The following is a 226,799-nucleotide window of genomic DNA, read 5'->3' as shown; positions in this document are numbered from 1 at the left end:
ACCGGACCCGGTCAGGACGTCCCCGCCGCCTCCGCCCGGAAGCCGGCGAAGGTCCGCGTCCACCACCTCCAGCAGGCCAAGGACGAGGGCAGGAAGTTCGCGATGCTGACCGCCTACGAGCAGTACACGGCCGAGATCTTCGACACAGCCGGCATCGAGGTGCTCCTCGTGGGAGACTCGGCCTCCAACAATGTCTTCGGCAACGAGACCAGCCTTCCGGTTACCGTGGACGAACTCCTTCCGCTCTGCAGGGCCGTGGCACGCTCGGCAAAACGCGCCCTGGTGGTGGCCGACCTGCCGTTCGGCAGCTACGAAGTCTCGCCCGAGCAGGCGGTTGCCGCCGGTGTGAGGTTCCTGAAGGAAGGCCTGGCGCACGCCGTCAAGATCGAGGGCGGGAAGTACTACGCCCCCACCGTCCGCGCCATGGTGCAGGCCGGGATCCCGGTGATGGCCCACATTGGCTTCACGCCGCAGAGTGAGCACGCCTTGGGCGGGTACCGCGTGCAGGGCCGCGGCGATGATGCACAGCGTTTGATTGACGACGCCGTCGCGCTGGCTGACGCGGGTGCGTTCAGTGTGCTGATGGAAATGGTTCCAGCGGAGACGGCAGCTGCCGTCGACGCAGCGGTGAAGGTTCCCACGGTGGGCATCGGCGCCGGAAAGGAGACCACCGGCCAGGTGCTCGTGTGGCAGGATATGGCGGGCCTGCGCGGCGGCAGGATGGCGAAATTCGTCAAGCAGTACGCCAACCTCCGCAGCACCCTGCTTGACGCCGCCGCAGCCTACGGCGAGGACGTCCGGTCGGGCCAGTTCCCCGGCCCGGAACACACCTTCTAACCAGGCACCCGGCTCTCACCAGGCACCTGCCGGACACGGACCGCGGAGGCCGGCACCCGGCCGGCCCGCCCGGCACAGCCATCAGTCGTCGTCGTTCTTTTCCCAGGCCTCATTGCGCGCGCGGACCTTCTCCAGCGCGTGCTCGGCCTCTTCCCTGGTCTTGTAGGGGCCAATCAGCTGGCTCCAGTCCGACAGCCGGTCCTCCTCCACCTCGTGGGTGTTGATGTTGTACCAGTACTCAGTCATCGCTGTTTCCCCGTTCCGCCGGCAGGAAGCTGCGGAGTGACGCGCGTAACTTACATTCTTACGCGGCCAGGACGCGGCTCCCGGTTGTTAGGCCTTCTGTGGTGCCTTATATGATCAATCTATGCCTTCCCTTGCCTCGACTGCACCCATCGGCACCCTCACCCCGGGCACCGTGAGCCCGCAGCGTCCAGTACCGGCGTCCATCCCCCGCCCGGAGTATGTGGGCAAACCCGCACCTGCCAAGTTCACCGGCTCCGAGGTCAAGTCCGCCGAAACCATCGAGAAGATCCGCGTAGCCGCCAAAATCGCAGCGCAGGCCATCGTCGAGGTGGGTAAACACATCGAGCCAGGCGTCACCACCGACCAGCTGGACAAGGTGGGCCACGAATTCCTTCTTGACCACCACGCCTACCCATCCACCCTCGGGTACCGGGGGTTCCCCAAGTCCCTGTGCTCATCGGTGAACGAAGTCATCTGCCACGGGATCCCGGACACCACCGTGGTCGAGGACGGCGACATCATCAACATCGACATCACGGCGTACATCGGCGGCGTCCACGGCGACACCAACTACACCTTCCTGGTGGGGGACGTTGACGAGGAATCGCGCCTGCTGGTGGAACGGACCCGGGAATCCCTGAACCGTGCCATCAAGGCCGTAGCTCCCGGCCGCGAAATCAACGTGATCGGCCGCGCCATCCAGTCCTACGCCAAGCGCTTCGGCTATGGCGTGGTCCGGGATTTCACCGGCCACGGCGTTGGCGAAGCCTTCCATACCGGGCTGATCATCCCGCATTACGACGCTGCCCCCGCCTACAACACGGTCATCGAAGCCGGCATGGTCTTCACCATCGAACCCATGCTCACGCTCGGAACCGTGGAGTGGGACATGTGGGCCGATGACTGGACTGTGGTCACCCGGGACCGCAAGCGCACGGCCCAGTTCGAGCACACCCTGCTGGTCACGGAAACCGGCGCAGAAATCCTCACCCTGCCCTGACCTGCCGCCCAGGCAACCGGTGCCCACGCCGACTGAACAAAACCCACCGCTGCCGAAGAAGCAGCCACCATTGACTTAGCAACACCCGGGCCGGCTGCCCGCCGCCCCTTCCCTGCCCGCCCCTGCCACGAACGGAAACCCATTGGCCAAGAAGGACGAGAAGTCTCAGAAAAACGCCCCGCTGATCGGCATCGACATCGGAGGTACGGGAATCAAGGGCGGCATTGTCGACCTGAAAAAGGGCAAGCTCCTGGGGGAACGGTTCCGCGTGCCTACCCCGCAGCCCGCCACACCTGAGGCCGTTGCCGAGGCGGTGGCCCTGGTGGTCTCCGAGCTCTCGGCCCGTCCGGAGGCGCCTGCCGCCGGCTCCCCCGTGGGCGTGACCTTTCCCGGCATCATCCAGCACGGTGTGGTCCACTCTGCCGCCAACGTGGACAAGAGCTGGCTCAACACGGACATCGATGCCCTCCTGACCGAGCGCCTCGGCCGTCCCGTGGAGGTCATCAATGACGCCGACGCCGCCGGTCTCGCCGAGGCGCGCTATGGAGCCGGCGAGGGCGTCGCCGGCACGGTCCTGGTCATTACGCTGGGCACCGGCATCGGCTCTGCCTTCATCTTCGACGGCAAACTGGTGCCGAACGCCGAACTGGGCCACCTGGAGATTGACGGCCACGACGCCGAAACCAAGGCCTCCGCCGTAGCCCGGGAACGCGACGGCCTCTCCTGGGAGGAATACAGCATCCTCCTGCAGCGCTACTTCTCCCACGTCGAGTTCCTGTTCTCCCCCGAACTGTTCATTGTGGGCGGCGGCATCTCCAAGCGCGCGGACGAATACCTGCCCAACCTCAAGCTCCGCACCCCCATCGTCCCGGCGGTCCTGCGCAACGAAGCAGGCATCGTGGGGGCCGCGATCGAAATAGCACTGCAGCACAAGCTCGCCAAGTAGAGGCAGACGTATGCCCCCGCCTTTCGGGGCGGGGGCATACGTCCCACAGCACATGCCTGGGCATTGAAGAGGTTGGTGCCGGTGGTGGCTGCGGCTTCCCCTCCACTGCCACCACCGGAGATTACAGTGGGCGCGTTGTTACAACGGGCTCTTCTCGGAGGATTTGACGTCCTTCACGGCGCCGTTGGCGTCCTCTTCGGCTTCCTGGCGGAGCAGGGCGATGGCCGTCTCGAAATCCTCGAGTGATTCGAAGGCCTGGTACACGCTGGCGAACCGGAGGTAGGCCACCTTGTCCAGCTTTTGCAGCGGCCCGAGAATGACGAGCCCCACTTCATGGGCGTCGATTTCGGCGGCACCGGAGGACCGGATCTGCTCTTCGACTTCCTGTGCCAGCAGGGCGAGGTCGTCCTCGCTGACCGGCCGTCCCTGGCAGGCCTTGCGGACGCCGTTGATCACCTTGCTGCGGCTGAAGGGCTCCCCCACGCCTGACCGCTTAATCACGGACAGGCTGGTGGTTTCCACCGTAGTGAACCGGCGCCCGCACTCAGGGCACTGGCGGCGGCGGCGGATGGCCGAGCCATCGTCCGCCATGCGGCTGTCCACCACCCGGGAGTCGGGGTTGCGGCAGAACGGACAGTACATGGCGTCCCTTCTTTCGCTCAGCGGCAGTTTCGGTGCCGGCTGTGTTGAGTGTCAGTAGCAGCCAGGGGGCACACGCGTGCCCTGCGGCGTCTTCAATTCTAAGTCCCGGCTCAGGGTAATCACAAGCTTGTAACTACTACATGTTGTGGTGGCGGGTACTAGATGCCGGGAGAACCGTCGGTACGCCAGCCGGAAAACCGCGCCGTCACAGCCTCCCCGTGCGCTGGCAGATCTTCGGCTCCGGAGAGGCTGACGATGTGTCCGCTGACCTCAGCCAGCGCCTCACGGCTGTAGTTCACCACCTGGATGGCACGCAGGAAAGTGGTGACGTTCAGCCCGGACGAAAAGGCAGCAGTACCGCTGGTGGGCAGCACGTGGTTGGACCCCGCACAGTAGTCCCCCAGGCTCACCGGGCTGTAGTCGCCAACAAAGATGGCACCGGCGTTCCTGATCCTCGCGGCCACCATGGCGGCGTCGCGGGTCATGATCTCCAGGTGCTCGGCGGCGTACGCGTCGCACGCCGCGATGCCCTGCTCCAGGTTATCCACCAGGACAACGCCTGACTGCGGGCCGGAGAGGGCTTCGCGGACGCGGGCGGAGTGCTTGGTGGCGGCGGCCTGCAGGTCCAGCTCTGCACGGACCGCGGCAGCGAGATCCTCCGAATCGGTAATCAGCACCGATGCTGCCTTGGGGTCGTGCTCCGCCTGGCTGATGAGGTCGGCGGCCACCAGCGGGGGCTGGGCAGAGGAGTCAGCCAGGATGGCAATCTCCGTGGTCCCTGCCTCGGAGTCGATGCCCACCACGCCCTTAACCAGGCGCTTGGCGGTGGCCACAAAGATGTTGCCCGGACCCGTCACCACGTCCACCGGCTCCAAGGCGGGTCCGGCTTCCGTGGCGGGCACCCCGTAAGCGAAGGCGGCGATCGCCTGGGCGCCGCCGATGGCGTATACCTCGGTGATGCCCAGCAGTGCCGCGGCGGCAAGGATGGTGGGGTGCGGGAGGCCGCCGAACTCCTTCTGGGGCGGCGAGGCCAAAGCGATCGACTCCACACCGGCGGCCAGGGCCGGGACCACGTTCATGATCACCGAGGACGGGTAGACGGCCAGCCCGCCGGGTACGTAGAGTCCCACGCGGGCAACCGGCACCCAGTTCTGGCTGACCAGGGCGCCGTCGCCAAGCTGGACGTCAATGTTGCGGGGCCGCTGTCCGTCGGCAAAGCGGCGGGCCCGGCTGATGGATTCCTCCAGCGCCCGCCGGACATCCGGGTCCAGCTGCTCCAGGGAAGCCGCGAGAGCCTCCCGTGGAACCAGGGGGTGGTCCTGCTCCACTCCATCGAAGCGGAGAGCCAGCTCGGCCAGGGCACCGAAGCCCCGCTGCCGGACTGCGGACATGATATCGAGGACCTTTTCTTCGGCGTCGGCCACAGTCTGGCCCTGGGCCCTCGGCACGGCAGCCCGAAGCCCCGCAAGGGTCAGGTTCCGGCCCCGGAGGTCAACGGTGCGGAAGCTCACGGCGGCGGCAGGGGTGGCGGGAAACTCCGAAGAAATGGTCACCGCACTATTTTACGGTCCCCACCGCAGCGTGCCGCGCCCCGTCCGCGCCGGCGTCTTCCTTGCTGCCCAGGAGGTGCATCAGCTCAAGCACAAACACTGATGCCGCGGTGGCAGCCGGCCACAGCAGCAGCACGGGCAGGGCGCGCAGGGAGAACGCGATGCTGGCGTTGGCGGTGGCATCAACAGCGGGGCCAAAAAGCCCGGCCGACAACACCCCCACCTGCCAGGCCACCACCGAGCCGCACAGGCCGCCGATAAGGCCCAGCACCAGGCCTGCCTGCGGTTCCGCGCGCTTTTTGTCCGCCAGGAACACTGCCAGGAGGCACCCCGCGAAGACCATGAGCCCGGCCAGGGTGAGGTCCCTCGGCAGCCAGACCTGCGGGTGGGCGCCGTCGCCAAAGGCGGGGTCCCGGGTGATCAGGTTGAGTCCCCCCGGTGCCAGCAGCCACCAGAGAATCCCGGCCGGCACGCCGGCCACCGCCGGCAGCACGAGCAGTGGCCAGGGCAGGCGCGGACGTGAGCGTCCGGTCCGTTGTGTCATGCAACAAACCTTAACAGTTGTTCCGGCGGGCTTAACTCCCGGACGTGGGGCTTCAAGAGATTCCCCGCCTGCCCGGCGGCCCCATAGAGTTGACGAAAGAGCATCCGCCACCCCACCACCAGGAGTTCCAGTGACCGAACATGAGGCACCCTTCGAACGGACGTTCAAGGAGATGTTCCGGCGCCACGCCGCCGGCGTTGCCATCATCACGGTCAATTACCAGGACCGGCCGTTCGGGTTCACCGCCACATCTGTGGCGTCGTTGTCGGCCAAGCCGCCGCGCTTCACCTTTAACATGGCCCGCAGCTCGCGCTCCTGGCCTGCTGTGGCCAACACCACGTATATCGGAGTCCATATGCTCGGGCTGGAGAACCAGGCACTGGCCGATCGTTTTGCTAGCGGCACCGACCGCTTTGAGGGCGACCACTGGGAAGTGGGGCCACACGGCGTTCCGGTGCTGAAGGACGTGGCCGGCTGGCTGATCGGCGAGGTGCAGATGCGCCTCTCGTTCGAGAACAACGCCGTGGTGGTGGTCCAGGTGGTGGACGGCCAGGTGGGCGGCGAGGGTTCCCCGCTGCTGTACCACGGCGGTGCCTACGGCCAGCCCGTGCCGCTGGACTACGAAATCTAGGCTTCCCCCACAGCGGAGGACGACGCCGGCACTTGCCCGCCGTCGTCGTCCCCGCGCGGGTCAGGCGTCCAGGCAGGCCGGGCCCAGCAGGACCTTCAGGTCACCAAACAGCGAGGGGCTCGGGTTAACCCGAAGGTGGACGGGCAGGCCCATGATTTCGGTTCGCGTGTCGCCCTGCAGGTGCAGGCGGACTTCCGAGTTGCCGCGGTGCGTGCGCAGCACGTCCCCGAGTTCGGTGACAACAGCCTCGGTGGCTTTGTGGGTGGGCATGGTGATCACCAGCGGCCCGTTCAGCCCTTCGCTCAGGTCAGGAACGGAAAGTTCCATGCAGTTGAGCGTGATGGCGCCATCGTCGCGCTTCTGCAGCCGGCCCTTGATCACCACGATCAGGTCTTCGGCGAGCACCGAGGCGATGGGGCCGTAGACCTGCCCGAAGAACATCACCTCCATGGAACCGCCCAGGTCCTCCACCTCTGCCCGGGCGTAGGCGTTGCCGCTGGCCTTGGCGATCCGCCTGCTCAGGGAGGTGATCATGCCGGCAATAGTGATGATGGCGCCGTCCTGCGGGCCGTCTTCACCCAGGACGGTGGTAATGCTCAGCTCCGCGTGCTGGGCCAGCAGCCCCTCGAGGCCCTGCAGCGGGTGGTCGGAGACGTACAGTCCCAACATGTCCCGTTCGAAGGACAGCTTGTCCTTCTTCTCCCACTCGGGCAGGTCCGGGATATCGATGCTCAGCGACGACTCGGATTCGGCTTCCTCGAACCCGGCAAAGAGGTCGAACTGCCCGATCGCTTCATTCCGTTTGAGCGTGATGACCGAGTCGATGGCCTCTTCGTGGATCATCGCCAGGGCCCTGCGGTGATGTCCCAGCGAGTCGAAGGCGCCGGACTTGATCAGCGATTCGATGGTGCGCTTGTTGCACACCACGGCCGGGACCTTCATCAGGTAGTCCTTGAACGATGTGAAGGCGCCCTCGCTCTCGCGCGCGGCCACCATGGCCTCCACCACGTTAACGCCGACGTTGCGGATGGCGCCCATGCCGAAGCGGATGTCGTTGCCCACGGGGGTGAAGTTCAGGGCGGACTCATTAACGTCCGGCGGGAGCACCGTGATGCCCATGCGCCGGCACTCATTCAGGTAGATGGCGGACTTGTCCTTGTCGTCACCCACGGAGGTGAGCAGCGCCGCCATATATTCCGGGGCGTAATGCGCCTTGAGGTACGCGGTCCAGTAGGAGATCACGCCGTAGGCGGCAGAGTGGGCCTTGTTGAAGGCGTAGTCCGAGAAGGGCAGCAGGATGTCCCAGAGGGTCTTGACGGCCTCCATGGAGTACCCGTTGTCCTGCATGCCCTGGGAAAAGCCGGCGAACTGCTTGTCCAGCTCAGATTTCTTCTTTTTGCCCATGGCGCGGCGGAGGATGTCTGCCTGGCCCAGCGAGTAGCCGGCCAGCTTCTGCGCCACGGCCATCACCTGCTCCTGGTACACGATCAGGCCATAGGTACCGCCGAGGATTTCGGCCAGCGGTTCCTTCAGTTCGGGGTGGATGGGGATGACTTCCTGGATCCCGTTTTTCCGCAGCGCGTAGTCGGTGTGCGCGTTGGCGCCCATGGGGCCCGGCCGGTACAGGGCCAGGACGGCGGAGATGTCTTCGAAGTTGTCAGGCTTCATCAGCTTGAGCAGGGAACGCATGGGGCCGCCGTCGAGCTGGAAGACCCCCAAAGTGTCGCCGCGGGCCAGCAGTTCGTAGGACGGTGCGTCGTCGAGTTCCAGGCTCTCCAGGTCCAGGTCGATCCCGCGGTTCATCTTGATGTTTTCCAGGGCGTCGGAAATGATCGTCAGGTTCCGCAGTCCCAGGAAGTCCATCTTGATCAGGCCAAGGCCTTCACAGGTGGGGTAATCGAACTGCGTGATCACCTGGCCGTCCTGGATCCGGCGCATGATGGGAATCACGTCGATAATCGGGTCCGAGGACATAATCACGCCGGCCGCGTGGACGCCCCACTGCCGCTTCAGCCCCTCGATGCCCAGCGCAGTCTCGAAGACCTTGGCAGCTTCCGGATCCGTGCTGATCAGCTGGCGGAAGTCACCGGCTTCGCCGTACCGCTTGGCCTCCGGGTTCTGGATGTCCGCCAGCGGGATGTCCTTGGCCATCACGGCCGGGGGCAAGGCCTTGGTAAGGGTCTCGCCCATGCTGAACGGGTAGCCGAGCACGCGCGAGGAGTCCTTGAGCGCCTGCTTGGTCTTGATGGTGCCGTACGTGACGATCATTGCCACGCGTTCGTCACCGTACTTGCGCGTCACGTAGTCGATGACTTCGGAGCGGCGCCGGTCATCGAAGTCGACGTCGAAGTCGGGCATGGACACGCGGTCCGGGTTCAGGAACCGTTCGAAGATGAGCCCGTGCCGCAGGGGGTCGAGGTCGGTAATGCGCATGGCGTAGGCCACCATCGAGCCGGCGCCGGAGCCACGGCCGGGACCCACGCGGATGCCGTTGTTCTTGGCCCAGTTGATGAAGTCCGCCACCACCAGGAAGTAGCCGGGGAACCCCATGGAGGTGATAACGCCGAGTTCATAGTCGGCCTGCGCGCGCACTTCGTCCGGAACGCCGCCGGGGTACCGGTACTCGAGCCCCGCGGCCACTTCCTTCACCAGCCACGAAGTCTCGTCCTCCCCCGGCGGGCAGGGGAACCGCGGCATGTAGTTGGCGCCGGTGTTGAAGGAGACCTCACAGCGCTCAGCGATCAGGAGCGTGTTGTCGCAGGCGTCCGGGTGGTCCCGGAACAGCTCGCGCATTTCCTGCGGGGACTTCAGGTAGTAGCCGCTGCCGGAGAAGGCGAAGCGGGAGCCGCCGTTGTCGTAGGTGGGTTCCAGGAGGGTGGAGCCGGACTGGATGGCCAGCAGCGCCTCGTGGGCTTTGGCGTCGTGCTCGTGCGTGTAGTGGAGGTCGTTGGTGGCGACGAGGGGCAGGTTCAGGTCCTTGGCGAGCCGCAGCAGGTCCCCGGTGACGCGCCGCTCGATGTCCAGCCCGTGGTCCATGAGTTCGCAGAAGTAGTTCTCTGCGCCGAAGATGTCGCGGAACTCCGAGGCTGCCTCCAGGGCCTCCCGGTACTGGCCCAGCCGCAGGCGGGTCTGGACCTCCCCGGACGGGCAGCCCGTGGTGGCGATGAGGCCCTCGGAGTAGGTGTTCAGGAGTTCCCGGTCCAGCCGGGGCCATTTGCCGAATACGGCATCCAGTGAGGCGATGGAGGATGCCCGGAACAGGTTCCGCATGCCCGCGTTGTTGTAGCTGAGCAGCGTCATGTGGGTGTAGGAACCACCGCCGGAGATGTCGTCCTTGCGCTGGTGTTCCTCGCCCCAGCGCACGCGGCTCTTGTCGCCGCGCGCCGTACCGGGGGTCACATAGGCTTCGACGCCGATGATCGGCTTGATGCCCTTGTCCGTGGCCCGCTTCCAGAAGTCGAAGGCGCCGAAGAGGTAGCCGTGGTCGGTGGTGGCCAGGGCGGGCATCCCCAGCCGCTCGGTTTCGTCGAACAGCTCGCCAAGCCTGGCAGCACCGTCCAGCATTGAATACTCGGTGTGGTTGTGGAGATGGACAAACGAGTCATTGCTGGAAGTCACCGGACTATTCTAAGCGCTGGCCCGCTGGTGGCCGGTCAGGCCCGCCCTGACTCCAGCACTTCCAGGGCAAACGCCAGGTCCTGGGGGTAGTCGCTCACAACCCGGACCGGCTCCCCCGTGACAGGGTGTTCAAAGCCGAGTTCCCGGGCGTGCAGCCACTGCCGGGTCAGGCCGAGCGTGGCGGCGAGCCGCGGATCGGCACCGTAGGTGAGGTCGCCGGCGCAGGGGTGGCGCAGAGCCGAGAAGTGCACCCTGATCTGGTGGGTGCGGCCGGTCTCCAGGTGCACTTCCACCAGGCTTGCCTTGCCGAAGGCCTCCACCACCTCATAGTGCGTCACGGACGGACGGCCGTCCTCGATGACAGCGAACCGCCAGTCGTGGCCGGGGTGCCGGCCGATGGGGGCGTCGATGGTGCCCACCAGAGGATCGGGCAGGCCCTGCACCACGGCGTGGTAGACCTTGTCCACGGTACGTTCCTTGAAGGCCCGCTTCAGGGCGGTGTAGGCACGCTCGGACTTGGCCACCACCATCGCTCCGGATGTGCCGACGTCGAGCCTGTGGACAATGCCGGCCCGTTCCGGCGAGCCGGACGTGGAAATCCGGTATCCGGCCCCGGCGAGGCCACCCACCACCGTGGGCCCTACCCAACCCGGAGACGGATGGGCAGCAACGCCCACGGGTTTGTCCACGACGACGAAGTCGTCATCGTCCAGCAGGATCTTCAGGCCTTCCACAACTTCCTCCACGACTTCCAGGGGGTCACGCCGTTCCGGCAGGCTCACCTGGAGGACATCTCCGGCCACCAGCCTGGCCGATTTGCCCAACGTTTTACCTTTGCTGAGGATATGGCCCTCGGCAATCAGGGTCGCCGCCAGGGAGCGTGAGATCCCCAGGATCGCGGCCACACCGGCGTCAGCGCGGGCCCCGGCGAACTGTTCTGCGACGACGAGGCGCTCAAGCATCGCCGGACTTTTCCTTGTGGGCGGCCAGCCGGGTTCCGTCCATGGAGATGCCCCGCAGTGTCAGGATGCAGATAATCGCGACGGCGGACACCACCGCCGAGTCGGCGATGTTGAAGATCGCGAAGTTGGGCAGCTGGATGAAGTCCACCACGTGCCCCATCCCGAATGACGGTTCACGGAAGAGCCGGTCCGTCAGGTTGCCCAGGGCACCGCCCAGCAGCAGGCCCAGGGCCAGGGACCACCAGCGGGAGCCCAGTTTGCGCACCTGGAACAGGATGGCGATGGCCACAGCGGCCATGATGATGGAAAACACCCAGGTGACGTTTTCCCCGATGGAGAACGCGGCACCCGAGTTCCGGATGAAGTACCAGTGCAGGACGGGCGGCAGGACGGGAATCCGCTCCCCTTCCACCATGGTGGAAGTAACCCAGAGCTTCGTCAGTTGGTCCAAGACATAGGCAAAGACTGCGAACCCGGCAAAAAGGGACAGCAGCACGCCGCGGCGTGGGCGTGGCGTAGGCGGGACAGGGCGTGCGGCGTCGGCGGCAAGTTCGTCAGTCATGGTGCTTTCATTCGTAAAACCGGTGTCAATGCCAAAAGCCGGTGGCCGAGGAATCCTCAGCCACCGGCTTTCAGAATACGTGCTTGACAGACTAGTTGGCTTCGCTGACTTCCGGCGTAGCCACTGAACCGCGGGCGTCGAGGTCCCGCAGCTGACCTTCGATGTAGGCCTTCAGGCGTGAGCGGTAGTCGCGCTCGAAGCCGCGCAGCTGCTCCACCTTGCGCTCGAGCACCGAACGCTGCTGCTCCAGCGCGCCCAGGATCTTGCGGGACTTCTCTTGAGCGTCGTTGACCAGGCTGCTGGCTTCGATCTGCGCCTCGGCGATGATCTTGTCCTTCTGCGCCTGTCCGTCCGCGACGTGGCGGTCGTGCATCTGCTGTGCCATGGCCAGCAGGCCTGCAGCCGACTCGGCTGACGGAGTGGCAGCGGCCGGGGCGGCGGCAGCCGGAACGGCAGCGGCCGGGGCCGCCTGCTGGACTTCCTTCTTCTTCCGCTCTTCGGCAGCCTTGGCTTCTGCTTCGGCCTTTTCGCGGGCTTCGTCCTTGTCGGACTTGACGGGCGCGGGGACCTTTTCCACCACAGGTGCGGCAACAGTGCTGGCCGGAACGCTTGAACCGGCTTCGGCGAGCTTCTTGCGGAGTTCGTCGTTTTCCTGGTTCAGGCGGCGGAGTTCAACGACGATCTCGTCCAGGAAGTCATCAACTTCGTCCTGGTCGTAGCCTTCGCGGAACTTGGTCGGCTGAAAGCGCTTGTTGACAACGTCTTCTGGCGTCAAAGCCATCTGGTCACCTCACTGGTCTGGTTAGTCAGTAGGCCTTCCGGCCGTCAAAACTACGGTACCTACATTTGGTCTTGTTCCTCTAATTCAACACTGCAGTGTCAAACCAGAGTTTTTCTTTGCATCGCATGCGTGGATCCCGGCGGGGTCCATCCCTGCGTTGCTGGTCTATTCGTCAATCAGGCGAGGCTCCTGGTGATCCCCATGGCAATGCTGACTCCGATGAACAGAACCAGGAAGCCCAGGTCCAGGGAGATGCCGCCCAGGCGCAGCGGCGGAATCAGCCGCCGCAGTCCGTTCAGCGGCGGATCGGTGATCGAGTACACGGCGTGTGCCACCACCAGGGCTGCACCCCGCGGGCGCCATTCCTGGGCAAACATCTGGACCCAGTCGAAAACCAGGCGAATGATCAGTGCGACAAAAAACAGCAAAAGCGCGAGATAGACAAGCCCGAAAACAATTCCCATGACTTACTTCATATCTCCATGTCCTTGGTGGATACCGCGGTGTCCTGCTGATGTGTCTTGTCTATTTCAGCACAGATGCCAGGCAGGTGTGTCCCTGCCTGGCATCTGCTGCAGCGTGGTGCTCAGCTTTGGTTAAAGAAGCTGGCCTGCGTATCACTGGCCTTCTTGTCGTCGCCGATGACCTCAACGTACGACGGCGAGAGCAGGAAGACCTTGTTGGTCACCCGCTCAATGCTTCCGCGGAGACCGAAAACCAGGCCGGCAGAGAAGTCCACGAGGCGCTTGGCATCGGCCTCACCCATGTCCGTCACGTTCATGATGACCGGGATGCCGTCACGGAAGCTTTCGCCGATGAGCTTGGCATCATTGTAGGAACGGGGGTGGATAGTGGTGATCTGGCGGAGGCCGGTGGCTTCCTCGCGGCTCGAGGCCGCGCGCTTAATCGGGGTCACTGGGGCGCGGTATTCCTCTTCGGGGGTGTAGGACGATTCGCGGCTGACCTCGCGGACGGGTGCAGGTGCACGGCGTTCCTCGCGTTCAGCTTCCATCGTTTCGTCCTCATCCTTACGTGTGGTGTGTTGCTCGGACTCGTAATGCTCATCGCCGTCGGCGAGCCCAAGATAGATCATTGTCTTGCGCAGAGCGCCGGCCATGGTCGACTCCTAATCGTGTCCGTAAGCGGGCCGCCCAATGACTTGACAGCACTGGAGTCCCCCGCCCATCACTTCCAATAGCACCGACGCTACCCCACGGCGGGACGCGATCCGAGAATATCGGAGCCGATTCGCAGGTGTGTCGCCCCGTGTGCGATGGCCGCCTCCAGGTCCTGGCTCATGCCTGCCGAGATGGCTGTTCCTCCGGGATGCTCGGCCACGAGCCGGGCCGAGACCCGGGCGAGTCTTTCGAAAGCAGCTTCCGGCCGGGTACCCAGCGGTGCCACTGCCATCACTCCAGCCAGCTCCAGGCCGGCGGCGGTGGCAATCCTTTCGGCCAGCGGAAGGACGTCGTCCGGGACGGCCCCGCCCCGGTGTGCTCCGGCGTCGCCTGCCCGGTCATCAAGGTTGACCTGGATGAAGCAGTCCAGAGGCGCCCGCCCTGTCATGTCGCGCTCGGCCTGCGCGGCCTTGGCCAGCGCATCCACGAGCTGCGGGCGGTCAACGGAATGCACCGCGGCAGCGTACCGCAGCACCGATTTGGCCTTTTTGCTTTGCAGCTGGCCCACGAAGTGCCAGGTCAGGCCACAGTCCGCCAGCTCGCGTGCCTTTGCGGAGGCCTCCTGGTCGCGGTTCTCGCCGACATCGGTCACACCCAGCACAGCGAGCCGCCTGATGTCTTCCGCCGGGTGGAACTTTGTGACCACAATCAGAACGGGCAGGCTTCCTTCACGTCCGGCCGCACCCGCCGCCGTGGCAATCCGCTGCTGGACGGCGGCCAGGCGGTGTGCGAGTTCCAGGGAGCGGGCGTCGGGGGCCTCAGTCATGGCACCAGACCAAGCCGGCGAAGCGCCCTGTGTCCTTGTTCCGCCGATAGGAGAAGAGCGAGGGCGTTTCCAGGGTGCAGGGCCCGCTGTACTCCACGCTGACGCCAGCCTGTTCCAGCTGGCTACGGGCGCCTGCCGGCAGGTCCAGTCCGGGAGTGCCCCAGGAGGTTGTGGTCCGGGTGGCCGGAACGACGGCAGCCACCTCGTCCTGCAGCCCGGCGGGCACCTCATAGCATTTGCCACAGATGGAGGGACCCACCCAGGCACGGATTCCTGCGGCGCCGAGGTCCGCCATGCTGCCCAAAGCTGCGGGAATAACCCCGGCCGCCAGCCCGGGGCGGCCTGCGTGGACAGCCGCGAGGACGGGCCCGTCCGGCGACTCCCCCGCGAGAACTACAGGGATGCAGTCCGCCACCATCACGGCAAGCGGGACACCACGCGAAACCATGGCGTCCGCTTCCGGGACGGGGCTGCCCACGTCCATCACCGCCACGGCGGTGCCGTGGACCTGGTTCATGAACCTCAGCCCCTGCGGGGTGGCGCCGATGGTACGTTCCAGCTCACCGCGGCGCCGCCCTACCTCGCCGGGATCGTCGCCCACGTGCAGTGCCAGGTTTCCTGCGTTGGCGTCAGTGAAGGCGACCGATACGCCAGGCCGGATTTGGGCACGCCAGTGGAACAAGCCGGGGCCTACTTCAGGAAGTCGGGGACATCCAGGTCATCCGAGTGGCTGCCGGTGAGGTCCGGCTCCACCACGGAGGGAAGGTCCACGTCGAAGCCTGAGTCGGCGGGGACAGCGGAGGGCCGCTGCTGGCCCCAGTTGCTGAGCCCTGCGGCACCGACTCCGGCGTGGATGGGCTGGACGTTGGCCTGGTGGGCGCCGGCGGACGGAGCCTGGGCGGGCGCGGGGACGGCTGCCGGTGCGGCCGGGCGCTGCGGGGCGGACTGCGGCTGGGACTGGTCCATGGACGGCGAAGTGGCCTTCACGTCGTCGAACCCTGCGGCGATCACCGTCACTCGCGCTTCGTCGCCCAGGGCGTCGTCGATGACGGCACCGAAAATGATATTCGCTTCCGGGTGGGCCACCTCCTGCACCAGGCGCGCGGCTTCGTTGATCTCGAACAGGCCAAGGTCCGAACCGCCCTGGATGGAGAGCAGCACGCCGTGCGCACCGTCAATGGAGGCTTCCAGCAGCGGCGAGGCGATGGCGAGTTCGGCGGCCTTAACGGCGCGGTCTTCGCCGCGGGCGGAGCCGATGCCCATCAGCGCCGAGCCTGCACCCTGCATCACGGACTTGACGTCCGCGAAGTCGAGGTTGATCAGGCCGGGGGTGGTGATGAGGTCGGTGATGCCCTGGACGCCGGAGAGCAGCACTTGGTCCGCGGAGCGGAAGGCATCCAGGACGGAGACGTTGCGGTCGCTGATGGACAGCAGGCGGTCGTTGGGGATCACGATCAGGGTGTCCACCTCGTCGCGCAGGGCGTCGATGCCGGCTTCCGCGGATCCGGCACGGCGGCGGCCTTCGAAGGTGAACGGACGGGTGACCACGCCGATGGTCAGGGCACCAAGGGAACGTGCGATGCGGGCGACGACGGGGGCGCCGCCGGTGCCTGTGCCGCCGCCTTCACCGGCGGTGACGAATACCATGTCGGCGCCGCGCAGGACTTCCTCGATCTCGTCTGCGTGGTCCTCGGCAGCCTGCTTGCCCACCTCGGGGTTGGCACCTGCCCCCAGGCCGCGGGTCAGCTCGCGTCCCACGTCAAGCTTGACGTCGGCGTCGCTCATCAGCAGGGCCTGGGCGTCGGTGTTGATGGCGATGAATTCAACACCTCGGAGGCCGACCTCGATCATGCGGTTGACTGCGTTCACGCCACCGCCGCCGATGCCGACGACTTTGATGACGGCCAAGTAATTCTGCGGAGCTGCCACGTTACGTGTCCCTTGTTCGTGTCTTTTTGCTAAATCTGATGAAGAGCTTAATGCCTGAAACCTTAACCTTCGAGTTGAAGGTTATAGTTATGTCAAGTAACTCATGTCTGTGACGGTATTTCCTCTGGATCACACATTCAATAACCGGCTCCGCGTGTCGGATTAATACCGGTAATAAAGCGTGTCAGCGGGTTACCGGGTGACGGGGCACGCTCACGTCGTACACCCTGACCGGATTCTTCGGGTCAGCCGGAACCTTCAGCAGCGCAGCCAGCACCTTGGCTTTGAGTTCCTTCTCACCGGCGTTGCCCCAAATGATGCTCTGGCCGTCCACCAGTTTGAGTTCCACGGCGTCCACGGACTGCGCCGAGGCATTGGAAAGCTTAGCCAGCACATCCGCCGGCAAGGCGCCCAGCACCTCGGCGGTGGCCCGGAAAAGATCCTTACCGATGGTACCTGCCCCGCCGTCGATGACGGGCAGCGATACCGACGCCGGATCATCCGTGGCTGCCAGCTGGACGCCCTCCACGTCAACCAGCTGGTACTGCTCCCCCTGCTTGACCAGCGCCACCGGCACGCGTTCGCGGACGGCAACGGCCAGGCCCGACGGCGGGCGCGCCTCCGCGGACACCGACTTCACCTGCACGAGCGGGCCGAGAAGGCGCCCCACTTCCTCGTCGGTCACCTGCGGCAGCGGCCTGCCGCGCAGGGGTTCCAGCGCGGCCTCCACCTGGGCAGGCGTCAGCAGGTGCGTTCCAGACACAGTGATGGTCCGCACGGCAAGGGCCGGCGAAAAGACGGCAGCCGCCAGCAGCCCGGCCACGATGGCAACCACCGTGAAAGCCACCACCAGGACGTTCCGCTTCCGGCGCTTCCCCTTGGGTTCGGGAAACGCCAGGACATTCCCGGCACTGTCGGAACCGGAGGAAGGCCCGGCGGGCTTTTCTTTCGCACGTCCGCCGAAAGTGGCCTTCCTGGCCTTACCGGTCGGCTGCGGGGCAGGCTCCGGAACAGCCCGGGAGGCCGAAATCACATCATGGCTGCTGCCGGCATCCTGGCCGTCGTGCCCCGGCCGGGTGCCGGCGCCCCCCGGCCGCCGGCCGGTGGACGTGTAGGTGGGGCGGCGCGGACTAGGCACGCAGAGCCTCTACGATCCGGGGCCCGTAGGCCGTGACGTCGCCGGCGCCTGCGGTGAGGATGATGTCACCCTCGGCAGCGGCGGCGGCGAGTGCCGCCACGGCGTCCGCAGCCGGAACCAGCCGCCCGCCGTCGTCCAGGTGGTCAGCGATGAGCCGGCTGGTCACGCCGGGAATCGGGTCCTCGCGCGCCGGATAGATGTCCAGCACCCAGGCCGTGTCGGCAAGGTTGAGCGCTTCGGCGAATTCTTTGGCGAATTCCCGGGTCCGCGAGAACAGGTGCGGCTGGAACAGCACGTGCACCTTGTGGTTCCCGGCAACGGAGCGGGCAGCCGCGAGGGCAGCACGGACTTCGGTGGGATGGTGGGCGTAATCATCGAATACGCGCACTCCGCGCTCCTGGCCCTTCAGCTCAAAGCGGCGGGCAGCGCCGGAAAACCGCGCCAGGGCACCTGCAGCTGTGGCCGGTTCCACGCCCAGCTCCAGGGCCACGGCAAAAGCGGCAGCGGCGTTCAGGGCGTTGTGCCGGCCCGGCACCTGCAGCTCCAGCCGGTACCGGCCGGACGGCGTGGACACGGCAACGTCACCCGTGCCGCCGTCGTGCAGTTTCAGGTCCGCTTCGTCGCCGGTGCCGTAGAGGAGCACGCGGGTGTTGCCGCGTTCCCTCGTACGGCGTGCCAGCGCCAGGGCACCGGGATCGTCCGCGCAGGCCACCAGAACGCCGTCGGAAGGGAGCAAGGCGGTGAAGCGGTCGAAGGATTCGTAGACAGCCTCGGCGGTGCCGTAGTAGTCCAGGTGGTCCGGCTCCACATTGGTGACCACTGCGATGTTCGGCCGGTAGTTCAGGAATGAACCGTCGGATTCGTCCGCCTCCGCCACGAAGATGCCGGACGCTCCGTGCGCGGCGTTGACGCCCAGGGCCGGGACGTTGGCGCCGATGGCGAAGGAAGGATCGAGGCCGGCACCCTGCAGCAGAACCGCCACCATGGACGTGGTGGTGGATTTTCCGTGCGTTCCGGCCACGGTGACCACCAGGTCCTCCCCCATGGTGGCAGCGAGGGCCTCGGAGCGGTGCAACACCGGCAGTCCGGCCTCCCTGGCGGCCACCACCTCCGGGTTGTCGGCGCGGATCGCGGAGCCGGCCACCACTGTCCGGGCATCAGCGAGATTGGCCGCGTTGTATCCAACGGCGATGCGGGCACCTGCGGCAGCGAGGTCCGCCATGACGGGCAGGTCCTTGGCATCAGAGCCGCTGACGGGTACGCCGCGGGCCACCATGATCCGGGCGACGGCCGACATGCCCACCCCGCCGATCCCAACAAAGTGCACCTTGCCCAGCGATGCCAGGGTGGGGATGCCACGACTCATTTGGACACCGCTTCCAGGACAAGACCAGCCATGCGCTGGTCGGCGTTTCGAATTCCAAGCCGGTAGGAGTTGGCGGCCATGGTGGCAAGCCTGGACTCGTCGGTGACCAGCGGGATGAGTTCCCGCCCTGCCCACTCCGGCGTGAAATCGCTGTCCGCCACCAGCACTGCGCCGCCGGCGGCCACGAGCCCGGCGGCATTCAGGGCCTGTTCGCCGTTGCCGATGGGCAGCGGCACCAGGACGGCCGGAACGCCGACCGCGGCAATCTCGCAAACAGTCGCGGCACCGGAACGGGCCAGCAGGAGGTCCGCTGCCGCGTAGGCGAGCTCCATGCCGTCGATGTATTCCACCTGTCGGTAACCGTCGGCAGCCAGTGGCCTGCCGGCGTCATCCAGGACGGACTTGCCGCGGCCTGTAATGTGCAGGGTCTGGATCCCGGCGTCGGCCAGTTGCCGGAGGGAGGCGGCGACGGTCCCGTTGATGCTTTGCGCCCCGGAGGATCCGCCGGTGACGATCAATGTTGGCTTGTCGGGGTCAAGCCCCAGAGCTTCCCGGGCGGATGCACGGGAAGCTGCACGGTCAAGCTGCGAGATTTCGGTGCGCATCGGCATGCCGACGTGCACGGCTCCGGGCAGCGGAGTGCTGTCGAAAGCCACCGCCAGGCGCTTGGTGAACATCGCGCCCACCCTGTTCGCCAGCCCGGGACGGATGTTGGCCTCATGGATCACGATGGGAATGCGCCGTTGCCGTGCCGCAAGATACATGGGGGTGCACACATATCCGCCCACACCCACCAGGACGTCGGCAGCCGCGTTGTCCAGGATGGCACCGGCCTGCCGCACCGCGCCGGCGAGGCGCGCGGGAAGGCGGAGCAGGTCCCCGGAAGGTTTCCGCGGGAACGGAACGCGGTCGATCGTGGCCAGCTCGACCCCGGCGGCGGGGACCAGCCGGGTCTCCATGCCTGCCGGGGTTCCGACGGCGAGGATGGCGGCGCCGGGGGCTTCCGCGCGGAGGGCTGAAGCGATGGCGAGGAGTGGGCTGATATGGCCGGCGGTTCCGCCGCCTGCCAGGACAATGGATGGATTTTTTGGGGTCATCTGGAGTCAGGCACGCTTTCTTGCAGTCTTTTTGGTGGCGGCGGTGGCACGTGCCGGTTTGGCCTTGAATTTCAGCATCCGCTTGGGCCGGATGGCGGGGGCCATCTGCTCGCGGGCCAGGGAAAGCACCACTCCAATGGCGCAGAGCGACATCAGCAGCGCTGAACCACCGTACGAGATGAACGGCAGCGGCACGCCAATCACAGGCATCAGTCCGGTCACCACCGACATGTTCACCGTTGCCTGGCCGAGCAGCCACACCATGATGGTGCCGGCCAGCACGCGGTGGAACATGTCTTCCTGTGCCACCACCACGCGGTAAATGGCAGCGCCGAGGATGGCGAAAAGGACAAGGACGACGACGGTGCCCACCAGGCCGAGTTCCTCGCCGATGATGGCGAAGATGAAGTCGTTGTGGGCTTCGGGGATCCAGCTGTACTTTTGCCGGCTTTGCCCCAGCCCGACGCCAAACCAGCCTCCGGACGCCAGCCCGTAGAGGCCGTTGGTGGCCTGGTAGTTGGCGTCGATGCCGTCGGCGCAGGACTCGCCCGTCCACCAGGAGGTGATCCGGCACATGCGGTTCGAGCTGGTGACGGCCATGATGGCCGTTCCGGCTGCTGCCACCAGGCCTGCTATCCCGAAGAGGTAGAGCGGAGCGCCGGCAAAGAACAGTGCGGCCGCCGTAATCATCATGATGATCATGGCCGTGCCGAGGTCGTTTCCCACCAGGACCAGGCCAACGATGATGATGGCCATCGGGACGGCCGGGATGGCGACGTGCTGCCAGCGGCTGAGGAGGCGGCCCTTCCTGGCCAGGACGGTGGCCATCCAGAGCGCCAGCGCCAGCTTGGACGCTTCCGACGGCTGGAAGGTGATGCCACCGAGGTCGATCCAGTTCTTGTTGCCGTTGACCTCCGCGCCCACGATCTGCACCAGGCCCAGGAGGACCACGGCGGCGATGATCGCCAGCCATGCCAGCCGCTTGAGCCACACCACGTTGACGCGGGACAACACAAACATGGTGAAGATGCCGATCGCGGCGAAGATACCCTGCTTCAACGCGTCACCGTAAGGTGACTTTCCGGCTGCGATGGACTCCACGCTGGAGGCGGAGAGCACCATCATGATCCCGATCGCGGTCAGCGCCAGGGTGGAGCCCAGGATGAGGTAGTACGTGGAGCCGTTCCGCGATGTCCCGTTGCCTTCCAGGGCCGACCAGAACTTCCGGTAGGCGGCTTTGATGCGGAGGGGGACGGAAACCGGGGGTTGCGCCGGTGACGCCTGGGAGCCGGAACGCGGCTTGCCGGCCTGTGGATGTGGCTGAGGCCGGGTGGGCGTGCTGACCATTGTTACTCCTCGCCGGTCTGGGCCTGCCCTTCCACCAGCTCGCGGACAGCTTCGATGAAAGTGTCACCACGGTGAGCATAGGAAGAGAACTGATCCATGGAAGCAGCTGCCGGAGCCATCAGCACGGTATCGCCGGATGCAGCGAGTCGTGCTGCTGACGCCACGGCACCGGCCATCACCGTTTCACCGGAGGAATTCGCCGGGACGGCACGAGACGCTGCGGCAGTCTGCACATCTTCAGTTTCACCCGTGCCCGGGACGATCACCGGGACATCCGGCGCGTGTCGCTGGAGGGCCTCGTTCAACGCGGAGGTATCCCTTCCGATGAGCACCACGGCCTTGAGCCGCTGGCCATGCTCACGGATCAGGTCGTCGTAGGTGACTCCCTTGGAGAGGCCGCCGGCAATCCAGATGACATTGCTGAAGGTGGCCAGTGAAGCCGAAGCCGCATGCGGGTTGGTGGCCTTGGAGTCGTTGACCCACAGAACGCCGTTGTGGCGTGCTACCGGCTGGATGCGGTGGTCTCCGGGGATGTAGTCCAGGATTCCCTTCCGCACCGCCGTGGTTTCCACACCATAGGCGCGCACCAGACCGGCGGCTGCCAGGGCGTTGGCCACCATATGGCGGGGCGCGAACCTGCCGAGGTCGTTGATGGAGGCCAGTTCCGCGGCACTGTCCTTGCGTTCGGCGATAAAGGCCCGGTCAACGAGCAGTCCCTCCACCACGCCGAGCATGCTGATGGCGGGAGTGACGGTAGTGAAACCCACCGCGCGGCAACCTTCCACAACGTCGGCGTTTTCCACCATACGTTCGGTTTCGATCTGCTCGGCGTTGTAGATGCAGGCTTTCTGCGTATGCTCGTAGACCTTCGCCTTGTCCGCCAGGTAGGACTCGTAGGAGCCGTGCCAGTCAACGTGGTCTTCGGCAACGTTGAGGCAGACACTGGCCACGGGTGAGAGCGAGTGCGCCCAGTGCAGCTGGAAGCTGGAGAGCTCGACGGCGAAGACGTCGTAGTCCACCGGGTCGCGAAGGGCGTCGAGGATGGGTGTTCCCACATTGCCCACGGCGATGGCCTTCAGGCCGGCGGCCCGGAGCATGGACTCGGTGAGGCCAACCGTAGTGGTCTTGCCGTTGGTGCCGGTGATGGCTAGCCAGTCGGCGGTTTTGCGGCCTTCCCGGACCCGTACCCGCCAGGCGAGTTCCACATCTCCCCACACCGGGATGTGGGCGCGGGCAGCGGCGGCGAGCAGGGCCTGGTCCGGACGCCAGCCCGGTGAGGTGACTATCAGTTCGGGCAGTTCGCCGTCGATCCTGGGGATGCGGGTGACGGCGTCCTCGCCCAGCAGGACATCGGCTGCGCCGACGATCTTCAGGGTGTCGGCGTGGGCCTTAGCGGTCTCGGAGGTGGCGGCGTCAACCACCACCACCCGGGCGCCCAGTTCGATCAGGGTGTCGGCTGCGGCAAATCCGGAGACGCCGATGCCGGTCACCACCACGCGCAGGCCGGACCAGTCGGAGTCCCATGTGACGAGGTTTTCGAGGCGGGGGGAAACGGTCACAGCAGCACAACCCATTCTGCGTAGAAGATGCCAAGGCCCATGGCAACGAAGAGCCCGCCGAGGATCCAGAACCGGACCACCACCGTTACTTCGGCCCAGCCCTTCAGTTCGAAGTGGTGCTGGAGCGGCGCCATCTTGAAAACGCGTTTACCGCCGGTGGCCTTGAAGTAGCCCACCTGGATGATGACGGAGAGGGTGATCAGCACGAACAACCCGCCGATGATTCCCAGCAGCAGTTCGGTCCGGGACAGGATGGCGAAGCCGGCGATCGCGCCGCCAATGGCCAGCGATCCGGTGTCACCCATAAAGATCTTTGCCGGCGAGGTGTTCCACCAAAGGAAGCCCACCAGGGCCGCGCTCAGGATGGCTGCCAGCAGTGCCAGGTCCAGTGGATCACGGACGGAATAGCATCCGCTGCCGGTCTCGCGCGGTGAGCCGCAAGCCTGGGTGTTCTGCCAGATTCCCATCAGCGTGTAGGCGCCAAAGACCATGACTGAGGCGCCGGCGGCGAGCCCGTCAAGGCCGTCCGTGAGGTTCACGCCGTTGGTGGCGGCGGTGACGATCAGGTTGGACCACACCACAAAGAGGATGGCCCCCAGGACGGTTCCTCCGAATGCCAGGTCCAGCCAGGGGAGGTCCCGGACCAGGGAAATCTTGGTGGATGCCGGCGTAACACCGGCGCTGTTGGGGAAGTTCAACGCAAGCACGGCGAAGATGATGCCCACGGCTCCCTGCAGGATCAGCTTTGCCTTGGCATCCAGGCCAAGGCTTCGCTGCCTGGAGATTTTGATGAAGTCGTCCAGGAAGCCCACCAGCCCCATCCCCACCATTAGGAAGAGCAGGATCAGGGCGGAGGCGGACGGTCCGGAAGATGCCGGGTTCACCATCATCATGATGAGGTGGGTGAGTCCGTAGCTCAGCAGCACGGATGCCACCACCACGGTGCCGCCCATGGTGGGTGTGCCGCGCTTGGTGTGGTGCGAGGTGGGACCGTCATCCCGGATGAACTGTCCGTAGCCGCGGCGGACCAGCAGCCGGATGAAGAGCGGTGTCCCCACCAATGCGCATAAAAGGGCCAGGCCGGCGCCGATCAAAAGTGCAATCACAGCAGAGTGCTCCTTTCATCGGCCGGTTGAGGGGTTTGTGGGGGTAATGCTATCCGATCACCCAAATGGCGCAGCCCCACGCTGTTCGAGGACTTGAACAGCACCAGGTCGCCCGGTTCAAGCTCGGCGTTTAGGACGTCATAGGCCTCATCCACGTTTTCGGCGAAGAGGCATTCATCGCCCCAGGAGCCCTCCTGGACGGCAGAGACGTAGAGGGCACGTGCTTCGCGGCCCACCACCACCAGGCGTGAGATGTTGAGCCGGACCACCTGGGTGCCCACGGCTGTGTGCTCCCGGATGGAATCCTCGCCGAGCTCCAGCATGGCGCCCAGCACCGCCCACGTGCGGCGGCCGCGGCCGAGGTCCGCGAGGGTCCGCAGGGCGGCGCGCATGGATTCGGGGTTGGCGTTGTAGGCGTCGTTGATGATGGTGACGCCGTCCGGCCGTTCGGTGCGCTCCATCCGCCACCGGCTCGCGGCGGCCTGGCTGCTGAGTGAGGAGGCGATGTCCTGACCGGAAACCCCTGCGGCCCAGGCTGCGGCGGCGGCGGCCAGCAGGTTGCCCACATGGTGTGCGCCGATAAGGCGGCTGCTGACGTGGAGCCCGGCCCCGCCGTCCGGAAGCTGGAGGTCGAACTCGGGGTTGCCTCCCGCGTTGGTGTCGGCGTTCAGTGCCTTCACGGCCGCATCGGCGCGGCCTTCCGCGGAGAACCCCAGTACTTTTGCCGAGGTGCGGACACGCATGGCGGCCACCCGGTCGTCGTCGAGATTGATGATGGCGGTGCCGCCGGGAGCAAGCGCTTCGACCAGCTCACCCTTGGCCAGGGCAATGTTCTCCACTCCGCCGAACTCGCCGGCGTGGGCCGTCCCCACGGCCAGCACCACCCCGATGTCGGGTTTGACCATGTCCGCGAGGTAGCGGATGTGCCCGACGCCCGTGGCACCCATCTCGATGACGAGGAAGCGGGTGTCGGTTCCGGCGCGGAAAACGGTGAGGGGCACGCCGATTTCACCGTTATAGGAACCCTGCGGCGCCACGGTGTTGCCCTGCGTGGACAGAATCCCGGCGAGGAGGTCCTTGGTGGTGGTTTTCCCGGCTGAACCTGTAATTCCCACAACGGTCAAGTCGCTCCCCTGTTCGGCGCGGGCAGCGCGGATCCGGCGCACGGCCTCGGCAGCCAGCGCGCCCATCGCCAGGACCGCGTCAGGAACCAGCACAGCGGGGTAGCTGGTTCCGTCCGCCGCCGTGACGGGACGCTCAACCAAGGCAAGGCTGGCGCCGGCGGCGAACGCGGCGGGCACGAAGTCGTGACCGTCCGCGTTTTCGCCCGGCTTTGCGACGTAGAGCGCACCGGGTGTGGCTTCGCGGGAGTCCGTAACCACCGAAAGAGGCGTGATTCCGGGATCGGCGTCCAGGCGCCCGTTAGTGATTTCGGCGATCTCCGCCGCAGTAAAAGCAATCATCTCGGTCTAGGACTCTATCCGGTCGTCTTGGAGAACGTTGAATCCCCTGGCTGTCAAGGCGGTGCGCAGCTCTACCCTGTCGTCCAGGGCAAGGTTGACGCCTTTCACTTCCTGCCAGACTTCGTGGCCCCGGCCGGCCACGAGGATGATGTCCTGCGGGCGGGCCAGTTCAACGGCGCGGCGGATGGCGTCAGCACGGGGAAAGACCTCCAGGATTTCGCAGGACAGGGACTCCTTTTCCTGCGCTTCCCGGGCTCCGGCCAGGACATCAGCACGGATGGCGGCCGGGTCTTCGTCGTGGGGGTCGTCATCGGTGATGATGACGACCTCGGCAAGCCGGGCGGCGATGGCGCCCATGGCAGGACGTTTACCCTGGTCGCGCTGGCCGGTGGCGCCGAACACCACAATGAGGTTCGAGTCCGTTTCCGGCGACCGCACCGCCTCCAGGGCCCTGGCCAGGGCGTCGGTGTTGTGGGCGAAGTCGACTATTGCCGCGGGTGCCGTTGATACCAGCTGCATACGCCCGGGGACCGCCACGGTGAAGGGATCCGACCCGTCCAGGGCCGCTTGCAAGGTTGCTGTGTCAACTCCTGCCGCCAGAACCATAATTGCCGCAAGCGCCGCGTTGGCCACATTGAAGCTGCCGGGCAGACCGGTGTGGACGCGGAGCTGCGCGCCGCCGGGTCCACTCAGCGTGGAATCCGTGCCGAGCCCCCGTGGGGCCGTTTCCGTGACGGTCCAGTCCGCCGGCGCTCCTGCGGTGGTGCTGAGGGTGGTGACCGGCACACTCGTGCTGCCGGCAAGCTGAAGGCCCCATTCGTCGTCGACCGTCACTACCGCGGCGCGGGCGCGGCCCGGGGTAAAAAGCTCCGCTTTGGTGGCGAAGTAGTCCTCCATGGTGAGGTGCAGGTCCAGGTGGTCCTGGGTGAGGTTGGTGAACCCGGCAACATCGAACAGGACCCCGTCCACGCGCTGGAAGGAGATGGCGTGGGAGGAGACCTCCATGGCGGCGGCCGCCAGGCCCCGCTCGCGCATCAGTGCGAGCAGTGCGTGCACGTCGGTGGATTCCGGCGTGGTGAGGAGGCTGGGAATCGGGTCCCCGCCGGCATGGATCTCGATGGTGCCGATCAACCCGGTGGTGCGGCCCAGGGCGCGCAGCAGCGAGTTGATGAAGTAGGTGGTGGTGGTCTTGCCGTTGGTGCCCGTGACGCCAAACAACTGGGGCTGCCCCGTGCCCGGCTGGCTGCGGTAGATCAGGGCGGAGAGCGGGCCCACGACATTCCGCGGCGACTCCACGATCACCACGGGCACCGGGGTGTCCGCGGACAGTGCCAGCAGCTTTGCACCGGCGTCGTCGGTAAGAACCGCTGCGGCTCCGGCGTCGATGGCCTGCGGCACGAAGTCTGCGCCATGCCTGGTGGCGCCGGGCAGCGCGACGTAGAGGTCCCCCGGTTCCACGGACCGCGAGTTCAAGGAAATACCAGTGACTTCCACCTCTGCTGCCGCGCCGGGAACTGCAACACCTACCGCTTCGGCGATGCTTGCCAGCCGGACCGGCTCCACAGTTGACGGGCGGAATCGGCCCTGGCCGGCCGGTCCCTCCGGGACGGCGCGGTGGTGGGGCGGGTTGATCTCTGACACGGAATCTCCGATGGTGCTAGTCGTGCCCGGCATGGGTGGACCGGTGGTGGTCCTCTGCGCGGGAATGCTACTTGGCGAACTGGGGCAGCCGGGCCGGTTCGCCCGTGGACGGCTGGACGTTGTAGGTGCGCAGCGCCTGGCTCATGACCGACCGGAAGACCGGCCCGTTGGTAATCCCGTAAATGCTGCCCTTGGGCCTCTGGAGTACCACCTCCACAATAAACCGCGGATCATCCATCGGTGCCATTCCCACCATGGAGGCGGTGTAGCCGCAGAAGCCGGACTTGCCGTCGTCGCACGGCGACTCCGAGGTGCCCGTCTTTGCCCCAACCCGGTAACCGTCGATCCCGGCGTCCTTGATCTGCCCCTCGGTAACGGCGCTTTCCAGGATGTCCTGGACCTGCTGGGCCGTATTCTCCGAGACCACCTGCCTGGGCTCCGCAGCCGGCACCTTCTCCTCGGTGCCGTCCGGAGAGATATAGGAGTCGATCAGGCGGGGCTGGAGCATCACGCCGTTGTTGGCAACGGACTGGAACGCCCGCACAGTCTGAAGTGTGGACTGCGACACGCCCTGCCCGAACAATACTGTGTATTCCTGGCGGCCATCCCACTGCTGCCACGGTGTGAGGATGCCCGAAGCTTCGGCGGGAAGTCCGATGTCCGGGGCCTCGCCGATGCCGAACTTCTTGAGCCAGTCGTAACGCTGCTCTTTGCTCAACTGCTGGCCGGCCATGACTGTGCCCGTGTTCATCGAATAGCCGAGGATACCGGCGAGGGTGCGCTTTTCGGTGCCGTGGGAGAAGGAGTCGCTGAAGGTCTGGCCGTCCACCGTGTACGACGGCGGCAAGGTGTACTCGCTGAGCGGGTTGGCCTTGCCTTCCTCGATCAGAGCCGCTGCCGTCAGCATCTTCTCGACTGACCCTGGCTCATAGGCGGCGGTGACGGCACGGACACCGCGGTCCTTGGCGGCAACCCGGCCGGGGTCATTGGGATCGGGAGCGTTGGTGTCGGCCATCGCCACCAGATTTCCGGTCTTGACGTCCATGACGATGATGACGCCCCACTCGGCACTGAGCTTGTCGGTCTGGCTTTGGATGGCCTGCTGGGCGAAGTACTGCAGGTCGGAGTTGATGGTGAGCTTGACGTCCTTGCCGTCCTGTGGCGGGGTCAGTTCGTCCATGCCCACAGGGATACGCAGCCCGTCGGCACCGATTTCGAACAGTCGCTTGCCGTCAGTACCTTTCAGCAGCCCGTCCTGGGTCTGTTCGATGCCGGCCTGGCCGGTGTTCCCGTCCTGCAGGAAACCGATGATGCCGCCCGCCACCGAACCGTTGGGGTACACACGCTTGCTGACGCCTTCGGTGACGATGCCGGGAATCTGAAGCTTGGAGATGCGGTCCTCAACGTCGGGCTTCACGTCCTTGGCCACGATGTAATAGGGCTGCTGGCCGGTAACGGCTTCACGGATGGCGTCCTTCTCCATGCCCAGGGCGGAGGCCAGTTCGCTGAGCCCCTGGTCCCGGCTGACGTCTACCAGCTTGTCCTTGCCGTCCACCGGTTCCAGGCGCTTGAACGTCTCGGTTTTAGTGTTGACCCGTTGGTCCACCACCACGTTGTAGCGGATGACACTGTTGGCCAGCACCGTGCCGGTGGAATCCAGGATGCTGCCGCGCTCGGCGGGAAGCACGGTCTGTTTCATCCGGCTGTTGAGGGCAGCTTCGGCCATTCCTCCGACGTCCAGCCCTTGGACCAGGAAGAGTTTTCCACCCACCACCAGCAGCAGCGTGAGCATGATTCCCAAGCCAAGCCGCAGGCGTTTGGTGGCGTTGGGCACCTTGCTGCTGCTTGCCTTGCCGGTCCTCTGCGCCACCGCGATATTCCTTGCTGCTCGACCTTGCTGCCTGTCAGACCTGCCCTATTACTGTCCGGGGACCTTCTGCTCCGGTGCGGGCACCGAACCTCCGTGCAGTTCCACCGGCGGCACTGCCGCGGCTGCCGGCGTCTGCGCGGGGGTTGGACCGGCCGTGGCGCCGGCCGTGGCGCCCGCCCCGGCAACCGGGGCTGCCGCGGCAGGAGCCGGGGTGTCCTCTACGGGCTTCCGGGCTTCGAGGGGCTCGTTCTTGCTGGGCGGGGGTACCACGGTAAGCTGTCCGGGCACTGCCGGCGCCGGGATGACTGCACCGGCGGGGCCGTCCTTGACGGCAGGTGTGGCCTTGCCGGTCACCGAAAGGGTCGACAGGTCGATTTGGCCCTTGACCGTAGATGGCACCATGCCCAGCTTCGTCGCCTGTGCTGCGAGATTCTGGGGGGCCTCGAAGTTCTGCACCTGCTGGGTGAGGTCCTGGTTCTGCTTGGTCAGGGCGCTCTGCGCGGCGCGCAGCTCCACCAGCTGGTACTGCGCCGTGGAAACGGAGATGTTCAGCACCAGGACAGCAATCAGGGCGACGGCCAGCATGCCGAAGCACAACACCACAAAGGGCGCGCGGCGCTTGCGGGGTACCGTCCGGACCAGAGAGAGCGGTGTCCGGCTCCTGCGTGGCGCCTCGGGCGAGCCGGCAGGGAGCTGCTTAGCGGCCGAACCGTTAACAACGGGAAAGTTCTTCACGGCAGCGGTGCTCATTCAGCTCTCCTGGCTCGGATTCGTTCCACCGCGCGGAGCCTTGCTGAGGCAGCGCGGGGGTTTTCGGCGATTTCGACGGCGGTTGGCACCTCAGTGCCTTTGGTCAGGGTTTTAAGTTCGGGTTTATGTTCTTCCAGCTCGACGGGGAAGCCCAGCGGAGCGGAGGATTTCGATCGGGCCTGGAAGACACCCTTGACGATCTTGTCCTCCAGCGAGTGGTAGGACATAACCACGATCCGGCCTCCCAGTGCTGTGGCCTCCACAGCGGCGGGCACGGCACGCTCCAGGACTTCCAGTTCCTCGTTGACCTCGATCCGCAAAGCCTGGAAGGTTCTCTTGGCGGGGTGTCCGCCGGATTTGGCAGCGCCGGCCGGAACAACCGAGCGGATCTGTTCCACCAGTTCGCCGGTGGTAGTGAAGGGTTTGACAGCCCGGGCCGCCACGATCCTGTTGGCGATCCTGCCGGCGAACTTTTCCTCACCCCACTTGCGGATGATCCGGACGAGTTCCTCTTCGCTGTAGGTGTTCACCACATCCGCTGCCGTCTGGCCGCGGCTGGTATCCATCCGCATGTCCAGCGGAGCGTCGAAGGAATAGGCGAAGCCGCGCTCACGCTCATCGAGCTGGAGCGAGGAAACTCCCAGGTCCATCAGGATCCCGTGAACCTCCGGGACGCCGAGGTCAGCCAGGACGTCTTCGATTTCGTCATAGACGGCGTGGACGAGGTCTGTCCGTGATTCGAAGGGCGCCAGCCGCGCACCGGCCAGGGCCAGGGCTTCTTCATCCCGGTCGATGCCGATCAGGTGCAGGTCCGGGAAGCGCTGCAGCATGGCCTCGGAGTGGCCACCCATGCCGAGGGTGGCATCAATGGCGATGGGGGTTTCGCCGCGGCTCCTGGCCGCCTCGAATCCGGGGGCCAACAAATTGATGCACCGGTCCCGAAGGACCGGCACATGGCGTTCGGACGTGGGCTTGGGTTGATCGTTCATGCCTCGTCCTTTCTCGCCGTCGCTGATGCCTGGATGCTTCTTGACCCGGATCCCCATCCGCGCCTACCGTCCTGCCCGCCTGGCTCCGGGGAAGTTGAGCCAGGTTGGCCGGCTGATGGGCCGGCTGGAGATCCCAACCAAGAAGCTGTCCGTTGCTCCTTTCCGGTCACAGAATGCCCGGAATGGGATCATCGGTTTCAGAGAAGGCTGTTTCCTTCTCCGCGAGGTATTCATTCCAAGCCTGGGCATCCCAGATCTCGGCGCGGGTTCCGGCACCAATCACGGCCAGTTCCCTCCCGAGCCCTGCGTACTCCCGGAGCGCCGGTGGAATAGTCACACGCCCCTGCTTGTCAGGTACCTCGTCCGAGGCTCCAGAGAGAAAGACGCGGATGTAGTCCCGCGCCTGTTTTGAGGAGATTGGCGCCTCCCGCATTTGCTCGTGGACCCGGGCAAATTCCTTCTCGCTGAAGACGTAGATGCAACGTTCCTGGCCCCTGGTGAGGACCAGTCCGCTGGCAAGTTCCTCCCGGAACTTCGCGGGGAGAATGATCCGGCCCTTTTCATCCAGACGCGGCGAATGCGTGCCCAGAAACACTGGCCCACCGCCTGTCCGATGTCAGGAACTGCACATCCCCTATGTTGCAACCACCCTCTTATGTCCTCCACATTACTCCACTTTCCCCCACAGTCAACGCAGAATGTCTCCCCCTGGGCCCAATTTTTGGGAAAGGAAGCCTGAAATGGCGCGGAATTGTGGCGGTGGTGGGAAGTGGAGGACTTTCCCTGCACTGGCCTTGGAGTAGCCCGGCATGGGGAAAGACAGTCGGGACCCCTGGTGTCTTATGCGCGGGCCGGCAGCTGGTCCGTCCTCAATGAAGTTTGTGGGTGAAAGAGCCTGCAAGCACGGCAACGCCCCATCAGCGCTCCCGGCCAGCACGGGGCTCTCCACCCACGTTTTGTCCCCACCGTTATTTAGTTCCGCAGGAGTGGGTTTAAACAGCAAAAGACCCGCCGTAGCGGGTCTTTATGCTGCGCGCCCCCATTCGGGGAGCAAAGTGGTGGGACGGGGGCGTCCGCTGCAGCCTGGCGGCCGGCCTAGGATTCTCCCCTGCGCCTTTCGTCCCAGCGTTCCTCGAGACTGCTCATGAACGAACTGCGCTGTTTGCCGGACTTGCCTGCTCCGGACTTGGAGCCCTTTGCGCCGGGGGAACTGCTGCGCATGGTGGCGAAGTACACGCCGCCGCCCATCACAACAAAACCGAGGACACCAACGAAGATGTTCTGGAGGGTGACACCAACGAGTAACAGGAAAACCCCGGCCAGCGCACAAAGAACGCCAATCACGACGTGTCTTGTCGACCACGAACGCCCGGGGTCCGATCCCATGGAATTCGCGAACTTTGGATCATCCTCGTGAAGCTGCTTCTCCAGCTGCTCAAGCAGCTTCTGTTCGTGCTCCGACAGCGGCATCACGACCTCCTTTGTAGGCCAACGTCCGGGCTGGTCCCAGCCACTACTCCTGCTCCGATAACGTCTGGTATGCCCTGGTGGTTCCCGTACCCGCCGGCTTCGGCGGTAAACAAAAACCAAGGCATGCAGACCCGGAGCGGGAGCATGTCCAAGAGAGCCCGGCAGTAAGTCCAGTCACTCAAAAACTTTGTACCTATAAGGATAGTTTGTTGAGGAGCGTTCTGAAAGACGGCAATGACTTTGGAAGACACTTCTGAGGGGCTCATACGGGGCACATATCCGGCCCTTAATCGGTGCCGCTGTCCGGCTCCAGGAGCCGGGCAGGAAGGACGGATCTATTGCCGAATTTGCGGGCCACCTGGTCAAGGGCCTGTTCAGCGGCCCGCCAGTTGTCATCCCGGCGGTCAATACTGAGCTGAAGCGATGTTGTGGCTGCGTCTTCGAGCTGCTCGGCCCGCACACCCACGAGCCTCACCGGCATGGGCCGGTCCACGCCTTCCAGGAGCTGCAGCGCAACCCCATAGATGAGCTGGGCACTGTCAACGGGCGCCTGTACAGTCCGGCTCCGGGTGATCGTGGAAAAATCAGCGAAGCGCAGCTTCAGGGCGATGGTCCGCGCTACCATTCCCGCACTCCGCAGCCGGCCGGCCGTCCGGTGTGCGAGGCGGAGCAGCTCGCGGTGGAGGAGAGCGTCGTCGGCCGTGTCTACGGCAAACGTTTCTTCGGCGCCGATGCTCTTTTCCAGCCGGACGGGCGTGACAGGACGCGGGTCCTGTCCCCAGGCCAGCTGGTGCACGTGCTCGCCGGTGGCGCCCAGCATCTTCCGGAGCGACGTGACCGGTGTGGCCGCGACGTCCGCCACCGTCCGGATGCCCATCCTGGCCAGGACTTCAGCTGTTTTGGCGCCGATGCCCCACAGCGCGCCGACCGGCAGGCTGTGGAGGTAAGGCACCGTCTGGTCGGGCCCGATCAGCAGCAGTCCGTCCGGCTTGCAGCGGGTGGACGCGATCTTGGCCACAAACTTGGTTTCCGCAATCCCCACCGAGGCCGTGATGCCCAGCTCCGCCGCGACCGTGCTGCGGATCAATTCGCCGATGACCCGGGGCGGCCCCAGCCGGCGGATGGCGCCGGTCACGTCGAGGAACGCCTCGTCCACGCTGAGCGGTTCCACGAGCTCGGTAACGGATTCGAAGATCGCCATGAGCTGCGCCGAGACGTCGTAGTACACCTTGTGGCGCGGCTCGATGATCACCGCCTGCGGGCACATGCGCATGGCCACCGCCATGGGCATGGCTGACTTCACACCAAAAGCCCTGGCCTCATAGGAGGCCGACAGGACCACTGAGCGCTCCGCCGGGAAGCCGACGATGACGGGCTTGCCGCGCAGTTCGGGCCGCGTGCGAAGTTCCACGGAGACGAAAAAGGCGTCCATATCCACGTGCATGATGCACTTGCGCCTGCTGGCCCGAAGTCCGGCTCCAGCCGGCTCATTCGTCCCAACAGGTCCCACGGCTGCAATCCTATCGCTTTGTACTGACTAAACTGGAGGCGGAATCCGGCATCAACACCAGGAGGAAAGTCCCTGTGACGGACATTGGAAAACTCAAGCCAGCAGCCCTGGCCGCTTTCGCAGCCGCGGCAGCACTGGCCCTCGCTGCGTGCAGCCCAACACCGTCAGGAACCCCTGGTCCCACCGCTTCCGCTTCCTCGCCGCAAACCGCGGAGTCAACCATCACTGCCTCCGCCAGCCCCTCCGCGTCGCCGAACACCTCCGCTACTGTCGGGGCCGTCGTCGAGGGTTTCCCCCAGCAGCTCCTGCCCCTCATGCCCGGCGCAACCGTGGTGTCCAGCAGCTTCGACAAGGCGTCGACGCCTGCGACGGCCGCCCTGGTTGCCACTATCAGCTCTCCCGTCGCTGCTGTCCTGGACTTCTACACCAAGGAGCTGGAGGCCCGCGGATTCAAGGCGGTTCCGGGCGAGTCAGTGGGAGCTGTCACTTCCAAGGACTTTGTCCGCGGCGACAACGAGACGGTCAACCTGTCCGCGGTGGACGCGGCGGGCGTGGTGACGTTCACCATCGGCGCCAACGTGGCAGCTGAGTCAGCCAAGTGACGGCGGCGGAGCAGCTAAGGAATGAACAGGCCGCCTTTGTGGCGGCGGTAGCCGGCGAACTGACTGATTTCCTCACGTCCAGGCAATCCATCATGTCCGCTATTTCGCCGGACATCGAACCCATCATGGGTTCCATCTCCAACCTGGTTACCGGGGGAAAGCGCCTCCGGGCACTGATGTGCTACTGGGGCTGGCGCGGCGCGGGGGGCGGGTCCGGCGCGCACCAGGTAGTGACGGCAGGAGCGGCCCTGGAACTTTTCCAGGCCGCAGCGCTCATCCACGACGACATCATCGACCGCTCGGACACCCGGCGGGGCGGCCCCAGTGTCCACCGCAGGTTCAGCCAACTGCACGGCACCCACGGCTGGGCACTGGACAGTGAGCGCTTCGGCCAGGCGGCAGCAATCCTTACCGGTGACCTCTGCCTTTCCTTCAGCGAGGAAGCCTTCACGGACATCGGAGAGCCCGCCGCGGCGGGAACCCGGGCGCGCCTGATCTTCAACCTCATGCGGGCCGAAGTCATGGCAGGCCAGTACCTGGACATCCTGGAAGAGGTTGCCGGCCCGGTCCGCGACCGTGCCGGGGCCGTGAGCAGGGCTCAGTCCATCATCAGGTTCAAGTCCGCCAAATACTCAACGGAACATCCGCTGGCCCTGGGCGGCGCCCTTGCCGGAGCCTCGAACGAACTGCTCCGCGGCTATTCCGCATTTGCCCTGCCCCTCGGTGAGGCGTTCCAGCTGCGCGACGACGTGCTGGGTGTTTTTGGTGATCCGCTGACGACCGGCAAGCCGGCGGGCGACGACCTGAGGGAGGGCAAGCGCACGGTACTGGTAGCGCTGGCTCTGGACCAGGCCTCCGCTGCTGAGTCGGCATTCATCGATGCCCGGCTGGGCAGCCCGGATCTCACGGATGAGGACATCCGTGAGATCCGGCGGATCATAGAAGAGTCGGGCGCCCTGCAGGCCACCGAGGTCCTGATCAGTGAATTCGGCAACGCCGCCTTCGATGCCCTGGACACACTTCCCCTGGACGACCTGCCGAAAACCGCACTCCGGAAGCTGGCCGAAGCAACGGTCAGCCGGGCCTCCTGATTCGGCAGGTTCAGGCCCGGTAATTACCAGGCCAAAGTTTGTGCCCTGCGCCTGATTTCGGTTTTACGGCCTTCCCGCAACGCGTCGATGGGCCGTCCCCGCAATGACTCATCCGGCGTGAAAAGCCAAATGATAAGGTCCTCGTCGGAGTAGCCTGCGTCCGCGAGCACAACAATGGTGCCCTTGAGGCTGTCCACGACCTGGCCGTCCTGGATGAATTCGGCCGGGACCGAACGGATATTCCGCTCCCCCACGCGCACGGCGGCCAGCGCCCGATCATCAATCAGGCTGTGGACTTTGGTGATGGAAACGTCCAATAGTTGGGCGACATCAGGCAGGGGCAACCATTCGCCCACGAGGTTTTCTACATTGCTCACGGATCAAGGTTGCCACGCAGTCCGCCGTGGCGCCTAGTCGGGAAATTCCACAGGGAGTTGTTGACTTGCGGACACTCCGCAGATTCTCCTTGCGGGGAATGCGTGAATTCTTGTGCTAATTACGAATCCGTGAGACATTCACATACATCACTTTGGTAACAGTATTAACAGCAGCAACAGTAGTATCGAAATAACCGCGGCATCCCCGCCCGCGCACCCGCAGTTGAGAAGAGGATTCTTTCCCATGACGATGTCCCGCTCGCCGAAGCAGCCCCAGAAACCGAGTCTGCCGATGATTGCTGCCACGACGGCAGCGCTGCCAGCGGTCGTGTTATCGTCCTTAGCCCTCGCCCAGCCCGCAGCTGCTCAACAGCCCGCGCGACCCGTCCCGGCAACCCTCGCAGCGGCCATGAAGGCCCAGGCAGCCCAAGTAGCCCAGGCAACCGCAGCCGTTATTCCGGCGTCGTCCGTTTCTACAGCCATTCCGGCAGCCTTTAAGCCGGCACAGCCTGCCGCACCCGCCGAATACACCATCGCCCGGGGCGACACCATCAGCGCCATCGCGGGCAGGTTCGGGCTGAACACGGGAGAAATCCTGAAGCTGAACAACCTCCAGGCCAACACGATCATTTACCCGGGCCAGAAGATCAAGCTCTCCGGCTCTGCAGACGCACCGGCCGCTCCCGCGGCAAAGCCGGCTGCCGCCGCCGCCCCCGCCAGCGCAGGCGCGACGTACACCGTGAAGCCGGGTGACACACTCGGGGCCATCGCGGCGAGGCACAACGTCAGCCTGTCGGACGTCTTCGCCTGGAACAACCTCAACATGCGCTCCATCATCTACCCCGGGCAGAAGGTCAAAGTGGGTGCAGGCGATACGGCCCCCGCTGCCCCCGCTCCCGCTCCCGCAGCACCTGCTGCAGCCCTGGCCAACGCATCCGCCACGCCTGCCGCCCCGGCCTCGGGCTCCTACACCGTCAAGGCTGGCGACACCTTGTGGGCCATCGCATCCCGCCACGGCGTTAAGCTCTCGGAGCTCCTCTCCGCCAACCAGCTGAACATGTCCTCGGTGATCCACCCGGGCAACAAGCTGGCCCTCCCGGGCGCTGCAGTCCAGCCGGCGCCGGCGCCGGCGCCGGCGCCGGCGCCGGCCGCCGCGGTGACTCCCCTGGTGCCCAGCACCTTCCTCGGCTTCACCTACCCGGCAGCCGTGGTGAGCTCAGCCAACGAAAACAAAGCGCTCCTGAATGCTTCCCCGGTTCCCTCCCGTGAGGAAATGAAGAGCATTGTGGCAGACAAGGCCCGGGCGATGGGAGTTGAGCCTTCACTGGCCCTCGCCTTCGCGTACCAGGAGTCGGGTTTCAACCAGCGCGCGGTGTCCCCGGCCAACGCGATCGGAACCATGCAGGTCATTCCCAGCTCCGGTCAGTGGGCCTCGGACCTGGTGGGCCGTAAGCTGAACCTGCTCGATCCCCATGACAACGCAACTGCCGGAGTGGCGATCATCCGCCAACTGCTGGCCACCAGCAAGGACCGGGACACGGCCATCGCCGGTTACTACCAGGGCCAGTACTCGGTGAGCAAGTACGGCATGTACGACGACACTAAGACCTACGTCGAAGCCATCAAGGCGCACCAGAAGAACTTCGGCTGAGGCCGCTTGCCGTCCCGTGGAACCGGGCGGTGAGGCGATGTCGACACGGGTCCGGACCGGCATGGGTTCGGACCCGTTTCATTGCTGGATTACGATCGTAGGGTGCAGGAACACGTGTCAGACCCGCTGGTAGGAACCCTGGTGGACAACCGGTACGCCGTCCGCTCCAGGCTGGCGCGTGGCGGAATGTCCACGGTTTACGTGGCCACGGACCAGCGGCTTGAGCGGGACGTGGCCCTGAAGGTGTTGCACCCGCACCTGTCCGCAGACGAAAACTTCCTGGGCCGCCTGGGCCGCGAGGCCAAGGCCGCAGCAAGACTGTCCCACCCCCACGTCGTGGGCGTGCTGGACCAGGGCGTGGACCACCACACCGCGTACTTGGTGATGGAGTACATCAAAGGCCACACGCTCCGCGATGTCATCAACACCAAAGGGGCTCTTCCGCCCAGGCTTGCCCTGGCACTGATTGATCCAGTGGTTGAAGGCCTCGGTGCCGCCCACGCTGCCGGATTCATCCACCGCGACGTTAAGCCTGAGAACGTCCTGATTGCGGACGACGGCAGGATCAAAATCGGCGACTTCGGACTCGCGCGGGCCGTGACCACATCCACGAGCACCGGCGCCTTGCTCGGGACTGTAGCGTACCTCTCCCCTGAACTTGTCCTGGGCAAGCCCGCTGACGCACGCAGTGACGTGTACTCAGTGGGCATCATGCTTTATGAGATGCTCACCGGCCAGCAGCCGTTCACCGGCGAGGTCCCCATCCAGGTGGCGTATCAGCATGTCAACGGGACGGTGGGCCCTCCGTCGGCCCTGGTCCCCGGCCTGGCCGCAGAAGTGGACGAACTGGTGCAATGGTGCACGGCCAACGATCCCGAGAACCGGCCCATCGACGGAACTGCGCTGCTTCAGGAACTGCGCCACATCAGGACCAACCTCAGCGACCGGGAACTGGACCTTCAGCCACCGGCGGCAGCAGGCATGGAATCCCAGACCCACACCGAAGTCATTGCCCGCCGCAACAATCCGACGAGCGTTATGCCCTTTGGACGGCCCCCGGTGCCCCCTCACCGGCCGCTGCAGCCCGCGGGCACCGGCCAGGGACCAAACCAAGGGCCAAGCCCGGTGGCTCCCGGTCACCGGCACAACCTCACTCCTCCGGACTCGGATGAGGACCAAGGCTGGCAGCCCGCTGCCCCGGCTGCGGCCGCGCTGAGCAAGCGGGCGCAGCGGAAGGCCGACAAGGAAGCGGACAAAGCACGCGCCCGGGCCGCCGCCGTCCCGGTCCGAAGCCTCCGTGAGGGCAGTCCGCGCCGCCGCGGAGTGCTGTGGGTGGTGGTCCTGGTCATTGCCGCACTCCTGGCCACCGGCGCCGGCTGGTTCTTCGGCATGGGACCCGGGGCCGCCGCGGCCATCCCGGCGGTGGCCAATAAAACGGTGGCCGAGGCACAGGATGTCCTCAGCAAGGCCGGGTTCCAGTCCACCTCCAGGGATGTCTTCGACGATGACGTGCCCAGCGGCCTGGTAGTGGGGACCGAGCCCCCTGCCGGTTCGGAGATCCGGAAGTTCCAGCCGGTTTCCCTGTTCGTCTCCAAGGGACCCCAGCTCTTCCCCTTGCCGGAACTGACGGGCCGCACCCTTGACGAAGCGAAAAACGGCCTCAACGCCGCAGAGATGACGTTGGGAACCGTCACCGGGCAGTTCAGCGAAACGGCTGAAGCAGGCGTTGTCCTCTCCCAGGACCCCGCCGCCGGAACACCGGCGCGGCATGGAACGGCTGTCAACCTGGTTGTGTCCAAAGGCCCCGAGCCTATTCCGGTGCCCAATGTGGTGGGCCGGGGAGAAGACGAGGCCGTGGAGGCCATCGAGGCAGCCGGGCTGAAGGCTGACGTGGCGGGCGAAGAAGTCTTCGACAAAAACGTTCCCGAGGGCGCCGTGGTGAGCCAGTCCCCCGCGAACGGGACGCTCACCCGTGGCGGCACCGTGACCCTGACCATCTCGAAGGGCCCGCGGATGGTGGAGGTACCGAGCTTTATCGGCAAGCAGGCCGCGGATGCCAGGAAGGCGCTCGAAGCCCTTGGCTTCCAGGTCAAGGTGAACAACATCCTTGGCGGCTTCTTCGGCACTGTCCGGGACCAGGACCCGGTGGACACCGAAGTGCCTGAAGGTTCAGTGGTTACCCTGACGGTGGTGTAGGCGGACTTCCGCCCACACCACCTTTCAGGAAATCAGTGCTTGGCCAGGGCTCCGGCCACCAGGAAGGCCATCTCCAGCGACTGCATGTGGTTCAAGCGGGGATCGCAGACTGACTCGTAGCGGTCCAGGAAAGCCTCCTGGTCGATCGGGTCCGCCCCGCCGAGGCATTCGGCAACGTCGTCGCCCGTCATTTCGACGTGCAGGCCGCCAGGAACTGTCCCCAGCGCGTGGTGCACTTCGAAGAAGCCACGCACTTCGTCGATGACGTCGTCGAAGTTGCGTGTCTTGTAACCGTTCGGGGAAGTGACGGTGTTGCCGTGCATGGGGTCGGTGACCCAGAGCACCTGCGCACCCGAAGCAGTAACCTTCTCGACGACGGCGGGCAGCTTTTCGCGGATGTTGCCGGCACCCATGCGCGTGATGAAGGTCAGCCGGCCGGGCTCCCGCTCCGGGTCCAGTTTGTCGATCAGGCGGAGGGCGTCGTCACCGGTGGTGGACGGGCCCAGCTTCACACCGATGGGGTTGCGCACCCGGGACAGGAAATCGACGTGCGCGTGGTCCAGTTCGCGGGTCCGCTCCCCGATCCAGAGGAAGTGCGCCGAAGTGTCGTACGGGAAGCCGGTGCGGGAGTCAATGCGGGTGAGGGCCCGCTCGTAGTCGAGCAGCAGGGCCTCATGGCTGGCGAAGAATTCAACCCGCTTAAGTGCTTCAAAGTCTGCTCCGCAGGAGGCCATGAACTTGATGGCCCGGTCGATATCCCGGGCCAGCGACTCGTAGCGGGCGTGGGCTGGATTCTCGGTGAAGCCCTTGTTCCACTGGTGCACCGAACGCAGGTCCGCGAACCCGCCCTGGGTGAAGGCGCGGATAAGGTTCAGGGTGGACGCTGACGTGTGGTACGCCCGGAGCATCCGGGCGGCGTCATGGCCCCGGGACTCGGGGGTGAATTCGTAGCCGTTGACGATGTCGCCACGGTAAGCGGGAAGCGTCACGCCGTCGCGGGTTTCGTCGTTGGACGAGCGCGGCTTGGCGAACTGGCCGGCCATCCGGCCCATCTTGATGACGGGCATGGCCGCGCCGTAGGTCAGGACGACGGCCATCTGGAGGATGGTCTTGACCCGGGCGCTGATTTTGTCAGCGGTGGCCGCTTCGAAGGTTTCGGCGCAGTCGCCGCCCTGGAGCAGGAAGGCCTTGCCTTGGGCGGCGGCGGCCAGCCGTTCGCGCAGGACGTCCACTTCGCCGGCGAACACCAGCGGCGGAAGGACGGAGAGTTCCTTCACCGAAGCATCAAACACATCCCGGTCCTGCCAGCTGGGCTGCTGGGAGATGGGAAGGTCCCGCCAGTTATCGAGTCCGGGATAGTTGGCCGCTCCGCTCTGGGCGGTGCTGGACAGCGAGAAGGCAGGTTTTGCAGATAGCTCAGTCACCTTCTAAGGGTAACCGCAGCGCAGGTCCCCCCGGGACACCGGTACGTCACGCGTCCGGGGCACGCCGTCACAGATCCGGCGGCTGCAGTCCATGGACTCCGGCGTCGCCGGCAGGCTGTCAGGTGCCCTGATGCCCGCCCGCAGCGGCAGCACCGCCGTCGTCCTGGTGCTCTCCTGTATCCTGCTGCTTCGCCGCCTCCGGCACCGGATCTCCGGCAGCGCCGATGCCCGGTGTGGCTGGACCGTCCTGGACGGGCACCGGGGATGCGGGCAGTTCGGCAGCCGCTTCGGGATCGGCCGGCTTGCCTGCAAGCCGGAGCTTCACCACGGCGGCATATTCGTCCACGTACTCCTGCCCCGAGAGGCGCATCAGCTCGAACATGATTTCGTCCGTGACCTGCCTCTGGACCACCCGGTCTTCGGCCTGTTCCCGGTACCGGCTGAAGTCCAGCGGTTCGCCGAATATCATGCCGATCCGGCGTATGTTCGGGAGCCGCTTTCCGATGGGCTGTACCTTGTCCGTGCCGATCATGGCCACGGGAATCACGGGGACGCCGGCCTTGAGCGCGAGCCGGGCAACGCCCACCTTTCCACGGTAAAGGCGGGCATCGGGACTCCGGGTTCCCTCCGGGTAGATGCCCAGCAGCCCACCATGGGAGAGGACCTCCATCCCGGCGTTCAGTGATGCCTCCGAAGCGGCACCCCCCGACCGGTCCATGGGCAGCTGGTTGGTGAGCCGGAAGAACAGCGCGGTCAGCCTGCCCTTGATCCCCGTGCCGGTGAAGTACTCGGATTTGGCGAGGAACACCACGGGGCGGCGGACCATCAAAGGCATAAAAATCGAATCCGAAAACGAAAGGTGGTTGGAGGCGATGATCGCTGCACCTTCGGCGGGAATGTTGTCCAGGCCTTTGACCCAGGGGCGGAAAAGCAGCTTCAACACCGGACCGAGGAAGATCCGTTTCATGACCCAATAGAACACGTGTGAAACCTCTCCGGAAGGCAGCCTTCAAGCCCGGCATCGGGCCTGGTCAGCAGTTCAATGCAACCCTACTCTAGTGAGATTTGCCGGGAACAGTGACACGATGGAGTCATGAGCGAAAGCAGCATTCCGTCACGTCCTGCCGCTTTCAGCTACCCCGGCCATGGTCCCAACGCCCGGATCGGCGTGGCCATCTGCCATGGCTTCACCGGCAGCCCACTGAGCGTTTTGCCGTGGGCGGAGCACCTCGCGTCACAGGGATACGCGGTAACTGTTCCCCTGCTCCCAGGCCACGGCACGGACTGGCGACAGCTTGCCCGGACCCGGTGGAATGAGTGGTACAGGAGTTTTGAAGCCGCCTACGTGGACCTGGCGGGGCGCACGGACACCTGTTTCGTGGCGGGTTTGTCCATGGGCGGGGCCATCGCGCTGCTCACTGCCTCGCGGCACCAGGTGGCAGGGGTCTCGGTGGTCAACCCGGGCCTTAGCTTCTACGACCGGCGCGTGCGGGTTATTGGCGTGCTGAAGTATATCCAAAAAACAACTATCCCCATCCAGGAGGACCAGCCCACGGCGGCCGCCACCGAGGACGGGGACTACTCGCGCACTCCCCTCTCGGCGGTGCACGAACTCAAGAAGCTGTTCGGCGCAGCCATCCGGGGCCTGACCGGCATCACCGCTCCGGTGCAGGTATTCAAGTCCGATACGGACGCCGTGGTCCCGCCCACATCACTGGCTGTGCTGCGAAACCGCCTGGGCGAACAACTCACGGACGTGGTCAGCCTTGCCAGCAGCGGCCATGTGGCTACGCTGGACGTGGACGCGCCGGAGATCTTCACAAAATCCAGCGCCTTTTTCCGCGCCCACGCCCGCCAGAGAACCTCAATGGAGACCCCATGACCTCCAGCCCGGACCACAGCCCCTACAGCAGTCCTTTCAGCGGCGACGGCCCCAGGGTGGGCGTGGTCCTCTCGCATGGCTTCACCGGAAGCCCGCACGGGCTGCGCTCTTGGGCGCAGGCCTTCGCCGCGGCCGGCTTTGCTGTCCGGATGCCACTGCTGCCCGGGCACGGCACCAGCTGGCAGGAACTCGCGCGGACCCGGTGGCAGCAATGGCACGGCGCCCTTGATGACGCGTACCTGGAACTGGAGGCGGACTGTGACTACGTTTTCGCGGCGGGACTGAGCATGGGCGGAGCTCTGGCGTTGCGGATCGCTGCCACCCGTCCGGTGGCCGGGGTGGTCCTCGTGAATCCGGGCCTGGTCATCGACGACCCCCGCGCACCGCTCGCCGGCATCCTGAAGCTGGTGATGAAAAGCACACCTGCCATCGCCAACGACATCCTCAAGGAAGGCATGGACGAGGGAGCCTATCCCCGCACCCCCGTGGCCGCCGCCCACGAACTCAACAAGATGTTCAAGGACACCATCAGGCTCCTGCCCAGGGTCACCGCGCCCGTCCAGGTCTACCGCTCCACCGTGGACCACGTGGTGTCCGACTCCAGCGTCGTTGCCCTTCGACGCGGCCTGACCCATGCGCCCCTGGAGCTGGTCCGGCTGGACAACAGCTACCACGTGGCCACCCTCGACAACGATGCGGAACAGATCTTCCGCGGTTCGGTGGACTTTGTCCGCGGCCTGGCCTCCGCTGCCGCCCCTGCTTCGGTCTCCCCTGCACCAGCGGGCCAGGAGGCGTCCCATGAACAGGCCTGACCCCGGCTCCCCGGACCAGGGCGCCAACCAGGACGACGCGATCTGGCTTGACCTCGTAGCCCGGCTCGAAGGAAAATCCCCCGCCGAACCCGGCGCCCCGGAAGATGGTCCGGCTGAGGATGACGGAACGCCACCGGCCGCGGGCCGGGCAGCAACGTTCCGGGATTTCGACCCGTTGGGCCTTGCGGGGGCGGCGCCCACCGAGCTGTCCGCCGCCGAGCGCCATGAGGCCTCCACCGCCGGCCGTTCCCCGGATGCCCCTGCCGCTGACGGCAATGCTGCCGGGCCCCGCGACTATGAGGAGCCGGAGGACGCAGGCGAGTTCATTCCCGAGGAACCGCCGAGCCTCGCCGGAACCGATCCGCTGACAATGCTGGCGTGGCTCGCCGCGGTGGGCGGGCCCGTTGCGCTTCTGTTGTCTGCCATGTTCTGGCGATCGGCACCGCTGCTGGCCGTTGTGGGGATCGTGGCGGTCTTCGTCCTGGGGACGGTCTACCTGATCATGAAGCTGCCGCAGGAAAAAGACGATAACGACGACGGCGCCCGGGTTTAGCGCCGCACCGCTACTGCATCAGCCGCGCAGCCTGCTGCTGACCCTGGAGAGGTCGGCTGCGCCGATCAGGCCGGCGTTGGGTCCCAGCGCCGCCAGATCGATGGCGGCTGCCGGCCGGAAGCCCCGGCCCGTCAGGTTCCGGGAAAAGGCCTTCCGGGCGGGCTCCACCAGGAGGTCACCCGCGGAGCACAGGCCGCCGCCGATGACGAACAGGCCCGGATCCAGTGCTGCCGCAAGATTGGCCAGCCCCAGCCCGAGCCATTCACCCACCTCGTCCAGCAGCTCGCGTGAGGCAGCGTCGCCGGCGAGGGCAAGTTCGGTGACGATGGCACCGGTAATCGTCTCGGAATGTCCGCCCACGGCTGCCAGGAGTTCCTGTGCCACCGGCGAGTTGGCCCGTGCCAGGATCCGCGCTTCGCGTCCCAACGCGTTGCCGGAGGCGTACTGCTCCCAGCACCCGCGGTTTCCGCACTCGCACCGGTGCCCGCCGGGCATGATGATCTGGTGGCCGAATTCTCCTGCCACGCCGAACCTGCCGCGCTCCACCCGGCCGTCCATCACCATGGCGCCGCCGATTCCGGTGCCCAGGGTGATGCATACCAGCCGGTCTTCACCCTGACCGGCGCCAAAGCGCCATTCCGCCCAGGCCGCGGCGTCGGCGTCGTTCGCCAACAGCACGGGGCGGCGAAGCAATTTTTGCAGGTTGTCCCGGAGGGGCTCGTTGCGCCAGGCGAGGTGCGGACTGAAAAGCACCGTGCCGCCGTCGAGGTCCATCCACCCGGCCGCGCCAATTCCCACGGACCAGATCCGGTGCCCGCGGCCCAGTTCTTCGACCAGTTCAACGATGACCTGCTCCACGGCCCGGGGATCCGTTCCGGGCGTTGACCGGCGCGCCTCGCTGAGGATCCTGCCCTCGGCATCCACGACGCCCGCAGCCACCTTGGTGCCGCCAATATCGATGCCGATCGCGAGGCCCCGCCGCCCAAGGCGAAGGTGTTCGCGGAAGCTGTCGCCGTGCCGCATCCGCGCCCGGCCCGGGGTTGGCCGCCGCTTCCATGGAACTGGTCGTCGCAGGGGGCCGGCCTGTTCGCCGGGGGGCGGTGCATACATAATCAACCATTCTAGGCGGGCACCTCCCGCCCGGGCGGGTACCGGGCCTGTATGTCCGCATCGTGGCATTGACGGCTATGTTACCAACCAGTAACTTTAGATTCTGCACGGCCCGGTACAGGCGTACTAGTCTTTAGGCATACCCTGCCCGGGTCTTCGGATATCAAAGGAGCTATAGTGCGCGAATTCAGTGTTCCGCCTCTTGTTGTTGTCCCACCGGAAACCAACATCACGGACCTGGTATTGCGGCAGGCCGCCAAGCCCAGCAATCCATCACTGTTTTCGCGACTGGACCCGGCCGGATCCTGGCAGGATATTTCCGCCACGGACTTCCTCGCCGACGTCACAGCCCTCGCCAAGGGGCTCATGGCCAGCGGCGTGGCCGCCGGTGACCGTGTGGGAATCATGTCGCGGACCCGTTACGAATGGGCCCTGGTGGACTTTGCCATCTGGTTCGCCGGGGCAGTCTCGGTTCCCATCTACGAGACGTCCTCCCCCTCACAGGTGGCCTGGAACCTCGGCGATTCAGGTGCGGTGGCAGCCTTCGGCGAAGCTGCCCACCATGAGAACGTGATCCGCCAGGCAGTGAACGCCGAGGGCCTTACTGCGCTGCAGCACGTATGGCAGCTCGAAGGCGACGGGCTCGATCAGCTGCGCGAGGCCGGCCGCGGCGTCAGCGATGCCGACCTTGAGGCACGCCGCGCCACTGCCCGCCTGGATGACGTTGCCACCATCATCTACACCTCCGGCACCACGGGACGCCCAAAGGGCTGCGAACTCACGCACGGAAACTTCGTTGAACTCTCGGAGAACGCCCTCGCCATCATCGGCGAGATCGTGCACGAGGACGCCAAAACCATCATGTTCCTGCCGCTGGCCCACGTTTTCGCCCGGTTCATCTCTGTCCTGGCCATGGCCGCCGGAACCACCGTGGCGCACACCCCGGACATCAAGAACCTGCTCTCCGACCTGCAGAGCTACGAGCCCACCTTCATCCTCGCCGTGCCCCGCGTGTTCGAAAAGGTGTACAACTCGGCGCTGACCAAGGCCGAAGACGGGGGCAAGGGAGCCATCTTCCACCGCGCCGCCGATACCGCCATTGCCTTTTCCAAGGCCCGCCAGAACGGGCGGGTCGGCTTGGGCCTCAAGCTTCGCCACGCCCTCTTCGACAAGCTGGTGTACGGCAAACTGCGGGCTGCCATGGGCGGCCACGTTGCCCACGCGGTCTCCGGCGGCGGACCGCTGGGTGAACGCCTGGGCCACTTCTTCCAGGGCATCGGCCTGCAGGTGCTGGAAGGCTACGGCCTCACGGAAACCACCGCCCCCATCTCGGTCAACACGCCGTCACTGATCAAGATCGGGTCGGTGGGCAAGCCATTGCCGGGGAACGCTGTCAGGATCGCCGAGGACGGCGAAATTCTCGCCCAGGGTGTGTGCGTGATGCGCGGCTACTACAAGCGCGAGGACCTCACCGGCGAGACGTTCGACGACGGCTGGTTCCGTACCGGCGACATCGGCCGCCTCGACGAGGATGGCTTCGTGTGGATTACCGGCCGCAAGAAGGAAATCATCGTCACCGCCGGCGGCAAGAACGTGATCCCCGCGCTGCTCGAGGACCAGATCCGCGCCGACGCGCTGGTCTCCCAGGTGCTGGTGGTGGGAGACAACAGGCCGTTCATCGGGGCGCTGGTCACCCTGGACCAGGAAGCGCTGCCGGGTTGGCTGCAGCGCCACGGACTGCCCGGGGACACGACGCTGGAGCAGGCTGCGGACAACCCGGTGGTGAGGGCAGCAGTCCAGGACCTGATCACCGCAGCCAACTCGTCCGTCTCGCAGGCTGAGGCCATCAAGTCCTTCCGCATCGTGCCCGCGGATTTCACCGAAGCCTCCGGCCACCTGACCCCCTCAATGAAGGTCAAGCGGGCCCAGGTCATGAAGGACTTCGAGACCGTCATCGAGGAGATGTACGCGGCACCACGCTCCTGACTCCCCCGGCCCGGCGGGCCCCGGTCCTCTGCGTGCTATTCCCCGCGCCCGGCTCAAGCCGCTTCGCGGCGAGCAGGGGCGCGGGGCCCCTTTTACGCACGCTGCCGGACCGCGGCCCGCCTGTACCAAGTTCCAAACCAAGCCTGCCGTCACTCGAGCTTGCTCCCGTGGAACGGGAGAAGGGCCGCTCCCAACCAGGAGCGGCCCTTCATTTCGTCGGTGGTTGTGCTGTTGCTGCTTACTGCTCGATGACCAGCAGCAGATCTCCACCCTGGACCTGCTCCACCGCGGAGATGGCCAGGCGGGATACCTTGCCGGCTACCGGCGTCGTGATGGATGCCTCCATCTTCATCGCCTCGATGGTGGCCACAGTGTCGCCCGCGTTGACTTCGTCGCCGGCCTTGACCGTGACCGTCACGGCACCGGCGAACGGTGCTGCGACGTGCCCCGGCTGGGCGGGATCCGCCTTCTCGGCTGCCTTGACGTTGCTGACCACGGAACGGTCGCGGACCACCACTGGGCGGGACTGGCCGTTCAGGGTGCACATCACGGTGCGCATGCCCTTTTCGTCGGGGTCGGACACGGCTTCGAGGGACGCGATCAAGCGCACGCCCTTCTCCAGCTGGATCTCGTGCTCCTGGCCGCGCTGGAGGCCGTAAAGGTAGTCGCGGGTATCCAGCACGGAGAGGTTGCCGTAGGTTTCGACGCTCTTGAGGTAGTCCTTGGTGGGTCCGTCGAAGAGCAGCCTGTTCAGGGTGTGCTGGCGGGTCTTCGACTCGGACTTCAGAGCAGCACTGTCTTCGGCGCTGAGCTCCACGTCCCGGACCTTCACGCTCCGGCCCTGCAGGGCTTTGGTGCGGAACGGCTCAGGCCAGCCTCCCGGAGGATCGCCGAGTTCGCCGGACAGGAATCCGATGACGGAGTCCGGGATGTCATAGTTCTGCGGGTTCTCGTTGAAGTCTGCGGGGTCGGCGTTGAGGCCCACCAGGTGCAGGGCGAGGTCGCCCACCACCTTCGAGGACGGCGTGACCTTGACCAGGTGGCCCAGGATGCGGTCCGCGGCGGTGTACATGTCCTCGATCGCTTCAAAGCGCTCCCCCAGGCCGAGGGCCATGGCCTGCTGGCGGAGGTTCGAGAGCTGGCCGCCGGGGATCTCGTGCTTGTACACACGTCCGGTGGGGCCGGGCAGTCCCGATTCGAACGGCGCGTACACGCGGCGGACGGCTTCCCAGTACGGCTCCAGCGAGCTGACGGCGTCCAGGCTGAGGCCTGTGTCGCGAGGCGTGTGCGCCAGGGCTGCCACCAGGGCCGACGCCGATACCTGGCTGGTAGTTCCGGCCAGGGACGCGGAGGCCACATCCACGGCGTCCACGCCTGCGTCCACGGCTGCCAGCAAGGTAGCCAGCTGGCCGCCTGCGGTGTCGTGGGTGTGCAGGTGGACGGGCAAGTCGAAGCGTTCCCGGAGCGCCGAAACCAGTTTCGCTCCCGCGGCGGGACGGAGCAGGCCCGCCATGTCCTTGATGGCCAGGATGTGGGCGCCGGCGTCAACGATCTTCTGCGCGAGTTCCAGGTAGTAATCCAGCGTGTAAAGCTTCTCGGCCGGATCCAGGAGGTCGCCGGTGTAGCACAGGGCCACCTCGGCGACGGCGGTGCCGGTGGCACGTACGGCGCGGATGGCCGGCGCCATCTGGCTGACGTCGTTCAACGCGTCGAAGATCCTGAAAATGTCGATGCCGGTTGCCGCAGCTTCGTTGACGAAGGCTTCCGTGACCTCTTCGGGGTAGGGCGTGTACCCCACGGTGTTGCGGCCCCGGAGGAGCATCTGCAGGCAGACGTTCGGCAGTGCCGTGCGCAGGGCGCCGAGCCGGTCCCAAGGGTCTTCGCCCAGGAACCGCAGGGCAACGTCATACGTGGCGCCGCCCCAGGCTTCAACAGACAATAGCTCCGGGGTCAGCGCGCTGACGGCGGGGCCGGCGGCGACGAGGTCGCGGGTGCGGACCCGGGTGGCAAGCAGCGACTGGTGCGCGTCGCGGAAGGTTGTGTCCGTGACGGCCACTGCGGTCTGCTCGCGAAGTGCCTTGGCGAAGCCTTCCGGTCCCAGCTCCAGGAGTTTCTGCCGTGAGCCCGGCAGCGCCTGCTTGTCCTTGACGGACGGAAGCTTTGCGGCGGGGTCCGAGTGGACGGTCAGCTCGCCGTTGGGCTTGTTGACGGTCACATCCGCCAGCCAGGTGAGAAGCTTGGTGCCGCGGTCTGCGGAGACCCGGGCCTTGAGCAGCTCGGGACGCTCGTCGATGAAGGACGTGGCAACGTTGCCGGCGACGAAGTCGGGATCGTCAAGCACCGCCTGCAGGAAGCTGATGTTGGTGGAGACGCCGCGGATGCGGAACTCCGCCAGGGCGCGGCGGGCGCGGGCGACGGCGGCCGGGTAATCCCTGCCGCGGCAGGTGAGCTTGACCAGCATCGAGTCGAAGTGCGGGCTGATTTCGGCACCCGAGTAAACGGTTCCGCCGTCGAGCCTTACACCGGCGCCGCCGGCGGAACGGTAACCGGTGATCTTTCCGACATCGGGGCGGAAGCCGTTGGCCGGGTCTTCTGTGGTGATACGGCTCTGCAGTGCGGCTCCGCGCAGTCTGACGGTGTCCTGTGAGAGGCCCAGGTCAGCCAGGGTCTCGCCGGCGGCGATGCGCATCTGCGCCTGGACGAGGTCGACGTCGGTGACCTCTTCCGTAACGGTGTGCTCCACCTGGATGCGGGGGTTCATCTCGATGAAGACGTGCTGGCCTGCGCGCTCACCCACGGTGTCCACGAGGAACTCCACCGTGCCGGCATTGACGTAGTTCAGGGCCTTGGCGAACTTGACGGCGTCCCGGTAGAGGGCCTGCCGGATGCCCTCGTCCAAGTTGGGCGCGGGTGCAATCTCGATGACCTTCTGGTGGCGCCGCTGAATGGAGCAGTCGCGTTCGAAGAGGTGCATCACGTTGCCCTCGGCGTCGGCGAGGATCTGCACTTCGATGTGCCGCGGGCGCAGCACAGCCTGTTCGAGGAACATGGTGGGGTCACCGAAGGCTGCATCAGCTTCGCGCATGGCGGACTGCAGGGCCTCAGGCAGGGCTTCGCGGGTGTCCACCCGGCGCATGCCGCGCCCGCCGCCGCCGGCCACGGCCTTGGCGAAAATGGGGAAACCGATTTCGTCCGCGGCTGCAAGGAGTTCGTCGAGGTCCTTGGACGGAGCGCTGGACTTCAGGACCGGAACGCCGGCGTCACGGGCGGCCTTCAGTGCCGCCACCTTGTTGCCGGCAAGTTCCAGCACCTCGGCGGGCGGGCCAACAAAGGTGATGCCGGCGTCCTTGGCCGCCCGGGCCAGGTCCGGGTTTTCCGAGAGGAACCCGTATCCGGGGTAGATGGCGTCCGCTCCTGATTCCTTGGCCACCCGCACTACTTCGGCCACGTCCAGGTAGGCGCGGACGGGGTGGCCCTCTTCGCCAATCAGATAGGCCTCGTCCGCCTTCTGACGGTGGATCGAGTTCCTGTCCTCCTGGGGGAAAACGGCAACGGTCTTTGCGCCCAGCTCGTAGCCGGCGCGGAAGGCCCTGATCGCGATTTCGCCGCGGTTGGCCACCAGAACTTTGGAAAACATACTTCTCCTGCATCATTGCGGGTGGATCGGTGAGTGGTCACAGTGTCTAGGACCTGCAAGGACAAACACAAATCTTTGTGGCCACCATCACAGATTTCCCCGTCATGTCCCGAACCCTTTCGCCAGGCCAGGCGGAAACCGCCCGCAGCAGCACAGTCGGTGCCATGCCGACGCCCGATAAAGCAGGATTCGCCGACGCATCCACATATGATGAGTAGGGCGGCAGGACCGTCCGGCTTCGGCGCTGCCGGAGCAAACATTACCCCCAACACGGCATCCGGCGTTAGGTTTTGGTCTCTCAAGTGCAAGTAGTCAGCATCAGCAGCCTCAAGGGTGGAGTCGGCAAGACTTCCGTCACCACAGGATTGGCCTCTGCCGCGCTTGCCGCAGGCGTCCGGACGCTGGTGGTGGACCTTGATCCCCACGCGGACGCGACCACCGCTTTGGGGGTCCAGGCAGGTGACCAGCTGGATATCGGCAGGATGCTCAAGAACCCCCGCCGTGCCAGGCTGGCGGACAACGTGGTGGGCAGCAGCTGGACGGCCCTCGCCCATTCCAACGGTTCGGGCCCCACACACCTGGATGTCGCCGTCGGCTCTGCCTACACCGGAATCTACGACCGTCCGGACCTCAGCCGCCGCGACCTTCGCCGGCTGTCCACAGTATTGGCCGGCGCCGATGACTACCAACTGGTCCTGGTGGACTGCCCGCCCTCACTCAACGGGCTCACGCGGATGGCGTGGTCGGCCAGCGACAAGGTGGCTCTTGTCGCCGAGCCCGGTCTGTTCTCGGTTGCCGGCACCGAGCGCACCATGCGGGCCATCCAGCTCTTCCGGCAGGAATTCGCACCCAACCTGTCACCGGCGGGCATCATCGCCAACCGGGTGCGGTCGGGTTCCTCGGAGCACAGCTACCGGCTGGCCGAAATGGAATCGATGTTCGGCGAGCTCCTCCTGAGCCCAAGGATCCCGGAGCAGGCGAACTGGCAGCAGATCCAGGGCGCCGCCCACCCCGTGCACCACTGGCCGGGCGACTCCGCGAAGTCCGCCGCCGCACTGTTCGATGACCTGCTGGCCAATCTCATGGCAGTGGGCAGCGGGCTGCGCAGCCGCGCCCGGTAGACCTGGCACGCCAACCGGTCAACGCCCGGCAGGCCGGCCCCACCCCGGCAAGCCGGACACCTCAGACAGCAAAAGGCCGCTCTCCCAACAAGGAGAGCGGCCTTTTGAATGTCAGCTGATTTTGCGGGCTGCCCGGCGCTTGCTCAGTTCGTCGTCGGGGAAGGACTGTTCTGCAGCGTGTTCGCTCGGGAGCGACGCGAGGCTGCCTTCCACTTCGCGCCAGACCCGGCCCACGGCAATGCCGAACACGCCCTGGCCGCCCTGCACGAGGTCGATGACCTCATCCGCAGAAGTGCACTCGTAGACGCTGGCGCCGTCGCTCATCAGGGTGATCTGGGCGAGGTCTTCCACGCCGCGCTCACGCAGGTGTTCCACGGCGGTACGGATCTGCTGCAGCGAGACGCCGGTGTCCAGGAGTCGCTTGACCACCTTCAGCACCAGGATGTCGCGGAAACCGTACAGGCGCTGGGAGCCTGAGCCGGCCGCACCACGGACAGCCGGTTCAACCAGGCCGGTGCGGGCCCAGTAGTCCAGCTGTCGGTAGGTGATGCCGGCGGCTTTGCAAGCGGTGGGACCCCGGTAGCCGGCATCCTCATCCAGGACGGGAAGGTCCTCAGTGAACAGGAGTCCCTGGGCGCCGCTCGCGGGCACAGCAACACCACCAATGGGCTGCTTCAGCCCGCCTGCTTCGCCTTTGGGACTCACCTGGATCCTCCTTGTCATAAGCCCCCCGGAAACGCTGCAAAGGCAGGAACAGGTACGAAGACCATGCCTGTAATTTCCGCGGGGCGCACCTTCCAGTGTGACTTGCGCGGCTGCCGTAAGCAATGGGAACTTGATACTTCGACGTTAGGCCTGCAGGGACCCAAGGTCAAAGACGTTGGCCGGTTCAAAGAGGCGTGTCGAAACTTTCAGCCTGAACTTTAACCTTAACGTGATCTTAGCCGTCGAAATCCTCGGGCTCCACGTCGTCCAGGAACTCGCGGAACCGGCGCAGCTCGCGTTCTTCGTCCACGGTGGGGCCGGGTTCTGCGTCTTCCCCCTCATCGTGCTCTGTGATCCTGACCCCGGCTTCCTCCATCACCGAGTCCGCACACCAGATGCGGCACTTGGCGCGCAGCGCGATGGCAAGGGCATCGGATGCCCGGGAGCTGACGGTGGTGCCGTTCTCAAACTGGAGCTGGCCGTAGAAGATGTTGTCCTCCACCGCCACGATGTTAACGCTGACCACTGAGTGGCCCAGCGATTCGACGACGTCCACGAGGAGGTCGTGCGTCATGGGCCTGGGCGGAACAACCCCCTGCTGGGCGAGGGCGATGGCGCTGGCCTCCGGCGTCCCGATCCAGATGGGCACGTGCCGTTCGCCATGCATCTCCCGCAGAAGGACCAGCGGCTGGTTGGAGGGCAGTTCGATCCGAACGCCTACAATCTCGACTTCAATCATCAGATGTCCATGCGTGAGATATGGTCCTGCACCAGAGCCCGGTGCAGGGTGAGGCAGAGGTCGCTGATCTCGCGGGCAGCCTCCGCCGCGCGCGCCTGGGACGCGGCGTCCTTGCGTGAGGCAAGCGGCGCCACTGCACGTTCCACCAGCCCGAACTCCCGCTCGGCAGCTGCCTGGAAGGGACGGAGGTGCCGCGGCTCGAGCCCGTGGCTCTCCAGCTGCACGCAGGCCCGGGCCACCTGGAGGGCATGCTCGTCAAACTGTCCGTTGGAGTGGCTGATCAGGCCAAAGCTGAGCAGGGACTGGAGCAGTGGGACGCTGGCACCGGATTCCGTGCGGAGCTGCTCCTCGGTGAGCTTGCGCCCCCGGCTCTGCAGTTCCGCCGCCAGTTCGTCGGACACGACCCGGGGGGAAACCACGACGCCGGGCGGCAGGTTCTCCGGACGTTCTCCCCGATCGATGGCGTCAAGGTAGTCCTTAATGACCTTCAGGGGCAGGTACTGGTCCCGCTGTAAAGCCAGGACGAACCGCAGACGCTCCACATCGCCGTCGGAATACTGCCGGTAGCCCGCGGGGGTGCGCCGGGGATTGATCAGCCCCTTTTCCTCAAGGAACCGGATTTTCGACGCGGTCATGCCCGGGAAGTCGCCGCTGAGCTGGGCGAGGACTTCGCCGATGTTCAGGACCTGGGGTCCCCGGCGTTCCGGCTGTGCCATTGCCACAGGCAGCGGTCCCCGGATCAGCCGCGGCCTGCAACGCTGGCAGGGCTCAGGTAGAAGGTGAGGCGGAACTTGCCGATCTGGACTTCACTGCCGGACTTGAGTTCCACACTGTCCACCCGGTCGTGGTTGACATAGGTACCGTTCAGGCTGTTTTTGTCCACCACTTCGAAGCTCCGGGCAGTGCGGCGGAATTCCACGTGGCGGCGGGAGACGGTCACGTCATCGAGGAAGATGTCGGCGTCGGGGTGGCGGCCGGCGGTGGTGACGTCGGAGTCGAGCAGGAAGCGGGCACCGGCGTTCGGGCCGCTGTGCGCAACGAGGAGCGCGGATCCGGCCGGCAGTGCCTCCACGGAGTTACGCTCTTCGGAGGACAGCTTGGGCGCGATGGTGGGCTCATCGGTAACCGGGGTGAGATGGATCGAGGTGGTCTCCGACGCCCTAGCCGCACCATTGCCGTATTCCCCATCGGCAGGGTTGTTTGTGTGGCCAGCCATGGATTCCTCCTCTTCCCAATCCGGCTCTGAGCCGGCAGTTAACGTTTTGCCCTCCCGGCCTGCCCCGCAGGTCCGGAACCGGCTCCCGATCCGGCCGCTGACGTGCGAAGACGTCCCGCCTTCACGCCTGGCCGAACCGGATGTACCGGTTAGCTTTTAGCCTACCTGTTGTTCGTACTCGGATGCACTGAGCAACGACTCGACGGCGTCCGGTTCGGCAAGTTTGATCTCGATGAGCCAGCCGTCGCCGTAGGGATCGGTGTTGATCAGGGCCGAATCAGTGTCCAGGGAGTCATTACGGGCCACAACTTCGCCGCTGACCGGAGCGTAGATGTCACTTACGCTCTTGGTGGACTCAACCTCACCCACCACTTCGTTCGCCGTAATCTTTGTGCCAACTTCGGGCATCTGGGCGTAAACAACGTCCCCTAGCGCGTCCTGGGCGAAGTCGGTGATGCCCACCCGCACCACGCCGTCGGCGCTGGGAGCAGAAACCCACTCGTGTTCGGCGGTGTAGGACAGGTCTTCGGGAATGTTGCTCATCAGGGGCCTTTCATCGGGTCGAACACCAACGTCAACGGGGCCCGAACGGGCCGCCGCTGAAAGTATAGGCATAAGTGCCGGGGCCTTCGCCGGGGATTCTGACAAGATGGGACGCATGAGCGCACGCAGCGTTGCCGGACCCCCGGAAGCCGCAGGATAAGCCATGCCTGAACTCCCCGAGGTGGCCGGCCTGGCTGAATTTCTTGACGAGCACCTGCAGGGAACCTCGGTGACCAAGGTGCAGATCGTTTCCTTCGCCGTGCTGAAGACAGCCGATCCGCCGTTCAACGCCCTTGAGGGCAGGACTGTGACCGGCGTGCGGCGCTTCGGCAAGTTCGTCAGCATCGACACCGGCGGGATTTCGCTGGTCTTCCACCTGGCACGGGCCGGTTGGGTCCGCTTCACGGACTCCCCCACGGATGCGCAGTTGCGGATGGGCAAGGGCCACATCGCCGCCCGCTTCACCTTCCAGGGCCCCGGCGGGCCCCGCGGCATCGACCTCACCGAAGCGGGAACCAAAAAGAGCCTGGCGGTTTACGTGGTGCGGGATCCGCAGGAGGTGCCGGGCATCGCCACGCTTGGTCCGGACCCCTTCACTGAGGCGTTCGACGCCGGAATGCTGGCGGAGATCCTCGCCGGCAGTTCGCAACAGATCAAGGGGTTGCTGCGGAGCCAGAGCGTGATCGCCGGAATCGGCAACGCGTACAGTGACGAAATCCTGCACGCCGCGCGGATCTCCCCCTTTGCCACGGCCAAGTCGCTGGACCGCGAAACAGTCCAGGTCCTTTACGACTCCATCCACACCGTGCTGGGAACCGCCCTGGCAGAGGCCCGCGGCAAGCCTCCCAAGGACCTGAAGGACGTCAAACGGAGCCACATGCGCGTCCACGCCCGGACCGGACAGCCGTGTCCCGTGTGCGGAGACACAGTCCGCGAGGTGTCCTTCGCCGACACGGCGTTGCAGTACTGTCCCACCTGCCAGACGAAGGGCAAGATCCTCGCCGACCGCAGGACATCGAAGTTCCTCAAATAGGGTATCGCTGGCCCTTCACAGCGCGGAAATACGGCGTGTATCGTGAGTGACACGTCCCCTCCCAACAACCACATCGGGCGGACGGAAACTGATTGCATGAGGGTCCAGACACAGGCGCTCACTGACTACACACAGTGCCAATCTGGGCCTTTCCCGTGTGTTCAGGCAATCACGCACAAGAACCCCTCAGGTGAAGTTCCCCGGGATTGATCAAGCTTCATCCGACGGGCATCCGCACCCTCAAGCAAGGCGCCTCCGGTGCGCCCACCCGACTTGAGAGGCAATCCGCAGACAGGCGAGTCGACGACGGCGTGGACAACGCCCAATGACGGCCAGTGCCACTCTGCCTGCTCTCCTTCCTGCGGCATTCAGTAGTAAATGCACGATAGGAATTGCAATGAACAAGCTATCCCGCATCCTCGGCTCCACTGCCCTTGCCACGGGCCTGATCTTCAGTGGATCAGCCGGTGCCGCTTTTGCCAACGACAACGACTACAGAGATAGCCACAAGTCGTATGACAATCACGAAAAGAATAAAGGCCACGATGACTACAAAGACCGCGGTGACGGCCGTAGCTCCTACCACCACGGTTATTACAGGATTTATGTCTGTTTCGATGATCGTGGCCGCTCACACGAATGGCGCGACTACGACCGGAGGAACGACTACTGGAACAACTGCCGCCTCATAACCATCCGGTGGTACTGATTCGGAAACGTGCGAGTGCCCGCAACGCCTCCACGGAGGGGCTGATGAACCGTCTTGGCAGCGCCCGGTAAAACTGTCGGCCGGGCGCTGGCAAGAATTGGGCTGGGGGCACATTTCCCGACGGACACCCTCATCCGGACAAATCCACTGCGAACGCCAGGGTGTTGTGTCCGGAACGGGGTGCGAAGCCAGGACTGACCAAAAGCCAAACAAAAAAGTGGAAGCACCGGATTTCTCCGGTGCTTCCACTTCTTTGGTCGGGCTGACAGGATTTGAACCTGCGACCCCTTGACCCCCAGTCAAGTGCGCTACCAAGCTGCGCTACAGCCCGTCAGTTCTGCCGTTCTCCGCTGCGCTTCATCCGCGGGCTTACCCGGGGATTTCCACCAGCAGTCCGGCCGAACCACCTAGAAGAGCTTACACGATTCCGGAGGGTGCCAGTGACACTTTCCGGGTTTCCGGCCTCTGGTGTGTCGTAATTAACGCTTCTTGCCCCGCTTTTCCCGCACACGCATGCTGACCTCGATGGGTGTGCCCTCGAAGCCGAACGTTTCCCGCAGCCGGCGGGTGATGAACCGCCGGTATCCGGGGTCCAGGAAGCCGGTGGTGAACAGTACGAACTTCGGCGGCCGGCTGGAGGCCTGGGTGCCAAAGAGGATGCGGGGCTGCTTTCCGCCGCGGACCGGGTGCGGGTGGGCCGCGACGAGCTCGCCGAGGAAGGCGTTCAGGCGTCCGGTGGCGATGCGCTTGTCCCAGCTTTCCAGCGCCACGTCCAGGGCCGGAACGAGGCGGTCCTTGTGCCATCCGGTCTTGGCCGAGATGTTCACGCGGGGAGCCCACGCCACGTGGGCAAGGTCCCGCTCGATTTCCTTCTCCAGGTAGGAACGGCGTTCGTCGTCGAGCAGGTCCCACTTGTTAAAGGCGAGCACCAGGGCGCGGCCTGACTCGATGGCCAGCTGCAGGATCCGGACATCCTGCTCGCTGAGGACCTCGTCCACGGCGAGAAGCACGACGGCGACCTCCGCCTTTTCGAGCGCGGATTGGGTCCGCAGGGAGGCGTAGAAGTCCGCGCCCTGGGCCATGTGCTGGCGGCGCCGGATGCCCGCGGTGTCCACGAACCGCCACGTGCGGCCGCCGAGTTCGATGAATTCGTCCACGGGGTCGCGGGTGGTGCCGGCGGTGTTGTCCACCACTACCCGCTCCGTGCCGGCGAGTTTGTTCAGGAGTGAGGACTTGCCCACGTTGGGACGGCCGATCAGGGCGATGCGGCGGGGACCGCCGGATCGCTCCAGTCCTTCGATTGTGGAGAATTCGGGAAGGACGTCCATCACGTGGTCCAGGAGGTCGGCCACACCGCGGCCGTGCAGCGCAGATACCGGGTACGGCTCCCCGAAGCCCAGGCCCCAGAGAGCTGCGGAATCGGCCTCCTGCGCGAAGTCGTCAACCTTGTTGGCCACCATGATGACGGGCTTCTTGCTGCGGCGCAGCATCTTCATCACGCCTTCGTCGGTGGCGGTGGCGCCCACGGCGGAGTCGACGACGAAGAGGACTGCGTCCGCCAGCTCCACGGCCATTTCGGCCTGCTCCGCCACCCGGGCGTGGATGCCGCGGGCATCGTGTTCCCAGCCGCCGGTGTCCACGAGGGTAAAGTTGCGGCCGTTCCAGTGGGCCGAGTACATCACGCGGTCGCGGGTGACACCGGGGGTGTCCTCGACCACCGCTTCACGGCGGCCCAGGATGCGGTTGACCAGCGTGGACTTGCCCACGTTGGGGCGGCCGATGATGGCCAGCACGGGATCCAGTTTGACGGGACCGTCGTAGTCCTCGTCACCGAATTCGCCGCTGAGCAGCGCGGCGTCGTCCTCGTCGAGGTCGTAGTCCTCCAAGCCCGCCCGGAGGGAAGCAGCCCGGAGCTCCGCTTCCTCGTCGTCAATCGCGGCAAGCCGCTCGGCCACCTGGTCGGTGCCAGTGGGGGTGTACTCGTCGTCGCCGGCGCCTGGGTGGCCGGAGGTCTGCGTGGTGTCGCTCATTGCACTGTCCTTAGTGGTCATCTGCCGGCGTCCCGGCTACTGCTGGTGTTCGTGGGTTGTGTGCCGCCGGCAGTGGCTGCCCGGTGAGCTGAATGGAATCCTGCACGTGCCCTGACAGTGCGGCACGGATCTCCAGCGCCGCCCTGTCCATTGAAGCACGGCCGCTTTCGCCGGCCCGGCGGGTCAAAGTCAGCGCGTTCCCGAAGCTGACATGGAACCGCCTGCCCGGCCGTGGTACCGAATCGAGGTGTTCGTCGCCCTTGCGGGTGCCCAGGATCGCGACCGGGACCACTGGCGCTCCGGAGTTCAGGGCCAGCCAGGCAACGCCGCCGTTGATGTCTTCCGCGGCGCCGCTCCCCCGCGTACCTTCAGGGAGAATCCCGACGCAACGGCCGGCGTCGAGCACTTTCCTGCAGCGCTGCAACGCGGCGCGGTCTCCGGAACGGTCCACGGGCAGCTGCCCCGAAGCGGTGAGGACCCGGCCGAGGAACCCGGTGAACATCTCCTGTTTTACCAGGATGTGCATGGGCCGCGGTGAGGCCCCGAACATCACGGGCCCGTCCAGGAAGCTGATGTGGTTGGCGGCAAAAATCACCGGGCCGCCGGTGGGGACGTTGGCCCGCCCGGTGACCGAGGTCCGGTAGACCAGGTGGTCCAGGATCCAGCCCACGGGCCTGCTCCAGGACATGGTCCAGCCGGAAGGAACCTCCGGACTGACCTCAGTCACGGTTCAGCACCTTTGTCACGATCACCAGGGCGGCCGCAACGGTCTGGTCGAAGTCCAGGTCCGAGGAATCCAGGGTTACCACGCCCGAGGCGGCCTGGGTGAAGTTGACCACCGTGGAATCCTTCGCGTCGCGGTGGGTTACCTGCGCGGCCAGCTGTTCGGCGTTCTGCGTACCGCCGAGCTGGATGCCGCGGCGGCGAAGCCGGGCTTCCTCGCTGGCCGTCAGCAGCATCCGCACCTCTGCACCGGGCGCGACGACGGTAGTGATGTCCCTGCCTTCCACTACCATGCGCCGGTGATGCTTTTCAATCAGGGCCCGCTGCCGCCGGATGAGTTCCGTCCGCGCGCCGAGCGTGGTGGCCACCGCGCTGACGGCCGAGGAGATGGCGGGTTCGCGGATGGCGTCCGTGACGTCGGCTCCGTCCACCCGGACGTATTCCTCGTTGGGGCTGGTGCTGAGGTCAAGGACGAGATCGCGGGAAGCCTGCTCCACCGAGGCGGCGTCTTCCAGGTCGATGCCCCTGCTGACGCAGTACCAGGTAAGGGCACGGTACATCGCGCCCGTGTCCAGGTAGGCCAGGCGCAGCCGGCGGGCCACTTCCTTGCTGACGCTGGACTTGCCCGAGCCTGACGGCCCGTCGATGGCAACCACCAGCGGCCTGCCGATGCGGAGCGCAGGCAGGGTGTCAAGAAGTTCCTGTGTCATTACTGAAGTACCCGCCATCCGCGGTCGTTGAGTGCTTCGATCAGGTGGTCATGCTTACTGGGCAACACTGACAATTCCACCATGCCCACGTTCTGCCCGGACGAATGGTCCAGCCGCAAGTCCTCCACGTTGACGCCGATTTCACCGATCTCGGTCAGGAGCAGCGCGATCTGGCCCGGCTTGTCATCCACCAGGACGGTCAACCATGAATAGGCCTGTGGCGGGCCGCCATGCTTGCCCGGGATCCGCGCCTGCCCGGCGTTGCCTTCGCTGATCAGCTGTGCGAGATCCAGGCGTGCGCCGGGGGCAGCGGGCTGTTCCAGGGTTCCGATCAGACGGTTGAGGTCCTCCCGAACGCCGTAAAGGATCTCCACCACCTTCGCTGCGTTGCCGCCCAGGATCTGCACCCACAGGGTGGGGTCGCTGGCCGCGATCCGGGTGACGTCCCGCAGGCCGTTGCCCGCCAGCGACAACGCGTGCAGGGGTGTGCCCTGCAGCCGGCTTGCCAGCAGCGACGACATCACCTGGGGCAGGTGCGAGACCAGCGCCACGGCTTCATCGTGCTCATCGGCCGTGAACTGGGAAACCACTGCCCCCAGGTCGGTGGCCAGCGAACGGGCTACCTGGAGGGCGGTAGCGGAGGTTTCCTCCGACGGGCACACCACCCAGGGCATGGAGGTGAAGAGCTCGCCGCGGGCAGCAACCGGGCCGGATTTCTCCCGGCCGGCCATGGGGTGGGTGCCCACATAGCGTGACAGGTCAACGCCGCGGCTGCGCAGCGCCGAAAGAATCTGTGCCTTAACGCTGGCGATGTCCACCACAACCGATTCCGGGTAGTCAGCCAGCGCTTTCGCCACAACATCGGCCGTGACATCCGGCGGGGCGGCAACAACCACCAGCTGCGGCGCGTCACCTGCCAGCCCGGCCAGTGGCTGCCCTGCCCCGATGTCCACGGCAACCGCCTGGTTGGTGGGCGAGGGATCGGAGAGGTACACCGGCACACCGCGCCCGCGCAGGCCCAGGCCGATGCTGGTCCCCAGCAGCCCCGTGCCCAGGACCACTACCGGACCATTGAGGTGCCCGCGGCCGTGGCTGTGGAAAGCCGACATGGTCAGAGTCCTACGGATGCCAGCAAGTGGCCGACTTCCTGCTTGCCAAGGTTGCGGATGCTTCCCTGGCGCTGGTCGCCCAGGCCGATGGGTCCCACCTTGACGCGGACGAGCCGCAGGACGGGGAATCCGACGGCGTCGAAGAGGCGGCGGACAATACGGTTCTTGCCGGAGTGCAGCACCACTTCGATCAGCACGTGGCCTGGGGTGGAGTCCACCAGCCGGAAGGAGTCAACGGATGCAAAGCCGTCCTCCAGTTCCACGCCCTGCTTGAGCTGGGCGCCGATCCCCTGCGGGAACGGGCCGCGGACCTGGACCAGGTAGGTCTTGGGGACCTCGTACGACGGGTGGGTCAGGCGGTTGGCCAGCTCGCCGTCGTTCGTCAGCAGCAGCAGCCCCTCGGTGGCGACGTCGAGCCGACCCACGTGGAAGAGCCGTTCGCCGTGCTGGTTCCGGAGGAAGTCGCTGATGCAGGGACGGCCCTCGGGATCCTCCATGGTGGAGACAACGCCCTTGGGCTTGTTAAACACCATGTAGACCATGTTTTCGTCCAGCTGGATCCGGATGCCGTCCACGTGGATAACGGCGGTTTTCGGATCGATGCGGACGCCGAGCTCGGTGACCACCTGGCCGTCCACTTCCACCCGGCCTTCGGCAATCATCTCTTCGCAGACGCGCCGCGAGGCCACGCCGGCGGACGCCATGACCTTCTGCAGGCGCACGCCGTCGGCGTCATGGAGTTCTGACTGGGGGACGTCCCCGCGCGGGCCCTTCTTGCGTGAGGGCCGGCGGATCGGACCCAGGTTCTGGCCGAAGCGTTCGCTGCCGAAGGCGCGGGAAGCGGCTGCTCCGGGAGCGCCCGTACGCGGCTTCTGCTTGGGTGCCCCGGGCGTACCGGGCGCTTTCCTGGCCCCGGGCTTGCGCGCGGCAGGCTTACGCGAAGAAGGTTTCGCCGATTTCGGATCCGCTGCTCCGCGGGCCGGCTGGGCGCCGCCAGCAGCCTCATCCGGATCGATGAAGCGCTCCTCGCGGGGCTTGGGTGCGCGGTGCGGCCGCTCGCTGCCGAACCCGGCGCCGCGCTTGGCTGAACCGCCGCGGAAGCCGCCGGCTGAGTTGCCGCCCTGGGAGGCGTTGCGTCCCGGCGTGCTGTTGTGTCCGGAGCTGTTGCGTCCCGAACTGTTACGTGGTGAACCCTGGCGTCCCGCCTGTGTCATGACCCGTCCTTCGATATGTTGGCCGGCAAGGTGTCCAAAGACAACCCTAGCCAGCCATGCAGAAATAGTCTGCCTGGTAAAAACTCGTGCTGCAGCCAGGGATGTTCCCCTGCCTACGTTCTTTCGGCGTCGTAGAACTCCGCGATCCCGTCCAGCCCCGGGAGGTGCGGGGACAGCTGCGGCAGCTCGGCCACTGAACTGATTCCCATCCGTTCAAGGAAGTATGAAGTAGTCCGGTAGAGGATGGCGCCGGACTCGGGATCCGTTCCCGAGTCCTCTATCAGCGCGCGCTGGGCGAGCGTCCGTACGACGGAGTCAACATTGACTCCCCTGATTGCGGACACCCTGGCCCTGGAGACGGGCTGGCGGTAAGCGATCACCGCGAGCGTTTCCAGGGCGGCCTGGGTGAGCCTGGCCGTCTGCCCTTCCAACACATATTTGCCCACGATGTGGGCGAATTCTGCGCGGGAGTAGATCCGCCAGCCACCGGCGACATTCCGCAATTCAAAACCCCGGGGGCTGGAGCCGAAACCAGCTGGGCTGGCTGAATCCATATCCGGGGCGTTAACAGTATAGCCGTTATACTCCCGCTGGAGTTCTGCCAGCAGGGCGGCCACCGCATCGACCGTCAGTTCCAGCCCGGCAGCCAGCTCTTCCTCGGTGGCGGGCTCGTCGATGACCATCAGCACGGCCTCGAGGGCTGCCTTGGCACCGCCGGGAAGGTCGTCGACGCCGGGCTCCCCCAGGCCGGCGTCTTCTGTTGCATGTTCAGTCACAGCTGTTCCTCAAATTCCTCACTCAGGTTTTCCGCGGACCAGTCCCCGTTGCCTGCGGTCCAGTGCACGGCCAGGTCCCCCAGCGGCGACAGCTGGTCAAAGGACACCGCCTTGTCCCTGAACAGCTCCAGGAGCGCCAGGAACCTGGCTACCACCACCAGAGTGGAGCCGGCGTCCGCGATCAAGGCCCGGAACGTCAGCGGCGACTCGAGCTGCAGCCGCAGCCCCACGATTTCGGCCTGCTCCTTCACGCTGACGGTGCCGCCATGGAGGTGGGCCAGGCCCACTTCGGTGGGCGGCGGGGCCTTCGGCTGCATCGCGGCTTCCGCGAGGCGGGCGAACTGTTCGGGCGTGTGCTTCCAGACAAGTTCCGGGAGCATCGCGGCGAAGTGTTCCTCCAGGGCCACCTGCCGGGGGAAGCGCATGGCCTCCTGGTGCAGCGTTTCGCCAAGGAGACCCGCTACCTGCTTGAAGGCCTTGTACTGGAGCAGCCGGGCGAAGAGCAGGTCCCTGGCTTCCAGCAGCGCGATATCTTCATCGTCTTCCACCTCGCCGGCAGGCAGGAGCCGTGCGGCTTTGAGGTCCAGGAGCGTCGCGGCGATCACCAGGAACTCGCTGGCTTCATCCAGGGCCCACTCTTCACCCAGCTTCCGCAGCTTCCGGATGTACTTGATGAACTCGTCGGTCACGGTGGCGATGGCCACCTCGGTGATGTCCAGCTGGTGTTTGGCGATGAGCCCCAGGAGGAGGTCGAACGGACCGGTGAAGTTGGCCAGCCGCACCTCGAAGCCGGGCTTGGTTTCGGCCACGGCGTGGCTAGGGTGCGCCGCCGCGCGAAATCAGTTCCTTGGCCAGCCGGCGGTAGGCGTCAGCCCCCACATGGGTGGCGGCGTAGCTGGTGATTGGTTCGGCAGCCACTGTGGCGTCGGCGAACTTGATGGAGCGCTTGATGACGGTCTCGAAGACCTTGTCGCCGAAGGCCTCCACCAGGCGGGCGATGACTTCGCGGCTGTGCAGCGTGCGGGCGTCGTACATGGTGGCCAGCACACCATCAACCTGGAGGCGGGGGTTGAGCCGGTCCTGGACCTTGTCGATGGTTTCCACCAGCAGCGCTACGGCACGGAGGGCGAAGAACTCGCAGATGAGCGGGATGATAACGCCGTGCGCGGCGGTCAGGGCGTTGACGGTGAGGAGCCCCAGGGACGGCTGGCAGTCGATGAGGACGACGTCGTAGTCGTCTTCGACCTTCTTGAGTGCACGGTCCAGCACCTGCTCGCGGGCCACCTCATTGACCAGCTGGACTTCGGCTGCCGAGAGGTCGATGTTGGCCGGCAGCAGGTCGACGTTCTCCACCCCGGTCTGGTGGATGGCGGCCCGGATGTCCACCTTGCGGTCCATCAGCACGTTGTAGACCGTGAGGTCCAGCTCGTGGGGGTTGACGCCCAGGCCGGCGGAGAGGGCGCCCTGGGGGTCGAAGTCCACCAGGAGCACGCGGCGGCCGTATTCGGCCAGGGCTGCTGCGAGGTTGATGGTGGAGGTGGTCTTGCCGACGCCGCCTTTTTGGTTAACCATGGCGATGACGCGGGCCGGACCGTGGGAGGACAGCGGCGCGGGTTCCGGGAATTCACGGTATGGGCGCCCGGTGGGTCCCATGACGGCGTCTTCCAGGTCGAATTCCGTGCCCTCCAGAGTTGCTGAACCCTGTTCGCTGCTCACGTATCTATCCACACTTTCGATGACGGTGATTTCCTGCCGCTGGATGGCCAGCAACGCTCCTGCTTCTTCCCAAGGTTACAGCGCCCGACACGGTATTCGAGGCAACTTGACTTTCCGCGGATGTTGAGCCTTGACCCTCTAGCTGAGGTCGAAGGTTGATCGGCGCCGCGCACGCAACTGCCCCCGCAGCACAGGCTGCGGGGGCAGTTTTTGGCAAACTTTTGACGAGCCGGAGTCAGGCGGTGGCGGCGACCGTCTTCGCGCCTTCTTCCTTCGGCGCCATGTCGCCGTGGTGCGCAATCATTGTGGCTTCGTCGAACGGTTCCGCGCCGGAGAGCACCCGGTCGACCTGGTCGCCGTCGATCTCCTTGACCCAGGTGCCGATCAGGACCGTAGCCACTGCGTTGCCGGTGAAGTTGGTCAGGGCCCGGGCCTCGGACATAAACCGGTCGATGCCAACGATCATGCCGACGCCGCCCAGGAGTTCGGGCTTGTGGGCCTGCAGGCCGGCAGCGAGAGTGGCGAGGCCGGCGCCGGTGACGCCGGCGGCGCCCTTGGAGGCGATGATCATAAAGACCAGCAGCGAGATCTGGGCGCCGAGGTCCAGCGGGGTGCCCATCGCGTTCGCCACGAACAGGGATGCCATGGTCAGGTAGATGGCCGTGCCGTCAAGGTTGAAGGAGTAGCCGGTGGGGACGGTAACGCCAACAACGGGCTTGGAGACGCCGAGGTGCTCCATCTTCGCGATCAGGCGGGGAAGGGCCGCCTCGGAGGAGGACGTGGAGAAGATCAGCAGGTATTCGCGGCCCAGGTACTTCATCAGCTTGAAGATGTTGATGCCGGACACCACCTGCAGCAGTCCGCCGAGGATAACGACGATGAACAGGGCGCAGGTGATGTAGAAGGCCAGCATCAGGGTGAACATGCTCACGATGGCCTGGAAGCCGGTTGCACCGACCACAGCGGCGATGGCACCGAAGGCACCAACCGGGGCGAGCCACATGATCATGATGAGGATGCGGAATACGAGGGCCTGGCCGTGGCCGATGGCCTTCAGGATCGGGGCGCCCTGTGGCCCCATCTTCTGCAGGGCGAAGCCAACGAGGATAGCCGCGAGGAGGGTGGGCAGGACGGGGATGTCACCGGGGATGATTCCGAGCAGGAAGTCCACGGTGCTGTCCGTGGCGGCCTTCTTGTTGGGATCGTACGGGGTGAGCTGCAGGCCCTCGCCGGGGTGGATCAGGTTGCCCACCACGAGGCCAATGGCCAGCGCGAAGGTGGACATCACGATGAAGTAGCCCAGCGCCAGGCCGCCCACCTTGCCAACCGTGGCTGCCTTGGCGATGGAACCGATGCCCAGGACGATGGTGCAGAAAATGACGGGGGCGATCATCATCTTGATCAGTTTGATGAACCCGTCGCCGAGCGGCTTGAGGGATTTGCCCACCTCGGGGAAGAGCAGGCCGACGACGGCGCCCAGGATCACGGCGGCGATGACGGCAATGTAGAGGTAATGCGATTTGTCCAGGCCCTTGCGCGGCGTCTTCACGCTGTCAAGCGACTCTCCTCGTTGAGAAGCCATGATGTGTCTCCTTATGGATAATCTGATAGACGCTGCGGCACAGTCTCTGGGCTCTACACGTCCTCCGGTGTGATATCCATCATTGGGCAGCGGGTGACCCAGCTCACCGTTGCGTTCATATTGGTCGCGCAGCAGGGTTAATGGCTCGGGAAAGGTACAGATGATCCACCGCTGGAGTATCGCCCGCCGGCTCTTTGTGGCGAACCTGCTGATTGTGGTGGCATTCATCGCGATCGTGGGGACGGCTACCTTTATCGACGCGCGGGACCGGACCTACGAGGAAGCCGGACGCCGGATGACCGGCGTTGCCGCCACGGTCGCCGCCAATCCCCTGGTCCTGGAGGCTGCCGCCACCGCCGATCCTTCATCTCTCCTGCAGCCCTACGCCCTGGATGTCATGGCCGGATCGGGTGCGGACTTCGTGACCATCATGGCGCCGGACCGGACCCGCTGGACACATCCGCGGAATGAGGAGCTGGGCAGGCCGTATATCGGCTCCATTGATGCCGCGCTGCGCGGGGAGACCTTCACGGAGGTCACTGCCGGAACCCTGGGGCCTTCCGTGCGCACCATCGCCCCGGTGAAGGATGCGGCCGGAAACGTCAAAGCGCTGGTCGCCGCCGGCGTGACCGTCCGGAGCGTGGATGTTGCCCTGTCCGGACGGCTGCCCGCCCTCGTGGCTATTGGCCTGGCCCTGCTGGTGGGTGGTTCACTGGCCTCATGGCTGCTGGGCCGGTACCTCCGCCGCGTCACCCGGGGCTGGGGGCCCGAACAGCTGGCCCAGCTGTTCGCCTACTACGAGTCGGTGCTGCATTCGGTGCGGGAGGGCCTGATCCTGATCGACACCAAGGGCCGGGTGGTGATGTACAACGACCAGGCGGCATTGCTGCTGGGTCTTGGAGGGCCTGGGAGCAAGGACCCCACCCGGCCGCCGACACTGACCGACCTTCCCCTGGATGAGGGACTCCGGGCCCTGTTCGAATCGGGACGCAGCGTCAAGGATGAGATAGTCCTCACCGGTCCGCGCATCCTGGTGGTCAACCAGAGCCCTGCCAAGGGGCCGGAGCTGTCCGGCAGCCGCGGCAGGACCCCGGTGTACGGCACGGTGGCAACCCTGCGGGACCGGACAGAGATCGAAACCCTCGGCGGCGAACTCGAAACCATGCGGACACTCTCCGACGCGCTCCGCGCGCAGACCCACGAGCACGCCAACCGCCTCCACACCATGGTCTCGCTGCTGGAACTGGGCCGCACGCAGGAGGCCCTGGCCTTCGCCACCAAGGACCTGGAACTAAGCCAGCAGCTGACGGATGACATACTCAGCTCGGTGGATGAGCCCGTGCTGGGCGCCCTGGTGATGGGCAAGGTGGCCGAGGCCCACGAGCGCGGCGTCCAGCTGGACGTTGCGGCGCTCGGTTCGGCGGGCACGGCCGGCATCGCGGTGCAGGACCTGGTGACCATCGTGGGGAACCTACTGGACAACGCCATGGATGCGGCCGCGGACGGACCGCCGCCGCGGAAGGTGGAGTTGACGGTGGAGGCGGATGAGGAAGGACTCGACATAACCGTGCACGATTCCGGCCCCGCCATCGATCCTGCCACCGCCGAAAAGCTGGTCCTGCACGGCTTCAGTACCAAGCCCGCGGGGCCGGGCGGCCGCGGGATCGGCCTTGCCCTGGTCCGCCAGGCTGTACAGCGCCTGGGCGGTACCCTGACAATCAATGGTCGGCGCGGTGCCAAGTTCGAAGTGTTCCTCCCCGCAGCGGTGCCGGCAGGGAAGGAGCACAAACCGTGAGCAACATCCGGGTCCTCGTGGTCGAGGACGAGGCGATTGCCGCTGCCGCGCACGCGGCCTACGTGGGGCGGCTGGCGGGTTTCGAGCTCGCCGGCACCGCCCCGGACGGACAGTCCGCCCTGCGGCTGCTCAACGAGTTCACCGTGGCCGGAAACCCGGTGGAACTTGTCCTGCTGGACATGAACCTGCCCGATCTGCACGGCCTGGATATCGCCCGCCGCATGCGGGCGTCCGGGATCCTCGCGGACATCATTGCCATCACCGCGGTCCGGGAACTGGCTATTGTCCGCGGCGCGGTGGCTATCGGTGTTGTCCAGTACCTGATCAAGCCCTTCACGTATGCCACCTTCGCGGACAAGCTCGAGAGTTACCGGCAGTTCCGGCAGCAGCTGGCCGGCCCGCCGGGGGGTTCCGGAAAGGCAGGAGCTTCCCAGACAGACGTGGACCAGGCGTTTGCCAGCCTGCGGGCACCGTCCGAGCTGCCGTTGCCCAAGGGCCTTTCGGTGTCAACGCTGGCATCAGTCCGGGATTTCCTGAAGGAGCAGCAGGGCGCGGTTTCCGCCACGGAAGTCATGGATTCGCTGGGCATGTCCCGGGTCACCGCCCGCCGTTACCTGGAATATCTGGCCGACGCCGGGACAGTTTCCAGGACTGCACGGTACGGCACGCCCGGCCGTCCGGAGAACGAATACCGTTGGCACCCGCGCTGAGGGCATGGGCGGGGACACGCCCTCAGCCGGCTTCCGCGGCGGGGTTTCGTGAACCAGCCCGAAGAGCGCGGACCAGCTGGTCGATGACCCCGGGATCCTCAATGGTGGAAGGCACCGCATACTCCTCCCCGTCTGCTATCTGGCGCATGGTCTTGCGGAGGATCTTCCCGGAACGGGTCTTGGGCAGGGCCTCGACAACCGTCACATGCTTGAAGTCAGCGACGGCCCCAATATCGCGCCGAATCAGTGCCACCAGATCCTTGGTGAGGACGTCTTCCGGAATGTCGACCCCGGATTTGACCACCACGTAGCCGCTGGGACGCTGGCCCTTGAGGGGATCTGCCAGGCCAACTACCGCGCACTCGGCAACAGCCGGATGCTGTCCGAGCACCTGCTCCATAGCGCCGGTGGAGAGCCGGTGGCCGGCAACATTGATGATGTCATCGGTGCGGCCCATGACGAACAGATACCCGTCCTTATCGCGGTATCCCGAATCACCAGTTGCATAGCAGCCCTCGAAGGCCTGCAGGTAGGAGGAAATGAAGCGCTCGTCGTTGCCCCACAGCGTAGTGAGGGTGCCCGGTGGTAACGGCAGTCCCAGGACAATGTTGCCCTCGGTGCCGGGCTCCACCTGCTCGCCCTCGGCGTCGAGGATCCGCAACCGGAACCCGGGCATTGGCACACTCGGGGAGCCGGCCTTGATGGGCAGGCGTTCCAACCCGCGGGGATTGGCGCAGATGGCCCAACCGGTTTCGGTCTGCCACCAGTGGTCCACCACCGGCACGCCGAGGACCTTCGCCGCCCAGTGGAACGTGTCCGTGTCCAGCCGCTCGCCGGCCGTGAACAGGGTCCGCAGGCTGGAAACGTCGTAGCGTCGCAGCAGCGACGCCTCGGGGTCGGCCTTGCGGATGGCCCGCAGCGCTGTGGGCGCCGTAAAAAGCACGTTGACCCGGTGGTCCTGAACCACGCGCCAGAAGGCGCCGGCGTCCGGCGTACCTACCGGTTTGCCCTCATACATCACTGTGGTGGCTCCGGCCAGCAGCGGGCCATAAACGATGTAGGAGTGCCCTACCACCCAGCCTACGTCCGAGGCTGTCCACATCACGTCACCGGGTCCGACGTCGTAGATATTCTCAAGCGACCAGCGCAGCGCGACGGCGTGGCCACCGTTGTCCCGCACCACACCCTTGGGCGTGCCGGTGGTACCGGAGGTGTAGAGGATGTAGAGGGGATCGGTCGCCTTGACATCCACCGGCGCCGCGGGCCGGGCGGCGGCCATTTCGGCGTCCCAGTCAAGCCAGCCGGGGTAGTCCGCCAGTGAGGAGGCGAAGCCGTCCCTGCCCCTGACCAGGACAGGGGTGTCCTGCGTCCCGGCCAGGCGCAGGGCTTCCTCGACGGCGGGGAGGTATTCGATCCGGCGCGAGGGCTCGATCCCGCCGGAGGCTGTAACCACCGCCGCAGGGGAAGCGTCCCGGATCCGGGCTGCGAGTTCCTTGGGCGCAAAACCGCCGAAAACAACGGAGTGCACGGCGCCAAGCCGGGCCGTGGCCAGCATGGCGATGGCTACCTCCGGGATCATCGGCATGTAGATCACGACCCGGTCCCCCTTGCCAACCCCCTGGCCGCGCAGGACGCCGGCGAACCGGGCCACGAGATCGGTCAGTTCGGCATAGGTATAGCGCTGGTGTGTGCCGAGCATGGCGGAGTCGTATATCAACGCGTCCTGTCCGCCCCGGCCTGCTTCGACGTGGCGGTCCAGGGCGTTGTAGGACGTATTGAGGATCCCTTCCGGGAACCAGTCGTACAGCGGCGCCCGGCCGGCATCCAGGGCCCGCTGCGGCGCGGTGGTCCACGAAATCTTTTCGGCGGCCTCCAGCCAGAATGCTTCTGGTGTTTCCAGGCTGCGCGCGTAGCTGTCCCGGTAGTTCTTGGTAACCATAGAGATGAGTCCCGTCCACGACGATGTGATGGTGCCCATGGTAACCGGACCGCGGCACCGGACACAACGGTTCTGTATACATAGATCCGAGCCATGTCCCATGGAATCCGCAAAAGCCTTGCATCTATGCGTCCCCTGTATACACTGGACTCGTCAGCGAACGAAGGAGGCAGGATGCGCGCCAGCGATAAGGCCTATGCGGCCCTGCGCGAGGACATCATCGAATGGCGGCTCCTTCCCGGTACGGTTCTGGCCGAAGTGGAGCAGTCCGAGCGGCTCGGCATCTCGCGCACGCCGTTGCGGGAGGCCCTGAGCCGGCTCACCGCCGAGGGCCTGACGGCGGCGGGCGGACGCGGCGTCGTCGTCACCGATATCTCCCTTGAGGACATCGACGAACTCTTCGAGCTGCGCGAAACCCTTGAGGGCAAGGCCGCGGCCCTGGCTGCTGAACGTGGCGACGCCGCCACCTTCGAACGGCTCCGCAACGAACTTCTGCTGGCTCCTGCGCTCATCACCGGCGGGGACCCTGCCCGGCACGACTACTACGGACTCGTAGGCAGGCTGGACGCGGCCATCGACGCCTCCATCTCCAATTCCTACCTTGCCCAGGCCATGCGCAGCCTGCGCGTGCACCTGGTCCGGGTCCGGCGGCTGGCCGCCGACGACGCCACCCGGCTCACCGCGGCAGCCGCGGAGCACGCCACCATTGCGGAGGCGATCGCCGCGGGCAATTCCCGGCTGGCCGAAGCCGCCACCACCGTCCATCTGCACCGCAGCCTGTCCCATATCAAAGCCACCCACACACCCCGCTAAGAGGAGCCCATGGTGAAGGAACATCACGTCCGCGTCTATAAGTCCGAAGAGAACCTGCCCCGCGAGGAGCAGCTCGCGCACAAGATCGCCGTGGTCGCCGCGGACCCGGTGGAGGTGGCCCCGGAGGTCACGGAGATGGTGATCAACCGGATCATCGACAACGCTTCGGTGGCCATCGCCTCGCTGAACCGCGCCCCGATTGTGGCGGCCAGGGCGCAGGCGCTGGCCCACGCGCCGTCCACCGGCGGCAAGGGGGCGAAGGTGTTCGGCATCGGCGAACGGGTCTCCCCCGAGTGGGCGGCCTGGGCCAACGGCGTGGCAGTCCGGGAACTGGACTACCACGACACGTTCCTCGCCGCGGACTACTCCCACCCCGGGGACAACATCCCGCCGCTCCTCGCCGTGGCCCAGCACGTGGGCTCGAACGGCCGGGACCTGGTGCGGGCCATCGCCACCGGCTACGAGATCCAGGTGAATCTGGTCAAGGCCATCTGCCTGCACAAGCACAAGATCGACCACGTCGCCCACCTGGGCCCCTCGGCGGCGGCCGGGATCGGTACCCTGCTGGGCCTGGACGTCGAGACAATCTTCCAGTCGGTGGGCCAGGCACTGCACACCACCACCGCCACCCGGCAGTCCCGCAAGGGCGAGATCTCCACCTGGAAAGCGCACGCGCCCGCGTTCGCCGGCAAAATGGCCGTCGAAGCCGCGGACCGGGCCATGCGCGGACAGACCTCCCCCGTCCCGATCTACGAAGGTGAAGACGGGGTGATCGCGTGGATGCTGGACGGCCCGGACGCCTCCTACCAGGTCCCGCTCCCGACCCCCGGGGAGGCTAAGCGCGCCATCCTGGACACCTATACCAAGGAACACTCCGCCGAATACCAGGCCCAGGCCTGGATCGACCTGGCCCGCAAGCTCCATGGAGAATATCCGGATCTGAAAGACCCCGCCAACGTGAGGTCCGTGCTGATCAAGACCAGCCACCACACCCACTACGTCATCGGCTCCGGGGCGAATGATCCCCAGAAATACAGTCCCACCGCGTCCCGGGAAACCCTGGACCACTCCATCCCGTACATCTTTACCGTGGCTCTGCAGGATGGTGCCTGGCACCACGTGGACTCCTACTCGCCCGAACGCGCCGCCCGGCCGGACACGGTGGACCTGTGGCAGAAGGTGACCACCGAGGAAGACCCGGAGTGGACCCGGCGGTACCACTCACTGGATATTGCGGAGAAAGCCTTCGGCGGCTCCGTGGAGATCACCCTGGCTGACGGGACAGTCATCAAGGACGAGATCGCCGTCGCCGACGCCCACCCCCTCGGCGCCCGCCCCTTCGGCCGGGAACAATACGTGCACAAGTTCCGCACCCTCGCGGCCGGGCTCGTGGAGGAGGCCGAAATCGAAAGGTTCCTCACCGCCGTCGAACGCCTCCCCCACCTGGCCGCAGGGGAACTGGACCAGCTGAACATCACCGCCGCACCCGGCGTCATCGACATCGGAACCGCACCCAAGGGACTCTTCTAAATGCTGTACTCAAAAGTCACGCCCGAACAGAAGCGGGTCCGGTTCCGCGAGCTCCTCGCCGCCGGGACCATCGCCCAGTTCCCCGGTGCGTTCAACCCGCTCTCAGCCCGGCTGATCGAGGAAAAGGGCTTCGAAGGGGTCTACATCTCCGGCGCGGTCCTGGCCAACGACCTCGGCCTGCCGGACATCGGACTCACCACCCTCACCGAGGTGGCCACCAGGGCCGGACAGATCGCCCGCATGACCGACCTGCCCGCCATCGTGGACGCAGACACCGGCTTCGGCGAACCCATGAACGTGGCCCGCACCGTACAGGAAATCGAAAACGCCGGCCTGGCCGGGCTGCACATCGAGGACCAGTTCAACCCCAAACGCTGCGGCCACCTCGACGGCAAGAACGTCGTGGACCTCGAGACCGCCACCAAACGGATCCGCGCCGCCGCCGACGCCCGCCGCGACCCGAACTTCCTCATTATGGCCCGCACCGACATCCGCGCAGTGGAAGGACTGGAAGCCGCCAAGGACCGGGCCCGCGCGCTCGTGGACGCCGGGGCGGACGCCATCTTCCCCGAAGCCATGGCCACCCTGGAGGAATTCCAGGCCATCCGCGACGCCGTGGACGTACCGATCCTGGCCAACATGACCGAGTTCGGCAAGAGCGCCCTGTTCACCGCCGAACAGCTCCATGGCGTCGGGGTGAACATGGTGATTTATCCGGTGACCCTTCTCCGTAGTGCCATGGGCGCTGCCGAGCGTACGCTGGAATCGATTAGGGCTGAGGGCACGCAGGAGGCGCAGGTTGGCAGCATGCTGACCCGCGCCAGGCTTTACGATCTCGTTGACTATGAAGGCTACAACCGCTTCGACAGCGGAGTGTTCAATTTCCGGGTCCCCGGGGAGTAGGGAAACCGCGCCGGTTCCGCCGGCACAGGCGACAGGAACAAAGGAGTTTTCAGCATGGCTGAAGAAGTCATCAAAAAGGGTCTTGCCGGCGTCGTGGTGGATTACACATCCGTCTCGAAGGTCAATTCGGATACCAATTCACTGTTGTACCGGGGCTACCCCGTCCAGGAGCTCGCCGCACGGTGCAGCTTCGAAGAAGTGGCCTACCTGCTCTGGAACGGGGAGCTGCCCAACCAGGAACAGCTTGCAGAGTTCACCGCGCGTGAGCGGGCCGGCCGCCCCCTGGATCCGGTGGTGAAGCAGGTCATCGATGCGCTGCCGGAAACCGCCCACCCCATGGATGTGTGCCGGACGGCCGCCTCGGTGCTGGGCGCCCGGCACCCGCTGGCCGAAGATTCTTCCCGCGAGGCCAACATGGCCAAGTCAATCGACCTGTTCGCTGCGATGCCGGCCGTGGTGGCCTATGACCAGCGCCGCCGCCACGGGCAGGGTGTTATAGAGCCGCGCGACGACCTGGGCTACTCGGCCAACTTCCTGTGGATGACCTTCGGCGAGGAGCAGGTGCCGGAGGTGGTGGAAGCCTTCAACGTCTCGATGATCCTCTACGCCGAGCACTCCTTCAACGCCTCCACCTTCACCGCCCGGGTCATCACCTCCACGCTCTCGGATCTGCACTCGGCGGTCACCGGTGCCATCGGCGCCCTGAAAGGGGCGTTGCACGGCGGCGCCAACGAGGCCGTGATGCACACCTTCGACGAGATCGGCATCCGTCCGCAGGAGTCCCTGGACGAGGCAGCCGCCCGCGCCAAGGAATGGATGGAAAACGCGCTGGCGCAGAAAAAGAAGGTCATGGGGTTTGGCCACCGCGTGTACAAGCACGGCGACTCCCGGGTGCCCACCATGAAAGCCGCCCTGGACAAGATGATTGCCCACTACGGACGGCCTGAACTGCTGGGCCTGTACAACGGCCTCGAGACCGCCATGGACGAAGCCAAGGGCATCAAGCCGAACCTGGACTACCCGGCGGGTCCCACCTACCACCTCATGGGCTTTGACACAGCAACATTCACTCCCCTGTTTGTGGCCAGCCGCATTACGGGCTGGACCGCGCACATCATGGAGCAGCTGGACGCCAACTCGCTGATCCGGCCGCTGAGCGAATACGTGGGCCCGGAGGAACGGCACGTTCCGTAGGGATTTTTGTTAAGGACGACGGCGGCCCCGCCACCTTACGGTGGGCGGGCCGCCGTCATCAGTTGATGGCCAGCAGGGAACGGCTCAGGGCAGGAGGCTTTCCGAGGAGGCAACGGCTTCGTTGTCAGTGTCCATGGTGACCACCACGTTGACCCGGCCGCCTTCCAGGACCACGGGCAGCCAGTGGTCGGCGTCCTGCCACATCCGGTCCACGGGGAGGGTGTCCACGCGGAACCACTCGGGCAGGATCTCGTCGCTTTCCGCCGGTTCACCCTGCCAGGTCCTGGCAGTGAAGAGGCGGGTGCGCATGTTCCACTCGGGGCGGGCCGGGAAGACGAACTGCACCACGCCCGCGTCCGTGAGGTCTTCCGTGTGCACTGAGACGCCGGTTTCCTCGAGGACCTCACGAAGGACGGCTTGGGCGTCGCTCTCCCCCGGCTCCACGTGCCCGCCAATTCCGACGATTTTGCCCTTGCCGAAACCGGTTCTCTTCATCCCGAGCAGCACCTCGGCGCCTTCCGGCGACTCCCGGAGCAGGAAGCAAAGGGTCACTTTGGCAGCAGTCATTTTCCAAGCCTAGTTCCGCGACGGCATAGACCGGTGATGACGGGCCCACGGCAGGCCGCATTGCTACAGTGAGGCCCATGAGCATGGCCGGAGACGAGCCCACCACGCCAGCCCCCAAGGTCCCCGCCCTGCCGGGCGGCGGTGTCCGGCTTCCTGCATGGCTGGTGAGGAATCCGCTGCATGCAGGCTGGGCGTGGATTGGCTGGTGGGCTGTGCTGATCATCGCTGACGAGTTTGTGGACCTGGCCGGCTGGACCTGGTACGTGTTTGTGGGGATGGCCGCCCTGCCCACCCTGGTGTGCACCGTGACGGTGCTGCACGCGACCCCGCGCAGGTACCTGAAGCCAGTGAACGAGTCCGTGCTGTCGCACTTCTTCGTCAGGTTCCTTGCCTTGACGGCCGCGTTCCTGGTGTGGGGTGTCTCGGTGGTGGCCAGCGCCTCGATTTCCACCACCGTCCAGGCGCTGGCCGGAGATTCGGAGCGTGCCGTGACTTCGCTTGGGCTCAACCTCCTCCTGGCCGCGGTCCCCCTGGTGATCTCAGTGCTGTGGATGGCCCTCATTGTGCGCTGTGCGTGGTTCCTGCGCCGGCTCCGCGGCTGGCGCCAGGTACCGGAAGATACGCGGCTCCCCAAGAAATTTATGCGTCGCTCGCCTCAACTGCGGCGCGTTGTGGTTGGCCTCGCCCACCCGGGCCTGCTCCTCGTGGCAGGTCTCGGCACCTCAATCCTCGCCTTGTTCCTTGGAGCCGTGGAGCTCACGCTCAACGTGATGACCTGACGGATCAACAGCTCTGCGGACCAAGGGAGGCGAAGGGCGGAAGCAGCCCTTAGCCCAGTGCCCGGGGGTGCGCCGCCGCGTAGATTTCCCGCAGCGTATCCGCCGTAACCAGGGTGTATACCTGTGTGGTGGTCACGGAGGCGTGGCCCAGCAGCTCCTGGACCACCCTGACGTCGGCGCCGCCTTCGAGCAGATGGGTAGCGAACGAATGCCGGAGGGTGTGCGGCGAGACGTCCTTGGTGATGTTGGCTTTGTCCGCGGCAGCCTTCAGGATGGTCCACGCGCTCTGCCTGCTGATCCGGCCGCCGCGTGCATTCAGGAACAGGGCAGGGGTCCCTTTGCCTTTGGCCGCCAGCAGCGGGCGGCCGCGGACCAGGTAGGCGTCCAGTGCCCTTGCTCCGTAGGACCCCAACGGAACCAGCCGTTCTTTGGAGCCCTTGCCGAAAAGCCGCACGATGGCCGGACCGGTCTCCGCTTCCTGAAGCGAGATGTCGTCCACGTCCAGGCCCACGGCTTCGCTGATGCGGGCACCGGTGGAATAGAGGAACTCCAGCAGGGCGCGGTCCCGGAGGCCGGTAGCCGTATCGGTGCCGGCCGCCTCAAGGATCCTGGTGACCTCGTCCACGCTGATGGCCTTGGGCAGCCGCTTCCCGGGCATGGGCGGATGGACGTCACTGGCGGGGTCGGCGGGCGTGAAGCCTTCGAGCGCCCAGAATTTGTGCAGGCCCCGCACCGCGACCACAGTCCTTGCCGCAGACCGCACGCCCAGGGCGCTGCCGCCGTCGGACCCGTCCGCCAAGGCACGGACGAAGCCCGTCACGTTGTGCCGTGTGATGTCTTCGGGCCGGCTGCATCCTGCTGCCGCGAGGTAGCGGGAGTACCGGGCCAGGTCCCTGCGGTACGCAGCGAGGGTGTTGGCGGCCAAACCCCGTTCCACCCCCATGTGCTGGAGGTAGTCCGTGATGCCGCGGTCAATGGCAGTGGGAGGGGCCGGGGGTACGGTCTCCTCCGGGACAGTCTGCTCCGGAGCGGCCACGCTGGCGGGCGCTGAACCGGCCGGGACTGCGCCGGCCGGGGCCAGTTCGGTGGAAGGACCAGGGGCCATCAGCGCTGGCTGGGGTGCGCGGGCCAAGGCGCATCCGCTGGCCGGAGGCCGGCAAATCCGTCAGCGCGTGCAGCCGCCGCCGCGAGGATCCCGACGACGGCGGACGGGTTGTGCAGCCGGCCGGCCAGCACGGACTCCACGGCGTCGTCCAGGCTGATCCAGTGGAATTCGATCTCGGCTTCCTCGTCCGTCCGCTCGTGGCGCTCGTGGTGCGGGACTTCGGTGAGGTCGCGGGCCAGGTAGATGCGGATGGCTTCGCTGGAGGAGCCCGGCGAGTTGAAGACGTCGGCCAGGACATTCCAGGAGCCGGCAGCAAGGTCGGCTTCTTCGGCGAGTTCGCGGGCCGCGCCTGCCTGGAACTCTTCGCCTTCAACGTCCAGCAGCCCGGCCGGGATCTCCCACAAGTCCATGCCCACGGGGTGCCGGTACTGCTTGAGGAGGAGGATCTCGCCGTCGTCATTCATGGGCAGGACCGCCACCGCACCCGGGTGCTCGATGTAGTCACGGGTCAGGGCAACGCCCGTGTCCTGCAGCTGGAACGTATCGCTGACCACGTCCCAGATCCGGCCTTCGTAGACCTTCTCGGTGGACAAAAGACGGCGCGGGCTCGGTGCATCCGAAACCTTTACTACGTGGGTGGCTTCGTGTGTACCGGGCATCGCGCCGTCCTTTGTATCGTGCGAACTACTTAGCGGCTACCGTACCGGACGGCGCGGCCTCGACAGCGTCGTCGCCCAGGGGAGCGGCCGTGTCGGCGCCGGACTGGTGGTCCAGTGCCGCCTTGACCAGGCCGGCGAACAGCGGGTGCGGCCGGGTGGGGCGGGAGCTCAGCTCGGGGTGCGCCTGGGTGGCCACGTAGTACGGGTGGACGTCAGCGGGCAGCTCAACGAACTCCACGAGCTTGCCGTCCGGTGACGTGCCGGAGAAGACAAGCCCCTCGGCTGCGATCTGGTCGCGGTACTTGTTGTTCACCTCATAGCGGTGGCGGTGGCGTTCGCTGACGGTGGTCTTGCCGTAGGTTTCGGCAATGACGGAACCGGCGTCGAGCTTGGCTTCGTACAGGCCCAGGCGCATGGTGCCGCCAAGGTCGCCGCGGCCTTCAACGAATTCCAGCTGCTCTTCCATGGTGGCGATGACCGGGTACTTGGAGTCCGGTTCGAATTCGCTGGAGGACGCGCCTTCCAGCCCCACTACGTTGCGGGCGTACTCGATGACCATGCACTGCAGGCCCAGGCAGAGTCCCAGGACCGGCAGCTTGGTTTCACGCGCGAATTTCAGCGCGCCGAGCTTGCCCTCAAGCCCGCGGATGCCGAAGCCGCCCGGGACGCAGATGGCGTTGACGCCGTCCAGGGCCTTGATGGCGCCCTCGCGGGTTTCGCATTCGTCCGAGGGGACCCAGCGGATCTTGACCTTGGCGTCGTTGGCGAAACCGCCGGCGCGCAGGGCTTCGGTCACGGAGAGGTAGGCGTCCGGCAGGTCGATGTACTTCCCGACGAGCGCGATCTCCACGTGGTGCTTGGGGTTGTGGACTGCTTCAAGGAGCTTGTCCCAGCTGGTCCAGTCCACGTCCTTGAACGGCAGGTCCAGGGCGCGCACGATGTAGGAGTCCAGGCCCTGGGTGTGCAGGGTCTTGGGGATGTCGTAGATGCTGGGAGCATCGGCGGCGTTGACCACGGCGTCGATGTCGACGTCGCACATCCGGCCGATCTTTTCGCGCATGGCGTCGGGCACTTCGCGGTCGGAGCGGATGACGATGGCTTCAGGCTGGATGCCGATGGAGCGCAGCGCGGCGACGGAGTGCTGGGTGGGCTTGGTCTTCAGCTCCTGGGACGGTCCGATGTAGGGAACCAGGGAGACGTGCAGGAAGAAGACGTTGGTCCGGCCCACGTCCTGGCGGACTTGGCGGGCCGATTCGAGGAACGGCTGGGATTCGATGTCGCCAACAGTGCCGCCGATTTCGGTGATGATGACGTCGGGGGCGTTTTTGCCTTCGGCGGGCAGGCGCATGCGGCGCTTGATCTCATCGGTGATGTGCGGGATGACCTGCACGGTGTCGCCGAGGTATTCGCCGCGGCGTTCCTTGGCGATGACGGTGGAGTACACCTGGCCGGTGGTGACGTTGGCGGAACCTTCGAGGTTTTCGTCGAGGAAGCGCTCGTAGTGTCCGATGTCCAGGTCCGTCTCGGCACCGTCGTCCGTGACGAAGACTTCGCCGTGCTGGAAGGGGTTCATCGTGCCCGGATCCACGTTCAGGTAGGGATCGAGCTTCTGCATAGTTACAGACAGGCCGCGTGCCCGCAGCAGATGACCGAGGCTTGATGCCGTCAGTCCCTTACCGAGCGAGGACGCCACACCACCGGTTACGAAGATGTGTTTGGTCGTCTTGGACGAGCCCGGGAACCGGGAATTTACACGGGAATTTGATCGCTGCACCACGGAATTCGAGCCTATCATCAAATGAGCCTTCCACGGGTCCGGGTAACTGTTTCCCCAAATGATCCAGTCTGCTGGCCGGGGCGCCCGGGAAGCAAGGGGTACCTCGTCTCCCGAACGCCTTCCCGGACCCGTCAGGCCCGTTGTGGCAGCAGTTTCGCGTCGTCCAGCAGCTCCTGCGCATGGGCCTGCGCCGACTCGGAATCCTCCTGGCCGGCCAGCATGCGGGCCAGTTCACGGACCCGCCCGGGGCCGTCGAGGAGTCGGACATCACTTGAAGTGAAGCCGGTGGCGGTTTTGCCGTCGGCACCCCGGACGGACGTTTTGGTGACGGTGATGTGCTGGTCCGCGAAGGCGGCCACCTGAGGCAGGTGCGTGACCACCAGCACCTGCACGTGCCGGGCCAGCATGGCCAGCCGCCGGCCGATTTCGACGGCGGCACGTCCGCCCACGCCGGCGTCCACCTCGTCGAAGACGAACGTGGGGACGGGGTCGACGGCCGCCAGCACCACCTCAATGGCCAGCATGACCCGCGAAAGTTCACCGCCGGACGCACCCTTGCCCAGCGGCCTGGCCGGAGCACCGGAGTGCGGCTGCAGCAGGAAGCTGATCTCGTCCGCGCCGTGCGCTCCCAGCTGGCCGGTGGGCTCGAGGTTGATCACCAGAGTGGCGTCTGCCATGGCCAGGGCCTTCAGCTCGGCACTGACCCGGGCCGAAAGGTCCTTGGCGGCTTTGGCCCTGATCTTGCTGATGGCGGCAGCCTGCTTCTGCAGGTCCGCCTCGGCCTTGATGACCACGGCGTCCAGGGTTTCGATGCGGGTTGAATCGTCCTGCAGTTCGTCAAAGCGCACGCGGGCCTTTTCCGCCCATTCAAGCACTTCGTCGATGGACGGGGCGTACTTGCGGATCAGCTTGGCCAGGGCGGCGCGCCGGTCCTCGATCTCCGCGAGCCGTTCCGGCCCCTCTGTGTCGAGGCCGGCCTGGTAGCTGGCAAGGTCGGTGGCGATATCGTTCAGCAGGAAGCCCACCTCGGCCAGCCGGGCTGCTGCCGAACCAAGTTCGGCGTCGTGTTCTGCCACGTGCTCCAGGGTCCGCTTGGCGGCGTCCACCAGGGTGGTGGCGTCGCCCGCTTCGCCGAAGTCCTCCGCGATCAGCGCCTGGTGGGCCGTGCTGGCCGCGATCCTCAGTTCCTCCACGTTGGCCAGTTTCACTGCCTCGGCCTTGAGTAGTTCGTCCTCCCCCGGCTGCGGATCGACCTCGTCGATCTCGGCGAGGGCGGTCTCCAGGGATTCTGCTTCCCGCAGCCGGTCCCGGGCAGCGCTGCGAAGCTCGTCCAGCTCCGCCTGGCTCGCTTTCCAGCGGCTGTACAGCCCCTGGTAGCCGGACAGCGGGCCGGCCAGGGCGTCGCCGGCAAACTTGTCCAGGGCCCCGCGCTGGGCCACGGCGCCCTTGAGCCGGATCTGGTCCGACTGGCCGTGGACCACCACCAGTGTTTCGCCGATCTCAGCGAGCACGCCCACGGGGGCGGCCCGGCCGCCCAGGAAAGCACGGCTGCGCCCATCGGCACCCAGCCGGCGGGCGAGGATCAGCTCCGCGCCGTCGTCGAGCTCCTCCGCCTCAGCGCCGGCCTCCAGCGCACGCTCAATGGCGGGATGGCCGGCGTCGAGCTTCAAAACTGCCTCGGCCGTTGCACTCTTGGCGCCGCTCCGGACGGCACCGGCGTCGGAGCGTGCACCCAGCAGGAGTCCGACGGCGGTGACCACCATGGTCTTGCCGGCGCCTGTTTCGCCAGTGACCACGCTCAGTCCGGGGCCAAGCGGAAGCGTTGCGTCGGTAATGACGCCCAGATCGCGGATTCTCAGTTCTTCAAGCATGGTTCACTTTGCGGTTGAGGGATCGGGATCGATGTCCGGCTGCCCGCTGCCCGGCACCTGGAGAGGCGGCATGGGGCGGGGTGTCCGGACGATGGGAATGGGGCCGGTGTGGACCGCTTCGGCCTTGGGGACAGGGCCGCGCCAGCCGTGGATGGGCAGTTCGAACTTCCGCACCAGCCGGGCGGAGAAGGGAGTCTGGTGGGTGCGGGCCAGCCGGACGGGGGTGGCTGACTTGGTGACCTCAACGCGGGCGCCCGGCGGCAGGTCCACTGAGCGGCGGCCATCGCACCAGAGGACGCCCTGGGCGTCGGTGCGGCCCAAGACCTCCACAGCCAGCTTTGAGCGCGGCGACACCACGAGCGGCTTGGCGAACAGCGCATGGGCGCTGATGGGAACGATGACGAGGGCCTCCACCTCCGGCCAGACCACGGGGCCGCCGGCGGAAAACGCGTAGGCAGTGGAACCGGTGGGCGTGGCCAGTACGATGCCGTCGCAACCGAAGGTGGTCAGCGGGCGCTGGTCCACTTCGGTGACCACTTCCAGCATGCGTTCCCGGTTGGCCTTTTCGATCGCAGCCTCGTTCAGTGCCCAGGTGTGCCAGATCTTCTGGCCGCGGACCCAGACCTGGACGTCGATGGTCATGCGCTCTTCCACCGTGTATTCACGGCTGGCGATCCAGTCAACGGTCTGGGCGAGGTCCGCCCGCTCGCTCTCGGCGAGGAAGCCCACATGGCCCAGGTTCACGCCGAGCAGGGGTACATCCACTTCGCGCACCAGTTCGGCCGCGCGGAGGATGGTGCCGTCCCCGCCCAGGACCATCACCAGCTCAACGTCCGGAAGCTGGACATGGTCGTGGAGCACCTCCACCGGTTGGGCGAGATGCCCGAAGAAGCGTTCCATGTCCGCCAGTTCGGACTCCTGCATCACCGGGACGATGCCGGAGGCATGCAGCAGGGCACAGGCCTCCCAGGCGGCCTTCAGTGATTCCTCGCGGCCGGTGTGGGCGAGGACCAATACACGCCTGCTCATCAGGTTCCGCTCTCTAATGGTTGTGCCAGATACGTTCGAGCAAGGCAGCAGTGGCTGCATCCCGCTCTTCGATCTTAGGCAATTCCTGGCCTGCCCTGCGGTTTATCCACAGAAAGTATTCGACGTTTCCGTCCTGGCCGGGGAGCGGGCTCTGCGCCAGGCCCTTGAGGTCAAGGCCTGCGTCCTGCGCTGCCCGGGCCACTTTCTCCACCGCCATGCGCCGCTCCCGCTCCGAGGTCACCACCCCGGTGCGTCCGAGCCGGTCCTTGCCGATCTCGAATTGCGGCTTCACCATGAGCACCATGTCGCCACCGGGCCCGGTACACTCCGCAAGCGGACGGACCACCAGGGTCAGCGATATGAACGACAGGTCAGCTACGGTCAGGGCTGCCGGGCCGCCGATATCCGCGGGCGACATGTAGCGGACGTTGAGTCCCTCGTGGACTTCCACGCGGGGGTCTTCCCGCAGTCGGGGCACCAGCTGCCCGTGCCCGACGTCGACCGCCACCACATGTGCGGCGCCCCGCCGCAGCAGCACATCAGTGAAGCCGCCCGTGGAGGCGCCCGCGTCAAGGCACCTTTTGCCCGCCGGCTGTATCTCCGGGAAAGCATCCAGGGCGCCGGCAAGTTTGTGCCCGGCCCGGCTCGCGTAGGTGTCCTGTTCGTCGTGCTGGACCACCAGGTCCGTCCCCTCGGCGACCTGGAGGGAGGCCTTGGAGAGTACCTGGCCGGCAGAGCTGACTTTTCCTTCGGCAATCAGGGAGGCGGCATGGGTGCGGGACCTGGCGAGGCCGCGGGCAACGAGCGCCTGGTCGAGCCGCAGCGGCATCAGGCGGCACCGTCCCGGGAAGCCGCGCTGGATCCGTCCGTGACGGAGGGGTCCGCATCCAGAGCCGCCCGCAGGTGGTCGTGGAGCTCGTTGTATATCGCTTCGTGTTCTGCCACGGGAGTCCCGGGCAAGGCATTCAGCGGTGCCAGGGACCGTTGGACCAGGTGGTCCGCCACCTCCGCGTGGCTGCCCGACGGCCATTCCGGGAAGGGCTGGGCTGCCGCGGATTCGTCAAGGGGGCTCAGCTCACTCATTCCAACAGCCTAGTGATCCAGCCAGGCCAGTTTCGGCTCCTGTGCAGTGGAGGCGTCCGGCGTGGCCGCCCACCATGCCGCGCACGCTGCCCGCCAGGAATCGAGGCTGTCCTGGCTGCCGATGATGCCCACGGCTCCGTTGGCTACACGCGCGGTGGCTTCACCACACGTGTAGGTGCCGTCGTCGTGCATCACCTCGGGATACGGGCTGTACAGCTCCGTCAGGTCGTTAATAATGTAGTCGGGCCGTTCAGCGGCCCGGGCGGCAAGGATTGTTTGCGGGGTGTCGACGCCGGTCAGAACGGCCACGGTGGCGAAGCCGGCGTTGTTGCCGCCCAGGATGTCGGTGTCCAGCCGGTCCCCCACCACCAGTGGGCGCTCGGCTCCAAGCCGCTTGGCGGCGGAGTGGAACAGCGGGGCTTCCGGCTTGCCCGCTACGCGTGGCGTCTGGCCGGTGGCGGCTGTGACTGCGGCGACCAGGGTTCCGTTGCCGGGGGCGATGCCGCGGGCCTGCGGGATGGACATGTCCGTGTTGGTGGCTACCCACACCGTCCCGGCCGCCACGACATAGGCGGCCTCGGCGAGCTCCTTCCAGCCGATGGCCGGGTTGAAGCCCTGGACTACGGCAACCGGCTTCTCGTCCTGGCTGTAGACAGGCACCAGGCCCACAAGTTCGATCTCCTGTGCCAGTGCCGGGCTTCCGGTAATGAGGACGCGGGAGCCGGGGGCCAGCTCCGAGGCAAGCAGCTCCGCGGCTGCCTGCGAGGAGCTGACCACTTGGTCGTCAGCGGCCGGGGCACCCAGCTCACGGAGGTGCGCGGCGACCTGCGCCGGTGTCCGCGATGCGTTGTTCGTTACATAGCCCAGGCCGACTCCCAGGCCTTCCAGCTGGAGGAGGGATTCCACTGCACCGGGGATGGCATGCGGGCCGGCGTACACCACACCGTCCAGGTCAGCCAGCAATGCATCGAACCGGGAGATCAGGGCTGCTTCAGTCATCTGTATTAGTCTTCCCGGCGATCCTGGTGGCCTTCGATGTGATCCTGGGCACCGTCCGGGACGTCTTCTCCGGTGTGATCCAGCTCGTCGCGTTCCACGGAGTCCTCGTCCGACTCGGCGTCGTCTGAAACGAAGTAGTCCACTTCCTGGTCATCGATGCTGGCGTCCACGGCTTGTTCTGCGGCAGGCGATTCTGGTGCATCCGTGCCGGCTGCAACGGTGCTTGAGGCGGGAGCTTCAGCGGCGGCGGATGACGCAGTGGCTGCACCTGATGCGCTGGATGCGCGGTCCAGGAGGCGACGGCGCTCGGCTTCCTCGCGGGCTTCTTCTTCCTCGTCCCAGCCGAGGTCGATGATGTCCGGTTCTTCGTCAACGCCCAGGCCCAGCGCGTTTTCAGCCACGACTGCCTGCTTCTGCCACTTCTCAGCTTCGGTGGTGCGGCCCACGGCAGCAAGTGCGTCGGCGTAGGCGCGGAAGAGACGGGGGCTGTAGGAGAAGGCGCGGTTGATATCCAGCTGCGGGATCTCCAGTTCTGCAACGGCGGCGTCCAGCTGGCCAAGGTCGGTGCGCGCACCCGCGGCCACGATGGCGAGCTCGGCCTTGCCCGGAGCATCCAGGTCCTGGGCTTCCTCGGACCGCACCACATCGAGGGCACGGTCGGGGCGGCCGAGGCCACGTTCGCAGTCAGCCATCACGGGCAGGTGCACGTTGGAGCCGCTGATCCGCCGATAGGTGCGGAATTCGCGCAGTGCCTCGCCGTAGTGGCCGGCTGCGTAGGCGGTGAGGCCAACAGCTTCACGGACAGCGGCCAGCCTGCCACCGCGGCGGCTGGCGGCGAGGGCGTGCTGGAAGGCCAGTTCCGGCTCGTCGTCGATCAGGCGGCCGGCCATCACCAGGTGGCGGGCGACCCACTCGGCGCTGTTGGCCTCCAGAGTCTTGATCTGGTGCTGCGTGGCGCGGTCCAGCTCCTTGCCCGTTACATCGTCGTCGATCTGGGGGGACCGTTCCCGGTCCGGGCGGTTGGCGCTGCGGAGGTCGCGTACGTTGGGTACGCGGGCCGGGCGTTCTTCCTGGCGGTCGCGGCCGAAGGTGCGGGGGCCGGCGTCGCGGCTGTCACCACGGCCCGGGCCGCGATCGAAGCTGCGGGGTGCGCGGCGGTCTTCCTGTCGGTCGCCCCGGTTGGGCCGCTCGCTGCGGTCGCCAAACGGCTTGCGGTTCTCTCCGCCACCAAACCCGCGGCGGTCACCTTCGCCGTCTCGGCGCGGACGATCATTAAAGGGACGGTTCTCGCGGTCACCAAAGGGCTTACGGTCGCGGTCGCCAAACGGCTTGCGGTTCTCTCCGCCACCAAACCCGCGGCGGTCACCCTCGCCGTCGCGGCGCGGACGATCATTGAAGGGACGGTTCTCGCGGTCACCAAACGGCTTACGCTCACCGCCACCAAACCCGCGGCGGTCACCCTCGCCGTCGCGGCGCGGACGATCACCAAACGGCTTACGCTCACCGCCACCAAACCCGCGGCGGTCACCCTCGCCGTCGCGGCGCGGACGATCACCAAACGGCTTCTTGTCGCGGTCACCGAAAGGCTTGCGCTCTCCGCCGCCGGGTGCCCGCTTGGAGGGATCGCTGTTGTCGCGGCCCGGCCGGGACCGGAATCCACGGGGTTCGCCGCCGGAGTTGTTGTGTCCGCGGAACCCGCCGCGGTCATTCCCGCCGCGGTTGCCGCCGTTGTGCTCAGCCATGTGGATTCCTCCTGTTGTGAGCCGACCACTGGCGCAGACTGCAGCCGCTCGTATCCGTGTTTCGTTTTCCTACGCAACCCGAAATCAAGCGCTTCGAAGTCCGTACATCTTCATCAATTCTAGTGGAGTTGCTTCTCGAGGCAGGACCGAGCAACCGCAGCGCAGCAGAATCGTGGCAATCTTCACACGGACGCGCGCTCACTTGGTGCCGTCTCCCCCGGCGACGCGCGTTCGGTCGGTTCGTGTCACAGGTGCGACGGCGGTGCTGCCGCGGCATGGGTGGCCACGCTGGCGGATCCACCGCCAAGCGGGTGGATCGCCCCAGGTTGGGTGCGGGTCCTGCCGCAGGCGGCCGGCGGCGCCCGCTTGTTTCGGGCATTAGTGGTGTGGTTGTTAAATGTGGGAGGCCCCAACCTGGTGGTTGGGGCCTCGACCTAATGGTTGTCCGGCGGTGAATTTGAAACCAGCTGTAAAAACCAGACCACCCACAGGGGTAGGCAATCCAGTCAATTCAACCAATCAATAAAACAATCGGTATCAACAAACTTGGCACACTATTGAGTTCTCAAACAACAGACACATCCGAATATTCCCGAAACAATTCATTCAATGAATTTCTATTTCGTATTTCTTCGCTGCGATGTTTCAATCTTATTTTATTCATTTTCACTTTGCAAATCCGGTTGTTTCTCCGGAATTCACTTCGTGGAACAAATCAACCCAGCAAAGTTGAAGCAATTTCTTCAATCCACGCTCTGCGCGGCCAAGAATTGCTTCTTATTTGATGGGGTTCGCCGCCACTCGGCGGTGGCGACTCAGAAAACAATACACGCCCCTCCGCGGCCGTGCAAATCGCCTGCGGAGGAGCGTGCAAAGTGTGCCCCGATGGTCTAGGGAACCAGTACTTCCACTGTGGCAAGGCTCTTCTTCCCCCGGCGCAGCAGCAGGTACTGCCCATGCAGGAGTTCGGATTCCGGGATCACCGCTTCAGGGTCCAGCACCTTCTCGTTGTTCACGTAGGCTCCCCCTTCACCCACGGTGCGGCGGGCAGCGGACTTGCTTTCCGAGAGCCCCGAGGCAACCAACAGGTCAACGATCCCCAAAGCGTCAACCTGGACAGTAGTGAATGGAAGTTCAGAGGTGGCTGCCTGCAGCGTGGGCTTGTCCAGGGCGGACAGGTCGCCGTTGCCGAACAGCGCAGCGGAAGCGGCGATGACCTTTTCGGTGGCCTCCACCCCGTGCACCAGGGACGTGACTTCGAAGGCGAGTTTGCGCTGCCCAACACGTGCGAAGGGACGTTCGGCCACAGCGGCCGCAATGTCTTCAATTTCAGCGCGGGAGAGGAAGGTGAACACCTTCAGCCGGTCCACCACATCGGCGTCGGCGGTGTTGAGCCAGAACTGGTAGAAGGCGTACGGGCTGCACATGCCGGCGTCGAGCCAGATGGCATTGCCTTCGCTCTTGCCGAACTTTGTGCCGTCCGAATTGGTGATCAGCGGGGTTCCCAGGGCGTGGACGCTCTTGCCCTCAACCTTGCGGATCAACTCCGTGCCGCTGGTGAGGTTGCCCCACTGGTCCGAACCGCCGGTCTGCAGCACGCAGCCGTAGTCGCGGAAGAGCTGCAGGTAGTCCATGCCCTGCAGGATCTGGTAGCTGAACTCGGTGTAGCTGATGCCCTCGTCGGAACTCAGGCGTGAAGCAACAGCGTCCTTGCGCAGCATGGTGCCCACCCGGAAGTGCTTGCCAACTTCACGCAGGAAGTCGATGGCGCTCAGCGGCGCCGTCCAATCCAGGTTGTTGACCATGCGAACGGCGTTATCGCCGTCGACACTAAGGAACCTGCTGACCTGCGCCTGGAGGTAACCCACCCATTCCGCCACCGTGTCCTTGGTGTTCAGGGTGCGCTCGGCCGTGGGACGGGGGTCACCGATCAAACCGGTGGAACCACCCACGAGCCCGAGCGGCCTGTGGCCGGCCAGCTGCAGCCGCCGCATCACCAGCAGCTGGACCAGGTTGCCCAGGTGCAGGCTCGGCGCGGTGGGGTCGAAGCCGCAATAGTACGTCACCGGTCCGCCGGCGAGGAGCTTCTCCAGCTCGGCTTCGTCGGTGGAGACGTGGACCAGGCCACGCCACTTCAGCTCCTGCCAGATGTTGGCAAAAGTGGGGTCGTTCTGTTGCGATTCGAGGCTGTTGATTTCTGGCACGCCTTCTAAGTTAGCAGTATTACCCGGCCCCTGATCAGCGCTTGATGCCGGCCGGGACAGGCTCGGCAGCAATCAGCCGCAGCCGCTGCGTTGCACGGGTCATGGCGACATACAGGTCCCCCACCTTGCCGTGCTCATGGTTCAGCATCGTGGCGGGCTCAAGCACCACCACGCCGTCGAACTCCAGACCCTTGGCTTCACGCGGGCTGATCACCACAATGTCCTGGTCATAGCTGCCGGCACCGGTACCGATGCGGCGGCCGTACCGGGCGCGCAAGGCCGCAGTAGCTTCCGGCAAGAGGTGACCATCGGCGATAACAGCCAGCAGGCCGCCGTCGAGCGCGTCCAGTTCCTCCGGCAGGACCTCCACCAGGCTGCTGACCACCTGGCCCGGTTCCACCTCATCAATGATGGGCGACCAGCGCCCTTCCCGAACGGCCTTGGGCGCCGAGACCACAAGCCCTGCGGCGTTGGCCATCCTGACCGCCGCCTCGGCGATCTGGGACGGCGTGCGGTAGTTCACCGTCAGCTCCTCGAGCTGCCAGCGGTCCCCGAACATCGGCGCGAGTGCGCCCTGCCATGAATTCGCTCCGGCCACGGAGCTCGTCTGCGCGATGTCCCCCACGATGGTGAAGGACTTCAGCGGGCAACGGCGGACCAGCAGGCGCCACTGCATGGGGGAAAGTTCCTGCGCCTCGTCAACCACGATGTGGCCGAAGGCCCAGGTGCGGTCGCTCGTGGCGCGTTCGGCAGCCGTCAGCCGCGCCTCCTGTTCCTGGTTCTGCTCAGCCAACTCCTCGGCGGACATCAGCGGATCCACCCCGGCAGCCTCCATATTGACCAGCGTCTGCTTGGCGTTGGCGAGGTCGCGGGCACGGTCGTGTTCCTGCTGCGCGAGGCCACGGCCCGCGGCGGGGTCCAATTCGCCCAGGAGTTCGGCGGCCTCGTCGAGCAGCGGCACGTCGGACTCGGTCCAAGGGGCATCGGCCGGGCGCAGCAGCAGGGCCCGCTCGGCCGGACTCATGTCCGGAGTGCAGAACTCAAGGAGCGCCGGCTTGCTGAAGAGCTCCGAGATCAGCTTCTCCGGCGTCATGGGCATCCAGCACAGATTGAGGGCAATGCGCACATCACGGGCGGTGCGGACATCCTCTGCCAGGTAGGAGCGGTCCGCGTTGTTGCCGATGTTGGCCGCTTCCACCAGCTCGGTCATCTGTTCGGTCAGCTCGCGCAGCAGGATCTTAACGAACGTTACCCGGGCCTCGTTGTGCGGCTTGCCGGTGGAACGGGCACGTTCGCGGGCACGGCGTACCTGGCGCGGGGTCAGCACCAGCTTGCGGCCGTCCACCTCCAGGATCCGGTTCTCCGCGGGAGTGCGCTGGCGGTTGGCGACGGCGTTGGCCACCACGGTGGCCATGTCCAGCCGCCCCTTGATGGCGGCGACGTCCGCGTTCGGTTCCGGCACTGCGTTGATGCCGGGCATGAGGCGGCCCACGCTCGCCATCACCACGCCGGTCTCGCCCAGGGAGGGCAGCACCCTTTCGATGTACTTCATAAACGACGACGACGGGCCCACCAGCAGCACGCCGGCGGACTTCAGGCGGTCGCGGTGGGTATAGAGCAGGTAGGCGGCACGGTGCAGCGCGACGGCGGTCTTGCCGGTGCCGGGCCCGCCCTGGACCACCACGGCGCCGGAGATCGAGGAGCGGATAATCCGGTCCTGTTCGGACTGGATGGTGCTGACGATGTCCGACATCCGGCCGGTTCGCTTGGAGTTCAGGGCAGCAAGCAGGGCACCCTCGCCCTGGAGGGATTCATCGTCCGTGAGCATGTCGGCGTCCAGGACATCGTCCTCGATCGCCTTGACTTCGCGGCCCTGCAGGATCAGGTGCCGGCGGCGGCGGACGCCTTGCCGGTCAAAGGCCGTGGCCTGGTAGAAGTGCCCGGCTTCGGGTGCGCGCCAGTCCACCATGAGCCGCTGGAGGTCCTCAGTGGTGAGGCCGATGCGGCCGATGTACTGGGTTTCCCCGGAGTCCAGGTCCAGGCGGCCGAACACCAGCCGGTCATCCACCGCGTCCAGCTGGGCCAGGCGGTCCTCATACAGAGCCGCAAAAGCGTCACGCTCGGAAACGTTCTGCATGGTGCCCACAGCCCCGGCCCGCCGGACCTGCGCAAGCTGCTTGCGCTTTTCCTCGCGCAGCTCCTCCAGCCGGGCATACAGGCCGGCAACATAGTCCCGTTCGTGGGCCAAATCGGCGTCGAGCATTAACGTTCCCCTATCGCAAAAGACAGACCGTCCATTCTACAACCATTTCCGTTAACGCTGGCGAAACCTGGACGGCCGGGGCTTCGCTGCCTTGTACTTGGAAACCGTGGGATCGCCGGTGATCCAGAACCGCCAGGCGTAGTCCTCCGATCCGCCGGCACCGGAAACACCCACCCGCGGCCCGGAGCTCACGTGCTCAACCGGGCGGTCCGGGAGCACCAGCCCGAACGGGGGCGCCAGCGCGTCACGGCCGCTGTATGCCGTGGTCAGGCCCAGGGCCTTGGCCAGCCGCGCCGGACCGCTGGCGAGGTCGGCGGGACCTTTCGAGGTGGTTCGGCGGTGCCGGGCGAGCTCAGTTCCCTCCACGATTTCCCCGGCGCGCAGCAGCAGAGCAGAGGCCACCCCTTCGGGGCCACACACGATGTTGGTGCAGTGGTGCATCCCATATGTGAAGTAGACGTAGAGGTGCCCGGCAGGACCAAACATCGGTGCGTTACGGGGGGTGGCACCCCGGTAGGTGTGCGAACCGGGGTCCGGGTGGAGGGAGTCCTCCGGGCCAAGGTAGGCCTCCACCTCGGTGAGGCGCACGGACACCCGGCCCTCCCTCGACTCGTGCGTCAGGACAGCCCCCAGCAGCATCGGGGCCAGGTCCCGGGCGTCGCCGGACAGGAACTCCCGCAACGGCTCCCCCGCCGGCCAAGGACGTCTGCTCATGGCCAGACTCTATCCAAAACCGGCAGCAGTCACCGGCACAACGCACAAAACACGCGTCACGGCCATGTCCGATTTCCGCTAGCCCGCGTCCGGCCCGGCTGGCAGGATGGAGTAATGGATTTCTGGCAGCGCTACCGGGCGATAGATGCCCGGGACACCCGGTTCGACGGGCAGTTCTTCACTGCAGTCCGGACCACGGGCATCTATTGCCGGCCGTCGTGCCCGGCCAGGACGCCCAAGGCCACCAACGTCACCTTTTACGAGACCTCCGCCGCGGCCCACGACGCCGGCTACCGGGCCTGCAAGCGCTGCCTCCCCGAGGCGGTCCCCGGCACGCCTGCGTGGAACGTCCGCCAGGACATCGCCGGGCGCGCCATGCGATTGATCAACGACGGAGTGGTCAACCGCGACGGCGTAGACGGTCTGGCCGCCCGCCTTGGTTATTCCTCCCGGCAGCTGAACCGCATCCTGAGCCAGGAACTTGGGGCCGGTCCGCTGTCACTCGCCCGGGCTGGCCGCGCGCAGACGGCGCGCACCCTGCTGGTTTCCACGTCCATGAAACTTGCCGACGTCGCCTTCGCGGCCGGCTTCAGCAGCGTCCGGCAGTTCAACGAGACCATGCTGGAGGTCTTTGCCATGACCCCCACCGCCCTGCGCGCGGCCCGGCACCCCAAGGCGGCGGGCGGCTCCACCGCCCTCACCCTCAGCCTCCCCTACCGCGAACCCTTCGACCCCGGCATCTTCAGCTTCCTGGCCGTGCGCGCCATCCCCGGAATCGAGCTGGGAACGGATACCTCCTACGCGCGGACGCTGCGGCTGCCTCAGGGCGACGCCCGGTTCCGGATTGAGTACGACGGCGGTGCTCCAGGGCGGCCGCTCACCCTCACCATCAATGCGGTGGACTTGAGGGACCTGCCGGCGTTGCTGAGCCGCGTCCGGAGGCTGTTCGACCTGGATGCCGACCCGGTGGCGATCGACAGCGCGCTGGCAGCCGACAGCCGGCTCTCAGGACCCGTGGCCGCGTCGCCGGGAGTCAGGATGCCCGGCGCCCTGGACCCGGCCGAAATGCTCGTCCGGGCAATGGTCGGACAGCAGATCACCGTGGCCGCGGCGCGCACGGCACTCAGCCAGCTGGCCGCCGTCGGACGATCCAGCCAAAGCCCCGGAGACGGCCTGGACAGGATGTTTCCCACCCCGGCGGAAATCGCCGCCGACGGTTACGCCCTGCTGCGGGGGCCGCGGAAGCGGGCCGATGCGCTGCGCACGGCGGCCTCAGCGGTGGCGGAAGGCAGGCTCGATTTTGGCTATGGCGACGACGTGGCCAGCCTTGGCGCGAAGCTTCTGCCGCTGCCGGGGGTGGGACCATGGACGGTGGGCTATCTTGCCATGCGGGTCCTCGGTGCCCCGGACGTATTCCTGGCCAACGACGCCGCGGTGCGGAACGGGATCAGGGCGCTGGACAAGCCGGCGTCGGAATCCACCGTCAGCCCTGACACCGGAACGGCCAGCCCGGACTTCCGCGAAGTCAGCCCCTGGCGCTCCTACGCCACCATGCACCTGTGGCGGGCAGCAGCAGTACCCCGCGGCGGCACAACGAAACGTGCCGGTGCGGTCAACGGAACAGCAGAGAAAGCGAATCGATGAAGGCCCAGTTGCTCACCATGTCCACTCCGGACGGCCCATTCACCATCCTTGCCCGGGAAGGGGAGGTCCTGTCGAGCGGGTGGACCGACAATCCCGGCGACCTCACCGGGCAGATCCACCCCGCCTTGCGGCCGGCCACGATTGAGCTGGTCACCGACCTTGGCGATATCTCCGCGGCCGTGGAGGCGTTCTATGCCGGCGACCCCGCGCCGGCGATGCAGGTTTCGGTGCGGCAGATGTCGGGGCCGTTCCGCGCCCACGCCTGGGATGTGCTGCGCCTGGTCCGGCCGGGATCACCCGTGACGTACACCGAGTACGCGGAGCTTGCGGGCAATCCCAAGGCCGTCCGGGCGGCGGCCAGCGCCTGCGCGTTCAATGCGGCGGCCCTGTTTGTGCCGTGCCACCGGGTCATCCGGACAGACGGTTCGCTGGGCGGCTTCCGGTGGGGACTGCCCGTCAAGGAGAGCCTGCTGAAACGCGAAGCAGCCTGACCGCGCCTGTCATAACCCCGCGGGAGGTACTCCCTGCTTGGGCGTTGGAGTTCCCGAAGGCCACGGCAGGAGTTCGGGCAGGTCAACGCCGTCGGCGGCCGCGGAGGCGCGCAGGCTGCCCAGGGTGGGTTCGCGCCCGGCCAGCCATGCTGCAATGTCCGTGACCATTCCGCTGACCACGGTGGACCGGTTCCCGGTGCCGATACTCACCGGTGCCAGGCCGAGGGGCTGGAGCACCAGCTTCTCCTCCGGCGGCACGCGGGCGGCGAGGAAGTCGAACAGGTGCGCGCAGAACGGCCGGCTCCAGGTTTCCGGTCCCCTGCCCGTCAGGAGGTCGGCGTTGTGAATGACCAACTCCCGCCAGAGCGCGAGGCCGCCATCCAGGACCACTCCCCCTCGGTAGGAGATGGGGGCCCACCAGCCGGTCTGGTTGGCGGACGAGTCCTTGACGCCGGGCAGCACATCGAACGCCCGCAGCACCCTGTCCAGCGCTGCTGCCACATCCGCCTGGTGGGTGGCGGCATCGTGGCCGGCAGCCATGTCGATGGCCTTGTTCCGGCCGTCCATGCCGCCGTCGTAAAGCTCGACAGTTTCGCCGCGGGCCGCGTACTCAAGCTGGCGGGCCATGGCGTTGGAGATCCCGGCCAAGTGGGCCAGGACGTGTCCCCGGGTCCAGCCGGGCAGGGCCGAGGAAGCCTTGACGTCCGCATCGCTGAGCTTGGCAACATCGGTGGTGACGTTGCCGGCGGCCTGGTGGATGCCGGCGAGCAGGAGGTCCGGTTGGGGAGCTGTCATGGCGCCCATCCTAGCCCGGCAGAACGCCGTCGGGGCCGAAGCGGTGCCGGATATGGTTGCCGTCGTTGCTCCCCTGCCAGAACTCGATTTCGGCGGGCCTGATGGCGTAAAGCTGCCAGTCGGGGTTCCCGCTGCCGTCCGCGCGGGGCCGTTCAGCCCAGTCCCGGGCCGAGGCCTCGGCGGACAGTTCCACCACGGGTCCTGCCACCCGGACCTGCCGGCCCAGCGATGGCCAGTAGAAGTTCATGGCCGCGCTGGGTTCGGCGGCAAGTTCCTTGCCTTTCCGCGATGTGCGGGACGTGGCGAAGTGCCAGCCCTCGTGGTCAATGTCCTTCAGGATCAGCATCCTCGACGACGGCTGCCGCCCGCTGCCGGCCCCGGTGCCTACGGTGGCGAGGCTGAAGGCGTGCGGCTGCTGCTCCCCCTTATCCAGCGCCTCGTCCAGCCATTGCTTGAAGAGCAGGGCCGGGTCCCCTGGCGCATTGTCCGGATCGAAATCCGGCAGGTCAGGCGGGAAGTCGGGAAGGGTGCGAAGGAACTTGCGGAAGGTTTCGCCCATGGGGCCATGGTAGCCCGATGCCCTCCGCACCTCCCCGACGCTCTCGCACTTAATGCACCGAAAACACCAACGCTCTCTCACTTTCTTGGGGAAAGTGAGAGAGCGTCGGCCCAAAAGGGACGTTAAACGGGAGAGCGTGCTTACCCTGCGTACTCGCGCACGCCTGCGAGCTCGGCTTCCAGCGCAGCCAGCTGTCGTTCGACGGCGGCCGGCGCCGTTCCGCCCTGGGAGTTGCGGCTGTTCAGCGAGCCCTCCGTGGACAGGACCGTGCGGACCTCCGGCGTGAGGTGCTCCGAGATGGCGGCGTATTCCCCATCAGTCAGGTCCCACAGCTCCACGCCGCGGGATTCCGCCTGTTTGACGGCGGCGCCGGAGAGCTCATGCGCCTCGCGGAACGGCACGCCCTGGCGGACCAGCCATTCGGCGATGTCCGTCGCCAGCGCGAAGCCCTGGGGTGCCAGCGATTCCATCCGTTCGGTGTTGAACGTCAGGGTGGCGATCATGCCGGACACGGCCGGGAGCAGCAGCTCCAAGGTGTCGGCGGCGTCGAACACCGGCTCCTTGTCCTCCTGGAGGTCCCGGTTGTAGGCCAGCGGCAGGCCCTTGAGCGTTGCCAGGAGCCCGGTCAGGTTGCCGATCAGGCGCCCTGCCTTGCCCCGCGCCAGCTCGGCCACGTCGGGGTTCTTCTTCTGCGGCATGATGGATGATCCCGTGGAGTAGGAATCGTGCAGTGTCACGAAGGAGAACTCCTTGGTGGCCCAGAGAATGACTTCCTCGGAGATCCGCGAAAGGTCCACACCGATCATGGAACACACCCAGGCGAACTCGGCGAAGACATCACGCGAGGCGGTGCCGTCGATCGAGTTGTGGGCCGCGGAGTAGAAGCCCAGGTCCGCGGCCACCGCCTCCGGGTCCAGCCCGAGGGAGGAGCCCGCCAGGGCGCCTGAGCCGTAGGGCGAGACACCTGCGCGCTTGTCCCAGTCCTGGAGCCGCTGCACGTCGCGCAGCAGCGCCCAGGCGTGGGCCAGCAGGTGGTGGCTGAGCAGTACCGGCTGGGCGTGCTGCAGGTGGGTCCGGCCCGGCATGGCAACGCCATGATGGGCCTTGGCCTGCTCCACCAGGGCATCCACCGTAGCCAGCACGCCGCGCGCGACGATCCTGGCGTGGTCGCGCAGGAACATCCGCCCCAGCGTGGCCACCTGGTCGTTGCGGGACCGGCCGGCGCGGAGCTTGCCGCCCAGCTGCGTTCCGGCACGCTCGATCAGCCCGCGCTCCAGCGAGCCGTGCACATCCTCGTCGGATTCGGCCGGCACATAGGCGCCCGAGGCTACGTCCTCATCCAGCCTGGCGAGGGCCGCCAGCATACCTTCCAGCTCGGCGTCGTCCAGTAGGCCTGCCTTGTGCAGCACGCGGGCGTGGGCCTTGGAACCGGCGATGTCGTAGCGCGCCAGCCTCCAGTCGAAGTGGGTGGACTTGCTTAGCGCCGCCAGGGCATCAGCGGGGCCGCCGGCGAAACGGCCGCCCCACAGCGCACCCGTGTTTGTAGCCTCAGCCTTAAGCTCAGCCACAGGGGCTACTTCCCCGCGACGCGGATGTCGCGGCGTGCGGCAACCTTGGCGGACATGCCCCACAGCTCGATGAAGCCGCGGGCCATGGACTGGTCGAAGGTGTCGCCGGTGTCGTAGGTGGCGAGGTCGAAGTCGTACAGCGAAGTGTCGGAGCGGCGTCCGTTGACGATGGCCTGGCCGCCGTGAAGCACCATGCGGATGTCGCCGGAGACGTACTTCTGCGTGTCCTCGATGAAGGCGTCCAGGGAGCGCTTCAGCGGGGAGAACCACTGGCCGTCGTAGACCAGCTCGGCCCAGCGCTGGCCAACGGTGGCCTTGAAGCGGGCCTGCTCGCGCTCGATGGTGATGTCCTCGAGGTGCTTGTGGGCGGTGATCAGCGCCATGGCACCGGGTGCCTCGTAGATTTCGCGGGACTTGATGCCCACCAGGCGGTCCTCGACGACGTCGATCCGGCCCACGCCCTGGGCGCCGGCCCGGCGGTTGAGTTCCTTGATGGCCTGCAGCGGGGTGACCTTCACGCCGTCGATGGCTACGGGCACGCCCTGCTGGAAGGAGATGGTGACCTCGTCCGGTGCCGGCGGGAACTCCGGGGTGGCGGTGTAGTCGTAAATGTCCTTGGTGGGGGCGTTCCAGATGTCCTCGAGGTAGCCCGTTTCCACGGCGCGGCCCCAGACGTTCTGGTCGATCGAGTACGGGTTCTTCTTGGTGGTCTCGATGGGCAGGCCCTTTTCCTCGGCGAAGGCGATGGCCTTGTCGCGGGTGAGGGCGAGGTCGCGGACGGGCGCGATGCACTTCAGGTCCGGGCCCAGGGTCTGGATGCCCACCTCGAAGCGGACCTGGTCGTTGCCCTTGCCGGTGCAGCCATGGGCAACGGTGGTGGCGCCGAATTCGCGGGCGGCCTTGACCAGGTGCTTGACGATGACCGGGCGGGAGATGGCGGAAACCAGCGGGTAGTGGCCCTGGTAGAGGGCGTTGGCCTTCAGGGTGGGCATGGCGTATTCGTTCGCGAACTCGTCGGAGGCGTCGGCCACGTAGGCTTCGACGGCGCCGCAGCCCAGGGCACGCTGGCGGATGGTCTCAAGGGACTCGCCGCCCTGTCCAACGTCAACCGCCACGGCGATGACCTCGGCTCCGGTGGCTTCGCCGATCCAGCCGATGGCTACAGAGGTGTCCAGGCCGCCCGAGTAGGCGAGCACAATGCGTTCAGTCACTTCAAATGCTCCTTGTGATTGGGGTTCGTAGATGTTGTCTTCAAGCTTATTGCCCGGCCTCTTCGGCCAGTTGCAGGAACCTGGCGGCAAGGTCCTGGCCGCCGTTCGGGTCCCGGGACACCAGCAGCACGGTGTCGTCACCGGCGATGGTTCCCAGGATGGACGGCATCACCGAGTGGTCGATGGCCAGCGCCAGGAAGTTGGCGGCGCCGGGCGGGGTGCGGAGCACGGCGATGTTGGCCGAGGCTTCAGCGGTGACCAGGAGTTCACTGCAGAGCCTGGCCAGTCGGGCGTCCAGGATTTCCTGGCTCACCCCGCTCTTGGCGGCCCGCTCGCCGCCCTCGCCGGGCACGGCATACACCAGCACGCCTTCTTTCCCGCGGACCCGCACAGCGCCGAGTTCCACCAGGTCGCGCGACAGCGTGGCCTGGGTGACCTGCACGCCATCGTCCGCCAACAGCGCGGCCAGCTCCGCCTGGGACCGCACCGATTCACCCGTGAGGATGGCCGTGATGCGTGCCTGGCGGGCCGTTTTGGTGGCCGGGCTGGAGCCCGGCGTCGCCGGTTGGGCCGACACTAGAACGTGCTCTCTCCGGTACCTTCGACCGGGGAAAGGCCGTCCACGAAGGCCAGGCCGGACCGGTGCATCAGCCATGCCATCAGGGCTTTCTGCGCGTGCAGCCGGTTTTCGGCCTCGTCCCAGACGATGGACTGCGGCCCGTCGATCACGCCGGCCGAGATTTCGTAGCCGCGGTAGGCGGGGAGGCAGTGAAGTACGACGGCGTCTTCCGCAGCGTGTGCCATGGCCGCCTCGTCCACGGTGTACTCGCGGAAGAGCTGCAGCCGCGCTACCTTCTCGGCTTCCTGGCCCATGGACACCCAGGTATCGGTGGCGACCACGTCGGCACCCTTCAGGGCTTCCACCGCATCGGTGGTGACCAGTACCGAACCGCCGGTCTGTGCCGCGCGTTCCTCTGCGGCAGCGACGATGTCCGCGGCCGGCAGGTAGCCTTCGGGCCCGGCGATGCGGACGTGCATCCCCGCGGTGACACCGGCCAGCAGGTAGGAGTTGGCCATGTTGTTGGCGGCGTCGCCGAGGTAGCTCATGGTAAGGCCCTTGAGTTCACCCTTGTGCTCCTTGACGGCCAGCAGGTCCGCGAGGAGCTGGCACGGGTGGTAGTCATCGCACAGGGCATTGATGACCGGCACCCTGGAGTTTTCCGCCATGGCCACCAGCCCGGCGTGCGCACCCGTCCGCCAGACGATGGTGGACACCATCCGCTCCAGGACCTTGGCGGTGTCCTCCACGGATTCCTTGTGGCCGATCTGGGCTTCGCCCGGGTTGATGATGAGGGCGTTGCCGCCCATGTCCGCGATGCCCGTGGCGAACGAAACCCGGGTCCGGGTGGAGGTCTTGTCGAAGATCACGGCCACGGTCTTGCGGCCGCTGCCCGCAGCGGCGAAGGGCTGGACGCTGTACGGGTCCGCCTTCATGCGAACGGCGAGGTCCAGTACCTCGGCCTGCTCGGCGGGGCTGAGGTCCGTGTCTTTGAGGAAGTGCCGGGTGGTGCCGGTGGCTGTTGTCACTGGGCGTCCTTAGCTGCTTGGAGGATGGCCGGGAAGGCGGCGAGGAAGGTATCGGCCTGGGCCGTAGTGAGGACCAGCGGCGGTGCCAGGCGGATGGTGCGGGGACCAGGGCTGTTGACGATGAAGCCGGCATCGAGGCCCGCCTGCACCACCGCGGGTGCCACATCCGCGTCCAGGTCGAAGCCGATGAGCAGGCCCTCGCCGCGGACTTCGGTGACGCCCGGGACGGCTGCCAGCGCGGAGCGCAGGTGCTCCCCCACGGCCGCCACGTTGGCCAGGACATCCTGGCTTTCGATGGCGTGGAGGGTGGCCAGGGCGGCCGCCGTCGCCACGGGGTTGCCGCCAAAGGTGGTGCCGTGCTGGCCGGCGCTCAACAACGACGACGTTTCGACGCCGAACGTGACCAGCGCACCGATCGGGAAGCCACCGCCCAGGCCCTTTGCCAGGGTGACCGCGTCCGGCATGATCCCGGCGTCCTCGCTGGCAAGCCATTTGCCGGTCCGGCCGATGCCGGTCTGGACCTCGTCCAGGATCAGCAGCGCCCCTGCACGGGCAGTCAGCTCGCGGGCAGCTTTGAGATATCCGGGCGGCAGGGGACGCACGCCCGCCTCGCCCTGGATGGGTTCCAGAAACACTGCGGCCACGGTTTCGTCAACGGCCGCCTTGAGCGCCTCGACGTCCCCGAACGGGATATGCACTACACCCCCGGGCAACGGCTCGAACGGTGCGCGGTAGGCCTCCTTGGCGGTCAGCGCCAAGGCACCCATGGTCCGGCCGTGGAAGGCACCTTCGAGGGCGATGATTTTGGTCCGCTTGGTGTCCCCGCCGCCGGTGTTGCGGCGGGCCAGCTTGAACGCGGCCTCATTGGCCTCGGTTCCGGAGTTGGTGAAGAACACCTTGGATCCGGCCGGAGCGTTGCCGAGGGCCAGGAGCTTTTCGGCCAGCGCGATCTGGGTGGGGCTGGTGAAAAAGTTGGACACGTGCCCCAGGGTGGCGAGCTGGCTGGAAATCACCGACGTGACGAACGGGTTGGCGTGGCCCAGCGCGTTGACCGCGATGCCGCCGAGCAGGTCCAGGTATTCCTTGCCATCCGCGTCCCAGACCAGGCAGCCCGCCCCGCGGACCAGGACGCGCTGCGGCGTGCCAAACACGCCCATCAGCGAGGTTGAGTAGCGTGCCAGCCACTCTGATCCGGCGTGGCCTTTGGTTTCGACAAGCTCAACCACCGGGCTTTCGACAGGTTCAACCACCGGGGTTTGCTGGATCTTGTTCATCCGTTGATCTCCTCGTCCGGGACTACCTGGGTACCGATGCCCGCCGTCGTAAATGTTTCAAGAAGCATGGAGTGGGGCAGGCGCCCGTCCACGATGTGGGCCCGCTCCACTCCCTCATCAATGGCCTTGAGGCACGCGGCCATTTTGGGGATCATGCCCGATTCGAGCCTGGGCAGCATATCCTGCAGCTCGGAGGCCGTCAGGGAGGAGATCAGCGAGGACTTGTCAGGCCAGTTGGCGTACAGGCCTTCGACGTCGGTGAGGATCACCAGCTTGGAGGCGCCCAGTGCCGAAGCCACGGCCGCCGCCGCGGTATCGGCGTTGACGTTCAGGACCTGGCCTGTGGGCTGGAAGCGCGCCGTGCCGGCAACGCTTTCCCCACCATCCACGATCTCCGGGGCAACAGTGGAAATCACGGGGATCCTGCCGGCTTCGAGGATGTCCATGATGCCGGTGGGGTCGACGCCGACCACCTCACCGACCAGCCCCAGGTCCACTTCTTCGCCGTCCACCACAGTCCCCGTCCGGACTGCGCGCAGCAGGCCGCCGTCTTCCCCGGACATGCCCACCGCGTAGGGCCCGTGGGAGTTGATCAGGCCCACCAGTTCGCGGCCCACCTGCCCGGTGAGGACCATCCGGACCACGTCCATGGCATCAGGAGTGGTGACGCGGAGGCCGCCCTTGAACTCGGACTCGATGCCGAGCCGGCTCAGCATCGAGTTGATCTGCGGGCCGCCGCCGTGGACCACCACCGGGTGGATGCCTACGTGGTGGAGGAACACGATGTCCTCGGCAAAGGCGCGGCGAAGTTCGTCATTGACCATGGCGTTTCCGCCGTACTTGATCACCATGATGCTGCCGGCGAACCGCTGGATCCAGGGCAGCGCCTCAATCAGGGTTGCTGCCTTGTCCTGGGCGTCGGACATGCTGGTGGTTTCACGCGTCTGGGTGTTCATGCTTCACTTTCCGCAACGGTTGCTGCCGGGGCGTTCCTAGCTGGAGTAGGCGCTGTTCTCGTGCACATAGTCGTGGGTGAGGTCGTTCGTCCAGATGGTGGCCTCGGCATCGCCGGCCTGCAGGTCGATCTCCACCAGCACTTCGCGCGGTTCCAGGTCCACCAGGCTGCGGTCGTCGCCGATGCTGCCGTTCCGGCAAATCTGGACCCCGTTCATGGACACGTTGAGCTGGTCCGGTTCAAAGGCCGCGTCCGTGGTCCCCACCGCGGACAGCACCCGCCCCCAGTTGGGGTCCTTGCCGAAGATGGCGGCCTTGAAGAGGTTGGAGCGGGCCACGGACCGGCTGACGGTCTCGGCGTCGCCTTCACTGGCGGCGTTGAAGGTACGGATGGCGATGTCGTGGCTGGCACCTTCGGCATCGCCAATGAGCTTGCGGGCAAGCTCAGCGCATACCTGGGTGAGGCCATCGCCGAAAGCCTCGGCGGAGGGAACGGCGCCGGAAGCGCCGGACGCCAGCAGAACCACGGTGTCGTTGGTGGACATGCAGCCGTCGGAGTCAGCCCGGTCGAAGGTGACGCGCGTGGCGTCGCGGAGGACGACGTCGAGCATTTCCGCCTCAACGGCCGCGTCAGTGGTGAGAACCACCAGCATGGTGGCCAGGCCGGGTGCCAGCATGCCGGCGCCCTTGGCGATACCGCCGATGGTGAATTCCTGGCCGTCGGCGTCCGTGCCGATGAACAGCGCCGCCTTGGGAACGGAGTCGGTGGTCATGATGGCGTTGGCCGCGTCAGGTCCGCCGTCGGTGCTGAGGGCCTTGGCGGCTGCCTCGACGCCGGGAAGGATCTTGTCCATGGGCAGCTGCTCGCCGATGAGGCCGGTGGAGCAGACAAAAACATCGGTGGCCGAGATGCCCAGCACGTCCGCAACTTTCTCGGCGGTGCTGTGGGTGTTCTGGAAGCCGGTGGGTCCGGTGCAGGCGTTGGCGCCCCCGGAGTTGAGGATCACGGCGTCCACCCTGCCGTCGGAGACCACCTGGCGGGACCAGTGGACGGGGGCTGCAGCCACGCGGTTACTGGTGAAGACCGCGGCAGCAGCTTTGGCGGGGCCGTCGTTGACTACCAGGGCAAGGTCCGGGTTGCCGGAGGCCTTCAGTCCGGCGGTGACGCCGGCGGCCCGGAAGCCAAGGGGTGCGGTAACGGTCACGGGGCAACTCCCTGGAGGTCAAGGCCGGCGGTTTCCGCCAGGCCGAGTGCGATGTTCATGGACTGGACGGCGCCGCCGGCGGTCCCTTTGGTGAGGTTGTCGATGACGCAGGTGACGACCACCCGGCCGGTGTGGGCGTCGAAGGCAAGCTGCATGGCAGCGTGGTTGGACCCCTGCACGGCCTTCGTGGCGGGCCACTGCCCTTCAGGCAGGACGTGCACGAAGGGTTCGTCATCGTACGCGTCGGTCCACGCCTGGCGCAGCTGTCCGGCTGTGGTGCCGGGCTTCACTTTGGCCGTGGCGGTAGTCAGGATGCCCCGGCTCATCGGTGCAAGGGTGGGGGTGAAGGAGACGGTCACCTGCTCCCCTGCCGCATTGGACAGGCCCTGTTCGATTTCGGGGGTGTGCCGGTGGCCGCCGCCCACGCCGTAGGGGCTCATGGAGCCCATCACCTCGGCGCCGATCAGGTTCACCTTCGCCGCCTTGCCCGCACCCGAGGTGCCGGACGCGGAAACGATCACGACGTCGTCGGGCTCCAGGAGGTGCGCGGCGAACCCGGGCGTCAGGGCCAGCAGGGCCGACGTCGGGTAGCAGCCGGGCACGGCGATGCGGCTGGCGCCTTTGAGGGCTTCGCGCTGGCCGGGCAACTCGGGCAGGCCATACGGCCAGGTGCCGGCATGGGCTGAGCCGTAGAACTTTTCCCACGCGGCCGGGTCCTCGAGGCGGTGGTCGGCGCCGGCGTCGATCACCACCGTCCCTTCCGGAAGCTGGGCGGCGATCCCGGCGGAAGCACCGTGCGGCAGCGCGAGGAACACCACGTCGTGGCCGGAGAGGTTCTCCACGGTGGTGTCCTCCAGGATGCGGCTGGACAGTCCATGCAGATGCGGCTGCAGTTCGCCCAGGCGCGAACCGGCGTTGCTGTGTGCCGTGATGGCTCCAATGGTGACATCCGGGTGGCCCGCGAGGAGGCGGAGCACCTCTCCGCCGGCGTAGCCACTGGCGCCTGAGACTGCAACAGAAATAGTCATGGCTCCCACCTTACAGCAAAACTATTCACTAGGCCCGATATTTATGCATGCGCGGATGCTGCCGCCGGCCGATGCGCCGGAGGCCCTGCCGTATCCTGAGTGGAGAGGGTGATCCTGACCGTGCAGGCCGAATGTCGGCTGCAATGTTGCCCGTAACAGTCACGAGGCATCTTTTGACCACAACCCTACCCACTTCCGGCGTCCGTGCGCCGCGTGTCCGCCAGCCGAACGCCGTGGTCCTGAGCTATTCCGAACTCCTCAAGGCCGTCAAGGCCGAAGGCTTGCTGGAACGGCGGGTTGGTTTCTACGCCACGCTGTTCACTGTCCTTGCCCTCCTCATGGCGGCGGCGTGGTTCGGTTTTGCCCTGATCGGCGACAGCTGGTTCCAACTCCTGATCGCGCGGCCGCCATCGGCGTACTCTGCACGCAGTTGAGTTTCCTCGCCCACGAGGCGGGCCACCGCCAGATTTTCGCTTCACGCCGCGCCAACGACTGGTCGGCGCGGCTGCTCGCCACGTCTGTTGCCGGCATCAGCTATTCCTGGTGGGAGCAAAAGCACGGCGCGCACCACAACCACCCGAACGTGATCTCCAAGGACCCTGACATTGCCACCGGCGCGATCGCCTTCCACGTCGAAGGAGCCTCCACCCGGCAGGGCCCGCTGTCCTTCCTGACCCGGAAACAGGGCTGGTTCTTCTTTCCGCTGCTCTTCCTGGTGGGGCTGGGCCTCCAGATTGATTCGGTCCGTTTTATTGTGCGCCGGGCAAAAGTCACGCACCGCTGGGTGGAGATTCCGATTCTCGCCGTGCGCCTGGCCACGCTTCCTGTCCTGGCCTTCACGTTCCTGCCCACGGGTATGGCCTTCGCCTTCATCGGCGTCCAGCTGGCGGTTTTCGGTTTTTACATGGGCGCCTCGTTCGCGCCCAACCACAAGGGCATGCCCGTCCTGCCGGCGGACAGCAGGGTGGACTTCTTCAGCCGGCAGGTCCTGACTTCACGGAATATCTCCGGCGGCCGCTTCATGGACATCCTGCTGGGCGGGCTGAACCGCCAGGCGGAACACCACCTCTTCCCGGACATGGCGCGGCCCCAGCTGGACAAGGCCGCAAGGATAGTCCGGGAGTACTGCGCCAAGCACCAGGTTCCCTATACCGAAACCACATTGCTGCAGTCCTACGGCATCATCGTGAACTACCTCAACCAGGTGGGGCTTGCCGCCGGACGCCATTTCGAGTGCCCCATGGCAACGGTTACGCGCCGCTACTGAGCGGCCCCGCCGGGCGGCGGGCGGCGCCTAGGATGGGGGGACCGGGCCAGGAAACTCCGGCCCGCGGAAGGAAACCCATGACGCACGCTATTGTCGCCGGGCAAGCCGGTGGTCCCGAAGTCCTCTCCTACGTTCCGGTTGAGCGCCCCGTTCCCGGTCCGGGGCAACTGCTGATCGAAGTTGCGGCCGCCGGAGTGAACTTTATTGACACCTACAAGCGCAGCGGCGTGTACAAGGTGCAGTATCCCTTCATCCCGGGCTCCGAGGCAGCCGGAACGGTGGCGGCCCTGGGCGAGGGCGTCAGCGGATTTGCCCCGGGAGACCGGGTGGCCACCGCGGAAGGCACCGGATGCTACGCCGGTTACGCCCTCGTGGACGCGGATAAAGCGTTGCCGGTCCCGGACGGACTCGACGACCTCACGGCCGCGGCCCTCCCGCTGCAGGGCCTTACGGCCCATTACCTGATCAACTCCACCTTCAAGGTTGAGGCCGGGCACAACGTCCTGCTGCACGCCGGCGCCGGCGGGGTGGGCCTCCTGCTCATCCAGCTGCTGAAGGCAAAGGGTGCCCGGGTCATCACCACCGTGTCCACCGACGAGAAGGAAGCCCTCGCCGTCGACGCCGGGGCCGACCACGTGCTGCGCTATGAGGGCTTTCCCCAGCACGTACGCGACCTCACCCACGGCCGCGGAGTTGACGTTGTTTACGACGGCGTGGGCAAGGACACCTTCGACGGCTCACTCAGCGCCCTGCGGGTGCGCGGCACGCTGGCGCTGTTCGGCGCTGCGTCGGGTCCCGTCCCGCCGGTGGATCCGCAGCGGCTCAACGCCGGCGGATCGTTGTTCCTGACCAGGCCCACCATGGGCCACTACCTGCAGGACGCGGCCGAGCGGCGCTGGCGGTCGGACGAAATCTTCGCTGCAGCCGCGGAGGGCAGCCTCAAGGTCCGGATCGGAGCCCAGTACCCCCTGGCGGAAGCAGCCCAGGCGCACCGCGACCTGGAGGGCCGGCGCACCACCGGCAAGGTGGTCCTGATCCCGTAACGGACGTCAGCGGCACACAGAAAGGTCCCCGCAGCCAGGATGAATCAATCCGGCTGCGGGGACCTTCCGTGTGTCACGCCTGCGCTTTCCTAGCGTTGCACGGCACCAAACCGCTCGGCCGCCAGGGCAACGGCACTTTCCCGCGCCGCAGACGCCTCATCAGCTGTGAGGGTGCGGTCGTCGGCGCGGAACCGGAGCCCGAACGCCAGCGACTTTTTGCCTTCCTCGATGCCCTTGCCGGCGTAGACGTCGAAGAGCGCAACGTCCTCCAGCAGTTCACCGGCGCCTTCCCGCAGTGCGGCCAGCACGTCGTCGGCCGGAACCTCGGCGGGAACCACCAGTGCCACGTCCTGCGTTGCCACCGGGAACGCGGAGATGTGGCGCGCCACGATCACGTCGGGAGCTGCGTCGAACAGCGCGTCGGCGTTGAGCTCCAGTGCCACAGAGCGTGCCGGCATGTCCGAGGCGGCCAGCAGCTTGGGGTGCAGCTCTCCGGCGTAGCCCATCACTTCGCCGGTGCGCAACGCCAGCTTGGCCGCACGGCCGGGGTGGAAAGCCTGGTGGCTGCCCTGGCTGACCACCAGTTCCACACCCAGAACGTCGCCGGCGAGCCGTGCGATGTCCAGTGCGTCGGCCCAGTCCCACTGGCGCGGGGCATGCGCTGCCGCGGCCGGCGAGTCGTGCCCGGTGAGCACCACGGCGAGGTGGAACGGCTGGGCGGGGACGCCGTCGTACAGTGCATCCAGCACCTCATCGGCGGGCTTGGCCCCCAGCGGCGGGATGAAATCCGTTCCCATCTTCCCGCCGGGCAGGAACACCAGGCCCGACTCGAAGAGGGCGAGGTCCCGGAAGCCGCGTGAGTGGTTGCGCTTGGCTACCTCGATGAGCCCCGGGAGGATGGAGGTCCGCAGGAAGCCCTGCTCCTCACTGATGGGGTTGGCCAGCTTCACCGCGGGCCGGCCTGCGCCCTGTTCGGCCACACCAAAGGTGTCGTTGGCTGCCTTGGAGACAAACGGGTACGAGAGAACTTCGGTGAGCCCGGCGTCGGCCAGTGCCTGGATCAGGCGGCGGCGCTGCTGCTGCACGCGCGTCAGGCCACGGCCGGGAGGCGCCACCGGCAGCGTGGCCGGAATCTTGTCGTAGCCCACCAGGCGGGCGATCTCCTCGGAGAGGTCCTCCTTGGTCTCCAGGTCGTGCCGCCAGCTGGGGGCAGTGACGCTCCACCCGTCGTCGTTCCTGACGACGGCGGCGCCCAGGTCCTCGAGCGAGGTGACGATCTGCTCTTCTGTGAAGTCGATGCCGATCCGGGCGGCAGCGAACGCTGCGGGCAGCTCGATGGTCACGGGGTCCGGGGCGGTCCCCACGTCGGTCCCCGCCTCATCCGCCGTGCCGCCGGCGAGCTCCACCAGGAGGTCCACTACGCGCTGGGCGGCGATCCCGGCCACCTGCCAGTCAACGCCGCGCTCGAAGCGCTTGGACGCTTCGGACGGGAGCTTGTGGCGGCGCCGGGAGCGTGAGATCGACACCTCGTCGAAGTGGGCGGCTTCCACCAGGATGTTCGACGTCGAGTCGCTGACCTCGGTGTCCGCGCCGCCCATCACACCAGCGATGCCGATGGCACCGGAGTCGTCGGTGATCAGCAGGTCTTCGGGGTCAAGGGTGCGCACCTTGCCGTCCAAAGTGGTGATCTTCTCGCCCGCCGTGGCCCGGCGCACCACGATGTCCCCGGACAGCTTGTCCAGGTCGTAGCAGTGCGTGGGCTGGCCCAGTTCCAGCATCACGTAGTTGGAGATGTCCACAGGCAGGGAGATGGAGCGGATGCCGGCCAGGCGGAGGCGGGACGCCATCCACTGCGGGGTGGGCCCGGTGGCGTCAACGCCGCGGACGGTCCGTGCCACGAAGCGGTCGGAACCCGGCTTGCCGTAGATGGGGGCGTCGTCGTTGAGCTTGACGCCGTAGCCACCGGAGAGCTCCGCCGGGGCGCTGACGCGGGACGCGGGATCCGTGAAGGTGGTACCGGTGGCGTGCGCGTACTCGCGGGCCACCCCGCGGATGGAGAAGGCGTAGCCGCGGTCCGGGGTGACGTTGATCTCGGCGGCTTCATCGTAAAGGCCCAGCAGCTCCATGGCGTCCGTGCCGATTTCGGGGTCGAGGCCGATCCGGGACAGCACCAGGATGCCGTCGTGGTCCTCGCCGATGCCCAGCTCGCGGACGGAGGCGATCATGCCGGCGGACACGTGGCCGTAGGTCTTGCGGGCGGAGATGTGGAAGTCGCCCGGCAGCACGGCGCCCGGCAGTGTGACCACCACTTTGTCGCCCTCCACGAAGTTGTGGGCACCGCAGATGATGCCCTGCACGCCGGAGGGATCGATGCCCTTGCCGGTGAGCGTCTGCTCCTGCCCTTCGGGGACAACGCGGACCTGGCACCAGTTGATGGTTTTGCCATTGGTCTGCGGTTCCTTGACCAGGCTCAGGACCTGGCCCACCACGATGGGGCCCTGCAGGGTGTCCGTGGGACGGTGGACGGCCTCTTCCTCAAAGCCCACCTTGACCAGCTCGGCCATCACATCTTCGGCCGTTGCTCCGGCCGGTACCTCCGCGTATTCACGCAGCCAGGAAATTGGGATACGCACTGTTAGATCTCCATCCCGAAGTGCTCGCTGAAACGTACATCGCCTTCGATCATGTCGCGCATGTCGCCAACCTCGTTGCGGAACATCAGGGTCCGCTCGATGCCCATGCCGAAGGCAAAACCTGAATAGACGTCCGGGTCGATGCCCGCGGCGCGGAGCACGTTGGGGTTGACCATGCCGCAGCCGCCCCACTCAATCCAGCGCGGTCCGCCCTTGGCGCCCGGGTGGAAGATGTCCAGCTCGGCGGAGGGCTCGGTGAAGGGGAAGTAGTTGGGGCGCAGCCGGATCCGGGCTTCGTCACCGAACATCTGCCGGGCGAAGTGCTCCAAGGTGCCGCGAAGGTCTGCCATGCTCAGGTTCTTGTCGATGGCCAGGCCTTCAAACTGGTGGAACACCGGTGTGTGCGTGGCATCCAGTTCGTCGGTGCGGAACACCTTGCCGGGGCACAGCACGTAGATAGGCACTTCACGTTCGAGCATGGAGCGGACCTGCACCGGCGAGGTGTGGGTGCGCATCAGCAGGTGGGCCTCGGGCGGCTCCACGAAGAAGGTATCCTGCATTTCGCGGGCCGGGTGGTCCGGCTTGAAGTTCAGGGCATCGAAGTTGAACCACTCCGATTCGACTTCCGGGCCCTCGGCGATCTCCCAGCCCATGCCCACGAAGATGTCCGCCACGCGGTCCTGGAGCGTGGACAAGGGGTGCCGGGAGCCGGCACGGCGACGGCGGGGAGCAGCAGTGACGTCAACGGTCTCTTCGAGGAGGATCCGGGCGTCGTTTTCGGCTTCCAGCTCTGCCGTGCGGTCCGCGAGCGCCTTATTAACCCGGCCGCGGGAAGCTCCCATCAGCTTTCCGGCAACGGCCTTCTGGTCCTTGGGCAGTTTGCCGATCTCGCGGTTGGCAAGGCTGAGCGGCGATTTCTCACCCGTGTGCGCGAGCCTCACCGCCTTCAGCTCGTCAAGGGTGGCCGCGCCGGCGATGGCGGCGATGGCCTGGTCTACAGCGGCAGTAATGGCGGCTTCATCCGTGGGGTTCGGGATGGCGGCGCCCGGCAAAGTTTCAGTCATCTACTGTTCTTAGCTACGAGTCGTGGCTGCCGGCGGGCATTCCGGTTTCCCGGCCGCGCTTCCGCTGGCAGGTCATGGATGAATGACCTCAAATTCAGTTCATTCAATGACCAGGTCAGGGCCTGCCGGAAAATCCGGCGGCCACTGCACTCCAGTCTAATTGAACGGTCCGGCTACCATGGCCTCATGACACCACGGGAGCCTTTGGCGCTTCGGCGGCCCCCGACAGGTCCGCAGGTGGCGCGGCTGGTGGCGAACGCCGTCAACGGCAGCACCGTCCTGGGCCTTGCTGTAGCCGCCGCGGCACGGTCGGATCTCCGCCCGGGCCCGCACGGGCTCATTATTGCCGGCGGCTACCGGTGGCGCGTGCCGCTTGCCGCAGCGTTCACGCTGGGAAACGTTGTCCTGTGCCGCTGCCCGGCCGCTGACCTGCTGGCCCGGCCGGAACTGCTGGGACACGAAGAAAAACACTGTACCCAGTACGCCTGGTGCCTGGGCCTTCCGTTCCTTCCGCTCTACTTCCTTGCCGCCGGGTGGTCTCTCCTGCGCACAGGCAATCCGGGAACGGGCAACATCTTCGAGCGGCACGCCGGCCTTGTCGCCGGCGGTTACCCGGACCCATTGGACCGGGGCCAGGCCGGGCTACCGCGCCCTGCCGGAACGGAGGCGTGACCCGTGCCGGGCGAAGGCAGCCACCTTGCTGACCGGAGCGGCCCCGATGAGGCGGGCAACGCCGTCGGGCCGTCCCCCCGCCAGTCCGACGGCGGTGCTGCCCCAGGGACTGTCAGCGTCACCGGAACAGGTTCCGCGGAGGCTGCCCCGGACCTGATGGTGGTGTCCATCGGGGTGGAATGCCGCGCCGGCTCCGTGGAGGCGGCGTGGGAGAGGGCAGGAAGGAGTTCAGACGCCGTGGCGTCCACCTTCCGCCGGCACGGTGTTGCCGGCGCGGACATCAGAACCACAGGACTCAACGTGCGGGCAGACCTCGTGTGGCGGGAAGGCGAGGGCCAATCCGTCACCGGCTATGTCGCAGCGAGCACCCTCACCGTAAGGTTGCACAGTCCCGGTTCCGCCTCCGCTGCGATCTCGGACGCCGTAGGGGCCGGCGGGAACGACGTCCGGCTCAACGGGCTGGAACTGACGTTTGCCGACGACGCCGACGTCCGGGCGCGTGCGCGGGATGCGGCATGGCTGGACGCACTCCGTTCGGCGGAGCAGTTTGCCCGACTCGCCTCCGCCCGGCTGGGCCGGGTGCTGTCCATCACGGACACGGTCACACCCCAGGCGCCGGCCCCCCTCCCCCGGATGCAGCGAGCCGCTTCGATGGAAGCCCTGGACGTGGAAGCCGGGGAAACAGCGGTGGCTGTGGCCATCAGCGTGGTGTGGGAACTCGAGGTCTGAGTTCACCGGATTAGTGCCGCAGGCTTGCACCGATGCTTGACTTAAGTTCGAACATACATTCGAATGGAGTTCATGAGATGGGATGCCCAAGCACTGATGCCGCCGCCGCCAGGGACAGCCGCGGAGGGGCCATCGCCCGCACTTCTGCCGTTGGTCGGGCTGGTCCGGTCCGTCACAACACCGGAATTCGCCGGCATCACCTTTCATGAGGTCACCGCCAAATCTGTGCTCAACAAGGTACCCGCCGGCTCGCGGATGCCGTTCGAATGGACCATCAACCCCTACCGGGGGTGCAGCCACGCCTGTGTGTACTGCTTCGCCCGGAAAACGCACACTTATCTCGATTTCGACGCCGGGCGGGATTTTGACAGCCAGGTGGTGGTCAAAGTCAACGCGGCGGAGGTCCTCCGGAAGGAACTGGCCCGGCCGTCCTGGGGCCGCCACCAGGTGGCCCTGGGCACCAACACCGATCCGTACCAGCGGGCCGAGGGGCGCTACCGGCTGATGCCCGGGATCATCGCAGCGCTGGCGGATTCGGGTACTCCCCTGTCCATCCTCACCAAGGGAACCCTGTTGGCCAGGGACATCCCGCTTCTGAAGAGCGCCGCCGCCCAGGTGCCGGTGGGCCTGGGCATCTCCCTTGCCATGACCAATGAAGCATTGTCCGAGGCCATCGAACCCGGCACGCCGGGACCCCGCGCGCGGCTCAAGCTGGTGTCCCGGCTGCGCGAGGCCGGGCTCCCCTGCGGGGTTATGGCCATGCCCATCCTTCCGTGGCTTACGGACAGCGACGAAGCACTGGATTCGCTTTTTGCCTCACTCGCTTCCGCAGGGGCCACCGGCGTCACTGCCGGAGCCCTCTACCTCAAACCGGGCGGCACCAGGGAATGGTTCATGAAGTGGATTGCGGCCCATCATCCACAGCTCGCCCGCCGCTATCAGCGGCTGTACGGGTCCGGATCCTACGCATCCAAGGAATACCGGGCATGGCTGGCCGGCAGGGTCAGCTATTTCAAGGCCCGGTACGGTTTTTCCCATTCGTCGGGCTTCAGCCACCGGGATCTCGATGATCCCCGGGGCGAGGAAGCGGAATATCCGGCAGGCATCATCCCTGCCACCTCATCTGCGGCTGCCGCCGGCACCCCGGCGCCTGCGCAGGCCACCCTGTTTTAGGCCCGCCCGCCCGCTGCGGGCATACCCACAGACGCCAGCAGTTCCCGGACGATGGGGAAATCGGCGGGAATCCACGGAAGGCCCAGGACCTCGTCCGGCCCGGACAGCGACACCCACTTGAGTTCGTCGTGGTCCTCAAGGGGTTCCGGCTCACCGGCAAGGATTTCTGCGAACCAGACGCGCATGCTGGCCCTGTCATTCAAAGGCCAGCCGCCCGGGGGCCTCGCCGCAAGCTCGGCGCCCACGCGCACTTCGATCCCCAGCTCCTCGCCCAGTTCACGGCGCAGTGCTGCTTCCGGGTCCTCGCCCGGCTCCACTTTGCCGCCCGGGAACTCCCACAGGCCAGCCAGTTTCTCGGGGGCACTGCGGCGCGCCACCAGCAGCCGGGACGGTTCCGCGAGGCGGTCCACGATGGCCCCGCCTACCACCTGTATCAGTCCAGTCACCGCCCCATTCTATGGGGGACAATGGAAAGGCCCGGGCACTCTTTGCGCTCTTCCCGGAATACCTGAGCCGTACCCGGGGTTGTCCCCGGTGGTCCAGGCCCCTCCAGCCCCACTGCCGTGGCTGCAGCCCACCTTGTATCCCCAGCACTTGAAAAGCAGGCACATGAGCAGCGTCGTACAGTCCCCCACGGCAACCGGCACCACAGCCCCCAATATCGCCATGGCCATCACCGCCCTGGCGATGGGCGGGGTGGGAATCGGGGTCACCGAGTTCACCATGATGGGCCTGCTCAAGGAAGTGGAACAGGGCCTGAACATCAGCACGCCCGAAGCCGGCCACCTCATCTCCGCCTACGCGCTGGGTGTGGTGGTGGGCGCGCCGCTGCTGGCCGCCGTGGGCGCCAAGCTCCCCCGCAAGACCCTGGCACTCGGCCTGATGCTGTTCTTCACCGTCGCCAACCTGGCCTCCTTCCTGGCCCCCGACTACGGAACCATGCTGGTCTCACGGTTTGCCGCCGGGCTGCCGCACGGCGCATTCTTTGGCGTCGCAGCGTTATCGCCGCCTCGCTCGTGCCGCCCACTCGGCGGGGTTGGGCCATTTCCATGGTGATGGCGGGCCTGAGCATTTCCAACGTGATTGGCGTTCCGGCAGCAACCTGGTTGGGCCAGACCTACGGCTGGCGCCTGCTCTTTATCCTGGTGGGCCTGCTCGGAATACTCACCCTGATGCTGATCTGGTGGTTTGTTCCATTCCACAAGGCCCACCCTGATGCCAGCATCCGCCGGGAACTGGGAGCGCTCAAGAGGCTACAGGTCTGGCTTGCCATCCTGATCGGCATCGTGGGCTTTGGCGGCTTCTTTGCCACTTACACGTATATCTCCCACACGATGACGAATGTGGCAGGCCTCCCCTCCGCGCTGATTCCTTTGGTGGTGGCGCTGTACGGCCTGGGCATGGTGGCCGGCAACATGGTGGGCGGCCGGATTGCTGACAAATCCGTGATGGGGACGCTGTACAGTGTCCTGCCTGCCATCGCCGTTGCCCTGGTGGTCTACGCCATCGCCGCCCATTGGGCCTGGTCCGCCCTGGTGATGGTCTTCGTGGTGGGCGCCGCCGGGTCCATGCTCATACCGGCGCTGCAGACCCGCCTTTTGGACGCCTCCCCCGACGCACCTTCCCTGGCGTCATCCCTGAACCATGCAGCGCTGAACGTGGCCAACGCCCTCGGCGCTTTCCTGGGCGGGCTGGTGATCGCCTGGGGCTGGGGCTATGTAGCGCCGGCGCTGGTGGGCGCCTGCCTTGCTGTCCTGGGCCTGGGCGTTGCACTGGCCAGCGGCCTCCTGGAACGCAAAAAGCCGCTGGCGGCCTGAAAGCAGGGCGGCCGGAAAAGCAGGGCGGCCCGACAGGCAACGGGCCGCGGCTGTCCTGACGTCTTGTCCCTTCGCGGGCAATCTTCAGGGGCCCGGGGTCGCCGCTGCCGTCTGATGGCCGGCAGCGTCTGAGCGCTGCAGGTCGGGCTCCAGGTAGATCACACGGGCAATAGGCACAGCGGAGCGGATCCGGGATTCCGCGCTGTCGATCTCCTTCGCGATCTCCTCCCCCGTGGAGTTGCGCTTGATCGCGATCTTTGCCGCCACCAGCAGTTCCTCCGGCCCAAGGTGCATCGTCTTGAGGTGGATGATCCGGGTTCCGTCGGCCTCGATGGCTTTCGCGATGCGCTCTACGTCTTCCCTGGTGGCCGACTCGCCCAGGAGCAGGGACTTCGTCTCGATGGCAAGGATCACGGCGATGCCCACCAGCAGCAGGCCGATCATGGCGGTGCCCGCGGCGTCCCAGAGTCCGTTGCCGGTCATCAGCGTCATGCCCACGCCGATCAGGGCGAACATCAGACCGAGGAGCGCCCCCAGGTCCTCGAGCAGGATCACAGGAAGTTCCGGTTGCTTGGCGCTGCGGACGAACCTGGCCCAGGACTGCTGTCCGCGGGTGTGGTTCGATTCCTTCATGGCAGTCCGGAACGAGAGTGATTCGGCGATAACCGCCCCCACCAGCACTGCCAGCGGAACCCACCAGAAGGCGCCCTCAATGGCGTGCGGGTGCTGGAATTTCTCCCACGCCTCGTACAGGGCGAACAGACCACCAACGCTGAACAGCACGATCGACACGATGAACGCGTAGATGTACCGCTCCCGGCCGTAGCCGAAGGGGTGCTCAGGGCTGGCAGCGCGTTGTGCCTTCTTGCCGCCAACCAGCAGAAGGACCTGGTTGCCGGAGTCCGCCACGGAGTGGATGGCCTCGGCGAGCATGGATGACGAACGCGTCAGGAAGTAGGCAACAAATTTCAGGAGTGCGATGGTCAGGTTGGCGGCGAGTGCCGCAACTATCGCCTTTGTACCGCCGCTTGCAGCCAAGGGGTCCACCTCTTCACGGGATTTTTGAACCTACCTAATGTGCGGGTCCGGCCACGGCCCCGCCTCCGCTTACCGTACCCGCCCCGGCCGCCGTAATGCACCGCGGGCAGCCCCGGGCCTGCTGACAACAGCAGGGCCCTTTGTTGGCTTGCAGCTCATCGGGACCGTTTTTCCCGGTCGCAATTGAGGAGGAGACATGGGTTTTCTTGCTTGGATTATTCCGGGCCTCATCGTAGGGGCCATCGTTGAAGCCGTGATGCCCGGCAGGGTGGGCGGCGGTTGGGTCACCAGCCTGGTTCTGGGCGTGGTGGGCGCAATAGTATGCGGCTGGATGGGCAGCCTGCTCTTCAACAAAGGCGATCTGGCCTTCTTTGACCTCGGCACGTGGATTCTCGCCATCGTAGGCGGCCTTGTGGTCGCCGGCATCCACGGTGCCATCACCGGACGCGGCAAGGCGACACACGCGCCCTGAGGTAGCCGGCACATTTCACATAGGCGCGGGCTCCGCGGATCCGGGGCCCTCGCTGTTTCCCGGCGCGGGATGGAATTCACCCCCGCAGGGCTGCCGGCAGGTGCTGGGACCGGGCGCTGGCGTAGAGGCAAACAGTGGCTGCTGTGCCGAGGTTGAGGCTTTCCGCTGCCCCGTACACGGGCACGGCCACGCGATGGTCTGCAAGGTCAAGCTCAGCCTGGGACAGCCCCTGTGCTTCGTTGCCGAACAGCCAGGCAGTCGGCTTTTCCAGGTCATACTCCGACGGCGTGCCCTCCCCCGTCAGCCGGCGCCGGGCGTTCTCGTCCTGCAGCGCGTCCAGGTTGAGGGTGCCATAGCCATCCGCCGCCAGGATGCCGATCCCCCGTGCCCGGCACGCGGCGGCCAATTCCGTAACGTCCGCGCCAAGCACCACGGGAAGGTGGAACAGGGATCCCGCCGTGGAACGGACCGCTTTGGGGTTGTAGATGTCAACGCTTGAGCCGGTGAGGATCACAGCGTCTGCCCCGGCCGAGTCCGCAGCCCGCAGGACGGTTCCCGCATTCCCTGGGTCCCGCACCTGACAAAGAACGGCAATCAGGCGCGGCCCGGCGTCGAGCACTTCCTCCAGCGGTACGTCCACGAACCGGCAGACAGCAATGATGCCCTGCGGGTTGACGGTGTCCGCCATGGCGGCCAGGACGTCGTCGGTGGCAAGCCGGGCATTGGTGCCCTCGGCAAGTTCCTCGAATTCCGGAAAGCGGTCCAGGCAGGACTCGCTGGCGAATACCTCGGTAACCACTCCGGGAGCGCCCGCGGCCAGGCGCTGCTGGTGGAGCTTCAGCGCTTCGCGGACCGCCTGGGGGCCTTCGGCCAGGAACTGTCCGCGCTTTAAACGGGCCGGGCGCCCGGCAAGTTTTGCCACATCCCTCACCCGGTCTGCTCGGGGGTTGGAGAGTGGTAAATCCTGCGGGCGCCCGGTTTCGTTCATATAGGAAACTTTAGTGGCTGCGGCCACCAGTTCCTGAACTGCCCCTCGTGCGAGGGAAGGCAGGTGCTACTTCGCGGCGACGGCCTTCTTGGCGGAGGTGTCGGCGGGCAGCGAGTCCTTGGCCACCTGGACCAGCGCAGCGAATGCGTTGGCGTCGGAGACGGCGAGCTCGGCCAGCATGCGGCGGTCAACCTCAACCTCAGCAGCCTTCAGGCCCTGGATGAGACGGTTGTAGGTGAGGCCGTTGGCGCGGGATGCAGCGTTGATGCGCTGGATCCAGAGGCGGCGGAAGTCGCCCTTCTTCTTCTTGCGGTCGCCGTAGCTGTACACAAACGAGTGCAGCAGCTGCTCTTTGGCCTTGCGGTACAGGCGTGAACGCTGTCCACGGTAGCCCTTTGCGCGTTCAAGGATAACCCGGCGCTTCTTGTGGGCGTTGACCGCCCTCTTCACACGTGCCACGTGCGTACTCCTTCGAAATTCTGATCCCAAGCATCTACTGCCGGATGTCCGGCGGCCTGAGAAGGCTTTTGGCAGGTGACTTACACCAGGTGGTGCCAGTCAAAGAACTTGGAAATTAGATGCCGAGCATCTTCCGGATGACCTTGGCGTCGCCCTTGAAGACGATCTTGTCGCCGGCAAGGCGGCGGGTCAGCCGGGAGGACTTGTGCTCGAGGTAGTGGCGGCGGTTAGCCTGCTGGCGGCGCAGCTTGCCGCTGCCGGTCAGCTTGAAGCGCTTCTTAGCACCACTGTGGGTCTTCATCTTCGGCATGGGAACCGATCTCCTTACGTGTCCGCAGGCTGGGCCTGCAGTTCTATCGCGCAGCTGCCCCTGGGGGCGGCGTGCTGGTTGCGGACTGCCGGAGGGCGACCTCCGGCAGCTGTGAACTAAGTGGTCTTCTTGCCAGCCGGCTTCGGCACTGCCTTGGGGGCAGGGCGGGCAGCGGGCTTGGGTGCGGCGGGCCTGGCCACCGGCTTCGGCGGAGCAGGCACTGCTGCGGGCTTCGGAGCCGCTGCTGCCGGCTTGGCAGCTTCAGGCTTCTCCGCAACCGGCTGGGGTGCCGGCGCAGCAGCCTTGGGGGCTTCCTGCTTCGGGGCCTGCCGCTTCGGCGCTTCCTGCTTCGGCGCCTCAGCCTTGGGCGCTTCCTGCTGGGGAGCTTCGGCGGCCTGGGCCGGAGCAGCTTCCGATGCAGGTTCGACGGCGGGAGCCGCCTCCTGCACAGGAGTGTCAGCAACAGCTTCCGGTTCGGTCGAGACCTGGAAACCTTCAGGAAGCAGGTCCGCGAGGGACTGCGTCATGGGTGCCTGGTCGCTGCCGGACACGTCGATGCGGCCGGCAGCCTTGGCTTCATTCTGTGCCTTCGCTTCCGCCCGTTGCGTGGCGCGGCGTGCTTCGGCCTTTGCCTCAGCCTTGTTTTTCAGCGGGCCGACCACCATGACCATGTTGCGGCCGTCGATGCGGGGGCTGGATTCAACCACGCCGACTTCGGCGACATCGTCTGCGAAGCGCTGGAGCAGGCGGATGCCCATTTCCGGTCGCTGCTGTTCACGGCCACGGAACTGGATCATGGCTTTGACCTTGTCCCCCGCGCCGAGGAAGCGCAGTGCGTGCCCGCGCTTGGTCTCGTAGTCGTGGGTGTCGATCTTCAGGCGGAAGCGGATTTCCTTCAGAACAGTGTTCGTCTGGTTCTTCCGTGCCTCACGTGCCTTAACCGCGGCCTCGTACTTGTACTTGCCGAAGTCCATCAGCTTGCACACCGGAGGCTTCGCCTGAGGTGCAACTTCAACGAGATCAAGGTCGGACTCGGCGGCCAGGCGCAGGGCATCCTCAATACGGACGATTCCTACCTGTTCACCTGCAGGGCCGACCAGCCGCACCTCGGGGACGCGGATACGCTCATTGATTCTTGGCTCGCTAATGTTAAAGCTCCTGTGTTGTTGTGGGATCCGGCAAATAGAGAAGGCCCCCAATTGCCGGAGCAATCGAAGGCCTCGAAGACTGGTTGAGCGTGCCATGAGGCACTGTATGTCCCGGCGCCAGCGAACGCCGGACACCAAAACCAACCAGGTACCCGGCAACCTTGCGTTCCATCGAACTTCCGGAACAGCGGCTGACGCGGGTGGGAGAGAACTCCGCTTGCAAACTGCATGCCATTCTACAGAAAAAATTCCCGACAACGCAGGCGCTGCTGGGAACCATGATCGCTTCTTGAACAATCCCTGAAATAACGACATCCAGTCGGTCTGTGTCAAGCTTACCAGTATGAGCACCCCAGACAGTAATTCATACGTTTTCGAGCCTGCCGAAGCCAGCGGCGATGTCTCCCAGCAGATCCGTGACATTTCCGAAGTGCCGGCCATCGAGGTCATCACCACCGCGGCCGTCCACCTGATGAGTGCCGCTGCCGTGAAACTTGGCCTGGCTGCGGAAGAGAACGCGCAGGAGCTCAAGGACCTGGACGAGGCCCGGAAGCTCATCACCGCACTGGCCGGACTGGTCACCGCGGCCGCCCCCGAAATCGGTTCCCAGCACGCCGGACCGTTGCGTGACGGCTTGCGGTCGCTGCAGCTGGCCTTCCGGGAAGAGTCGCTGATCCCCGACGCCCCGGGCAAGGGCCCGGGCGAAAAGTACACCGGCGCCGTCAACTGACGCAGCGCAGCGGTAAGTAGGCCCGACGGCGGGCCTTCCCTCCCAGGGAAGGCCCGCCGTCGCGCATTACCCCAGGGTTCCGGAAACGGACCTAGGCGTTGGCCCGGCGCCGCCGCTGGAGGACCAGCCCCACGACGCACAGCGCCACGCCGGCGGCCCCTACTGAGACGAAACCTCCGGACGGTCCCACATGGTCGATGAAGACGCCCGCCAGCGGCGCGCCGAGTGCCACTCCGGCGGTGAGGGCCGAGCCGTACCAGCCCATCGCCTCCCCCCGCCGCTCCTCCGCCACGAGGTCCGCCACCTTTTCGGACGCCGATGAGAGGACCGGGGCGCAGAGGAGACCGGGAAGGATGGCAACGAGGGCGAGGGTCCAGGTATCGTGCGCGAAGCCCATGGGAATGGTCAGGGCGGCCATGCCCAGGAGCAGGACAATGGGCGGGATGGGCCGGTGCATGGCACCGTAGATGAGCCCGCCCACCACGGACGCAGCACACCAGAACAGGAAGACGATCCCGATTTCGGCCTGGTGCCCGCCCGTTTCGAGTGCTGCCACGATGCCCACGTCGGTGCCGCTGAGGACCATTCCGGCTCCGGCGGCCACAGCGAAGAGCGCCGCCACGGTGGCCGTGAACCAGACGAAGTTGCCTGCCACCTTCTCCCGGAGCCCGGCGCTGCGCGCAGTGTGGGCGGCTGCCGGCGCAAGATCCGCGGCAGCCTCCTGCAGGTGGGCGGGGGCCGTGGACACAACGGCGGCCTCGGCCGCCCGCTGCTGGTCCGCCTGGCCGTCGCCGGCCGGAACGACGCTGCGGGTGGGCGGGTTGAACCACATCAGGAACAGGCCGGCCAGGGAGGTGGAAACACCCACTGTCGTCAGGCCGGCCACGCTGAAGCCGCTGGTGGCTACGATGGCTCCGGCGGCGGGGCCGATCATAAACACCACTTCGGTGGTGATGGCGTCGAGTGCGAAGGCAGTGCGGCGCTGGTCGCCGTCGGCCAGCACGCCCAGGGACTGCCGGACAACGCTGAAGATCGGCAGCGTCAGGAGTCCGCCCACAAAGACCAGCGGCAGGAGCCACTGGTAGGACACATGCGGAACGATGGACCAGATGACGGTCTCCGACACCACTGAGGGGATCAAGGCTTTGCGCAGTCCCACCGTGTCTACGCGGCGGCCGCGCCACGGCGCACCGAGGGCGATGCCGATGGTCATCACCGCGGCAGCTGCGCCCGCAGCGGCATAGCCTTCGCCGAGGGTCAGGACAATGTGCAGGGTCAGCAGCACGCCGGCTGCCGAATGCGGAACACGGGCGATCATGCCAACGAGCAGCAGCCGCCTGATGGGCCGCACGGCAAGCAACTCCCAGTAGAGAGCGAAATTCACGAAAGAGATCCTTCGGTCTGCCGCAGCCGGCCGGGGATCCCCTCCTCGCCGCAGCTAGTGGACGGCGCGCCGCAATTTAACCTCGATGGAATCGACCCGCTCACCAAACAATACATTCCGTGACCACTCCGCCTGGAGCCCGGCCACCAGCTCCTGGACGGCAGCGGCGTCCAGTCCTTCTTCCAGGTACAGGACCACCTGAAGCTCCGGACCTGCGCCTCCGCCCGGCAGGGGGTCGCCGCCGGCGGTACGCGATGCCACTCCCCTGCCCGGCTGGAGCTCCAGGCTCCGCACGGCGGGGAAGCCTGCTGCTGCCTGCCGCATCTGGCCTGCCAGCGCGTCATCCGTGTAGGACGGAATCCAGTCCTGCTGCTGCGCCAGCGCCCACAGGGCGGGCCGACGGACCACAAACGTCACTGCCGATCCCGGGTCAAGGACGAGCAGTTCGGCCCCCTCGGCCACGGCAGAAAGGGCTGCACGGGCCGCGTACACCGCTACCGGCCGCGCCTCTGGGTGCCAGGCACTGAGCGCCGGGGCGGACGTGAACGCCGGCATGGCGGTCCTGCCGTCAGCGGCTTTGAGGGTCACCAGGGCCATGTCCGCCTGTTTGTCGGCGTGCAGGCCGTCATGTCCCTCCGCCTCTTCGGCGAGCTGGGCAACAACGGGAATGAAAACGCGGCCGGTGGCAAGTGAGGCGACCACGGCGGCTTCGTCCCCGCGTCCCGCCTGAAGGGCTGCGACGGCCGCTAGGTAGCCGGCGTCGGCCAGTCCGTCGTCGTCTTCGAAATTGTGGATCCTGGCGTCCTCCCCGGCCAGGCTGCGCCCTGCCCACGGCCGGCCGGCAGAGTCAGTGGCGCCGCCGGCGCCAGCCAGCGCTGCTGCAATGTGGCCGGGAAGGTGTCGTTGCCCGGTGGTGCCGGGGACGGGTTCGATGCTGGCCACGGTAATGCCTGGGTCCTGGCCTGGCCGGCTAGCGGCGGCCGGCCACGTCGAGGGCCTCGGGCAGGGTGAAGGCGCCCGCGTACAGGGCCTTGCCCACGATGGCTCCTTCAACCCCGAGCGGCACGAGTGAACGCAGCACCTTGAGGTCGTCCAGGCTGGAAATGCCGCCGGAGGCAACCACGGGCTTGCCCGTCTTTTCGACCATCTGGCGCAGCAGCTCCACGTTGGGTCCCTGCAGGGTCCCGTCCTTGGTGACGTCGGTGACCACGTAGCGCGAGCACCCTGCGTCCTCGAGCCGGGCGAGGACGTCCCAGAGGTCTCCGCCTTCCTTGGTCCAGCCGCGGCCGGCAAGGGTGGTTCCGCGGACATCGAGGCCGACGGCGATCCTGTCACCAAAGCGTTCGATGGCCCGCCGGGTCCAATCCGGGTTTTCCAGCGCAGCCGTCCCGAGGTTGACGCGCGCCACGCCCAGGTCTAGGGCGGCTTCGAGAGTTGCGTCGTCGCGCAGGCCTCCGGAGAGTTCGACCTTGATGTCCAGCTTGCCCACCACTTCACGCAGGAGTTCGGCGTTGGAACCGCGGCCGAAGGCGGCGTCCAGGTCCACCAGGTGGACCCACTCGGCGCCCTGCTGCTGCCAGTTCAGCGCCGCTTCCAGCGGGGTGCCGTAGCTGGTTTCGCTGCCCGCTTCGCCCTGGACCAGCCGGACGGCCTGGCCGTTGACGACGTCGACGGCGGGCAGAAGTTCAAGAACAGGCAGGTCGGTAGCGGTGTTCATCAAAATCCTCGAAAGTAGGGGGAAGGAAGGGCAGGATCCGGCTAGTTGGCCGGCAGCGTCAGCAGGTAGGCGGCGAGCAGGGCCATACCCGCCAGGACGTAGAACGAGACCTGGGTCCACAGCGGTTTGTGCTGCTGCCGGAACGAGATGCCGCCGCCGATGAGCAAGCCCGCGAGGCCCATCAGCAGGACAGACCACATCTAGGCGTCGCCGGCGGGTGTTTGTCCGGCGTCCGGCGCGGGCTGGCCTGCCCCCGACGCGCCCGCGTCTGCGGGCCTGCGGAGGGCGTCCACCCAGTTGTGCAGGAGCCGGGCACCGGCGTCCCCGGACTTCTCGGGGTGGAACTGGGTGGCGCAGAGAGGACCGTTTTCCACCGCGGCGATGAACGGAGCGCCGTGCTCGGACCAGGTGACCAGAGGCGCGGCCATGCGCGGCTGGATAACGTCAAAGTTCCATTCCTGTACGCCGTAGGAGTGCACGAAGTAGAACCGCTCGTTCTCGACACCGGCAAACAGCTTTGAGCCTTCGGGCACCTTGACGGTGTTCCAGCCCATGTGCGGCACCACGTCCGCGGGAAGGAGCTCCACCTTGCCGGGCCATTCGCCGATGCCTTCGGCCTCGGTGCCGTGTTCCACGCCGGCTTCGAACAGCACCTGGAGGCCTACGCAGATGCCGAGGACCGGGCGGCCGCCGGCGACCCGCCGGCCGATGAGCCGGATGCCGTCCACGGCTTTGAGTTCGCGCATCACGGTCTCGAAGGCGCCGACGCCGGGCACCACCAGGCCGTCAGCGTTCAGGACATCCTCGGGTTTGGAGCTCAGGATCACCTCGGCGCCTGCCCGCTCCAGGGCGCGTACCGCGGAGCGGACGTTTCCCGAACCGTAGTCGAGCACAGTGACGGTGGGCTTCCCCTCCGGCGACGGCAGCTTCTGCGACGCTGAGGGGTCGATGATGGCGCCGTCGCGCAGGACCTGCCCGCTCACAGCGCACCCTTGGTGGAAGGTATGCCCTCGACGCGGGGATCGGACTCAACGGCAGCTCTAAGCGCACGGGCGAAGGCCTTGAACTGGGCTTCGACAATGTGGTGCGGATCCCGTCCGGCGATCACGTTCATGTGCAGGCAGATCCCGGCGTGGAGGGTGATCGCCTCAAAGACGTGGCGGGTCAGCGAGCCGGTGAAGTGGCCGCCGATCAGGTGGTATTCCTGGCCTGCGGGTTCTCCGCCGTGGACCAGGTACGGGCGGCCGGAGACGTCGACGACGGCGTGGGCCAGTGCCTCGTCCAGGGGCACGGTGGCTTCGCCGAAGCGGCGGATTCCCGCTTTGTTGCCCAAGGCCGTGCGCAGCACCTCACCGAAGGTGATGGCGACGTCCTCCACCGTGTGGTGGACGTCGATGCGGGTGTCTCCGGCAGCCTTCACCGTCAGGTCGATGAGTGAGTGCTTGCAGAGCGCGGTGAGCATGTGGTCGTAGAAGGGCACCGACGTGTCGATGTCCGAGATGCCCGTACCGTCGAGGTTGATCTCCACGAGCACGGAGGACTCACTGGTGGCACGCTCCATGCGCGCAGTCCTGGCGGCATTGGATCCGGTGGAACTCATGGTCAAGTGTCCTTTGCGAAGAAGGAGTGGTTCAGGGCGTCCAGCGCCGGTACTTCCAGTCTAGGCCGGAAGCGTGGCCTGGCCGGCAAGGATGCTTTCCAGCGACGTGAGGAAGGCTGTGGTTTCCGTCTCAGTTCCGGCGGTCACACGCAGGTGGCCCGGAATGCCGACGTCGCGGATCAGCACTCCGGCGTCGAGCAGTTCCTGCCAGACCTCGTGCGGGTTCTCGAGTCCGCCAAAGAAAACAAAGTTGGAGTCAGAGGCCGCGGGCTTTAGTCCCATCCTGGTCAGTTCTGCCACGATCCGGTCCCGCTGGGCCTTAATGTCTTCCACGTCGGCCATCAGCGCCTCACGGTGCTGGAGCGCGGCCAGCGCTGTGGCCTGCGTGATCGCGGACAGGTGGTATGGCAGGCGGACCAGGCGCAGTGCGTCAGTCACCTCTGGTGCCGCGGCGAGGTAGCCGATGCGGGCACCAGCCAGCGCGAAAGCCTTGCTCATGGTCCTTGAGACGATCAGCCGCTCCCTGCCGGGCAGCAGGGTCAGGGCGCTGGGAGTCCCGTTGTGGGCGAATTCGTGGTAGGCCTCGTCCACGATGATGATTGCCTGGCTGGCTTCGCCGGCCTCGTAGACGGCTTCCACGACGTCGAGCCCGAGGCCCGTACCGGTGGGATTGTTCGGAGAGCACAGGAACACGATGTTGGGCTGCAGTTCCTTCACCTGATGAGCCGCGGATTCAGCGCTGAGGCCGTAGCCCTCGGCGCGTTCACCCACAATGTATTCGGTGTCCGTACCGCTGGCCAGGAGCGGATACATGGAATACGTGGGCGGGAAGCCCAGTGCGGTGCGGCCGGGCCCGCCGAATGCCTGCAGCACCTGCTGGAGGACCTCGTTGGAGCCGTTGGCTGCCCAGACGTTTGTTTCATCCAGTCCGTGACCGAGGTATTCAGCCAAGGCTTTCCGCAACTCGGTGAACTCCCGGTCCGGGTACCTGTTGAGGCCTGCGGCGGCCTCGGTCACGGCCGCGCTGATGGCCGCCCGCACGTCGGCAGGCACGCCATGGCTGTTCTCATTGACGTTGAGGAGGATGGGAACATCGAGCTGTGGAGCGCCGTAGGGGGTGAGTCCACGAAGGTTGCTGCGGAGGGGAAGCCGGTTCAGTCGCTCTAGCTGGTCATTCACCTGAACAGTTTAGTGCCCGCGCCGGAGACCGGAAAATGTGACGGTTTCCTGTGATTCCCGGCACCTTCGCCCGTGGTTCCCGCTAGCGCGTGGGTACGTACAGCTGCTGCCCCGGGTGGACTGCTCCGGCAGTCAGGTTGTTCAGCTGCACGATGTCCGCCACGACGTCGCGCGCATCCCGGTTCGGGTCAACGATGCCGGCGATGGCCCACAGCGATTGGCCCGGTTGCACGGTAACAGTGACGGTAGGAGTCACAGAAAGGTCCGCCGCGGAGTCCGCTGCCTTGGCCGGAGAGTTGAAGAAGCCGGCCAATGAAAGCAGCAAGGCCGCGAGCAGAACCAGCGGGATGCCGATCAGGACGACCTTCCCGCGGCGGGTCAGGCGCAGCGGAGGCAGGGGCGCCGGGCGCTCCGGCGCCCGGCGGGCCGGCTGCGACATGAGTTGCTGCAGCGAAAGAACCTGCGGACGTGAACCCTGTGAAGCTGATGTAGCTGACATGAACTGAGCCCTCCTGGACCTGAACGTGCTGCCCGATGTTCTCCCCAGTGCCCCGATTGCCGCGGACCTGGTCCGGGTTTTCGAATGACTCGAAGCCGAGTAGAACAAGTATTCGAACTTTGCTTTCTCTGTTTTAGCACCTATCAACGAATAATGTCGAGACTCGCTAGAACAAATGTTTGAAAATGCAATGTGGCTGGCCTAGTTTTGAAGTCAGGAACAACCACCTCTGAAGTTGATCAGCTGGGTCTGACAATGACGGCGGCAACCCAGGTCCGGGCCGGAAAGCCGGGGCAAACCGAAAGGCATTGGCGAATATGGCAGCAGCAGCCGCCGGAGGAAGGGCAACCTCCCAACCGAAGAAGACCGCCAAGGGCCTGACGCCGCGGCAGAAGAAAATCCTGGAAACCATCCAGCGCTCGGTCAATGACAACGGATACCCGCCGTCCATGCGCGAGATTGGCGACACCGTGGGCCTGGCAAGCCTGTCCAGCGTCACGCACCAGCTGTCACAGCTGGAAAAACTCGGCTACCTGCGCCGTGACCCCAAACGGCCCCGCGCCATGGAGGTGCTGATGCCCCTCACCCTCGACGGCGGCTCAGCCAAACCGGCAGCCGAGCCGTCCGCCCTGCGCTCGGGAAGCGGCGGCACCGTGACCGAGCTCCCCACGGCCATGGACACTGCCATGGTTCCCCTTGTGGGCCGGATTGCAGCCGGTGGCCCCATCCTGGCCGACCAGGTGGTGGAGGATGTCCTGCCGCTCCCCCGGCAGCTGGTGGGCCAGGGTGAACTGTTTATGCTCAAAGTGGCCGGCGATTCCATGGTGGACGCAGCGATCTGCGACGGCGACTGGGTGGTGGTCCGCCGGCAGGCGGATGCCGCCAACGGTGATATCGTGGCGGCGCTGCTGGACGACGAAGCCACCGTGAAAACCTTCCGCCAGCGTGACGGCCACACGTGGCTGCTCCCGCAGAACACCCAGTACGAACCCATCCTGGGCGACCACGCCACCATCATGGGCAAGGTTGTTTCAGTGCTGCGCTCGCTCTAGGCAGGGCATGCGGCTGAGCATGAAGCCGCACGGAACGGCTGCCGGAAGCGCCGCTGCCCCCGGCAGCGTTAGGCGTTCTCCCCTGCCAGCCGTTCAAGGGCCGCGATGGCCGTCTTTCGGTCGGTGGTGGGCCAGAAGGGCGGCAGTGCGGCACGAAGGAATCCGGCGTAGCGTTCGGTGGCCAGCCGCGAATCCAGGACAGCCACCACGCCTTTGTCCCCCGTGGAGCGGATCAGGCGGCCGGCTCCCTGCGCGAGCCGGATCGCAGCATGGGTGGCCGAGACAGACATAAAGCCGTTGCCGCCCGCCTGCGCCACGGCACGGGACCGCGCGGTCATCAGGGGATCGTCCGGCCGCGGGAACGGGATCCGGTCGATAACCACCAGGCGGCAGGACCCGCCCGGAACGTCCACGCCCTGCCAAAGGGACATGGTGCCGAACAGGCAGGTATCAGGTTCGTCCGCGAACTGCTTCACCAGGGCCGTCATAGTGGAATCGCCCTGGCAAAGGATGGTCATCCCCAGCTTGGGCCGCAGCGCATCGGCAGCTTCCTCCGCCGCCCGGCGGGACGAAAACAGGCACAGCGCTCCGCCGTTGGAGGCCCGGATCAGGCCTTCCAGCTCGGCCAGGGCCTCCGGGGATACGCCGCGGCCGGGCTTGGGCAGGTGGCCCGCCACATAGAGGATGCCCTGCCTGGGGTAATCGAAGGGTGACCCCACATCAATTCCGGTCCAGCTGGGCGCGCCCTCGCCCACGAGGCCAAGCCCGCCCGCGGCGGGCTCAAAGGCCGCACCGATGGCGAGGGTGGCCGAGGTCAGCACCACTGTGTGCCCCGCAAACAGGCCCTCCCGCAGCCGCCCTGCCACGGACAGCGGGGCTATGTTGATCAGCGCAGGGGCCGTTTCATCCGGTTGCGAATAGCCCTGCTGCGGGTCGAAGGAGCTGGCGCGGGAAAACCACACCACTTCCCTGTTCTCCCGGGCTGCCACGAGCCGTTCGCAAAGTTCCAGGATGAGCATCAGCCGGGAGCGCGCAAGCTGCCGCCCGCCGTCGGCCGTTGTACTGCTGTCCCCCTTGGAATCGGACAGTGCCGCCCGGGCGGCCTCACGCAGCTGGTCCACGCAGTCCAGCTGCTCATCGTTCAGGCCGTTGGGCAGCAGCCCGTTGGGAACTCCCGCCAGGGCCACCTCAAGGTTGGCAGCAGCCGCGTTAAGGGCGTCGACAGTGATGGCCGTGTGCTTGCGGGCCCCGGAAGCAGCGGCATGGACCATGGCAACGGAGAGCTGTCCGGAAACAGCGCCGGTCACCCTGTCCTGCAGCTCGTGGGCCTCATCAACCACCACTACGTCGTACTCGGGCAGCACGGCCAGGCCCTCGAAAGCGCTGACAGCGAGCATTGCATGGTTGGTGACCACGAGGTCGGCTTCGGCAGCGTTCTGGCGGGCCAGTTCGCTGAAGCACTCCGCCGCCATGGGGCACTTCTGGGCGCCAAGGCATTCCATGGACGTAACGGAAACCTGCCGCCAGGCGCGGTCCGTGACGCCGGGCAGGAGCTCATCGCGGTCCCCGGTGGTGGTTTTCTCCGCCCACTCCCGCAGCCGGACCACTTCCTTGCCCAGCTGGGAGGAAGGACCGCCCACCGCCGCGGCGAAATGCGGGACGCTGGTGTCTTCGCCCAGGGAAAACAACTGCCCCTCGGCAGGCTCCTCGGAGGGGAAGCCGCCTTGGAGTTTGTGCAGGCACACGTAGTTGGACCGGCCCTTGACCAGCGCCACCTTGACGGGCCGGTCCAGGGCGGGCGTGATGGTTTTCAGGAGCCGGGGCAGGTCCCGGCCCACAATCTGGGTCTGCAGGGCAAGCGTTGCGGTGGACACCAGGGCGGGCTTGTCGCTCTCCAGGGCATGTGCGATGAGGGGTATGAGGTAGGCGAGGGACTTTCCGGTACCGGTTCCGGCCTGGACCAGCAGGTGGTCCCCCGTATCAATGGCCCGGGCCACCTGCCTGGCCATCTCATGCTGGCCGGTCCGGCTTTGCCCGCCCATGCCCGCAACCGCCCGGTCGAGCAGCTCGATCACGAACTGTTCGCCGGGCGTCGCTGTGGCTTCGTCAGCCACGGCGTCAGTCATGGGTGACGAAGGATTCCAGTTCAGCCGCGAGGCCTTCCCGGACTTTGACTACTGCCCGGGTGCCGGCTTCATCATGGTCAACGCTGATGATTTCGGCGTCCGATTCATGCAGCTTGCTGACCAGGTCCCCGCGGTCGTACGGGATCAGCAGGTCAAGCTGGACGGACGGACGCGGGATGCCTTCGCTGATGGCCTGGAGCAGCTCGCTGATGCCTTCCCCCGTGCGGGCCGAAACCACCACGTGCCGCGGTTCGCGCTGCTTCAACCGCTCCACCACGAACGGATCGGCGGCGTCAGCCTTGTTGAGCACGATGATCTCCGGCACCTTGCGGGCGTCCACTTCGCTAAAGACCTTACGGACCGCTGCGATCTGGCCCTCGGGATCCGGGTGGGAAACGTCCACCACGTGGAGGATCAGGTCCGAGTCAGCCACTTCCTCCAGCGTGGAGCGGAATGCCTCCACCAGCTGCGTGGGCAGCGACCGGACGAAGCCCACGGTATCGGCCAGCGTGTAGCCCAGGCCGTCGGCAGTTTCGGCCTTGCGGACCGTGGGATCCAGCGTGGCGAACAACGCGTTCTCCACGAGCACCCCGGCGTCCGTCAGGCGGTTCAGCAGTGAGGACTTTCCGGCGTTGGTGTACCCGGCGATGGCCACCGAGGGCACTTCATTACGACGGCGGTTGGCGCGTTTGGTCTCGCGGGCGGGCTTCATCGCGGCGATCTCCCGCCGCAGCTTGGCCATGCGTGTACGGATCCTCCGGCGGTCCAGTTCGATCTTGGTTTCACCAGGACCACGCGAACCCATACCGGCCGCTGCGCCGCCCACTTGACCACCGGCCTGGCGGGACATCGACTCGCCCCAGCCGCGGAGGCGCGGCAGCAGGTACTCGAGCTGGGCCAGCTCCACCTGGGCTTTGCCTTCCCGGCTCTTGGCGTGCTGGGCGAAAATGTCCAGGATCAGCCCTGTCCGGTCGATGACCTTGACCTTGACGATGTCCTCCAGGCCACGCCGCTGCGACGGCGCCAGTTCGGCGTCAACCACTACCGTGTCCGCGCCGGTGGACATCACGATGTCCTTCAGCTCCAGGGCCTTGCCGGAGCCCAGGAAGGTACCGGGGTCGGGCTTGTCGCGGCGCTGCACGAGGCCGTCCAGGACCTCCGAACCTGCGGTTTCAGCGAGGGCGGCGAGCTCGCGCAGCGAGTTTTCCGCGTCGGCGAGGGTTCCTTCGGACCACAGGCCCGCAAGGACAACCCGTTCCAGGCGGAGCTGCCGGTATTCGACTTCGGTGACGTCTTCAAGTTCCGTGGAAAGACCCGCCGTGCGGCGCAGCGCCCGGCGTTCCTCGAGATCCTGCTGGTCGCCGTCGTACGTTGAATGTTCTTCATCCAGGCGGGAGATGGCCTGGGCTTTGCCCAGTACCGCTTTCCCGTCGCCGCGCTGCTCTGCGCCTGGCGTGCTGACGTTTTTGGCCGGTACGTCCTTGGAGAGAATCCGGTCGATCACGGCCTGGATTTCCTCAGGACTCATGTCCTGGGCGGCTGGATCGGATCCGGTGTTGGGCTGGCTGGTCATGGTCTCCTTTGAAGGTTCGGCATTTCCAGAATAGTGCCGATTGCTGGTGATTGGGGAAGTATTCGCGCTGGGCTGACGGCCTGCAGTCATACAGTTTCTCCTGGTGTGTCTCGCCGGGCAGCAAGCGGCCCGGCGGGCGGCGGCCGCCTCACGAAGGCGGCGAAGAGGAAGGGGCCGGAGCAGCGGCGAAAGGGACAGCAGGAGGCTGACTTTCGAGTAATGTCCGGCGGCCGGAGTGAACGCTTTGGCGTGGTCCGGTGCACATGTGCGGAAGGCGTCAACGCCTGCATCGCTGTGGGACAGTTTCTTCGGGACGGGCGTGGCCCGTGCCGGCTACTCGAAGATCAGGAACATGCGTTCAACCCTAACAGACCGTCCAACCCGCGGTTTCCCATTACGCTGCAAGGGGAACTACTCTGGCCAGTTATGGAGTCCGCACACTATTTCAGCTCATCCCCCGCCGGCCCGTTTACCCGCAAGCCGCTCACGGTGGAACTGGCAGGGGAAACCCGCAGGCTGCAGACTTCATCCGGGATCTTCAGCCCGGACGGCATCGACAAAGGAACGGCTGTGCTCCTTGCCGAGGTCCCTGCCCCTTCCCCCACCGGCCACCTGCTGGATATCGGCTGCGGCTGGGGTCCGATTGCGCTGACCATGGCCCTGCGGGCGCCGCATGCGACAGTCCACGCGGTGGACGTCAACGAACGCTGCATCATCCTGACCAACGAGAACGCGGCAGCCTTGGGGCTCTCCAACGTTCAAGCCAGCACCCCCGATGCCGTGGACCCGGACGTGCGTTTCGACACCATCTGGTCCAACCCGCCCATCCGAATCGGCAAGGACGAGCTGCATTCCCTGCTGAAGCTCTGGTTACCCCGCCTTGCACCGGGGGGAACAGCGTGGCTGGTGGTGCAAAAGAACCTGGGCTCCGACTCGCTGCAGCGCTGGCTGGCGGCGGAGCTGGATGACTCCTTTGCGGTGAGCCGGGAGTCAACCTCCAAGTCGTTCCGGATCCTGAAAGTCAGGAAAGCGTCCCCGTTGCCACAATGACGGCGGGGCCGCTGAGCTCCACGTGTTCATGGCCACCGGGGCCGGCAAAGAACTTCACGCCCACCACGCCGCCGGGGACGTGTACACGCCAGGTGTCAGGCGCCTCGGCTCCAGCCCAGTGCCGGATGGCCACGGCGGCGGCGCAGGCACCCGTGCCGCACGACTGGGTCTCCCCCACGCCGCGTTCGTGGACGCGCATAGTGACAGAACCCACCCCTTCGTGTACCAGCGGCTCGGACGGAACAACAAACTCCACGTTGGTGCCGTTCGCGGGCACAGGGTCCACCAGCGGGGCGGTGTACAGCCGCGTACCTGCCAGTTCCGAGAGTTCGGCCAGGGCAACAACGGTGTGCGGGTTGCCCATACTGACGGACAGTGCGGGCCGCGGAACTTCCAGCCCGTCCGCTGTCACCAGCGAATCCATGGCCTTGGCCGTGGCCTCACCGGGGAAGATGAACTCCCAGGGGCCCATGTCGACGGCGTAATCGTCACCCGTGCGGACAACAGTCTTGGTACCGGCCCGCGTACCGATGGTGAGGGCACCGCCGTCGGGGAGGTCTACCAGCCCCTCGGTCCGGAGGAAGTGGACGAAGACGCGGACGCCGTTGCCGCACATCTCCGACAGTGAGCCGTCGCCGTTGCGGTAATCCATGAACCACTCGGCGTCAGGGGTTGCGGCCAGGAGTTCCCGGCCCTCGGGAAGGAAACGGGAGGGCACTGCCCGGATCAGGCCGTCACCGCCGATGCCGCGGTGCCGGTCGCACAAGGCAGCGACCTGTTCGGCCGCAATGGTGTGCTCGCCCTCCGGATCCGCCACGAGGACAAAATCGTTGCCGGTGCCGTGGCCCTTGGAGAAGCGCAGCCCGCCCAGTGTGCGGAAGGCGTGCTCTGTGGTCTCGGCAAGGGTTTCATTCATGCTGTCAAGGGTACCGGCCGGGCGGGGCAGGCCCGAAACCCGGGAGTCTTTGGGCAGATATGCAGGCTTCCGGTGCCCTGAAGCCTGCATACGTGGACAAAAACTCCTTCACCGGCGCCCATTCCGGTGCAGAGCGTCAGGTGCAGAGAGCGGCCGCGCGCGCGGTCAGCCCGGGGTCCTGCCAGTCGAGCCAGTTGATGCGCGGGTCGGCCCGCAACCAGGTGAGTTGGCGCCGGGCGAACTGCCGTGTTGCCACGATGGTCTCTTCGGCGGCGTCCGGAACTGTTGCTTCGCCGTCGAGCACGCGGAGGAACTGCGCGTAACCCAGGGCGCGGGGCGCTGTTTTGCCCTGCCGCAGTCCTTGGGCGTCCAGCCGTTCCACTTCGGCCAACAGGCCGTTGTCCACCATCCGGTGCACCCGGAGGGCGAGCCGCTCGCGCAGCTGGTCGCGGTCGACGCTGAGGCCAACCTGCACCGCAGGCTGGAAGTACTCGCGCCGGGGCATAAAGGAACTGAACGGGCGGCCCGTGAGCTGGTGGACCTCCAAGGCCCGGATGATACGGCGGTCGTCGGAGAGCCGGCCGGCGGATACCGGGTCCACGGCGTGGAGCCGGGCCAGCAGCGCCGCCTGACCTTGGGCAGCGAGTTCCTCCTCAAGCTGCCGCCGCAGCGCCGGGTCCGTACCGGGGAATTCCAGGACATCCAGCGCAGCCCGCACATAGAGGCCGGAACCGCCCGCGAGGATGGCCCGTTTGCCACGCGAATGAATGTCCGTGATGGCTGCGCGCACCTGCTCCTGAAACTGCGAGACGCTGGCTTCCTGGGTAACGTCAAGGATGTCCAGGAGATGGTGCGGCACTCCCCTGCGCTCGGCCAGGGTGACTTTCGCCGTGCCGATGTCCATGCCGCGGTAGAACTGCATGGCATCGGCGTTGATGACTTCGCCGTCCAGTTCCAGCGCCAAATTGACGGCCAGGTCAGACTTGCCTGAGCCAGTGGGACCAACAACGGCGATAACAGGCGGGGAGCCCACCGGTCAGCGGGTGCGCACGGGCAGCGAGGGCATGCCCAGGGAGACCCCGGCCCGGCCGTTGCCGGTGCCCGGCGCCGGAACGCCGCAGGAATCGGCCTGCGACCGGTCCCACGCGTCGCCGGCACGGGACCGGCGGAGACTGTAATCCTCGGGCGCGGGATCGGCCACGAGGTGAAAAGCGGCGGCTTCGGTGATGGTAACGGTCACGAGGTCGCCCGGGCGAGGCGCTTCAGCACCGTCGGGTACGGAGAAGTGCACCAGCCGCTGGTCCTGGGAACGGCCCGACAGGCGGTGTGTTTCACCGGCTTTGCGGCCTGACTGCGCGGTGACCATAACCTCAACCCTGCGGCCGAGCTGCTTCCGGTTCTCCTCTGCGGCGATACGGTCCTGGAGGGCGGTGAGCCGCTCGAACCGCTCCTGCACCACGGCCTTGGGCAACTGGTCCGGCAGGTCCGCGGCAGGGGTTCCGGGCCGCTTGGAGTACTGGAAAGTGAAGGCCGTGGCGAAGCGGGACTTCTCCACCACGTCCAGGGTTGCCTGGAAATCCTCTTCAGTTTCGCCGGGGAAGCCAACGATGATGTCCGTGGAGATGGCGGCGTGCGGAATCTTGGCCCGGACCTTGTCCAGGATGCCCAGGAACTTCGCAGACCGGTAGGAGCGCTTCATGTCGCGCAGGACCTTGTCCGAGCCCGACTGCAGCGGCATGTGCAGCTGCGGCATCACATTCGGGGTTTCGGCCATGGCCTCGATGACGTCGTCCGTGAAGGCGGCCGGGTGCGGGCTGGTGAAACGCACCCGCTCCAGGCCCTTGATGTCACCACAGGCACGCAGCAGCTTGGAGAAGGCCTGCCGGTCGCCGAACTCCACACCGTAGGAGTTCACGTTCTGGCCCAGCAGAGTGACTTCGATGGCGCCGTCATCCACGAGGGCCTGGATTTCGGCGAGGATATCGCCCGGGCGGCGGTCCTTCTCCTTGCCGCGCAGGGCCGGAACGATGCAGAACGTGCAGGTGTTGTTGCAGCCCACGGAAATGGAAACCCAGCCCGAGTACACGGAATCGCGCTTCGTGGGGAGGGTGGAGGGGAAAACGTCCAGCGACTCCAGGATTTCCAGCTGCGCCTCGTGGTTGTGCCGGGCGCGCTCCAGCAGGGCGGGAAGGGCGCCGACGTTGTGCGTTCCGAAGACGGCGTCCACCCACGGGGCCTTCTTCAGGATGGTTTCGCGGTCCTTCTGGGCCAGGCAGCCGCCCACCGCGATCTGCATTCCCGGGTTGGCTGCCTTCACCGGAGCCAGGATGCCGAGGTTGCCGTAGAGCTTGTTGTCCGCGTTTTCCCGCACGGCACACGTGTTGAAGACCACGACGTCGGCCTGGCCGCCGTCTGCCGGCACGTAGCCTGCGTTCTCCAGCATTCCCGCCATGCGCTCGGAATCGTGCACGTTCATTTGGCAGCCGAAGGTACGGACCTCATAGGTGCGTGCCTTCTGCGCGCCGGTTTCCGGAACGGCGGCAGGGTGCGCCGCAGTACTGGGATCCGAGGAGGTGTTGGTGCCGGAAAGGGGGGAAGGAATGGTCAAGCTCACCCGTTAAGGGTACCGGGTCAATGCTCAGGCTCCGGAAGCGGCCCGATCGTCAAGGACCTCACTGACAATCCGGAAGGCCTGGGACGGCTGGTACCCCTTCCGCGCCAGCATCGACGCCAGCCGCCGCGTGGTTTTGTCCCGCTCCGCCCGGTCCGCCAGATTGGTTCCCGGCCGCAGCTTCCGCTCCACCAGGCTCCTCGCGGCGGCCTCTTCATCGGCGTCGGAGATCTGTTCCAGGGCCGCCGCGGCAGTTTCCTGGTCCACGCCTTTTTCCGAGAGTTCCCGCCGGAGCGCACCCTTGGCGAGTTTGCGGGTCTGCGACCGGTTCCGCACCCACATGTCGGCGAAATCGGCGTCATTGATGAGGCGGGCTTCCTCGAACCTGTCGAGGACTTCCTTGGCGACGTGCTCAGGGATGTTCCGTTCGGCAAGCTTGCGGGCCAGCTGAAGCCTGCTTCTCGCGGATGCTGTCAGCTGCCGGTACACGATGTTCCGGGCAACGGAGTAGGGATCAGCCTCGGCGTCCCCCGCGAAGGGAGCGCCGGCGTCCGGCCCGCCCTGGGAACCATCCGTACCCGGGAAAGCATCCGTATCCGGGAAAGCTTCTGGATCCGGAAAGGCATCTGGAAAGGAAGCAGCGCGCCGCCCACCGGTCCTGGACCGGCGGGGACGCGCGTTGTCAGTACCGCTCAACGGTTAGAACCCGTCAACGGCTTTCAGCTTCGGGGAGTCCTTGGACTCGGCCTCCGCCGGCTTCACACCAACGCCCAGCTTTTCCTTGATCAGGCGCTCCAGCTCGGCGGCCAGCTCCGGGTTGTCACGGAGGAACCTGCGGGAGTTCTCCATGCCCTGGCCAAGCTGGTCACCGTCGTAGGTGAACCATGAGCCGGACTTCTTGATGATGCCGTGCTCAACACCCATGTCGATGATGCCGCCCTCGCGGGAGATGCCCTGGCCGTAGATGATGTCGAATTCGGCGATCTTGAAGGGCGGGGCCATCTTGTTCTTGACGATTTTGGCCTTGGTACGGTTACCGACCGAATCCGCGCCTTCCTTGAGGGTCTGGATGCGGCGGACGTCAATACGGATGGAGGCATAGAACTTCAGGGCCTTACCACCGGTGGTGGTTTCGGGGGAACCGAAGAAGACACCGATCTTTTCACGCAACTGGTTGATGAAGATCGCGGTGGTCTTGGTCTGGCTCAACCGGCCGGTGATCTTACGCAGTGCCTGGCTCATGAGCCGGGCCTGCAGACCAACGTGGCTGTCGCCCATATCGCCCTCGATTTCGGCGCGCGGCACCAGGGCTGCAACGGAGTCGATGACGATGACGTCAAGGGACCCCGAACCGACCAGCATGTCCATGATCTCGAGGGCCTGCTCACCGGTGTCCGGCTGGGAGACCAGGAGCGCGTCCGTGTCCACGCCGAGCTTGGCGGCGTACTCGGGGTCCAGTGCGTGCTCGGCGTCGATGAAGGCGGCGATGCCGCCCTGGCGCTGGGCATTTGCCACGGCGTGCAGTGCAACAGTGGTTTTACCCGAGGATTCCGGACCGTAGATCTCCACCACGCGGCCGCGGGGAAGGCCGCCAATTCCCAGTGCCACGTCCAGGGCGATGGAGCCGGTGGGGATGACCTCGATGGGGGCCCGGACTTCGTCGCCCAGCCGCATGACTGAGCCTTTACCGAACTGCTTGTCGATCTGGGCCAGCGCTGCTTCGAGCGCTTTTGCACGATCCGGGGCTGCCGCCATGGTTCACACCTCTAATGCTTTCTCGCTTTGGAGTGGCCTCAGCGGCCGTTTATTGGTCATCTCTGACGCTAATGGGACCCACTGACATTCCGGCCGGAGGACGGCGGCTATGTGGATAACCCGCTATGGAAAGCATAGCTTTACCCGAACAGGTATTCGAACAACTGCCCGGCGTGTCAGGTGGATTCGGCTATTCGGCGCGGGGCTTGACGTCCCGGCCAAGCCGGCGCTCAACAGGAACGTCCTGGACATCGCAGACTGCCAGCCACACCTTGCGCGGCTCCACTCCGGCGGCCAGCGCCTGGTCCGCGGTGCGGCCGCCAACCCCGGCAAGAACGAGGGTACCGCTGAGGACCCGCGAGTAGCCGGCGCCAAATTCGTCGTCCATAAGTCGCCAATAGTCGCTGATTCGCACCTGTAGAGTCTCTCACGATCCGGCACCCTAGAATTGTTGCCATGAGCAACCCCCTTGCCGCCCCGACCCCGCACGGCCGCGACGACGACGCTGTGGTGGATGCCGCACTGCAGAACGTGGAACACCAGATCAGCCTCTTCTGGCGGCGCGCACGGTCCATCTCCAACCAGCTCTCCCGCCAGGTCCACCCCGACATGGAACCCGCAGCCTACGGCCTGCTGACAGTCATCCGTCGGGAGGGTCCCATCCGGCTCACCGACCTTGCGATGAACATCGGCGTGGGCAAGCCGTCCGTCAGCCGCCAGATCGCCTTCCTCGAAAGCATCGGGCTGGTCTCCAAGGAAGCCGATCCGCTGGACGGGCGCGCGCAGGCCATCCGGCTCACTCCCAAGGGGGAGGAAAAGATGCACCAGGTCCAGGACGCGCGGCGGCAGGTCTTCCGGGAACGGCTGGGTGAATGGCCGGTGGAGGATTTGCAGGAGCTGGCCCGTTTTATGGCCAAGCTGAACGCAACGTACGAGCGCGACGGTTTCCCGCACGATGGTCCGGCAGCCCCCGATGGGCAGCAACCCGGCGACCAGGAAAAGGATGCCCCGGAACCGGCTGCCCAGGAAAAAGATCAGGCGCCGGCGGCCAAAGCCCGGTCTTAGTCCCGGGAACAAAAGTACCGGGGAAAAAGTGCCCAACAACAAGTGAAGCCCCCGGCGCTGCCGGAGGCTTCACTTGCACGACGCCGCCAACGGGGCGGTTCAATCCTTACCGGGCGCCGGAGAGAAGGCCCGTTGAAAGTTCATCGTTGAGTTCGATGTTCAGGTCGCTCTCAAGGTCGCGTCCGTAACGCTGGGAGAATTCCTGCGGTACGGTATCCGGAACGGCTACGCCCTCGGCTACTGCCACGCGGTCGCTGACCTCGCGGAGCATGCTGGACAACGGTACGTCCAGGGCCGAGCAGATCGAGGACAGCAGCTCGGAAGATGCTTCCTTCTGACCGCGCTCCACCTCACTGAGGTAACCCAGGGAGACACGGGCGCTATGCGAAACTTCACGGAGCGTGCGCCCTTGACGCTGGCGAACATCGCGCAGGACATCACCGATTTCGTGACGAAGTACTACCATCTTGCGCTCCTTCTGTTCGCTCTTAGCCTGATCGGCGAGGCCCACATCCTTCCAGCGGACAACGCCGTTTACGGATACGGGCTGCTTTACCATCTGTATCGCCTTGCTCCTCGTTCAGTCTGGTCCGCCGCGAAGCGAACCATTGGTGTTTTCATCCTAGGCGCCTCCGCTCTCCGGAAGCGACACAATGTAATAACTAATCGGTACCGGCTTTTGTTCCCGCCAACTTTACAGGCCGGTAACTTCAGGAGGCCAGGGCCTCGGTCAGCCGCTCCAGGGCGGCCGCGCAGGCCTGCCCGCGGATTTCTGCCCGGCTACCTGAAAACACATACCCGAACGCGTTTGTTCCCGCCCCCGTGGCGATGCCGATGTACACCGTTCCCACAGGCTTTCCGTCGTGCGATTCCGGACCGGCAACGCCAGTGGTGGAGACACCAATGTCGGCGCCCAGGGCCGTCCTGGCACCTTCAGCCATGGCAGCGGCCACGCCGCTGTCAACGGATCCGACGTCGGCCAGCAGTTCCGGCGAAACCTTCAACACGTCCGCCTTGACGGAGTTCTGGTAGGCCACTACCCCGCCCTGCAGCATTCCAGACGCGCCCGGCGTGTCAGCGAGCACCGCGGAAACCATGCCGGCCGTCAGCGACTCGGCTGTGGCCACGGTGCGCTTGGTTTCCATGGCTTTCCGGACTGCCTGCTCGGAGAGATGGTGAAGCGACAGATGCTGCTGGTTGGTCATGCCGGTTCCTGCCCGCCCTTGGTGGTTCCCTGCACTTTTCCCTTGGCGCGCAGTCGCATGGCTTCAACGACGTACTCGACGCCGGTCCACACGGTGACTGCAACGGCCACCATCATGACGGCGAACGCCAGCCAGGCAAGCCACGGCGCAATCGCGGCGAGCGGGAGCAGGTACAGGAAGATCGCTGCCGTCTGGATCACCGTTTTGAGCTTGCCGCCGCGGGAGGCGGGAATGACGCCGTACCGGATGACGAAGAAGCGCAGGGCGGTGACGCCCCATTCACGCACCAGGATCACCAGGGTGGCCCACCACGGCAGTTCTCCAAGAACCGACAGCATCACAAGGGCAGAACCGATGAGGAGCTTGTCCGCGATGGGGTCGGCGATTTTTCCGAAATCGGTGACGAGGTTCCGGCTCCTGGCGATGTCGCCGTCGAGCTTGTCTGTGTAGATCGCGACGGCGAACGCTGCCGCCGCTGCCCAGCGCCAGGGACCGGACTCGCTGTGGAGGCCGGGCGCGTCAGCGATCAGGAACCAGACGAAAAACGGCACCAGCGCGATGCGGAGCATGGTCAGGATGTTGGGAAGGTTCCAGACCCCGGCACGGCCCGGGCCGGCGGCGGTTGCATCGGTGCTAGTCACTTTTCTAGGCTACCGTCTTTGGGCTAGCGCCCGGTCAGGGACCAGGCGTCCTCCGAGCCGTCCTCGTCGTCATAACCACCCGGCGGGGAATCCGAGCCGTCGTAGTACTCCACGCTCTGCTTTCGCTGGTCCAGGTCCGCGGCTACCAGGTCCTCGGCGTACCCGCCCTGGGCGATATTGGCGTTCGCGTTGTCGCTGAGCGCGGCCGTCTGCGCATCCGGAGCGGACGGAGCCTCCTGGCCCCTCATGGCTGCGAGGACGGGTGCGAGGTCGTCCGGCTTCACCAGCACGTCGCGGGCCTTTGAGCCTTCGGATGGGCCCACCACTCCGCGGGATTCGAGCAGGTCCATCAGGCGGCCCGCTTTGGCGAAGCCGACGCGCAGCTTGCGCTGCAGCATGGACGTGGAGCCAAACTGCGTGGTGACCACCAGTTCGGTGGCCTGCAGCAGCACCTCAAGGTCGTCGCCGATGTCGTCGTCGATCTGCTTCTTCGGAGCCTCAGCCGCAACGTCGTCGCGGTAGGTTGCCTGCAGCTGTCCCTTGACGTGCTCCACCACTTTGTGGATCTCGGACTCGGTAACCCAGGCGCCCTGGACACGCATGGCCTTCGACGCGCCCATGGGAAGGAACAGGGCGTCGCCCTGGCCAATGAGTTTCTCGGCACCCGGCTGGTCCAGGACCACGCGCGAGTCGGTGACCGAGGAGGTGGCGAACGCCATGCGGGACGGGACGTTGGCCTTGATCAGGCCGGTCACCACGTCCACGGATGGCCGCTGGGTGGCCAGGACCAGGTGGATGCCGGCGGCGCGGGCCAGCTGGGTGATGCGCACGATCGAGTCTTCGACGTCGCGCGGAGCCACCATCATCAGGTCCGCGAGTTCGTCCACGATCACCAGCAGGTAGGGGTACGGGCGGATGACCCGCTTGGAGTCCACCGGCGGCTGGACCTTGCCCGCACGGACTGCCTTGTTGAAGTCATCGATGTGCTTGAACCCGTAGTTGGCGAGGTCGTCATAGCGGGCGTCCATCTCGCGGACCACCCACTGGAGCGCTTCTGCGGCCTTCTTGGGATTGGTGATAATGGGCGTGATGAGGTGCGGGACGCCCTCGTACGCAGTCAATTCCACACGCTTCGGGTCCACCATCACCATCCGCACCTCGTCCGGGGTGGAGCGCATCAGGATGGAGGTGATCATGGAGTTCACGAACGAGGACTTACCCGCACCGGTGGCGCCGGCCACCAGCAGGTGGGGCATCTTGGCCAGGTTGGCCACCACGTAGCCGCCCTCAACGTCCTTGCCCACACCCATCACCATCGGGTGGTCGGTGCGGCGGGCGTTCTGGCTGCGGAGCACGTCGCCCAGGGACACCGTCTCACGGTCCGTGTTGGGGATCTCGATGCCAATGGCCGACTTGCCCGGGATGGGGCTGAGGATGCGTACGTCGCTGGAGGCCACGGCGTAGGAGATGTTCTTGGACAGGGCGGTGACCCGCTCCACCTTGGTTCCCGGGGCCAGTTCGATCTCGTACCGGGTCACGGTGGGGCCGCGGCTGAAGCCCGTGACGGTGGCGTCGACGTTGAACTGCGTCAGGGTGTCCGTCAGGGCGGCGACGACGGCGTCGTTGGCTTCCGTGCGCTCCTTCGGGATGGAGCCCGGCGTCAGGAAGTCCGACGCCGGGAGCGTGTACGTCACGTCGCCGGCGAGGGACAACTGCTCGGTGCGCTGCGGGATGGGAACGGGCGGCGGGGCGGGAGCCACCGGGTTGGCAGGCACGGCGGGTACGGCGGGCCTGGCGCCGGGGGCGGCCATGCCGGGGGCGACCATGGGAATGGCTTCGGTGGCGTTGTCCGGGGCGGGCGCCGCGGGGCTGCCGAGGCCCTGTGCGGCCTTGATCTTTTCGGCGGCGATCTCCGCCTGGGTGGGCCGGCGGACACCGGGGGCCGGACGCGGGGGCTCCGGNGACGAGGCCCTGTGCGGCCTTGATCTTTTCGACGGCGATCTCCGCCGGGGTGGGCCGGCGGACACCGGGGGCCGGACGCGGGGGCTCCGGTTCGTCGTCGTCAATGACGGCATGCTCGAAGGCTTCGTCGCCCACGTAACCTTCCAGGCCGGCGTCGGCCTCTTCGTCCTTGCCGAAGAGGCGGCGCTTCTTCTTTTTGGGCGCTGCCGGAGGCGTCCGCTCAAGGTAGCTGCGGTCGTGCCCGTTGCCGTCCTCTTCCTGCAGGTCGATGCCCATCAGGTGCTCGTAGGCGCCGCGCAACCGCCGCGGGATGGCGCCGAACGGCGTGGCCGTGATGATGAGCAGCGACACAAAAGCGAGCAGTCCGTAGAGCACCAGCGGCACGGCAGGGTGGATCGCTGCCAGCGGAGAGGCGCCCAGGAAGCCCAGCATTCCGCCGGCCTGGCGCAGGCCGTCGAAGCCCTGGGCCACGGTGGGCTGCCCGCCCAGGACGTGGGCCAGGCCGCAGCCCGCAAACGTCATGACCAGGAAGCCGATGCCCACCCGGTTGTTGCCCCGGCCGTCGGAGGGCTGGCGGAAGAGCCGGAAGGCGCACACAAAAAGCATCAGCGGAAGCAGCAGTGACATCCAGCCGAATGTCCCGTTCACCACGCTGTACACGGCGTCCGGGAACCACCCCGTCAGTCCCCACCACGCGAAAGTGGCGATGAAGACGCCGAGGGCCAGGTTGAACAGGGCGGCGCCGTCACGGCGTTCCTCGGCCGGGAGGTCGCTGACGTCATGGCCGATGCGCCGCACACCCCCGCCCACGAGGTGGCCAATACCGAGCCATGCCCCGCCGACAACCCGGAGCAGCCAGGGCTGTTGCTGTTCGACGGCGGGAAGCTGGCGTGTCCTGGCCGTACCGGAACTCCCGGCCCGCCCGGACCTGGCCGGGGATTTCGCTGCCGTGGAGCCGGAACCGCGGCCGCCGGTTTTGCTGCCGGAGCTGCCCCTGCTGGAACCATTGGGCGCGGAAGTAGTACGAGTGGCCATACTAGCCACGGTACCGGAACTGCACCGGTTTACCGGGGATTTGGTGCCCCGCGGATCCCCCTCGGATAAAGGGCCGCGTTGGCCCGCGGCAGTTCCCGCTTAAACCTCTCCGGCCCGCACTCCCGGTGTGGCGGGAGTACGGGCCGGAGCCGGCGGCGGAGGCTGTCAGGCCTCCAGGACCACGGGGATGATCATGGGGCGGCGGCGCAGCTTGCGGTTGACCCACGTGCCCACCACCCTGCGGACCACCTGCTGGAGCTGGTGGCTGGTGTGGTCCGCGTGGTTCAGCACTGCTTCTTCCAGCGCTGCGTTGATCTTGGGGATGATGTCATCAAAGACCGAATCGTCCTCGGCCACGCCGCGGGCGTGGATTTCCGGACCGGAGACCACCTTGCCGGTGGTCCGGTTGACCACCGTGATGATGGAGATGAACCCCTCGTCGCCGAGGATGCGGCGGTCCTTGAGGTCGGCGTCGGTAATTTCGCCCACGCTCGAGCCGTCCACGTAGACGAAGCCCACCTCCACCTGTCCCACCACATCCGCGCGGTGATCCTTGAGGTCGATCACGGTGCCGTTGTCGGCGAGGATCACGCTGGCTTCCGGAACACCGGATTCGATGGCGATCTTGCCGTTGGCGATCAGGTGCCGGGTTTCGCCGTGCACGGGCATGGCGTTGAGCGGCTCAAGGATGTTGTAGCAGTAGAGGAGCTCGCCGGCGGCGGCGTGGCCGGAGACGTGGACCTTCGCATTGCCCTTGTGGATGACATCGGCGCCCAGCTTCAGCAGGCCGTTGATGATGCGGAAGACCGCATTTTCGTTTCCGGGGATGAGGCTGGAGGCGAGGATGACGGTATCGCCGTCGCCCACCACCACGCGGTGGTCGCCGTTGGCCATCCGGGACAGCGCCGCCATCGGTTCACCCTGGGAACCGGTGGACATCAGGACCACGCGGTTGTCCGGAAGGTTGTCGATGTTTTTGATGTCCACGATCAGGCCCGGCGGCACATCCAGGTAGCCCAGCTTCTCGGCGATGGCCATGTTCCGGACCATGGAGCGTCCCACGAACGCCACCTTGCGGTTGTGCTTCGCGGCGGCGTCCAGGACCTGCTGGACACGGTGGACGTGCGAGGAGAAGGACGCCACAATGATGCGCTTGGTGGCCTGGCCGAAGAGGCGCTCCAGGGTGGGACCGATTTCCTTTTCCGCGGTGGTGAAACCGGGGACGTCCGCGTTGGTGGAGTCGGACATAAAGAGGTCAACGCCCTCTTCGCCGAGCTTGGCGAAGTGCCGCAGGTCAGTGATGCGGCCGTCGAGCGGAAGCTGGTCCATCTTGAAGTCGCCCGTGTGCAGGACGGTGCCGCCTGCGGTGCGGATAAAGACCGCCAAAGCGTCGGGGATGGAGTGGTTGACGGCCACGAATTCGCACTCGAAGGGGCCGAACTTCTCTATCTGGCCTTCTTCCACAGTGAGGGTGTAGGGCCGGATGCGGTGTTCCTGCAGCTTCGCCTCAATCAGGGCAAGGGTCAGCTGCGAACCCACCAGCGGGATGTCGTTGCGGAGGCGCAGCAGGTACGGGACAGCACCGATGTGGTCCTCGTGGCCGTGGGTCAGAACAACGGCAACGATGTCATCCAGCCGGTTCTCGATGTACGAGAAGTCCGGGAGGATCAGGTCAACACCGGGCTGGGTTTCCTCCGGGAAGAGGACGCCGCAGTCGACGATCAGCAGCTTGCCGTCGATTTCGAACACGGCCATGTTCCGGCCGATCTCCCCCAGCCCGCCGAGCGGGACAATGCGCAGCGTGCCGTTGGGCAGGCGGGGCGGGGTGACGAGGCCGGTCAAGGCGATTTGGGTCATATTGCACTACTTTCCAGGCGGAAGGGTGTGCCGGTCTTAGCCCTCAGGAAAAGACCAGCCCCGCTTCCGCCAAATCCCCGCGGATGGTTTCGATCTCGGCTTCGTCCGGCTCCACGAGGGGCAAACGGACAATCGAGTTGGGCAGGACTCCCTGCCATTTAAGAATCTGCTTGGCCGCAACGGCTCCCTGGACACGGCTCATGGTGGCCCGGACGATCGGCTGGAGCTCGAAGTTGATCTTCCGTGCGGTGCCGAGGTCGTTCGCGTTCACCGCGTCAATGAGTTCGCGGAAGCGGCGGGTTGCCACGTGGGTGGTCACTCCCACCAGGCCGACGGCGCCCAGCGCCATCCAGGGCAGGGTCAGTCCGTCATCGCCGGAGTAGAAGAGCAGGTCCGTCTCCGCCATGACGCGCGTGGCGGCGACAAGGTCGGCCTTGGCGTCCTTGACCGCGACGATGTTCGGGTGCTGCGCCAGCCGGATCATGGTGTCGGGTTCGATGGCGATGGAGGACCGGCCGGGGATGTCGTAGAGCATCACGGGCACGTCGGCGGCCGAGGCGATGGTCTCGAAGTGTGCGCGGAGGCCCGACTGGCTGGGCTTGTTGTAGTAGGGGGTCACCAGCAGGATGCCGTCGACGCCGATCGCTGCGGCCTGCCGGGAAAGGTGCACCGAGTGCGCGGTGTCGTTGGTGCCTGTACCGGCGATGATGGCGGCACGGCCGCCCACGGCTTCCTTGACCGCACGGAACATGCCGAGGTTCTCTTCGTCGGTGAGGGTGGAGGTTTCGCCGGTGGTGCCGGTGACCACGAGTCCGTCGCAGCCGTCGTCCACGAGCTTCGTGGCCAGTTCCGCTGCCTGCTGGTAATCGACTGAGCCGTCCTTGGTGAACGGTGTGACCATGGCGGTCAGGAGGGTACCGAGGGCAGGGATGTGCGCGGAGGAGTCAGCCATGGAAAAAACGTTACCCTGTCCGCGGCTGGTTAGGACAATAGGACGGGCGTGATGCACGTCAAACAGGGGGTCCCGGCGGGGGCCGCGACGGTATTTCCCTGGATTCCTGCTTCCGGAACCTGCGGAGACGGCTGCACTGCAGGATGGCCGAAACGACTTCGGTACCGGTCCCCGCTGCCTGCTTCAGGGGAAGGCCGTCCGGCCCCCAGAAACCGCTCAGGCCGCATGATTCGCCCAGTGCACTGCTGCCGCCGAGGTTGGCAAGCAGGGTAAACATTCTGTTGTCCATGGCGCGGGCACCCAGATGGAGGGTCAGGCGGTGTTCCTCATCCTTGGTGTAGAGGGCGGACACACAGTAAAGGTCCGCGCCGGCGGCAGCGGCGTTCCCGGCATGGGCGGCCACAGACGTGTCAAGGCAGATCGCCAGTGCAATCTTCCATCCGTCCACCTCTATCAGCACCGGCCCCTTCCCAGGCGCGAAGAGATCGCGTTCGGGCCCGTGCAGGTGGGTCTTGAAGGCCGCTTCGGTGCTGCCATCAGGGTGGAGAGCAAGTGATGCCAGCCGCGGAGTGCCATCAACCTCGTGAATCGCTGCGCCGATAACGGCCGTGATCCCTGTCCTGCGGCAGATCTCGCGGATGCCGGCAAGGCGGTGGTCTGCCGGCGCAAGCCAAAAGTCAGGGTTTTCGAGGAGTTCCAGGCGGTAGCCGGTCAAGGAGAGTTCCGGGAAGACCACCAGCCGGGCGCCGTGGTCGTCAGCGTCCTCAATGAGGCGGACATGCTCGTCGGCGTTGGCAGCGATGCCTCCCTCCAGGGCGCGGTACTGAATGACGGAGACGGGAAGGGTGTCAGTCACGCCTCCATCCTAGGCACGCGCCCGGGCCGCCCGGCATGCAGTGCCTTTTCTCAGGCTGCGTCCTCCCGCCGCCCGCTAGGCAGGCCCAGGGTGGCAGTACCTTCCCACGGCTGCCTGGCGGAGCCCTTCCGCCCATGCTGCCAGTCGCTGGGCTGCCCGTACGTAGTGGAACAGTTCCACGGGCGTCAGGGCGTCGATGTCCGTCTCGGACAGCCGCCGGGCAAGTTCGGCACCCTCGGGCTGGGCGGCGAGGCTGATGCCTTCCTGCTCCCACTGGATGTCCTCGGACGTCTTCCCGGTCACCAGCTGGCGGAAGAGGTAATCGACCACGCCGGGGCTCATGGCCTTCAGCGGTCCGTCAAGGCGCGGCTCCGCGGCAGAGGCGCCGGAGGATGGATTTCCTGACGCTGGTACTCCGGATGCTGGAACTCGCGATGATGGCGTTTGCATGCCGTTCATCGTATTCGAACATATATTCGAACACAAGGGGGTTGCCTGCAGCGTGGTTCCGCGTGACAGCCAGGGCACAGGCGGGTGTGAGACGATCTGGGCATGACCTCCCGTAATGCCGCCGCTTCCGCCAGGACGTCTGCCGGCCGGTCCACAACTGCCCGGCTTCACGGTATTGACGCGGCCCGGGGGCTGGCGCTGCTGGGAATGATGGCCACCCACCTGCTGCCAACTTTCGAGTCGAACGCCAACCTCACGCCCACCTGGATCGGCCTGACGTTTTCAGGCAGGGCGGCCGCCCTGTTCGCGGTCCTTGCAGGAGTCGGCCTTGCCTTGTCCACCGGAAAGCACAAGCCGCTGCAGGGTCCGGAACTGTCCGCCGCCCGGCGCGGCGTGGCCCTGCGCGCACTGGTGATTGCCGCCGTCGGACTCAGCCTGGGCGGGCTGGAGGTCAACCTGGCCATCATCCTGGTCCACTACGCCGTCCTGTTCCTGTGCGTCCTGCCGTTCCTGGGCCTGCGGGTGAAAACGCTCTGCGCCTGGGCGGCGGGCTGGATCCTCCTATCCCCTGTTCTGGCGTACCTGCTGCGCCCGTGGCTGCTGGCGGCGACCCCGCCGCTCACACTGGGACACAACCCGTCCTGGGAGGATCTCGCCACGCCCGGCCGGCTCCTGGCCGACGTCTTCCTGACCGGCTATTACCCGGTCTTCCAGTGGCTGTCGTACCTCCTGGTGGGGCTCGTGGTCGGCCGCCTGATGCTGAACAAAGCGCTGGTGCCGTGGGTGTTGTTGATCGGCGGCACCGCCATTGCCGTGCTGGCCAAGGCACTGGGTACTGCGGCGATGGAAGATTGGGGCGGCCGTGCTGCCCTGGAAAAGGTGCTGAACTCCCCCGGTTATCCGCTGGACAGCGTCCTGCAGGTCAACCTGACAGGCATCCCGCAGGAAGGTTCGTGGTGGTGGCTGGCATCCGCGGCACCACATTCGGCCACCACCCTGGACCTGCTGCACACCTCGGCGGCGGCCGTTGCAGTCATTGGGGCGTTCCTGCTGCTGGGCAGGCTGGCCGACTGGGTTGCCCTGGACCTGTTGCTGCCCCTGCGCGGGGCCGGCGCCATGACCCTGACGCTCTACTCCATCCACGTCTGGGTGGTCTCAGCGTTCTACCTGAAACCCCTCCCCGACGGCTGGAGCGAGGACGCGATGTACTTTGCCCAGGCCGCCTCCGCAGTAATCATCGGCATGGTGTTTGTGCTGCTCGGGTGGCGTGGCCCGCTCGAATGGCTGGGGCACGCGGCCAACCGGCTGGGACGCGGCGGAGTAAAGGCCGTCCGCTAGGCCGGGACGTTGTCCCGGAAGAGCTTGACGGCATCCCGCATGGAGGCGCGGGCGCGCTTTCGGTCGCCGGCGGCGTCGTAGGCGCAGCTGAGCCGGAACCAGGAACGCCAGTCTTCAGGAGCCGCTTCGGCCTCCGCCCGGTACTTTTCGAATTCTGCATCCGCTGCAGACCGGACGATCCTGCCGGCAGGGGTCCTGGGCAGTTCGTCCACGGGCAGCCCCCCTTCGGCTTCGAGGACTTTTGCCATCTGCTCCGTGCGGGCGCCGAACATCAGCTCGCGGATCAGCGCCCACGCCCCGATCACGGGCAGCACCAGGTAGGCGGCTCCGATGGCCACGGCTGCGGGGTTGCTGTCCGTGAGCAGCAGGATAGAGCGCTGGAAGGACACCACCAGGTAGAACACCAGGAGCAGCGTGACTGCGCCCACCCAGATCTTGGTGCGGTTTTTCCGGAAGCCGGTCACCAGCCCGCCCATGGCTACAGCCCCAGGTCCAGGTAGCCGTCCAGGCCCACCGTGAGTCCGGGGTGGGCGGCCACCTTGCGCAGGCCAAGGAGTACGCCGGGCATAAAGGAGGCACGGTCGAAGGAGTCGTGGCGCAGGGTGAGCTGCTCACCGGCGCTGCCGAGGAGGACTTCCTGGTGCGCCACGAGGCCGCGGAGCCGCACGCTGTGGACGCGCACGCCGTCCACCTCGCAGCCGCGGGCACCGGCGAGTTCACTGGTGGTGGCATCGGGGCTGGGCGGGACCTGGGCTGCGGCGCGTTCGGCCGCGATGAGCTCTGCGGTCCGGACGGCAGTGCCGGACGGCGCGTCCACCTTGTCCGGGTGGTGCAGTTCGATAATTTCCACCGACTCAAAGTACTTGGCGGCCTTCGCGGCAAAGGCCGAGGCGAGGACTGAGCCCAGGGCGAAGTTGGGGGCGATCAGCACGCCGGTTTCCGGGTGTCCGGACAGCAGCTCCTCCAGGGCCGACAGCTTCACAGCGTCCCAGCCGGTGGTCCCCACAACAGTGTGGATGCCGTGTTCGACGGCGAAGCGGACGTTCGCTTCGGTGCTTTCCGGAACGGTCAGGTCTACTACGAAGCGGGCGCCTGCTGCGGTGATCCGGTCCAGGGAGTCGCCGCGGCCCAGGGCTGCGACGAGCTTCAGGTCCGGCGCGGCTTCAATGGCTTTTACGGCTTCGGCGCCCATGCGCCCGTTTGCGCCCAGCACGGCAACGGGCAAGGGCGCAGAGAGTTGTTCGGTCATGGCGTTAAGCCTACCGGTGGGCCCGCGCCGGGCAGGAACCGGGGAGTGTGCGTTACCTCGCACGTGCACGCAGTTGACTCCAGGGGTTCCGGAGTTGCCTGCGTGCCGCAGGGCTAACCTCCTGCGCCCACCCATTCCACCGTTCCGTCGGTAAAGAACTGTTCCTTCCAAATGGGAACCTGCTGCTTGATCCGGTCCACCAGCTCGGAGCAGACGGCAAAGGCCTGCCCCCGGTGCGCGGCGGACACGGCGCAGACCAGTGCTGGATCGCCGATCTCAAGCATGCCGATGCGGTGTCCCGCCCAGATCCGCACTGGCTGCGGTGAACCACCCGGGCCGCTGTTCCCTTGTACCTGCTGTTCAGCGACCAGCTGCGCAACGACGTCGGCCATCACCTGGTGTGCCATGGGGTGCGCACTGTAGCTGAGGCGCTCAACGGCCTTGCCGCCGTCGTGATTCCGCACCACCCCGCTGAAGCTGACCACCGCACCTGCGGTGTCGCTCTCAACGGCCGCGATGGCCTGGTCAACGGAGATAGGCTCTGCGCTCAGTACCGCGTTGACCACCTCGAATGATGTTTCAGTGCCCATGTCCGCCTTCCAGCTGGTCGCAAAGGTGCCCGATCAGCGGGTCCAGCACGGTCAGGCCGTCCATGACCCCCTTGGGTGATCCGGGCAGGTTGATGATGAAGGTTTCTCCGGCAGCGCCGGCGTAACCGCGGCTCAGTGCGGCCAGCGGTGTTTTGGCAGCGCCCGCACGGCGGACCGCTTCCATGATGCCGGGAATCTCGTGGTCCAGCAGCGGCAGCGTAACGTCCGGGGTGCGGTCGTCCGGGCTGAGGCCCGTTCCGCCGCTGGTAATAACGACGGCGGGGTGCTGGGTAAGGAGGGCACGGATGGCCGCGCCCACGGGCTCGCCGTCCGGCACCACCATGGCCGGGAACACGTCAAAGCCGTGTTCGGTCAGCCAGTCAGTGATCACTGGCCCGGTTTCGTCCTCGTAAATTCCGGCGGCTGCACGGGTGGAGGCGATCACAACGCCGGCCTTCCGCCCTTGGACGTCGCCGTGGCGGTGCGGCTCCGGGGCGTTGAGGGTGTTTGCGGTGCTCACAGTGTCCAGTCCCCGCTCTTGCCGCCGCTCTTGGCCAGCACCTTGATGTTGTCCAGGACGGCGTGTTTGTCCACAGCCTTGATCATGTCGTAGACGCTGAGAGCCGCAACGGAAACGGCGGTGAGGGCTTCCATCTCAACGCCGGTCACTCCGCGGGTCTTGACGGTGGCGAGGATCGACACTGAATCGGCGGCCAGGTCAAAGTCCACGGTGACTTTGGACAGCGGCAGCGGGTGGCAGAGGGGAATCAGTTCGGAAGTTTTTTTGGCGGCCATGATCCCGGCCACCCGTGCCACGGCCAGGGCGTCGCCCTTGGGCAGCCCGCCGGAACCGAGCAGTGCCATGACCTCTGCCGTGGTGCGGACCGTGGCGGTGGCGGTGGCCTCGCGGGTGGTTTCGGTTTTGGCGGAGACGTCCACCATCTGGGCGCTGCCGTCCTGGCGCAGGTGCGTCAGCGCGGCCGGGGATTGTTCTGCATTCACAGCATCCATACTTCCACCTCCGCACCGGCCGCGAGTCCGGCCACTCCAACCGGGACGTGGACCAGCACGTTCGAGCCGGCGAGCGCATGCATCAGGTGCGAACTTTCACCGCCCTGCAGCTCCACCGTCCCGTCAGGCAACAGCGTGCCGCGGCGGACCTGGTGCTTTTGACCGGGGGACGTGAGCGGGTGGCCAAGGCGGGCGCGAAGAGGCAGGCGCGGCGCCGGGGAACCGAACAGGCCGGCCAGCACCGGCCGGAGGAACATTTCAAAGGACACCAGGCAGCTGACCGGGTTGCCGGGGAATCCCAGGAACGGCCGCCCTTCGAAGGTGCCGATCCCCTGCGGACCGCCCGGCTGCATGGCCACGTGCAGGAACTCCACCGGGTGGTCCTCCATGGCCTGCCGGACCACCTCGTACGCTCCCTTGCTCACCCCGCCGGTGGTAACGATGAGGTCCACTGCCCCGCCCTCGGCCCGCAGCAGTCCGCGAAGTTTTTCCGGGTGGTCCGTGACGATACCCGTCCGGCGGACGTTCAGCCCGGCCTGCCGCATGGCGGCTTCCAGGAGCGTGCCGTTGGAGTCGTAGATCTTCCCGGCGGGAAGGTCCCGGCCGGGTTCCACCACTTCGTCACCCGTGGTGACCAGCAGGACTGAGACCGCCCGGTAGACAGTGACCTCGGGCATACCCAGCGCCGCGAGCAATCCCAGCTGGGCCGGGCCCAGGAAGGTACCCGCCGCCAGGGCAGTTTCGCCCGCCCTCACATCGCTGCCCGTTTCCCTGACATAGGTGCCGGGAGCTACGGACGGCAGCACCACCGTTGCCTGTCCCGTTGCCTGGTCAGCGGGCGGCAGGAAACGGTCCGGGACGGCCCGTTCAATGGGGACGACGGCGTCTGCCCCCTCCGGGAGCATGGCTCCGGTCATGATCGGCGCAGCTGTGCCGGGCAGGAGGCCGTCCGGACTGGCACCGGCGGGAACAGGAGGCATAACGCGCAACTCTCCGCCGCCGTCGGGCAGGTCAGCACTGCGGACGGCGTAGCCGTCCATCTGGGAGTTGGCGAACGGCGGCAGGCTGATCGGGGCGGTGACGTCGCTGACCAGGCTGCGGCCAAGTGCCTGGCGCAGGGGCAGGACCTCGGTCCGGTTGGGTGAGCGCAGAGGCTGCAGCAGTTGGGCGACGGCGGCCGCATGCTCAGCTACGGACCGTGCCTGGTGGTTGTGGTGCTTTGCCGTGTCCCGCCCCTGGTGGGACGTTTCAGGCAGGGGCACACCAGGCGCTGACGTTCCATGCGGTTGCGGGCTGGTCATGGTTCCGCCTTCGGTAGCCATCAGGGTTGCACGTCCACTCTAATCGTGTGGAACCCCGTGGCTCCGTCGGGGACCACCGGCCTGCGCTGTTCGTCCTGGGCGCGCCCGGCGGAATCCGTGGCCCGGACCTGGACTTCGTACTGGCCTTCAGTGAGCTCAAGAGCCAGCTTCCACTGGTACCAGGTATCCAGCGAGATGCCGTCGGCAAGCTCGGCCTGCTGCCACGGGCCCCGGTTCACACGGAGCTCCACTTTCGCAATGCCCGTGTGCTGGGCCCAGGCAACACCGCCGAACATCACCGTTCCGCGTTTGACGGGGCGCCCGGCGCGTGGAACGTCAATCCTCGAGGACGTCTTGATGGGGCCGCGCTCAGACCAGCCCCGGGGCGTCCAGTAGCCGGCGTCGTCCGAGAACCTGCTGACCTTCAGCTCCGTGACCCATTTGGTGGCCGACACGTAGCCATAGAGACCCGGAACCACCATTCGGACGGGGAATCCGTGCTCCAGGGGCAACGGCTCACCGTTCATGCCGATGGCGAGCAGCGCATCGCGGTTATCTGTAAGGACCTCGAGCGGCGTGCCCGCGGTCCAGCCGTCGCTGCTCTTTGAGAGCACCATGTCCGCGCCGGGTTGGGGCCCCGCGAGTGCCAGCAGTTCGCGGACCGGCCAGCCCAGCCAGCGGGCGTTGCCGATCAGGTCGCCGCCCACTTCGTTGGATACGCAGGCGATGGTCACGTGGCGCTCCACCAGGGGTTTGGCCAGCAGTTCGGCGTAGGACAGCTGAACCTCCCGGTCCACCAGGCCGGCAACTTTCAGGACCCAGGTGTCCGGGTTGATGGCGGGAACGGTGAGTGCGGTATCGATGCGGTAGAAGTCAGGGTTGGGCGTGACCAGCGGCTGCATTCCGTCTACGCCTGCCTCTGCCCCGGCCGGGATGGGCGGCGCGGCCGACGCCGGTACCGGCAGCGCCACGTGGCTTCTTGCTTCGCTGACGACGGCGGCGGCGCCACGCCACACTGAAGCCAAGGCGCCGCCCAGCACGGTGAACGCAGCACCCCCGGCCAGGGCTTGGAGGAAACGGCGTCGGGCGGGCGCGGCGTCCTCGCCGGCCGGTACCTCGTTAACCGCCCACTCCTGCAGCCTGCCGATCAGTGCCCTGAGCAGCACGGCGGCCACGACGGCACTGACAACCGGCAGTGCCGTCGCGTTGAAGGTTGCCTGGGCGCGGGTCAGGACGGCTGCCAGTCCAACCAGCCCAAAGACGCCAACCATGGCGATGCCGGCAAACCGGCGGCGGTCTTCCACCACACCGGCCAGCCCCGCCAGCACGGCAATGACCAAGGCCATACCGGCCAGGAGCGCCACCTTATCGGCCGTCCCGAACAGCGCCACTGCCCAGTCCTTCACCCCGGGCGGGACGGCATCGATGACCGCACCGCCGACAGCTGTGATCGGCGACAGCGACGGACTGAAAACACCTGCCAGCAGTTCCCCGAGCACGACTGCAGCACCCACCGCAACGGCGCCCGCCGCTGCCGCCAGCCACACCCGCCGCCGCGGGCCAGTGCCTTGTGGTCCTTGCCCGTGCGGGCCTGAACCGCGCGTGCCCGACCCACGCGGCAGCGAAGGCGCCGGGCGCGCCGGAAGCTGCGTCCCGCCGTCGTGCGCTGCTTGCTGTGGCTGGGAGCTGTTCACACCTACAGCATAAGTTCGCCGGATACCCGCGGTGCTGCTGCAGCCCGCAGATTCTGCTGCCGCCCGTGTGCTGTCCTGGGTGTGATCCAGAGCCCATCGTGGCGTAGCCTGAATTCATGAGTGTCCAGCTAGGCATGCCGCAGCCACGGGAGGAAACGGCCCCGGCGCTGCCGTCCGTCCCCGCTTCCCGGCCCGCCGACGCTCCGGCCGGGCTGGCCGACCGGTACGGCCGCAGGGCAACGGACATGAGGCTTTCCCTCACGGACAAGTGCAACCTTCGCTGCACCTACTGCATGCCTGCCGAGGGGCTGGAGTGGCTCGCGAAGCAGGCGGTGATGTCGGCGGAGGAGATCGTGCGGATCGTGCGGATCGGCGTCGACCGGCTGGGCGTGCGCGAACTGCGGCTGACCGGTGGTGAGCCCTTGGTGCGGCACGATCTGGTGGACATCATTACCTCGCTGCGCCGGAATCATCCCGAACTGCCCATTTCGATGACCACCAATGGCGTGGGCCTTGCGAAGAAGGCTGCGGCGCTGAAGGCCGCCGGCCTGACCCGGATCAATGTATCCCTTGACTCACTGCATGAGGAAACCTTCACGCAACTGACCCGGCGCCCGTTCCTGGACCAGGTGCTGGCAGGCGTGGATGCCGCTTGGGCTGCAGGGCTCGGGCCCGTCAAACTCAACGCCGTGCTGATGCGGGGCATTAACGACCTTGAGGCACCGTCGCTGCTGGCCTGGGCGCTGGACCGGGGCTACGAGCTGCGGTTCATTGAGCAGATGCCGCTCGACGCTGACCACGGGTGGACCCGGCGGAATATGATTACGGCCGCCGAGATCCGCCAGCTGCTTTCGTCGGACTTTGTCCTCAGCCCCGATCCCCGGGCACGTGACGGTGCCCCGGCGGAACGTTTTGAAGTACGACGCCGGGAGGCGGGGTCTGGTTCCGGCCCCTTGCTGGGGACTGTGGGGATTATTGCCTCCGTGACCGAACCGTTCTGCTCGGACTGCCGGCGGACCCGGATTACGGCCGAAGGCAAAATCATGAGCTGCCTGTTCTCGCGGGAAGAGTTCGACCTGCTGGGACTCCTGCGTTCTGGCGCCGGCGACGACGACCTCGCCCAACGGTGGCAGGACGCCATGTGGCTCAAGCCAAAAGCCCACGGGATGGACCACGTGGGACTTGACGCTCCGGACTTCGTCCAGCCGGACCGCAGCATGAGCGCCATCGGGGGCTGAAACTTTTGAACGTACGTTACTTCGCTGCCGCACGCGCTGCGGCAGGTGTGGAGGAGGAGCGCTTCGAGCTGGCGCCGGGTTCCACAGTTGCCGACCTCTTGGAGGCAGTTCTTTCTGTGGAACGTCCTGAGCCCCCGGCCGGAACTCCCCCGCTGCCCCGCATCCTCTCGCGCAGCAGCTTCCTGCTTAATGAAGTGGCCGTGCGGGACCACGCCGTTGTTGTGAAGGCGGACGACGTGGTGGACGTGCTGCCTCCCTTTGCCGGGGGCTAGGAGCACGTTTTCCTCCAGCCGGTTGGGCCCGTGCCCATCCAATGACAAAGTGTCAGTGCCTCGCTGGAAGATGTAGGCATGGGCAACGGCGCGGGACCGGCAAGAGTGATGTAAGGCATCCAGGCCTCCACCGCGCGCCTGAACGCGCTGTTCCTCGAAGACGCCAGCGGCGCCGTTGGCGATGAGTTTTCTTGCCATGGAGGCGGGGATGGGCCCGTAACCGTCCAGGTGGGCGGTTTCGTTGGTGAGGCCGAGCAGGGCGAACACCGGGACGGTGACGAGGACGTCGGCCTTGGGGGCCGGGACTCCCGGCTGGACCTCACCCACCGGCCGCCACTACACAGCCGAACACCCCGACCGGGAACCACCACACTGGCCACCCGGACTCCTCCCCACAAACGAAACACCCGGCTTCGTGGAAGCGGAACCACCGCACTGGCTCCTCGACGACAACCTCGAAGACCCCCACGACTTCCCACCCGACCACCCCATCTGGGACGACTTCTACGCCACGCCCCCGAACCTGCCCCAGGAGCCGCTCAAAGAATGGAAGCGGGATTTGGTGCAGTTCTGACACGGGTTGGATTCTGAAATCACCTAAATTTCAAAGCCGTGAACTTCAAAGCCGTGCTGACTCTGAAGGCGCCTGGATTCCAAGACCATCTGAACCTGTCAGCTCCGCTGGAACGATGAGGTCATGAACGGAACATAGGCTGAGCCTGTCCCGTCGGCCGCGCCGGGCTCACCCTCAGAGGCCTTATCGCCACGGATCCGAAGCTCCGTCACGTGTGTGAGCACATCGCCTTCGACGCGCAGCGTATGGCGGGTCCAGCCGGCACCGCCACGGCGTTCCACCCGCAGAGCACCGTTGTGCCATGTGCAGCGGGCCGCCGCAGCGGGTGCCGGGCCCGCGTTGTCCACGTAGTACCAGAAAACGTCGTGGTGATCGGGATCCACGGTGAAAATCCCGTGACCTTCGGAATGTGCCCCGTCCGGTTCCCGGTGACTGTAGCTCTGCACCACCGCGGATCCACCAGCCACCGGGGTATAGGTCACCTCGGCGTCAACGGTCCGTTCGGGCCCCCAGGGACCGGCAGCGAACCGGGTACTGCCCCTCCATCGGCCCAGGAAGCCAGCCAAGGCCTGTGGTGCGCGCCCGGATGAGGTCCGATCCACAGTCCCTCACCTCCAGAGCCAAGTGCTGCCGGCTTACGAATCACGTCCCGCCACGTACTGCATCAGAGCCCGAACGTCTCGGTCTCCTCGAAAGGCCCTACAACGGTTACAGTCCTCGGTGCCGCCGCAAGCTCTGCCGCCAGCTCCTGGACCTGCTCGGCTGTCACAGCTTTGATCAGCCGCAACGTTTCGTCGATGTCCTGGTACTCGCCGGAGACGAGTTCGGCGCGGCCCAGCCGGGACATCCGCGAACCCGTATCTTCCAGGGCGAGCACGATGCCGCCGCCGAGCTGGCCCACGGCCTTGCGGAGCTCGTCGTCGGAAATTCCATGTTCGGCGAGCTTCTCCAGCTCAATGGCCAACAGGTCCAGAACCTGGCGCACCTTGGATGGTGTGCATCCGGCGTACATACCGAAGTACCCTGCATCGGCGTAGGAGGACGCGAAGGAATACGTTGAGTACACCAGGCCCCGCTTCTCACGGATCTCCTGGAAGAGGCGCGAGGACATGCCACCGCCCAATACTGCGTTCAGGACGCTCATGACATAGCGGCGTTCGTCGGTGGCGACGATAGTGGGGCAGCCCATGATGATGTTTGCCTGCTCCACTGCGCGCTTGACCACGTGGAGGCCTGCGGTGCCGGTAATCAGGGCCCGGTCGGTGGAGCGCCGCTCCACGGGTGCGGCCTCGGCCTTCAAAGCCCAGCCAGCAGATTCGAGGGCATCCACCACGAGGTTGCATACGACGTCGTGCTCCAGGCCCCCGGCAGCGGTGATCACCAGTTCGTCGGGCCGGTAATACCGCTGGTAGTGCTCCCACACGGAATCGCGGGCCACAGCCTTGATCGCGTCCGGGGTACCGCCGATGGGCCGGCCCAGCGGGTGGTTGCCGAGTACGGCTGAGACAAAGTGCTCGTGGGCGACGTCGGTGGGGTCGTCGCTGTCCATGGCGATTTCCTCCAGGATCACATCGCGTTCCTGTTCCATCTCTGCCGGGTCCAGCACGGCTCCGGTGATCATGTCGGCAATGACGTCGATGGCCATGGGCAGGTCGGAATCCAGGACGCGGGCGAAGTAGCAGGTGCTTTCCTTGGCCGTTGCTGCGTTCGACTCGCCGCCCACCTCGTCAAAGGCGGAGGCGATCTCGAGGGCGGTCCGCCGCTTGGTGCCCTTGAACAGGAGGTGTTCCAGGAAGTGGGTGGATCCGTGCTGTCCGGGAGCCTCATCGCGGGAACCTACGCCTACCCAAAAGCCGATGGTTGCAGACCGTTGCCCCGGCATGGCCTCCGTCAGCACCCGCACTCCCCCGGGCAGCACCGAACGCCGGACCTCGGAGCCGCCGTCGGAGCCGTGGACCAGGGTGTCGCCGCGGTGGTTCTGCTCAAGCGGCAGGGGTACAACAGTCATTGAGGCCTTTCAAAAGGGGCAGCCGGGATCTGGCTGCCATCGTAACAGCGGCGGGGCCGGTGGATCATCCACCGGCCCCGCCGATTCATGCTTGTGCCGGAAACCGGAACTGTTAGACGTCAGCGCCTTCAGCGGGCTCCGAAGTGTGGGCGCGCTCGGTCTCAACCTCGGCGCCCTCTTCCTCGGCAACTACCGGGGCGAGCGAGAGCTTGCCGCGGTCGTCAATCTTGGTGATCTCCACCTGGACCTTCTGGCCCACCGAGACAACGTCGTCGACGTTGTCCACGCGCTTGCCGTTGGCCAACTTGCGCAGTTCGGAGATGTGCAGGAGGCCGTCCTTGCCCGGGGTCAGCGACACGAAGGCACCGAAGGTGGTGGTCTTGACGACCGTACCCAGGTAACGCTCACCGATTTCCGGGACCTGCGGGTTGGCGATGGCGTTGATGGCGGAGCGTGCTGCTTCTGCAGACGGGCCGTTGGTTGCGCCAATGTAGACCGTGCCGTCGTCCTCGATGGAGATGTCGGCGCCGGTGTCTTCCTGGATCTGGTTGATCATCTTGCCCTTGGGGCCGATGACCTCGCCGATCTTGTCCACGGGGATCTTCACGGCGATGACGCGCGGTGCGAACTCGGAGAGCTCGTCCGGGGTGTCGATGGCCGAGTTGAGGACCTCAAGGATGTGCAGGCGGGCTTCGCGGGCCTGCTTCAGGGCGGCGGCCAGGACCGAGGCGGGGATGCCGTCGAGCTTGGTGTCAAGCTGGATGGCCGTGACGAACTCGGAGGTACCGGCAACCTTGAAGTCCATGTCGCCGAAGGCATCTTCGGCGCCGAGGATGTCGGTGAGGGCGGCGTAGCGGGTCTGACCGTCAACCTGGTCGGAAACCAGGCCCATGGCGATACCGGCGACGGGGGCCTTCAGCGGCACACCTGCGTTGAACAGGGACAGCGTGGAGGCGCAGACGGAACCCATCGACGTTGAACCGTTGGAGCTGAGAGCTTCGGACACCTGGCGGACGGCGTACGGGAATTCCTCGCGGGACGGCAGCACCGGCGTGATGGCGCGCTCGGCGAGTGCGCCGTGGCCGATTTCGCGCCGCTTCGGGGAGCCGACGCGGCCGGTTTCACCGGTGGAGTACGGCGGGAAGTTGTAGTTGTGCATGTAGCGCTTGGTCTTCACCGGTGACAGCGAGTCGATCTGCTGTTCCATCTTCAGCATGTTCAGCGTGGTGATACCCATGATCTGGGTCTCGCCGCGCTCGAAGATGGCGGAACCGTGAACGCGGGGCAGGACCTCAACTTCTGCCGTGAGCTGGCGGATGTCCGTCAGGCCGCGGCCGTCGATGCGGATCTGGTCCTTGAGGATGCGCTGGCGGACCACGTGCTTGGTGACCGAGCGGAATGCTGCGGACAGCTCCTTCTCGCGGCCTTCGAACTGACCGGCCAGCGAGGAGATGACCTCGTCCTTCAGCTCGTCGGCAGCGGTTTCGCGCTCCTGCTTGTCCGCGATCTGGAAGACGGCAGCCAGCTTCTCGGCGGCAGCGGCCTCAACAGCGGCGTAAGCGTCGTCCTCGTAGTCCAGGAAGACCGGGAACTCGACGGTGGGCTTGGCAGCGCGGGCAGCCAGGTCAGCCTGGGCGTCGCAGAGTGCCTTGATGAACGGCTTGGCAGCCTCGAGGCCCTCGGAAACAACCTCTTCGGTGGGGGCGGTGGCGCCCTGTTCCTTGATGAGGTTCCAGGAGTTGTCGGTTGCTTCGGCTTCGACCATCATGATGGCGACGTCGTCACCGGCCACGCGGCCGGCAACCACCATGTTGAAGACGGAGTTTTCCAGCTGGGAGTGCTTGGGGAAAGCAACCCACTGCGAACCGTTTTCGTCGGCAACCAGGGCAACGCGGACGCCGCCGATGGGGCCGGAGAACGGCAGGCCGGAAAGCTGGGTGGACATGGAGGAGGCGTTGATGGCCACCACGTCATAGAGCTCGTCCGGGTTGATGGCCAGGACGGTCACCACGATCTGGACCTCGTTGCGCAGGCCCTTGATGAAGGCGGGGCGCAGCGGACGGTCCATCAGGCGGCAGGCCAGGATGGCTTCGGTGGACGGGCGTCCTTCACGGCGGAAGAACGAGCCGGGGATGCGGCCGGCAGCGTACATACGCTCTTCGACGTCGACCGTCAGCGGGAAGAAGTCAAAGCCTTCACGCGGGTGCTTGCCGGCAGTGGTGGCGGACAGCAGTGCGGTGTCATCGTCGATGTACACCATGGCTGCGCCGGCGGCCTGCTTGGCAAGGCGGCCGGTTTCGAAGCGGACTACGCGCTTGCCGAAACGGCCGTTGTCAATGACTGCTTCCGAGAACTGGATTTCGGGACCCTCCAAGAGAGTCACCTCCGTTTCTGTTTTACGGAAGTCCAGCCGCACCAACCCAGCCAGCATCTGTCTACTGGCCCTGCACCCGGTCATCGATCGAGACCCACGGGCCGCCGGCTTCAATCAACGAAGCCGTTCCCGGGGATCACTACCGAGGACCGCGAATGCGTGATGCGGTTGATCCTCCTGTTTAGTTTTACTTTTGAAGAAGGCGGCCCGATCCGCGATGGAAAGGGCCGCCCCTAAGTCCGACTAGCGGCGCAGGCCGAGGCGCTCGATGAGCGCACGGTAGCGGGCGATGTCGGTCTTCTTGAGGTAGCTCAGCATGCGCTTGCGACGACCAACCATGGCCAGCAGACCGCGCTGGGTGTGGTAATCGTGCTTGTGCTCCTTCATGTGCTCAGTCAGATCCTTGATCCGCTGGGTCAGGACCGCAACCTGGACCTCCGGTGAACCGGTGTCGCCTTCGACGGTTGCGTATTCCTTGATGATGGACTGCTTTACAGCGGCGTCAAGTGCCACAATAACTCCTAGGGATGTGCCGTGAGGGCCCAGGTCAGAAACTCACTGCCGGGTCTGCCGGCGCAACGTGCCAGGAATCTCCGGATTGGACATTCCAGTCAGTGCTGCGCGCAACAGGAACCAGCCGCCACGGACTGCAGCCGGATCCATCGTCCAGTTTACCGGCAAGGACCTAACCTGTCGAAACACGTGTGATACATGTGCGATCGTGCGCGGCGTCAGCCTTGCAGCCGGTCCCGGATGGCCAACATCCCGTGCAGGACTTCCTCGAAGCTGGTGCTCAACGGGGAGAGTCCCACCCGGATGCCGCGCGGTGAACGAAAGTCCGGGATTACGTCCCCCTCCCACATCGCCGCCACCGTCTCCTTGCTGAAGGAGGGGTGGTCCAGCGTGATGTGGCTGCCCCGCTCCGCGGGCTCGCGCGGCGTGGCAAGTTCCACTCCCAACGGTGCCAGCAGTTCGTCGAAGATCTCGATCGCAAAGGTGGTCAGCCGGACGGACTTCTCCCGGATGGCCGCCATGGTTGCCTCCTCAATGAGGTCCAGGGTGCCGCGCATGGCAAGCATCCCGAAAATCGCCGGCGTCCCGCTAAGGAATCCGCGGATACCGGGGGCCGGCTCGTACCCGGCCGCCATCTCAAAGGCATCCTTGCGCCCCATCCACCCCCAGATGGGCTGGTTGAGCGTTGCGAGGTGCCGTTGGTTGACATACGCGAACGCTGGAGACCCCGGCCCGCCGTTGAGGTACTTGTACGTGCAGCCGGCAGCGAAGTCCACGCCGGCACCGTCAAGGTCCAGCTCCACCGACCCCGCGGAATGGCAAAGATCCCACACAACCAGCGCCCCGGCGTCGTGTGCTGCCTGGGTGATGGCGGGCAGGTCGGCCAAGTGGCCGGAACGGTAGGCGACGTGGCTCAAAAGTACGACGGCGGTACGCGGCCCCGTCACTTGGCGCACCTGGTCAACGGTCACCCCGGCCGCGGGATCGGTTTCGATCCAGCGCAGCGTCAGGCCTTCCTCGAGGGCGATGCCCTCGACGAGGTAGCGGTCCGTGGGGAAGTTTTCGGTATCCAGGACCAGTTCGTTCCGGTCCGCGTCCTGCACAGCAGCAAGGGCTGCGCGGATCAGCTTGTAGAGGACCACAGTGGTGGAGTCGGCAATGATGGCCTGTCCGGGCGATGCCCCGAGCACGGCCCGGCCCAGCTGGTCGCCGATGGCCTGCGGCAGCTCCAGCCATTCCTCGTCCCAACCCCGGATCAGCCGCCCGCCCCAGCCGTCGCGGATGAAGGCGGCGACGTCCTCAGGGGTCCGCCTCAGCGGCCGGCCCAGCGAGTTCCCGTCCAGGTAGGACAGTGGCGTGTCAGTGCCGATGAACAGGCTGCGGCAGTGCGCCAGCCGGTCCTGGCGGTCCAGCCCGGCAGCGCGCTGCTGCAGGGATGCCACGGCGTCTTCTGCGTTTCCTGCCACGGGCTGCTGCTGGATGCTCATTGGCCGATCTCCGTCCTGACCGCGAACAGTTCCGGGAAAAACGTCAGTTCCAGGGCCTTCTGCAGGAAGGCCGCACCGCTGGAGCCGCCGGTTCCGGTCTTCATGCCGATGGTCCGCTGGACGGTGCGCAGGTGCCGGAAGCGCCACAGCTGGAAGTTGTCCTCCAGGTCCACCAGCTCTTCGCAGGCCTCATAAGCAGCCCAGTTGTCCGCGGCGTTTTCGTAGATGTGCTTGAACAGCGGCACGAGTTCAAGGGTAAATTCGTGGGCCTGGGTGACATCCCGTTCCAGCACGGACGTGGGCACATCAAACCCCTGCCGCGCGAGGTAGGCCAGGAATTCGTCATAGATACTCGGCGCGTGGAGCAGCTGTTCCAGCATCGCGTGCGCTTCGGGATCGGATTCGAAGACCGACAGCATCTTGGCGTTCTTGTTGCCGAGGATGAACTCCACGGCGCGGTACTGGCTGGACTGGAATCCCGAGGCGTGGCCCAGGAAGCCCCGGAACTGCGAGTACTCGGTGGGCGTCAGTGTTGCCAGCACGGACCACTGCTCGGTGAGGGTCTTCTGGATGTGCTTGACCCGCGCAATGCCCTTGAGTGCCGAGCCGAGGTCATCGTCCCGGAGCCACGCCGCGGTGCTGCGCAGTTCATGGAGCACCAGCTTCAGCCACAGCTCGGTGGTCTGGTGCTGGATGATGAACAGCATTTCGTCATGGTGTTCCGGCTGGCTGACCGGGTGCTGGGCGCTGAGCAGGGTTGGCAGCTGCAGGTAGGAGGCGTAGCTCATCCGCGAGCTGAAATCGCGGACAATACCTTCGTCCAGTTTCCTGGTGTTCTTCTCAATGGACACGGTATTGCCTTTCGCTGCTGCGCTGTTGCCCGCGGCGGCATGCCTGCGGACGGGTCAGCGCCTGGCCAGGAGGTCGTGCGCCTGGACCACATCCAGGCGCATCTGGTCCACCAGCGCTTCAGGCCCACGGTAAGCCACCATGCCCCGGAGCCGCGCCACAAATTCGACAACTACTGTCTGGCCGTACAGATCGAAGTCTTCCACCTCTTCGTGCGGGCGGTCGATCACGTGCGCTTCCACCTGGCGGCTTACCCCGTCAAACGTGGGGTTGGACCCTACTGAGATGGCAGCGGGCCAACGGGTCCCCACCTGGTCCACCAGCCAGCCGGCGTAGATGCCGTCGGCCGGGATGAGCCCGCTGGCGTTGGAGGACAGGTTGGCGGTGGGGAATCCCAGGGCGCGGCCGCGGGCAGCGCCGTGGACCACCTCGCCGCGCATGCGGTGAGAGCGGCCCAGCACTGCGGCTGCCGTGGCCACGTCACCTTCCTGGAGGGCTTCGCGCACCCAGGTGGAGGAGCAGCGGCGGTCCGTGCCGTCGTCGTTATGGAGGGGGTAGCCCTCTGAGCCGAACTCGCTGATCACCTGGACCTCGAAGCCGAACTTGTCGCCCAAAGCCCTCATGGTGTCCAGGTCGCCGGCGTTGCCGCGGCCGAAGCGGGCGTCGTGGCCGATCACCACGTGGCTGGCGTGCAGGCAGTCCACGAGGAATTGCTCCACGAATTCTTCAGCGGTGAGGCTGGCCAGGTCCAGGGAGTACTTCATCACCAGGATGGCGTCCAGACCCAGTTCCCCGAGCGCTTCCAGCTTGTCTTCGAGGCCCATGATCAGTTCCGGCGCCGACTCCGGGCGGTGTATCAGGGCGGGGTGCGGATCAAAGGTGACTGCCACGGACTTGGACCGGGTGAGCCGGGCGGTGCGGATCAGCTCCGACAGGACCTGCTGGTGGCCGCGGTGGACGCCGTCGAAGTTGCCGAAGGTGACAACAGATGGGCCGAAGTCCGCCGGGACCTCGGACGGATCGTTCCAGATGTAGACCATCACCCTCGCCTTTAACTGCGTGCAAGTATCAACGTTCAGGACCGTACCGGCCACGGAACTCTCTAAAGATTACCCGCACCGGCGGTGCGGCTTTGCCACTTGCCGGCCAGCCGGCAGTGGCACCGTCAGCGGTTCAGCGACGGACGGCGGCGGTACAGCCACACCAGGCCCAGGATCGGCAGCAGCAGCGGTATGAAGCCGTAGCCGCGGCCAAACAGGGACCACACCGTCTCGTGCGGGAACTGGACGGAGTCGAAGACGCTCAGCGCGCCCACCACCAGCACGCCCACCAGTTCAACCAGTACCGCCGCGACGGACACCTTGAACCATGTGCTGCCGGCCTTGGCGAGGGATACGGTGGCCACGACGTAGACCAGGGCCGCGAACGCGGACAGCAGGTACGCCAGCGGCGCCTCGGAAAACTTGGTGAGGATCTGGTAGCCGGCGCGGGCCGTCGCCGAGATCGCGAAGACCGCGTAGACCGCGATCAGCAGGCGGCCCGGCCCGGTGTTCCGGGTGTTTTTCCCACCTGCGGCGCCGGCGCCTGCGCCCTTGGCGGGGGCGGCGGGGTTCTGGTTTTTCACGTTGCGTGCTTCTTCCACTTCAGTACCAGATCTGGTTCATTCGGGCGGCCATCACCAGCGCGGTGACGCCCACAGCGGCCAGGACAAAGTTGCTCCACCGGGTTCGCTCCAGGATGGACCAGTACACCGCGGCCGGCGGGAGGAGCATCGCCGTGGCCAGGTAGCCCCAAAACTCCCACGCCTCCCCGGCGATGGGTTCACCGGCGATGACCCGCACAATGGATCCGACCAGGTACACCAGGAGTGCAACCTCGACGGCGGCCACCGACAGGATGGTGACGTCGTTCGGGGCCTTCTTCAGGATGCCGGCCACCAGGCAGATCCCCGTGGAGAGCAGACCCACCACCAGGATGATGTAGAAATAGGCGTCCACGCTCAGGCCGCCCCTGGGGTGCCGGGGCCATCAGCCGCGCCGCTGCCAGTGCCCGGGGCGAACACCAGCACAGGTTTGGCGAAGCTGCCGGCATCGGCCAACAGGGCCACCAGGCTCCCGTCGGGGGCGAAGGCGGCTGCGGGGTGCTCGGCCGTGGCGGCAGCGGGGCTGCCGGGAGCGGCACCGGCTGCAATCCGCCGGCCGAACGAGATCTCTGTGGTTTCCTCCGGGCTGAGCTCGCGGTTGGGCATCAGGGCACGGGCGGCGTCGGCCATGTCAAGGACGTTGAGTTCGTCGGCAAGCTCCTCAAGGGTGCGTGCCTGCTCCAGTGAGTAGGGTCCCACGTGCGTCCGGCGCAGGGCCGTGAGGTGTCCCCCGACGCCGAGGGCGTTGCCGAGGTCGCGCGCCAGCGCACGGATATAGGTCCCCGACGAGCACTCAACGGTGACATCCAGATCCACCACGTCCGCCCCGGCATCCCGGCTGATGCTGTGCACTTCAAACCGGTGGATGGTGACTGGACGGGACGCCAGCTTGACCTCTTCACCCGAGCGGACTCGGGCATAGGCGCGTTCGCCGTTGACCTTGATGGCGCTCACGCTGCTGGGCACCTGCTGGATCTGCCCCGTGAGGGCGGCGACGCCGTCGTGGATTGCCTGCTCCTCCACCCCGGCAACGGAAGCCGTGGCAGTCACTTCACCCTCGGCGTCGTCCGTCACGGTGGACTGGCCCAGGCGGATGGTGGCCGTGTACGTCTTGGAGGTTCCAACAATGTAGGTGAGCAGGCGGGTGGCTTTGTTGATACCCACAACCAGGACGCCCGTTGCCATCGGATCGAGGGTGCCGGCGTGCCCCACTTTCCGGGTACCGGCGATGCGCCGCATCCGGCCAACCACATCATGGCTGGTCCATCCCTGCGGTTTGTCCACTATCACCAGTCCAGAAAGCACGCTTCCCAGTATATCGGCGCCTGTCCGGCCCCCCGCCCACACACCAGCGGGCCCCGCCCCTGAACGTCCAGCTCAGGCGGCGGTTAGGATGGCTGGCATGCCTGAGCTTGCCGCCCATGTCCGCGACGTGCCCGTTAACCAGATCCGCGAAATTACCGAGGCCGCCTGGCGCACTCCCGGCGCCCTGGTCCTCAGCATCGGCGAGCCCGGCTTCCCGCTCCCCCGCCACGTCCTGGACGCCGGCATCGCCTGCCTGGACCGGGACGAAACCAATTACACCCCCAACGCCGGCATCCCGGCCCTCCGCGAAGCCTTCGCCGCCAGGTTCAGTGAGCAACAGGGCTGCAGCATCGGTTCCGACCGGGTGTATGTGGTGGACGGCGCCCAGCAGGGCCTGCACTTCGCGATGAGCCTGCTGCTCTCCCCCGGCGACGAGATCCTGATTCCCAACCCGGGCTACCCCACCTTTGCTATGACCAGCAGGTTGCTCAACGCTGTCCCCGTGCGCTATCCGCTCTACCCGGACCATGGCTTCCAGCCCCGGACCGATGACATCGAGGCACTGATCACCGACCGGACCCGGGTGCTCGTCCTGAACTCCCCGTCCAATCCGCTGGGCGCTGTCCTCAACGAAGACCTGACCCGCGGGCTGGTGGAGCTGGCCAGGCAGCACGATCTGTGGGTGATCTCGGACGAGTGCTATGAGGCGTTCACTTTCGATGTGCCGCACGTGAGTCCGGCAAGGTTCGACGGCGTCCTGCCGGGTGAGGCCCGCGTCTTCACGTCGCTGACGCTGTCCAAGACCTACGGCCTCACGGGGCTCCGGATCGGCGCTCTGGTGTGCCCGCCCGGGCTGGAGCAGAAGATGAACAACGTGATGGAGTCGATCGTCTCCTGTGTGGCGTCGCCGTCCCAGTATGCTGCCCTGGCCGCCCTCACCGGGCCGCAGGATTACGTGCAGCACGCGCACGGGCACTACCGGGCCAACCGGGACGCGGCGTCTGCCGTCCTGGATTCCAAGGGCATTCCGTACTTGAAGGCCGACGGCGCGTTCTACCTTTGGGCCGACGTGTCGCATGTGAGCGGCGGGGATGTCCGGGCCTGGGTCCGGCGCTTCCTCGCCGACTCGGACGTTGCGCTGGCGCCGGGGACGGCCTTCGGTTCGATTGGCGAGGGCTGGGTGCGGATTGCGTTGTGCGGCAAGCGGGAGGAGCTGCTGGAAGGTTTGTCCAGGCTGCCTGGGCGGGTGTGAAAGCAGGCGCCGGCGCCCTGTTGGTCTTGCCTGTCAGTCCCTGGCGCCGGCTCGCTGCAATCGGCCCGGCGTAGTTCCTGGCGTCAGCGCCTTGTTCCGGCCAGCGCACCGTCCAGCCATGTCCGCAGCTCCTGCGCCGGGGCTGCTCCCGCCTGGCGTGCAGCCACCTTGCCGCCGACGACCACCATGAGCGTGGGAATGGCCTGTACATCGAACAGGCGGGACAAGCCGGGATTCCTGTCGACGTCGACCTTCACCAGTTTGATGGCCCCTTCGCGCTCGCGGGCCAGTTTGTCCAGGACTGGGCTCACCATCCGGCACGGGCCGCACCACGCAGCCCAGAAGTCCACAAGCACGGGAACGGGAGACTGTTCGGCCACCGTGCCGAAGTCGGCGTCGCCGGCATCCACTATCCAGGGCAGCCCGCGGTGGCAGTTGCCGCAGCGGGGCCGGCCCGCGGCGTTAGCCGGGACGCGGTTGGTCTTTCCGCAGTGGGGGCATTTGATGAGGGACGCTTCCATGCCTAGTAGTCCTTCCTGCTTTTGTGCGCACCCCAAGCCAGGAAAGGGGCGTCCGACGCCGGCACATCGCCCCTGCTGACCGGCAGCAGTTCGGGGCGGGCGCCGGAGAAGTAGTCGTAGAAGAGGGCGTCATCAAAGCCTGCGGACGCAGCACCGTAGCGGTCCGCGGCGAAGTACACGCGGTCGATCCGGGCCCACAGTGCAGAGGCCAGGCATAGCGGGCACGGCTCGCAGCTGGCGTACAGCACTGCCCCGTGCAGGTCAAAGTTCCGGATGGCTGCGGCGGCGGTGCGGATGGCCACGACTTCAGCGTGCGCGGTGGGGTCGTTGTCACGGGTGACCCGGTTGACACCCTCATGCACCCGCCCGTCCTTGGTCACCACTAACGCTCCGAAGGGACCGCCGCCGTCGGCAACGTTCCGGGTGGCCAGTGCCACCGCCTGTTCAAGGTACTGGTTGGCTTCGCCGCGGTCCGCCTGGTTCATAGCTCGATCCTAGCCAAAGCGATTGGTGTTAGGGGATGAAAGTAGGGGGCGAAATAGGGGGCAAGTCCCGACGACATCGCTGCACCGCAGGCTTAGTCTGGCGGCCGGGGGTTCCGAAATCACCGCTTCCCACGAGGCTCCTTATACCCGGCCCTTTCAGGGCGCAAAACCCGAAAGTACCCCAATGAAGAGAAAGTTTCCGATCGTCGCCTGTATCGCTGTTGCAGCGATAGCCATTCCTGCCGGGCCCGCCGCCGCGGGTGCCCGTACCACCGAACCCCGCACCCTGGCCGAGGGCCTGTCGGCACCTCTTAGCCTGGCCGTGGATTCGGAAGATTCGGTCCTGGTCACCCAGAATTTCGCCGGTCTCCTCAGCCGCGTCAACGACGACGGCACTACCACCACGCTCTACCAGGGCAAGGAGGGTTGGGACGTCGGCGGCGTGGAAAGCCGCCGGGGTACCACCTACTTTGTGGAGAGCGTGGGCGCAGGCGGCGGTGATCCGGCCGCCCTCGAAGGCTACCTGAAGTCCATCGACGAGCACGGGGACGTCCGTACCATTGCCGAACTGGCCGACTATGAACGCCAGAATAATCCGGACGGCGATCAGCAGTACGGCTTCGGCTCCGATGTGTCGGACGAGTGCCTGGCCGGCTGGCCTGCTTTCCCGCCCGCCCGCTACGAGGGCGCGGTGGACTCGCACCCGTATGGCGTGGCGGTACGGGGCGGCACGGCGTACATCGCTGACGCCGGCGCGAACGCCATCCTGGCGGTCGATATCGGGTCGGGCGACATCTCCACGCTGGCAGTCCTGCCGCCGCGCCCTGCTGTGGTTCTGGCGGGAACGAAGATCCCGGTGGACATGGCAGGAACCATGGTGGATGTTCCTGAGTGCGTGGTGGGGCATGAGTACGCCTTTGAACCGGTGCCCACCGATGTGGAGTTCGGCCCGGACGGCCGGCTGTACGTCACGTCCCTGCCCGGTGGTCCGGAGGATCCGTCCCTGGGAGCCAGGGGTGCGATTTTCCGGGTGAATCCGTGGAACGGCAACACGCACGTGTGGGCGGAGGACATCCTCAGCCCCACCGGCCTGGCCATCACGGACGACGGCGACGTGTACGTTGCGTCCATGTTCGGCAACGAGATCCTCAAGCTCGATGGCCAAAGCCGCGAACAATCACAGTTTTTGGCCGTCGACGGTCCGGCTGCGGTGGAAGTCCGCGGATCGGACCTTTACGCTACGGCCGGGTTCAGTTTCACTGATCCGGCCAAGGGCAAGGTGATCAAGGCCCGCATCGGTTAGCCGGCCATCAATTTCCTGGGAAGCAGAAGGCCCGGACCGAATGGTCCGGGCCTTCTGCTGGCTATTGCGCTTGGCTGTTTGTGGGCTTACTTGTTGCCGTCTTCGTCGAGTTCTTCGGCGTCGGTGAGGTCGAGGTCCTCTTCGTCGAAGTCGTCTTCGTCGATGTCCACGTCAGCGGACGCATCGCTCTTGTATGGATCAGCGTCCCCGGCATGCTTGGCTTCCGCTGCCAGGGCGGCCACCTCGGCGTCGCGCTTCTTGGCCTCCCGGAGCAACTCCTCCAGATTGGACGCAATGACGGGAATCTCGTCCGAGACGAATTCCAGAGTAGGAGTCAGGCGGATAGTCAGGTTCCGCCCCACCTCCTGCCGCAGCACACCCTTGGCCTTCTCCAGTCCCTTGGCAGCATCAGCCTGGACAGCCTGGTCACCAAAAACGGTGTAGTAGACGGTGGCATGCTGCAGGTCATTGGTCACCCGGGCATCAGTAACAGTGATGCCCTCCAGCCGGGGATCCTTAACCTTCCGGCCCAAGGCCTCAGCCACAACAACCTTAATCCGCTGCGCCAACTTGGCAGCACGTGCCGGATCAGCCATGAACAACTCCTAAAAGAAGAAAAATTGGAACGTACGACGGCGGCCCGAAAGCCATCCAACGCACCAGAGGTTTGGGTGCTACGCACTCAGGCGAGTCTGGGAACGGACCCGGCGGAATTTTTCCGGCGGCCCGGGAGTGGCATCGTGCCTGCCGAAGCTGGGCGGCCGACGTCGTAAGACGTTGGCTGCACAGCGTAGGGGCGGGGCCGCCGGAAAATTCCGACGACCCCAGCCGTTGCAGCTAACAAGAGTTAGACGCGCGGCTTCTCACGCATCTCGAAGGTCTCGATGATGTCGCCTTCGGTGATGTCGTTGAAGGAGCCAAGGCCGATACCACACTCGAAGTCCGTGCGGACCTCGGTGACGTCGTCCTTGAACCGCTTGAGCGTCTCAACGGTGAGGTTGTCACCGATGATCTTGCCGTCGCGGCTGACGCGGGCCTTGCTGTTGCGGCGGATGATGCCCGAGCGGACGATCGAGCCGGCGATGTTTCCGAACTTGGAGGAGCGGAAGACTTCGCGGACCTCGGCGGTGCCCAGCTGGACCTCTTCGTATTCCGGCTTGAGCATGCCCTTGAGCGCCATCTCGATGTCATCGATCGCGGAGTAGATGACGGAGTAGAAGCGCATGTCCACGCCTTCGCGGTCTGCCAGTTCGGCAACCCGCTCGGCGGGCTTGACGTTGAAGCCGATGATAACGGCGCTGTCCACTGTTGCCAGGTTGACGTCGTTCTGCGTGATGGCACCAACACCGCGGTGGATGACGCGCAGCTGCACGCCTTCGCCGACGTCGATCTTGAGCAGGGCGTCTTCGAGGGCTTCCACGGCACCGGACACGTCACCCTTGAGGATGAGGTTGAGGGTGTCGATCTTGCCTTCGGCGACAGCCTGGTCGAAGTCTTCGAGGCTGATGCGCTTGCGGCGCTTGGCCAGGGCGGCGTTGCGGTCGGCGGCTTCGCGCTTCTCGGCGATCTGGCGGGCGGTGCGCTCGTCAGCGGTCACGAAGAAGGTGTCGCCTGCACGCGGGACGTTGGACAGACCCAGCACCTGGACGGGGCGCGACGGGCCGGCCTCGGTCAGGGCGCTGCCGTCGTCGTCGAACATCGCACGGACGCGGCCATGGGCCGTGCCTGCCACGATGGTGTCGCCGACGCGCAGGGTGCCGGACTGCACCAGGACGGTGGCCACGGAACCGCGGCCCTTGTCCAGGTTGGCTTCGATGGCGATACCGCGGGCGTCCTTGTTCGGATTGGCGCGCATGTCCAGGGCAGCGTCCGCGGTGAGCAGGACGGCCTCGAGCAGCTCGTCGATGTTGAGGTTCTGGCGGGCAGAGACCTCCACGAACATGGTGTCGCCACCGTATTCTTCGGGAACCAGGCCGTACTCGGTTAGCTGACCGCGGACCTTGTCCGGGTTGGCGCCTTCCTTGTCGATCTTGTTCACGGCCACCACGATGGGCACGTTGGCTGCCTGGGCGTGGTTGAGGGCTTCAACGGTCTGGGGCATCACGCCGTCGTCCGCTGCGACCACCAGGATGGCGATGTCGGTGACCTTCGCACCACGGGCACGCATGGCGGTGAACGCCTCGTGGCCCGGGGTATCGATGAAGGTGATCTTGCGGTCGTCGCCTTCGTGATTGTGCGTGACCTGGTAGGCGCCAATGTGCTGCGTGATGCCGCCGTGCTCGCCCGCCATAACGTCGGACTTGCGGATGGCATCGAGCAGGCGGGTCTTACCGTGGTCCACGTGGCCCATGACGGTGACTACCGGAGGACGTGCCTCGAGGTCTTCGTCGCCTTCAGCCTCGAGCTCGGCGTCGAAGTCGATGTCGAAGGTGGAGAGCAGTTCGCGCTCTTCGTCCTCCGGCGACACAACCTGGAGCTTGTAGCCGAGTTCTTCGCCCAGCAGTGCGAAGGTTTCCTCGTCCAGCGACTGGGTTGCCGTTGCCATTTCACCGAGGTGGAAGAGCACGGTCACCAGCGCGGCGGGGTTCGCCTCGATCTTGTCGGCGAAGTCGGTGATGGACGAGCCGCGGCGCAGGCGGATGACGGTGTTGCCGTCGCCGCGGGGTACGCTCACGCCACCCAGCGACGGTGCACTCATCTGCTCAAGTTCCTGGCGCTTTGCACGCTTCGACTTGCGCTGCTTGCCACGTCCGGCGCCGCCCTTGCCGAAGGCACCCTGGGTGCCGCCGCGTCCGCGGCCGCCCTTGCCAAAGCCACCGCCGGCGGGAGCACCGCCGCCGCCACCGGGACCACCGGTTCCGGGAGCGCCGCCCGGGCGTCCGGGGCCACGGCCGCCGGCACCGGGACGTCCTGCACCGGCGGGAGCCGGGCGTTCAGTACGGTTGGGCATCATGCCCGGAGTAGGACGGTTTCCACCGGCACCACCGGGGCGCGGTGCACCGGGGCGCGGGCCACCGGCACCTGCTGCGGGACGCGGCCCGCCAGCGCCGGCTGCGGGACGGGGACCACCGGGACGGGGGCCACCGGCACCTGCTGCGGGACGCGGACCACCGGGGCGGTCGCCGTCGGTACGGCCTCCGCCCGGACGGGGCATGCCCTGTGAAGTGGCGAACGGGTTGTTGCCCGGACGGGGAGCACGCTCACCGTCACCGCCACGGCCGCGGGGCATGCCCTGCGAGGTGGCGAACGGGTTGTTGCCCGGGCGGGGACCGCCGGGACGGGGTGCAGAGCTGCCTGAGCCGCCCTGTCCGCCGGGGCGGGAGGAGGCAGCGGGAGTTTCGGCCTTGGGGGCCGGACGTGCACCGGGCTTTGCGCCGGTGGAGGGAGCAGCGGAGGTCGCGGGAGCGGCCGGAGCTGCGGGCCGGCTGGCAGCCGGTGCCGCCGGAGCCGACGCAGCAGGCTGGGCCGGTGCTGCCGGAGCGGCGGGGGCCGGTGCCTGCGCTGCGGGAGCCGGAGCCTTGGGGGCTGCCGGAGCGGGGGCGGGAGTTGAAGGACGTGCTTCTGCGGCCGGGGCGGGCGCCTTGGGCGCGGCCGCCGGTGCCTTGGCGGCAGCGTCGGGGAAGGCGTTGCGCAGTTTACGCACAACGGGGGCCTCAATGGTGGAAGAGGCAGAGCGAACGAATTCACCCAGTTCCTGCAGTTTTGTCACTGCATCTTTGGAAGTAATACCGAGCTCTTTGGCGAGCTCATGTACGCGGACCTTGGCCACATTTCTCCTGTCTCGGTCCGCACCGAGCCAGGCACGAACCGTCTACTTCTTACTGCGGACCCCAGCCGCGGATACTGCGGAAGGGCCCATTGCAGAGCGCAACAAAGTTGTCATCGTTACGCACTCATCGCTGGGAACTCATCGGGTTTCCATCAGATTTCTGACCCGCTTTCAGGTTGGACGGTTGGTGTTGCAGTTGCCGTGGTGCCTGCAACGTTCGTTTCCGGCTTGATCCAGTGTTCGACGGCGGCAATTCCGGTTGCGCCCGGAAGGGCACGTCCGAAAGCCCGCCGTTTGATCGCCAGAGCCAGGCACGATTCGCTGGGGTGCAGCCAAGCACCCCGGCCAGCCAGCCGGCGTCGTTCATCCACCAGGACAGCGGTTGATCCGCTGCCTTCGGCGACGAGCCGGAGCAGTTCCGACCGCAGGCCTTTTTTCCGGCATCCGATGCAGGTACGTTCAGGGTGATTTCCGGTGGAAATCATAGCCACGGTCATCTTCCTGACATTCATCTCTGCTTGGCCCGGGAATGCCGACCTTCCGCTGGGTTAGCGGAAGGGGCATGCTCAAGGCACACGTCTGCCGGCCGTTGGGCGCGGCCTTTTCTATTCTAGCCCCTCCGGGCCGTTCTGCCCGAAACCGCACCGCAGTTCCGGCGCGGCCGCCCGGGAACGGGCGGCTGTTTTCGCTGACAGCCTAGTTCTCGCGCGGAGCCGCTGCGTCGGAAACGATATCGATGCGCCAGCCGGTCAGCTTGGCCGCCAGGCGGGCGTTCTGGCCTTCCTTGCCGATGGCCAGCGAAAGCTGGTAGTCGGGAACCACCACGCGGGCGGACCTGGTGGCTTCATCGGTGATGGTGACCGAATTCACCCTTGAGGGCGACAGGGCGCTGGCGATAAAGGTGGCCGGGTTCTCGCTGAAGTCGACGATGTCGATCTTTTCGTCGTTCAGTTCCGTCATCACGGCCCGCACGCGGGATCCCATTTCACCGATGCAGGCACCCTTGGCGTTGATGCCGGGAGTGTTGGCTTTGACGGCGATCTTGGTGCGGTGGCCGGCCTCGCGGGCCAGGGCAACGATCTCCACCGAGCGGTCGGCGATCTCGGGTACTTCCAGTTCGAAGAGCTTCCGGACGAGCCCTGGGTGGGAGCGGGACAGCGTGACGGACGGGCCCTTGGAGCCGCGGTGCACGTCGATCACCAGGGCTCGCAGGCGGTTGCCGTGGATGTATTTCTCCCCCGGTACCTGCTCGGGCGGCGGGAGGAGTGCTTCCACAGTGCCCAGGTTGACCTGCACCATGTGCGGGTTGTGGCCCTGCTGGATGGTGCCGGCCACCAGTTCGCCTTCACGTCCCTTGAACTCGCCCAGGACGTTGTCGTCTTCAACGTCGCGGAGCCGCTGCAGGATGATCTGCCGGGCGGTGCTGGCGGCGATGCGGCCGAAGCCCTCCGGGGTGTGCTCGAATTCGCCGATGGGGGCGCCGTCGTCGTCGATCTCCACGGCCCAGATGGTGACGTGGCCGCTCTTGCGGTCCAGCTCCGCGCGGGCCTTTTCGAAGGCGCCGGGCGACTTGTGGTAGGCCACCAGGAGCGCCTGCTCGATGGTGGGGATCAGGAGGTCCAGCGGGATTTCACGCTCACGCTCCAGAAGTCTCAGTGCGCTCATGTCAATATCCATCAGGCCTCCTCAGAAGGTCCATTGTGTTCAGGTTCCAGACCATCCTCAAGGAGGTGGCTGAATTCGATCTCGACTTTTCCGTTGCGGATCCTGTCGAAAGGAAGCTTGACGGGATCGCCCTGCTTGGGCTTCATTCCCTTTTTGACGGCGATCTCGGGCACGAGGGTCACGCCTGCCTCGTCCACCGCCTGGATGCGGCCAGTGACGTTGTCGCCCTGGACCACGTTGACCTTTACCATCCGGCCCTTGGCGCGGTGCCAGTGGCGCGCTTCGGTCAGCGGCCGTCCCACGCCCGGCGAGGAGACTTCAAGGTCGTAAGGACGGCCGTCGTCACCGGGATCATTGTCCAGTACATCCGAGAGCACCTTGGAGATGTCGGCAATGACGTCAAGGCTGACGCCACCGGTTTCCTCCTGCGGCAGGTCCACCACCACGTGGACCACGCGGTGGGACCCGGGGATGATGGCCACATCCTCCAGGTAGAGGCGGTTGGCCTGGACCGAGGGTTCCAGGAGGGCCCTGAGCCGTGCGGCTTCCGGGCTGTATGCGGCCTCAGCCTTACCCGTTCCGGTAGGGTCAGATGAAGCTGTGGCTTCTGCATTGCTCACGATGCCGGCCGCCTCCCTTTAGATGATGTTGTGTGTACCAGCGTAGCTATTTTACCGGTTCATTGGTGCACGGAGTTCCCCCCTCGGCGTGACACCATGGTCTGTTGTGAAAGACGACAACCAGGAAAACCCCCAGCGGATGCGCTATTTCCGGTACGCCGTTTTCTCGCTGGCAGGCCTCCTCGTCCTCAGCCTGGGCCTGGCTTTTCTCCCCTCTGAACCGCCCGCACCTGCGGAACTGCCCTTCTCCGAGCAGGCCCGGGCGGCCGCCCTGGAAGAGGCCTTGCGGCTGCGGTCCACGGGCCTGGAGCTGGCCGCGTCCGGAGCGGACGGGTCCGCCGAAGCCCCGGCGGCCCGCGCCCTGGACCAGGTTGTGACGTTGCTGACCATCCAGGCCCGGGTGCTGCTGCTTCCGGGAGATGAAGCCCCCGCGGGCGCCGGAACAACGGCGGCAGCCCCCGCCTCTGTCCTGCCTTCCACCGCTGCTCCGTCACCGAGTCCTCCCGCAGCTCTTCCCGCAACAGTGACAGTTGCGGAGTTTGCGGACCGCCTTGCCGGCAGCGGCCGGCAACGCCTTCAGGATGCCGGAACGGCCGACGGCGGCATGGCACGTTTGCTGGCCGGCGCCGGTACGGCGCAACTCCTGGCAGCCGAACGGCTGGGCGCGCCCGGGACACCAAAGGATGGTGCCGCGGCATCACCGGGAGCTTCAGCGCTGACGACGCCCGGCGCAACAACCAGGGAAACACCCTCTTCGTGCCCGGCCACGACCTCCGCCGCCATCCAAGCCCCCGCCACGCCACCCGGAGGTGCCGCCGAACTCGGCGCAGCCCTCGTGGCGGCCGCTGACGCCGAACTGGAGGCCGTCTACGGCTACCAGGCGGCACTTCCCCGCCTTCCCGCCGTAACTGTTGGCCCGGCGTCGGGATTCCTGGCACAGCACCGGGATCTTGCCGCCCAGGCCAAGGAGTTAGGGCTCCTGCACTGCGGGAATTTCCCGCCGCAGGCACCGGGGTACGTCCTGGACCAGGGCTTCCTCGACGCTCCGGCAGCCGGGCTCGCCGGCCTGGAAGCGGATACCCTCCCGTTGTACGGCGACATTGTGGCGCTGTCAGGCGGGGCCACGCGGAACTGGGCCCTGGCGGCCCTCCAGGAAGCCGCCCGGCGTGCGCAGCAGTGGGGCGCCACTGTTGAGCCGCTGCCGGGCCTGGTGGTGGACCAGGGGAAACTCCCCGAACTGGCGCAGTAAGCGAGGGCCTCACGCGGAAGCCCCCACGGCAACGGCATTTCCCGGCCGCCCTCCCCCCGGGCCGCTGCAGTGCTGGCAGGCCCGGGCGCCGGGTGGTTTGCTGGAGGGATGGACACAGCAGGCGCTTCCTTCCATGACAATGAACCGCACAGCAATGACCTGGCCCAACGCCTCAATTGGCTGCGCGCGGGCGTCCTGGGTGCCAATGACGGCATCGTGTCCGTGGCCGCCATTGTGGTGGGCGTCGCCGGCGCAACTGCCGCCTCCGGTCCGATCCTGGCGGCAGGGGCAGCCGGCCTCGTGGGTGGTGCCGTGTCCATGGCACTCGGCGAATACGTCTCGGTCAGCAGCCAAAGCGACAGCCAGAAAGCCCTGATCGACAAGGAACGCCGTGAGCTGGCCGAAGATCCTGAGGTGGAACTGGCCGAACTCAGCGCGATCTACCAGGCCAAGGGCCTGAGCGCGGAGACGGCCGGAAGGGTGGCGGCCGAACTGACCGAACACGATGCCCTGGCCGCCCACCTCTCGGCCGAGCTCAACATTGACCAGGACGACATCGTCAGCCCCTGGCATGCCGCTTTTGCCTCGGCAGTATCGTTCGTGATCGGGGCAGCGCTCCCCATGCTGGCCATCCTGCTCCCGCCCCCTGAGGTCCGGGTTCCCGTCACGTTCGCCGCCGTGCTCCTGGCGCTGGCACTGACAGGGGCACTGGGCGCATGGATCGGCGGCGGCTCCAGGTTGCGTGCCGCCGTCCGCGTGGTGATAGGTGGAGCACTTGCCCTCGCCGCCACCTTCAGCATCGGCAACCTGCTCGGGGCCACGGGCGTGGTCTGAGCGGGCCTGCCGCCTGCGCCGTACCATTGGACTTAGGCTGGAACTGATGAACCAGCCAGCGGCAGTACCCATCCCTCCGGACCTCACTGCGCGCCATACGCGCAGCAGTGCCGGGCGCGCATGGCTCGCGTCGTTGCCCGACCTGGTCCAGGGCCGCCTCGTGGACTGGCAGCTCACCCCGGACCTGATCCCCGGCGCACTGCCCTGGAACGGCCACGGCGGCATCGTCGTCCCGGTCCGGCAGCAGGACGGCGCCCCGGCGGCCCTCAAAATCGCCTTTCCCCACGACGAGGCCAAACTTGAGCGGCACGCCCTGGCGCTGTGGCAGGGCCGGGGCGCCGCTGCCCTGCTGGCCTCCGATGCGGGCACGTGCGCCATGCTCCTGGAAAGGCTCGACGGCGAACGCTCGCTCAGCGGCGTGCCCATGGAGGAGGCCGCGATGGTCTGGGGCGGCCTGGTGCGCCAGCTGAGCCTTCCGCCTGACGACCGGCCGCAGTGGTTCGAGTTTGAGCACATCGCCGCACGGGCGGAGCAGTGGAGTGATGACCTGCCGGCGGAATGGGAACAGCTGGGACGCCCCTTCCCCCGCTGGCTCCTCGAGGCCGCCCTGGAGGTGTGCCAGACCCGGGGCGCGGTGGGCAGGCGTTCTGCCAGGGACGTCCTGGTCCATACGGACCTGCATTTCCTCAACATCCTGGCGCGCCCGGCCCTTGCCGCCTTCGATGGGTTTCCGACGGCGGCCGGTTACGCAGCGATCGATCCGCAGCCCATGATCGGCGAGGCGGAGTTCGCGGTGGCGCCGCTGCTGTGGAACCGCATGTCCGACCTGCCGTTGGACCAGCCTGCTGCCGGCCTGCGCCGCCGCTGTGCAGACTTCAGCTCCGCGGCCGGCCTGGATCCGGACGTCGCCCGGCAGTGGGGTATCGCCAGGGAAATCGCGAACGCCCTGGGCTACGCGGGGAAGCCGGACCATCGGGGCGACCTTGCCCGGTCCCTCTGGGTGGCCAGCACCCTCGCGGGCAGAACCCTGGACGGGCTGCCTTCACCGCACCGCCTGCCGGAGCCCGGCGAGGCAATCGGCGCACATTGAGGCGTCCGCCCCTGAAAAACGGTGCCATCCGGCCGGTCAGCCACCGCGGACAGCAGCCAGGGCAGTGCCCACGGCAGCCACTGCGGTCTCCACCTCCTGCCGGGACGTCCGCCAGTTGCTGACGGACACCCGCAGGATGTCCCGGTCACGCCAGCGGGAGCCGGACATCCATACCTTGCCGTCCTCGATGATCCGGGCGGTCACTGCCCGGGTGGTGGCGTCGTCACCGAAGGCCACGCTCACCTGGGTGTACCCGACGTCGTTCAGCACCTCCACGCCGTCCAGGTCCGCCAGCCCTGCCGCAATCTGCGCGGCGGCAGCCGCCAGCCCCCGCACCTGGCCCGCCAAGCCGTCGCGGCCCAGGCTCTTCAGGGCCGCCCACACAGGCACGCCCCGGGCACGGCGGGACAGCTCGGGGACTTTCTCGAACGGGTCACCCGGCCCCTCGGCATCGTGGACCAAATAGCTGGCGTGCAGGCCCATCGCGGACCGCAGCGCGGAGGCGTCCCGCACGATCGCGATGCCACAGTCGTACGGCACGTTCAGGGTCTTGTGCGCGTCAGTCCCCCACGAATCGGCGTCCTCGTAGCCGCGGGTCAGGTGGCTCAGTTCCGGTGCTGCCGCTGCCCACAGGCCGAAGGCGCCGTCGATGTGCACCCAGGCTCCGTGCTTCCGCGCAACGCGGATGGCTTCGGGGAAAGGATCAAAAGCGCCGGAATGGAGGTTCCCGGCCTGCAGGCACACCAAGGCAGGCCCTGTGCCTTCAGCCAGCGCGGCCTCCAGCGCTTCCGGAATCAACCGCCCCTGGTCATCCGCGTCCACTACCACCGGCCTGCCGAGCCCGAGGTACCGCAAGCCCAGGTCCACGGTGTCGTGCCGTTCCCTGCCCACGAAGCACCGGATCCGGGGTGCGCCGCTGAGCCCGTCCCGGTCCAGGTCCCAGCCGGCATCGGTGAGGAGCCGCCACCGGCCCGCCGCCATCCCCGTGAAGTTGGCCATGGTGGCTCCGGTGACGAAGCCGACGTCGGCCGCTTCCGGAAGCCCCAGCAGTTCAAGCAGCCACGCACCGGCGCTTTCTTCGATGGCGGCCATGGCCGGAGTGGCATAGCGCAGGCCGGCGTTCTGGTCCCAGGCGCTGACCAGCCAGTCGGCGGCAAGCGCCGCGGGCAGGGTTCCGCCAATGACCCAGCCGAAGAAGCGGCCTGAAGGCATGGCCATAAGCCCCGGCTCGGCTGTGTGTGCCAGGAGGTCGACGACGTCTGCCGCGGGCATGCCCGATGCCGGCAAAGGGCCGCCGAACGGCCCGGTGAGGTCGTGGGCGGGGAGCCGGGGGCCGACGTCGCGGTCCTTCAGGCTCTGAAGCCAGGCTGTTGCATGGCCGGCAGCCGCGGTCAAGGCGCTGGCGTACTCATCGTCACCGTGTGGCATATCTGCATGCTACGCCCGGCTCCCGGCGGCCACGAAGGCCTCGAACTACCCCTGATGGGCGAAGTTTTCCTGCCAGACGTCGTAGCCGAGTTTGATGATCAGCGCCGCCACCACCGCGAGGAAGACCACACGGACAAACTTGCTCCCCTGCGCCACGGCCGTCCGCGCTCCGAGGTATCCGCCCGCCATGTTGGCAGCACCCAGCAGCAAGCCCAGCGCCCACAGGATGGAACCGTGCGGCAGGAAGAACAGCAGCGCCCCCGCGTTGGTTGCCATGTTCACGATCTTGGCCTTGGCACTGGCCTCCAGGAACGCGTACCCCATCGCCGAGACCAGGGCGATGACCAGGAAGGAACCGGTACCCGGACCGATGAGGCCGTCGTAAAAGCCGATCACTGCGCCGATCAGGCAGGCCACCACGTAGTGTTTGTGGCCGTTATGACGCAGCGCGGTGACGTGGCCTGCATCCGGCTTCAGGGCCGTGAAGAGTGCCACGGCAACGAGGGCGGCGACAATGATGGGTTTGAACACGCTGGACGGCAGGCTGGCGGCCAGGATCGCGCCGCCAAAGCTGCCGGCCAGGGCAATGACGGCCATCGGCAGGGCGGTCCGGAGGTCCGGCCCCACCCGCCGGTAGTACGTTACGGCGCTGGTGGCGGTCCCAAAAATCGAACCAAGCTTGTTCGTTGCCAGTGCCTGGACAGGAGTGATGCCTGGCACCAGGAGCAGGGCAGGGAGCTGGATCAGTCCGCCCCCGCCCACTACGGCGTCCACCCAGCCGGCAGCGAAACCGGCCACCACGATCAGGACCAGCGTTGTCAGCTGGATGGACTCAAGCCCGGGGAGCACGTCCGGGGATCAGGAGGCGCGGACGGCGTTGACCACGTAGTCAACGGCCTTGTCCACGGCAACGTTTTCGGCGTCGCCGCTGCGGCGGTCCTTGATCTCCACCACGCTGTCCGCCAGCCCGCGGCCGACGGCCAGGATGGTGGGGACGCCCAGGAGTTCGGCGTCCCCGAACTTGACGCCCGGAGAGACCTTGGGACGGTCGTCAAGCAGGACGTCGAGGCCTGCGGCTTCCAGGTCCGCTGCCAGCTGCCCGGCGGTGGCGAAGATCTCTTCACCCTTGCCCACGGCCACCACGTGGACGTCCGCGGGTGCCACGGCGCGGGGCCAGACCAGGCCCCTGGCGTCATGGTTGGACTCTGCCAGCGCCGCTACGGCGCGGGTGACGCCCACGCCGTAGGAACCCATGGTCACCGTGACCTGCTTGCCGTTCTGGTCCAGGACCTTCAGCTCCAGGGCTTCCGCGTACTTGCGGCCCAGCTGGAAGATGTGGCCCATTTCAATGCCGCGGGCGATTTCCAGGGGTCCGGAGCCGTCCGGGGCGGGATCGCCTGCGCGGACATCGGTGCACTCGATGACGCCGTCCCAGGTGAAGTCCCGGCCGGCGACAAGGCCGAACACGTGCTTGCCGGCTTCATTGGCGCCGGTGATCCAGGCGGTGCCGCTGACAACGCGCGGGTCCACCAGGTACAGCAGCTTGGTGGCGCTTTCGGTGCCCAACAGCGGTTCATCCAGCGTCAGCCCGGGTCCAAGGTAGCCCTTGACGATGAGCGGCTGCTTCTTGAGGTCGTCATCATTCGCGGCCTCGAGTCCGATCTCGCCGCCGATGGGCAGGAAGGATCCGATGTTCGCCTCGACGCGCTTCAGGTCAACCCCGCGGTCGCCGGGCAGGCCGATGACCACCAGCTGGCGCTCCCCGGTGGGCAGGGTAACGGCAAGCACAACGTTCTTGAGCGTGTCCGCCCCGGTCCAGGCGCCGCCGTCGGCCTCTGAACGCGGGGCCAGTTGGTTGGAGGCTGCCACCAGGGTTTCGATGGTGGGGGTGTCAGGGGTGTCGAGCACCTCGGCGGCGGGGGCGCCGGTGAAGTCGATGTCCGCCGGGACAACGGTGGTCACGGCCTCGACGTTGGCTGCGTAACCGCCGGCGGAGCGGACGAAGGTGTCCTCGCCGATCTCGGTGGGGTGCAGGAATTCTTCGCTCTTGGATCCGCCCATGGCGCCCGCCGTGGCCGTTACGGGGATGACTTCCAGGCCGAGGCGCTCGAAGATCCGGAGGTAGGCGCCGCGGTGGGCCTCGTAGCTGGCGTCCAGGCCGGCGTCGTCCACGTCGAACGAGTAGGAGTCCTTCATGATGAATTCACGGCCGCGCAGCAGGCCTGCCCGGGGGCGGGCCTCATCCCGGTACTTGTTCTGGATCTGGTACAGGCTGAGCGGCAGGTCCTTGTAGGAGGAGTAGAGGTCCTTGACCAGCAGCGTGAACATTTCCTCGTGCGTGGGGGCCAGCAGGTAGTCCGCGCCCTTGCGGTCCTGGAGCCGAAACAGGCCTTCGCCGTACTCGGTCCAGCGGTTGGTGGCCTCGTAGGGTTCACGCGGCAGCAGTGCCGGGAAGTGGACCTCCTGCGCCCCGATGTTGGCCATCTCTTCACGGATGATGGCCTCCACTTTGCGCAGGACGCTGAGCCCCAGCGGCAGCCAGGTGTAGATCCCCGGGGCGGCGCGGCGGATGTAGCCGGCACGGACCAGAAGCCGGTGGCTGGCCACCTCGGCGTCGACGGGATCTTCACGCAGGGTGCGCAGGAAAAGCTGGGACAGTCTTGTAACCACGGGTGGATATCCGTTTCTGGGGAGGTGCTGGTTCAGCAGGGCCGGACAAATTTGTCTGGGTACTAATCTACCGGCAGCGGAGGCCTGGCCATGACTCCCGGGGAACACGTGGCCCTCGGAACGCAGTAGAGCCACGCCCGGAATTGCAAAGCCCCTGGCCCCCCTCGAGGCTGGTCATCGCATCCGGGCGTGGCTCGACGCCGTGATCGCTAAGTACTGGTGAGACCGGTGAGACCGCCCCGCCACTCCAGCGCAGCTAGATCGAACCTAAGTGATAGCGGCCACACTTATCAAGTACTTTCTTGTTCAGGGCCGTTGATTGCGGTAGTTTACGGGCCTACTTTTAATTCATCAGGTGATGAATTACGGGCCTTCCGGCCCGGAAACGCCTGCATTTGGGCGGAGGCCGCCATGTCAGGTCCGGCAGTTGGAAACTTTCCGGGAACGGACGACGACGGCCGCGCGGTCGCCGCCGGCGGCCTCACAGTGGTGCGGGGCCGGGTCCCGGTCCTCCGGGATCTGTCCTTCAGCATCCCCGCCGGACAAATCACTGGGCTTCTGGGGCCGTCCGGAAGCGGGAAAACCACCCTGATGCGGGCCGTCGTCGGGGTGCAGCGCATCACCTCCGGCTCGGTGCAGGTCCTGGGGCTGCCCGCAGGCAGCACCCAGCTGCGCCACCAGGTGGGATATGTGACGCAGTCGCCGAGTGTTTACCCGGACCTCACGGTGGAAGGGAACGTCCGCTACTTCGGGGCGATGCACCGGAAAGGCGCCGTTGAGGCAGCGGAGGCGATTGCCGCCGTCGGCCTCCAGGAACAGGCCCGGCAGAAGACGGCGGACCTGTCCGGGGGCCAGCTCAGCCGCGTGTCCCTCGCCTGCGCCCTGGTGGCCCGCCCCAGGCTGCTGGTGCTCGATGAGCCCACCGTGGGACTGGATCCGGTGCTGCGGGCGGACCTCTGGGGCCGTTTCCGTGACATGGCCGCGCACGGCACCACATTGTTCGTTTCAAGCCATGTCATGGAGGAGGCGGGCCATTGCGAATCGCTGCTGCTCCTGCGGGAAGGCAGGCTGCTTGCGCAGCTGACCCCGGCAGAGCTGAGCCGGCGCGGGCACAGCACCGACCTTGAAAAGGCCTTCCTGCACATCATCCAGGAGGCGGCGGAACAACCGGGACCCGCTGCCGGCGACAGGAAGACCCTGAACGGGAAACCCCCGGAGGCGGAATCCCGGGACACGGAATCCCGGGACAGGAGCGTGCGGTGATGGATGCCGTGATGATGCTGGCCACCACCCGCCGGGTGCTGGAGCAGCTGCGCCACGACCACCGCAGCATCGCCATGATCCTGGTGGTCCCTGCGCTGCTGCTGACCGCGGTGTACTTCCTCTACGAGAACGAGACCCTGCCGCCTGGGGCGCCGCGCACGTTCGACCGCGTGGGGCTGATGATGCTGGCCATCTTTCCGTTTGTGGTGATGTTCCTGGTCACCTCCATCACCATGCTGCGTGAAAGGACCTCAGGGACCCTCGAACGGCTGCTCACCACTCCCGTCCATAAGGCAGACCTGCTCTTTGGCTACGGCCTGGCGTTTTCCATCATGGCCGCCCTGCAGTCCCTGGTGGCGACCGCCGTGGCGTACTGGATCTTCAATCTCGACATCAAGGGGCCTCCCGGCTTTGTGGTCCTGATCGCCGTTATCAACGCAGTCCTCGGCGTTGCCCTGGGGCTGCTGTGCTCGGCGTTTGCCCGGACGGAGTTCCAGGCGGTCCAGTTCATGCCGGTGGTGGTGGTGCCGCAAATCCTGCTCTGTGGACTGTTCGTCGCGCGCGACCGCATGAACGATGTCCTGGAAGCCATCTCGAATGCCCTTCCCCTGACGTACTCGGTGGACGCCCTGCAGGAAATTGCCGCAAACGCGGAGGCCACCGAACAGATGTGGCAGGACGCAGGCATCATGGGAGCCATTGTGCTGGGTGTCCTGGTGCTGGCCTCCCTGACCCTGCGGAGGCGGACAGCGTGACCCTGCCGGAGGGCGCGCATGCGCGTGACTCCCTGCCGGCTGGTGACCCCCTGCCCGCTCGCGGCTCCATGACGGCGAAGCGGGGGCGGCGCGGCGGATCAACGGCGTCCAGGGACCGGATCCTCGATACCGCCCGCCGGTTGTTCGCCGAGCACGGTTTTGAGGGCACCAGCCTCCGGCAGGTGGCCAGGACGGCAGGGGTGGATCCTGCAATGGTCCACCACTTTTTCAGGGGCAAGGATGAGCTCTTCGCCCTGAGCGTGGAAATTCCTGCGGACCCGGATGAAGTGCTCGCGGATGTTTCCGCCGCCCGGCCGGAACTCCGGGCGGAACTGATCGTCCGCGCCGTCCTTCGTCTCTGGGAGAGCCCGGCCCAGCCAAGCCTGGTGGCCTTCCTCCGGGGCACCCTCGGCTCAAAGGCTAAAACAGCGCTCCTCCGCGAGCTGGTCACGCGCACTGTCATCAGTCGGATCATGGCGGGAGTGCAGGGGCCGCCGCGGGACGTTGCCCTGCGCGGAGACCTGGTGGCAACGCAGATGGTGGGACTGATGATGGTCCGCTACGTGGTGCGGCTGGAGCCGTTGGCGTCGGCAGAGCCGGAGGACGTGGTCCGGCTCGTAGCGCCGAACGTGCAGCGGTACCTCACGGGCGGCCTGGCCGGCTTCGGGCAGCCGGCCGGCTAACACTGACAACCCGCTAGAAAAGGATGGTGGCGAACGTGCCCACCTGGCGGAAGCCCACCCGCTCGTACGTGGCCCGGGCCCGCAGGTTGAAGCCGTTGACGTAAAGGCTGGTGACCGGCGCGACTTTCCGGGCCTGCTCCACCACGGCAGCCATATATCCTGCGCTCAGGCCCTGGCCCCGGTAGAGCGGGTTCATCCATACGCCCTGGATCTGGGTGACGTCGGCGGTGACGGCGCCCAGCTCTGCCTTGAACACCACCTCGCCGGCACTGTTCAGGTGGACCAGGGAATGGCCCTGGCGGATGAGGCCTTCCACCCGGCGGCTGTAGAACTCCCTGCCGCCAAGGAAGGGAGAATACCCCACTTCTTCCTCGAACATGGCAGCGCATGCCGGAAGGATGCGGTCGAAGTCTGCAAGGTTGCCCAGCGCCAGGCCGGGATTGGCGGGGATCGACGGCGGGTCCTCGATGGTCATCAGCGGCTGCTCGGCGCGGACTTCGTGTGCACGGTGGCCCAGTTCCACGAGTTCGGCGTGCAGGGCAAGCACGGACTCCGCCGGACCGAACGCGGAGGCGTAGCGGCGTCCGGACCTGTTGGCCACCTCGGCCACCGCCCCGGCAAGCTCCGGGTCCAGCTGGACCGGGACCAGGTTGGCCCCTGCCCAGCACGCACCCACCAGGACGCCGTCGTCGAAAACGCCAATGACGCCGGCCCCGCCGCTGGTGGGTGCGGCAGTGCCGGCGGCACGCAAGTGGGCAAGGATAAAGACGTTGGTGACCGGATCCTGCTGCGCCAGCAGCCTGAGCGCGGCAGTATCCGTACCGTCCAGGGTGCGTACGGAGAGTCCCGGGGTGTCGGGAACGTCCTTACGAGACGCTAACCACGGGGCTACCCTTGACAGCATCTTCGCCATCGGCCTCCCCCATCTCTTCCGCGATACGCATGGCCTCTTCGATCAGTGTCTCAACAATTTGGCTCTCGGGCACAGTCTTGATGACTTCACCCTTCACAAAGATCTGGCCCTTGCCGTTGCCGGACGCAACACCAAGATCTGCCTCGCGGGCTTCACCGGGGCCGTTCACCACGCAGCCCATCACGGCCACGCGCAGCGGGATCTCCATCCCTTCCAACCCGGCGGTCACCTGCTCGGCCAGCGTGTAGACGTCCACCTGGGCACGGCCGCAAGAGGGGCAGGAAACAATCTCCAGCTTCCGGGGCCGCAGGTTGAGTGACTGGAGGATCTGGTTGCCCACCTTGATCTCCTCCACCGGCGGCGCGGAGAGGGAAACGCGGATGGTGTCGCCGATGCCCCGGGACAGCAGCGCGCCGAAGGCCGTGGCAGACTTGATGGTCCCCTGGAACGCCGGACCGGCCTCGGTGACGCCAAGGTGCAGCGGCCAGTCGCCCTTCTCCGCCAGCATCTCGTAGGCAGCAACCATCACCACGGGATCGTTGTGCTTGACGGAGATCTTGAAGTCGTGGAAACCGTGCTCTTCGAACAGCGATGCTTCCCAGACGGCTGACTCCACCAGCGCCTCAGGCGTGGCTTTGCCGTATTTCTTAAGGATGCCGGGCTCCAGCGAGCCTGCGTTGACGCCGATCCGGATGGAGGTCCCGTGATCGCGGGCAGCGGCAGCGATCTCCTTCACCTGGTCGTCGAATTTGCGGATGTTGCCCGGGTTAACGCGTACGGCAGCGCAGCCTGCCTCGATGGCCGCGAAAACGTACTTCGGCTGGAAGTGGATGTCCGCGATGACCGGGATCTGGGACTTCTTGGCGATGATGGGCAGCGCTTCGGCATCGTCAGCAGAGGGGCAGGCCACCCGGACGATGTCACAGCCGGATGCGGTGAGTTCCGCAATCTGCTGCAGGGTGGCGTTGATGTCCGTGGTGGGCGTGGTGGTCATCGACTGCACGCTGATGGGGAAATCAGAACCCACCCCCACGGAACCGACTTTGATCTGGCGGGTCTTGCGGCGGGGGGCAAGGACGGGCGGCGGTGCCGAAGGCATTCCCAGGCTGACCGAGGTCACGTGGACTCCTAGAGTTGAAAGAGGGCGGCTAGGCGGCGAGGCCGGCCAGCATACCGGTGATGGGCGACCACTCCGTGATGCGGGTTCCGGCGATAACCCCGGCGGCTGCGAAGGGGTCCTGCTTGAGGATCGAATTCAGGGCGGATTCGTCTGCGGCCTTGAAGATCAGCAGCGCTCCCGCGCCGTCACCGTAGGGCCCGCTGGCCAGGATGACACCATCCTGGGCAAGGCCGGCAGTCCATTCGCGGTGCGCCGGACGGGCTTCACTGCGGGCTTCGGTGGATTCGGCGGCGTAAACGTACTCAACGGCAAAAACTGTCATACGGCTACCCTATCGCCCTGCCCGCCGTTGCACGCATCCGGACAGCCGAACGGGATTCTTCCCACACCCGCAACCATGCCTGCCCTGCGCTGCGCCCTGCCCCGGCGCCCTGCGCCCTGCCCGGCTCAGTACACCTAGGACAGGAACAGGACCTTGACGGCCGCTGCTGTTCCTGCCGCCCAGAGCATGGACGTCAGCGTGCCGATGATGAATCGCTCAGCCGCGACTGGCGTCTCCTTCAACTCCGCAAACCTGCCCAGGCCCTTGATGGCCACAATGTAGGCGATGGCCACCGGCTGCCCGGTGAGGATCGCAAGGCAAACTCCGAGCCTTTCCAGGACTCCGATGATCGCCCCGCCGCGCAGGATCCGTTGGGTTGGCGCGGGAACTTCCACAGCAGAACCGGCCGACGGCGGGACGTCAGGCGCCGCTGTCAGCTCACCGTCCACGCCCTGGGTTTCGGCGTGCGGGGAATCAACGGTGACGTCCGCGGCAGGGTCCTCCGCGGCCCTCCTGGCCTCCTCCGCAGCCTTGGCCGCATCCGCTTTGTCGTCGATGGTCCGGGCCAGCCGGAACACCAGGGACGTCACGGGCCAGCCGGCGAAGCCGGCCACGATCAATGCGACGGCAATCCAGAGGGCGTTCACATGTCTCCTTCATTCCGGGGCGGGGCCGGGTTGGCGTCCGCAACCCGACTCCGCGCGTACTCCAGGAGCATGGCTGCTGCCGGCCTGGCTGCCCATTCTTCCTGCCAACCGGAGCGGAGTACGGCACGGCTCACCGACTGCTCCGTGATTCCCAACTCCCGGGCCACATGTTTCTGGCTGCCGTGTTTGCCGTCGGCGGCCTGCACGGCACGGAGGCTGTCCACCACCCGCCACTGTGCCTGGGTACGTTCCTGGACCAGGCGCCCGATCAGCCGAAGCACCGCCTGGGCGTTGGCACCTGCCACGGCTCCTTCATTGGCTCCTTCGTCCGCTCCTTCCCTGGCTTGGGATGGGGGGCCCTTGCCACGGCCCATCATGCCCGCGACCACCGACAACGGGACCTGGCCCCCGGCGGCCTTGGCCAGTTCCACGGCTTTGCGGGCGGCCACAAACCCGCTTCCGGAGCCTTCACGGGGACTGCCTCCGGGGGCCAGCCGCACCACGCCGATACCGATCCCCACGTACCAGTACCCGCTCCGAAGGGCATGCAGGGCCACATCCACCACCTCGTCGGCCCGGTCCACCACTCCCTGGAGTTCGTCGCCCACGGACCGTTCAAAGCGTGCGGAAGTGAGGCTTCGGAGCCCGGCGATCAGTTCCGGCACCCGATCGACGTCGGAAGTGCTGCCGCGCTGGTCAATGGTCAGGACGTACATGCCCTAACCGTACCCAGCTGATGCGCAACAATCAATCATAAATAGCTGATTATCAGATATCAGCCGCATCGGGCTGATAAAAGGAAGTCACCGCTGGAAGGGTTCGGGGGCCTGCCGGGACGCGTGCCCGGCAATCCATCCCCCGGCAGCCGCCAGGAGCACGGCACCGATTGACTGCGTTGGCAGGCTGCTTCCCGTTGTGGCCAACCCCAGCACAACGCCCAGGACGTAGAACACGACGGCCCCCACCGCCCAAAGGGCCCCTGCCCACCGCGGCAGCACCCGGGAACGCCATACCGCGACGCCCAGGAGGACCGAACCCAGGAATGCCAGCAGGAGTCCCAGCAGGAATGCTCCGGTCATGGACGCCGGAAAGTCCAGCTGCATCACGTCCTCGTGTCCCTTGAGGTACGCCTCCCCGACAGCCGGCGTGGCAAACGTGGAGATCACAGCGGGCACCAGGAGCAAGGCAGTGCCCAGGGCGCCGGTTGCCATCGCGGGCAATGCAAGGCGACCCGACCTGCTGTTGGCCAGGAAACAACCCAAAGCGAAGACGCCGAAGAGTGCCAGGATGGTACCGGCGGTGGCGCCCAGCAGATGGCTGGCCTGGTAGGAACCAGAGCTGACAAAACGTGCCCAGGCGGCGGTGTCCTTCGTCTGGTCGGGCTGCGGCTCCAGCGCGCCCCATGCTGTAACAAGCCATGCGACAGGCAGTGCCCACAACCCTGCCAGGATCCAGCGGGTGACGCCCTGAGTGTTCACTGTGTCCACCTCTCTCACTGCGGGGCTTGCCGGCCCTTTGGAGGCACCCCCGTGTCAGCCGAAGAGGTTCACCGGCTTCACGATGTCGGCATAGATGAGGAGTGCGCTCATGCCCATCAGCAACGCTGCCACTACGTAGGTCACCGGGAGGAGCTTGGCGATATCGAAGGCTCCCGGGTCCGGCTTGCCGAACAGGTTGGCCACCCGGCGCCGGGCACCTTCGTACAGCGCACCCGCCACATGCCCTCCGTCGAGCGGCAGCAGCGGGACCAGGTTGAAGACCGCCAGTGCAAAGTTGAGCCCGGCCAGCAGCCCAATCAGGGTGGCCACACGTGACTGCACGGGGATCTCCTCCATCGCGGCAACTTCGCCGGCCACCCTGCCCACGCCCACCACGCTGATGGGGCCGTTGGGGTCGCGCGGTTCCTCGCTGAAGGCAGCTTTCGCCACCCCCACCACCCGGGCCGGCAGGTTGAAGATCACGCCTGCCACCTGCTTGATGTTCTCCCCCGCCATGGGCAGGACGGACGACGCCGGCTGGGGCACCAGTTCGGTCTGCGCACCAATGCCGAGGAAGCCCACGTCCTGGTACAGGAGGTTGCCGCCGGCGTCCGTCGCCTGCCGGCCGTCCGCCCCGATGATGGGCCGGGCAGACAGCACCGGGGTCACCGTGGTGGACACGGGAGCGCCGTCGCGCTCCACGGTGATGGCTACCTCGCGGCCGGCGGAGGCACGGATCCACTCGGTCAGCTGGTCCCAGCCGGTGACGGCCTTCCCGTCGAAGGAGGTGACGGTGTCGTTCGGTTTCAGCCCGGCCGCGGCAGCCGGGGTGAGCTGGCAGTCGGCGGAGTCCGGGTCCACAGTCTCGCCGGCCGCCACCTGGCACTTGGAGACGTCGGAAATGGTGGTGGTGGCCGCGGCCACGCCGAATCCCATCAGCAGGACGGCCGTCAGGAGCACGCCAAGGAGCATGTTCATGGCCGGTCCGCCGAGCATCACGATGATCTTTTTCCAGACCGGAAGCCGGTAGAAGACCCGGTTTTCGTCGCCCGGGCCCACTTCCTCGTGCGCCAGGGAGCGGGCTTCCGTGGCCAGGGTCTGGAACATGCCCGTGCTGGAGGGACGCACAGTGCCGTCCTCCTTGTTGGGCGGGTACATGCCGATCATGGACACGTAGCCGCCCAGCGGGATGGCCTTCACGCCGAACTCGGTTTCGCCCTTCCGCCGCGACCAGAGCGTGGGGCCAAAGCCGATCATGTACTTGGTGACACGCACCTTGAACAGCTTGGCGGGCAGGAGGTGGCCCACTTCATGGAGCGCGATCGAGGCCGCGATGCCGATGGCCACAAAGACGACACCGAGGACAAAGAGGAGAACGGGGGTCATGGAAATGCTTGCTGCTTCCTAGAGACTGCTGACTGCTAAACGTTCGTTGGCGCGCGCACGTGCCCAGCTCTCAGCATCCAGCACGGAATCCACCGTCAGCCCGGAGGATCCTGAATGTTCGCTGAGAACTGCTGCGATGGTGTCCACGATGTCGGTGAACCGGATCCGGCCTGCGTGGAAGGCCGTGACGGCTTCCTCGTTGGCGGCGTTGAAGACGGCCGGAAAGGTGCTTCCCTTCTTTGCGGCATCCTTGGCAAGATCCACTGCGGGGAAGGCCGCCACGTCCAGCGGCTCGAAGGTCCAGGTGGCGGCCCGGGTCCAGTCGCAGGCGGCAGCTGCCTTGGGGACCCTGTCCGGCCAGCCGAGGCCCAGGGCTATGGGCAGTCGCATGTCCGGCGGCGAGGCCTGGGCGATGATGGACCCATCGATGAACTGGACCATGGAATGCACCACGGACTGGGGATGGACCACCACGTCGATCCGGTCCAGCGGCACGTCGAAGAGCAGGTGCGCCTCGATGACTTCCAAGCCTTTGTTGACAAGGGTTGCCGAGTTGGTGGTGACCATCACGCCCATGTCCCAGGTGGGGTGCGCCAGCGCCTCCAGGGGCGTAACGCCGTGCAGCTCCTCCCGGTTCCGGCCCCGGAAAGGGCCGCCGGATGCTGTGAGGATCAGCTTGTCCACCTCGTCTGCCGACCCCGAACGCAGGCACTGGGCAATGGCGGAATGCTCCGAGTCCACCGGGACGATCTGGCCTTCGCGGGCGGCCGCCTTGACCAGTTCCCCGCCCACGATCAGGGATTCCTTGTTCGCCAGGGCCAAGGTGGCGCCGGACTTCAGCGCCGCGAGCGTTGGCGCCAGTCCGATCGATCCGGTGATGCCGTTGAGCACCACGTCGGCTTCCACTTTGGCGATCCTGGTGGAGGCGTCAGGCCCGGCGATGATCTCCGGGCGGTACCCGTGCTTGCCCGCCGCGGCGGCCTCGGCGGCCACGAGCGCCGCCAGTTGGCCGGCGTCCCCGCCGGCGATGCCGATGGCGCTGGCACCGGTGTGGACTGCCTGGCGGGCGAGGAGGTCGAGGTTGCCTCCCCCGGCGCTGAGTGCCACCACCTCGAAAAGGTGCGGGGCGCCGTCGACGACGTCAATCGCCTGGGTGCCGATGGAGCCGGTGGATCCGAGGAGGGCGATCTTGCGTGGCTGCATTGGTTAAGTATCGCGCACCATCCCCGGCCCGCTGCGACTTGACCCAGTGCTCCATGACCACCACTCCCTGCCCACCGCGCCCTGACCAACCGTTCCTTGACCACGAGGCGGCCGGGCGTAACGTGTACTGCGTGGACTGGCTCTCATGGTTTGATGCGCCGGAATACGAGTTCGCCCGGCAGGTGCTGCAGCGCGGAGTGGCGGCACTGTATTTTGTTGCGTTCCTGTCCTCGCTGAACCAGTTCCCGGCCTTGCTGGGTGAGCGCGGGCTGTTGCCGGTGCCGGAGTTCCTGGCCGGGTTCAGCCGGTTGCGCCGGCCCACCCTTTTTCGCTGGCGGTATTCTGACCGGCTGGTGCGCTGGATCTGCGCGGCAGGGCTTCTGGTCGCGGCCCTGCTCGTGGCTGGTGTTCCGCAGCTGGGACCACCGTGGGTTCCGATGATCGCGTTCCTGGCCTTGTGGCTGCTCTACATGTCCATCGTGAACGTGGGGCAGACGTTCTACGGCTTTGGCTGGGAGATGCTGCTGCTCGAGGCCGGCTTCACCGTGGCCTTCCTGGGTTCAGACCAGACGGACCCGCCGCGGACCATCCTGATCCTGATCATCTGGCTGGTGTTCCGGCTGGAATTCGGCGCGGGCATGATCAAGATCCGCGGCGGCAGGGAATGGCGCGACCTGACCGCCCTGTATTACCACCATGAAACCCAGCCGATGCCCGGGCCGCTGAGCCGGCAGGCCCACCTGTTGCCCAAGCCCCTCCACAAGGTGGAAGTGCTGGGCAACCACTTCGCCCAGCTGGTGGTGCCGTTCTTCCTCTTCGCACCGCAGCCGGTGGCCAGCGCAGCAGCGGCGGTGGTCATCTTCACCCAGCTGTGGCTCGTGGCCAGTGGAAACTTTGCCTGGCTGAACTGGATCGCCATCGTGCTGGCCTTCGCCGCGGTGAGCGATCCGGTGGTGCACGCCGTGTTCCCGGTGATTCCGCTGGATTGGCACGGCGAAACAGGCGCGGCGCGGGAGACCCCGCTGTGGTGGCAGGCCATCACCCTGGCGGTTACCCTGCTGCTGGTGGTCCTCAGCTACTGGCCGCTGCGCAACCTGTTCTCCAAGCACCAGCTGATGAATGCCAGCTTCAACCGCTGGCAGCTGGTCAACACCTACGGGGCCTTTGGGACGGTGACCAAGCAGCGCATCGAGATCGTAGTGGAGGGGACGCTCGACGACAGCCCGGATGACTCACCGGACTGGCGAGAGTACGGCTTCAAGGGCAAGCCCGGCGACCTCCGGCGGCTCCCCCGCCAGTGGGCGCCGTACCACCTGCGGCTGGATTGGCTGATGTGGTTCCTGCCGCTGCGGACAGTCCACGAGGAGTGGTTCTACGCCTTCCTGGGCAAGCTGCTGGAGGCGGACCGCGGGACGTTGCGGCTGCTCCGGGATGACCCGTTCGACGGCGTGGCTCCCCAGTGGGTGCGTGTCCGCAGCTACCGCTACCGGTTCTCCACCCGGAAGGAATTCCGGGAGACCGGGAACCGGTGGGTCCGGACACTGCTGCACGAACCCATCCGGCCCGTGTCGCTGCGGCGGTCCGGCGGGCGGAGGCGCTAGACGCGCTCCCCCGCACGCCGGAGGACGGACTCGGCATGCTTGAGGATGGGCCCGTCGATCATCTGGCCGTTGTACTGGAAGACGCCCTTGCCGGCGGCCGCAGCAGCCTGCAGCAGGGCCGTCGCAGCCGAGACTTCGGCTTCGGACGGCGCATAGGCTTCCCGCACTACGGCTGCCTGGCTGGGGTGGATGCAGGCCTTGGAGCTGAATCCCGACGCGACGGCGTCGGCCGTTTCCGCCGCCAGCCCGGAAAGGTCCGGGATATTCGTGTACACCGCGTCCACAGCCTCCTTGCCAAAGGCCCGGGCGGCCAGGAGGACCGTGGAGCGGGCGTGCAGCGCCACCGCCCGGTAGCCGCCGTCGTCCGTCCTGCTGGACGTCCCGCCCAGCGATGCCAGCAGGTCCTCGGCTCCCCACATCAGCGCCACCACGTTCGGGGCGGCCGCGATGGCCGGCGCGTTCAGGACGCCCTTGGCCGTTTCACACAAGGCGATCACCTGGTACCCGGCCAGGGCCTCCAGCTGTGCCGCACTCTCGGCCTTGGCCAGCATCACCGTCCGGTACGGCGTGTGGGCCAGGCAGTGCAGGTCCTTCCCGAACTCCTCAGTGCCTGCCGGGTTGACCCGGACGATGGTCCGGCTGGGATCCAGTTCGGGCACGTCGCCGGCGGCTCCGAGCTGGGCAAGGATGGCACCGCGCGCGCGTTGCTTGTCCGCGGGGGCCACGGCGTCCTCAAGGTCGACGATGACGGCGTCCGCCCGCTCGGCGGCCTTCTGGTAGCGCTCCGGCCGGTCGGCAGGGCAAAAAAGCAGGGCGGGGCCCATCACAAAGGTCATACCGGTATTGTGCCCCCTTCGCCGCCAGCCTGCTGGCGGTGCGCTTCCCGGGTCCACATCAGGCAGCTGCGCGTGGCCAGTGCCACCACTGTGCCGTCCTGGTTGCGGCCTGTGTGCTCCATGGTGACAATGCCCTGGCCGGGCCGGGAGGCCGAGAGCCGCTTGCCGCTGATGACCGTCTCGGTGTAAAGCGTGTCGCCGTGGTACAGCGGATGCGGGAAGGACACGTCGGTCAGGCCCAGCTGGGCGATGATGGTGCCCTGGGTCAGCTGCGACACGGACTGGCCCACCACTGTGGCGAGCGTGAACATCGAATTGACCAGCCGCTGGCGGAACGGCTGCCCGGCGCTCCAGGCGGCATCGAGGTGCAGGGCCTGGGTGTTCATGGTGAGGGTGGTGAACAGGACATTGTCCGTCTCCGTCACGGTGCGGCCGGGCCGGTGGGCGTAGAGCACGCCCTCCTCCAGCTCATCAAAGTACAAGCCGCGCTGCTCGATCACGCGCGGCCCGGTGGTTGAGCCCGTCGAAACCCCGTCGCCGGTCATACGGTCAGTTCCCGGTCTTCTTCGAAGAGCTCGGCGCCGGTGGCGGCGGCGACGTCTTCCACTGAAACATTGGGCGCGAGTTCCCGCAGCACCAGCCGGGACCCGGAGTCGTCGGCAACAACATCGATCACTGCCAGGTCCGTGATGATCCGGTCCACGCAGCCCTTGCCGGTGAGGGGCAGCGAGCACTGCTTGACGATCTTGGGGTTACCGTTCCGGTCAACGTGCTCCATCATCACAATGACCTTCTTGGCACCGAACACGAGGTCCATCGCGCCGCCCATGCCCTTGACCATCTTGCCCGGGATCATCCAGTTGGCGAGGTCGCCGTTCTCCGCCACCTCCATGGCGCCCAGGACGGCGACGTCCACGTGGCCGCCGCGGATCATGCCGAAGGATGCTGCGGAGTCGAAAAACGCTGCCCCCTTGTTGACCGTGACCGTTTCCTTGCCGGCATTGATCAGGTCCGGGTCAACGGCGTCCTCCGCGGGATAAGGCCCGACGCCGAGGATTCCGTTTTCGGAGTGCAGCACCACCTCCACGCCTTCGGGGATGTAGTTGGGAATCAATGTGGGCATGCCGATGCCCAGGTTGACGTACTGGCCGTTGCTGAGCTCCTGCGCCACCCGGGCGGCCAGTTCATTCCGGGTCCAGCCTTTGGTGCCGGTCCCGTCCGCGGGTGTCTCATGCTGTTGGGCTGCGGCGCGGCGGTACTCAGGGCGGACGCCTTCGGGCCGCGGGGCGTAGGGGCTGTTCGGGTCCATGGCTAAGCTCCTGCCTGCGGGTTGAGGGCGACTGTCCGTTTCTCGATGCGTTTTTCGGCGTTGGCGGCAAGCACCACGCGCTGGACGAAGATGCCCGGGGTATGGATGTGCCCGGGGTCCAGCTCGCCGGGTTCCACGAGTTCCTCCACCTCGGCGATGGTGATCCGGCCGGCCATGGCACAGAGCGGGTTGAAGTTCATGGCGGTGGCGTGGAAGACCAGGTTTCCGTGCCGGTCCCCCTTCCAGGCATGGACCAGCCCGAAGTCCGGCGCCAACGCCTCCTCCAGCACGTAGTCAACCCCGGCGAAGGAGCGCACCTCCTGCGGTGCCGACGCGATCGCAACCCGGCCCTCGGCGTCGTACTTTTGCGGCAGCCCGCCCTCGGACACCTGCGTGCCCACCCCGGCCTTGGTGTAGAAGGCAGGGATGCCGGCGCCGCCGGCGCGGAGCTTTTCGGCCAGCGTTCCCTGCGGGGTGAGCACCACCTCGAGTTCGCCGGCCAGGTACTGCCGGGCGAACTCCTTGTTCTCACCGACGTAGGAGCTGATGGTGCGGCGGATCCTGCCGTCGCGGAGCAGGATGCCCAGGCCCCAGTCGTCCACGCCGCAGTTGTTGCTCACTGTCTCCAGTCTGGAGGTTCCTGCCTTGTGCAGCGCATCGATGAGGGTGACCGGGATTCCACACAAACCGAAACCGCCCACGGCCAGGGACGCGCCGTCCGGGATGTCCGCCACTGCTTCCCCGGCGGTGGCAACAACCTTGTTAATCATCAGTGATCCTTTCAGGCCGGCTACAGTCCCTGCTCACACAAACTGGATTACAGACCCAGTTCGCGGGCGATCAGCATCAGCTGGACCTCCGTGGTGCCCTCCCCCACTTCAAGGATCTTGGAGTCGCGGTAGTGGCGTGCCACGGTGAACTCGTTGATGAAGCCATAGCCGCCGAATACCTGGGTGGCATCCCGCGCATTGTCCATGGCCGCCTCGCCTGCGACCATCTTAGCGATGGCCGCCTGGGTCTTGAACGGCTTGCCGGCCAGCATGCGGAAGGCCGCATCGTAGTACGCCAGGCGGGCGGTATGGGCTCTTGCTTCCATCCGCGCGATCTTGAAGGCGACCGCCTGGTACTTGCCGATCCGGTGTCCGAAGGCGCTGCGTTCCTTCGCGTATTTTACGGAGAGATCCACGCATCCCTGGGCTGCGCCGGTGGCCAGTGCGGCGATGGCGATGCGACCCTCGTCCAGGATGGACAGGAAGTTGGCGTAGCCGCGGCCTTCCACCCCCAGCAGGTTTGCCTCGGGAACGCGAACGTCCTTCAGGGTCAGCGGGTGGGTGTCCGAGGCGTTCCAGCCCACCTTGTTGTAGGCTTTCTCGGCTTTGAAGCCGGGCGTGTCGGTGGGGACCAGGATGGTGGAGATCTCCTTCTGGACGGAGCCGTCCGGGCGTTCCTTCTGCCCGGTGACGGCGGTGACGGTGACCAGGCGGGTGATGTCGGTGCCGGAGTTAGTGATGAACTCCTTGTTCCCGTTGATCACCCAGTTGCCGGCTTCGCGCCGGGCGTGGGTTTTGGTACCGCCCGCGTCCGATCCTGCCTCCGGTTCCGTCAGGCCGAAACCGGCGAGCGCCTGGCCGGACGCCAGCATGGGCAGCCACTCCTGCTTCTGTTCGTCCGTGCCGAAGCGGTAGACGGGCATGGCACCCAGGGAGACCCCGGCTTCGAGGGTGATAGCGACCGACTGGTCCACCCGCCCCAGCTGTTCCAGGGCGAGGGCAAGCGCGAAGTAGTCCCCGCCCATTCCGCCGAACTCCTCCGGGAACGGCAGCCCGAACAGGCCCATCTCGGCCATCTGCTTGACGATTTCGTAAGGGAAGCTGTGCTCCTCGTCGTGCTTGGCTGATACCGGGGCCACCACTTCGTCGGCGAATTCGCGGACCGTATTGCTGAGGTCCTGGTATTCCTCGCTGAGTTCAAAACCTGCCATGGCTAGGCTCCTTTGCCTTGTGTTGAGTCTGTGGCTGCGCGTTCTGTGTCTGTGGGGTTGGTGTCGCTGCCGGGGGGATGCGGGTGGATCGTGGCCAGCACCTGGTCCGCCTTCACCAGGCCGCCCGGGCGGGCAGCCAGATGCACTGTGCCGTCCAGCGGAGCCAGCAGCTGGTGCTCCATCTTCATGGCCTCCACGGAAACGAGCACCTGCCCCCTGGTGACGGTGTCCCCGTCGCTCACCGGGACGGAGACCACCGTCCCAGGCATCGGCGAGCGCACGGCCGGATCGGCATCGCCCTCCTCCCGCTGGATGGCGGCAAGCACCCGCTCAAGCCTGGACTCCCTCGACAGGACTTCCAGCCGGCAGGACCAGCCCCCGTTGCCAAGGAAGATCTCAGCGGGCACAGGGTTTTCCGGGCCTGCCGGACCAGGTAATGGCTGCCCTTTGACCAGTGAGTACGTTGCGGACCCACCGTCAAGCGTGATCTCTGCGTGGTGGCGGCCGGGAAACCTCAGTGTGGCCTCACGCCAGGGCCCGCCGTCCACGGCAACGGTGGCAGTCCCATGCTGCGCCGACTCCAGTACGCGGACCGTTACAACACCGCCGTCGGGCGTTCCCACGCTGATCCGGCGGGGTGCCGGCGTGCCGAGCCGCCATCCTGTGCGGGTGTGCCAAGGTCCCGGCGGTACCGGCGCGTCCTGTTGTTCCCCGGCTTGTCCCTCCGCCGCAATGGCGAAGAGCGCTGCCGCCACCAGTTCGGCGTCACCCAGCCTGCGGAAGGCGAGATGCTCCAGTTTGCGCTCGATCAGGCCGGTGTCCAGGTGCCCGGCGCGGACATCGGGGTCATTGATGAGCAGCCGGAGGTATTCGACGTTGGTGTCGATGCCCAGTGCCGTGTAGCCGGCGAGCGCCGCGTCCAGCGTGTCCAGGGCGGAAGCCCGGTCCGCACCCCAGGCGATGACCTTACTCAGCATGGGGTCGTAGCTGGCGGACAGCTCCAGCCCCTCAATGAGCGAGGAATCCACCCGGACGGTCCCCGTGTCCGCTGCCGCCCCTACCCGCGCGCGGGCATCCGGCCGCTGCTGTGGTCCGGGGAGCTCGTCCAGCAGGAGCACTCTCCCGGTGGACGGCAGGAAGTTCTTCTCGGGGATCTCGGCGTACACGCGCGCCTCCGCCGCGTGGCCGTTGAGTTCGACGTCGGCCTGCCGGAGGGTGAGTTCCTCGCCGGCGGCAATCCGCACCTGCCATTCCACCAGGTCCACGCCGGTGACCATTTCCGTGACCGGGTGCTCCACCTGCAGCCGGGTGTTCATCTCCATGAAGTAGAACTCACCGGGCGCCTGGTCGGAGACCAGGAACTCCACCGTTCCGGCGCCGCTGTAATTGACGCTGCGGGCGGCGTTGCAAGCGGCCTCGCCAATGCGGGCACGGATGGCACCGCCGTCGGGCAGCGCTTCGAGCAGGGGAGACGGGGCTTCCTCGATGACTTTCTGGTGCCGCCGCTGCAGCGAGCATTCCCGCTCGCCCAGGTGGATGACGTTGCCGTGGTTGTCGGCCAACACCTGCACTTCGATGTGCCGCGGTGTGGACACCAGCCGCTCCAGGAGGAGGGTGTCATCGCCGAACGCGCTGGCCGCCACCCTCCTTGCAGTGGCCAGTGTGGCCGGAAGCTCCTCCGGGCCTTCCACCACGTGCATGCCTTTGCCGCCGCCGCCCGCGGAGGGTTTGATCAGCAGCGGGAAACCTACAGCGGCCGCGGCCTGGATCAACTGCTCATCCGTCATGCCGGGCTTCGCGATCCCGGGAACCACGGGGACTCCGTACCCGGACACGTGGTTCTTGGACCGGATCTTGTCCCCCATCATCTCCAGCGCCTCCACGCCCGGTCCGATGAAGGTGATGCCGGCCCCGTCCAGCGCACGGGCAAATTCGGCGTTTTCGCTCAGGAAGCCGTAGCCCGGGTGTACCGCTTCGGCTCCGGTCCTGCGGCAGGCATCAATGACGGCATCAATCCTGAGGTAGCTCTCCGCGGCCGCGGCGGGGCCGATCCGCACGGCAGCGTCAGCTTCGCGCACGTGCCGGGCGCCGGCGTCGGCATCGCTGTACACGGCGACCGAACGGATGCCCAGGGCGCGGAGCGTACGGATCACCCGGCACGCGATCTCGCCGCGGTTGGCCACCAGGACGGTTCCGAAGACCGGTTTCCGGGCTGTGGCATTGGTGGTCAGGGAAGGCGTGGTCATGGGGCTCACATCCTGAAGAGGCCGAAGGAGGTTTCCGGCAGCGGGGTGCGGGAAACGACGTCCAGCGCGAGGCCCAGGACGGTACGGGTGTCCGCTGGATCGATCACGCCGTCGTCCCACAGCCGGGCGGTGGAATAGTACGGGCTGCCCTGGTCCTCGTACTGCCGGCGGATGGGCTCTTTGAAGGATTCCTCGTCCTCGGCGGACCATTCCTCGCCCGCTGCCTCGTACTGGTCCCGCTTCACGGTGGCCAGCACGCTGGAGGCCTGGTTGCCGCCCATCACGGAGATCCGGGCCGCCGGCCACATCCACAGGAACCGCGGCGAATACGCGCGGCCGCACATGGAGTAGTTGCCCGCCCCGAAGGAGCCCCCGATCACCACGGTAAGCTTCGGCACCCTCGCGGTGGCCACGGCCGTGACCATCTTGGCGCCGTTCTTGGCGATGCCGCCCTGTTCGGAGTCCTTGCCCACCATGAATCCTGAGATGTTCTGCAGGAACAGCAGCGGAATGCCGCGCTGGTCGCACAGTTCGATGAAGTGCGCGCCCTTGAGCGAGGACTCACTGAACAACACGCCGTTGTTGGCCACAATGCCCACGGGGTGCCCGTGCAGGCGGGCAAAACCGGCCACCAGGGTGGTGCCGTATTCCTTCTTGAACTCGTGGAACCGGCTGCCGTCCACCAGCCGGGCGATGACTTCGTGGACATCGTAGGGGGCGTTGACGTCCGTGGGCACAGCGCCATAGAGCCCCTCTGGGTCCGCGGACGGTTCGACGGCGGCGCTTACGTCCCAAGCCGGCGCTGCGGGAAGGGGCAGCGTGGCGACGATGTCCCGGATGATCTGGAGTGCGTGTTCGTCGTTTTCGGCGAGGTGGTCCGTAACGCCGGAGATCCTGGAGTGCACCTCCCCGCCGCCCAGCTCTTCCGGGCTGACGATTTCGCCGATCGCGGCCTTCACCAGCGGCGGACCGCCCAGGAAGATGGTTCCCTGGTTCCGGACGATCACCGTTTCATCGCTCATCGCGGGAACGTAGGCGCCGCCGGCTGTGCAGGAGCCCATCACGGAGGCGATCTGCGGAATCTTGGCCGCAGAGAGCCGGGCCTGGTTGTAGAAGATCCGGCCAAAGTGGTCCCGGTCCGGGAAGACCTCGTCCTGTTTGGGCAGGAAGGCCCCGCCCGAGTCCACCAGGTAGATGCACGGCAGCCGGTTTTCCAGCGCGATTTCCTGGGCACGCAAGTGCTTCTTCACGGTCATCGGGTAGTAGGTTCCGCCTTTGACCGTGGCGTCGTTGGAGATCACCAGCACATGCCGGCCGTGCACCAGGCCGATGCCGGCGATCACGCCCGCGCCGGGAGCCTCATCGTTGTACATCCCGTTAGCGGCGAGCGGGGCTATTTCCAGGAACGGGCTGCCGTCATCCAGCAGCTGGTCGATCCGCTCGCGGGGCAGGAGCTTGCCGCGGGCCACGTGGCGCTGCCGGGATTTTTCCGGTCCCCCCAGGGCGGCGTCGGCGAGTTTTTTCCGTAGCTCTTCGGCCAGCTCCCGCTGGGCGTCACGGTTGGCTGCGTAGGTTTCGGCAGCCGCATCGAGCCGGGTGGCAAGGGTCTCCATTGACGGTCCGTTCGTGTTCCGATCCGAGCACTGCGAAGGTAACTCGGTTAGTGCTCAATAACTGAAATTCAGGTTAGTCTGTATTAACTGTGAAGTCCAACACATAGCCGCTCTTGCTAAGATCTGCGGGATCGACGAGGAGGAAATGTGCGCAGTACCGACGCCACACAGGCCGGCCCATCCACGCAGCGCGGCCTGGCGAAGGAGAGCCGCAGGCAGGCCCTCCTGTCGGCAGCGGCGTCCCTGTTTGCAGTGAACGGGTTCAACCGTGTTTCGCTGGAGGATCTTGGGGCCGCTGCCGGGGTGAGCGGGCCTGCGGTCTACCGGCATTTCCCCGGCAAGCAGGCAGTCCTGGCCGACCTTCTGGTCACCGTCAGCCGGGAACTGCTCGACGGCGGCCGTGACGTGGTGGCCCGCAACGCCGATCCCGCTTCTGCCCTGCGATGCCTGGTGGAGTTCCAGGTGGACTTCGCCTTGGGCAAGCCGGATGTAATCCGTGTGCAGGACAGGGATTTCAGCAACCTCTCCGAAGAGGACCAGTCGGCAGTCCGGGCGCTTCAGCTCAGTTATGTCGAGGTCTGGGTGGATGTCCTGGCCAAGCTGCGTCCGGACACCGATATCGCCGAGCTCCGGATGCGGGCGCACGCCACATTCGGTCTGATCAACTCCACCCCGCACTCGGTGCGCAGCCACGGGCGGAAAATGGCAGCCCGCTCCGCCCGTCCGCTGCTGGAGAACATGGCACTGGCCGCGTTACTGGTGGAAGCCCCGGAACCCGCCCCCTAACGCTGGAGTTTTTGTCCAGATATGCAGGGATAAACCGCCTCGAAGCCTGCATATCTGGACAAAAACTCCCGGGCTGGCTAGACCATGGTGAGGACCATGCCCGGGTCGGCGAGGATGGCGCCTGCGTCCGACAGGAAGCGTGAGCCCTGCTCCCCGTCCACGAGGCGGTGGTCGAAAGACAGGCTCAGCGTGAGGACCTGGCGCAGTGCCACTTCGCCCTGGTACTCCCATGGCATGTTCCGCACGGCCCCCAGGGCGAGAATGGCTGCTTCCCCCGGGTTGAGGATGGGCGTCCCCGCGTCGATCCCGAAGACACCGATGTTGGTAATGGAGATGGTTCCACCCGTGAGGTCGGTGGGTGTGGTTTTGCCGGCGCGGGCGGCTTCCGTCAGCCTCGTCAGCGCATCGGCGAGCTGGAGGAGGGACAGGGTGTGGGCGTCCTTAATGTTGGGAACGGTCAGCCCCCGCGGTGTTGCGGCCGCGATGCCCAGGTTCACGTAGTTGAAGGTGACGATCTCCTGGTTCGCCTCGTCCCACCGCGCATTGAGGGCGGGATTCCGCCGCAGGGCGATCAGGACCGCCTTGGCCGCAAGCGTCAGCGGCGTCAGCTTGTGGCCGGAAAACTCGCGGCTGCCCTTGAGCCTGGCCAGCAACTCCATGGCGGGAGTGACGTCCACCGTCAGGAATTCCGTGACATGCGGAGCGGTGAAGGCGCTCTCCACCATGGCGGCAGCCGTGAACTTCCGCACTCCCTTGATGGGCGTCCGGGTTTCCCGCTCCCCCGGGGATGGGGTGCCGGCCGGGGATAAAGTCGCCTGTTCACGCGGGCCGGCGCTTACCGACTGTTCCTCCACAAAGTGCTGCACGTCCTCCCGGGTGATCAGCCCCTGCGGACCCGTCCCGGAGACCACGGCCAGGTCGACGCCGAGGTCCCGCGCGAATTTCCGCACCGGCGGGGTGGAGCGGGGCCTTGTTCCGGTTTCCACAGGCCGGGTTTGGCCGGGCTCAACCACCGGGGACATGGTTTCGACAGGCCCAACCACCGCCGGCTCAATCACCGCCGTCTGCAGGTTGCGGGGGCGTCGCACGGGCCGGCCGGAGCTTTCGACGACGGCGCCATAGCCCACCAGGTTGGGTTCCCTTTTGGCCGGTGCCGGTTTCGGCCCGGGCTCCGGCTCCGCCTCCTGGCCGCGGAGCTCGCCCTGGCCCCGAAGCGCCGGCGGTGCATCCTGCTCCGCGGGGGACGACGCGGGCATGGCAGGCCCACCCGGGGAGGCGCCGTCGTCGTCCGCCACTTCAAACGACACGATAGGCTTGCCCACCTCCACGATGGTACCGGGCTGCTCGTGCAGTTCCTTGATGACGCCGGCAAAAGGGGACGGAAGCTCCACCACTGCCTTGGCGGTCTCCACTTCGGCGATCACCTGGTTCAGGCTGACCGTATCGCCCACACCCACCTTCCAGCTGACGATTTCCGATTCAGTGAGCCCCTCCCCAAGGTCCGGGAGGCGGAATTCTTTGATCATGGTGCCGCTCATCCTTCCAGCCCGCTGAGGGAGTTCGGCCGGCCCAGGGCACGGTCCACGCCGTCGAGGATCCGGTCCAGACCGGGCAGGTGGTGCATTTCCAGCTTGGAATACGGGTACGGGATGTCGAATCCGGTGACCCGGACCGGCGCAGCCTCCAAGTGGTAGAAGCACCGTTCGGTAATGCTGGCAGCCACCTCTGCGCCGAGGCCGCCTGACTGGCCGGCTTCGTGCGTAACCACCAGGCGCCCGGTCTTGCGGACCGAAGCAACAACGGTGTCGTAGTCCACGGGGGCCAGCGAGCGCAGGTCGATGACCTCGAGGGAAATCCCTTCGTCAGCCGCGGCCAAGGCTGCGTCCCGGGCAGTTTTTACCAACGGACCGTAGGCCACCAGGGTGACGTCGGCGCCCTCGGTGACCACCCGGGCCTGGTCCATGGGCACGGCTGTGCGCGGATCGACAGACTCGTCCACCTCGCCTTTGTCGTGGTATCGGCGTTTGGGCTCGAAATACAGCACGGGGTCGTCGCAGGAGATGGCCTGCTGGATGACTGTGTGTGCGTCCTGCGGGTTGGACACGGTGACCACGCGAAGCCCGGAGGTGTGGGTGAAGTAGGCTTCGGGCGACTCCGAATGGTGTTCCGGGGAGCCGATGCCACCGCCGAAGGGGACCCGGATGGTGATGGGCATCTTGACCGCGCCGCGGGTACGGTAGTGCAGCTTGGCCACCTGGCTGACGATCTGGTCGAATGCGGGGTAGATAAAGCCGTCGAACTGGATTTCCACCACGGGACGGTAGCCGCGGTAGGCCAACCCCACCGCCGTTCCCACAATGGCCGATTCAGCCAGTGGCGTGTCCACAACACGGTGCTTGCCGAAGTCCTTCTGCAGGCCGTCGGTCACCCTGAACACGCCGCCCAGCGCGCCGATGTCCTCTCCCAGGAGGACCACCTTGGGATCGTTCTCCAACGACTTGCGCAGGCCTGCGTTGATGGCGCGGGCAAAGGTCATCTGGGTCATCAGCGTGCACCTTCTTCTGATACAGCTTCCGCGGGATCACCGAAGGAGGCCAGGTAACGGGTGTAATGGTCCTGCTGCCGGTCCAGCCAGGAGTTGGGCGTGCTGTACACGTGCTTGAAAATGTCCAGCGGCTGCGGGTCCGGCATGGTGGTGCAGCCTGCGCGCATTTCCCGGGCCACGGCGTCGGCCTTGTCCCGGACCTGCTGCTGCAGCTCCGGCGTCAGCAGGCCTTTGCGGTCCAGCAGGGCCTCGACCCGGCTGATCGGATCCTTCGCTGCCCAGTCCTCCAGTTCGTTGGCATCACGGTAGCGGGTGGGGTCATCGGCCGTGGTGTGCGGACCCATCCGGTAGCTGACGGCCTCAATGAATGTTGGACCGCCGCCGTGCCGGGCGCGGTCCAGGGCCACCCTGGTTGCGGCCATCACGGCCAGGACGTCGTTGCCGTCCACGCGCAGGCTGGGGATGCCGAAGCCTGCTGCCCTGTCTGCCAGCTGGATATGGGACTGAAGCCGGACCGGCTCAGAGATGGCCCACTGGTTGTTGGTGCAGAAGAACACCACCGGAACCTGGAAGCTTGCAGCGAAGACCATGGCTTCATTGACGTCACCCTCGCTGGTGGCGCCGTCCCCAAAGTAGGTTACGGCCACCGAATCCGCGCCGTCGTTCTGGATTCCCATGGCATAACCGGTGGCGTGCAGGGTCTGGGCGCCGATGATGATCTGCGGCGTGGCCATGTTGATGGAGTACGGATCCCAGCCGGAGGATGAGTTGCCGCGCCAGACCCTCACGATGTCCGTGAGATCAACGCCGCGGCAGTAGGCAACACCGTTTTCGCGGTAGCTGGAGAACACAAAGTCATCGGCGCGCAGGGCCCGGCCGGAACCGATCTGCGCGGCTTCCTGCCCGAGCAGCGGCGGCCACAATGCCAGCTCACCCTGCCGTTGCAGGGCCGTGGCTTCAACGTCGATCCGCCGGATGACCGTCATGTCCTCGAACAGCGAGCACAGCTGTTCATCGGTGATGTCCTGCAGCAAGGGATCAAATTCCGGGTGGCTGATCCGCTCCCCCGACGGGGTGATCAGCTGGACAAGCTCCGCTGCCCGCCCGGGGGTCTGCGCTGGACCACCCGTGCCGGTGAAATCAGCAGCGATGGGGGCACTTGCGCTGCCTTGGCCCATTCCGTCTGTAGACACGATAGCCGCAACCTCTCACGTCGTTGACCTGCGGATTCCGTGGACTTGTGATCCCTCTGCCGCCGGCCTTCCGGGCGCCGTTGCCCCGGATACTGTGACCCTACTCACAATGCTCATTGGGTACAACCACCGCGGCCCTCGCTGAGCAATATGCTCTGTCCGGCGGCTCCGGACGATGCTAACGTTGCGCATTATGCAAGCTTTGGATGGCACTGACACCCGCCTCCTTTCGGCCCTGGCCCAGGACCCGCGGCGGACGGTGGTGGCGCTCGCACAGAAGCTGGGGCTGTCCAGGAACACTGTGCAGGCCCGGATGGCCCAGCTGGAGAAAAAGCACGTCTTCCTGTCCTTCGAACGCCGGATCAATCCGGCGTCCCTGGGCTACCCGCTGATGGCCTTCATTTCCGTCCATGTCCAGCAGCAAAAACTTGGCCAGCTGGCGAAGGACCTGGCGGACGTGCCCGAAATCCTCGAAGGCTACGGGCTCACAGGCTCCGCCGACCTCCTGCTCCGGGTAGTGGCCCTGGATGCCGAGGACCTTTTCAGGATCAACGGAAAAATCCTCGCCTGCGACGGCGTGGACCGCACGGACACCGCCCTGGCCATGGGCGAACTCATCCCGTTCCGGGTCCAGCCCCTGCTTGAGCGTGGTTCGCAGGCCGGGTAGCTGCTCCGGGGCAGGCACGCGAGGGAAGTGCGTGCCTGCCCGGAAAGCGGAGCAAGCGCCCGCCATAAAGTATGACGACTGCCCTGCCCGCTATAGGCTGATCCAAGTTATCCATGGGTGCCGGCACTGGTCCCCGCTACCAGGCGGTGCAGCGCACCCCGCCGGAAAGGCGCCATCTTGAGCAATCCTCAGGCCCCGTACCAGCCGGGAGAACCCGGCTACGCACCGCAGCCGCCTGTACCCCCACAGCAGCCGCAGGTGCAGGGCGGACAGGCCAACCCGGTTCCCGGCAGCGGGTACCCGGCTCCCGAAGGCGGCTACCAGGGTCCTCACGGCGGGTACCCGGTTTCCCAAAGCGGGTACCAGGCCCCGGCCGCCGTATACCAGGAAGCCGCTCCCTTCGGCCTGCCCGGCCAGCAGCCCCCGGCCAGGGGCCGCCGGAAGCTGTGGATCATCCTCGGCAGCATCGGCGGTGTCCTGCTGCTCGCGATCGTGGGGATCGTTATCCTGGTCAACGTGGCTGGCAGTGCCACCAACCAGGCCCGGGGCCTGGCCGACGGTTTCACCAAGCTGGTCATTGCCGGTGAAAACTCCAAAGCCTACGACGACTACCTCGACCCGGCCCTGAAGGAACAGCTGTCCAAGGAAACCTTTATTTCCGGCGTCGAAAGCCTGGAAATGAATGACTCCTGCAAGCCGTCCTACAACGACCTCAAGGTGGCCACCGAAAACGGGGTCAAAGCCGCGGACGTGGCGGGCATCATTACCTGCGACGGCAAGGAAGTGGACCTCGCATACCGCTTTGAGGGCACCGACGGGATGAAGATGACCAATATCAAGCTCCGGCCCAAGGCCTGACGCCGGCGCGCCGGCTTCGGCAACGCCAAGCCGTCACCTGCTCCAACGTCCAACCAAGGTGCCTCATGCCCGGGACGGACCGCTTGCCGGCAACCGACCCATCCGTAGTGCCGCATGGTCCGAATTGCTGGCGAGGGTCCCGCACCGGGACCTGAAATCCGGCGGGACCACACCCGCACTACCGGAAGGATTCGGGCCATGCGCACTTCACCCAACCGTCTCGTTGCCACCGCTTTCGGAGCCGTCTACCTGCTCGTCGGCCTCCTGGGTTTCGCCGTCACAGGCGGCGTCGGCTTCGCGGCCACCGAGGGATCCAGCCTCATCATTTTCGAAGTCAATCCCCTGCACAACGTCATCCACCTCGCTATCGGCGCCGCGCTGCTCTTCGCCGGACTGAAAGGCACGGCAAGCGCCCGCACCGTCAACGCCGCCGTTGGCGCCGTTTACCTGCTGGTCGGTGTGCTGGGCCTGTTCCTCCTGAGTTCCCCGCTGAATATCATTGCGCTCAACGGCGCCGACAACGTGCTGCACCTCGCCAGCGCCGTGCTTCTCCTGGGCGTGGGCCTGTCGCTGGACAAGTCCCCCGCTGCCGTCCGGGCCTAGCACCGATGTCCAGGCTGCCGTCCCTGGCGGAGCCGCAGAGAGGCATGCCTGCCGGACCGGCCGCGCCTGCCACACCCGGGGAGAGCCCGAAGGCTGCGGCTGTGCGGCTCTTTGCCGGGTTCGCCGGCTTCGGTGCGGGTTCAGTGAACCTGGCCATGTGCTCAAGTTTCCTGGCAGGCGCTGCCGGGGAGCCCGGCCCGCTGCACCATGCGGCCGCCGCGGTGGCGGGGCTCTGGGGTGCGGGCCTGCTGGCGGGGACCGTGGTGTCCCTGGCGAAGGGGCGCGTTCCCTCGGGCAGGGGCGCACTCTTTGTCCTGGCCACCGCAGCCGCCCTCCACGTTGGCGCCATCGCCTTTGCCACAGCTGAGACCTCCGTCCTCAACCTCAGCCAGCTCACCGCCCTGCTGCTGACGCTGATCATCAGTGCTGCGGCCACCTGGCTTCGGCGCTTCACTGCCCGGGAGCAGCAGGGGCAGGTTGCCGCCCCTGCGGCATCTGGCCCGGGCAGGCTGCTGCTGGCGGCCTTTGCGGGGGCCGTACTGGTGGCAGGAATTACGACGCCGGGCCTCGCCGCCTCCGCGGCCGGCCGGTATGCGGTGCCGCACGGCCAACACGGGGGCAATTTGCAGCAGGAAAGCCACCACGGGAACTGACGGGACACCCGCTGCGCTCCCGACCGGGACACCCGCCGCCAAAGCCCGCTCCCCTGCCCTCCGCCGGCAGGAACGAAAACCGGAACGAGCCTCCGCGCCTGAAGCGCGAAGGCTCGTTCCGGTTGCTGCCGTCCAGCCAGGTCAGCGTCTGACCGTTCTCAGCGTCTGACCGTTCTCAGCGGTTGACCGCTGTCAGTGGTCGACCGCCTTTTCCGCGCCCACACCGGTGAGGGACCGGACTTCCATCTCGGCCTGCTTGGCAGTGTCCTCGCGTGACTTGTCCAGGACGGTTCCGAGCCAGCCCAGCAGGAACGCCAGCGGGATGGACACAATGCCGGGGTTGCTGAGCGGGAACCAGGCGAAGTGGGCGTCCTTGATCATGGAGGTCGGCCCGCCGGAAACCACCGGCGAGAAGATGATCAGGACAATCGCAGCCCCCAGTCCGCCGTACATGCTCCACACCGCGCCCTGCGTGGTGAACCTCCGCCAGAACAGGGAGTAGAGGATGGTGGGCAGGTTGGCGGAGGCGGCGACCGCGAAGGCCAGGGCCACCAGGAACGCCACGTTCTGCCCGTTGGCGAGGATGCCGCCCAGGATGGCGAGGATGCCTATGACCACTACGGTGCGCCGGGCCACCTTAACTTCGGTTTCGGCGTCGGCCTTTCCCTTGGCGATGACGTTGGCGTAGATGTCATGCGCGAAGGACGCCGCTGCGGTGATGGTCAGGCCGGCCACCACGGCGAGGATGGTGGCGAAAGCCACCGCCGAAATGAAGCCCAGCAGCAGCGGGCCGCCCAGGTGGAAGGCCAGCAGCGGAGCCGCCGCGTTCACGCCGCCCGGCGCTGATTTGATGGTGTCGGCACCCACCAGCGCTGCAGCACCGTAACCGAGCACCAGGGTGAAGAGGTAGAAGAGGCCGATCAGCCAGATCGACCACACCACGGACTTGCGGGCCTCTTTGGCCGTGGGGACCGTGTAGAAGCGCATCAGGACGTGCGGCAGGGCTGCCGTGCCCAGGACCAGCGCGAGGCCCAGCGACATAAAGTCGAGTTTTGACGTCTCGGTCTTGCCGTACTGCAGTCCCGGGTTGAGGACGGCCGGGTTGTTGGCGGTCTCCACCGCGCCGCCCAGCAGGGCCGAGAGGTTGAAGCCGTAGATGGCCAGGACCCAGAACGTCATCACGGCGGCGCCGGCAATAAGCAGGATGGCCTTGATGATCTGCACCCAGGTGGTGCCTTTCATGCCGCCGATCAGCACGTACATGATCATCAGGGCGCCGACGACGATGATCACCAGTGCCTGTCCGCCCCAATCGCTGATGCCCAGCAGCAGCGAGATCAGGCTGCCTGCGCCTGCCATCTGTGCCAGCAGGTAGAAGAAGCAGACGGCCAGGGTGGAGATCGCGGCGGCGATGCGGACGGGCCGTTGCTTGAGCCGGAAGGACAGGACGTCGGCCATGGTGAACTTGCCGGTGTTGCGCAGGAGCTCCGCGACCAGCAGCAGCGCCACCAGCCAGGCCACCAGGAACCCGATGGAGTACATAAAACCGTCATATCCGTTGATGGCAATGGCGCCCGTGATGCCCAGGAAGGAGGCGGCCGAGAGGTAGTCCCCGGCGATGGCGGTGCCGTTCTGGGAACCGGTAAAGGAGCGGCCGGCCGCGTAGTAGTCGGCCGCGGTCTTGTTGTTCCGGCTGGCGCGGAACACAATCACCATGGTGACGGCGACGAACAGGCCGAAAATGCCCATGTTCAGCAAGGTGGTGTCCTTGAGGGCGGCGACATCCACCGCTGTGGCTATGTTGATCATTTGTTTGTTCCGCCCACCCGGTTGCCGTGCTTATCGAATTCGTGTCCCTCGATCTCGTCCCGGATCTCCTTGGCGATGGGGTCAAGCCGCTTGTTGGAGTAGTGGACGTACCAGCCGGTGATCGCAAACGTGGAGACGAACTGGAGCAGGCCGAGAATCAGGCCGATGTTGATGTTGCCCCAGACCTTGGTGGACATAAAGCCCACGGCGTAGTCCGCCAGCAGGACGTAGGCGAAGTACCACAGCAGGAATGCCACTGCCATGGGGAAAACAAAGCTGCGGTGACGCTTGCGCAATTCCTGGAACTGCCCGGTCGACTGGACCTGTTCAAAGTCCACGGACGCCGCTGCGTCCGGAGTGTGGGCCTCGTTACCCATCGTTCCTCCTCATTGAGACTTGCCGTGTCACCTCGGCTGCAAATCCCGGACAGGAAACCGCGAGTGTGACTGCACTCACTCTGCTTGCCGCGGTGCCCCGCGGACCATACCTGGCCCGGCCGGCGTCGCTCAACGGTCGGGATGCTGCGACAAACGGCACCCGCGGCTACGCTGGGCACCATGCTGGACTCTCCCCTCCTGACTGCCGCGGCCGTGGCCGTTATCGCCATGGCGATCGCCGTCGTCGTGGGCGTCGGGCTCAAGGTGCTCCGCTCGTTCCGTGATCTCGGCACCGACGCGGAGCGCGCCACCTATCACACCCTGCATGCGGCATCCCAGGCGGGGCAGCACCTTCGGCGCGGCCTGAACCCGGCAGGTGCCGCGAAGGCCAGCCGGCACCTCCGGACGCTGCTGGGCTGCGAGGCCCTGGCCATCACCGACACCGCCGGCGTACTGGCCTGGGACGGTGCGGCCGAGGAACTCAAACCGCAGCTGATGCACCTGGCGGAAGGGGTGTTGGCCGGGGGCCGGACGGTGGTGCTGCCCGCCGGGCGGCCTGCCGGTGCCGGCGGGCATGGCGGCGACGGCACCGGCGGTCCGCTGGCCGCCGTGATAGCGCCGGTGCGGGCCGGCACGCGGGTGGTAGGCGCGGTGGCGGCATTTGCGCGGTCGGCCAGTGCGGGGCTGGTGCGTGCCACCAGCGAAGTGGCGGACTGGGTGGCCGCACAGGTGGAACTCGCGGAGCTGGACGCGTCACGGACCATGCTGATGGAAGCCGAAGTACGGGCGCTGCGCGCCCAGATCAGTCCACACTTCATCTACAACTCGCTCAATGCCATCGCCTCCTTCATCAATACCGACCCCGCCCGCGCCCGGGAGCTCGTGGTGGAGTTCGCCGATTTCACCCGCTATTCCTTCCGCCGCCACGGCGACTTCACCACGCTCGCCGAAGAACTCCGCTGCATCGACCGCTACCTGCTCCTGGAACGTGCCCGGTTCGGCGAGCGCGTGCAGGTCAGCCTGCGGGTGGCGCCGGAAGTCCTGGGCACGGTCATCCCCTTCCTCAGCCTGCAGCCGCTCGTGGAAAACGCGGTGCGGCACGGACTGGAGGCCAAGGAAGGTCCGGGGCACATCAGCATCACGGCGAACGACGCCGGAGCTTTCGCCGAGGTGACCATCGAGGACGACGGCGTGGGCATGGACCCTGCCCAGCTCCAGTCCACGCTGGCTGGCCACACGGACGGCATCCATGTGGGACTGCGGAACGTGGACGCCCGCCTCCGCCAGGTCTACGGCAACGACCACGGGCTGGTGATCGAGACCGCGCCCGGGGAGGGAACGCTGATCACCATGCGGGTGCCCAAGTCCCAGCCCGGCCACGACGCATGACGCCGGGCGGAAGCTAACCTAGGAGGATGATTAACGTCCTCGTCGTCGATGATGAGTTACCCGCCGTCGAGGAACTGGCGTTCCTCCTCGGCCGGGACGACCGTATCGGCACCGTCCTGCGCGCCACCTCCGGCAGCGAAGCCCTGCGGGCGCTGGCCACAAGCCAGGTTGACGCCGTCTTCCTGGACATCCACATGCCGGCAGTGTCCGGGCTGGATATCGCCCGCGCCATCAGCGGGAGCCGGAATCCCCCGGCGGTGGTGTTCGTGACAGCGGACGAGGACCACGCCTTGAAGGCCTTCGAGCTCGCGGCCGTGGACTACCTGCTCAAACCCGTCCGTGCCGAACGGCTGGCACGGTCCGTGGGCCGCATCAGCGAACTGCGCGACGGCGGTACCGCACCGGAGATGATCACGGTGGACCAGGGCGGAACCACCAGGATGATCCGGCGGGATGACGTCACGTACGTCCAGGCCCAGGGCGACTACGCACGGCTCCATACCGCCGATGCCAGCTACCTCATCAGGGTTCCGCTGGCCGACCTGGAGCAGCAGTGGGCGGATGCCGGGTTCATCAGGACCCACCGCTCCTACCTCGTCGCCCTGAAGCACGTGACCTCCATGAAGCTGGCGGCAGACGGGCCCAGCGTCACCGTCGCGGGCGCCGGGCTGCCCATCAGCCGCCGGCACCTGCCCACCGTTCGGGAAAAGCTGGGAGCCACCCGGATCAGGCCGCACGCATGACCAGGGTGCGCGTGACGGCTCCCCGCTCGGCGGCCCTTCCCGCCAGTCAAAGCCGTGAGGCCGCGCAGGACTCCGAGGTGGGGCAGGTATTCGTCAGGTCCCTGATCCGCTCCCAGCTGCGGCTGGCGCTGGTGGTGGCCAGCGGGTTCCTGCTGATCCTGGGCGCCTTCCCGCTGCTCCTCGCCGCGGTGCCCGGCCTCTCGGAGACCCGCATCGCGGGGATCCCCTTCGACTGGATCCTCCTGGGTGCCGGCAGCTATCCCGTGATCGGGCTCAGCGCCTGGCTGTATGTCCGGACCGCTGCCCGTAACGAAGCACGCTACCGGGACCTGGCCGGTGAACCGGTGAGCGCGCAACTCCTGTCCAGGAACCGGTGAGCGCCGCATGAATGCCGGGGTGGCCGTCGCCGCGCTGGCGGTGGTTTCCGTGGCCACGGCGGTGATCGGCTTCTACGGGCTGCGGATCTCCCGCACCACGGGCGATTTCTATGTTGCCTCCCGGACCGTGCGGCCCTGGTGGAACGCCTCGGCCATCGGCGGCGAATACCTCTCCGCCGCAAGCTTCCTGGGAGTCGCCGGGCTCATTCTGCTCTCCGGGACGGACGCGCTGTGGTTTCCCGTGGGGTACACCGCGGGGTACCTGATGCTGTTGCTGTTTGTTGCCGCCCCGCTGCGCCGGTCCGGGGCCTACACGATTCCGGACTTTACGGAGGCCAGGCTGGACTCCCGGGCGGTCCGGAAAGTCACCAGCCTCGTGGTGGTGCTGGTGGGCTGGCTCTACATCGTGCCGCAGCTCCACGGCGCCGCCCTCACCATCCGGATCACCACCGGCCTGCCCTCCTGGGTGGGTTCGGTGGCGGTGGTGATCGTGGTGTGCCTGACAGTGGTGGCCGGCGGCATGCGTTCCATCACGTTTGTGCAGGCCTTCCAGTACTGGCTCAAGCTGACCGCCCTTGCCGTTCCCATCCTGTTCATTGTTTTTATGCTGGCCGGAAACGGGACACCGGCGCTGTCCGCACCGGCAGTGAACCCCACCGGCCTTGCCCCTGCCGGGGCCTACCAGAAGGTGTCGCTGCTGGTGGCCCTGCTCTTCGGCACCCTCGGGCTGCCGCATGTCCTGGTCCGGTTCTACACCAACCCGGACGGGCAGTCGGCCCGCCGCACCACCCTGATCGTCCTGGGCCTGCTGTCCGTGTTCTACCTTTTTCCCACCGCGTACGGGCTGGTGGCGAGGGTCTTTGCGCCCGGCCTGGCCCGTGCCAACCAAGCCGACGCCATGGTGCTGCTGCTTCCGGGTGAACTCGTGGGCGGCGCCGCCGGGGACTTCCTCTCAGCCCTGGTGGTGGCCGGTGCGTTTGCCGCGTTCCTGTCCACCACCTCCGGCCTGGTGGTGTCCCTGGCCGGTGTTATCAGCCAGGACGTCCTGGGGGGCGAAGTGGGCGGCTTCCGGCTCGCGGCGGTGATCTCCGCCGTCGTACCCCTGGGGTTTGCGTTTATGACGGACTCGCTGGCCCTCGCCGGCAGTGTGGGGCTGGTGTTCGCGTTCACGGCCTCCACGGTATGTCCGGTGCTCCTGCTGGGCATCTGGTGGCGGGGCCTGACCGACGCCGGTGCCATCGCCGGGATGGTGACGGGCGGAATCCTGTGCGGCGGGGCAATGATCGCCGGCGCCCTGGTGGGTGCTTCGAACCTTGCACCGTGGCTGGCGCAGCCGGCGGCCTGGACGGTGCCGGCGGCATTCGCGGTGATGGTGGCCGTCTCACGCGCCACTGCGCGACGGGTCCCCCAAACGATGGCCCGGGTCATGACCCGCCTGCACACCCCGGAAAGGCCGCTGGCCACGGAAAGGTGAGTCCCGCCGTCGTCCGCCCTGCTTTGGTGGATGGTGCCGGCTTTTCCTCGCGCTCGCTACGGCGATAAGGGACAATAGCGCCATGTCCATCGAGGGCGAAAGCTCGTCCGGCACGCCGGCCGAAATCCCTCCGTCAGTGCGAGCGCAGCTGCTGGCCACGGAGCATTGGGGCCTGCTTGCCTCCCGCAGTACCACCCAGAGCGAGGTGCTGACCCGGATCAGCATGTTCCTGACCTTCACTTCCGCCAGCCTGGTGAGTGTTGCTTTGGTAGGCCAGGCCACACGGTTTTCGGAGGAGTTTGTGATGCTCGCCGTGATCGTGCTCTGCATCGACGTGGCCATGGGGCTGCTCACGCAGGTGCGCGTGATGAACGTGGCACAGGAGGACCTGATGTACGTGACCGCGATGAACCGGCTTCGCGCGGCGTACGTGGACCTGGATCCCGGCGTAGCACCGTACCTGATGGCCGCCTGCCACGACGACGAGGCGGGCTCCGGCCGGACCTACTTCTTCTTCGGAAACCGTAGTTCCCTGAGCCACGTGGCCGGCAGCAGCATGATCTTCATGACCGCCGCGAACGCCGCCCTGATTGCCATCCTGTCCGGCCTGCTGCTGGTGCTGCTGGGCGCGGGTACGCCCGCCGCGGTCATTGTTGGAGCGGCCACCGGTTCGGCGTTCCTGACAGCCACGGCGGTTCACGGCTACCGCGCCTATACGGAGATCTGGCACAGGTTCACGCCGCTCTCCCCCACACCCCCGGATGAAGGCTGAACGCCTCAGTCGATGGCGGCCATCAGCTCGACCACCCGGTCAAGGAATGCGTCCACCTGGGTTTCCTCATACCCGTCCTTGCCCACGGCGGGACGGAAGACTGCGCGCCGGACGTTGTCCACGCTGAGCGGCTTGTCCTGTTCCAGGTAGGCCACAAGTTCACGGCACAGCCGGTCCACGTCGGCGGTGTTGTAGCTGCGGGTTTTCTTTTTGGCGGGGCGCCGGAACCGTTCACCGTCGGGCCGGTGCAGCCGGCCGCGAAGGATGCCGGACAGGTTCCCGATCTCACGCAGCCAGGCTTCCTCGCCCCGGGCTGCGATCAGCTCGTCCCGCTCGCGGCGGGCAAAAGCGTCCTCGAGGCGGTCCAGGGCTGCGTCCACCACTGCGGCGGAGTAGCCGCCCTTAACGGGGTCAAAAGAGACGGCCCGGACATCCGAGCTGTTGATGGGGTGCGATGCGGCCTCCGGGGTTTCCAGGGAAACCCGCGCCCGCTGCAGGAACTGGTCCACCTGCTTGGCGTTGTAGCCATATTCGCTGCGCTGCACGCGCTCAAAGGACGCGGGGATGTGCCGGTGAATGTCCAATGCCACTTCGATTCCTTCAATGCTCTTCAGCCGTATCGCCTCTGCCCCAGTCTAGGGCGCCAGGATCCGGCGGGGGTTTGTTTCGGGCTGCGCGTAGGTCAGGTCCCGCTTGTGTCAGGCCGCGCGTACCTCAGGCCCCGGCAAGCAGCCCGTACAGGACGAATACCACCGGTGAAGCGAACACGATTGAGTCGAGCCGGTCCATCACACCGCCGTGCCCGGGCAGGATGCTGCTCATGTCCTTGACGCCGAGTTCGCGCTTAACCATGGATTCGGCGAGGTCGCCGGCGGTGGCGGCCGCAACTGTTCCCACCGCCAGGACGATGCCCACCCACCAGGGCTTGTCCAGCACAAAGAGGCTGGCAAGGACACCGATCAGCATGGCGCCGGCGATGGACCCGGCAAATCCTTCCCAGGACTTCTTTGGGCTGATCTTCGGGGCCATGGGGTGCTTGCCCAGGGACGCGCCCACCAGGTAGCCGAAGGTGTCGTTGGACACCACCAGCAGCAGCATCACCGCCACCTGCCACGCACCGTCGGGAATGGTGCCGCCTGGCCAAAGCCCCAGCGGGGTGGCCCCTCCTGCGGCGTGCAGCGGGAGCGCAGCAAAGCTGATGAAGAACGGCACCCAGCCCAGGGTGAACACACCCGCGAAAATGCTGTTGGCCGAGCCGGCGGCGCTCTCAACGGAGCGCCACAGCAGGACAGCCACCGAGCTCAGGAGCATGGCAAAGAGCAGGCTTTCCATGCCGCCGAGGTAGGCGCAGAACGGCATCGCCACCGTGCCCGTCATCACCGGCACGATGGGCATCCTGGTGCCGTTCGCTTCGAGCGCCCGGTAGATTTCCCACACACCGAAGATGGCGAACGTGGTGGTCACCGCCACGAATCCCAGCGGGAGGAACAGCAGTCCGCCCAGCACCGCGAACAGCATGGCCAGGCCCACGGCCACCGCGGCCGGCAGGTTGCGTCCGGCTTTGGGTGTCGGATTGCTCCTGGGCTGCTTCCCCCGTGTGCGCGCCCGTTGTGCCGGGGCCTTTTCTGCCTGACCCATCAGACTTCGAGCAGCTCTGCTTCCTTGCGCTTGAGCAGCTCGTCGATGCCTTCCACGTGGGCCTTGGTGATGCCGTCCAGTTCCTTCTCGGCGCGGGTGCCCTCGTCCTCGCCGGCCTCGCCGTCCTTGACCAGCCGGTCAAGGGTTTCCTTGGCCTTGCGGCGGATGTTGCGGATGGAGATCTTCGCGTCCTCGCCCTTGGTCTTGACGATCTTGACGTATTCCTTGCGGCGTTCCTTGGTGAGCTCCGGGATGGTGATCCGGATGACATTGCCGTCGTTGGACGGGTTGGCACCCACCTCGGAGTCGCTCAGGGCGCGTTCGATGTCCCGCAGGGCCGTCTTGTCGAACGGGGTGATGAGGATGGTGCGGGCGTCCGGAATGGCGAAGGAAGCAAGCTGCTGCAGCGGAGTGGGCGACCCGTAGTAGTCCACCAGAACCTTGTTGTACAGCCCCGGGTTGGCCCGGCCGGTGCGGATGGAAGCGAAGTCTTCCTTAGCTACCTCTACGGCCTTGTCCATCTTGTCTTCGGCTTCGAGCAAGGTTTCTTCTATCACGGTCTCTCCTGACGATTCTGGTGCGGTCCGGGGCGCCGGCTCCGTGCACGTGGTTCTCGGTTGCTGTTGACCGTCCCCTGTCCCGAAAGGCGGAGGCGGAACTGTCCTGAAAACATCCTAGCCGTAGCTAGGCGGTGACCAGCGTGCCGAGCTTTTCACCCAGGATGGCGCGGGTGACGTTGCCCTCGCCTTCCATGCCAAAGACCACCATGGAGAGGTTGTTGTCCTTGCACATGGTCATGGCGGTCTGGTCCATCACGCGGATGTCGCGGCGGAGCGCGTCGTCGTAGCTGAGCGTTTCAAGCCGCTCTGCGTTGGGGTCCTTCTTGGGATCGGCCGTGTAGACGGCGTCCACTCCGCTCTTGGCCATCAGGACCACGTCGGCGTGGACTTCGAGCGCGCGCTGGGCTGCAACGGTGTCGGTGGAGAAGTACGGCAATCCGGCGCCTGCACCGAAGATGACCACACGGCCCTTTTCCATGTGCCGGATGGCGCGGCGGGGAATGTACGCCTCAGCCACCTGTCCCATGGTGATGGCGCTCTGGACACGGGTTTCGACGCCGGCCTGCTCCAGGAAGTCCTGCAGCGCCAGGCAGTTCATGACAGTGCCGAGCATGCCCATGTAGTCGGCGCGGGAGCGGTCCATGCCGCTCTGGGACAGTTCGGCGCCGCGGAAGAAGTTGCCTCCGCCCACCACGATGGCCACCTCCACCTGCGGAACTGCCGCGGCGATCTGCTTGGCGACGTCGCGGACGGTCTCCGGGTCAACGCCCAGTTTCCCGCCGCCGAAGACCTCGCCGGAGAGCTTCAGGAGGACCCGGCGTCGACTTTTTTCTGGCTGCATTACAGTGTTGACGGCTTCCATGATGCCTTCCGGTTGGGGGTCTGAAAAAAGGTTATCCTGCTCGGGCCGGTGCTCGGAACCGGCCGGCCCGTTACATACAAAAGGGGCGGCCACCGAAAGTGGCCACCCCTTTTGCGCTACCGGCTAGGAGCCGACGCGGAAACGCGTGAACGCAGTTCCCTTGACACCGGCCTCTTCGAGGATCTGTGCCACGGACTTCTTGGCGTCCTTCGCGAATGCCTGGTCAACCAGGACCTCACCCTTGTAGAAGCCGGTCACGCGGCCTTCCACGATCTTGGTGAGCGCGGCTTCGGGCTTGCCCTCGGCCTTTGCGGTCTCTTCGGCGATGCGGCGCTCGGACTCGACCAGGTCGGACGGAACGTCTTCGCGGGTCAGGTAGTTCGGGGCCATGGCCGCGATGTGGACTGCGACATCGTGGGCGGCGGTGGCAGCGGCTTCGCCTTCACCGTCAACAGCGAACAGCACGCCAACCTGGGCGGGCAGGTCCTTGGAGGTCTTGTGCAGGTAAGCGTCAACCGTTGCACCCTCAACGCGGGAGATGCGGCGGACAACAACCTTTTCGCCCAGGACAGCGCCTTCTTCGACGACAACCTCGGAGAGCGGCTTGCCGTCAACTTCGGTGGCGAGCAGGGTCTCGAGGTCGGCAGCGCCGGACTCAACGGCAACGGCCAGGACCTTGTCGGCCAGCTGGATGAACTTGTCAGCCTTGGCCACGAAGTCGGTCTCGCAGTTGACTTCGATCATCACGCCGACGCCGTTGCTGACCTTGGCGGCCACCAGGCCTTCAGCGGTGGAGCGGCCCTCGCGCTTGGTAGCGCCCTTGAGACCCTTGATGCGGATGATTTCGATGGCCTTCTCGGCGTCACCGTTGGCTTCGTCAAGAGCCTTCTTGACGTCCATCATGCCGGCGCCGGTGCGCTCGCGCAGGGCCTTGATGTCCGCGGCAGTGTAGTTCGCCATGTGAACCCCTCTGTCTAGAAATGTGTTGTGGTGTACGGACTGACAGGACGGCAGCCCACCTGGTGGGCCGCCATCCTGTCAGCAGCTCCGGCGCCGCGGGCGGCACCGGAGAATCCGGATTTTGTTACTTGGCGTCGTCTGCAGCCGGAGCTTCGGCGGCGGGAGCCTCGGCAGCAGCCGGTGCTTCCTCGGCAGCCGGAGCGGCAGCCTCTTCGGCCTTGCTGCCTTCGAGGAGCTCGCGCTCCCACTCGGCCAGCGGCTCTTCCGGAGCTTCGGTGGTGCCGGTGGCGCGGTTGTTGCGGGCGATGAGGCCCTCGGCAACGGCGTCGGCAACAACGCGGGTCAGGAGGTTCACGGAGCGGATGGCGTCGTCGTTGCCCGGGATCGGGAAGTCGACTTCGTCCGGATCGCAGTTGGTGTCCAGGATGGCCACCACCGGGATGTTCAGCTTCTTGGCCTCATCAACGGCGAGGTGTTCCTTCTTGGTGTCCACGATCCAGAGCACGGAGGGTGCCTTGGTCAGGTTGCGGATACCGCCGAGGTTGGACTCGAGCTTGGTGAGTTCACGCTTGAGGAGCAGGAGCTCCTTCTTGGTGTAAGCGGAGCCGGCGACGTCGTCGAAGTCGATCTCTTCGAGTTCCTTCATGCGCTGGATGCGCTTGGCGACGGTCTGGAAGTTGGTCAGCATACCGCCGAGCCAGCGCTGGTTCACGTAGGGCTGGCCCACGCGGGTTGCCTGCTCGGCAATTGCTTCCTGCGCCTGCTTCTTGGTACCGACGAAGAGGACGGTGCCGCCGTGTGCAACGGTGGCCTTCACGAACTCGTAGGCGCGGTCGATGTAGGACAGCGACTGCTGAAGGTCGATGATGTAGATGCCGTTGCGCTCGGTGAAGATGAAGCGCTTCATCTTCGGGTTCCAACGGCGGGTCTGGTGTCCAAAGTGGACGCCGCTGTCAAGCAGCTGGCGCATAGTTACGACGGGCATGCCGACGCTCCTTCCGGCAGGTCATTCATGAGAAACCCCTGGGGCTTCTTACCCTGCCAATAGTTGACGGTTGATTAGCGTGGCCCGGGCGGGCCGTGCTCCTGGCGCCCATCGTGCTTCTCATCAGGACTGGTCCTGACCGCAAGAAGCCCGATCCTCCATGGAGGGCTGGACGCGCGTAGTCAGCCGCTGCTCCCCCACACTCCTGAATGAGTTGTGCCGACGCAGGCCGGACAGGGGCGTATACCGTTGGAAAAACCTATGGGATAACCGCTGGACGGAAAGCGTTGAGGGCGCAGCAAACTGCTCCATCAAGTGTACTACAGGCCCCCGCACGCGGAGGACAGGGATGGGGGCTGGACGACGGCGGCGCTGCGGCTTTTCCACATACGGGAACCTCCGCCTGCCGGCAGCTTTTCAACCCGAGCAGGCTGGAACCCATGAAACCACCGGCACTGCTTGCAGCCCTCCTCCTCCTTCCGGCCTCCGTAGCGCCGGCCGGGGAAGTTCCGGCGCTCAACCGCGTGCAGTCGGGCATTGCGTCCCCCGGCACGACGCCTTCCGCTGCAGTTCCTGCCGCGCTGGTGGCGGCGCCCTCGTGGCAGTGGCCGCTCACCCCGCGCCCGGAAGTGCTGCGCGATTTTGATCCGCCGCCCAAGCCCTGGCTCAGCGGCCACCGCGGTGTGGACCTGGGTGCAGCGTCCGACGGCGTACAGGTCACCTCGCCGGCGTCGGGCACCGTCAGTTTTGTGGGCGTGGTGGTGGACCGGCCGGTCATCACCATCGACCACGGCAACGGCCTGCGCAGCAGCTTCGAACCGGTGGACAGCACCTTGGCCGCCGGAACCGTAGTGGCCGCAGGGCAGCCCCTCGGGATACTCCTTCCGGGCCATTGCACCGCCGCCTGCGTCCACTGGGGTGTCCGGCGGGGTGAGGAGTACATCAATCCACTGCAGTTTGTAACGGACCTGCGACCGTCCATCCTGCTGCCCCTGGCGGCGCCGCCGTAGCACCCGGCTCCGCGACGCGTCAGCGTCCCGGGAGCCGGCCGGGACGGGCCTACACGATGGCCGAGATGCCGGTGATTGCCCGGCCGGTCACGAGGGTGTTGATCTCGTGGGTACCTTCGTAGGAGTAGATGGCTTCGGCATCGGCAAAGATCTTGGCCATTTCGAAATCGGTGACGATGCCGTTGCCGCCCAGGAGATTCCGGCCGAGGGCCACGCTCTCCCGCATCCTGGCCGTGGTAAAGGCCTTGGCGAGGGCAGACTGCTCGTCCTTCGCCTCACCGGCATCCTCGAGCTGCGAGAGCCGGACCATCATGCCCATGGAACTGACGGCGTTGCCCAGGATCTGTACCAGCTGATTCTGGACCAGCTGGAAGGAGGCCAGCGGCCTGCCGAACTGGTGGCGCTCCACGGCATACCGGCGCGCCACGTCGAATGCGGCCAGCTGCTGGCCCACGGCCTGCCAGGCGACGCCGAGCCGGGTGACTTTCAGGACCTTGTTGACATCGCGGAAGCTGTTCGCGTGTGCCAGCTTGCAGAAGTCCGGGACCACCACGTTGTCGAGGGTGATGTCGGCGTTCTGGACTGTCCGGAGGGCGATCTTGTTTTCGATCCTGGCCGCACTGAACCCCTCCAGCCCGGTATCCACCAGGAAGCCCTTGACCTGGTTGTCCTCGATGTCCCGGGCGTAGATGACAACCCAGTCGGAGAAGGTGGCGTTTCCAATCCAGCGCTTGGCGCCGTTGAGGATCCAGGAGCCGCCGTCACGCCGGGCAGTGGTCCGCGTTCCGCCGGCCACGTCCGATCCGCCCAGCGGCTCGGTCAGGCCGAAGGCCCCGATCTTCTTCAGCGAGTAGATATCCGGGAGCCAGGCGTCCTTTTGCTCCTGCGAGGCGAGCGTTTCGATGGAGCCGGTGAAGAGTCCATCATGTACGCCCATGAAGGTGGAGATGGACGCGTCGGCGCGGGTGACCTCGGCGTGCATCAGGCCGGCGAAGAGGTTGGAGTGGCCCTGCCTGCGGACCGGGCTGACCAGGTCAATGTCCGCAAGCTTCGGGATCAGTTCCATCGGGAATTCCCCGCGGTTCCAACAGTCCACGGCAATGGGCCGCACTTCGCGCGCCAGGAAGTCCCTCACCTCCGCCAGCCGATCCTGTTCCTTGGCGGTGAGCATCTGCTCGAAGGCATAGAAGTCGCCGTCGGCGCAGGGCAGGTTGAGGTCGGCAGCGGAAGTGGACATGGTTACCTCGCAAGTGATCAGCGGTGACCGGGGCTCGCGGTATGAGCACGGCATGTTACTGGTGAGTAACATACCGCAGATCCGGAGCTAAGGAAAGAGGACCGGGCGCCAGCCCCGACGCCCCATCACCTCCTGCAATCCTGGCGCTGCGCTCCTTCAGCCCGCTGATGGCGCGTCCCTGTCCCGTGAACAGAAAAACCGCGGCCGGCAATGTGCACGGCCGCGGCTTGACGCGTTCCTTTTTGACGTAGGGCTACTCGGACTTGAACCGAGGACCTTAGGATTATGAGTCCCGCGCTCTAACCAGCTGAGCTATAGCCCCCAACACCCGCCTGGCCCAACCTCAAAAGGGAGATGCCTGCGGGGCAGAATTACTCTAGCAAACCCGGGAAAGCGTTCAGACCACTTTGTCTTCGAAGCGTGCGCCCCGGTAGAGGTCCTCGAAAGTCTGCAGCGTGCCTTCGATGCTGTGCGGCTCCACCATCTGCCGGCTGACCTGCCCCATGGCGGCGCGCTGGTCGGCGGGCAGCTCCAGGATGCGGGTGATCTTTTTGGCGAGGTCATCGCTGTCACCCGGGGTGAACAGGTATCCGTTTTCGCCGTCGCGCACCAGGTGCGGCAAGGCCATGGCGTCGGCGAGCACCACCGGGGTGGAAGCTGACATCGCCTCGAGGGTGACCAGGGACTGGAGCTCCGCGGTACCGGGCATGCAGAAGAGCTCTGCGCGGATGTAGGCCTTCCGCAGCTCCTCGTCGCTGGCCAGGCCCAGGAATTTCACCCGGTCCCCCACTCCGAGCCGCTGGACGAGGCTTTCGAGGTGGGACCGAACCTCGCCGCCGCCCACGATTTCCAGGTGCACCTTCAGCTCCGCGGGCGTCTTGCTGACGGCCTCGATCAGGACGTCCACATGCTTTTCCTCCGCCAGGCGACCGACGAACAGCACGGTGGGGTGCGGATGCGGCTCGATCTGCTCGCCGGGCTGCAGTTCGTAGGCGGCGGAGTCGATGCCGTTCGAGAGCGGAAGGACCTTGCGCAGGAAGGCGTGCTGGTGCATGGCCTTGGCCGCCAGCGGGGTGGGGGTGGTGACCACGTCCGCCTGTCCCATGACCTTGCCCATGTCCTTCCAGGAAATGCGCCCGATGATGTTCTTGAACCACTGCGGAAACGGCAGGAACGGGTTGAGGTTTTCAGGCATGAAGTGGTTGGTGGCAACGATGCGGATGCCGCGGCGGACAGCTTCGTAGAGGACGTGCTCGCCAATCATGTAGTGGCTCTGGATGTGCACTACATCGGGCTTGACCCGGTCAAAGAGGAGGCTGATTTCCTTCTTGATTTCCCAGGGGAAGCAAATGCGGAAGTACTCATGCGTAGGGACCCCGTGCGAGCGGAGGCGGTGGACGGTTGCCTCGTCCCGGAACTCGGTGAAGCTCTTCCCGTTGTCGGCACGGCAGGCCAGCACGTGCACGTTGTGGCCGCGGCCGCTCATGCCCTTGGCCAGGCGGTAGCCGAACTGGGCTGCGCCATTGATATGCGGCGGGTAGGTGTCAGCTGCTATCAGGATGGTCAGGGGTTGCTGGTCTGCGGGCGTGGTCACGTGGAGGGCTCCTGATGGTCACGGTGCGGACAGCGGGTACTGACTGCACAGCCGGCCGCGGCTGGCGCCGGGGACTCGTGTATTTGCTGGCTGGAAGGGACTAAGGGGACGGTTTGCCCGCGGCCCGTCGCGCGTCCTTCTTGCGCTTGGTGACCTCGGGGTGATGCCGCGAAAGGGCGATTACCCCCACGATAGCAAGGGAAGCGGCGGTTCCCATGGCAATGGCCATCACGGCGTGCACATCGGGGCGGAGTT

General features: G+C 66.3%; 215 protein-coding genes, 2 tRNA genes and 4 pseudogenes (2 of these 221 cut by a window edge). 59 read left to right on the top strand and 162 right to left on the bottom strand.

Annotation, left to right across the window (positions count from 1 at the left end):
• Nucleotides 1-837, top strand: partial view of a 3-methyl-2-oxobutanoate hydroxymethyltransferase gene (gene panB, locus BACI348_RS08805; RefSeq protein ID WP_159825003.1) — the 3' portion only. 60 nt of this gene lie to the left of the window's left edge; only the last 837 of its 897 coding nucleotides appear in the window; its start codon lies beyond the left edge, outside the window; it ends in the stop codon at nt 835-837.
• A gap of 81 nt (nt 838-918) precedes the next feature.
• On the opposite strand, the gene BACI348_RS08800 is transcribed toward panB, so the two are convergent.
• Nucleotides 919-1,083: an SPOR domain-containing protein gene (locus tag BACI348_RS08800; protein ID WP_159825001.1), complete on the bottom strand. Its 165-nt coding sequence runs from the start codon at nt 1,081-1,083 to the stop codon at nt 919-921.
• 121 nt (nt 1,084-1,204) lie between these two features.
• Between BACI348_RS08800 and map the strand changes: the two genes are divergently transcribed.
• Both map and ppgK read left to right on the top strand, forming a co-directional pair.
• Nucleotides 1,205-2,083 carry a type I methionyl aminopeptidase gene (map, locus tag BACI348_RS08795; RefSeq protein WP_159824998.1) on the top strand — a complete coding sequence of 293 codons (879 nt, stop codon included), beginning with the start codon at nt 1,205-1,207 and terminating at the stop codon, nt 2,081-2,083.
• Between the two features lie 142 nt (nt 2,084-2,225).
• The gene (ppgK, locus tag BACI348_RS08790) at nt 2,226-3,029 is read left to right on the top strand and encodes a polyphosphate--glucose phosphotransferase (RefSeq protein WP_159824996.1); all 804 of its coding nucleotides are present in this window, start codon (nt 2,226-2,228) and stop codon (nt 3,027-3,029) included.
• 138 nt (nt 3,030-3,167) lie between these two features.
• On the opposite strand, the gene nrdR is transcribed toward ppgK, so the two are convergent.
• The 3 genes from nrdR to BACI348_RS08775 all read right to left on the bottom strand — a co-directional run bounded on the left by nrdR (nt 3,168) and on the right by BACI348_RS08775 (nt 5,765).
• Nucleotides 3,168-3,671, bottom strand: coding sequence for a transcriptional regulator NrdR (gene nrdR, locus BACI348_RS08785; protein ID WP_159824994.1), 504 nt, complete (start codon nt 3,669-3,671; stop codon nt 3,168-3,170).
• A gap of 158 nt (nt 3,672-3,829) precedes the next feature.
• A complete protein-coding gene (gene hisD / locus BACI348_RS08780; protein WP_159824992.1) occupies nt 3,830-5,224 on the bottom strand; it encodes a histidinol dehydrogenase in 1,395 nt (464 codons plus the stop codon).
• Between the two features lie 4 nt (nt 5,225-5,228).
• Nucleotides 5,229-5,765, bottom strand: coding sequence for a hypothetical protein (locus tag BACI348_RS08775; protein ID WP_159824990.1), 537 nt, complete (start codon nt 5,763-5,765; stop codon nt 5,229-5,231).
• Nucleotides 5,766-5,895: 130 nt separating this feature from the next.
• On the opposite strand from BACI348_RS08775, the gene BACI348_RS08770 reads away from it, so the two are divergent.
• Nucleotides 5,896-6,396, top strand: a complete 501-nt coding sequence (locus BACI348_RS08770; protein WP_159824988.1) for a flavin reductase family protein — start codon at nt 5,896-5,898, stop codon at nt 6,394-6,396.
• A 60-nt stretch (nt 6,397-6,456) separates the two neighbouring features.
• On the opposite strand, the gene dnaE is transcribed toward BACI348_RS08770, so the two are convergent.
• The 23 genes from dnaE to dinB form a co-directional block, all read right to left on the bottom strand.
• Nucleotides 6,457-10,014 carry a DNA polymerase III subunit alpha gene (gene dnaE / locus BACI348_RS08765; protein ID WP_159824986.1) on the bottom strand — a complete coding sequence of 1,186 codons (3,558 nt, stop codon included), beginning with the start codon at nt 10,012-10,014 and terminating at the stop codon, nt 6,457-6,459.
• A gap of 35 nt (nt 10,015-10,049) precedes the next feature.
• Entirely contained in the window at nt 10,050-10,976 is a 927-nt protein-coding gene (locus BACI348_RS08760) for an RluA family pseudouridine synthase (protein ID WP_159824984.1), read from the bottom strand.
• Nucleotides 10,969-11,538 (bottom strand): signal peptidase II, encoded by a 570-nt coding sequence (gene lspA / locus BACI348_RS08755; protein WP_159824982.1) that lies wholly within the window; start codon nt 11,536-11,538, stop codon nt 10,969-10,971. Before lspA ends, BACI348_RS08760 begins: the two co-directional genes overlap by 8 nt.
• A gap of 91 nt (nt 11,539-11,629) precedes the next feature.
• Nucleotides 11,630-12,319: a DivIVA domain-containing protein gene (locus tag BACI348_RS08750; protein ID WP_159824980.1), complete on the bottom strand. Its 690-nt coding sequence runs from the start codon at nt 12,317-12,319 to the stop codon at nt 11,630-11,632.
• 176 nt (nt 12,320-12,495) lie between these two features.
• Nucleotides 12,496-12,783, bottom strand: a complete 288-nt coding sequence (locus BACI348_RS08745) for a YggT family protein (protein WP_159824978.1) — start codon at nt 12,781-12,783, stop codon at nt 12,496-12,498.
• 122 nt (nt 12,784-12,905) lie between these two features.
• Complete coding sequence (locus tag BACI348_RS08740; RefSeq protein WP_159824976.1) at nt 12,906-13,436, bottom strand: cell division protein SepF; 531 nt, start codon at nt 13,434-13,436, stop codon at nt 12,906-12,908.
• Between the two features lie 89 nt (nt 13,437-13,525).
• A complete protein-coding gene (locus tag BACI348_RS08735; protein ID WP_159824974.1) occupies nt 13,526-14,263 on the bottom strand; it encodes a YggS family pyridoxal phosphate-dependent enzyme in 738 nt (245 codons plus the stop codon).
• Nucleotides 14,256-14,945, bottom strand: a complete 690-nt coding sequence (locus BACI348_RS08730; protein WP_159824972.1) for a purine nucleoside phosphorylase YfiH/LACC1 family protein — start codon at nt 14,943-14,945, stop codon at nt 14,256-14,258. The genes BACI348_RS08735 and BACI348_RS08730 overlap by 8 nt, the downstream gene beginning before the upstream one ends.
• Nucleotides 14,946-14,953: 8 nt before the next feature.
• The gene (gene ftsZ / locus BACI348_RS08725; RefSeq protein ID WP_159824970.1) at nt 14,954-16,192 is read right to left on the bottom strand and encodes a cell division protein FtsZ; all 1,239 of its coding nucleotides are present in this window, start codon (nt 16,190-16,192) and stop codon (nt 14,954-14,956) included.
• A gap of 184 nt (nt 16,193-16,376) precedes the next feature.
• Nucleotides 16,377-17,330, bottom strand: coding sequence for a cell division protein FtsQ/DivIB (locus BACI348_RS08720; protein WP_159824968.1), 954 nt, complete (start codon nt 17,328-17,330; stop codon nt 16,377-16,379).
• Nucleotides 17,323-18,696, bottom strand: coding sequence for a UDP-N-acetylmuramate--L-alanine ligase (murC, locus tag BACI348_RS08715; protein ID WP_159824966.1), 1,374 nt, complete (start codon nt 18,694-18,696; stop codon nt 17,323-17,325). The genes BACI348_RS08720 and murC overlap by 8 nt, the downstream gene beginning before the upstream one ends.
• Nucleotides 18,693-19,793: an undecaprenyldiphospho-muramoylpentapeptide beta-N-acetylglucosaminyltransferase gene (murG, locus tag BACI348_RS08710; RefSeq protein ID WP_159824964.1), complete on the bottom strand. Its 1,101-nt coding sequence runs from the start codon at nt 19,791-19,793 to the stop codon at nt 18,693-18,695. Before murG ends, murC begins: the two co-directional genes overlap by 4 nt.
• 6 nt (nt 19,794-19,799) lie before the next feature.
• Entirely contained in the window at nt 19,800-21,140 is a 1,341-nt protein-coding gene (ftsW, locus tag BACI348_RS08705; RefSeq protein ID WP_159824962.1) for a putative lipid II flippase FtsW, read from the bottom strand.
• A gap of 2 nt (nt 21,141-21,142) precedes the next feature.
• Nucleotides 21,143-22,714, bottom strand: coding sequence for a UDP-N-acetylmuramoyl-L-alanine--D-glutamate ligase (gene murD / locus BACI348_RS08700; RefSeq protein ID WP_201298403.1), 1,572 nt, complete (start codon nt 22,712-22,714; stop codon nt 21,143-21,145).
• Nucleotides 22,696-23,805 carry a phospho-N-acetylmuramoyl-pentapeptide-transferase gene (gene mraY, locus BACI348_RS08695; protein WP_159824958.1) on the bottom strand — a complete coding sequence of 370 codons (1,110 nt, stop codon included), beginning with the start codon at nt 23,803-23,805 and terminating at the stop codon, nt 22,696-22,698. Before mraY ends, murD begins: the two co-directional genes overlap by 19 nt.
• The gene (locus BACI348_RS08690; RefSeq protein WP_159824956.1) at nt 23,802-25,268 is read right to left on the bottom strand and encodes a UDP-N-acetylmuramoyl-tripeptide--D-alanyl-D-alanine ligase; all 1,467 of its coding nucleotides are present in this window, start codon (nt 25,266-25,268) and stop codon (nt 23,802-23,804) included. Before BACI348_RS08690 ends, mraY begins: the two co-directional genes overlap by 4 nt.
• A gap of 6 nt (nt 25,269-25,274) precedes the next feature.
• Nucleotides 25,275-26,909, bottom strand: a complete 1,635-nt coding sequence (locus tag BACI348_RS08685; protein ID WP_236557500.1) for a UDP-N-acetylmuramoyl-L-alanyl-D-glutamate--2,6-diaminopimelate ligase — start codon at nt 26,907-26,909, stop codon at nt 25,275-25,277.
• 67 nt (nt 26,910-26,976) lie between these two features.
• Nucleotides 26,977-28,779: a peptidoglycan D,D-transpeptidase FtsI family protein gene (locus BACI348_RS08680; RefSeq protein ID WP_159824952.1), complete on the bottom strand. Its 1,803-nt coding sequence runs from the start codon at nt 28,777-28,779 to the stop codon at nt 26,977-26,979.
• A 48-nt stretch (nt 28,780-28,827) separates the two neighbouring features.
• Nucleotides 28,828-29,529 (bottom strand): cell division protein FtsL, encoded by a 702-nt coding sequence (ftsL, locus tag BACI348_RS08675; RefSeq protein ID WP_159824950.1) that lies wholly within the window; start codon nt 29,527-29,529, stop codon nt 28,828-28,830.
• Nucleotides 29,526-30,518 (bottom strand): 16S rRNA (cytosine(1402)-N(4))-methyltransferase RsmH, encoded by a 993-nt coding sequence (gene rsmH, locus BACI348_RS08670; RefSeq protein ID WP_159824948.1) that lies wholly within the window; start codon nt 30,516-30,518, stop codon nt 29,526-29,528. The genes ftsL and rsmH overlap by 4 nt, the downstream gene beginning before the upstream one ends.
• A 166-nt stretch (nt 30,519-30,684) precedes the next feature.
• On the bottom strand, nt 30,685-31,113 hold the full coding sequence (gene mraZ, locus BACI348_RS08665; protein WP_018763545.1) for a division/cell wall cluster transcriptional repressor MraZ: 429 nt from the start codon (nt 31,111-31,113) through the stop codon (nt 30,685-30,687).
• A 500-nt stretch (nt 31,114-31,613) separates the two neighbouring features.
• Nucleotides 31,614-31,988 (bottom strand): SCO2097 family morphological protein, encoded by a 375-nt coding sequence (locus BACI348_RS08660; protein ID WP_159824946.1) that lies wholly within the window; start codon nt 31,986-31,988, stop codon nt 31,614-31,616.
• A 286-nt stretch (nt 31,989-32,274) separates the two neighbouring features.
• A complete protein-coding gene (gene dinB / locus BACI348_RS08655) occupies nt 32,275-33,432 on the bottom strand; it encodes a DNA polymerase IV (protein WP_159829948.1) in 1,158 nt (385 codons plus the stop codon).
• 140 nt (nt 33,433-33,572) lie between these two features.
• Here dinB and BACI348_RS08650 point away from each other — a divergent pair, with 140 nt between their 5' ends.
• Both BACI348_RS08650 and BACI348_RS08645 read left to right on the top strand, forming a co-directional pair.
• On the top strand, nt 33,573-34,100 hold the full coding sequence (locus tag BACI348_RS08650) for a hypothetical protein (protein WP_159824944.1): 528 nt from the start codon (nt 33,573-33,575) through the stop codon (nt 34,098-34,100).
• On the top strand, nt 34,097-35,191 hold the full coding sequence (locus BACI348_RS08645) for a polyprenyl synthetase family protein (RefSeq protein WP_159824942.1): 1,095 nt from the start codon (nt 34,097-34,099) through the stop codon (nt 35,189-35,191). Before BACI348_RS08650 ends, BACI348_RS08645 begins: the two co-directional genes overlap by 4 nt.
• A 23-nt stretch (nt 35,192-35,214) precedes the next feature.
• On the opposite strand, the gene BACI348_RS08640 is transcribed toward BACI348_RS08645, so the two are convergent.
• The gene (locus BACI348_RS08640) at nt 35,215-35,568 is read right to left on the bottom strand and encodes an Rv2175c family DNA-binding protein (protein WP_201298402.1); all 354 of its coding nucleotides are present in this window, start codon (nt 35,566-35,568) and stop codon (nt 35,215-35,217) included.
• A 244-nt stretch (nt 35,569-35,812) separates the two neighbouring features.
• Here BACI348_RS08640 and BACI348_RS08635 point away from each other — a divergent pair, with 244 nt between their 5' ends.
• Entirely contained in the window at nt 35,813-37,219 is a 1,407-nt protein-coding gene (locus tag BACI348_RS08635) for a lytic transglycosylase domain-containing protein (RefSeq protein WP_159824940.1), read from the top strand.
• A 102-nt stretch (nt 37,220-37,321) separates the two neighbouring features.
• A complete protein-coding gene (locus BACI348_RS08630; protein ID WP_159824938.1) occupies nt 37,322-39,415 on the top strand; it encodes a Stk1 family PASTA domain-containing Ser/Thr kinase in 2,094 nt (697 codons plus the stop codon).
• Between the two features lie 32 nt (nt 39,416-39,447).
• Here the strand turns inward: BACI348_RS08630 and BACI348_RS08625 are convergent, their stop codons facing one another.
• Together BACI348_RS08625 and BACI348_RS08620 are read right to left on the bottom strand one after the other, a co-directional pair.
• Nucleotides 39,448-40,839, bottom strand: coding sequence for a class II 3-deoxy-7-phosphoheptulonate synthase (locus BACI348_RS08625; RefSeq protein WP_159824936.1), 1,392 nt, complete (start codon nt 40,837-40,839; stop codon nt 39,448-39,450).
• Between the two features lie 118 nt (nt 40,840-40,957).
• On the bottom strand, nt 40,958-41,821 hold the full coding sequence (locus tag BACI348_RS08620) for a lysophospholipid acyltransferase family protein (RefSeq protein ID WP_159824934.1): 864 nt from the start codon (nt 41,819-41,821) through the stop codon (nt 40,958-40,960).
• 111 nt (nt 41,822-41,932) lie between these two features.
• Between BACI348_RS08620 and BACI348_RS08615 the strand changes: the two genes are divergently transcribed.
• The 3 genes from BACI348_RS08615 to BACI348_RS08605 are packed head-to-tail and all read left to right on the top strand — an operon-like array spanning nt 41,933 to nt 44,086.
• Complete coding sequence (locus BACI348_RS08615) at nt 41,933-42,721, top strand: alpha/beta hydrolase (protein ID WP_159824932.1); 789 nt, start codon at nt 41,933-41,935, stop codon at nt 42,719-42,721.
• A complete protein-coding gene (locus BACI348_RS08610) occupies nt 42,718-43,533 on the top strand; it encodes an alpha/beta hydrolase (protein ID WP_159824930.1) in 816 nt (271 codons plus the stop codon). Before BACI348_RS08615 ends, BACI348_RS08610 begins: the two co-directional genes overlap by 4 nt.
• Nucleotides 43,520-44,086: a hypothetical protein gene (locus tag BACI348_RS08605; protein ID WP_159824928.1), complete on the top strand. Its 567-nt coding sequence runs from the start codon at nt 43,520-43,522 to the stop codon at nt 44,084-44,086. Before BACI348_RS08610 ends, BACI348_RS08605 begins: the two co-directional genes overlap by 14 nt.
• An 18-nt stretch (nt 44,087-44,104) precedes the next feature.
• Here the strand turns inward: BACI348_RS08605 and BACI348_RS08600 are convergent, their stop codons facing one another.
• Entirely contained in the window at nt 44,105-45,109 is a 1,005-nt protein-coding gene (locus BACI348_RS08600) for an ROK family glucokinase (protein ID WP_236557686.1), read from the bottom strand.
• 264 nt (nt 45,110-45,373) lie between these two features.
• Between BACI348_RS08600 and BACI348_RS08595 the strand changes: the two genes are divergently transcribed.
• Nucleotides 45,374-47,182, top strand: a complete 1,809-nt coding sequence (locus BACI348_RS08595) for an AMP-dependent synthetase/ligase (RefSeq protein WP_159824924.1) — start codon at nt 45,374-45,376, stop codon at nt 47,180-47,182.
• A gap of 238 nt (nt 47,183-47,420) precedes the next feature.
• Here BACI348_RS08595 and BACI348_RS08590 read toward each other — a convergent pair whose 3' ends face one another.
• A complete protein-coding gene (locus BACI348_RS08590; RefSeq protein ID WP_159824922.1) occupies nt 47,421-50,819 on the bottom strand; it encodes a pyruvate carboxylase in 3,399 nt (1,132 codons plus the stop codon).
• Nucleotides 50,820-51,121: 302 nt separating this feature from the next.
• Here BACI348_RS08590 and BACI348_RS08585 point away from each other — a divergent pair, with 302 nt between their 5' ends.
• Nucleotides 51,122-51,940, top strand: coding sequence for a ParA family protein (locus BACI348_RS08585; RefSeq protein WP_159824920.1), 819 nt, complete (start codon nt 51,122-51,124; stop codon nt 51,938-51,940).
• Nucleotides 51,941-52,051: 111 nt separating this feature from the next.
• On the opposite strand, the gene BACI348_RS08580 is transcribed toward BACI348_RS08585, so the two are convergent.
• From BACI348_RS08580 to gcvH, 5 genes are all read right to left on the bottom strand, one after another.
• Nucleotides 52,052-52,645, bottom strand: a complete 594-nt coding sequence (locus tag BACI348_RS08580) for a MerR family transcriptional regulator (protein ID WP_159824918.1) — start codon at nt 52,643-52,645, stop codon at nt 52,052-52,054.
• Between the two features lie 235 nt (nt 52,646-52,880).
• The gene (locus BACI348_RS08575) at nt 52,881-53,384 is read right to left on the bottom strand and encodes a bifunctional nuclease family protein (RefSeq protein ID WP_159824916.1); all 504 of its coding nucleotides are present in this window, start codon (nt 53,382-53,384) and stop codon (nt 52,881-52,883) included.
• The gene (gene ftsR / locus BACI348_RS08570) at nt 53,384-54,100 is read right to left on the bottom strand and encodes a transcriptional regulator FtsR (protein ID WP_159824914.1); all 717 of its coding nucleotides are present in this window, start codon (nt 54,098-54,100) and stop codon (nt 53,384-53,386) included. Before ftsR ends, BACI348_RS08575 begins: the two co-directional genes overlap by 1 nt.
• A 23-nt stretch (nt 54,101-54,123) precedes the next feature.
• The gene (locus BACI348_RS08565) at nt 54,124-54,600 is read right to left on the bottom strand and encodes an FHA domain-containing protein (protein WP_159824912.1); all 477 of its coding nucleotides are present in this window, start codon (nt 54,598-54,600) and stop codon (nt 54,124-54,126) included.
• A gap of 156 nt (nt 54,601-54,756) precedes the next feature.
• On the bottom strand, nt 54,757-55,143 hold the full coding sequence (gene gcvH, locus BACI348_RS08560; RefSeq protein WP_159824910.1) for a glycine cleavage system protein GcvH: 387 nt from the start codon (nt 55,141-55,143) through the stop codon (nt 54,757-54,759).
• Nucleotides 55,144-55,306: 163 nt separating this feature from the next.
• Here gcvH and BACI348_RS08555 point away from each other — a divergent pair, with 163 nt between their 5' ends.
• Complete coding sequence (locus tag BACI348_RS08555; RefSeq protein ID WP_159824908.1) at nt 55,307-56,176, top strand: Fpg/Nei family DNA glycosylase; 870 nt, start codon at nt 55,307-55,309, stop codon at nt 56,174-56,176.
• Nucleotides 56,177-56,573: 397 nt separating this feature from the next.
• Entirely contained in the window at nt 56,574-56,885 is a 312-nt protein-coding gene (locus BACI348_RS08550; protein WP_159824906.1) for a hypothetical protein, read from the top strand.
• Between the two features lie 254 nt (nt 56,886-57,139).
• Here BACI348_RS08550 and BACI348_RS08545 read toward each other — a convergent pair.
• From BACI348_RS08545 to BACI348_RS08500, 10 genes are all read right to left on the bottom strand, one after another.
• Nucleotides 57,140-57,216 (bottom strand) — tRNA-Pro (locus BACI348_RS08545).
• Between the two features lie 148 nt (nt 57,217-57,364).
• Nucleotides 57,365-58,915: a ribosome biogenesis GTPase Der gene (gene der / locus BACI348_RS08540; RefSeq protein WP_159824904.1), complete on the bottom strand. Its 1,551-nt coding sequence runs from the start codon at nt 58,913-58,915 to the stop codon at nt 57,365-57,367.
• Between the two features lie 10 nt (nt 58,916-58,925).
• Nucleotides 58,926-59,603, bottom strand: a complete 678-nt coding sequence (locus BACI348_RS08535) for a lysophospholipid acyltransferase family protein (RefSeq protein ID WP_201298501.1) — start codon at nt 59,601-59,603, stop codon at nt 58,926-58,928.
• 31 nt (nt 59,604-59,634) lie between these two features.
• Nucleotides 59,635-60,348 carry a (d)CMP kinase gene (gene cmk, locus BACI348_RS08530; RefSeq protein ID WP_159824902.1) on the bottom strand — a complete coding sequence of 238 codons (714 nt, stop codon included), beginning with the start codon at nt 60,346-60,348 and terminating at the stop codon, nt 59,635-59,637.
• Entirely contained in the window at nt 60,348-61,457 is a 1,110-nt protein-coding gene (locus BACI348_RS08525; protein ID WP_159824900.1) for a prephenate dehydrogenase, read from the bottom strand. The genes cmk and BACI348_RS08525 overlap by 1 nt, the downstream gene beginning before the upstream one ends.
• A gap of 2 nt (nt 61,458-61,459) precedes the next feature.
• Entirely contained in the window at nt 61,460-62,671 is a 1,212-nt protein-coding gene (locus tag BACI348_RS08520) for a pseudouridine synthase (protein WP_159824898.1), read from the bottom strand.
• A gap of 113 nt (nt 62,672-62,784) precedes the next feature.
• Nucleotides 62,785-63,354 (bottom strand): SMC-Scp complex subunit ScpB, encoded by a 570-nt coding sequence (scpB, locus tag BACI348_RS08515; protein ID WP_328700008.1) that lies wholly within the window; start codon nt 63,352-63,354, stop codon nt 62,785-62,787.
• Nucleotides 63,355-63,443: 89 nt separating this feature from the next.
• The gene (locus BACI348_RS08510) at nt 63,444-64,256 is read right to left on the bottom strand and encodes a segregation and condensation protein A (protein ID WP_159824894.1); all 813 of its coding nucleotides are present in this window, start codon (nt 64,254-64,256) and stop codon (nt 63,444-63,446) included.
• Nucleotides 64,257-64,263: 7 nt separating this feature from the next.
• The gene (locus tag BACI348_RS08505; RefSeq protein WP_159824893.1) at nt 64,264-65,163 is read right to left on the bottom strand and encodes a ParA family protein; all 900 of its coding nucleotides are present in this window, start codon (nt 65,161-65,163) and stop codon (nt 64,264-64,266) included.
• Nucleotides 65,164-65,398: 235 nt separating this feature from the next.
• On the bottom strand, nt 65,399-66,745 hold the full coding sequence (locus BACI348_RS08500; protein WP_159824892.1) for a cation:dicarboxylate symporter family transporter: 1,347 nt from the start codon (nt 66,743-66,745) through the stop codon (nt 65,399-65,401).
• 160 nt (nt 66,746-66,905) lie between these two features.
• Here BACI348_RS08500 and BACI348_RS08495 point away from each other — a divergent pair, with 160 nt between their 5' ends.
• Both BACI348_RS08495 and BACI348_RS08490 read left to right on the top strand, forming a co-directional pair.
• The gene (locus tag BACI348_RS08495) at nt 66,906-68,540 is read left to right on the top strand and encodes a sensor histidine kinase (RefSeq protein ID WP_159824891.1); all 1,635 of its coding nucleotides are present in this window, start codon (nt 66,906-66,908) and stop codon (nt 68,538-68,540) included.
• Nucleotides 68,537-69,250 carry a response regulator gene (locus BACI348_RS08490; protein ID WP_159824890.1) on the top strand — a complete coding sequence of 238 codons (714 nt, stop codon included), beginning with the start codon at nt 68,537-68,539 and terminating at the stop codon, nt 69,248-69,250. The genes BACI348_RS08495 and BACI348_RS08490 overlap by 4 nt, the downstream gene beginning before the upstream one ends.
• A gap of 22 nt (nt 69,251-69,272) precedes the next feature.
• On the opposite strand, the gene BACI348_RS08485 is transcribed toward BACI348_RS08490, so the two are convergent.
• Nucleotides 69,273-71,189 (bottom strand): AMP-binding protein, encoded by a 1,917-nt coding sequence (locus BACI348_RS08485; protein WP_159824889.1) that lies wholly within the window; start codon nt 71,187-71,189, stop codon nt 69,273-69,275.
• 174 nt (nt 71,190-71,363) lie between these two features.
• On the opposite strand from BACI348_RS08485, the gene BACI348_RS08480 reads away from it, so the two are divergent.
• The 4 genes from BACI348_RS08480 to BACI348_RS08465 are packed head-to-tail and all read left to right on the top strand — an operon-like array spanning nt 71,364 to nt 75,629.
• Nucleotides 71,364-72,002: a GntR family transcriptional regulator gene (locus BACI348_RS08480; RefSeq protein ID WP_159824888.1), complete on the top strand. Its 639-nt coding sequence runs from the start codon at nt 71,364-71,366 to the stop codon at nt 72,000-72,002.
• 9 nt (nt 72,003-72,011) lie between these two features.
• Complete coding sequence (locus tag BACI348_RS08475; RefSeq protein WP_159824887.1) at nt 72,012-73,532, top strand: MmgE/PrpD family protein; 1,521 nt, start codon at nt 72,012-72,014, stop codon at nt 73,530-73,532.
• On the top strand, nt 73,533-74,435 hold the full coding sequence (gene prpB / locus BACI348_RS08470) for a methylisocitrate lyase (RefSeq protein WP_159824886.1): 903 nt from the start codon (nt 73,533-73,535) through the stop codon (nt 74,433-74,435).
• A 54-nt stretch (nt 74,436-74,489) separates the two neighbouring features.
• Nucleotides 74,490-75,629, top strand: a complete 1,140-nt coding sequence (locus BACI348_RS08465) for a bifunctional 2-methylcitrate synthase/citrate synthase (RefSeq protein WP_159824885.1) — start codon at nt 74,490-74,492, stop codon at nt 75,627-75,629.
• 84 nt (nt 75,630-75,713) lie between these two features.
• On the opposite strand, the gene BACI348_RS08460 is transcribed toward BACI348_RS08465, so the two are convergent.
• Entirely contained in the window at nt 75,714-76,196 is a 483-nt protein-coding gene (locus tag BACI348_RS08460) for an 8-oxo-dGTP diphosphatase (RefSeq protein WP_159824884.1), read from the bottom strand.
• A gap of 77 nt (nt 76,197-76,273) precedes the next feature.
• Here BACI348_RS08460 and BACI348_RS08455 point away from each other — a divergent pair, with 77 nt between their 5' ends.
• Nucleotides 76,274-76,975: a hypothetical protein gene (locus BACI348_RS08455; protein ID WP_159824882.1), complete on the top strand. Its 702-nt coding sequence runs from the start codon at nt 76,274-76,276 to the stop codon at nt 76,973-76,975.
• Nucleotides 76,976-77,024: 49 nt separating this feature from the next.
• Here BACI348_RS08455 and xerD read toward each other — a convergent pair whose 3' ends face one another.
• The 12 genes from xerD to BACI348_RS08395 all read right to left on the bottom strand — a co-directional run bounded on the left by xerD (nt 77,025) and on the right by BACI348_RS08395 (nt 92,421).
• Nucleotides 77,025-78,080 (bottom strand): site-specific tyrosine recombinase XerD, encoded by a 1,056-nt coding sequence (gene xerD / locus BACI348_RS08450; RefSeq protein ID WP_159824880.1) that lies wholly within the window; start codon nt 78,078-78,080, stop codon nt 77,025-77,027.
• Nucleotides 78,080-78,739 (bottom strand): NUDIX domain-containing protein, encoded by a 660-nt coding sequence (locus BACI348_RS08445; protein ID WP_159824878.1) that lies wholly within the window; start codon nt 78,737-78,739, stop codon nt 78,080-78,082. Before BACI348_RS08445 ends, xerD begins: the two co-directional genes overlap by 1 nt.
• A 25-nt stretch (nt 78,740-78,764) precedes the next feature.
• Nucleotides 78,765-80,534 (bottom strand): CTP synthase, encoded by a 1,770-nt coding sequence (pyrG, locus tag BACI348_RS08440; RefSeq protein ID WP_159824876.1) that lies wholly within the window; start codon nt 80,532-80,534, stop codon nt 78,765-78,767.
• A gap of 113 nt (nt 80,535-80,647) precedes the next feature.
• Nucleotides 80,648-82,387, bottom strand: coding sequence for a DNA repair protein RecN (gene recN / locus BACI348_RS08435; RefSeq protein ID WP_159824874.1), 1,740 nt, complete (start codon nt 82,385-82,387; stop codon nt 80,648-80,650).
• Between the two features lie 3 nt (nt 82,388-82,390).
• Entirely contained in the window at nt 82,391-83,416 is a 1,026-nt protein-coding gene (locus BACI348_RS08430; protein WP_159824872.1) for an NAD kinase, read from the bottom strand.
• 13 nt (nt 83,417-83,429) lie between these two features.
• Nucleotides 83,430-84,245, bottom strand: a complete 816-nt coding sequence (locus tag BACI348_RS08425; protein ID WP_159824870.1) for a TlyA family RNA methyltransferase — start codon at nt 84,243-84,245, stop codon at nt 83,430-83,432.
• Nucleotides 84,245-84,499: a hypothetical protein gene (locus BACI348_RS08420; protein WP_159824868.1), complete on the bottom strand. Its 255-nt coding sequence runs from the start codon at nt 84,497-84,499 to the stop codon at nt 84,245-84,247. Before BACI348_RS08420 ends, BACI348_RS08425 begins: the two co-directional genes overlap by 1 nt.
• 9 nt (nt 84,500-84,508) lie before the next feature.
• Entirely contained in the window at nt 84,509-85,498 is a 990-nt protein-coding gene (locus BACI348_RS08415; RefSeq protein ID WP_159824866.1) for an HAD-IIA family hydrolase, read from the bottom strand.
• Between the two features lie 5 nt (nt 85,499-85,503).
• On the bottom strand, nt 85,504-87,240 hold the full coding sequence (locus tag BACI348_RS08410; RefSeq protein WP_236557499.1) for a tetratricopeptide repeat protein: 1,737 nt from the start codon (nt 87,238-87,240) through the stop codon (nt 85,504-85,506).
• An 890-nt stretch (nt 87,241-88,130) separates the two neighbouring features.
• Nucleotides 88,131-89,444, bottom strand: coding sequence for a tyrosine--tRNA ligase (tyrS, locus tag BACI348_RS08405; RefSeq protein WP_159824864.1), 1,314 nt, complete (start codon nt 89,442-89,444; stop codon nt 88,131-88,133).
• Nucleotides 89,445-89,478: 34 nt separating this feature from the next.
• Nucleotides 89,479-91,707 carry a HelD family protein gene (locus tag BACI348_RS08400; protein WP_159824862.1) on the bottom strand — a complete coding sequence of 743 codons (2,229 nt, stop codon included), beginning with the start codon at nt 91,705-91,707 and terminating at the stop codon, nt 89,479-89,481.
• A gap of 51 nt (nt 91,708-91,758) precedes the next feature.
• Nucleotides 91,759-92,421, bottom strand: coding sequence for a DNA-3-methyladenine glycosylase (locus BACI348_RS08395; protein ID WP_159824861.1), 663 nt, complete (start codon nt 92,419-92,421; stop codon nt 91,759-91,761).
• A gap of 114 nt (nt 92,422-92,535) precedes the next feature.
• On the opposite strand from BACI348_RS08395, the gene BACI348_RS08390 reads away from it, so the two are divergent.
• Together BACI348_RS08390 and BACI348_RS08385 are read left to right on the top strand one after the other, a co-directional pair.
• Nucleotides 92,536-94,065 (top strand): DNA-3-methyladenine glycosylase 2 family protein, encoded by a 1,530-nt coding sequence (locus BACI348_RS08390; RefSeq protein WP_159824859.1) that lies wholly within the window; start codon nt 92,536-92,538, stop codon nt 94,063-94,065.
• A complete protein-coding gene (locus tag BACI348_RS08385) occupies nt 94,062-94,556 on the top strand; it encodes a methylated-DNA--[protein]-cysteine S-methyltransferase (RefSeq protein ID WP_159824857.1) in 495 nt (164 codons plus the stop codon). Before BACI348_RS08390 ends, BACI348_RS08385 begins: the two co-directional genes overlap by 4 nt.
• A gap of 9 nt (nt 94,557-94,565) precedes the next feature.
• On the opposite strand, the gene BACI348_RS08380 is transcribed toward BACI348_RS08385, so the two are convergent.
• The 10 genes from BACI348_RS08380 to argC all read right to left on the bottom strand — a co-directional run bounded on the left by BACI348_RS08380 (nt 94,566) and on the right by argC (nt 104,737).
• Nucleotides 94,566-95,351 carry a maleylpyruvate isomerase family mycothiol-dependent enzyme gene (locus tag BACI348_RS08380; RefSeq protein ID WP_159824855.1) on the bottom strand — a complete coding sequence of 262 codons (786 nt, stop codon included), beginning with the start codon at nt 95,349-95,351 and terminating at the stop codon, nt 94,566-94,568.
• Between the two features lie 10 nt (nt 95,352-95,361).
• On the bottom strand, nt 95,362-95,910 hold the full coding sequence (locus BACI348_RS08375; RefSeq protein WP_159824853.1) for a pyridoxine/pyridoxamine 5'-phosphate oxidase: 549 nt from the start codon (nt 95,908-95,910) through the stop codon (nt 95,362-95,364).
• Between the two features lie 140 nt (nt 95,911-96,050).
• Nucleotides 96,051-97,478: an argininosuccinate lyase gene (gene argH / locus BACI348_RS08370; RefSeq protein ID WP_159824851.1), complete on the bottom strand. Its 1,428-nt coding sequence runs from the start codon at nt 97,476-97,478 to the stop codon at nt 96,051-96,053.
• A 5-nt stretch (nt 97,479-97,483) separates the two neighbouring features.
• Nucleotides 97,484-98,689, bottom strand: a complete 1,206-nt coding sequence (locus BACI348_RS08365; protein ID WP_159824849.1) for an argininosuccinate synthase — start codon at nt 98,687-98,689, stop codon at nt 97,484-97,486.
• Nucleotides 98,690-98,735: 46 nt separating this feature from the next.
• A complete protein-coding gene (locus tag BACI348_RS08360; protein WP_159824847.1) occupies nt 98,736-99,266 on the bottom strand; it encodes an arginine repressor in 531 nt (176 codons plus the stop codon).
• Nucleotides 99,266-100,276, bottom strand: a complete 1,011-nt coding sequence (argF, locus tag BACI348_RS08355; RefSeq protein WP_159824845.1) for an ornithine carbamoyltransferase — start codon at nt 100,274-100,276, stop codon at nt 99,266-99,268. Before argF ends, BACI348_RS08360 begins: the two co-directional genes overlap by 1 nt.
• On the bottom strand, nt 100,273-101,550 hold the full coding sequence (locus BACI348_RS08350) for an acetylornithine transaminase (RefSeq protein WP_159824843.1): 1,278 nt from the start codon (nt 101,548-101,550) through the stop codon (nt 100,273-100,275). Before BACI348_RS08350 ends, argF begins: the two co-directional genes overlap by 4 nt.
• The gene (gene argB, locus BACI348_RS08345; protein ID WP_159824841.1) at nt 101,547-102,506 is read right to left on the bottom strand and encodes an acetylglutamate kinase; all 960 of its coding nucleotides are present in this window, start codon (nt 102,504-102,506) and stop codon (nt 101,547-101,549) included. The genes BACI348_RS08350 and argB overlap by 4 nt, the downstream gene beginning before the upstream one ends.
• 36 nt (nt 102,507-102,542) lie before the next feature.
• Nucleotides 102,543-103,709, bottom strand: a complete 1,167-nt coding sequence (gene argJ / locus BACI348_RS08340; RefSeq protein ID WP_159824839.1) for a bifunctional glutamate N-acetyltransferase/amino-acid acetyltransferase ArgJ — start codon at nt 103,707-103,709, stop codon at nt 102,543-102,545.
• Entirely contained in the window at nt 103,706-104,737 is a 1,032-nt protein-coding gene (gene argC, locus BACI348_RS08335) for an N-acetyl-gamma-glutamyl-phosphate reductase (protein ID WP_159824837.1), read from the bottom strand. The genes argJ and argC overlap by 4 nt, the downstream gene beginning before the upstream one ends.
• A gap of 143 nt (nt 104,738-104,880) precedes the next feature.
• Between argC and BACI348_RS08330 the strand changes: the two are divergent.
• Nucleotides 104,881-106,004: pseudogene (locus BACI348_RS08330) on the top strand (fatty acid desaturase family protein).
• A 77-nt stretch (nt 106,005-106,081) separates the two neighbouring features.
• Nucleotides 106,082-107,047 carry a quinone oxidoreductase family protein gene (locus tag BACI348_RS08325; RefSeq protein WP_159824835.1) on the top strand — a complete coding sequence of 322 codons (966 nt, stop codon included), beginning with the start codon at nt 106,082-106,084 and terminating at the stop codon, nt 107,045-107,047.
• Between the two features lie 89 nt (nt 107,048-107,136).
• On the opposite strand, the gene pheT is transcribed toward BACI348_RS08325, so the two are convergent.
• Entirely contained in the window at nt 107,137-109,680 is a 2,544-nt protein-coding gene (gene pheT, locus BACI348_RS08320) for a phenylalanine--tRNA ligase subunit beta (protein ID WP_159824833.1), read from the bottom strand.
• A 2-nt stretch (nt 109,681-109,682) separates the two neighbouring features.
• Nucleotides 109,683-110,744 carry a phenylalanine--tRNA ligase subunit alpha gene (gene pheS / locus BACI348_RS08315; protein ID WP_159824831.1) on the bottom strand — a complete coding sequence of 354 codons (1,062 nt, stop codon included), beginning with the start codon at nt 110,742-110,744 and terminating at the stop codon, nt 109,683-109,685.
• 186 nt (nt 110,745-110,930) lie between these two features.
• Here pheS and BACI348_RS08310 point away from each other — a divergent pair, with 186 nt between their 5' ends.
• From BACI348_RS08310 to BACI348_RS08300, 3 genes are all read left to right on the top strand, one after another.
• On the top strand, nt 110,931-111,416 hold the full coding sequence (locus tag BACI348_RS08310) for a hypothetical protein (RefSeq protein WP_159824829.1): 486 nt from the start codon (nt 110,931-110,933) through the stop codon (nt 111,414-111,416).
• Nucleotides 111,417-111,419: 3 nt separating this feature from the next.
• Nucleotides 111,420-112,145, top strand: a complete 726-nt coding sequence (locus tag BACI348_RS08305; protein ID WP_236557498.1) for an SIMPL domain-containing protein — start codon at nt 111,420-111,422, stop codon at nt 112,143-112,145.
• Nucleotides 112,146-112,217: 72 nt separating this feature from the next.
• Nucleotides 112,218-113,318 carry an Rv2578c family radical SAM protein gene (locus tag BACI348_RS08300; RefSeq protein WP_159829931.1) on the top strand — a complete coding sequence of 367 codons (1,101 nt, stop codon included), beginning with the start codon at nt 112,218-112,220 and terminating at the stop codon, nt 113,316-113,318.
• Here BACI348_RS08300 and BACI348_RS08295 read toward each other — a convergent pair.
• Entirely contained in the window at nt 113,315-113,764 is a 450-nt protein-coding gene (locus BACI348_RS08295) for a (deoxy)nucleoside triphosphate pyrophosphohydrolase (protein WP_159824827.1), read from the bottom strand. The two genes, BACI348_RS08300 and BACI348_RS08295, sit on opposite strands and share 4 nt — an antisense overlap.
• A gap of 163 nt (nt 113,765-113,927) precedes the next feature.
• On the opposite strand from BACI348_RS08295, the pseudogene BACI348_RS08290 reads away from it, so the two are divergent.
• A pseudogene (locus tag BACI348_RS08290) lies at nt 113,928-115,135 on the top strand (MFS transporter).
• An 84-nt stretch (nt 115,136-115,219) separates the two neighbouring features.
• Here BACI348_RS08290 and BACI348_RS08285 read toward each other — a convergent pair.
• The gene (locus BACI348_RS08285; protein ID WP_159824825.1) at nt 115,220-116,173 is read right to left on the bottom strand and encodes a cation diffusion facilitator family transporter; all 954 of its coding nucleotides are present in this window, start codon (nt 116,171-116,173) and stop codon (nt 115,220-115,222) included.
• A gap of 196 nt (nt 116,174-116,369) precedes the next feature.
• Between BACI348_RS08285 and BACI348_RS08280 the strand changes: the two genes are divergently transcribed.
• A complete protein-coding gene (locus tag BACI348_RS08280; RefSeq protein ID WP_159824823.1) occupies nt 116,370-116,645 on the top strand; it encodes a GlsB/YeaQ/YmgE family stress response membrane protein in 276 nt (91 codons plus the stop codon).
• Nucleotides 116,646-116,721: 76 nt separating this feature from the next.
• Here BACI348_RS08280 and BACI348_RS08275 read toward each other — a convergent pair whose 3' ends face one another.
• The 4 genes from BACI348_RS08275 to infC all read right to left on the bottom strand — a co-directional run bounded on the left by BACI348_RS08275 (nt 116,722) and on the right by infC (nt 119,508).
• Nucleotides 116,722-117,633: a TrmH family RNA methyltransferase gene (locus BACI348_RS08275; RefSeq protein ID WP_159824821.1), complete on the bottom strand. Its 912-nt coding sequence runs from the start codon at nt 117,631-117,633 to the stop codon at nt 116,722-116,724.
• 66 nt (nt 117,634-117,699) lie between these two features.
• The gene (rplT, locus tag BACI348_RS08270) at nt 117,700-118,092 is read right to left on the bottom strand and encodes a 50S ribosomal protein L20 (RefSeq protein WP_159824819.1); all 393 of its coding nucleotides are present in this window, start codon (nt 118,090-118,092) and stop codon (nt 117,700-117,702) included.
• Between the two features lie 115 nt (nt 118,093-118,207).
• A complete protein-coding gene (gene rpmI / locus BACI348_RS08265) occupies nt 118,208-118,402 on the bottom strand; it encodes a 50S ribosomal protein L35 (RefSeq protein WP_009358635.1) in 195 nt (64 codons plus the stop codon).
• Nucleotides 118,403-118,518: 116 nt separating this feature from the next.
• A complete protein-coding gene (gene infC / locus BACI348_RS08260; protein ID WP_236557497.1) occupies nt 118,519-119,508 on the bottom strand; it encodes a translation initiation factor IF-3 in 990 nt (329 codons plus the stop codon).
• A gap of 385 nt (nt 119,509-119,893) precedes the next feature.
• Between infC and BACI348_RS08255 the strand changes: the two genes are divergently transcribed.
• Complete coding sequence (locus BACI348_RS08255) at nt 119,894-120,280, top strand: DUF1844 domain-containing protein (RefSeq protein WP_159824817.1); 387 nt, start codon at nt 119,894-119,896, stop codon at nt 120,278-120,280.
• Between the two features lie 91 nt (nt 120,281-120,371).
• On the opposite strand, the gene BACI348_RS08250 is transcribed toward BACI348_RS08255, so the two are convergent.
• From BACI348_RS08250 to BACI348_RS08215, 8 genes are all read right to left on the bottom strand, one after another.
• Nucleotides 120,372-121,664: an MFS transporter gene (locus BACI348_RS08250; RefSeq protein WP_159824815.1), complete on the bottom strand. Its 1,293-nt coding sequence runs from the start codon at nt 121,662-121,664 to the stop codon at nt 120,372-120,374.
• A gap of 54 nt (nt 121,665-121,718) precedes the next feature.
• A complete protein-coding gene (locus BACI348_RS08245; RefSeq protein WP_159824813.1) occupies nt 121,719-122,606 on the bottom strand; it encodes an SseB family protein in 888 nt (295 codons plus the stop codon).
• Between the two features lie 28 nt (nt 122,607-122,634).
• Complete coding sequence (gene priA / locus BACI348_RS08240) at nt 122,635-123,381, bottom strand: bifunctional 1-(5-phosphoribosyl)-5-((5-phosphoribosylamino)methylideneamino)imidazole-4-carboxamide isomerase/phosphoribosylanthranilate isomerase PriA (protein ID WP_159824811.1); 747 nt, start codon at nt 123,379-123,381, stop codon at nt 122,635-122,637.
• 41 nt (nt 123,382-123,422) lie between these two features.
• On the bottom strand, nt 123,423-123,581 hold the full coding sequence (locus BACI348_RS08235; RefSeq protein ID WP_181762693.1) for a CG2302 family histidine operon protein: 159 nt from the start codon (nt 123,579-123,581) through the stop codon (nt 123,423-123,425).
• Complete coding sequence (hisH, locus tag BACI348_RS08230) at nt 123,582-124,364, bottom strand: imidazole glycerol phosphate synthase subunit HisH (protein ID WP_159824809.1); 783 nt, start codon at nt 124,362-124,364, stop codon at nt 123,582-123,584.
• Nucleotides 124,361-124,981, bottom strand: coding sequence for an imidazoleglycerol-phosphate dehydratase HisB (hisB, locus tag BACI348_RS08225; protein ID WP_159824807.1), 621 nt, complete (start codon nt 124,979-124,981; stop codon nt 124,361-124,363). Before hisB ends, hisH begins: the two co-directional genes overlap by 4 nt.
• A 60-nt stretch (nt 124,982-125,041) precedes the next feature.
• Nucleotides 125,042-126,160 carry a histidinol-phosphate transaminase gene (locus BACI348_RS08220; protein WP_159824805.1) on the bottom strand — a complete coding sequence of 373 codons (1,119 nt, stop codon included), beginning with the start codon at nt 126,158-126,160 and terminating at the stop codon, nt 125,042-125,044.
• An 82-nt stretch (nt 126,161-126,242) separates the two neighbouring features.
• Nucleotides 126,243-126,599, bottom strand: coding sequence for a LysM peptidoglycan-binding domain-containing protein (locus BACI348_RS08215; protein WP_236557685.1), 357 nt, complete (start codon nt 126,597-126,599; stop codon nt 126,243-126,245).
• 377 nt (nt 126,600-126,976) lie between these two features.
• Here BACI348_RS08215 and lexA point away from each other — a divergent pair, with 377 nt between their 5' ends.
• Nucleotides 126,977-127,711, top strand: a complete 735-nt coding sequence (lexA, locus tag BACI348_RS08210) for a transcriptional repressor LexA (RefSeq protein ID WP_159824801.1) — start codon at nt 126,977-126,979, stop codon at nt 127,709-127,711.
• A gap of 68 nt (nt 127,712-127,779) precedes the next feature.
• On the opposite strand, the gene BACI348_RS08205 is transcribed toward lexA, so the two are convergent.
• Nucleotides 127,780-129,837, bottom strand: coding sequence for an ATP-dependent DNA helicase (locus BACI348_RS08205; protein WP_159824799.1), 2,058 nt, complete (start codon nt 129,835-129,837; stop codon nt 127,780-127,782).
• Nucleotides 129,830-131,410 (bottom strand): GTPase HflX, encoded by a 1,581-nt coding sequence (hflX, locus tag BACI348_RS08200; protein WP_159824797.1) that lies wholly within the window; start codon nt 131,408-131,410, stop codon nt 129,830-129,832. The genes BACI348_RS08205 and hflX overlap by 8 nt, the downstream gene beginning before the upstream one ends.
• Nucleotides 131,411-131,836: 426 nt before the next feature.
• On the opposite strand from hflX, the gene BACI348_RS08195 reads away from it, so the two are divergent.
• Entirely contained in the window at nt 131,837-132,460 is a 624-nt protein-coding gene (locus tag BACI348_RS08195; RefSeq protein WP_159824795.1) for a class I SAM-dependent methyltransferase, read from the top strand.
• Here BACI348_RS08195 and dapF read toward each other — a convergent pair.
• From dapF to BACI348_RS08165, 6 genes are all read right to left on the bottom strand, one after another.
• Nucleotides 132,432-133,376: a diaminopimelate epimerase gene (gene dapF / locus BACI348_RS08190; protein ID WP_159824793.1), complete on the bottom strand. Its 945-nt coding sequence runs from the start codon at nt 133,374-133,376 to the stop codon at nt 132,432-132,434. The two genes, BACI348_RS08195 and dapF, sit on opposite strands and share 29 nt — an antisense overlap.
• Before the next feature lie 136 nt (nt 133,377-133,512).
• Nucleotides 133,513-134,409 carry a tRNA (adenosine(37)-N6)-dimethylallyltransferase MiaA gene (miaA, locus tag BACI348_RS08185; protein WP_159824791.1) on the bottom strand — a complete coding sequence of 299 codons (897 nt, stop codon included), beginning with the start codon at nt 134,407-134,409 and terminating at the stop codon, nt 133,513-133,515.
• A gap of 3 nt (nt 134,410-134,412) precedes the next feature.
• Nucleotides 134,413-135,990, bottom strand: coding sequence for a tRNA (N6-isopentenyl adenosine(37)-C2)-methylthiotransferase MiaB (gene miaB / locus BACI348_RS08180; protein ID WP_159824789.1), 1,578 nt, complete (start codon nt 135,988-135,990; stop codon nt 134,413-134,415).
• Between the two features lie 24 nt (nt 135,991-136,014).
• Nucleotides 136,015-136,479, bottom strand: coding sequence for a regulatory protein RecX (locus tag BACI348_RS08175; protein ID WP_201298500.1), 465 nt, complete (start codon nt 136,477-136,479; stop codon nt 136,015-136,017).
• A gap of 207 nt (nt 136,480-136,686) precedes the next feature.
• The gene (gene recA / locus BACI348_RS08170) at nt 136,687-137,742 is read right to left on the bottom strand and encodes a recombinase RecA (protein WP_159824786.1); all 1,056 of its coding nucleotides are present in this window, start codon (nt 137,740-137,742) and stop codon (nt 136,687-136,689) included.
• 190 nt (nt 137,743-137,932) lie between these two features.
• The gene (locus tag BACI348_RS08165; RefSeq protein ID WP_159824785.1) at nt 137,933-138,157 is read right to left on the bottom strand and encodes a DUF3046 domain-containing protein; all 225 of its coding nucleotides are present in this window, start codon (nt 138,155-138,157) and stop codon (nt 137,933-137,935) included.
• 41 nt (nt 138,158-138,198) lie between these two features.
• Here BACI348_RS08165 and BACI348_RS08160 point away from each other — a divergent pair, with 41 nt between their 5' ends.
• Nucleotides 138,199-138,807: a MarR family winged helix-turn-helix transcriptional regulator gene (locus BACI348_RS08160; RefSeq protein WP_236557495.1), complete on the top strand. Its 609-nt coding sequence runs from the start codon at nt 138,199-138,201 to the stop codon at nt 138,805-138,807.
• Between the two features lie 106 nt (nt 138,808-138,913).
• Here the strand turns inward: BACI348_RS08160 and BACI348_RS08155 are convergent, their stop codons facing one another.
• From BACI348_RS08155 to BACI348_RS08120, 9 genes and pseudogenes are all read right to left on the bottom strand, one after another.
• Nucleotides 138,914-139,366, bottom strand: coding sequence for a helix-turn-helix domain-containing protein (locus BACI348_RS08155; RefSeq protein ID WP_159824784.1), 453 nt, complete (start codon nt 139,364-139,366; stop codon nt 138,914-138,916).
• A gap of 151 nt (nt 139,367-139,517) precedes the next feature.
• Nucleotides 139,518-140,012 (bottom strand): CinA family protein, encoded by a 495-nt coding sequence (locus BACI348_RS08150; RefSeq protein WP_159824783.1) that lies wholly within the window; start codon nt 140,010-140,012, stop codon nt 139,518-139,520.
• Nucleotides 140,009-140,653: a CDP-diacylglycerol--glycerol-3-phosphate 3-phosphatidyltransferase gene (gene pgsA / locus BACI348_RS08145; RefSeq protein WP_159824782.1), complete on the bottom strand. Its 645-nt coding sequence runs from the start codon at nt 140,651-140,653 to the stop codon at nt 140,009-140,011. Before pgsA ends, BACI348_RS08150 begins: the two co-directional genes overlap by 4 nt.
• A gap of 23 nt (nt 140,654-140,676) precedes the next feature.
• Nucleotides 140,677-142,614 (bottom strand): annotated as a pseudogene (locus BACI348_RS08140) (DNA translocase FtsK); the annotation flags it as partial.
• 1 nt (nt 142,615) lies between these two features.
• A partial coding sequence (locus BACI348_RS20665) for a DNA translocase FtsK 4TM domain-containing protein (RefSeq protein WP_503487627.1) occupies nt 142,616-143,650 on the bottom strand: 1,035 nt, incomplete at its 3' end.
• A 165-nt stretch (nt 143,651-143,815) separates the two neighbouring features.
• Nucleotides 143,816-145,507 (bottom strand): ribonuclease J, encoded by a 1,692-nt coding sequence (locus BACI348_RS08135; protein WP_159824781.1) that lies wholly within the window; start codon nt 145,505-145,507, stop codon nt 143,816-143,818.
• A 43-nt stretch (nt 145,508-145,550) separates the two neighbouring features.
• Nucleotides 145,551-146,459: a 4-hydroxy-tetrahydrodipicolinate synthase gene (gene dapA / locus BACI348_RS08130; protein ID WP_159824780.1), complete on the bottom strand. Its 909-nt coding sequence runs from the start codon at nt 146,457-146,459 to the stop codon at nt 145,551-145,553.
• Between the two features lie 58 nt (nt 146,460-146,517).
• Nucleotides 146,518-147,315, bottom strand: coding sequence for a carbon-nitrogen hydrolase family protein (locus tag BACI348_RS08125; protein WP_159824779.1), 798 nt, complete (start codon nt 147,313-147,315; stop codon nt 146,518-146,520).
• A gap of 75 nt (nt 147,316-147,390) precedes the next feature.
• Nucleotides 147,391-147,765: a hypothetical protein gene (locus BACI348_RS08120; protein WP_236557494.1), complete on the bottom strand. Its 375-nt coding sequence runs from the start codon at nt 147,763-147,765 to the stop codon at nt 147,391-147,393.
• A gap of 102 nt (nt 147,766-147,867) precedes the next feature.
• Here BACI348_RS08120 and BACI348_RS08115 point away from each other — a divergent pair, with 102 nt between their 5' ends.
• Nucleotides 147,868-149,103, top strand: coding sequence for a heparan-alpha-glucosaminide N-acetyltransferase domain-containing protein (locus BACI348_RS08115; protein WP_159824778.1), 1,236 nt, complete (start codon nt 147,868-147,870; stop codon nt 149,101-149,103).
• Here the strand turns inward: BACI348_RS08115 and BACI348_RS08110 are convergent.
• The 7 genes from BACI348_RS08110 to BACI348_RS08080 all read right to left on the bottom strand — a co-directional run bounded on the left by BACI348_RS08110 (nt 149,100) and on the right by BACI348_RS08080 (nt 154,801).
• Nucleotides 149,100-149,579: a hypothetical protein gene (locus BACI348_RS08110; protein WP_159824776.1), complete on the bottom strand. Its 480-nt coding sequence runs from the start codon at nt 149,577-149,579 to the stop codon at nt 149,100-149,102. The genes BACI348_RS08115 and BACI348_RS08110 overlap by 4 nt on opposite strands.
• A gap of 2 nt (nt 149,580-149,581) precedes the next feature.
• Nucleotides 149,582-150,352, bottom strand: coding sequence for a 4-hydroxy-tetrahydrodipicolinate reductase (dapB, locus tag BACI348_RS08105; RefSeq protein ID WP_159824774.1), 771 nt, complete (start codon nt 150,350-150,352; stop codon nt 149,582-149,584).
• A 113-nt stretch (nt 150,353-150,465) separates the two neighbouring features.
• Nucleotides 150,466-150,942 (bottom strand): molybdenum cofactor biosynthesis protein MoaE, encoded by a 477-nt coding sequence (locus tag BACI348_RS08100; RefSeq protein ID WP_159824772.1) that lies wholly within the window; start codon nt 150,940-150,942, stop codon nt 150,466-150,468.
• A complete protein-coding gene (locus BACI348_RS08095) occupies nt 150,932-151,462 on the bottom strand; it encodes a MogA/MoaB family molybdenum cofactor biosynthesis protein (RefSeq protein ID WP_159824770.1) in 531 nt (176 codons plus the stop codon). The genes BACI348_RS08100 and BACI348_RS08095 overlap by 11 nt, the downstream gene beginning before the upstream one ends.
• Nucleotides 151,459-151,953 (bottom strand): cyclic pyranopterin monophosphate synthase MoaC, encoded by a 495-nt coding sequence (gene moaC, locus BACI348_RS08090; protein WP_159824768.1) that lies wholly within the window; start codon nt 151,951-151,953, stop codon nt 151,459-151,461. Before moaC ends, BACI348_RS08095 begins: the two co-directional genes overlap by 4 nt.
• Complete coding sequence (locus tag BACI348_RS08085) at nt 151,941-153,254, bottom strand: molybdopterin molybdotransferase MoeA (RefSeq protein WP_236557493.1); 1,314 nt, start codon at nt 153,252-153,254, stop codon at nt 151,941-151,943. Before BACI348_RS08085 ends, moaC begins: the two co-directional genes overlap by 13 nt.
• Nucleotides 153,255-153,274: 20 nt before the next feature.
• Nucleotides 153,275-154,801, bottom strand: coding sequence for a molybdopterin-dependent oxidoreductase (locus tag BACI348_RS08080; protein ID WP_236557684.1), 1,527 nt, complete (start codon nt 154,799-154,801; stop codon nt 153,275-153,277).
• Nucleotides 154,802-155,064: 263 nt separating this feature from the next.
• Here BACI348_RS08080 and moaA point away from each other — a divergent pair, with 263 nt between their 5' ends.
• Both moaA and BACI348_RS08070 read left to right on the top strand, forming a co-directional pair.
• Nucleotides 155,065-156,186: a GTP 3',8-cyclase MoaA gene (gene moaA / locus BACI348_RS08075; RefSeq protein WP_201298401.1), complete on the top strand. Its 1,122-nt coding sequence runs from the start codon at nt 155,065-155,067 to the stop codon at nt 156,184-156,186.
• A gap of 5 nt (nt 156,187-156,191) precedes the next feature.
• On the top strand, nt 156,192-156,458 hold the full coding sequence (locus tag BACI348_RS08070) for a MoaD/ThiS family protein (RefSeq protein WP_159824762.1): 267 nt from the start codon (nt 156,192-156,194) through the stop codon (nt 156,456-156,458).
• Between the two features lie 156 nt (nt 156,459-156,614).
• Here the strand turns inward: BACI348_RS08070 and BACI348_RS21090 are convergent.
• A pseudogene (locus BACI348_RS21090) lies at nt 156,615-156,764 on the bottom strand (HNH endonuclease signature motif containing protein); the annotation flags it as partial.
• Between BACI348_RS21090 and BACI348_RS20660 the strand changes: the two are divergent.
• Complete coding sequence (locus BACI348_RS20660; protein WP_236557492.1) at nt 156,751-157,032, top strand: hypothetical protein; 282 nt, start codon at nt 156,751-156,753, stop codon at nt 157,030-157,032. The pseudogene BACI348_RS21090 and the gene BACI348_RS20660 sit on opposite strands and share 14 nt — an antisense overlap.
• Nucleotides 157,033-157,130: 98 nt before the next feature.
• Here the strand turns inward: BACI348_RS20660 and BACI348_RS21000 are convergent, their stop codons facing one another.
• From BACI348_RS21000 to truB, 10 genes are all read right to left on the bottom strand, one after another.
• The gene (locus BACI348_RS21000) at nt 157,131-157,415 is read right to left on the bottom strand and encodes a DUF1579 domain-containing protein (RefSeq protein WP_236557733.1); all 285 of its coding nucleotides are present in this window, start codon (nt 157,413-157,415) and stop codon (nt 157,131-157,133) included.
• A 281-nt stretch (nt 157,416-157,696) separates the two neighbouring features.
• The gene (locus tag BACI348_RS08055; protein ID WP_159824758.1) at nt 157,697-159,040 is read right to left on the bottom strand and encodes a M16 family metallopeptidase; all 1,344 of its coding nucleotides are present in this window, start codon (nt 159,038-159,040) and stop codon (nt 157,697-157,699) included.
• A 112-nt stretch (nt 159,041-159,152) separates the two neighbouring features.
• Nucleotides 159,153-161,414, bottom strand: coding sequence for a polyribonucleotide nucleotidyltransferase (locus tag BACI348_RS08050; protein ID WP_159829921.1), 2,262 nt, complete (start codon nt 161,412-161,414; stop codon nt 159,153-159,155).
• A 243-nt stretch (nt 161,415-161,657) separates the two neighbouring features.
• Nucleotides 161,658-161,927 carry a 30S ribosomal protein S15 gene (gene rpsO / locus BACI348_RS08045; RefSeq protein ID WP_159824756.1) on the bottom strand — a complete coding sequence of 90 codons (270 nt, stop codon included), beginning with the start codon at nt 161,925-161,927 and terminating at the stop codon, nt 161,658-161,660.
• Nucleotides 161,928-162,145: 218 nt separating this feature from the next.
• Nucleotides 162,146-163,414, bottom strand: coding sequence for a kynureninase (kynU, locus tag BACI348_RS08040; protein ID WP_159824754.1), 1,269 nt, complete (start codon nt 163,412-163,414; stop codon nt 162,146-162,148).
• Entirely contained in the window at nt 163,411-164,265 is an 855-nt protein-coding gene (gene kynA, locus BACI348_RS08035; protein WP_159824752.1) for a tryptophan 2,3-dioxygenase, read from the bottom strand. Before kynA ends, kynU begins: the two co-directional genes overlap by 4 nt.
• 54 nt (nt 164,266-164,319) lie before the next feature.
• The gene (locus tag BACI348_RS08030; RefSeq protein ID WP_159824750.1) at nt 164,320-165,303 is read right to left on the bottom strand and encodes a bifunctional riboflavin kinase/FAD synthetase; all 984 of its coding nucleotides are present in this window, start codon (nt 165,301-165,303) and stop codon (nt 164,320-164,322) included.
• Between the two features lie 125 nt (nt 165,304-165,428).
• Nucleotides 165,429-165,887 (bottom strand): hypothetical protein, encoded by a 459-nt coding sequence (locus tag BACI348_RS08025; protein ID WP_159824748.1) that lies wholly within the window; start codon nt 165,885-165,887, stop codon nt 165,429-165,431.
• Between the two features lie 19 nt (nt 165,888-165,906).
• Entirely contained in the window at nt 165,907-166,260 is a 354-nt protein-coding gene (locus BACI348_RS08020) for a hypothetical protein (RefSeq protein WP_159824746.1), read from the bottom strand.
• 2 nt (nt 166,261-166,262) lie between these two features.
• Nucleotides 166,263-167,210 carry a tRNA pseudouridine(55) synthase TruB gene (gene truB / locus BACI348_RS08015; protein WP_159824744.1) on the bottom strand — a complete coding sequence of 316 codons (948 nt, stop codon included), beginning with the start codon at nt 167,208-167,210 and terminating at the stop codon, nt 166,263-166,265.
• Nucleotides 167,211-167,307: 97 nt separating this feature from the next.
• Here truB and BACI348_RS08010 point away from each other — a divergent pair, with 97 nt between their 5' ends.
• Nucleotides 167,308-168,462, top strand: a complete 1,155-nt coding sequence (locus tag BACI348_RS08010) for a pyridoxal phosphate-dependent aminotransferase (protein WP_201298400.1) — start codon at nt 167,308-167,310, stop codon at nt 168,460-168,462.
• Between the two features lie 83 nt (nt 168,463-168,545).
• Here the strand turns inward: BACI348_RS08010 and trxA are convergent, their stop codons facing one another.
• Both trxA and BACI348_RS08000 read right to left on the bottom strand, forming a co-directional pair.
• Nucleotides 168,546-168,983, bottom strand: a complete 438-nt coding sequence (gene trxA / locus BACI348_RS08005; RefSeq protein WP_159824740.1) for a thioredoxin — start codon at nt 168,981-168,983, stop codon at nt 168,546-168,548.
• 2 nt (nt 168,984-168,985) lie between these two features.
• Nucleotides 168,986-169,468, bottom strand: a complete 483-nt coding sequence (locus BACI348_RS08000; RefSeq protein WP_159824738.1) for a nucleoside deaminase — start codon at nt 169,466-169,468, stop codon at nt 168,986-168,988.
• Between the two features lie 184 nt (nt 169,469-169,652).
• On the opposite strand from BACI348_RS08000, the gene BACI348_RS07995 reads away from it, so the two are divergent.
• Entirely contained in the window at nt 169,653-170,771 is a 1,119-nt protein-coding gene (locus BACI348_RS07995; protein ID WP_159824736.1) for a ScyD/ScyE family protein, read from the top strand.
• An 86-nt stretch (nt 170,772-170,857) separates the two neighbouring features.
• Here the strand turns inward: BACI348_RS07995 and rbfA are convergent, their stop codons facing one another.
• The 5 genes from rbfA to rimP form a co-directional block, all read right to left on the bottom strand.
• Complete coding sequence (gene rbfA / locus BACI348_RS07990; RefSeq protein WP_159824734.1) at nt 170,858-171,367, bottom strand: 30S ribosome-binding factor RbfA; 510 nt, start codon at nt 171,365-171,367, stop codon at nt 170,858-170,860.
• A 251-nt stretch (nt 171,368-171,618) separates the two neighbouring features.
• Nucleotides 171,619-174,540, bottom strand: a complete 2,922-nt coding sequence (gene infB, locus BACI348_RS07985) for a translation initiation factor IF-2 (protein WP_159824732.1) — start codon at nt 174,538-174,540, stop codon at nt 171,619-171,621.
• A gap of 152 nt (nt 174,541-174,692) precedes the next feature.
• Entirely contained in the window at nt 174,693-175,025 is a 333-nt protein-coding gene (locus tag BACI348_RS07980; protein WP_442858524.1) for a YlxR family protein, read from the bottom strand.
• A 211-nt stretch (nt 175,026-175,236) separates the two neighbouring features.
• Nucleotides 175,237-176,217, bottom strand: coding sequence for a transcription termination factor NusA (nusA, locus tag BACI348_RS07975; RefSeq protein ID WP_159824728.1), 981 nt, complete (start codon nt 176,215-176,217; stop codon nt 175,237-175,239).
• Complete coding sequence (gene rimP, locus BACI348_RS07970; RefSeq protein WP_159824727.1) at nt 176,217-176,825, bottom strand: ribosome maturation factor RimP; 609 nt, start codon at nt 176,823-176,825, stop codon at nt 176,217-176,219. The genes nusA and rimP overlap by 1 nt, the downstream gene beginning before the upstream one ends.
• Before the next feature lie 106 nt (nt 176,826-176,931).
• Between rimP and BACI348_RS07965 the strand changes: the two genes are divergently transcribed.
• The 3 genes from BACI348_RS07965 to BACI348_RS07955 all read left to right on the top strand — a co-directional run bounded on the left by BACI348_RS07965 (nt 176,932) and on the right by BACI348_RS07955 (nt 179,998).
• Nucleotides 176,932-178,074: a DUF4439 domain-containing protein gene (locus BACI348_RS07965; protein WP_236557491.1), complete on the top strand. Its 1,143-nt coding sequence runs from the start codon at nt 176,932-176,934 to the stop codon at nt 178,072-178,074.
• A 108-nt stretch (nt 178,075-178,182) separates the two neighbouring features.
• Nucleotides 178,183-178,908: a VIT1/CCC1 transporter family protein gene (locus BACI348_RS07960; protein ID WP_159824726.1), complete on the top strand. Its 726-nt coding sequence runs from the start codon at nt 178,183-178,185 to the stop codon at nt 178,906-178,908.
• Between the two features lie 46 nt (nt 178,909-178,954).
• A complete protein-coding gene (locus BACI348_RS07955; RefSeq protein WP_159824725.1) occupies nt 178,955-179,998 on the top strand; it encodes an aminoglycoside phosphotransferase family protein in 1,044 nt (347 codons plus the stop codon).
• Between the two features lie 36 nt (nt 179,999-180,034).
• Here the strand turns inward: BACI348_RS07955 and BACI348_RS07950 are convergent, their stop codons facing one another.
• Genes BACI348_RS07950 through BACI348_RS07940 form a run of 3 tightly spaced genes read right to left on the bottom strand, consistent with a single transcriptional unit; the run spans nt 180,035 to nt 184,096 of the window.
• Nucleotides 180,035-181,426 (bottom strand): pyridoxal phosphate-dependent decarboxylase family protein, encoded by a 1,392-nt coding sequence (locus BACI348_RS07950; protein ID WP_159824724.1) that lies wholly within the window; start codon nt 181,424-181,426, stop codon nt 180,035-180,037.
• A gap of 45 nt (nt 181,427-181,471) precedes the next feature.
• Entirely contained in the window at nt 181,472-182,275 is an 804-nt protein-coding gene (locus BACI348_RS07945; RefSeq protein WP_159824723.1) for a sulfite exporter TauE/SafE family protein, read from the bottom strand.
• Nucleotides 182,276-182,284: 9 nt separating this feature from the next.
• The gene (locus BACI348_RS07940) at nt 182,285-184,096 is read right to left on the bottom strand and encodes a proline--tRNA ligase (RefSeq protein WP_159824722.1); all 1,812 of its coding nucleotides are present in this window, start codon (nt 184,094-184,096) and stop codon (nt 182,285-182,287) included.
• A 411-nt stretch (nt 184,097-184,507) separates the two neighbouring features.
• Between BACI348_RS07940 and BACI348_RS07935 the strand changes: the two genes are divergently transcribed.
• From BACI348_RS07935 to BACI348_RS07925, 3 genes are all read left to right on the top strand, one after another.
• The gene (locus BACI348_RS07935; RefSeq protein ID WP_159824721.1) at nt 184,508-185,359 is read left to right on the top strand and encodes an ABC transporter ATP-binding protein; all 852 of its coding nucleotides are present in this window, start codon (nt 184,508-184,510) and stop codon (nt 185,357-185,359) included.
• Nucleotides 185,360-185,370: 11 nt separating this feature from the next.
• Nucleotides 185,371-186,114, top strand: coding sequence for an ABC transporter permease (locus BACI348_RS07930; RefSeq protein ID WP_159829917.1), 744 nt, complete (start codon nt 185,371-185,373; stop codon nt 186,112-186,114).
• A 68-nt stretch (nt 186,115-186,182) separates the two neighbouring features.
• The gene (locus tag BACI348_RS07925) at nt 186,183-186,797 is read left to right on the top strand and encodes a TetR/AcrR family transcriptional regulator (RefSeq protein ID WP_159829915.1); all 615 of its coding nucleotides are present in this window, start codon (nt 186,183-186,185) and stop codon (nt 186,795-186,797) included.
• Between the two features lie 13 nt (nt 186,798-186,810).
• On the opposite strand, the gene BACI348_RS07920 is transcribed toward BACI348_RS07925, so the two are convergent.
• From BACI348_RS07920 to dxr, 8 genes are all read right to left on the bottom strand, one after another.
• On the bottom strand, nt 186,811-187,701 hold the full coding sequence (locus tag BACI348_RS07920) for a GNAT family N-acetyltransferase (protein ID WP_159829913.1): 891 nt from the start codon (nt 187,699-187,701) through the stop codon (nt 186,811-186,813).
• Complete coding sequence (gene ispG / locus BACI348_RS07915) at nt 187,664-188,830, bottom strand: flavodoxin-dependent (E)-4-hydroxy-3-methylbut-2-enyl-diphosphate synthase (RefSeq protein WP_159824720.1); 1,167 nt, start codon at nt 188,828-188,830, stop codon at nt 187,664-187,666. Before ispG ends, BACI348_RS07920 begins: the two co-directional genes overlap by 38 nt.
• 28 nt (nt 188,831-188,858) lie before the next feature.
• Nucleotides 188,859-189,152 (bottom strand): YciI family protein, encoded by a 294-nt coding sequence (locus tag BACI348_RS07910; protein ID WP_159824719.1) that lies wholly within the window; start codon nt 189,150-189,152, stop codon nt 188,859-188,861.
• 134 nt (nt 189,153-189,286) lie between these two features.
• Nucleotides 189,287-189,799 (bottom strand): hypothetical protein, encoded by a 513-nt coding sequence (locus BACI348_RS07905; protein ID WP_159824718.1) that lies wholly within the window; start codon nt 189,797-189,799, stop codon nt 189,287-189,289.
• Nucleotides 189,796-190,515 carry a MarR family transcriptional regulator gene (locus BACI348_RS07900; protein ID WP_159824717.1) on the bottom strand — a complete coding sequence of 240 codons (720 nt, stop codon included), beginning with the start codon at nt 190,513-190,515 and terminating at the stop codon, nt 189,796-189,798. The genes BACI348_RS07905 and BACI348_RS07900 overlap by 4 nt, the downstream gene beginning before the upstream one ends.
• An 87-nt stretch (nt 190,516-190,602) precedes the next feature.
• A complete protein-coding gene (locus BACI348_RS07895; RefSeq protein ID WP_159824716.1) occupies nt 190,603-191,277 on the bottom strand; it encodes a DUF4386 family protein in 675 nt (224 codons plus the stop codon).
• A 54-nt stretch (nt 191,278-191,331) separates the two neighbouring features.
• Nucleotides 191,332-192,663: a M50 family metallopeptidase gene (locus tag BACI348_RS07890; protein WP_159824715.1), complete on the bottom strand. Its 1,332-nt coding sequence runs from the start codon at nt 192,661-192,663 to the stop codon at nt 191,332-191,334.
• 18 nt (nt 192,664-192,681) lie between these two features.
• A complete protein-coding gene (gene dxr / locus BACI348_RS07885; RefSeq protein WP_159824714.1) occupies nt 192,682-193,866 on the bottom strand; it encodes a 1-deoxy-D-xylulose-5-phosphate reductoisomerase in 1,185 nt (394 codons plus the stop codon).
• A gap of 131 nt (nt 193,867-193,997) precedes the next feature.
• Between dxr and BACI348_RS07880 the strand changes: the two genes are divergently transcribed.
• Nucleotides 193,998-195,467, top strand: coding sequence for a lipase maturation factor family protein (locus BACI348_RS07880; protein ID WP_159824713.1), 1,470 nt, complete (start codon nt 193,998-194,000; stop codon nt 195,465-195,467).
• Here BACI348_RS07880 and BACI348_RS07875 read toward each other — a convergent pair.
• From BACI348_RS07875 to BACI348_RS07845, 7 genes are read right to left on the bottom strand one after another with little or no spacing between them, the layout of a single operon-like run.
• On the bottom strand, nt 195,464-196,303 hold the full coding sequence (locus tag BACI348_RS07875; protein ID WP_159824712.1) for an HpcH/HpaI aldolase/citrate lyase family protein: 840 nt from the start codon (nt 196,301-196,303) through the stop codon (nt 195,464-195,466). The genes BACI348_RS07880 and BACI348_RS07875 overlap by 4 nt on opposite strands.
• Nucleotides 196,300-196,848, bottom strand: coding sequence for a MaoC family dehydratase (locus tag BACI348_RS07870; RefSeq protein ID WP_159824711.1), 549 nt, complete (start codon nt 196,846-196,848; stop codon nt 196,300-196,302). The genes BACI348_RS07875 and BACI348_RS07870 overlap by 4 nt, the downstream gene beginning before the upstream one ends.
• Nucleotides 196,845-197,612, bottom strand: a complete 768-nt coding sequence (locus BACI348_RS07865) for a CoA transferase subunit B (RefSeq protein ID WP_159824710.1) — start codon at nt 197,610-197,612, stop codon at nt 196,845-196,847. Before BACI348_RS07865 ends, BACI348_RS07870 begins: the two co-directional genes overlap by 4 nt.
• A gap of 2 nt (nt 197,613-197,614) precedes the next feature.
• The gene (locus BACI348_RS07860) at nt 197,615-198,382 is read right to left on the bottom strand and encodes a CoA transferase subunit A (RefSeq protein ID WP_159824709.1); all 768 of its coding nucleotides are present in this window, start codon (nt 198,380-198,382) and stop codon (nt 197,615-197,617) included.
• A 47-nt stretch (nt 198,383-198,429) separates the two neighbouring features.
• Nucleotides 198,430-199,593 carry an acyl-CoA dehydrogenase family protein gene (locus BACI348_RS07855; protein ID WP_159824708.1) on the bottom strand — a complete coding sequence of 388 codons (1,164 nt, stop codon included), beginning with the start codon at nt 199,591-199,593 and terminating at the stop codon, nt 198,430-198,432.
• A gap of 2 nt (nt 199,594-199,595) precedes the next feature.
• Entirely contained in the window at nt 199,596-201,839 is a 2,244-nt protein-coding gene (locus BACI348_RS07850; protein WP_159824707.1) for an acetyl/propionyl/methylcrotonyl-CoA carboxylase subunit alpha, read from the bottom strand.
• A gap of 5 nt (nt 201,840-201,844) precedes the next feature.
• A complete protein-coding gene (locus tag BACI348_RS07845; RefSeq protein WP_159824706.1) occupies nt 201,845-203,452 on the bottom strand; it encodes a carboxyl transferase domain-containing protein in 1,608 nt (535 codons plus the stop codon).
• 147 nt (nt 203,453-203,599) lie between these two features.
• On the opposite strand from BACI348_RS07845, the gene BACI348_RS07840 reads away from it, so the two are divergent.
• Nucleotides 203,600-204,238, top strand: a complete 639-nt coding sequence (locus BACI348_RS07840; protein ID WP_159824705.1) for an SACE_7040 family transcriptional regulator — start codon at nt 203,600-203,602, stop codon at nt 204,236-204,238.
• Nucleotides 204,239-204,315: 77 nt separating this feature from the next.
• Here BACI348_RS07840 and BACI348_RS07835 read toward each other — a convergent pair whose 3' ends face one another.
• Genes BACI348_RS07835 through pdhA form a run of 3 tightly spaced genes read right to left on the bottom strand, consistent with a single transcriptional unit; the run spans nt 204,316 to nt 207,976 of the window.
• Complete coding sequence (locus BACI348_RS07835) at nt 204,316-205,764, bottom strand: dihydrolipoamide acetyltransferase family protein (protein WP_159824704.1); 1,449 nt, start codon at nt 205,762-205,764, stop codon at nt 204,316-204,318.
• Nucleotides 205,765-205,772: 8 nt separating this feature from the next.
• Nucleotides 205,773-206,783 (bottom strand): alpha-ketoacid dehydrogenase subunit beta, encoded by a 1,011-nt coding sequence (locus BACI348_RS07830; RefSeq protein ID WP_159824703.1) that lies wholly within the window; start codon nt 206,781-206,783, stop codon nt 205,773-205,775.
• Nucleotides 206,783-207,976 carry a pyruvate dehydrogenase (acetyl-transferring) E1 component subunit alpha gene (pdhA, locus tag BACI348_RS07825; RefSeq protein ID WP_159824702.1) on the bottom strand — a complete coding sequence of 398 codons (1,194 nt, stop codon included), beginning with the start codon at nt 207,974-207,976 and terminating at the stop codon, nt 206,783-206,785. Before pdhA ends, BACI348_RS07830 begins: the two co-directional genes overlap by 1 nt.
• Nucleotides 207,977-208,169: 193 nt before the next feature.
• On the opposite strand from pdhA, the gene BACI348_RS07820 reads away from it, so the two are divergent.
• From BACI348_RS07820 to BACI348_RS07805, 4 genes are all read left to right on the top strand, one after another.
• Complete coding sequence (locus BACI348_RS07820) at nt 208,170-208,643, top strand: Lrp/AsnC family transcriptional regulator (RefSeq protein WP_159824701.1); 474 nt, start codon at nt 208,170-208,172, stop codon at nt 208,641-208,643.
• Between the two features lie 177 nt (nt 208,644-208,820).
• Nucleotides 208,821-209,501, top strand: coding sequence for a hypothetical protein (locus BACI348_RS07815; RefSeq protein WP_236557490.1), 681 nt, complete (start codon nt 208,821-208,823; stop codon nt 209,499-209,501).
• A 198-nt stretch (nt 209,502-209,699) separates the two neighbouring features.
• Complete coding sequence (locus tag BACI348_RS07810; protein WP_159824700.1) at nt 209,700-210,104, top strand: DUF4383 domain-containing protein; 405 nt, start codon at nt 209,700-209,702, stop codon at nt 210,102-210,104.
• Nucleotides 210,105-210,148: 44 nt separating this feature from the next.
• Nucleotides 210,149-210,757, top strand: coding sequence for a hypothetical protein (locus BACI348_RS07805; protein WP_159824699.1), 609 nt, complete (start codon nt 210,149-210,151; stop codon nt 210,755-210,757).
• 192 nt (nt 210,758-210,949) lie between these two features.
• On the opposite strand, the gene BACI348_RS07800 is transcribed toward BACI348_RS07805, so the two are convergent.
• Nucleotides 210,950-212,566 (bottom strand): monocarboxylic acid transporter, encoded by a 1,617-nt coding sequence (locus BACI348_RS07800; RefSeq protein WP_159824698.1) that lies wholly within the window; start codon nt 212,564-212,566, stop codon nt 210,950-210,952.
• Complete coding sequence (locus BACI348_RS07795) at nt 212,563-212,943, bottom strand: DUF485 domain-containing protein (protein ID WP_159824697.1); 381 nt, start codon at nt 212,941-212,943, stop codon at nt 212,563-212,565. The genes BACI348_RS07800 and BACI348_RS07795 overlap by 4 nt, the downstream gene beginning before the upstream one ends.
• 180 nt (nt 212,944-213,123) lie before the next feature.
• On the opposite strand from BACI348_RS07795, the gene BACI348_RS07790 reads away from it, so the two are divergent.
• The 5 genes from BACI348_RS07790 (at nt 213,124) to BACI348_RS07770 (ending at nt 217,698) form a co-directional block, all read left to right on the top strand.
• Complete coding sequence (locus BACI348_RS07790; RefSeq protein ID WP_159824696.1) at nt 213,124-214,332, top strand: sensor histidine kinase; 1,209 nt, start codon at nt 213,124-213,126, stop codon at nt 214,330-214,332.
• Between the two features lie 26 nt (nt 214,333-214,358).
• On the top strand, nt 214,359-215,075 hold the full coding sequence (locus BACI348_RS07785) for a LytR/AlgR family response regulator transcription factor (RefSeq protein WP_159824695.1): 717 nt from the start codon (nt 214,359-214,361) through the stop codon (nt 215,073-215,075).
• On the top strand, nt 215,072-215,452 hold the full coding sequence (locus BACI348_RS07780) for a DUF485 domain-containing protein (protein WP_159824694.1): 381 nt from the start codon (nt 215,072-215,074) through the stop codon (nt 215,450-215,452). The genes BACI348_RS07785 and BACI348_RS07780 overlap by 4 nt, the downstream gene beginning before the upstream one ends.
• A gap of 7 nt (nt 215,453-215,459) precedes the next feature.
• Nucleotides 215,460-216,926, top strand: a complete 1,467-nt coding sequence (locus BACI348_RS07775) for a sodium/solute symporter (RefSeq protein WP_159824693.1) — start codon at nt 215,460-215,462, stop codon at nt 216,924-216,926.
• Between the two features lie 82 nt (nt 216,927-217,008).
• Nucleotides 217,009-217,698, top strand: a complete 690-nt coding sequence (locus tag BACI348_RS07770) for a hypothetical protein (RefSeq protein ID WP_159824692.1) — start codon at nt 217,009-217,011, stop codon at nt 217,696-217,698.
• A 5-nt stretch (nt 217,699-217,703) separates the two neighbouring features.
• On the opposite strand, the gene BACI348_RS07765 is transcribed toward BACI348_RS07770, so the two are convergent.
• From BACI348_RS07765 to rpsB, 6 genes are all read right to left on the bottom strand, one after another.
• Complete coding sequence (locus BACI348_RS07765; protein WP_159824691.1) at nt 217,704-218,288, bottom strand: DivIVA domain-containing protein; 585 nt, start codon at nt 218,286-218,288, stop codon at nt 217,704-217,706.
• A gap of 124 nt (nt 218,289-218,412) precedes the next feature.
• Nucleotides 218,413-219,336, bottom strand: coding sequence for a phosphatidate cytidylyltransferase (locus tag BACI348_RS07760; protein ID WP_159824690.1), 924 nt, complete (start codon nt 219,334-219,336; stop codon nt 218,413-218,415).
• Nucleotides 219,336-219,893, bottom strand: a complete 558-nt coding sequence (gene frr, locus BACI348_RS07755) for a ribosome recycling factor (RefSeq protein ID WP_159824689.1) — start codon at nt 219,891-219,893, stop codon at nt 219,336-219,338. Before frr ends, BACI348_RS07760 begins: the two co-directional genes overlap by 1 nt.
• Nucleotides 219,894-220,020: 127 nt before the next feature.
• On the bottom strand, nt 220,021-220,758 hold the full coding sequence (gene pyrH / locus BACI348_RS07750; protein ID WP_159824688.1) for a UMP kinase: 738 nt from the start codon (nt 220,756-220,758) through the stop codon (nt 220,021-220,023).
• A 123-nt stretch (nt 220,759-220,881) separates the two neighbouring features.
• Nucleotides 220,882-221,718 carry a translation elongation factor Ts gene (gene tsf / locus BACI348_RS07745; RefSeq protein ID WP_159824687.1) on the bottom strand — a complete coding sequence of 279 codons (837 nt, stop codon included), beginning with the start codon at nt 221,716-221,718 and terminating at the stop codon, nt 220,882-220,884.
• 124 nt (nt 221,719-221,842) lie between these two features.
• The gene (gene rpsB / locus BACI348_RS07740; RefSeq protein WP_159824686.1) at nt 221,843-222,703 is read right to left on the bottom strand and encodes a 30S ribosomal protein S2; all 861 of its coding nucleotides are present in this window, start codon (nt 222,701-222,703) and stop codon (nt 221,843-221,845) included.
• A gap of 440 nt (nt 222,704-223,143) precedes the next feature.
• Here rpsB and BACI348_RS07735 point away from each other — a divergent pair, with 440 nt between their 5' ends.
• A complete protein-coding gene (locus BACI348_RS07735; RefSeq protein WP_159824685.1) occupies nt 223,144-223,713 on the top strand; it encodes a M23 family metallopeptidase in 570 nt (189 codons plus the stop codon).
• A 49-nt stretch (nt 223,714-223,762) separates the two neighbouring features.
• On the opposite strand, the gene BACI348_RS07730 is transcribed toward BACI348_RS07735, so the two are convergent.
• The 4 genes from BACI348_RS07730 to BACI348_RS07715 form a co-directional block, all read right to left on the bottom strand.
• Entirely contained in the window at nt 223,763-224,950 is a 1,188-nt protein-coding gene (locus tag BACI348_RS07730) for an acyl-CoA dehydrogenase family protein (RefSeq protein ID WP_159824684.1), read from the bottom strand.
• 248 nt (nt 224,951-225,198) lie between these two features.
• Nucleotides 225,199-225,272, bottom strand: a tRNA-Ile gene (locus tag BACI348_RS07725).
• A 75-nt stretch (nt 225,273-225,347) separates the two neighbouring features.
• Nucleotides 225,348-226,544, bottom strand: coding sequence for a glycosyltransferase (locus BACI348_RS07720; RefSeq protein WP_159824683.1), 1,197 nt, complete (start codon nt 226,542-226,544; stop codon nt 225,348-225,350).
• Between the two features lie 100 nt (nt 226,545-226,644).
• A protein-coding gene (locus tag BACI348_RS07715; RefSeq protein WP_159824682.1) for a DMT family transporter crosses the window boundary here: on the bottom strand, nt 226,645-226,799 show its 3' portion. 754 nt of this gene lie beyond the right edge of the window; only the last 155 of its 909 coding nucleotides appear in the window; the start codon falls outside the window, past its right edge; its stop codon occupies nt 226,645-226,647.

It is taken from the genome of Arthrobacter sp. 9AX (assembly GCF_902506095.1).
In the GTDB taxonomy this organism is placed as follows: domain Bacteria; phylum Actinomycetota; class Actinomycetes; order Actinomycetales; family Micrococcaceae; genus Arthrobacter.
This window is presented reverse-complemented; position numbering and strand designations above follow the sequence as displayed.

What these genes read in the sequence shown, in the direction of transcription:
- BACI348_RS08235 (WP_181762693.1), bottom strand. Translation starts at nt 123,581, where the DNA reads ATGTGGTCTGTCCTGCTGATGGGCCTCGCGGGCTTGCTCATCGGCGGC.
- BACI348_RS07805 (WP_159824699.1), top strand. Translation starts at nt 210,149, where the DNA reads ATGCCTGCCGGACCGGCCGCGCCTGCCACACCCGGGGAGAGCCCGAAG.
- BACI348_RS07955 (WP_159824725.1), top strand. Translation starts at nt 178,955, where the DNA reads ATGAACCAGCCAGCGGCAGTACCCATCCCTCCGGACCTCACTGCGCGC.
- argC (WP_159824837.1), bottom strand. Translation starts at nt 104,737, where the DNA reads ATGACTATTTCTGTTGCAGTCTCAGGCGCCAGTGGCTACGCCGGCGGA.
- BACI348_RS08520 (WP_159824898.1), bottom strand. Translation starts at nt 62,671, where the DNA reads ATGACACAGGCGGGACGCCAGGGTTCACCACGTAACAGTTCGGGACGC.
- BACI348_RS08535 (WP_201298501.1), bottom strand. Translation starts at nt 59,603, where the DNA reads ATGTCCTGGAGCAGGCCCGTGGGCTGGATCCTGGACCACCTGGTCTAC.
- tsf (WP_159824687.1), bottom strand. Translation starts at nt 221,718, where the DNA reads ATGGCGAACTACACTGCCGCGGACATCAAGGCCCTGCGCGAGCGCACC.
- rsmH (WP_159824948.1), bottom strand. Translation starts at nt 30,518, where the DNA reads ATGAACGATCAACCCAAGCCCACGTCCGAACGCCATGTGCCGGTCCTT.
- BACI348_RS07860 (WP_159824709.1), bottom strand. Translation starts at nt 198,382, where the DNA reads ATGATTAACAAGGTTGTTGCCACCGCCGGGGAAGCAGTGGCGGACATC.
- BACI348_RS08385 (WP_159824857.1), top strand. Translation starts at nt 94,062, where the DNA reads ATGAAGGCCCAGTTGCTCACCATGTCCACTCCGGACGGCCCATTCACC.
- BACI348_RS08605 (WP_159824928.1), top strand. Translation starts at nt 43,520, where the DNA reads ATGAACAGGCCTGACCCCGGCTCCCCGGACCAGGGCGCCAACCAGGAC.
- BACI348_RS07870 (WP_159824711.1), bottom strand. Translation starts at nt 196,848, where the DNA reads ATGACCGGCGACGGGGTTTCGACGGGCTCAACCACCGGGCCGCGCGTG.
- lspA (WP_159824982.1), bottom strand. Translation starts at nt 11,538, where the DNA reads ATGACTGACGAACTTGCCGCCGACGCCGCACGCCCTGTCCCGCCTACG.
- BACI348_RS08800 (WP_159825001.1), bottom strand. Translation starts at nt 1,083, where the DNA reads ATGACTGAGTACTGGTACAACATCAACACCCACGAGGTGGAGGAGGAC.
- recA (WP_159824786.1), bottom strand. Translation starts at nt 137,742, where the DNA reads ATGGCGGCAGCCCCGGATCGTGCAAAAGCGCTCGAAGCAGCGCTGGCC.
- BACI348_RS07810 (WP_159824700.1), top strand. Translation starts at nt 209,700, where the DNA reads ATGCGCACTTCACCCAACCGTCTCGTTGCCACCGCTTTCGGAGCCGTC.
- BACI348_RS08590 (WP_159824922.1), bottom strand. Translation starts at nt 50,819, where the DNA reads ATGTTTTCCAAAGTTCTGGTGGCCAACCGCGGCGAAATCGCGATCAGG.
- BACI348_RS08745 (WP_159824978.1), bottom strand. Translation starts at nt 12,783, where the DNA reads ATGGGAATTGTTTTCGGGCTTGTCTATCTCGCGCTTTTGCTGTTTTTT.
- BACI348_RS07910 (WP_159824719.1), bottom strand. Translation starts at nt 189,152, where the DNA reads ATGACAGTTTTTGCCGTTGAGTACGTTTACGCCGCCGAATCCACCGAA.
- argB (WP_159824841.1), bottom strand. Translation starts at nt 102,506, where the DNA reads ATGAACACCCAGACGCGTGAAACCACCAGCATGTCCGACGCCCAGGAC.
- BACI348_RS08310 (WP_159824829.1), top strand. Translation starts at nt 110,931, where the DNA reads ATGACACCACGGGAGCCTTTGGCGCTTCGGCGGCCCCCGACAGGTCCG.
- ftsW (WP_159824962.1), bottom strand. Translation starts at nt 21,140, where the DNA reads ATGGTCAGCACGCCCACCCGGCCTCAGCCACATCCACAGGCCGGCAAG.
- BACI348_RS07775 (WP_159824693.1), top strand. Translation starts at nt 215,460, where the DNA reads ATGAATGCCGGGGTGGCCGTCGCCGCGCTGGCGGTGGTTTCCGTGGCC.
- moaA (WP_201298401.1), top strand. Translation starts at nt 155,065, where the DNA reads ATGAGTGTCCAGCTAGGCATGCCGCAGCCACGGGAGGAAACGGCCCCG.
- rpmI (WP_009358635.1), bottom strand. Translation starts at nt 118,402, where the DNA reads ATGCCGAAGATGAAGACCCACAGTGGTGCTAAGAAGCGCTTCAAGCTG.
- BACI348_RS08575 (WP_159824916.1), bottom strand. Translation starts at nt 53,384, where the DNA reads ATGATTGAAGTCGAGATTGTAGGCGTTCGGATCGAACTGCCCTCCAAC.
- BACI348_RS07790 (WP_159824696.1), top strand. Translation starts at nt 213,124, where the DNA reads ATGCTGGACTCTCCCCTCCTGACTGCCGCGGCCGTGGCCGTTATCGCC.
- BACI348_RS08375 (WP_159824853.1), bottom strand. Translation starts at nt 95,910, where the DNA reads ATGGGCGAAACCTTCCGCAAGTTCCTTCGCACCCTTCCCGACTTCCCG.
- dinB (WP_159829948.1), bottom strand. Translation starts at nt 33,432, where the DNA reads ATGCACGTGGATATGGACGCCTTTTTCGTCTCCGTGGAACTTCGCACG.
- BACI348_RS08100 (WP_159824772.1), bottom strand. Translation starts at nt 150,942, where the DNA reads ATGGGCACTGAAACATCATTCGAGGTGGTCAACGCGGTACTGAGCGCA.
- BACI348_RS08195 (WP_159824795.1), top strand. Translation starts at nt 131,837, where the DNA reads ATGGAGTCCGCACACTATTTCAGCTCATCCCCCGCCGGCCCGTTTACC.
- BACI348_RS08110 (WP_159824776.1), bottom strand. Translation starts at nt 149,579, where the DNA reads ATGGGCGGGCTGGTGACCGGCTTCCGGAAAAACCGCACCAAGATCTGG.
- BACI348_RS08775 (WP_159824990.1), bottom strand. Translation starts at nt 5,765, where the DNA reads ATGACACAACGGACCGGACGCTCACGTCCGCGCCTGCCCTGGCCACTG.
- BACI348_RS08400 (WP_159824862.1), bottom strand. Translation starts at nt 91,707, where the DNA reads ATGCTCGACGCCGATTTGGCCCACGAACGGGACTATGTTGCCGGCCTG.
- BACI348_RS08455 (WP_159824882.1), top strand. Translation starts at nt 76,274, where the DNA reads ATGAGCATGGCCGGAGACGAGCCCACCACGCCAGCCCCCAAGGTCCCC.
- BACI348_RS08460 (WP_159824884.1), bottom strand. Translation starts at nt 76,196, where the DNA reads ATGACTGCTGCCAAAGTGACCCTTTGCTTCCTGCTCCGGGAGTCGCCG.
- BACI348_RS08500 (WP_159824892.1), bottom strand. Translation starts at nt 66,745, where the DNA reads ATGGCTTCTCAACGAGGAGAGTCGCTTGACAGCGTGAAGACGCCGCGC.
- BACI348_RS08280 (WP_159824823.1), top strand. Translation starts at nt 116,370, where the DNA reads ATGGGTTTTCTTGCTTGGATTATTCCGGGCCTCATCGTAGGGGCCATC.
- BACI348_RS08120 (WP_236557494.1), bottom strand. Translation starts at nt 147,765, where the DNA reads ATGCAAACGCCATCATCGCGAGTTCCAGCATCCGGAGTACCAGCGTCA.
- dapF (WP_159824793.1), bottom strand. Translation starts at nt 133,376, where the DNA reads ATGAATGAAACCCTTGCCGAGACCACAGAGCACGCCTTCCGCACACTG.
- murG (WP_159824964.1), bottom strand. Translation starts at nt 19,793, where the DNA reads ATGACCCCAAAAAATCCATCCATTGTCCTGGCAGGCGGCGGAACCGCC.
- BACI348_RS07950 (WP_159824724.1), bottom strand. Translation starts at nt 181,426, where the DNA reads ATGCCACACGGTGACGATGAGTACGCCAGCGCCTTGACCGCGGCTGCC.
- scpB (WP_328700008.1), bottom strand. Translation starts at nt 63,354, where the DNA reads ATGGTCATCGACGAGCCCGCCACCGAGGAAGAGCTGGCTGCCGGGCTG.
- BACI348_RS08390 (WP_159824859.1), top strand. Translation starts at nt 92,536, where the DNA reads ATGGATTTCTGGCAGCGCTACCGGGCGATAGATGCCCGGGACACCCGG.
- BACI348_RS07835 (WP_159824704.1), bottom strand. Translation starts at nt 205,764, where the DNA reads ATGATCAAAGAATTCCGCCTCCCGGACCTTGGGGAGGGGCTCACTGAA.
- moaC (WP_159824768.1), bottom strand. Translation starts at nt 151,953, where the DNA reads ATGGATGCTGTGAATGCAGAACAATCCCCGGCCGCGCTGACGCACCTG.
- BACI348_RS08465 (WP_159824885.1), top strand. Translation starts at nt 74,490, where the DNA reads ATGGCTGAAGAAGTCATCAAAAAGGGTCTTGCCGGCGTCGTGGTGGAT.
- BACI348_RS07850 (WP_159824707.1), bottom strand. Translation starts at nt 201,839, where the DNA reads ATGACCACGCCTTCCCTGACCACCAATGCCACAGCCCGGAAACCGGTC.
- BACI348_RS07875 (WP_159824712.1), bottom strand. Translation starts at nt 196,303, where the DNA reads ATGACCTTTGTGATGGGCCCCGCCCTGCTTTTTTGCCCTGCCGACCGG.
- ftsL (WP_159824950.1), bottom strand. Translation starts at nt 29,529, where the DNA reads ATGAGCACCGCTGCCGTGAAGAACTTTCCCGTTGTTAACGGTTCGGCC.
- cmk (WP_159824902.1), bottom strand. Translation starts at nt 60,348, where the DNA reads ATGACACAGGAACTTCTTGACACCCTGCCTGCGCTCCGCATCGGCAGG.
- lexA (WP_159824801.1), top strand. Translation starts at nt 126,977, where the DNA reads ATGGCAGCAGCAGCCGCCGGAGGAAGGGCAACCTCCCAACCGAAGAAG.
- BACI348_RS08160 (WP_236557495.1), top strand. Translation starts at nt 138,199, where the DNA reads ATGAGCAACCCCCTTGCCGCCCCGACCCCGCACGGCCGCGACGACGAC.
- BACI348_RS08430 (WP_159824872.1), bottom strand. Translation starts at nt 83,416, where the DNA reads ATGAGCAGGCGTGTATTGGTCCTCGCCCACACCGGCCGCGAGGAATCA.
- pyrH (WP_159824688.1), bottom strand. Translation starts at nt 220,758, where the DNA reads ATGGAAGCCGTCAACACTGTAATGCAGCCAGAAAAAAGTCGACGCCGG.
- ftsR (WP_159824914.1), bottom strand. Translation starts at nt 54,100, where the DNA reads ATGGCACAGCCGGAACGCCGGGGACCCCAGGTCCTGAACATCGGCGAA.
- BACI348_RS08565 (WP_159824912.1), bottom strand. Translation starts at nt 54,600, where the DNA reads ATGGCTGGCCACACAAACAACCCTGCCGATGGGGAATACGGCAATGGT.
- BACI348_RS08085 (WP_236557493.1), bottom strand. Translation starts at nt 153,254, where the DNA reads ATGACCAGCCCGCAACCGCATGGAACGTCAGCGCCTGGTGTGCCCCTG.
- BACI348_RS07935 (WP_159824721.1), top strand. Translation starts at nt 184,508, where the DNA reads ATGTCAGGTCCGGCAGTTGGAAACTTTCCGGGAACGGACGACGACGGC.
- BACI348_RS08740 (WP_159824976.1), bottom strand. Translation starts at nt 13,436, where the DNA reads ATGGCCGGCGCTCTGCGCAAGACAATGATCTATCTTGGGCTCGCCGAC.
- BACI348_RS08475 (WP_159824887.1), top strand. Translation starts at nt 72,012, where the DNA reads ATGGTGAAGGAACATCACGTCCGCGTCTATAAGTCCGAAGAGAACCTG.
- pheS (WP_159824831.1), bottom strand. Translation starts at nt 110,744, where the DNA reads ATGACTGAAACTTTGCCGGGCGCCGCCATCCCGAACCCCACGGATGAA.
- dapB (WP_159824774.1), bottom strand. Translation starts at nt 150,352, where the DNA reads ATGACCGAACAACTCTCTGCGCCCTTGCCCGTTGCCGTGCTGGGCGCA.
- BACI348_RS08380 (WP_159824855.1), bottom strand. Translation starts at nt 95,351, where the DNA reads ATGACAGCTCCCCAACCGGACCTCCTGCTCGCCGGCATCCACCAGGCC.
- BACI348_RS08415 (WP_159824866.1), bottom strand. Translation starts at nt 85,498, where the DNA reads ATGACTGAAGCAGCCCTGATCTCCCGGTTCGATGCATTGCTGGCTGAC.
- BACI348_RS07960 (WP_159824726.1), top strand. Translation starts at nt 178,183, where the DNA reads ATGGACACAGCAGGCGCTTCCTTCCATGACAATGAACCGCACAGCAAT.
- murC (WP_159824966.1), bottom strand. Translation starts at nt 18,696, where the DNA reads ATGAGTCGTGGCATCCCCACCCTGGCATCGCTGGGCAAGGTGCACTTT.
- BACI348_RS08600 (WP_236557686.1), bottom strand. Translation starts at nt 45,109, where the DNA reads ATGCGGCACGGCGACAGCTTCCGCGAACACCTTCGCCTTGGGCGGCGG.
- BACI348_RS07800 (WP_159824698.1), bottom strand. Translation starts at nt 212,566, where the DNA reads ATGATCAACATAGCCACAGCGGTGGATGTCGCCGCCCTCAAGGACACC.
- BACI348_RS07730 (WP_159824684.1), bottom strand. Translation starts at nt 224,950, where the DNA reads ATGTCCACTTCCGCTGCCGACCTCAACCTGCCCTGCGCCGACGGCGAC.
- BACI348_RS07865 (WP_159824710.1), bottom strand. Translation starts at nt 197,612, where the DNA reads ATGGACCCGAACAGCCCCTACGCCCCGCGGCCCGAAGGCGTCCGCCCT.
- nrdR (WP_159824994.1), bottom strand. Translation starts at nt 3,671, where the DNA reads ATGTACTGTCCGTTCTGCCGCAACCCCGACTCCCGGGTGGTGGACAGC.
- BACI348_RS07995 (WP_159824736.1), top strand. Translation starts at nt 169,653, where the DNA reads ATGAAGAGAAAGTTTCCGATCGTCGCCTGTATCGCTGTTGCAGCGATA.
- BACI348_RS08275 (WP_159824821.1), bottom strand. Translation starts at nt 117,633, where the DNA reads ATGAACGAAACCGGGCGCCCGCAGGATTTACCACTCTCCAACCCCCGA.
- BACI348_RS08115 (WP_159824778.1), top strand. Translation starts at nt 147,868, where the DNA reads ATGACCTCCCGTAATGCCGCCGCTTCCGCCAGGACGTCTGCCGGCCGG.
- BACI348_RS08660 (WP_159824946.1), bottom strand. Translation starts at nt 31,988, where the DNA reads ATGCCGCTGTCGGAGCACGAACAGAAGCTGCTTGAGCAGCTGGAGAAG.
- BACI348_RS07925 (WP_159829915.1), top strand. Translation starts at nt 186,183, where the DNA reads ATGACGGCGAAGCGGGGGCGGCGCGGCGGATCAACGGCGTCCAGGGAC.
- map (WP_159824998.1), top strand. Translation starts at nt 1,205, where the DNA reads ATGCCTTCCCTTGCCTCGACTGCACCCATCGGCACCCTCACCCCGGGC.
- recN (WP_159824874.1), bottom strand. Translation starts at nt 82,387, where the DNA reads ATGCTTGAAGAACTGAGAATCCGCGATCTGGGCGTCATTACCGACGCA.
- BACI348_RS07845 (WP_159824706.1), bottom strand. Translation starts at nt 203,452, where the DNA reads ATGGAGACCCTTGCCACCCGGCTCGATGCGGCTGCCGAAACCTACGCA.
- BACI348_RS07980 (WP_442858524.1), bottom strand. Translation starts at nt 175,025, where the DNA reads ATGATTTCCACCGGAAATCACCCTGAACGTACCTGCATCGGATGCCGG.
- BACI348_RS08760 (WP_159824984.1), bottom strand. Translation starts at nt 10,976, where the DNA reads ATGCTTGAGCGCCTCGTCGTCGCAGAACAGTTCGCCGGGGCCCGCGCT.
- prpB (WP_159824886.1), top strand. Translation starts at nt 73,533, where the DNA reads ATGCTGTACTCAAAAGTCACGCCCGAACAGAAGCGGGTCCGGTTCCGC.
- kynU (WP_159824754.1), bottom strand. Translation starts at nt 163,414, where the DNA reads ATGAGCATCCAGCAGCAGCCCGTGGCAGGAAACGCAGAAGACGCCGTG.
- BACI348_RS08300 (WP_159829931.1), top strand. Translation starts at nt 112,218, where the DNA reads ATGAGATGGGATGCCCAAGCACTGATGCCGCCGCCGCCAGGGACAGCC.
- BACI348_RS08635 (WP_159824940.1), top strand. Translation starts at nt 35,813, where the DNA reads ATGACGATGTCCCGCTCGCCGAAGCAGCCCCAGAAACCGAGTCTGCCG.
- BACI348_RS08000 (WP_159824738.1), bottom strand. Translation starts at nt 169,468, where the DNA reads ATGAACCAGGCGGACCGCGGCGAAGCCAACCAGTACCTTGAACAGGCG.
- BACI348_RS07795 (WP_159824697.1), bottom strand. Translation starts at nt 212,943, where the DNA reads ATGGGTAACGAGGCCCACACTCCGGACGCAGCGGCGTCCGTGGACTTT.
- rpsB (WP_159824686.1), bottom strand. Translation starts at nt 222,703, where the DNA reads ATGCCCGTCGTAACTATGCGCCAGCTGCTTGACAGCGGCGTCCACTTT.
- BACI348_RS08350 (WP_159824843.1), bottom strand. Translation starts at nt 101,550, where the DNA reads ATGAACAAGATCCAGCAAACCCCGGTGGTTGAACCTGTCGAAAGCCCG.
- BACI348_RS08150 (WP_159824783.1), bottom strand. Translation starts at nt 140,012, where the DNA reads ATGACCAACCAGCAGCATCTGTCGCTTCACCATCTCTCCGAGCAGGCA.
- BACI348_RS07785 (WP_159824695.1), top strand. Translation starts at nt 214,359, where the DNA reads ATGATTAACGTCCTCGTCGTCGATGATGAGTTACCCGCCGTCGAGGAA.
- BACI348_RS08485 (WP_159824889.1), bottom strand. Translation starts at nt 71,189, where the DNA reads ATGGTTACCAAGAACTACCGGGACAGCTACGCGCGCAGCCTGGAAACA.
- BACI348_RS07735 (WP_159824685.1), top strand. Translation starts at nt 223,144, where the DNA reads ATGAAACCACCGGCACTGCTTGCAGCCCTCCTCCTCCTTCCGGCCTCC.
- BACI348_RS08750 (WP_159824980.1), bottom strand. Translation starts at nt 12,319, where the DNA reads ATGGCTTTGACGCCAGAAGACGTTGTCAACAAGCGCTTTCAGCCGACC.
- gcvH (WP_159824910.1), bottom strand. Translation starts at nt 55,143, where the DNA reads ATGAGCAACATTCCCGAAGACCTGTCCTACACCGCCGAACACGAGTGG.
- BACI348_RS08155 (WP_159824784.1), bottom strand. Translation starts at nt 139,366, where the DNA reads ATGGTAAAGCAGCCCGTATCCGTAAACGGCGTTGTCCGCTGGAAGGAT.
- BACI348_RS08610 (WP_159824930.1), top strand. Translation starts at nt 42,718, where the DNA reads ATGACCTCCAGCCCGGACCACAGCCCCTACAGCAGTCCTTTCAGCGGC.
- BACI348_RS08615 (WP_159824932.1), top strand. Translation starts at nt 41,933, where the DNA reads ATGAGCGAAAGCAGCATTCCGTCACGTCCTGCCGCTTTCAGCTACCCC.
- BACI348_RS08205 (WP_159824799.1), bottom strand. Translation starts at nt 129,837, where the DNA reads ATGACTGACGCCGTGGCTGACGAAGCCACAGCGACGCCCGGCGAACAG.
- murD (WP_201298403.1), bottom strand. Translation starts at nt 22,714, where the DNA reads ATGGGTTGTGCTGCTGTGACCGTTTCCCCCCGCCTCGAAAACCTCGTC.
- BACI348_RS07900 (WP_159824717.1), bottom strand. Translation starts at nt 190,515, where the DNA reads ATGTACGTCCTGACCATTGACCAGCGCGGCAGCACTTCCGACGTCGAT.
- BACI348_RS07780 (WP_159824694.1), top strand. Translation starts at nt 215,072, where the DNA reads ATGACCAGGGTGCGCGTGACGGCTCCCCGCTCGGCGGCCCTTCCCGCC.
- hisB (WP_159824807.1), bottom strand. Translation starts at nt 124,981, where the DNA reads ATGAGTTCCACCGGATCCAATGCCGCCAGGACTGCGCGCATGGAGCGT.
- BACI348_RS07855 (WP_159824708.1), bottom strand. Translation starts at nt 199,593, where the DNA reads ATGGCAGGTTTTGAACTCAGCGAGGAATACCAGGACCTCAGCAATACG.
- dxr (WP_159824714.1), bottom strand. Translation starts at nt 193,866, where the DNA reads ATGCAGCCACGCAAGATCGCCCTCCTCGGATCCACCGGCTCCATCGGC.
- BACI348_RS08735 (WP_159824974.1), bottom strand. Translation starts at nt 14,263, where the DNA reads ATGACTGAGGCCCCCGACGCCCGCTCCCTGGAACTCGCACACCGCCTG.
- BACI348_RS08395 (WP_159824861.1), bottom strand. Translation starts at nt 92,421, where the DNA reads ATGAGCAGACGTCCTTGGCCGGCGGGGGAGCCGTTGCGGGAGTTCCTG.
- hflX (WP_159824797.1), bottom strand. Translation starts at nt 131,410, where the DNA reads ATGACCAGCCAGCCCAACACCGGATCCGATCCAGCCGCCCAGGACATG.
- BACI348_RS08495 (WP_159824891.1), top strand. Translation starts at nt 66,906, where the DNA reads ATGATCCACCGCTGGAGTATCGCCCGCCGGCTCTTTGTGGCGAACCTG.
- BACI348_RS07890 (WP_159824715.1), bottom strand. Translation starts at nt 192,663, where the DNA reads ATGACCCCCGTTCTCCTCTTTGTCCTCGGTGTCGTCTTTGTGGCCATC.
- BACI348_RS08425 (WP_159824870.1), bottom strand. Translation starts at nt 84,245, where the DNA reads ATGCCGCTGCGGCTCGACCAGGCGCTCGTTGCCCGCGGCCTCGCCAGG.
- der (WP_159824904.1), bottom strand. Translation starts at nt 58,915, where the DNA reads ATGAGCGACACCACGCAGACCTCCGGCCACCCAGGCGCCGGCGACGAC.
- BACI348_RS08550 (WP_159824906.1), top strand. Translation starts at nt 56,574, where the DNA reads ATGAACAAGCTATCCCGCATCCTCGGCTCCACTGCCCTTGCCACGGGC.
- BACI348_RS08255 (WP_159824817.1), top strand. Translation starts at nt 119,894, where the DNA reads ATGAGCACCCCAGACAGTAATTCATACGTTTTCGAGCCTGCCGAAGCC.
- nusA (WP_159824728.1), bottom strand. Translation starts at nt 176,217, where the DNA reads ATGGATATTGACATGAGCGCACTGAGACTTCTGGAGCGTGAGCGTGAA.
- BACI348_RS07930 (WP_159829917.1), top strand. Translation starts at nt 185,371, where the DNA reads ATGATGCTGGCCACCACCCGCCGGGTGCTGGAGCAGCTGCGCCACGAC.
- xerD (WP_159824880.1), bottom strand. Translation starts at nt 78,080, where the DNA reads ATGGCCCCTGGTCCTTCCACCGAACTGGCCCCGGCCGGCGCAGTCCCG.
- BACI348_RS08525 (WP_159824900.1), bottom strand. Translation starts at nt 61,457, where the DNA reads ATGTCGGCTTTCCACAGCCACGGCCGCGGGCACCTCAATGGTCCGGTA.
- BACI348_RS08420 (WP_159824868.1), bottom strand. Translation starts at nt 84,499, where the DNA reads ATGAGTGAGCTGAGCCCCCTTGACGAATCCGCGGCAGCCCAGCCCTTC.
- rbfA (WP_159824734.1), bottom strand. Translation starts at nt 171,367, where the DNA reads ATGGCTGATCCGGCACGTGCTGCCAAGTTGGCGCAGCGGATTAAGGTT.
- BACI348_RS08555 (WP_159824908.1), top strand. Translation starts at nt 55,307, where the DNA reads ATGCCTGAACTCCCCGAGGTGGCCGGCCTGGCTGAATTTCTTGACGAG.
- BACI348_RS08445 (WP_159824878.1), bottom strand. Translation starts at nt 78,739, where the DNA reads ATGCCCGGTACACACGAAGCCACCCACGTAGTAAAGGTTTCGGATGCA.
- BACI348_RS08030 (WP_159824750.1), bottom strand. Translation starts at nt 165,303, where the DNA reads ATGGTCTACATCTGGAACGATCCGTCCGAGGTCCCGGCGGACTTCGGC.
- BACI348_RS08055 (WP_159824758.1), bottom strand. Translation starts at nt 159,040, where the DNA reads ATGACTGTTGTACCCCTGCCGCTTGAGCAGAACCACCGCGGCGACACC.
- BACI348_RS07760 (WP_159824690.1), bottom strand. Translation starts at nt 219,336, where the DNA reads ATGGGTCAGGCAGAAAAGGCCCCGGCACAACGGGCGCGCACACGGGGG.
- BACI348_RS08410 (WP_236557499.1), bottom strand. Translation starts at nt 87,240, where the DNA reads ATGGCTGAGCACAACGGCGGCAACCGCGGCGGGAATGACCGCGGCGGG.
- BACI348_RS07830 (WP_159824703.1), bottom strand. Translation starts at nt 206,783, where the DNA reads ATGACCCAGATGACCTTTGCCCGCGCCATCAACGCAGGCCTGCGCAAG.
- BACI348_RS08215 (WP_236557685.1), bottom strand. Translation starts at nt 126,599, where the DNA reads ATGTCGCAGCCGGCCCGCCGGGCGCCGGAGCGCCCGGCGCCCCTGCCT.
- BACI348_RS07920 (WP_159829913.1), bottom strand. Translation starts at nt 187,701, where the DNA reads ATGCTGTCAAGGGTAGCCCCGTGGTTAGCGTCTCGTAAGGACGTTCCC.
- BACI348_RS08010 (WP_201298400.1), top strand. Translation starts at nt 167,308, where the DNA reads ATGCCTGAGCTTGCCGCCCATGTCCGCGACGTGCCCGTTAACCAGATC.
- BACI348_RS08690 (WP_159824956.1), bottom strand. Translation starts at nt 25,268, where the DNA reads ATGATTGCTTTTACTGCGGCGGAGATCGCCGAAATCACTAACGGGCGC.
- BACI348_RS07770 (WP_159824692.1), top strand. Translation starts at nt 217,009, where the DNA reads ATGTCCATCGAGGGCGAAAGCTCGTCCGGCACGCCGGCCGAAATCCCT.
- trxA (WP_159824740.1), bottom strand. Translation starts at nt 168,983, where the DNA reads ATGGAAGCGTCCCTCATCAAATGCCCCCACTGCGGAAAGACCAACCGC.
- priA (WP_159824811.1), bottom strand. Translation starts at nt 123,381, where the DNA reads ATGAACACCGCTACCGACCTGCCTGTTCTTGAACTTCTGCCCGCCGTC.
- BACI348_RS08135 (WP_159824781.1), bottom strand. Translation starts at nt 145,507, where the DNA reads ATGACCCAAATCGCCTTGACCGGCCTCGTCACCCCGCCCCGCCTGCCC.
- pyrG (WP_159824876.1), bottom strand. Translation starts at nt 80,534, where the DNA reads ATGATAGGCTCGAATTCCGTGGTGCAGCGATCAAATTCCCGTGTAAAT.
- BACI348_RS08480 (WP_159824888.1), top strand. Translation starts at nt 71,364, where the DNA reads ATGCGCGCCAGCGATAAGGCCTATGCGGCCCTGCGCGAGGACATCATC.
- BACI348_RS07820 (WP_159824701.1), top strand. Translation starts at nt 208,170, where the DNA reads ATGCAAGCTTTGGATGGCACTGACACCCGCCTCCTTTCGGCCCTGGCC.
- dapA (WP_159824780.1), bottom strand. Translation starts at nt 146,459, where the DNA reads ATGGCTGACTCCTCCGCGCACATCCCTGCCCTCGGTACCCTCCTGACC.
- BACI348_RS08325 (WP_159824835.1), top strand. Translation starts at nt 106,082, where the DNA reads ATGACGCACGCTATTGTCGCCGGGCAAGCCGGTGGTCCCGAAGTCCTC.